This is a genomic window from Variovorax sp. PDC80, from assembly GCF_900115375.1.
Lineage (GTDB): Bacteria > Pseudomonadota > Gammaproteobacteria > Burkholderiales > Burkholderiaceae_C > Variovorax.
This window is the reverse complement of record NZ_FOWG01000009.1, coordinates 226,819-425,991: the sequence shown is the minus strand read 5'-3', so window position 1 is coordinate 425,991 and position 199,173 is coordinate 226,819. Positions and strand designations below refer to the sequence as shown.

General features: G+C 69.1%; 176 protein-coding genes, 3 tRNA genes, 1 pseudogene and 1 CRISPR repeat array. Of the genes and pseudogenes, 77 read left to right on the top strand and 103 right to left on the bottom strand.

Translation table 11 applies throughout. The features are described 5' to 3' along the window. The first annotated feature begins 142 nt into the window (after positions 1-142). The 7 genes from crcB (at position 143) to mnhG (ending at position 6,783) form a co-directional block, all read left to right on the top strand. Positions 143-520 (top strand): fluoride efflux transporter CrcB, encoded by a 378-nt coding sequence (crcB, locus tag BM109_RS26250; RefSeq protein WP_093349245.1) that lies wholly within the window; start codon positions 143-145, stop codon positions 518-520. A 79-nt stretch (positions 521-599) separates the two neighbouring features. Further along, on the top strand, positions 600-3,560 hold the full coding sequence (locus tag BM109_RS26245; protein WP_093349243.1) for a monovalent cation/H+ antiporter subunit A: 2,961 nt from the start codon (positions 600-602) through the stop codon (positions 3,558-3,560). Continuing rightward, positions 3,560-3,922, top strand: a complete 363-nt coding sequence (locus BM109_RS26240; protein ID WP_057589595.1) for a Na+/H+ antiporter subunit C — start codon at positions 3,560-3,562, stop codon at positions 3,920-3,922. The genes BM109_RS26245 and BM109_RS26240 overlap by 1 nt, the downstream gene beginning before the upstream one ends. Then, a complete protein-coding gene (locus BM109_RS26235) occupies positions 3,919-5,640 on the top strand; it encodes a monovalent cation/H+ antiporter subunit D (RefSeq protein WP_093349240.1) in 1,722 nt (573 codons plus the stop codon). Before BM109_RS26240 ends, BM109_RS26235 begins: the two co-directional genes overlap by 4 nt. Beyond that, entirely contained in the window at positions 5,637-6,128 is a 492-nt protein-coding gene (locus BM109_RS26230; RefSeq protein ID WP_093349237.1) for a Na+/H+ antiporter subunit E, read from the top strand. The genes BM109_RS26235 and BM109_RS26230 overlap by 4 nt, the downstream gene beginning before the upstream one ends. Next, complete coding sequence (locus BM109_RS26225; protein ID WP_057589592.1) at positions 6,125-6,403, top strand: K+/H+ antiporter subunit F; 279 nt, start codon at positions 6,125-6,127, stop codon at positions 6,401-6,403. Before BM109_RS26230 ends, BM109_RS26225 begins: the two co-directional genes overlap by 4 nt. Beyond that, entirely contained in the window at positions 6,400-6,783 is a 384-nt protein-coding gene (mnhG, locus tag BM109_RS26220; protein WP_093349234.1) for a monovalent cation/H(+) antiporter subunit G, read from the top strand. The genes BM109_RS26225 and mnhG overlap by 4 nt, the downstream gene beginning before the upstream one ends. A gap of 22 nt (positions 6,784-6,805) precedes the next feature. Here mnhG and BM109_RS26215 read toward each other — a convergent pair whose 3' ends face one another. Continuing rightward, positions 6,806-7,798: an ABC transporter substrate-binding protein gene (locus tag BM109_RS26215; RefSeq protein ID WP_256222777.1), complete on the bottom strand. Its 993-nt coding sequence runs from the start codon at positions 7,796-7,798 to the stop codon at positions 6,806-6,808. A 106-nt stretch (positions 7,799-7,904) separates the two neighbouring features. On the opposite strand from BM109_RS26215, the gene BM109_RS26210 reads away from it, so the two are divergent. From BM109_RS26210 to BM109_RS26185, 6 genes are all read left to right on the top strand, one after another. Then, on the top strand, positions 7,905-8,621 hold the full coding sequence (locus BM109_RS26210) for a TetR family transcriptional regulator (protein ID WP_093349232.1): 717 nt from the start codon (positions 7,905-7,907) through the stop codon (positions 8,619-8,621). A gap of 101 nt (positions 8,622-8,722) precedes the next feature. After that, entirely contained in the window at positions 8,723-9,538 is an 816-nt protein-coding gene (locus BM109_RS26205; protein ID WP_093349229.1) for an ABC transporter permease, read from the top strand. After that, positions 9,535-10,587, top strand: a complete 1,053-nt coding sequence (locus tag BM109_RS26200) for an NAD-dependent epimerase/dehydratase family protein (protein ID WP_093349226.1) — start codon at positions 9,535-9,537, stop codon at positions 10,585-10,587. The genes BM109_RS26205 and BM109_RS26200 overlap by 4 nt, the downstream gene beginning before the upstream one ends. An 11-nt stretch (positions 10,588-10,598) precedes the next feature. Continuing rightward, a complete protein-coding gene (locus tag BM109_RS26195) occupies positions 10,599-11,468 on the top strand; it encodes a GNAT family N-acetyltransferase (RefSeq protein ID WP_177239456.1) in 870 nt (289 codons plus the stop codon). Between the two features lie 11 nt (positions 11,469-11,479). Then, complete coding sequence (locus tag BM109_RS26190; RefSeq protein WP_093349221.1) at positions 11,480-12,547, top strand: dihydrodipicolinate synthase family protein; 1,068 nt, start codon at positions 11,480-11,482, stop codon at positions 12,545-12,547. Then, on the top strand, positions 12,544-13,344 hold the full coding sequence (locus BM109_RS26185; protein WP_093349219.1) for an ABC transporter ATP-binding protein: 801 nt from the start codon (positions 12,544-12,546) through the stop codon (positions 13,342-13,344). Before BM109_RS26190 ends, BM109_RS26185 begins: the two co-directional genes overlap by 4 nt. An 11-nt stretch (positions 13,345-13,355) precedes the next feature. Here the strand turns inward: BM109_RS26185 and BM109_RS26180 are convergent, their stop codons facing one another. From BM109_RS26180 to BM109_RS26150, 7 genes are all read right to left on the bottom strand, one after another. Further along, positions 13,356-14,372 carry an XdhC family protein gene (locus tag BM109_RS26180; RefSeq protein ID WP_093349216.1) on the bottom strand — a complete coding sequence of 339 codons (1,017 nt, stop codon included), beginning with the start codon at positions 14,370-14,372 and terminating at the stop codon, positions 13,356-13,358. A gap of 39 nt (positions 14,373-14,411) precedes the next feature. After that, positions 14,412-15,080 carry an SRPBCC family protein gene (locus BM109_RS26175; RefSeq protein ID WP_093349214.1) on the bottom strand — a complete coding sequence of 223 codons (669 nt, stop codon included), beginning with the start codon at positions 15,078-15,080 and terminating at the stop codon, positions 14,412-14,414. Positions 15,081-15,128: 48 nt separating this feature from the next. Beyond that, positions 15,129-16,331, bottom strand: coding sequence for a vWA domain-containing protein (locus tag BM109_RS26170; protein WP_093349211.1), 1,203 nt, complete (start codon positions 16,329-16,331; stop codon positions 15,129-15,131). A 12-nt stretch (positions 16,332-16,343) separates the two neighbouring features. Further along, positions 16,344-17,249 (bottom strand): AAA family ATPase, encoded by a 906-nt coding sequence (locus tag BM109_RS26165; RefSeq protein ID WP_093349209.1) that lies wholly within the window; start codon positions 17,247-17,249, stop codon positions 16,344-16,346. Between the two features lie 111 nt (positions 17,250-17,360). Next, on the bottom strand, positions 17,361-18,152 hold the full coding sequence (locus BM109_RS26160) for an FAD binding domain-containing protein (protein WP_093349206.1): 792 nt from the start codon (positions 18,150-18,152) through the stop codon (positions 17,361-17,363). 38 nt (positions 18,153-18,190) lie between these two features. Continuing rightward, positions 18,191-20,641: a xanthine dehydrogenase family protein molybdopterin-binding subunit gene (locus BM109_RS26155; RefSeq protein WP_093349204.1), complete on the bottom strand. Its 2,451-nt coding sequence runs from the start codon at positions 20,639-20,641 to the stop codon at positions 18,191-18,193. Positions 20,642-20,651: 10 nt separating this feature from the next. Then, a complete protein-coding gene (locus BM109_RS26150; protein ID WP_093349201.1) occupies positions 20,652-21,155 on the bottom strand; it encodes a (2Fe-2S)-binding protein in 504 nt (167 codons plus the stop codon). Positions 21,156-21,363: 208 nt separating this feature from the next. On the opposite strand from BM109_RS26150, the gene BM109_RS26145 reads away from it, so the two are divergent. Beyond that, positions 21,364-22,509: a helix-turn-helix domain-containing protein gene (locus BM109_RS26145; protein WP_093349199.1), complete on the top strand. Its 1,146-nt coding sequence runs from the start codon at positions 21,364-21,366 to the stop codon at positions 22,507-22,509. A gap of 1 nt (position 22,510) precedes the next feature. Here the strand turns inward: BM109_RS26145 and BM109_RS26140 are convergent, their stop codons facing one another. From BM109_RS26140 to BM109_RS26100, 9 genes are all read right to left on the bottom strand, one after another. Continuing rightward, positions 22,511-22,888, bottom strand: a complete 378-nt coding sequence (locus tag BM109_RS26140) for a nuclear transport factor 2 family protein (RefSeq protein WP_093349196.1) — start codon at positions 22,886-22,888, stop codon at positions 22,511-22,513. Between the two features lie 100 nt (positions 22,889-22,988). Continuing rightward, entirely contained in the window at positions 22,989-24,464 is a 1,476-nt protein-coding gene (locus BM109_RS26135; protein ID WP_093349194.1) for a M81 family metallopeptidase, read from the bottom strand. Continuing rightward, positions 24,461-25,594, bottom strand: a complete 1,134-nt coding sequence (locus BM109_RS26130) for an ABC transporter substrate-binding protein (RefSeq protein ID WP_093349191.1) — start codon at positions 25,592-25,594, stop codon at positions 24,461-24,463. The genes BM109_RS26135 and BM109_RS26130 overlap by 4 nt, the downstream gene beginning before the upstream one ends. Beyond that, positions 25,591-26,871: a Zn-dependent hydrolase gene (locus tag BM109_RS26125; protein WP_093349189.1), complete on the bottom strand. Its 1,281-nt coding sequence runs from the start codon at positions 26,869-26,871 to the stop codon at positions 25,591-25,593. The genes BM109_RS26130 and BM109_RS26125 overlap by 4 nt, the downstream gene beginning before the upstream one ends. A gap of 35 nt (positions 26,872-26,906) precedes the next feature. Then, complete coding sequence (locus tag BM109_RS26120; protein WP_093349186.1) at positions 26,907-27,620, bottom strand: ABC transporter ATP-binding protein; 714 nt, start codon at positions 27,618-27,620, stop codon at positions 26,907-26,909. Continuing rightward, positions 27,617-28,384 (bottom strand): ABC transporter ATP-binding protein, encoded by a 768-nt coding sequence (locus BM109_RS26115; protein ID WP_093349184.1) that lies wholly within the window; start codon positions 28,382-28,384, stop codon positions 27,617-27,619. Before BM109_RS26115 ends, BM109_RS26120 begins: the two co-directional genes overlap by 4 nt. Then, positions 28,381-29,340 (bottom strand): branched-chain amino acid ABC transporter permease, encoded by a 960-nt coding sequence (locus BM109_RS26110; protein WP_093349306.1) that lies wholly within the window; start codon positions 29,338-29,340, stop codon positions 28,381-28,383. Before BM109_RS26110 ends, BM109_RS26115 begins: the two co-directional genes overlap by 4 nt. Positions 29,341-29,345: 5 nt before the next feature. Then, a complete protein-coding gene (locus BM109_RS26105) occupies positions 29,346-30,206 on the bottom strand; it encodes a branched-chain amino acid ABC transporter permease (protein WP_057589571.1) in 861 nt (286 codons plus the stop codon). An 85-nt stretch (positions 30,207-30,291) separates the two neighbouring features. Then, positions 30,292-31,497, bottom strand: a complete 1,206-nt coding sequence (locus BM109_RS26100) for an ABC transporter substrate-binding protein (RefSeq protein ID WP_093349181.1) — start codon at positions 31,495-31,497, stop codon at positions 30,292-30,294. A gap of 243 nt (positions 31,498-31,740) precedes the next feature. Between BM109_RS26100 and BM109_RS26095 the strand changes: the two genes are divergently transcribed. Then, positions 31,741-32,505, top strand: a complete 765-nt coding sequence (locus tag BM109_RS26095) for a FadR/GntR family transcriptional regulator (protein WP_093349178.1) — start codon at positions 31,741-31,743, stop codon at positions 32,503-32,505. 103 nt (positions 32,506-32,608) lie between these two features. Here the strand turns inward: BM109_RS26095 and BM109_RS26090 are convergent, their stop codons facing one another. After that, a complete protein-coding gene (locus tag BM109_RS26090) occupies positions 32,609-33,559 on the bottom strand; it encodes a LysR family transcriptional regulator (RefSeq protein WP_093349176.1) in 951 nt (316 codons plus the stop codon). 97 nt (positions 33,560-33,656) lie between these two features. On the opposite strand from BM109_RS26090, the gene BM109_RS26085 reads away from it, so the two are divergent. Further along, positions 33,657-35,009, top strand: coding sequence for an omega-aminotransferase AptA (locus tag BM109_RS26085; RefSeq protein WP_093349173.1), 1,353 nt, complete (start codon positions 33,657-33,659; stop codon positions 35,007-35,009). Here BM109_RS26085 and BM109_RS26080 read toward each other — a convergent pair whose 3' ends face one another. The 7 genes from BM109_RS26080 to BM109_RS26050 form a co-directional block, all read right to left on the bottom strand. Then, positions 35,010-35,879: a hypothetical protein gene (locus BM109_RS26080; RefSeq protein WP_093349170.1), complete on the bottom strand. Its 870-nt coding sequence runs from the start codon at positions 35,877-35,879 to the stop codon at positions 35,010-35,012. Positions 35,880-35,983: 104 nt separating this feature from the next. Further along, positions 35,984-37,372, bottom strand: coding sequence for an FAD-dependent oxidoreductase (locus BM109_RS26075; RefSeq protein ID WP_093349168.1), 1,389 nt, complete (start codon positions 37,370-37,372; stop codon positions 35,984-35,986). A gap of 18 nt (positions 37,373-37,390) precedes the next feature. Beyond that, positions 37,391-37,840 (bottom strand): GNAT family N-acetyltransferase, encoded by a 450-nt coding sequence (locus BM109_RS26070; protein WP_093349165.1) that lies wholly within the window; start codon positions 37,838-37,840, stop codon positions 37,391-37,393. Further along, entirely contained in the window at positions 37,837-38,400 is a 564-nt protein-coding gene (locus BM109_RS26065) for a phosphonate degradation HD-domain oxygenase (protein WP_093349162.1), read from the bottom strand. Before BM109_RS26065 ends, BM109_RS26070 begins: the two co-directional genes overlap by 4 nt. Positions 38,401-38,402: 2 nt before the next feature. Further along, a complete protein-coding gene (phnY, locus tag BM109_RS26060) occupies positions 38,403-39,851 on the bottom strand; it encodes a phosphonoacetaldehyde dehydrogenase (protein ID WP_057589562.1) in 1,449 nt (482 codons plus the stop codon). An 18-nt stretch (positions 39,852-39,869) separates the two neighbouring features. After that, positions 39,870-41,096 (bottom strand): phosphonoacetate hydrolase, encoded by a 1,227-nt coding sequence (phnA, locus tag BM109_RS26055; protein ID WP_093349159.1) that lies wholly within the window; start codon positions 41,094-41,096, stop codon positions 39,870-39,872. Position 41,097: 1 nt separating this feature from the next. Next, positions 41,098-41,823 carry a phosphonate utilization associated transcriptional regulator gene (locus BM109_RS26050; RefSeq protein WP_093349156.1) on the bottom strand — a complete coding sequence of 242 codons (726 nt, stop codon included), beginning with the start codon at positions 41,821-41,823 and terminating at the stop codon, positions 41,098-41,100. Positions 41,824-41,987: 164 nt separating this feature from the next. Here BM109_RS26050 and BM109_RS26045 point away from each other — a divergent pair, with 164 nt between their 5' ends. From BM109_RS26045 to BM109_RS26020, 6 genes are all read left to right on the top strand, one after another. Continuing rightward, positions 41,988-43,022: a putative 2-aminoethylphosphonate ABC transporter substrate-binding protein gene (locus BM109_RS26045; RefSeq protein ID WP_371268839.1), complete on the top strand. Its 1,035-nt coding sequence runs from the start codon at positions 41,988-41,990 to the stop codon at positions 43,020-43,022. A gap of 184 nt (positions 43,023-43,206) precedes the next feature. Continuing rightward, positions 43,207-44,346, top strand: coding sequence for a putative 2-aminoethylphosphonate ABC transporter ATP-binding protein (locus tag BM109_RS26040; protein WP_093349151.1), 1,140 nt, complete (start codon positions 43,207-43,209; stop codon positions 44,344-44,346). Then, the gene (locus BM109_RS26035; protein WP_093349149.1) at positions 44,343-46,076 is read left to right on the top strand and encodes a putative 2-aminoethylphosphonate ABC transporter permease subunit; all 1,734 of its coding nucleotides are present in this window, start codon (positions 44,343-44,345) and stop codon (positions 46,074-46,076) included. Before BM109_RS26040 ends, BM109_RS26035 begins: the two co-directional genes overlap by 4 nt. Before the next feature lie 39 nt (positions 46,077-46,115). Continuing rightward, positions 46,116-47,246, top strand: coding sequence for a 2-aminoethylphosphonate--pyruvate transaminase (locus BM109_RS26030; protein ID WP_093349146.1), 1,131 nt, complete (start codon positions 46,116-46,118; stop codon positions 47,244-47,246). Between the two features lie 79 nt (positions 47,247-47,325). After that, entirely contained in the window at positions 47,326-48,765 is a 1,440-nt protein-coding gene (locus BM109_RS26025) for an MFS transporter (protein WP_093349144.1), read from the top strand. A 240-nt stretch (positions 48,766-49,005) separates the two neighbouring features. Next, complete coding sequence (locus tag BM109_RS26020; protein ID WP_093349141.1) at positions 49,006-51,363, top strand: alpha/beta hydrolase; 2,358 nt, start codon at positions 49,006-49,008, stop codon at positions 51,361-51,363. Between the two features lie 12 nt (positions 51,364-51,375). On the opposite strand, the gene BM109_RS26015 is transcribed toward BM109_RS26020, so the two are convergent. Next, positions 51,376-52,677 (bottom strand): SUMF1/EgtB/PvdO family nonheme iron enzyme, encoded by a 1,302-nt coding sequence (locus BM109_RS26015; protein WP_093349139.1) that lies wholly within the window; start codon positions 52,675-52,677, stop codon positions 51,376-51,378. Positions 52,678-52,840: 163 nt separating this feature from the next. Here BM109_RS26015 and BM109_RS26010 point away from each other — a divergent pair, with 163 nt between their 5' ends. Next, positions 52,841-53,464: a TRAP transporter small permease subunit gene (locus tag BM109_RS26010; RefSeq protein ID WP_093349136.1), complete on the top strand. Its 624-nt coding sequence runs from the start codon at positions 52,841-52,843 to the stop codon at positions 53,462-53,464. Between the two features lie 18 nt (positions 53,465-53,482). Next, positions 53,483-55,324: a TRAP transporter large permease gene (locus BM109_RS26005; RefSeq protein WP_093349134.1), complete on the top strand. Its 1,842-nt coding sequence runs from the start codon at positions 53,483-53,485 to the stop codon at positions 55,322-55,324. A 118-nt stretch (positions 55,325-55,442) separates the two neighbouring features. On the opposite strand, the gene BM109_RS26000 is transcribed toward BM109_RS26005, so the two are convergent. The 4 genes from BM109_RS26000 to xseB form a co-directional block, all read right to left on the bottom strand. Continuing rightward, a complete protein-coding gene (locus tag BM109_RS26000) occupies positions 55,443-56,525 on the bottom strand; it encodes a TRAP transporter substrate-binding protein (RefSeq protein WP_093349131.1) in 1,083 nt (360 codons plus the stop codon). 403 nt (positions 56,526-56,928) lie between these two features. Next, the gene (gene dxs, locus BM109_RS25995; RefSeq protein WP_093349128.1) at positions 56,929-58,788 is read right to left on the bottom strand and encodes a 1-deoxy-D-xylulose-5-phosphate synthase; all 1,860 of its coding nucleotides are present in this window, start codon (positions 58,786-58,788) and stop codon (positions 56,929-56,931) included. 22 nt (positions 58,789-58,810) lie between these two features. Next, complete coding sequence (locus BM109_RS25990) at positions 58,811-59,731, bottom strand: polyprenyl synthetase family protein (protein ID WP_093349126.1); 921 nt, start codon at positions 59,729-59,731, stop codon at positions 58,811-58,813. Continuing rightward, complete coding sequence (gene xseB / locus BM109_RS25985; protein ID WP_093349123.1) at positions 59,728-59,994, bottom strand: exodeoxyribonuclease VII small subunit; 267 nt, start codon at positions 59,992-59,994, stop codon at positions 59,728-59,730. The genes BM109_RS25990 and xseB overlap by 4 nt, the downstream gene beginning before the upstream one ends. Before the next feature lie 280 nt (positions 59,995-60,274). On the opposite strand from xseB, the gene BM109_RS25980 reads away from it, so the two are divergent. The 8 genes from BM109_RS25980 (at position 60,275) to BM109_RS25945 (ending at position 69,149) form a co-directional block, all read left to right on the top strand. Continuing rightward, a complete protein-coding gene (locus BM109_RS25980; protein ID WP_057589543.1) occupies positions 60,275-61,405 on the top strand; it encodes an aromatic ring-hydroxylating oxygenase subunit alpha in 1,131 nt (376 codons plus the stop codon). 108 nt (positions 61,406-61,513) lie between these two features. Further along, positions 61,514-62,437: a DMT family transporter gene (locus BM109_RS25975; protein ID WP_177239455.1), complete on the top strand. Its 924-nt coding sequence runs from the start codon at positions 61,514-61,516 to the stop codon at positions 62,435-62,437. Between the two features lie 70 nt (positions 62,438-62,507). Beyond that, complete coding sequence (locus BM109_RS25970) at positions 62,508-63,419, top strand: sulfurtransferase (RefSeq protein WP_093349302.1); 912 nt, start codon at positions 62,508-62,510, stop codon at positions 63,417-63,419. Then, positions 63,416-64,012 carry a DUF2796 domain-containing protein gene (locus tag BM109_RS25965; RefSeq protein WP_093349121.1) on the top strand — a complete coding sequence of 199 codons (597 nt, stop codon included), beginning with the start codon at positions 63,416-63,418 and terminating at the stop codon, positions 64,010-64,012. Before BM109_RS25970 ends, BM109_RS25965 begins: the two co-directional genes overlap by 4 nt. A gap of 4 nt (positions 64,013-64,016) precedes the next feature. Continuing rightward, positions 64,017-64,763, top strand: a complete 747-nt coding sequence (locus BM109_RS25960) for an ABC transporter ATP-binding protein (protein ID WP_093349118.1) — start codon at positions 64,017-64,019, stop codon at positions 64,761-64,763. After that, positions 64,760-66,022 carry an ABC transporter permease gene (locus BM109_RS25955; RefSeq protein ID WP_093349115.1) on the top strand — a complete coding sequence of 421 codons (1,263 nt, stop codon included), beginning with the start codon at positions 64,760-64,762 and terminating at the stop codon, positions 66,020-66,022. The genes BM109_RS25960 and BM109_RS25955 overlap by 4 nt, the downstream gene beginning before the upstream one ends. 4 nt (positions 66,023-66,026) lie before the next feature. Beyond that, a complete protein-coding gene (locus BM109_RS25950) occupies positions 66,027-66,668 on the top strand; it encodes a DUF3299 domain-containing protein (RefSeq protein WP_093349113.1) in 642 nt (213 codons plus the stop codon). 219 nt (positions 66,669-66,887) lie between these two features. Further along, positions 66,888-69,149, top strand: a complete 2,262-nt coding sequence (locus BM109_RS25945; protein WP_093349110.1) for a DUF3300 domain-containing protein — start codon at positions 66,888-66,890, stop codon at positions 69,147-69,149. Positions 69,150-69,254: 105 nt separating this feature from the next. Here the strand turns inward: BM109_RS25945 and BM109_RS25940 are convergent. Then, a pseudogene (locus BM109_RS25940) lies at positions 69,255-70,528 on the bottom strand (M20/M25/M40 family metallo-hydrolase). Between the two features lie 224 nt (positions 70,529-70,752). Here BM109_RS25940 and BM109_RS25935 point away from each other — a divergent pair. From BM109_RS25935 to cas6f, 8 genes are all read left to right on the top strand, one after another. Then, a complete protein-coding gene (locus BM109_RS25935; RefSeq protein ID WP_093349107.1) occupies positions 70,753-71,136 on the top strand; it encodes a hypothetical protein in 384 nt (127 codons plus the stop codon). 106 nt (positions 71,137-71,242) lie between these two features. Continuing rightward, positions 71,243-72,322, top strand: a complete 1,080-nt coding sequence (locus BM109_RS25930) for a hypothetical protein (RefSeq protein ID WP_143129260.1) — start codon at positions 71,243-71,245, stop codon at positions 72,320-72,322. Positions 72,323-72,368: 46 nt separating this feature from the next. Then, positions 72,369-73,136 (top strand): hypothetical protein, encoded by a 768-nt coding sequence (locus BM109_RS25925; protein WP_143129259.1) that lies wholly within the window; start codon positions 72,369-72,371, stop codon positions 73,134-73,136. 491 nt (positions 73,137-73,627) lie between these two features. After that, complete coding sequence (gene cas3f, locus BM109_RS25920; RefSeq protein WP_093349100.1) at positions 73,628-77,143, top strand: type I-F CRISPR-associated helicase Cas3f; 3,516 nt, start codon at positions 73,628-73,630, stop codon at positions 77,141-77,143. Between the two features lie 83 nt (positions 77,144-77,226). Continuing rightward, positions 77,227-78,627 carry a type I-F CRISPR-associated protein Csy1 gene (gene csy1, locus BM109_RS25915; protein WP_093349097.1) on the top strand — a complete coding sequence of 467 codons (1,401 nt, stop codon included), beginning with the start codon at positions 77,227-77,229 and terminating at the stop codon, positions 78,625-78,627. Next, on the top strand, positions 78,624-79,682 hold the full coding sequence (gene csy2, locus BM109_RS25910) for a type I-F CRISPR-associated protein Csy2 (RefSeq protein WP_093349094.1): 1,059 nt from the start codon (positions 78,624-78,626) through the stop codon (positions 79,680-79,682). The genes csy1 and csy2 overlap by 4 nt, the downstream gene beginning before the upstream one ends. Positions 79,683-79,745: 63 nt before the next feature. Continuing rightward, positions 79,746-80,762 carry a type I-F CRISPR-associated protein Csy3 gene (csy3, locus tag BM109_RS25905; protein ID WP_093349299.1) on the top strand — a complete coding sequence of 339 codons (1,017 nt, stop codon included), beginning with the start codon at positions 79,746-79,748 and terminating at the stop codon, positions 80,760-80,762. Between the two features lie 6 nt (positions 80,763-80,768). Further along, on the top strand, positions 80,769-81,344 hold the full coding sequence (cas6f, locus tag BM109_RS25900; RefSeq protein ID WP_093349092.1) for a type I-F CRISPR-associated endoribonuclease Cas6/Csy4: 576 nt from the start codon (positions 80,769-80,771) through the stop codon (positions 81,342-81,344). Between the two features lie 130 nt (positions 81,345-81,474). Continuing rightward, positions 81,475-83,005: a CRISPR direct-repeat array (repeat unit 28 nt; unit sequence GTTCGCTGCCGCGTAGGCAGCTCAGAAA). A 144-nt stretch (positions 83,006-83,149) separates the two neighbouring features. On the opposite strand, the gene BM109_RS25895 is transcribed toward cas6f, so the two are convergent. From BM109_RS25895 to BM109_RS25885, 3 genes are read right to left on the bottom strand one after another with little or no spacing between them, the layout of a single operon-like run. Then, positions 83,150-85,438 (bottom strand): xanthine dehydrogenase family protein molybdopterin-binding subunit, encoded by a 2,289-nt coding sequence (locus BM109_RS25895; RefSeq protein ID WP_093349089.1) that lies wholly within the window; start codon positions 85,436-85,438, stop codon positions 83,150-83,152. Beyond that, complete coding sequence (locus BM109_RS25890) at positions 85,435-85,920, bottom strand: (2Fe-2S)-binding protein (RefSeq protein ID WP_093349087.1); 486 nt, start codon at positions 85,918-85,920, stop codon at positions 85,435-85,437. Before BM109_RS25890 ends, BM109_RS25895 begins: the two co-directional genes overlap by 4 nt. Next, complete coding sequence (locus BM109_RS25885) at positions 85,917-87,236, bottom strand: c-type cytochrome (protein ID WP_093349084.1); 1,320 nt, start codon at positions 87,234-87,236, stop codon at positions 85,917-85,919. Before BM109_RS25885 ends, BM109_RS25890 begins: the two co-directional genes overlap by 4 nt. A gap of 155 nt (positions 87,237-87,391) precedes the next feature. On the opposite strand from BM109_RS25885, the gene BM109_RS40915 reads away from it, so the two are divergent. Then, positions 87,392-87,826: a hypothetical protein gene (locus tag BM109_RS40915; RefSeq protein ID WP_143129258.1), complete on the top strand. Its 435-nt coding sequence runs from the start codon at positions 87,392-87,394 to the stop codon at positions 87,824-87,826. A gap of 100 nt (positions 87,827-87,926) precedes the next feature. Here BM109_RS40915 and BM109_RS25880 read toward each other — a convergent pair whose 3' ends face one another. Beyond that, on the bottom strand, positions 87,927-88,637 hold the full coding sequence (locus BM109_RS25880; RefSeq protein WP_093349082.1) for a helix-turn-helix domain-containing protein: 711 nt from the start codon (positions 88,635-88,637) through the stop codon (positions 87,927-87,929). A gap of 247 nt (positions 88,638-88,884) precedes the next feature. On the opposite strand from BM109_RS25880, the gene BM109_RS25875 reads away from it, so the two are divergent. The 14 genes from BM109_RS25875 to BM109_RS25810 all read left to right on the top strand — a co-directional run bounded on the left by BM109_RS25875 (position 88,885) and on the right by BM109_RS25810 (position 106,130). Beyond that, positions 88,885-90,051 (top strand): NAD(P)/FAD-dependent oxidoreductase, encoded by a 1,167-nt coding sequence (locus BM109_RS25875; protein WP_093349079.1) that lies wholly within the window; start codon positions 88,885-88,887, stop codon positions 90,049-90,051. Between the two features lie 56 nt (positions 90,052-90,107). Next, positions 90,108-91,559, top strand: coding sequence for a M81 family metallopeptidase (locus BM109_RS25870; RefSeq protein WP_093349077.1), 1,452 nt, complete (start codon positions 90,108-90,110; stop codon positions 91,557-91,559). 61 nt (positions 91,560-91,620) lie between these two features. After that, entirely contained in the window at positions 91,621-93,207 is a 1,587-nt protein-coding gene (locus BM109_RS25865) for an ABC transporter substrate-binding protein (protein ID WP_093349074.1), read from the top strand. A gap of 33 nt (positions 93,208-93,240) precedes the next feature. Further along, entirely contained in the window at positions 93,241-94,176 is a 936-nt protein-coding gene (locus BM109_RS25860; RefSeq protein WP_093349072.1) for an ABC transporter permease, read from the top strand. A gap of 26 nt (positions 94,177-94,202) precedes the next feature. Beyond that, positions 94,203-95,108, top strand: a complete 906-nt coding sequence (locus BM109_RS25855) for an ABC transporter permease (RefSeq protein ID WP_093349069.1) — start codon at positions 94,203-94,205, stop codon at positions 95,106-95,108. A 13-nt stretch (positions 95,109-95,121) separates the two neighbouring features. Then, entirely contained in the window at positions 95,122-96,180 is a 1,059-nt protein-coding gene (locus BM109_RS25850; protein ID WP_093349296.1) for an ABC transporter ATP-binding protein, read from the top strand. After that, positions 96,177-97,169, top strand: coding sequence for an ABC transporter ATP-binding protein (locus BM109_RS25845; RefSeq protein ID WP_093349067.1), 993 nt, complete (start codon positions 96,177-96,179; stop codon positions 97,167-97,169). Before BM109_RS25850 ends, BM109_RS25845 begins: the two co-directional genes overlap by 4 nt. A gap of 34 nt (positions 97,170-97,203) precedes the next feature. Then, on the top strand, positions 97,204-98,658 hold the full coding sequence (locus tag BM109_RS25840) for an N-acyl-D-amino-acid deacylase family protein (protein ID WP_093349064.1): 1,455 nt from the start codon (positions 97,204-97,206) through the stop codon (positions 98,656-98,658). A 222-nt stretch (positions 98,659-98,880) separates the two neighbouring features. Then, entirely contained in the window at positions 98,881-99,420 is a 540-nt protein-coding gene (locus BM109_RS25835; protein WP_093349062.1) for a MarR family winged helix-turn-helix transcriptional regulator, read from the top strand. A gap of 6 nt (positions 99,421-99,426) precedes the next feature. Next, positions 99,427-101,022, top strand: coding sequence for an ABC transporter substrate-binding protein (locus tag BM109_RS25830; RefSeq protein WP_093349059.1), 1,596 nt, complete (start codon positions 99,427-99,429; stop codon positions 101,020-101,022). A 112-nt stretch (positions 101,023-101,134) separates the two neighbouring features. Next, positions 101,135-102,076 (top strand): ABC transporter permease, encoded by a 942-nt coding sequence (locus BM109_RS25825; protein WP_093349056.1) that lies wholly within the window; start codon positions 101,135-101,137, stop codon positions 102,074-102,076. Between the two features lie 32 nt (positions 102,077-102,108). Continuing rightward, entirely contained in the window at positions 102,109-103,056 is a 948-nt protein-coding gene (locus BM109_RS25820) for an ABC transporter permease (RefSeq protein WP_093349054.1), read from the top strand. Next, positions 103,053-104,687 carry a dipeptide ABC transporter ATP-binding protein gene (locus BM109_RS25815; RefSeq protein ID WP_093349051.1) on the top strand — a complete coding sequence of 545 codons (1,635 nt, stop codon included), beginning with the start codon at positions 103,053-103,055 and terminating at the stop codon, positions 104,685-104,687. Before BM109_RS25820 ends, BM109_RS25815 begins: the two co-directional genes overlap by 4 nt. 57 nt (positions 104,688-104,744) lie before the next feature. Continuing rightward, entirely contained in the window at positions 104,745-106,130 is a 1,386-nt protein-coding gene (locus BM109_RS25810) for an amidase (RefSeq protein WP_093349048.1), read from the top strand. Positions 106,131-106,142: 12 nt separating this feature from the next. Here the strand turns inward: BM109_RS25810 and BM109_RS25805 are convergent, their stop codons facing one another. From BM109_RS25805 to BM109_RS25785, 5 genes are all read right to left on the bottom strand, one after another. Continuing rightward, positions 106,143-106,382, bottom strand: a complete 240-nt coding sequence (locus BM109_RS25805; RefSeq protein WP_093349046.1) for a hypothetical protein — start codon at positions 106,380-106,382, stop codon at positions 106,143-106,145. Positions 106,383-106,499: 117 nt separating this feature from the next. After that, positions 106,500-107,471 carry a ZIP family metal transporter gene (locus BM109_RS25800; RefSeq protein WP_256222771.1) on the bottom strand — a complete coding sequence of 324 codons (972 nt, stop codon included), beginning with the start codon at positions 107,469-107,471 and terminating at the stop codon, positions 106,500-106,502. A 124-nt stretch (positions 107,472-107,595) separates the two neighbouring features. After that, entirely contained in the window at positions 107,596-108,507 is a 912-nt protein-coding gene (locus BM109_RS25795) for a dienelactone hydrolase family protein (protein WP_093349043.1), read from the bottom strand. A 132-nt stretch (positions 108,508-108,639) separates the two neighbouring features. Further along, positions 108,640-109,383, bottom strand: a complete 744-nt coding sequence (locus BM109_RS25790; protein ID WP_093349041.1) for an aspartate/glutamate racemase family protein — start codon at positions 109,381-109,383, stop codon at positions 108,640-108,642. 26 nt (positions 109,384-109,409) lie between these two features. Beyond that, the gene (locus BM109_RS25785; RefSeq protein WP_093349038.1) at positions 109,410-110,297 is read right to left on the bottom strand and encodes a transporter substrate-binding domain-containing protein; all 888 of its coding nucleotides are present in this window, start codon (positions 110,295-110,297) and stop codon (positions 109,410-109,412) included. Between the two features lie 270 nt (positions 110,298-110,567). Here BM109_RS25785 and BM109_RS25780 point away from each other — a divergent pair, with 270 nt between their 5' ends. Further along, positions 110,568-111,779: a D-amino acid dehydrogenase gene (locus tag BM109_RS25780; protein WP_093349036.1), complete on the top strand. Its 1,212-nt coding sequence runs from the start codon at positions 110,568-110,570 to the stop codon at positions 111,777-111,779. Positions 111,780-111,783: 4 nt separating this feature from the next. Here BM109_RS25780 and BM109_RS25775 read toward each other — a convergent pair whose 3' ends face one another. The 4 genes from BM109_RS25775 to polA all read right to left on the bottom strand — a co-directional run bounded on the left by BM109_RS25775 (position 111,784) and on the right by polA (position 117,990). Beyond that, positions 111,784-112,689 (bottom strand): LysR family transcriptional regulator, encoded by a 906-nt coding sequence (locus BM109_RS25775; RefSeq protein ID WP_093349033.1) that lies wholly within the window; start codon positions 112,687-112,689, stop codon positions 111,784-111,786. A gap of 7 nt (positions 112,690-112,696) precedes the next feature. Further along, positions 112,697-113,995 (bottom strand): M20/M25/M40 family metallo-hydrolase, encoded by a 1,299-nt coding sequence (locus BM109_RS25770; RefSeq protein ID WP_256222770.1) that lies wholly within the window; start codon positions 113,993-113,995, stop codon positions 112,697-112,699. A 72-nt stretch (positions 113,996-114,067) separates the two neighbouring features. Continuing rightward, complete coding sequence (locus BM109_RS25765) at positions 114,068-115,168, bottom strand: Lcl C-terminal domain-containing protein (protein WP_177239454.1); 1,101 nt, start codon at positions 115,166-115,168, stop codon at positions 114,068-114,070. Next, a complete protein-coding gene (gene polA, locus BM109_RS25760; protein ID WP_093349028.1) occupies positions 115,165-117,990 on the bottom strand; it encodes a DNA polymerase I in 2,826 nt (941 codons plus the stop codon). The genes BM109_RS25765 and polA overlap by 4 nt, the downstream gene beginning before the upstream one ends. 107 nt (positions 117,991-118,097) lie before the next feature. Between polA and BM109_RS25755 the strand changes: the two genes are divergently transcribed. The 3 genes from BM109_RS25755 to BM109_RS25745 are packed head-to-tail and all read left to right on the top strand — an operon-like array spanning position 118,098 to position 120,421. After that, on the top strand, positions 118,098-118,469 hold the full coding sequence (locus tag BM109_RS25755; protein WP_093349026.1) for a hypothetical protein: 372 nt from the start codon (positions 118,098-118,100) through the stop codon (positions 118,467-118,469). 55 nt (positions 118,470-118,524) lie between these two features. Continuing rightward, positions 118,525-119,580 carry a homoserine kinase gene (locus tag BM109_RS25750; protein ID WP_093349023.1) on the top strand — a complete coding sequence of 352 codons (1,056 nt, stop codon included), beginning with the start codon at positions 118,525-118,527 and terminating at the stop codon, positions 119,578-119,580. Positions 119,581-119,590: 10 nt separating this feature from the next. After that, the gene (locus BM109_RS25745) at positions 119,591-120,421 is read left to right on the top strand and encodes a BPSS1780 family membrane protein (RefSeq protein WP_093349021.1); all 831 of its coding nucleotides are present in this window, start codon (positions 119,591-119,593) and stop codon (positions 120,419-120,421) included. Between the two features lie 18 nt (positions 120,422-120,439). Here the strand turns inward: BM109_RS25745 and BM109_RS25740 are convergent, their stop codons facing one another. Next, a complete protein-coding gene (locus tag BM109_RS25740) occupies positions 120,440-122,857 on the bottom strand; it encodes a UvrD-helicase domain-containing protein (protein ID WP_093349018.1) in 2,418 nt (805 codons plus the stop codon). A 219-nt stretch (positions 122,858-123,076) separates the two neighbouring features. On the opposite strand from BM109_RS25740, the gene BM109_RS25735 reads away from it, so the two are divergent. Beyond that, the gene (locus BM109_RS25735; RefSeq protein WP_093349288.1) at positions 123,077-124,054 is read left to right on the top strand and encodes a GMP reductase; all 978 of its coding nucleotides are present in this window, start codon (positions 123,077-123,079) and stop codon (positions 124,052-124,054) included. 4 nt (positions 124,055-124,058) lie between these two features. Here the strand turns inward: BM109_RS25735 and BM109_RS25730 are convergent, their stop codons facing one another. Further along, positions 124,059-124,928 carry an alpha/beta hydrolase gene (locus BM109_RS25730; protein WP_093349015.1) on the bottom strand — a complete coding sequence of 290 codons (870 nt, stop codon included), beginning with the start codon at positions 124,926-124,928 and terminating at the stop codon, positions 124,059-124,061. Between the two features lie 96 nt (positions 124,929-125,024). Here BM109_RS25730 and BM109_RS25725 point away from each other — a divergent pair. Further along, positions 125,025-125,100 (top strand) — tRNA-Ala (locus BM109_RS25725). Between the two features lie 57 nt (positions 125,101-125,157). Here BM109_RS25725 and BM109_RS25720 read toward each other — a convergent pair. Next, entirely contained in the window at positions 125,158-125,862 is a 705-nt protein-coding gene (locus tag BM109_RS25720) for an SDR family NAD(P)-dependent oxidoreductase (protein WP_093349013.1), read from the bottom strand. 155 nt (positions 125,863-126,017) lie between these two features. Here BM109_RS25720 and BM109_RS25715 point away from each other — a divergent pair. Further along, positions 126,018-126,093, top strand: a tRNA-Lys gene (locus BM109_RS25715). Positions 126,094-126,220: 127 nt separating this feature from the next. On the opposite strand, the gene BM109_RS41325 is transcribed toward BM109_RS25715, so the two are convergent. After that, complete coding sequence (locus BM109_RS41325) at positions 126,221-126,982, bottom strand: DUF3108 domain-containing protein (RefSeq protein WP_093349010.1); 762 nt, start codon at positions 126,980-126,982, stop codon at positions 126,221-126,223. Between the two features lie 317 nt (positions 126,983-127,299). Then, positions 127,300-127,713, bottom strand: coding sequence for a hypothetical protein (locus tag BM109_RS25705; RefSeq protein ID WP_093349008.1), 414 nt, complete (start codon positions 127,711-127,713; stop codon positions 127,300-127,302). A gap of 266 nt (positions 127,714-127,979) precedes the next feature. On the opposite strand from BM109_RS25705, the gene BM109_RS41320 reads away from it, so the two are divergent. Beyond that, positions 127,980-128,156: a hypothetical protein gene (locus tag BM109_RS41320; protein ID WP_177239453.1), complete on the top strand. Its 177-nt coding sequence runs from the start codon at positions 127,980-127,982 to the stop codon at positions 128,154-128,156. Positions 128,157-128,218: 62 nt separating this feature from the next. Here BM109_RS41320 and BM109_RS25700 read toward each other — a convergent pair whose 3' ends face one another. The 3 genes from BM109_RS25700 to BM109_RS25690 form a co-directional block, all read right to left on the bottom strand. Then, positions 128,219-128,782: an HNH endonuclease gene (locus BM109_RS25700; RefSeq protein ID WP_093349005.1), complete on the bottom strand. Its 564-nt coding sequence runs from the start codon at positions 128,780-128,782 to the stop codon at positions 128,219-128,221. Between the two features lie 45 nt (positions 128,783-128,827). Further along, a tRNA-His gene (locus BM109_RS25695) sits at positions 128,828-128,901 on the bottom strand. 25 nt (positions 128,902-128,926) lie between these two features. Further along, positions 128,927-129,124, bottom strand: coding sequence for a hypothetical protein (locus BM109_RS25690; RefSeq protein ID WP_057590604.1), 198 nt, complete (start codon positions 129,122-129,124; stop codon positions 128,927-128,929). Between the two features lie 1,117 nt (positions 129,125-130,241). Here BM109_RS25690 and BM109_RS25685 point away from each other — a divergent pair. Beyond that, positions 130,242-130,640 (top strand): hypothetical protein, encoded by a 399-nt coding sequence (locus BM109_RS25685; RefSeq protein ID WP_093349002.1) that lies wholly within the window; start codon positions 130,242-130,244, stop codon positions 130,638-130,640. Positions 130,641-130,650: 10 nt separating this feature from the next. Here the strand turns inward: BM109_RS25685 and BM109_RS25680 are convergent, their stop codons facing one another. The 26 genes from BM109_RS25680 to BM109_RS25555 form a co-directional block, all read right to left on the bottom strand. Next, positions 130,651-131,388 carry a hypothetical protein gene (locus BM109_RS25680; protein ID WP_143129257.1) on the bottom strand — a complete coding sequence of 246 codons (738 nt, stop codon included), beginning with the start codon at positions 131,386-131,388 and terminating at the stop codon, positions 130,651-130,653. Between the two features lie 132 nt (positions 131,389-131,520). Continuing rightward, on the bottom strand, positions 131,521-137,607 hold the full coding sequence (locus BM109_RS25675) for an FAD-dependent oxidoreductase (protein ID WP_093348997.1): 6,087 nt from the start codon (positions 137,605-137,607) through the stop codon (positions 131,521-131,523). Positions 137,608-137,670: 63 nt separating this feature from the next. Beyond that, complete coding sequence (locus tag BM109_RS25670) at positions 137,671-139,428, bottom strand: ATP-binding response regulator (protein WP_093348994.1); 1,758 nt, start codon at positions 139,426-139,428, stop codon at positions 137,671-137,673. After that, positions 139,425-140,069 (bottom strand): response regulator, encoded by a 645-nt coding sequence (locus BM109_RS25665; protein ID WP_064262281.1) that lies wholly within the window; start codon positions 140,067-140,069, stop codon positions 139,425-139,427. Before BM109_RS25665 ends, BM109_RS25670 begins: the two co-directional genes overlap by 4 nt. Positions 140,070-140,185: 116 nt before the next feature. Further along, positions 140,186-140,629, bottom strand: coding sequence for an acyl-CoA thioesterase (locus BM109_RS25660; RefSeq protein ID WP_093348992.1), 444 nt, complete (start codon positions 140,627-140,629; stop codon positions 140,186-140,188). Positions 140,630-140,632: 3 nt separating this feature from the next. Beyond that, positions 140,633-141,163, bottom strand: coding sequence for a MarR family winged helix-turn-helix transcriptional regulator (locus BM109_RS25655; RefSeq protein ID WP_093348989.1), 531 nt, complete (start codon positions 141,161-141,163; stop codon positions 140,633-140,635). After that, positions 141,160-141,939 carry an SDR family NAD(P)-dependent oxidoreductase gene (locus BM109_RS25650; RefSeq protein WP_093348987.1) on the bottom strand — a complete coding sequence of 260 codons (780 nt, stop codon included), beginning with the start codon at positions 141,937-141,939 and terminating at the stop codon, positions 141,160-141,162. Before BM109_RS25650 ends, BM109_RS25655 begins: the two co-directional genes overlap by 4 nt. Before the next feature lie 62 nt (positions 141,940-142,001). Further along, on the bottom strand, positions 142,002-143,582 hold the full coding sequence (locus BM109_RS25645; RefSeq protein ID WP_093348984.1) for an ATP-dependent acyl-CoA ligase: 1,581 nt from the start codon (positions 143,580-143,582) through the stop codon (positions 142,002-142,004). Next, positions 143,572-144,306 (bottom strand): ABC transporter ATP-binding protein, encoded by a 735-nt coding sequence (locus BM109_RS25640; RefSeq protein WP_256222769.1) that lies wholly within the window; start codon positions 144,304-144,306, stop codon positions 143,572-143,574. Before BM109_RS25640 ends, BM109_RS25645 begins: the two co-directional genes overlap by 11 nt. Before the next feature lie 62 nt (positions 144,307-144,368). Further along, on the bottom strand, positions 144,369-146,153 hold the full coding sequence (locus BM109_RS25635) for a branched-chain amino acid ABC transporter ATP-binding protein/permease (RefSeq protein WP_093348979.1): 1,785 nt from the start codon (positions 146,151-146,153) through the stop codon (positions 144,369-144,371). Beyond that, complete coding sequence (locus BM109_RS25630; RefSeq protein WP_093348977.1) at positions 146,150-147,205, bottom strand: branched-chain amino acid ABC transporter permease; 1,056 nt, start codon at positions 147,203-147,205, stop codon at positions 146,150-146,152. The genes BM109_RS25635 and BM109_RS25630 overlap by 4 nt, the downstream gene beginning before the upstream one ends. A 75-nt stretch (positions 147,206-147,280) precedes the next feature. Continuing rightward, on the bottom strand, positions 147,281-148,441 hold the full coding sequence (locus BM109_RS25625; RefSeq protein WP_093348974.1) for an ABC transporter substrate-binding protein: 1,161 nt from the start codon (positions 148,439-148,441) through the stop codon (positions 147,281-147,283). A gap of 46 nt (positions 148,442-148,487) precedes the next feature. Further along, positions 148,488-148,952, bottom strand: coding sequence for an aromatic-ring-hydroxylating dioxygenase subunit beta (locus BM109_RS25620; RefSeq protein WP_093348972.1), 465 nt, complete (start codon positions 148,950-148,952; stop codon positions 148,488-148,490). Further along, positions 148,949-150,280: an aromatic ring-hydroxylating dioxygenase subunit alpha gene (locus tag BM109_RS25615; RefSeq protein WP_093348969.1), complete on the bottom strand. Its 1,332-nt coding sequence runs from the start codon at positions 150,278-150,280 to the stop codon at positions 148,949-148,951. The genes BM109_RS25620 and BM109_RS25615 overlap by 4 nt, the downstream gene beginning before the upstream one ends. A 22-nt stretch (positions 150,281-150,302) precedes the next feature. After that, entirely contained in the window at positions 150,303-151,442 is a 1,140-nt protein-coding gene (locus BM109_RS25610; protein WP_093348966.1) for an ABC transporter substrate-binding protein, read from the bottom strand. Between the two features lie 55 nt (positions 151,443-151,497). Beyond that, positions 151,498-152,664 carry an ABC transporter substrate-binding protein gene (locus BM109_RS25605; protein WP_093348963.1) on the bottom strand — a complete coding sequence of 389 codons (1,167 nt, stop codon included), beginning with the start codon at positions 152,662-152,664 and terminating at the stop codon, positions 151,498-151,500. A gap of 52 nt (positions 152,665-152,716) precedes the next feature. After that, positions 152,717-153,448 (bottom strand): SDR family oxidoreductase, encoded by a 732-nt coding sequence (locus BM109_RS25600; protein WP_093348960.1) that lies wholly within the window; start codon positions 153,446-153,448, stop codon positions 152,717-152,719. Then, positions 153,445-154,257 carry a cyclase family protein gene (locus BM109_RS25595; protein ID WP_093348958.1) on the bottom strand — a complete coding sequence of 271 codons (813 nt, stop codon included), beginning with the start codon at positions 154,255-154,257 and terminating at the stop codon, positions 153,445-153,447. The genes BM109_RS25600 and BM109_RS25595 overlap by 4 nt, the downstream gene beginning before the upstream one ends. Positions 154,258-154,285: 28 nt before the next feature. Next, on the bottom strand, positions 154,286-155,542 hold the full coding sequence (locus BM109_RS25590; protein ID WP_093348955.1) for an SDR family NAD(P)-dependent oxidoreductase: 1,257 nt from the start codon (positions 155,540-155,542) through the stop codon (positions 154,286-154,288). After that, on the bottom strand, positions 155,539-156,708 hold the full coding sequence (locus BM109_RS25585) for a thiolase family protein (RefSeq protein WP_093348952.1): 1,170 nt from the start codon (positions 156,706-156,708) through the stop codon (positions 155,539-155,541). The genes BM109_RS25590 and BM109_RS25585 overlap by 4 nt, the downstream gene beginning before the upstream one ends. Positions 156,709-157,003: 295 nt before the next feature. Further along, positions 157,004-158,632, bottom strand: coding sequence for an AMP-binding protein (locus BM109_RS25580; protein ID WP_093348949.1), 1,629 nt, complete (start codon positions 158,630-158,632; stop codon positions 157,004-157,006). 13 nt (positions 158,633-158,645) lie between these two features. After that, positions 158,646-159,131, bottom strand: a complete 486-nt coding sequence (locus tag BM109_RS25575; RefSeq protein WP_093348946.1) for an aromatic-ring-hydroxylating dioxygenase subunit beta — start codon at positions 159,129-159,131, stop codon at positions 158,646-158,648. After that, positions 159,131-160,447, bottom strand: a complete 1,317-nt coding sequence (locus tag BM109_RS25570; RefSeq protein WP_093348943.1) for an aromatic ring-hydroxylating dioxygenase subunit alpha — start codon at positions 160,445-160,447, stop codon at positions 159,131-159,133. The genes BM109_RS25575 and BM109_RS25570 overlap by 1 nt, the downstream gene beginning before the upstream one ends. Positions 160,448-160,463: 16 nt before the next feature. Next, positions 160,464-161,450, bottom strand: coding sequence for a PDR/VanB family oxidoreductase (locus tag BM109_RS25565; protein WP_093348941.1), 987 nt, complete (start codon positions 161,448-161,450; stop codon positions 160,464-160,466). 22 nt (positions 161,451-161,472) lie between these two features. After that, a complete protein-coding gene (locus tag BM109_RS25560; RefSeq protein ID WP_093348938.1) occupies positions 161,473-162,966 on the bottom strand; it encodes an indolepyruvate oxidoreductase subunit beta family protein in 1,494 nt (497 codons plus the stop codon). An 8-nt stretch (positions 162,967-162,974) separates the two neighbouring features. Beyond that, positions 162,975-165,146: a thiamine pyrophosphate-dependent enzyme gene (locus BM109_RS25555; protein ID WP_093348936.1), complete on the bottom strand. Its 2,172-nt coding sequence runs from the start codon at positions 165,144-165,146 to the stop codon at positions 162,975-162,977. Between the two features lie 198 nt (positions 165,147-165,344). Between BM109_RS25555 and BM109_RS25550 the strand changes: the two genes are divergently transcribed. Continuing rightward, positions 165,345-165,830 carry a MarR family winged helix-turn-helix transcriptional regulator gene (locus tag BM109_RS25550; protein WP_093348933.1) on the top strand — a complete coding sequence of 162 codons (486 nt, stop codon included), beginning with the start codon at positions 165,345-165,347 and terminating at the stop codon, positions 165,828-165,830. Between the two features lie 9 nt (positions 165,831-165,839). Here the strand turns inward: BM109_RS25550 and BM109_RS25545 are convergent, their stop codons facing one another. The 6 genes from BM109_RS25545 to orn all read right to left on the bottom strand — a co-directional run bounded on the left by BM109_RS25545 (position 165,840) and on the right by orn (position 172,714). Then, positions 165,840-166,775 carry a quinone oxidoreductase family protein gene (locus tag BM109_RS25545; RefSeq protein WP_093348931.1) on the bottom strand — a complete coding sequence of 312 codons (936 nt, stop codon included), beginning with the start codon at positions 166,773-166,775 and terminating at the stop codon, positions 165,840-165,842. After that, entirely contained in the window at positions 166,772-167,587 is an 816-nt protein-coding gene (locus BM109_RS25540; protein WP_093348928.1) for an alpha/beta fold hydrolase, read from the bottom strand. Before BM109_RS25540 ends, BM109_RS25545 begins: the two co-directional genes overlap by 4 nt. After that, positions 167,584-168,582 (bottom strand): 3-hydroxybutyryl-CoA dehydrogenase, encoded by a 999-nt coding sequence (locus BM109_RS25535; protein ID WP_093348926.1) that lies wholly within the window; start codon positions 168,580-168,582, stop codon positions 167,584-167,586. The genes BM109_RS25540 and BM109_RS25535 overlap by 4 nt, the downstream gene beginning before the upstream one ends. Next, a complete protein-coding gene (locus BM109_RS25530; protein WP_093348923.1) occupies positions 168,572-169,645 on the bottom strand; it encodes an NAD/NADP-dependent octopine/nopaline dehydrogenase family protein in 1,074 nt (357 codons plus the stop codon). The genes BM109_RS25535 and BM109_RS25530 overlap by 11 nt, the downstream gene beginning before the upstream one ends. A 201-nt stretch (positions 169,646-169,846) precedes the next feature. Beyond that, positions 169,847-171,787, bottom strand: a complete 1,941-nt coding sequence (locus tag BM109_RS25525; protein ID WP_093348920.1) for a DEAD/DEAH box helicase — start codon at positions 171,785-171,787, stop codon at positions 169,847-169,849. A gap of 330 nt (positions 171,788-172,117) precedes the next feature. Next, positions 172,118-172,714 (bottom strand): oligoribonuclease, encoded by a 597-nt coding sequence (orn, locus tag BM109_RS25520; protein WP_093348918.1) that lies wholly within the window; start codon positions 172,712-172,714, stop codon positions 172,118-172,120. A gap of 59 nt (positions 172,715-172,773) precedes the next feature. Here orn and BM109_RS25515 point away from each other — a divergent pair, with 59 nt between their 5' ends. The 3 genes from BM109_RS25515 to rsgA are packed head-to-tail and all read left to right on the top strand — an operon-like array spanning position 172,774 to position 175,410. Continuing rightward, positions 172,774-174,036 (top strand): M48 family metallopeptidase, encoded by a 1,263-nt coding sequence (locus BM109_RS25515; protein WP_093348916.1) that lies wholly within the window; start codon positions 172,774-172,776, stop codon positions 174,034-174,036. Positions 174,037-174,084: 48 nt separating this feature from the next. Further along, positions 174,085-174,441, top strand: a complete 357-nt coding sequence (locus BM109_RS25510; RefSeq protein ID WP_093348913.1) for a 4a-hydroxytetrahydrobiopterin dehydratase — start codon at positions 174,085-174,087, stop codon at positions 174,439-174,441. Between the two features lie 15 nt (positions 174,442-174,456). Further along, on the top strand, positions 174,457-175,410 hold the full coding sequence (gene rsgA / locus BM109_RS25505) for a ribosome small subunit-dependent GTPase A (protein ID WP_093348911.1): 954 nt from the start codon (positions 174,457-174,459) through the stop codon (positions 175,408-175,410). On the opposite strand, the gene hisC is transcribed toward rsgA, so the two are convergent. The 7 genes from hisC to rpsP form a co-directional block, all read right to left on the bottom strand. Then, on the bottom strand, positions 175,404-176,513 hold the full coding sequence (hisC, locus tag BM109_RS25500; protein WP_093348909.1) for a histidinol-phosphate transaminase: 1,110 nt from the start codon (positions 176,511-176,513) through the stop codon (positions 175,404-175,406). The genes rsgA and hisC overlap by 7 nt on opposite strands. Before the next feature lie 4 nt (positions 176,514-176,517). After that, positions 176,518-177,519, bottom strand: coding sequence for a CobD/CbiB family protein (locus tag BM109_RS25495; RefSeq protein ID WP_093348906.1), 1,002 nt, complete (start codon positions 177,517-177,519; stop codon positions 176,518-176,520). An 83-nt stretch (positions 177,520-177,602) separates the two neighbouring features. Beyond that, positions 177,603-178,328 carry a CoA pyrophosphatase gene (locus BM109_RS25490; protein ID WP_093349286.1) on the bottom strand — a complete coding sequence of 242 codons (726 nt, stop codon included), beginning with the start codon at positions 178,326-178,328 and terminating at the stop codon, positions 177,603-177,605. Positions 178,329-178,507: 179 nt separating this feature from the next. Beyond that, positions 178,508-178,888: a 50S ribosomal protein L19 gene (gene rplS / locus BM109_RS25485; protein ID WP_093348904.1), complete on the bottom strand. Its 381-nt coding sequence runs from the start codon at positions 178,886-178,888 to the stop codon at positions 178,508-178,510. A 122-nt stretch (positions 178,889-179,010) separates the two neighbouring features. Then, the gene (gene trmD, locus BM109_RS25480) at positions 179,011-179,757 is read right to left on the bottom strand and encodes a tRNA (guanosine(37)-N1)-methyltransferase TrmD (RefSeq protein ID WP_093348901.1); all 747 of its coding nucleotides are present in this window, start codon (positions 179,755-179,757) and stop codon (positions 179,011-179,013) included. Between the two features lie 29 nt (positions 179,758-179,786). Then, entirely contained in the window at positions 179,787-180,341 is a 555-nt protein-coding gene (gene rimM / locus BM109_RS25475; RefSeq protein ID WP_093348898.1) for a ribosome maturation factor RimM, read from the bottom strand. Between the two features lie 18 nt (positions 180,342-180,359). Then, a complete protein-coding gene (gene rpsP / locus BM109_RS25470; RefSeq protein WP_057590647.1) occupies positions 180,360-180,623 on the bottom strand; it encodes a 30S ribosomal protein S16 in 264 nt (87 codons plus the stop codon). A 217-nt stretch (positions 180,624-180,840) separates the two neighbouring features. Between rpsP and BM109_RS25465 the strand changes: the two genes are divergently transcribed. From BM109_RS25465 to BM109_RS25455, 3 genes are all read left to right on the top strand, one after another. Beyond that, positions 180,841-181,362 (top strand): GNAT family N-acetyltransferase, encoded by a 522-nt coding sequence (locus BM109_RS25465; RefSeq protein WP_093348896.1) that lies wholly within the window; start codon positions 180,841-180,843, stop codon positions 181,360-181,362. 31 nt (positions 181,363-181,393) lie between these two features. After that, the gene (locus BM109_RS25460) at positions 181,394-181,840 is read left to right on the top strand and encodes a TM2 domain-containing protein (protein WP_093348893.1); all 447 of its coding nucleotides are present in this window, start codon (positions 181,394-181,396) and stop codon (positions 181,838-181,840) included. 128 nt (positions 181,841-181,968) lie between these two features. Further along, complete coding sequence (locus tag BM109_RS25455; RefSeq protein ID WP_256222768.1) at positions 181,969-183,060, top strand: helix-turn-helix transcriptional regulator; 1,092 nt, start codon at positions 181,969-181,971, stop codon at positions 183,058-183,060. A 209-nt stretch (positions 183,061-183,269) separates the two neighbouring features. Here the strand turns inward: BM109_RS25455 and BM109_RS25450 are convergent, their stop codons facing one another. Next, positions 183,270-184,562, bottom strand: coding sequence for a porin (locus tag BM109_RS25450; RefSeq protein ID WP_093348891.1), 1,293 nt, complete (start codon positions 184,560-184,562; stop codon positions 183,270-183,272). A 294-nt stretch (positions 184,563-184,856) separates the two neighbouring features. Here BM109_RS25450 and BM109_RS25445 point away from each other — a divergent pair, with 294 nt between their 5' ends. Next, positions 184,857-185,333, top strand: coding sequence for a hypothetical protein (locus tag BM109_RS25445; RefSeq protein WP_143129256.1), 477 nt, complete (start codon positions 184,857-184,859; stop codon positions 185,331-185,333). Between the two features lie 6 nt (positions 185,334-185,339). On the opposite strand, the gene BM109_RS25440 is transcribed toward BM109_RS25445, so the two are convergent. The 6 genes from BM109_RS25440 to hda form a co-directional block, all read right to left on the bottom strand. After that, positions 185,340-186,350, bottom strand: coding sequence for an inorganic phosphate transporter (locus tag BM109_RS25440; RefSeq protein WP_057590651.1), 1,011 nt, complete (start codon positions 186,348-186,350; stop codon positions 185,340-185,342). Positions 186,351-186,363: 13 nt separating this feature from the next. Continuing rightward, positions 186,364-187,008 (bottom strand): DUF47 domain-containing protein, encoded by a 645-nt coding sequence (locus tag BM109_RS25435; protein ID WP_057590652.1) that lies wholly within the window; start codon positions 187,006-187,008, stop codon positions 186,364-186,366. A 164-nt stretch (positions 187,009-187,172) separates the two neighbouring features. Beyond that, positions 187,173-187,781, bottom strand: coding sequence for a trimeric intracellular cation channel family protein (locus BM109_RS25430; RefSeq protein WP_093348886.1), 609 nt, complete (start codon positions 187,779-187,781; stop codon positions 187,173-187,175). 28 nt (positions 187,782-187,809) lie between these two features. Next, positions 187,810-188,565, bottom strand: a complete 756-nt coding sequence (folK, locus tag BM109_RS41825) for a 2-amino-4-hydroxy-6-hydroxymethyldihydropteridine diphosphokinase (protein ID WP_371268837.1) — start codon at positions 188,563-188,565, stop codon at positions 187,810-187,812. Then, positions 188,562-190,178, bottom strand: a complete 1,617-nt coding sequence (gene pcnB, locus BM109_RS25420; protein WP_093348884.1) for a polynucleotide adenylyltransferase PcnB — start codon at positions 190,176-190,178, stop codon at positions 188,562-188,564. Before pcnB ends, folK begins: the two co-directional genes overlap by 4 nt. A 19-nt stretch (positions 190,179-190,197) precedes the next feature. After that, on the bottom strand, positions 190,198-190,884 hold the full coding sequence (gene hda / locus BM109_RS25415) for a DnaA regulatory inactivator Hda (RefSeq protein WP_281077707.1): 687 nt from the start codon (positions 190,882-190,884) through the stop codon (positions 190,198-190,200). Positions 190,885-191,027: 143 nt separating this feature from the next. Here hda and purM point away from each other — a divergent pair, with 143 nt between their 5' ends. From purM to BM109_RS25390, 5 genes are all read left to right on the top strand, one after another. Further along, positions 191,028-192,077 carry a phosphoribosylformylglycinamidine cyclo-ligase gene (gene purM / locus BM109_RS25410; protein ID WP_093348878.1) on the top strand — a complete coding sequence of 350 codons (1,050 nt, stop codon included), beginning with the start codon at positions 191,028-191,030 and terminating at the stop codon, positions 192,075-192,077. Positions 192,078-192,112: 35 nt separating this feature from the next. Continuing rightward, complete coding sequence (locus BM109_RS25405; protein ID WP_093348876.1) at positions 192,113-193,189, top strand: AI-2E family transporter; 1,077 nt, start codon at positions 192,113-192,115, stop codon at positions 193,187-193,189. 128 nt (positions 193,190-193,317) lie between these two features. Continuing rightward, the gene (locus BM109_RS25400) at positions 193,318-193,875 is read left to right on the top strand and encodes an isochorismatase family protein (RefSeq protein ID WP_093348873.1); all 558 of its coding nucleotides are present in this window, start codon (positions 193,318-193,320) and stop codon (positions 193,873-193,875) included. Then, entirely contained in the window at positions 193,872-194,504 is a 633-nt protein-coding gene (locus BM109_RS25395; RefSeq protein WP_093348871.1) for a DJ-1/PfpI family protein, read from the top strand. The genes BM109_RS25400 and BM109_RS25395 overlap by 4 nt, the downstream gene beginning before the upstream one ends. After that, the gene (locus tag BM109_RS25390; RefSeq protein WP_093348867.1) at positions 194,483-195,493 is read left to right on the top strand and encodes a GlxA family transcriptional regulator; all 1,011 of its coding nucleotides are present in this window, start codon (positions 194,483-194,485) and stop codon (positions 195,491-195,493) included. Before BM109_RS25395 ends, BM109_RS25390 begins: the two co-directional genes overlap by 22 nt. Before the next feature lies 1 nt (position 195,494). Here the strand turns inward: BM109_RS25390 and BM109_RS25385 are convergent, their stop codons facing one another. From BM109_RS25385 to BM109_RS25365, 5 genes are all read right to left on the bottom strand, one after another. After that, complete coding sequence (locus BM109_RS25385) at positions 195,495-196,724, bottom strand: RNA polymerase sigma factor (RefSeq protein ID WP_256222781.1); 1,230 nt, start codon at positions 196,722-196,724, stop codon at positions 195,495-195,497. A 61-nt stretch (positions 196,725-196,785) separates the two neighbouring features. Then, positions 196,786-197,214, bottom strand: coding sequence for a YciI family protein (locus tag BM109_RS25380; protein ID WP_057590661.1), 429 nt, complete (start codon positions 197,212-197,214; stop codon positions 196,786-196,788). 31 nt (positions 197,215-197,245) lie between these two features. After that, positions 197,246-197,677: a YciI family protein gene (locus BM109_RS25375; protein ID WP_093348860.1), complete on the bottom strand. Its 432-nt coding sequence runs from the start codon at positions 197,675-197,677 to the stop codon at positions 197,246-197,248. A gap of 159 nt (positions 197,678-197,836) precedes the next feature. Beyond that, positions 197,837-198,262 carry a bleomycin resistance protein gene (locus BM109_RS25370; RefSeq protein WP_057590663.1) on the bottom strand — a complete coding sequence of 142 codons (426 nt, stop codon included), beginning with the start codon at positions 198,260-198,262 and terminating at the stop codon, positions 197,837-197,839. Then, entirely contained in the window at positions 198,262-199,116 is an 855-nt protein-coding gene (locus BM109_RS25365) for a SirB1 family protein (protein ID WP_057590664.1), read from the bottom strand. Before BM109_RS25365 ends, BM109_RS25370 begins: the two co-directional genes overlap by 1 nt. Positions 199,117-199,173: the final 57 nt, after the last annotated feature.

The following is a 199,173-nucleotide window of genomic DNA, read 5'->3' as shown; positions in this document are numbered from 1 at the left end:
GTACATCGCGCGCGTGACGCTGCCGATGTTCTTCCTGATGGTGGCCGCGGTGCTGCTCATCTACTTCGTGCCGCAGCTCGTGACCTGGCTGCCGCAACAGATGGCGCCCTGAGCTGCCTCCCGCCGGCCCGACAATCGCCGCATGCTCGTTCCGATTCTCGCGATCTGCATCGGCGCCTCCATCGGCGCCCTGTCCCGCTGGGGCCTCGCGCTCTGGTTCGGCGCCGGCGGCCTCATGCCCTGGGGCACGCTGGCCGCCAACCTGATCGGTGGCTACCTCATCGGCCTGGCCATCGCCACCTTCCAGTTGCTGCCGGACCTCGATCCGGTCTGGCGGCTCGCGCTGGTGACCGGTTTCCTCGGCGGCCTCACCACCTTCTCGAGCTTCTCGGCCGAAGTCACGACCATGCTGCTCGAAGGCCGGCTCGGCGTGGCCCTGGTCACGGCCGCCGCGCACCTGGGCGGATCGCTGTGCCTGACCTGGCTGGGCATCCGCACCGTGCAGGCCTTGTCGGCCTGATCGACCACGAAAAAACCGCCTTATGTCCTGCGGTTATAGATAGGGTCCGCCATAGAGGCGGCCGATAGAATCGACCGCAATGCCCCTCGTCCTGCTCGTCGCACTCCCGTTCCTTGCCAGCGTGCTGGCGGCCTTGATGCCGTCGAACGCGCGCAACCGGGAGTCCACGCTCGCGGGGCTGGTCGCGCTGGGCTGCGCGGTGCAGACGGCGTGGCTGTTCCCCCGGCTCGCCAACGGCAACGTGCTGCGCCACGAGATCGAATGGCTGCCCGCGCTGGGCCTGAACCTCGTGTTCCGCATGGACGGCTTCGCCTGGCTGTTCTGCATGCTGGTGCTGGGCATCGGCACGCTGGTGGTGCTCTACGCGCGCTACTACATGTCGGCCTCCGACCCGGTGCCGCGCTTCTTCTCGTTCTTCCTCGCGTTCATGGGCGCGATGATGGGCGTGGTGCTCTCGGGCAACCTGATCCAGATGGTGCTGTTCTGGGAGCTCACCAGCCTGTTCTCTTTCCTCCTCATCGGCTACTGGCACCACCGGCGCGATGCCCGGCGCGGCGCGCGCATGGCGCTCACGGTCACCGGTGCGGGCGGGCTGTGCCTGCTGGCCGGCGTGCTGGTGCTGGGCCGCATCGTCGGCAGCTACGAGCTCGACGTGGTGCTGGCCTCGGGTGACGTGATCCGCGCCCACGCGCTCTACCCGGCGGCGCTGGTGCTGATCCTGCTGGGCGCCTTCACCAAGAGCGCGCAGTTCCCGTTCCACTTCTGGCTGCCACGCGCCATGGCCGCGCCCACGCCGGTGTCGGCCTACCTGCACTCGGCCACCATGGTGAAGCTCGGCGTGTTCCTGATGGCGCGGCTGTGGCCCGTGCTCTCGGGCACCGAGCAGTGGTTCTGGCTGGTGGGCGGCGCGGGCGCGATCACGCTGCTGCTCGGCGGCTTCATCGCGATGTTCCAGCGCGACCTGAAGGCGCTGCTGGCCTACTCGACCATCTCGCACCTCGGCCTCATCACCCTGCTGCTGGGCCTCAACAGCCCGCTCGCGGCGGTGGCGGCGGTGTTCCACGTCATGAACCACGCGACCTTCAAGGCCTCGCTGTTCATGGCCGCCGGCATCATCGACCACGAGACCGGCACGCGCGACATCCGCAAGCTCAGCGGCCTGATGAAGCTGATGCCGATCACGGGCACGCTGGCCATCATCGCCAGCGCCTCGATGGCCGGCGTGCCGCTGCTCAACGGCTTTCTCTCCAAGGAGATGTTCTTCGCCGAGACGGTGTTCATCCAGGCCACGCCCTGGGTCGACTTCAGCCTGCCGCTGATCGCCACGCTGGCCGGCATCTTCAGCGTGGCCTATTCGGCGCGCTTCGTGTTCGACGTGTTCTTCGGCGCGCCCTGCGGCAACGAGGTGCCCAAGCCGCCGCACGAGCCGCCGCACTGGATGCGCGTGCCGGTCGAGCTGCTGGTGCTGATCTGCCTGGTGGTGGGCGTGGCGCCGGCCTGGTCGGTCGGCCCGATGCTGGCCGCCGCGGCCGCGCCCGTGGTCGGCGGCATCCTGCCCGAGTACAGCCTGGCCGTGTGGCACGGCTTCAACCTGCCGCTCCTGATGAGCTTCGTCGCCCTGGCGGGCGGCGCGGGACTCTACCTGCTGCAGCGCCGCCAGCGCGCGGCCGGCGGCCTCGAGCACACGCCGCTCTTGCACCGCTTCGACGGCCAGGTGATCTTCGAGCACCTGATCGCGTTGCTGAGCGAGGCCGGCCGGCGCAGCCGGCGCCTGTTCGGAACGCGCCGCATGCAGACCCAGCTGCTGCTGCTCGTGGTGGTGGCCGTGGCCGGCGCCTTCGCGGCGCTCAAGCAGACGCCCGCGGCCGCCGGCACGCGCGAGCTGCTGCCCTTCTCGCCGATGTTCGCCATGACCTGGCTGATCGGCGGCGTCTGCGCGCTGGCCGCCGCCTGGCAGGCCAAGTTCCACCGGCTCGCGGCGCTGATGCTGGCCGCGGGCGCGGGCCTGGTCTCGTGCGTCACCTACATCTGGTTCTCGGCGCCCGACCTCGCGCTCACGCAACTGGTGGTCGAGGCCGTGACCACGGTGCTGATCCTGCTGGGCCTGCGCTGGCTGCCGATGCGCAGCAAGGACGCGGTGCAGACCGCGAGCGCGCGCCTGCGCCCCTGGGGCCGGCGCGGCCGCGACCTGCTGGTGGCCACCGTCGCGGGCTGCGGCATGGCGGCGCTGGCCTGGGCCATGATGACGCGCACCTTCCCGCAAAGCATCTCGCCCTTCTTCCTCGAGCGCGCGCTCAGCGAGGGCGGCGGCACCAACGTGGTCAACGTGATGCTGGTCGACTTCCGCGGCTTCGACACCTTCGGCGAGATCACCGTGCTCGGCGTGGTGGCGCTCACCGTCTATGCGCTGCTGCGCCGCTTCCGGCCCGCGGTCGAGTCGATGGCGCTGCCGCCGCAGCAGCGCGCCCAGGCCGACGACGGCAGCAGCGACCTGCTGAACCCGCGCCGCGCCAAGGACACCGCCGTCGGCTACCTGATGGTGCCCGCGGTGCTGGTGCGCCTGCTGCTGCCGCTGTCGGTGCTGGTGGCGGTCTATCTCTTCATGCGCGGCCACAACGCGCCCGGCGGCGGCTTCGTCGCGGGGCTGGTGATGTCGGTGGCGCTGGTGCTGCAGTTCATCGTCTCGGGCACCGAGTGGGTGGAGGAGCACCTGCGCATCTACCCGCGCCGCTGGATCGCCATCGGCCTGCTGTTCGCGCTCGGTACCGGCAGCGGCGCGGTCTTCTTCGGCTACCCCTTCCTGACCACGCACACCGCCCACCTGCACCTGCCGGTGCTCGGCGACATCCACGTGCCCAGTGCCCTGTTCTTCGACATTGGCGTGTTCGCGCTGGTGCTCGGTGCCACCATGCTGATCCTCACCGCGCTCGCGCACCAGTCGGTGCGCAGCCATCGCTGGGCCGACGAGCAGGCCGAGAAGGAGGCGCAGGCCGAAGCAGATGCCCTGGCGGCCGGCGCCACGCCGGCGGGAGCGCGCTGATGGAAATCGTGCTCGCCCTCGCCATTGGCGTGCTGACCGGCTCGGGTGTCTACCTGCTGCTGCGTCCGCGCACCTTCCAGGTCATCATGGGCCTGACCCTGATCTCGTACGCGGTCAACCTCTTCATCTTCAGCATGGGCCGGCTCAAGGTCGACAGCGAGCCGGTGCTGATCCCCGGCTTCGCGGCCACGCTGGCCAACACGGCCGACCCGATGCCGCAGGCGCTGGTGCTCACCGCGATCGTGATCGGCTTCGCGATGACCGCGCTGTTCCTGGTGGTGCTGCTGGCCTCGCGCGGCCTGACCGGCACCGACCACGTGGACGGCGAGGAACGCCAGGAACAGGAAGAGGCGCGCGAATGACCGAGCTCTTCCGCCTGCTCGACCAGTTGCTCGAGATCAGCATGCCGCACCTGGTGGCGGTGCCGATCCTGGTGCCGATGCTCACGGCCGCGCTGATGCTGCTGCTGGGCGAGCAGCGCCGCCGCACCAAGTCCTTCCTCAGCGTGGTCTCGGGCCTGGTGGGCCTCATGGCCGCACTCGCGCTGCTGCGCTGGGTCAACGCGGCCGACACCGGCGGCGGCCCGGGCTCGATCGGCGTCTATCTGCCGGGAAACTGGCGCGCGCCCTTCGGCATCGTGCTGGTGGCGGACCGGCTCTCGACCATGATGGTGGCGCTGACCGGCGTGATCGCCTTCGCCGCCTCGATCTACTCCACCTCGCGCTGGGACCGCGCGGGCGTGCACTTCCATCCGCTGCTGCAGCTGCAGCTCATGGGCCTGAACGGCGCCTTCCTCACCGGCGACCTGTTCAACCTGTTCGTGTTCTTCGAGGTCATGCTGGCCGCCTCCTACGGCCTGCTGCTGCACGGCTCGGGCCGGCTGCGGGTGCAGGCCGGGCTGCACTACATCGCGATCAACCTCGCCGCCTCCTCGCTGTTCCTGATCGGCGCGGCCATGCTGTATGGCGCCACCGGCACGCTCAACATGGCCGACCTGGGGCTGCGCATCGCCCAGCTCGCGCCCGGCGACCGCGGCCTGGTGCACGCGGCCGCTGCCATCCTGTTCACCGCCTTCTTCGCCAAGGCCGGGGCCTGGCCGCTCAACTTCTGGCTGGTGCCGGCCTACAGCGCGGCGGTGTCGCCGGTGGGCGCGGTGTTCGCGCTGCTCACCAAGCTCGGCGTCTACACCGTGCTGCGGCTGTGGACCGTGCTGTTCGCACCCGACACCGGCGCCTCGGCCGAGTTCGGCCAGGTGGTGCTGATCGGCGCCGGCCTCGCCACCCTGTTCGTCGCGGCCATCGGCATCGTCGGCACGCAGCGGCTGTCGAACCTCGCGGGCTTCAGCGTGCTGATCTCGGCCGGCACGCTGCTCACCGCGGTCGGTCTGGGCCAGCCCGATGTCTGGGCCGGCGCACTGTTCTACCTGCTGAGCTCCACCCTCGCGGTGGCCGCCTTCTTCCTCTTGATCGACATGATCGAGCGCTGGCGCAACGCCGGCATGAGCGTGGCGCCGCACGAGGCCGCGGGCAACGCGCCCTTCCTGGCCGAGGACCTGCGCGCGCTCGACGACGTGAACCTCGACGACAACGCGCAGGCGCTCTACGGCCGCGCCATCCCGGCCGGCGTGGCCTTCCTCGGCCTGAGCTTCATGATCTGCACGCTGCTGCTCACGGGCCTGCCGCCGCTGTCGGGCTTCGTCGGCAAGTTCGCGATGCTGTCGGGGCTGATGGGCAGCGCCAGCGCGCTCACCACCGCCGACTGGACCTTCCTCGTGCTGCTGATCGCCTCGGGCTTCCTCGCGCTGATCGCGCTGACGCGCACCGGCATCCGCCATTTCTGGACCCAGCCGCATGCCAATCTGCCCTCGCTGCCCGCGCTCGAGGTGCTGCCGGTGGCCGGGCTGATCGCGGCCTGCATCGCGCTCACCGTCTGGTCCGAGCCGGTGCTGCGCCACGCGATGGCCACCGCCGAGGGCCTGCGCACGCCGAGCGCCTACCGCGAGGCGGTGATGGGCGCGCGGCAGGTGCCGAACCCGGTGCCCGCTGCTGCCAAGGGCGATACGAAGGCCGGCACGCCATGAAGCGCCTGATCCCCTCCCCGCCGCTGTCGGTCGCGCTGCTCGTCGTCTGGCTGCTGCTCAACCAGTCGCTCGAGGCCAGCACGCTGGTGTCGGGCCTGCTGCTGGCCGTCGCCGTGCCGCTGCTGACCAAAGGCCTGCGGCCCGCCACCGTGCGCATGCGCCGGCCCGGCGTGGCGCTGCGGCTGGCCGGCGTCGTGCTCTACGACATGTCGCTGTCGGTGTTCGCGGTGGCGCGCGCGCTGCTCACGCGCCGCAGCGACCAGATCCATTCGAACTTCCTGCGCATACCGCTGGACCTGCGCGACCCCAACGGCCTCGCGGTGCTCGCGATGATCATGTGCCTCACGCCCGGCACCGCCTGGGGCGAGGTGGCCTTCGACCGCAGCACCCTGCTGATCCACGTCTTCGACCTCGACGACGAGGCGGCCTTCATCGCCCAGATCAAGAGCCGCTACGAACGTCCGCTGATGGAGATCTTCGAATCATGACGCCCATCCTCTTCTGGTCGCTCAAGTTCGCGCTGTTCCTGCTCGCGGTGGCGATGCTGTGCGCCGTCGCGCGCCTGCTGATCGGCCCCACCGCGCAGGACCGCGTGATGGCGCTCGACTGCCTCTACATCAACGGCATGTTGATGATGCTGGTGCTGGGCATCGTCTACGCGAGCGACGTGTACTTCGGCGCCGCGATGCTGATCGCGCTGTTCGGCTTCGTCAGTTCGACGGCGATGGCCAAATTCCTGCTGCGCGGGGAGGTGATCGAATGAGCGACTTCGTCGTGGGCCCGCTGCCGCTGTGGGCCGAGATCGCCACCGGCGTGTTCGCAGTGCTGGGCGCGGCCTTCGCCGCCATCGGCTCCTTCGGCCTGGTGCGGTTGCCGAGCTTCTTCCGCCGCATCCACGCGCCCACCCTGGGCGCCACCGGCGGCGTGTGGTCGATGATGGTCGCGACCATCGTCTACTTCTCGGTGCAGAGCCACAGCCTGTTCCTGCACGCGACCCTGATCGCGCTGTTCGTGGCGCTCACCACGCCCGTCACCACCATCTTCCTGATGCGCGCCGCGCTGTTCCGCGAGCGGCAGAAGCACGGCGACGTGCCGCCGCCCGCGCCCTCGGACCAGGGGCCGATTCCGCCCTACCAGGGCTGAAGGCCCGCGGCGCGCAAGGCGCTCAGGGCGCCATGCGCACGCTCTTGTCGAGGAAGTCGTTGCTGAACAGCAGCGCGGGGTCGTAGGGCTTCTCGATGCCGATCAGCGACGAGACCAGCTCGTAGTCGGCCTTCACGCGCGCGCCGTCGAAGGCACCGAGCGCCACCTTGGTGGTGGTGTCGTCGCGCATCAGCTGCTTGATGCGTTCCCACTGGTCGCGCTGGTTGTCGGGCGACAGCCCGCTCACGCTCGCGGTCAGCGCCTGCAGGCAGGGCGCGAAGTCCTTCACGCAGGCCTCATAGGCGCGCTGCGTGACGGCGACGAACTTCTTCACCTGCTCGGGCTTCTTCGCGAGGTAGGCGCCGTTGACGATCAGCGAGTTGCCGTAGACGTTCACGCCCGCGCCGCGCCAGGGCTGGAAGCCGAGGTCGTCGCCGAACTCGCGCACCTTGAGGTCGTGCTCGTTGTAGAAGTCGCTGATGATGTCGACCGACTTGCTCTTGAGCGCCGCCACCTTGGCCTGCGGGCTCACGTTGACGAAGCTCACGCTGGCCGGGTCGAGGCCGGTCTTCTTGGCGAAGGCCGGCCACATCAGGCGCGCGGCGTCGCCCGGCGGGTTGCCGATCTTGCGGCCCGCGAAGTCCTTCGGCCCCTGGATGCCCGAGGACTTGAGCCAGTAGAAGCCCTGCGGGCTGTTGGCGTAGATCACCATCAGCGCCTTCACGTCGGCGCCCTTGCCGCGGGCCTGGATGGTGGTCGGCAGGTCGGAGATGCCGAGCTCGCTGCCGCCCGTGCCCACGCGCTGCGCCGACACGGCCGAGCCCTTGCCGGCCTCGATGTTGAGGTCGATGCCGGCCTCCGAGTACCAGCCCTTGGACTTGGCGTAGTAGAGCGGCGCATGGTCCGCCGTGGGCGTCCAGTTGAGCATCAGGCTCATGGAATCGGCGGCGAATGCCGCGGGGCCCTGCAGCGCGAGAACGGCGGCGGCACCAGCCACCGACAACAGCTTTTTCATGCAGCTCACTCCAAAAGAAGGTACAAACAGATCCTGAAATTCATATTACCAACTGTTTGGTTGACAGGCAATCGAAGCCTTCCCGCCCTGGAGACAGAATCCGACCATGCCTTCCGCCACCTCCCGCAAGTCCGCCACCGGACCCGCCACCGGACCCGCCGCCGCGCCCGCCGCCACACCGGTGGCCGCAGCCCCCGTCGCCACGCGCCGCGAGCGCGACCCCGTCGCCGCCAAGCAGGCGCTGATCGCCGCCGCGGTCGCCGAGTTCGCGACCAAGGGCTTCGCGGGCGCGCGCGTCGACGAGATCGCCTCCGCCGCGGGCGTGAACAAGCAGCTCGTCTACCACTACTTCGAGAGCAAGCAGGGGCTGTACCTGGTGGCGCTCGAATCGGTCTATGCCGAGATCCGCGAGAAGGAACAGAAGCTCGAGCTCGGCGCGCTCGAGCCGCGCGAGGCGATGGCGCAGCTGGTGGCCTTCTCCTTCGACTACCTGGCCGAGCACCCCGAGTTCATCGCCATGCTGGCCGACGAGAACCGCAACCGCGGCGAGCACCTGCACGAGTCGGAGCGCCTGCAGAAGATGCACTCGCCCTTCATCGAGATGCTCGAGGCCACGCTCGAGCGCGGCGTGGCCGCGGGCGTGTTCCGCGCCGACTTCGACGCGATCAACCTCTACATCTCGATCGCCGGCATCTCCTACTTCTTCTTCTCGAACAACCACACGCTGTCGGCCATCTTCGGCACGCCGCTCGACGCGCGCGGCGCGCTGCTCAAGCGCCGCCGCCACGTGATCGAGTTCGCGCTCAACGCGCTGCGGCCCTGAGCGCCCGCGGTCCTCGCGCCGCCTTTTATCAACTGGTTGGTTGACTCGATCGGCCAGCCTCCCTATGATCCGCCGCATTGTTTCCTTCCACAGGAATTGAGATGACGGCATCCGACGGCGCCTCCCCGCCCACCGCAAGCTCCGCGCCGCTGTCCGGCGAACGCCCCGCCTGGCAGCGCTGGGCCGTGGTGGTCGCGGTGCACGTCGCGGCCGTGCTGCTGTGGGAGTTCGCGGTGCGCGCTTTCCAGATCCAGCCCTTCGTGCTGCCGGCGCCGTCGAAGGTGCTCGCCACGCTGGCGAATCCGCAGCACGCCTGGCTCATGAACACCGGCGTCACCGCGCTCGAGGTGTTCGGCGGCTACGTGCTGGGCCTGGTGCTCGGCATCCTCTGCGCGCTGCTGTTCGTCACCAGCCGGCGGCTGATGCTGGTGGCCTTCCCGCTGCTGGTCACGCTCAACATGATCCCGAAGGTGGCGATGGGCCCGCTGGTGATCGTGTGGTTCAGCTATGGCATCGGGCCGAACATCCTGATCACCTTCAGCCTGTGCTTCTTCCCGATCCTGCTGACCACCATCCGCGGCCTCAACGAAACCGAGCCCGAGCTGCTCGACCTGGTGCGCGCGCTCAAGGGCTCGCGCTGGCAGCTGTTCCGCTACATCCAGCTGCCGGGCTCGCTGCCCTACGTGTTCTCGGGCATGAAGGTCGCCACCATCCTCGCGGTCGCGGGTGCGGTGGTGGGCGAGTTCATCGCGTCGGAGCGCGGCCTGGGCTACCTGATGATCCAGGTGCAGGCCTCGCTCGACACCCCCGCGGTCTTCATGGCCGTGCTCCTCATCACCGGCCTGGGCGTGCTGCTCTACCTGCTGGTGCTGCTGCTGGAGCGCCTCTTCATCACCCAGGACGCCCGAATCCAATGAACACCACCACGCCTGTGCTCGACGACCTCCCCTTCCCCGAACGCTTCGACACCGAGGCCGCGCTCGAGGACTACCTCGCCACGCCCTCGCGAGACCTGCTGCGCGACATGGCGCGCATCGACGGCGACCTGATGGTGCTCGGCGTCGGCGGCAAGATGGGCCCGACGCTCGCGCGGCTGGCGAAGAACGCGATGCCGGGCCGGCGCGTGATCGCGGTGGCGCGCTTCAGCGAGGCCGGCGTGCGCGAGGCGCTCGAGGCGCACGGCATCGAGACCCTGGCCTGCGACCTGCTCGACGCCGAGGCGATCGCGAAGCTGCCGCGCACGCCCAACGTGGTCTTCATGGCCGGGCGCAAGTTCGGCGCCGATGCGGACAACCCGCTGACCTGGGCCATGAACGCGCACGTGCCCGCATTGGTGGCGCAGCACTTCAGCGGCTCGCGCATCGTGGCCTTCTCCACCGCCTGCGTCTATCCCTTCGTGCCGGTGATCGGCCAGGGCGCGCACGAGAGCGAGGCGCCCAATCCGCCCGGCGAATACGCCAACTCCTGCGTGGGCCGCGAGCGCATGTTCGAGTACTTCTCGCAGCGCCACGGCACGCCGGGCCGGCTGTTCCGCCTGAGCTACGCCATCGACCTGCGCTACGGCGTGCTGGCCGACGTGGCCGGCAAGGTCTGGCGCGGCGAGCCGGTGGACGTGACCATGGGCCACGTCAACGTGATCTGGCAGGGCGACGCCAACGCGCAGGCGCTGCGCTGCCTCGCGGCCGCGACGGTGCCGACCTCGCCGCTCAACGTGAGCGGCCCCGAGACCACCTCGATCCGCTGGCTGGCCGAGGAGTTCGGCCGCCGCTTCGGCAAGCCGGTGCAGATCGCGGGCAGCGAGGCACCCACCGCCTGGCTCATGAACACCGGCGAGGCCGAGCGGCTGTTCGGCTATCCGCGCGTGCCGCTGTCGCAGCTCGCGGGCTGGGTCGCCGACTGGATCGCGCGCGAGCAGCGCCAGTACGGCAAGCCGACCAAGTTCGAATCGCGCGACGGCAAGTACTGAAGGAGGCCACCGTGTCCGCCCCCGTCACCGTCGAAACGCTGGACGCGCTCTCGCCGCGCGACCTGCCACAGCTGGACGCGCTGGTCGCGGCCAGCGGCTGGAACCAGCTCGCGGCGGACTGGCGGCTGTTCGAGCGGCTCGGCAGCGTGCATGCGATCCGCGACGGTGAAGGAACGATCGTCGCGAGTGGCGCCGTGCTGCCGCTGGAGCGCGCAACCGACGCGCCGCGCAACCAGCCCGGCGCCGCCTGGATCAGCATGATCCTCGTGGCCCCCGCCGCGCGCGGACAGGGCCTGGGGCGCGCGGTGTTCGCGCACTGCCTCGAGCGCGTGCGCGCGCAGGGCCGCGTCGCGATGCTCGATGCCACGCCGCAGGGCGAGCCGCTCTATGCGAGCTTCGGCTTCGCGCCGCTGTGGCGGCTCACGCGCTGGCGCCGCGAGGCGCTCGCGCATGCGGCCGATCCCGCGCCAGTCGACCGACCCGATGCGGCGCCGCTCGCCGCGCTCGACACCGAGGCCCTGGGCCTCGCCCGCCCCCAGGTGCTCGCCGACCTGCTCGCGCGCCCGGGCAGCCGCTGCGTGCGCGACGGCCTGGCCTTCGCCGTCGTGCGCGAGGGCCGCGTCGCCCATCACGTCGGCCCGCTGCTCGCGGCCGACGAGGCCCATGCCCGCGCGCTGCTGCCGCGCGCGCTCGCCGGTATCGCCGGCCCGGTGCTGATCGACGTGCCCGACGGCCGCGCGCAACTCGCGCAGGCGCTGCGCGCCACGGGCTTCGAACCCCAGCGCGGCTTCGCGCGCATGGCGCTGCCGCCCGCGGGTGCGGCGGCGCCGGCCGGTCATCCCTCGTTCATCCACGCCATTGCCGGCCCCGAGTTCGGCTGAGGACTTCGCACATGCCATTGAACCGCTCCGACCTGCCCGCCGATGTGCTCGCGCTGCTCGCCAAGGGCACCGTGATCCCGGCCCATCCGCTCGCGCTCGATGCCGAGCGCCGCTTCGACCGCCGGCGCCAGCGCGCGCTCACGCGCTACTACGTCGATGCCGGCGCGGGCGGGCTCGCGGTCGGCGTGCACACCACGCAGTTCGCGATCCGCGAGCGCGGCCTCTATGCCGAGGTGCTCGAGGCCGCGATGACCGACCGCCTGGCCTGGAGCGACCGGCCGATGGCGATGATCGCCGGCCTCTGCGGCCCGACCGCGCAGGCGAGCGCCGAGGCCCGCACCGCCGTCTCGCTCGGCTACCACGCGGGCCTGCTGAGCCTGGCCGCGCTGGCCGGCGCCTCGGAGGACGCGTTGATCGCCCACTGCGAGGCGGTCGCGCGGGAGATCCCGCTGATCGGCTTCTACCTGCAGACCGTGGTCGGCGGCCCGGTGCTGTCGAGCGACTTCTGGCGCCGCTTCGCCTCGATCCCGAACGTGCTCGCGATCAAGGTCGCGCCCTTCAACCGCTACCGCACCATCGACGTGCTGCGCGGCGTGGTCGAGGCGCGCGCCGAGGAACGCGTGTTCCTCTACACCGGCAACGACGACCACATCGTGCTCGACCTCGCCCTGCCCTTCGCGGCCATGCGCGACGGCGCGCCGGTGCAGGTGCGCTTTCGCGGCGGGCTGCTGGGCCACTGGTCGGTCTGGACCGCGGGCGCGGTGCAGTTGCTCGCGCGCATCCAGGCCGAGCTGGCGGCCGGCCACGGCAACCTGAGCCCCGAGCTGCTCGCGCTCGACGCGCGCGTGACCGACTGCAACGCCGCCTTCTTCGACGTGGCGAACAACTTCCACGGCTGCATCGCGGGCTGCCACGAGGTGCTGCGGCGCCAGGGCCTGCTCGAGGGCATCTGGTGCCTCGACCCGGCCGAGGGGCTGGGCGCGGGCCAGTCGGTGGAGATCGACCGCGTGTACGCCGCGCACGGCGACCTCGCCGACGACGCCTTCGTGCGCGACAACCTCGCAAGGTGGCTGGCATGACCGAGGCTGCCGTCCGCGCGCAGGCCCGAGCGGAGGTCGAAGTGCCGCTGATCCGCATGCGCGGCCTGCGCAAGGTCTACCGCCGCCGCGACCAGGAATTCCTCGCGGTCTCCGACGTCACGATGGACATCCACGCGGGCGACATGGTGTCGCTGGTCGGCCCCTCGGGCTGCGGCAAGTCGACGCTGCTGAAGATCCTCGCGGGCCTGCACGGCCACGACGGCGGCACGCTGGAGATCGGCGGCGGCCAGGCCTTCGAGCCGGGCCGCGACGTGGGCATGGTGTTCCAGCAGCCGCTGCTCTTGAAGTGGCGCACCATCCTCGAGAACGTGCTGCTGCCGGCCGACATCCTCGGCCTCGACCGCAGGGCCGCGACGCAACGCGCGCACGAACTGCTCGAGATGGTCGGCCTCGCGGGCTTCGCCGACAAGCGGCCCTACGAGCTCTCGGGCGGCATGCAGCAGCGCGCCGCGATCGCGCGCGCGCTGATCCACGAACCCAAGCTGGTGCTGATGGACGAGCCCTTCGGCGCGCTCGATGCGCTCACGCGCGAGAAGATGAACCTCGAGATGCTGCGGATCTGGGAGCGCAGCCGCACCACCTTCGTGGTGGTCACGCACAGCATCCAGGAGGCGGTGTTCCTCGGCTCGCACTGCGCGGTGCTCACCGCGGGGCCGGCGCGCATGGCCGACTTCTTTCCGATCGAGCTGCCCGCGCCGCGCACGCTGCACATCAAGACCAGTGCCGAGTTCGGCCTCTACGTGCGGCGCATCTACGACCTGCTCGGGGTCGAGTAGAACGCAGCGGCTCAGGCCGGCAGCAGCCGCTCCTTCGCGCGCGCCACTTCCATCTCGCGCGGCAGCGGCACGGCGTTCTTCACCGCGAGGATCTCCGCCATCACGCTGACCGCGATCTCGGGCGGCGTCTTGCTGCCGATGTAGATGCCGATCGGCCCGCGCAGCCGCGCCAGCGATTCGGTGGTCTGGTCGAAGTGCTCGATCATGCGGTCGCGCCGCGCATCGGCATTGCGGCGCGAACCGATGGCGCCGACATAGAAGGCGTCGCTCTGCAGCGCCTCGAGCAGCGCGAGGTCGTCGAGCTTGGGGTCGTGCGTGAGCGCCACCACGCAGCTGCGGCGGTCGGGCCGGAAGGCCAGCACCGCGTCGTCGGGCATCTCGGTGGTGATCTGCACGCCGGGCAGCGACCAGGCGGTGCGGTACTCGGCGCGCGGATCGCACAAGGTGACTGCGAAGCCGCTGAACTTGGCCATGGTCGCGAGGTACTCGGCGAGCTGGCCGGCGCCGATCAGCAGCATGCGGTACTCGGGGCCGAAGGTGTTGGCGAGTTCGGTGTCGTTCACGGTGAGTTCGTCGGGCGCCTTGGCCTCCTCGAGCCGCACCACGCCCGTCGCCAGCTCGACGGTGCGCCGCATCAGCCGGCCCTGCTCGAGCTGCGACACCAGCGTGTCGAGCGCCCCCGCGTCGGGCGCGTACTCGAGCAGCAGCTCGAGCGTGCCGCCGCAGGGCAGGCCGAAGCGGTGCGCCTCGTCGGCCGTGATGCCGTACTTCACCAGCGCGGGCGGCGCGCCCAGCGGCACCTCCTCGGCCTGGCCGTGGGCATGGCTGTAGCGCGCGATCAGGTCGTCCTCGATGCAGCCGCCCGAGACCGAGCCGACCACCCCGCCGTCTTCGGCCAGCGCCATGATCGAGCCCACGGGCCGCGGCGACGAGCCCCAGGTGCGCACCACCGTGGTCAGCAGCGCGCGCTTGCCGGCACGCCGCCAGTCGCGCAGCGTGCGCAGCACCATCACGTCGAGGTTTTCCATCGCGTCTTCTTTCGTGGGAGCCGGAGCCTGGCGGCGGTCTCAGCCGCCGCTGGAATCGCCGCCCGTGCCGGGCTCGGCGTCCTTGTCCGATTTCTTGCCGAGGCCGATCTTCTTCATGAAGCCGGCCACCGCGCCGGTCTTCTCGGCGGCAGCTTCCGCATTCTCGGGCGCGGCCGCAGGCGGCGGGCCGTAGCGGCTTTGCATTTCGGCTTCGAAGCGCTTGAAGAAATCGTCGGCCGTGGACTTGGCCGCGCCGTCGATCAGGCGCTGGCCGAGCTGGGCGATCTTGCCGCCGACCTGGGCCTGCACGGTGTAGTCGAGCTCGCAGCCGACCGGGGCGGCGGCGGGCGCGCTCTCCGCGCCCTCGGCCGCAGGGGCGTCCGCCGGCACCGCCGACGGCGCGGCATCGGCCAGCGGCCGCAGGGTCACGCTCGACGAGCCCTTGGCGAAGCCGGCCACGCCGCCCTGCCCTTCGAAGGTGAGCTTGTAGCCGTCGGGCGCGACGATGTCCGAGAGCATCACCTTGCCGCTGAACTTGGCCGACACCGGGCCGATCTTGACCGCGAGGCCCACGCTGTAGGTGTTCTCGCCCGTCAGCTCGAACTTGTCGCAGCCGGGAATGCACTTCTTGAGCGTTTCCGGGTCGTTGAGCGCCTCCCAGGCCTGTTGCTGGGTGATGGCGAGCCGGCGGTTACCGAGCATTTCCATGGTGGTCTTTCCTTCTTGTGATCCTGTCCCGTCGCGGCCGGGAGAACGCTAGCGTCCCGACCGCATCAGCGCCGCGAGACTCGCGGCCAGCTGTTCGAGTGCGCTGAGATTGTGAACCGCGAGCATCGCGTCCGCATGGCGGTGCAGCACGCCGGCCCCACGCGCCAAAGGGGCGTAGCCCTCGAAGCGCAGCAGCGGGTTGAGCCACAGCAGCCGGCGCGAATGACGCTTGAGCCACTGCAGTTCCTGCGCGAGCTGGGCCGGCTCGCCGGTGTCGAGCCCGTCGCTGATGACCAGCACCAGCGTGCGGCGGCCGATCAGCCGGCGCGCATGGCGCTGGCGCAGCTCGGCCAGCGAACTGCCGAGCCGCGTGCCGCCCGCGAAATCGTCGATCGCGAGGCTGGCCGCGCCCAGCATGTCGTCGGTGTCGGCCAGCCGGAAGGCCGGCGTGAGGTCGGTCAGCCCGGTGCCGAAGGCGAACACGTCGCGCCGGCCCGCGCGCCGCGTGGCCGCGTGCAGGAAGGCCAGCAGCAGCCGCGCATAGCGCTCCATCGAGCCCGAGACGTCGACCAGCACCAGCAGCGGCAGCGGCTGTTCGCGCCGCGCCAGCCGCGGCAGGCGCAGCATCTCGCCGCCGGTGCGCGCCGCCTCGTGCAGCACGCCGGGCCAGTGCATGCGCGCATGGCGGCCGCTCTCGCCGGCCGGGCGCAGGCGCCGCGTGGGCAGCCGCGGCACCGGCAGCGAGATGTCGCGCGCGAGCCGCTCGACCAGCCGGTATTCGGCCGCGCCCAGCGCATTGAAATCGGCATGGTGCAGCCGCTGGCGGTCGCTCGCGGTCATCGCGGCGTCGAACTCGGCCTCCTTGTCGGGCAAGGCGGCCAGCGGCGGCTTGTGCGGATCGCGCGGCGCGGCCAGCGCCTCGCGCACGCGCGGCCGGCGCTTCGAGGGCTCGGCCTTGCCCTCGGCGCTCGGCAGCATTTGCGCGAGCAGCTTGTTGGCGAGCTCGGGGTCGCGGAACCAGGCGTCGAACAGCTCGCGGAACACCAGCCGGTCCTGCTCGCGGCTGACCATCACGGCCTCGAGCGCGGCGCTCAGGTCGAGCCTGCGCTCCACGCCGACCAGCGTGGCGGCCTCCTCGGCCAGCGCGATGCGCGCGGCGTCGGTGCGCACGCCCGCGCGGCGCAGCGCCCGGCCGAAGGCGGCGATGTTGCCGGCCAGCTTGCCGGTGCGGGCGTCGCCTAGTTGCTGCATCGCGGCCTCATCTCACGCGCCGGCCTGCTCCGGTTCCGGCTTCAGCAGCTCGCTCGCCAGCTCGCGCGTCAGCGCCGCCACGTCGTCGCGCTGCTTGAACAGGATGCCGGCGGTGTCGGACACCACCTCCGGGTCGAGCTCGATCGTGTCGAGCGCGATCAGCGCGCGCGCCCACTCCACGCTCTCGGCAATGCCGGGCGCGCGCTGGAAGGCGTTGACGAAGGGCGCGCTGCGCAGGCGGGCCGCGAAATCGGCCACCTGCGCCGACAGCTTCTCGCCCACGCCCGGCACCTGGGCACGCACGATGGCCAGTTCGCGTTCGCGCTCGGGATAGTCGAGCCAGTGGTAGAGACAGCGCCGCTTCACGGCGTCGTTGAGTTCGCGCGTGCGGTTGCTCGTGAGGATGGTGACCGGCGCCACCTCGGCGCGGATGGTGCCGAGCTCGGGAATGCTGACCTGGTACTCGCCGAGGTACTCGAGCAGGAAGGCCTCGAAGGGCTCGTCGGCGCGGTCGACCTCGTCGATCAGCAGCACCGCGCCCGGGGCCGGCGCCTGCAGCGCCTGCAGCAGCGGGCGGCGGATCAGGTAGTGCGGCTGGTAGACCTCGGCCTCGACGTCGCGCACCGCGCCCGAGGCCTCGACCGCGCGCATGTGCAGCAGCTGCGCCGCGTAGTTCCACTCGTAGAGCGCCTCGCGCTGCTCGAGGCCGTCGTAGCACTGCAGCCGCAGCAGCTCGCGCTGCAGCGCCTTGGCCAGCGCCTTCGCGAGTTCGGTCTTGCCCACGCCGGGCTCGCCCTCGAGCAGCAGCGGGCGCTGCAGCTTCAGCGCGAGGAACACGGCGGTCGCGAGCCGGCGGTCGGCGTAGTAACCGGCGCGCAGCAGGCCGTCGGTGAGGGAATCGATGGTCTCGAAGGTCATGGCCTAGGGTAATGCACGGCCGGCGCCGCGGACGTCGCAACGCAAGAAGGACGCGAAAGCCGCGCGAAGGCGTGCTTCGCGCCGCTCCCGCAGTCGGTCAGCCCGTCTTCGTCAGCCCAGCGCCTTCGTCACCGCGCGCTGCGTCAGCACGTTGATCAGGTTGGCGCGGTAGGCCGCCGTGGCGTGCAGGTCGGTGTTGAGCTCGCTGGCGTCGATCTTCACGCCGGCCGCGGCTGCGGCGGTGAAGCTCTTGTTCAGCGCATCCTCGAGCCCCGCGTGCCGGAACACGCCGTTGCCCGCGCCGGTGATGGCCACGCGCACGCCGCTGTCGTACTGCGCGAGGAACACGCCGACCAACGGGAAATGCGAGGCCTTCTGGCGCAGCTTCTCGTAGACCGCGCGCTTCGGAATCGGGAAACGGATCGCGGTGATCAGTTCGCCGTCCTCGAGCGCGGTGGTGAACAGGCCCAGGAAGAAGTCGTCGGCCGCGATCTCGCGCTTGGTGGTGATCACGGTCGCGCCCGATCCCAGCACCGCGCTCGGATAGCAGGCGGCCGGATCGTTGTTGGCCACCGAGCCGCCGATGGTGCCCATCGCGCGCACCTGCCGGTCGCCGATGCGCGAGGCCAGGTCGGCCAGCGCCGGGAAGGCGGCCTTCACCTCGGCGTTGTTGGCCACGTCGAGGTGGCGCGACATGGCACCGATGACGATGGCATCGCCATCCTTCCTGATGCCGGTGAGTTCCTTGATGCCGCCGAGGTCGACGAGCTGTTCGGGCGCCGACAGGCGCAGCTTCATCGAGGCCAGCAGGGTCTGGCCGCCCGCCAGGGGCTTGCCGCCGGCTTCGGCCAGCTTGACGGCGTCGGCCAGGGCCGCGGGCCGTTCGAACGTGAAGGCGTACATGGGGTGGTTCCTTCTTTATTGGTATGGAGGGGGGTTGGTCAGGCGGCCGGACGGCCCTGCGTGCTGGCGGCCAGCGCGGGCTGCTGCGCCACCGGGTCGCTGGCGGCGCTGCCGCTGCCCTTCTGCATCGCTTCCCAGACGCGGCTCGACGAGGCCGGCATGTCGAAGTCCTTCACGCCCAGCGGCGCCAGCGCATCGAGCACGGCGTTGATGACCGCCGGCGGCGAGCCGATCGCGCCCGCCTCGCCGCAGCCCTTGGTGCCCAGCGGATTGTGGGTGCAGGGCGTGCAGACGGTGTCGAGCTTGAACTGCGGGAACTCGGCGGCGCGCGGCATGGCGTAGTCCATGAAGCTGCCGGTGAGCAGCTGGCCGGTTTCGTTGTCGTAGACGCAGTTCTCGAGCAGCGCCTGACCGATGCCCTGCACCAGCCCGCCGTGCACCTGGCCCTCCACGATCATCGGATTGATGATGGTGCCGAAGTCGTCGACCGCGGTGAAGCGGTCCACGCGCACCTCGCCGGTCTGCTTGTCGATCTCGACCTCGCAGATGTAGGTACCGCCCGGGAAGGTGAAGTTGGTCGGGTCGTAGAAGGCGGTTTCGTTGAGGCCCGGCTCGAGCTTGTCGAGCGGGTAGTTGTGCGGCACGTAGGCCGTCAGCGCCACCTGGCCGAACGGGATCTTCTTGTCGGTGCCCTTGACCATGAACTCGCCGTTGGCGAACTCGATGTCGGCGTCGCTCGCCTCCATCAGGTGGGCCGCGATCTTCTTGGCCTTGGCCTCGATCTTGTCGAGCGCCTTCATGATGGCCGCGCCGCCGACCGAGATCGAGCGCGAGCCGTAGGTGCCCATGCCGAAGGGCACGCGGCCGGTGTCGCCGTGCACCACGTCGACCGCCTCGACCGCGATGCCCAGGCGCGCCGCCACCACCTGCGCGAAGGTGGTCTCGTGGCCCTGGCCATGGCTGTGCGAGCCGGTGAACACGGTCACGCTGCCGGTCGGATGCACGCGGATCTCGCCACACTCGAACAGGCCCGCGCGCGCGCCGAGCGCGCCCGCGATGTTCGACGGCGCGATGCCGCAGGCCTCGATGTAGCTCGAGTAGCCGATGCCGCGCAGCTTGCCGGCCGCCTCGCTGGCCGACTTGCGCTGGGCATAGCCCTCGACCTCGGCCAGCTTGCGCGCCTTGTCCATGCAGGCATGGAAGTCGCCGGTGTCGTACTGCAGCGCCACCGGCGTCTGGTACGGGAAGGCGGTGATGAAGTTGCGCTGGCGGATCTCGTCCTGGCCCAGGTTCATTTCCCAGGCGCAGCGCGAGACCAGTCGCTCGAGCAGGTAGGTGGCCTCGGGCCGGCCGGCACCGCGGTAGGCGTCGACCGGTGCCGTGTTGGTGAACCAGGCATCGACCTCGACGTAGATCTGCGGCGTGGTGTACTGGCCCGCGAGCAAGGTGGCGTAGAGGATGGTCGGCACCGCGGTCGAGAAGGTCGACAGGTAGGCGCCGAGGTTGGCGTCGGTGTGGACCCGCATCGCGAGGAACTTGCCTTGACTGTCCATCGCCATCTCGGCATGACTCACGTGGTCGCGGCCGTGCGCGTCCGACAGGAAGCATTCCGAGCGCTCGGCCGTCCACTTGATGTTGCGGTTGAGCTGCTTGGCGGCCCAGGTCAGGCACACGTCCTCGGCGTAGAGGAAGATCTTCGAGCCGAAGCCGCCACCCACGTCGGGCGCGATCACGCGCACCTTGTGCTCGGGCAGGCCCAGCACGAAGGCCGTCATCAGCAGCCGCTCGACGTGCGGGTTCTGGTTCGAGACGTAGAGCGTGTAGTCGTCGGTGCCGCGGCTGTAGCTGCCGATGGCCACGCGCGGCTCGATCGGGTTGGGAATCAGCCGGTTGTTGACCAGGTCGAGCTTCGTGACATGCGCGGCGCCCGCGAAGGCGGCATCGACCGCCGCCTTGTCGCCCAGCGCCCACTTGTAGCACTGGTTGTCGGGTGCCTCGTCGTGGATCGTGACGCCGCCGGCCTTCTTCGCCGCGTCGGCCACGCCGACCAGCGCGGGCAGCACCTCGTACTCGACCACCACGGCCTCGGCGGCGTTCTTCGCCTGCTCGACCGTCTCGGCCACCACCATCGCGACATGGTCGCCGACGTAGCGCACCTTGTTGATCGCGAGGATCGGGTGCATCGGCTCCTTCATCGGCGTGCCGTCGGGGTTGTTGATCAGCCAGCCGCAGGGCAGCCCGCCCATCTTGCCCTCGATGTCCTTGCCGCTGAAGATGCCGACCACGCCGGGCATGGTGAGCGCATCGGCGATGTCGACCGAGACGACACGCGCATGCGCGTGCGGAGAACGGACGAACACCGCGTGCGACTGGTTGGCCAGCGTGATGTCGTCGGTGTAGTTGCCCGCCCCGGTCAGGAACCGGTAGTCTTCCTTGCGCCGGAGCGCGTCGCCGATGTGCGGCAGATTCGCGAAGTCGGAGGCACCCATGTCGTGCTCCTCAGGCCGCGGCCGTGGCCTGGACCGGAACCGGGTTGCCCGAGGCCATGGCCTCGCCGCCCATCACCACGGCCTTGACGATGTTCTGGTAGCCGGTGCAGCGGCACAGGTTGCCGTCGAGCAGCTCGCGAATCTCGGATTCGCTCGACTTCGGGTGGTGGGTGCACAGATCGATGGCGCTCATGACCATCCCCGGCGTACAGAAGCCGCATTGCAGGCCGTGGCATTCCTTGAACGCGGCCTGCATCGGGTGCATGGTGCCGTCGGGCTGGGCCACGCCTTCGATGGTGGTGATTTCGGCGCCGGCCACCTGGGCCGCCAGGATGTTGCACGACTTGACGGCCCGGCCGTCGACGTGGACTGTGCAGGCGCCGCACTGGGCGGTGTCGCAGCCGACGTGGGTGCCGGTGAGGTGGAGGTGCTCGCGGATCGCGTGCACGAGGAGGGTGTTGGGTGGCGCGTCGACGGTGACCGAGCGGCCGTTGACCTTGAGGGCTACCTGCATGTGGCTGTCTCCGTGAAGGGTGATGGCTGACAGGCCCGCACCTCGCAGCGGCATGGGCGGGCCCCGAGGGCATCTTGGATGCCGACCCCCTGCACTATCCTAGGCAAAACCCTCGACGCTTGCGCCGGGGGCCTGAAATTCTCAAAATGAAACAGCTTGCCGTTCGGCAGGTCCCCAAAACGGGCGCCCCACGCGCCCCCGCAAACAGATGCTCGCTTCCAACGCCCTGCCGACACCCGAGCGCTCGCTGGCCATCGCCCAGGCCCGGCAGGCCCTGATCCATGGCGATGCCGTCGATCTGCGCGCCCCGCCCGGCGGCCGCATCGAACCCTGGATCGCTCGCTCCTGGCAGCGCTGCATCGAGGCCGGCCAGCAGCCGCAGCAGCGCGTGAGCTTCGAGCCGGTGGGCCGCAGCGCCCAGCGCGCGGTGGCAGAACGCAACCGCGCCCTGGTGTCGGCCGCGCGTCCGGTGATCGAACGCCTGTCGCGCGCCATCGCCGACACCCGCTATTTCGCCGTGCTGACCGATGCCGAGGGCATCGTGGTCGACGTGGGTCTGCTGCCCGACGGCACCGACGATGCCAGCCGCTACGCGCGCAACATCGCGCGCATCGGCGTCGACCTGTCGGAACGCGCCATCGGCACCAGCGCGATCGGCACCGCGCTGGCCGAGCAGGAATCGGTCTGGCTGCACGGCGGCGAGCATTTCTTCGACGACACCAGCGTCTACAGCTGCGCCGGCGCGCCGCTGTTCGGTCCCCAGGGCGACTGCATCGGCATGCTCGACCTGACCGGCGTGCAGGTGGCCGAGCGGCCCGAGCTGCGCCACCTCGCGACCCTGTCGGCGCGCAGCATCGAGAACGCGCTGGTGCTGCGCGCGCCCTGCGAGATGCTGCTGCGCCTGGCCTGGCCCGGCTGCCCCACCAGCGAAGCGGCCGAGGGCCTCCTGTGCATCGACGGCGGCGGCAACGTCACCGGCGCCAATGCTGCGGCGCGGCAAATGCTGCACCAGCCGCTGGCGCGCAGCCAGGGCGGCCTGCATTGCAACGACCTGTTCGCGCTGCCGCTCGACATGCTGTTCGATGCCGCGCGGCGCGGCGACGCGGTGCTCGAGGTGCCGCTGTGGTCGGGCCTGCGGGTGCAGGTGCGGCCCCAGCGCGGCGACGGCAGCCATGCCAGTGCAGCCGCGCCCGAGGCCCGCCCGCGGCTGCGCGACGTGGAAACCGCGCTGATCCGCAAGGCCGTGGCCGATGCCCGCGGCAACGTGGCCGAGGCGGCGCGCGCGCTGGGCATCAGCCGCGCCACGGTCTACCGCAAGCTCTGGCGCGGCCGCGGCACCGGCACCACGGACTGACTCAGGCGCCGACCGGCACCTTGTCGAGAAAGCCGGTCACCGAGCGCAGCTTGCCCGCGTCCAGCCGCACGAAGTCGGTACCCTGGATCAGGTCCTCGGCGCCGCTCGGGCCGAGCGTCCACGAGAAGCGCACGTGGTCGCCGTGCGCGTCGGCCTTGCCCAGCAGGTTGAAGCGGAAGCCCGGGTAGCGCTGGTGCACGGCGCCGACCAGCGCGCTGATCTGCGCATGGCCGCTGCCCTGCATGATCGGGTCGACGTACTGCGCGTCGGCCGACCAGCCGGCCTCCAGCAGCGCGGCGCGGCGCGCGGGATCGGTCTCGTTCCAGACGGCGATGTAGCCTTGGGCGATGGCAACGGGGTCGTGGGCGGCGGTGTTCATGGTGACGATTCCTTCGGTGGATGCCCGCGACGTTGCGGGGTGAAGGAATGGTCGTTTCAGCGGCGCTTCGGGTCCATGACGTGGGAGGTCATGAACGCCTTCAGATCGGGTCGAGCGGAAACACCGGCCGCCTCACCTTGCCGAACGGAAACAGCCCGTAGTCCGAACTGGTCACGCCACGGCTGTCGCACTCCACCAGCGCGGCCGCGAGCGGCTCGAACACCGGCCGGCAGTACATGCGCGACTTCAGCAGCAGGAAGCGCTCGCGGCGCGGGTCGAGCCCCGCGCATTCGAACACGCCGATGTCCCACGGCTCCTGCGTGCGCTCGGTGACCACGATGCGCGCGGCACCGATGTCGAACAGCACGGTGCGGCCCATGCTGGCGCGCTGGCCGGTGTAGGTCGGGCCTGTGATGACGTACTCGCCGTCGCAGATGCTGCGCACCGTGCCCGTGAGCCGCACCGGCGCGTTCTCGCGGCCGATGCCGGCCAGCGAGACCTTGTTGCCCAGCGCCACCGTCGCGCGCGCACCCTCGCCGGCCGCGACCAGTTCGGCCACCGCCTCGGGATCGCACAGCGGCCCGACGCCGATGCCCTCGAGCCCCTGGACCAGCGCCTCCTGCAGCACGTCCATGGTGTCGCAGCTGCCGCCCGACATGCAGTTGTCGCCATGGTCGAGCAGCAGCACCGGCCGTTCGGCGCCTTCGGCCAGCTGCTTCGCGCGCGCGATCGAGTCGGCCAGCGGCTCGCTGTCGTAGACGAAGGCCTCGCGCTCGCGCCACATCTGCGCCGCGATGCGATCGGCCGTGGCCTGCGCGCGCTCGCCCGACTGCGCGTCGACCACGATCACGCTCATGCACGGCGCATCGATGTCCGACAGCGAGAAGCCCGCGAGGATCGACACCGCGAGCGATTCGCCCGAGGCCTCGGCCGCGCGCGCGGCATCGATCGCGCGCTGCATCGCGCCGGTGTAGGAGGCGCTGCGCAGCGTGTGGGCCATCAGCGGCAGCGAATGCCAGCGCATCGCGGGCCGCCCGCGCCCCGCCAGCAGGTCGAACAGCAGCCGGCCCGCGTGTTCGCCGGTCTCGTACATGTCGACGTGCGGATAGGTCTTGAAGCCGACGATCACGTCGGCGTTCTCCACCATCGCGGGCGTGACGTTGGCATGTAGGTCGAGCGCCACGCCGATCGGCACGCCGGGCGCGGCCGCGCGCAGCCGCACCAGCAGGTCGCCCTCGCCGTCCGCGCTGTTGTGGGCCACCATCGCGCCATGCAGGTCGAGCAGGATCGCGTCGCAGCCCGGCGCCGCATCGACGATGCGTTGCGTGAGCGCGTCGTAGGCGCGCGCATCGACCGGCCCGCTCGGGTTGGCCGAGGCCGACACCGGCGTGACCAGCTCCGCGCCGGCCGCCTCGGCCAGATCGATGAAGGCCGACATCGCGGTGCGCATGCCCTTGTTGTCGCGGTACGCCTGCGCGCCGAAGGTCGGGCCGTCGGGCCCGAAGGCCGCGAGCGGCGTGGGCACGGGCGAGAAGGTGTTGGTCTCGTGATTGAGACGTGCGATCAGTACTTTCATTGGGCAAACTTTCCGGCACTTCCCAGCATCGTGATGTCGCCGAAGCTGGAGCCGTTGCGGTTGTCGGGCCGGAACGCGAGCTGGAAGCCGTTCAGGTTCATGGGCAGCGAGTTCTCGATGCTGCGTCGCAGCGATTCGGTGGTGATCGGCCCCTTCACGCGCTGCAGCGCCTCGGCAAAGGCCTTGGCCGTGATGTAGCCCTCCAGCCCGAGGTAGGAGCCCTCGCCTTCGCTGCCGGCAGCCTTGCGCGCGCGCTGGTACTCGTCGACGATGGGGAAGCGCGTCTTCCAGAACGGCGGCACCACTTGCGACAGCACGATGCCGCGGCTCTTGTCGCCCAGCTCCTTGTAGAGGAGGAACGAGCTCGCCACCGAGTTCGTGTAGATCTGCGGGTGAACGGGCGCCGCCACCAGCGAGCGGATGATGTTGATCGCCGGCATCCCGGCCGCGATGACGTACACCGCCTGCGCCCCGCTCGCGATCACCTGCTGCGCGATGGCGGGATGGTCCTTTTCCTTCGGGTCGAAGCGCAGCGACAGCAAGGCCGGCAGCTTGTTCCTCTCGAGCGCGGCCAGCGCGTCCTTCTCGATGCCCTTGCCATAGGCGTCGTCGCTGGAGACGATCGCGATGCGCGTCACGCCGATGGTGCTCAGGTGGTTCATCACGCGCGCGACTTCGTCGGCATACGACTCCCGCACGTGGTAGATCGGCACCTTCGGCCCGCGCAGCACCGCCGCGCCGGTCAATCCGCCGAAGATGAAGCTGTCGTACTTCGCGGCCACCGGAACCATGGCCGCACCGATGCCCGTGCCCATGGTGCCGAACAGGCAGACGACGCGTTCGGTGCCGAGCAGTTTCTCGGCATTGGCCGCGGCCTTCTCGCCGATGTAGGCGTCGTCGTAGGTGATCATCCTGACAGGCCGGCCACCGATGCCGCCCGCCTTGTTCAACTGGTCGAAGAACAGCGTCTGCCCCTCCATGAACGCGAGGCTGTTGGGCGTGAACGGGCCGGTGAGCACGGCGGATTGGCCGACCAGGATCGGCTCCCCGGCCGCCAGGGCGGCCGTCGATGCCGCGACCATGCCCATCGCGACGACGCGCAGGCCGATGCGCCGGAAGAGCGCGTTCACGCAGCCACTCCCGCGCTCTGCACCATCGCCTGCAGCAGCACGTTGCAGCCGGCTTCGAGGTGCTCGGGTTCGGCGTCCTCGATCTCGTTGTGGCTGATGCCGTCGAGGCACGGCACGAAGATCATCGCCGTGGGGCACACGCGGGCGAGGTACACCGCATCGTGGCCCGCGCCGCTGATCACGTTCATCCACGTCAGGCCCTGCGTCTCGGCGGCGTCGCGCACCGCGGACACGAGCCCGGGCGTGAAAGGCTGGGGCGGGAAGTACACGACCTGCTCCACCGTCGCCTCCACCTTGCCGGCGGAGGCGAGGCGCAGCACGGCTTCTTTCAGAGCCGCATCCATGGCCGACAGCACCGTGTCGTCCGCCGCGCGCAGGTCCACGCTGAGCTTGACCCGGCCCGGGATCACGTTGCGCGAGTTCGGGTAGTTGTCGATCCAGCCGACCGTGCCGCGCGCATGCGGTGCGTGCGCGAGCGCGATGCGGTTGACCTCGATCACGAGCTCGGCGGCGGCGAGCAGCGCGTCCTTGCGCAACTCCATCGGCGTGGGGCCGGCATGCGCTTCCATGCCCTGCACCACGACGTCGTACCAGCGCTGGCCGAGGGCGCCCTCGACCACGCCGATCACGCGCGCGTTGGCCTCGAGCACCGGGCCCTGCTCGATGTGCGCTTCGAAGTACGCGCCCACGGGCGATGCGGCCGCCGAGGCGGGCACCGTGCCCGCATAGCCGATCGCATCGAGCGCCTGCGCCACGCTCACGCCCTCGGTGTCGCGCTGCGCGAGCGCGTGTTCCAGCGTGAAGGCATCGACGAACACACCCGAGCCCATCATCACCGGCACGAAGCGCGAGCCTTCTTCATTGGTCCACACCGCCACTTCGAGCGGCGCTTCGGTCAGCACCTTCGCGTCGTTGAGCGCGCGGATCACCTCCAGCCCCGCGAGCACGCCATAGTTGCCGTCGAACTTGCCGCCCGTGGGCTGCGTGTCGATGTGGCTGCCGGTGGTGACGGGCGGCAGCGCGTTGTTGCGGCCGGCACGGCGCGCAAAGATGTTGCCGATGGCATCCACCCGCACCTCGCAGCCCGCCTCGCGCGCCCAGCGCACGAACAGGTCGCGGCCCTGGCGATCGAGGTCGGTCAGCGCGAGGCGGCACACGCCGCCCTTCTCGGTGGCGCCGACCTGGGCCAGCTGCATCAGCGAATCCCAGAGGCGCTGGCCGTCGATGCGGAGGGCGCGCACATCGGGTGCGGAAGAAGTTTCGATGGTTGTCGTCATGGTTCTGCGAATGAGGTCTGGAAGAGGGGACGGCTTCAGGCGAGACCGACGCCGAGGTAGCGGTCTTTCACGTCGTGGTCGGCCATGAAGGCGGCGTTGCCGGCCTCATGCACGATCACGCCCTGCTCCACGATGTAGTGGCGGTCCGCGAGCTGCACGCACACTTCGAGGTTCTGTTCGACCAGCAGGATCGCGACACCCGCGGCCTTGATGGTTTTCAGCTGCGCGACGATTTCCTCGACGATCACCGGCGCCAGGCCTTCGACCGGCTCGTCGAGGATCAGCAGGCGCGGATGGTTCATCAGCGCGCGGCCGATCGCCAGCATCTGCTGCTCGCCGCCCGAGAGCTGGCCGCCGCCGTTGCGGCGCCGCTCCTTCAGGCGCGGAAAGATGCGGTAGATGTCCTCGAGCTGCCATGGCGACTCGCGCCGCTGGCCGAGCAGCAGGTTCTCCTCGACCGTGAGCAACTTGAAGATGCCGCGGTGCTCGGGCACCAGGCAGACGCCGCGCGCGGCGATGCGGTGCGCGGGCTGGCCCGCGATGTCGGCCCCCTGGAAGCGCACGCGGCCCGCCGTGGGCGTGACCGCGCCCGCGATGCTCTTGAGCGTGGTCGACTTGCCCGCGCCGTTGCGGCCCAGCAGCGTCACCAGCTCGGCCTCGCCCACGCGCAGCGACACGCCCTGCAGCACGTGGCTTTTGCCGTAGTGCGCGTGCAGGCCCTCGACCTCGAGGATGGGGGTCGTGCTCATGCCTTGCCTCCCGTGATCATGTTGCCGAGGTAGGCGCTGCGCACGCGCGCATCGGCGCGGATGTCGCCCGGCAGCCCCTCGGCCAGCACGCGGCCCAGCTGCATCACGGTCACGGTGTCGGAGATGTCCATCACGATGTTCATGTTGTGTTCGATCAGCACCACGGTGTGCTCCTCGCGCAGGCCCCGGATCAGTTGCTTCATGTCGTCGAGGTCGTCGATGCCCATGCCCGAGGTCGGCTCGTCGAGAAAGATCGCCTTCGGCCGCGCGGCCAGCGCCATGCCGACCTCGAGCCGCCGCTGCTGGCCATGCGAGAGCTCGGCCGCAGGCACGTGGGCGAAGCGCTCGAGGCCCACGCGCTGCAGCACCTCGTCCACGATCTGCGTGCAGGCCATTTCGCCCACCGGCGCGCGCCAGCAGTTCATGGCCTGGCGCGGCGCGATGCCCTGCGCCGCCACGCGCAGGTTCTCGCGCACCGCGAGGCTGCCGAACAGGCTCGTGACCTGGAACGAGCGCGCCATGCCGCGCTGCACGCGGCGATGGTCGGGCTCGCGCGTCACGTCGTGGCCGTCGAACAGGATGCGCCCGCCGGTGGTGGTGCCGGTGCCCGTGAGCATGTGGAACAGCGTGGTCTTGCCCGCGCCGTTCGGGCCGATCACCGAGTGCACGGTGTTGCGGCGGATCTGGAGGTCGACGCCGCCGAGCGCGGCGAACTTGCCGTAGTGCTTGGTGACGCCGACGGCTTCGATGAGGACGTCGCTCATGCTTTCTCTCCCTGCGCGGCGGAGGCGCCGGCGCCTTGCGCGCCCTTCCCGAAGATGCGTCGCCAGGCGCTCTCGCCCAGCCCCCAGAGGCCGCGCTGCATGCCGATGCTCACGCCGATCAGCAGCAGCCCCAGCAGCAGCAGCCAGCGCGGCCACAGCGTGGAGAGCCAGTCGGCCAGCAGCACGTAGAAGGCCGAGCCCAGCACCGAGGCGAACAGGTTGCCGGTGCCGCCGATCACGGTGATGACCAGGATCATCTCGCTCGTGTGGTACTCGGCGTTCGACAGCGGCGCGATGCCGGTCATCATGGCGTGCAGCCCGCCCGCGAGGCCGGTGACGGCGCCCGAGATCACGAAGGCCAGCAGCTTGAAGCGCCGCAGGTCGTAGCCCACCGCGGCGGCGCGGTCGCCGTTGTCGCGGATCGCCAGCAGCGTGCGGCCGAACACCGAGTCGGTCACGCGCAGCAGCAGGCCGAAGGCGATCAGGAACATCAGGGCCACGAAGGCGTAGTACTTCCACGGCGTGTCCATGAAGGCCGGCCGCGGCACGTCGAGCAGGCCGTTGTCGCCGCCGGTCAGGCCCGAGGCGGTGTAGGCCACGAAATAGAACATCTGCGCGAAGGCCAGCGTGAGCATCACGAAGTAGGTGCCGCGCTGGCGGATCGCGACCCAGCCGACCAGCGCCGCGCCGAGCGCGCCCATGCCGATGGCCGCGAGCAGGGCCAGCGGCATCGGCAGCGCGAGCCGAGTGAGCAGGATCGCGATGGTGTAGCTGCCGAGGCCGAAGAAGATGCCCTGGCCGAAGGACAGCAGGCCCGTGTAGCCCAGCAGCAGGTTGCAGCCGAGCGCGGCGAGCGCGTAGATCAGCACTTCGCTCGCGAGCGAGCCCGAGCGCATGAACAGCGGCAGCGCCAGCGTGACCGCCAGTGCCAGCAGGAAAGTGATTTTTCTGGGCATGGCGTTCATCCTCTGCGGCCGAGCAGGCCATGCGGGCGCAGCAGCAGCACGGCCGCCATCGCGATGTAGATCATCAGGCTCGCACCGGGCGGCCACAGGGTGCTCATCAGGCTCTGCACGATGCCGATCAGCAGGCCGCCGACCAGCGCGCCGCCGAAGCTGCCGAGCCCGCCGATCACCACCACCACGAAGGCCACGCCGAGCGCCTCCACGCCCATGAAGGGCTCGGCGCCGCGGATCGGCGCCGCCAACACGCCGGCCAAGGCCGCCGTGGCCGCGCCGAGCGCGAACACCAGGCTGAAGACGCGGAACACGTTGATGCCGAGCAGCGAGACCATCTCGGTCGACTCGCTGCCCGCGCGCACCGCGCTGCCCAGGCGCGTGCCCTCGAGCACCCACCACAGCAGCACCGCGAGCACGGCGGTGAAGCCGATCACGAACAGCCGGTACTTCGGATAGATGAAGCTGCCCCACATCACCACGCCCTGCAGCAGGTCGGGCGTGGGCACGCTGTTGCCCAGCGGGCCCCAGAAGACGATCACGATCTCCTGCACCGCGAGCGCCAGGCCCACGGTGACGAGGATGTGGAATTCATGCGCCTTCGCGTACACGCGGCGCAGCAGCAGCTTCTCGGCCAGCCAGCCGAGCGCGCCGACGGCCAGCGGCACCAGCACCAGCGCGGCCCAGAAGTTCAGGCCCCACTGCAGCGCCTGGAAGCACAGGTAGGCGCCCAGCAGGTAGAAGGCGCCATGCGCGAAGTTCACGAAGCGCAGCAGGCCGAACACGATCGACAGGCCGACGGCCAGCAGGAAATACAGCATGCCGATGCCGATGCCGTTGATGGTCTGGAGCAGGTAGACGGACATGGGTGTGGGGAATGGAGCGTGCGGGCGGACCGCGCCCCGCCGTGCCACCGCGGTGGCGCGGACGAGATCGCGGAACCGGCGTGACTCAGGCCAGCTTGCAGCCCGTCTTGTCGACCGGCAGGAAGGACTTGCCGGCGCTCACCACGTCGACATAGTCGGCCGCGTCCTTCATCTTCGACTTGGCCTTGCCCTTGAGCAGGTAGTAGTCCTTCACCACCTGGTGGTCGGCCTTGCGGATCTCCTCGCTGCCCGTAAGGCCGTCGAACTTCATGCCCTCGAGCGCCGCGATCACGGCCTTCTGGTCGACCGTGCCGGCCTTCACGATGCCGTCGATCAGGATCTTGGTGCAAACGTACGAGCCCGCGAGGCTGTAGTTGGGCACGATCTTGAGCTTGTCGGCGGTGCGCTTGACCAGCTCCTTGTTGAGCGGCGCATCCACCGTGTGCCAGTACTGCGCGCCGAAATACACGCCGTCGCAGAGGTCGGCGCCGAGCTCGTCGAACTGCTCGAGCCCCGAGGCCCAGGCCATCAGGATCGTCATGTTCTTGTGCATGCCGAAGCTCACCGCCTGGCGCAGCGCGGCCGAGGACTGCGCGCCGAAGTTCAAGAGCAGCAGCACGTCGGGCTTGGCGGCCATCGCATTGGTGAGGTAGCCGCTGAACTCCTTCTCGTTGAGCGAGTGGTAGCTGTTGCCCACGTGCTCGATGCCCTTCTCCTGGAAGATGGTCTTGGCCGCGCTCAGCAGGCCGTCGCCGAACACGTACTGCGGCGTGATCGTGTACCAGCGCTTGGCCTTGGGCATCTGCGCCACCAGCGGGCGCACCGTCTGCTCGATGGCGCCGAAGGTGGGCACCGACCAGCGGAAGGTGGCGGGGTTGCAGTCCTTGCCGGTGATCTCGTCGGCGCCCGCGGTGGTGATGAACAGGCCGCCGGCCTTCTCGGCCTCCTTGCCCATGGCCAGCGCTTCCGACGACAGGATGCCGCCCGCGAAGAACTTGGCGCCCTGCTGCTGCGAGGCTTCCTGCACCTTGCGCACCGCGGTCGCGGGCTTGCCCTCGGTGTCGAGCACCGTGTAGGCCAGCGGGCGCTTGAGCACGCTGCCGTACTGCTCGATCGCCAGCTTCATGCCGAGGTCGGCGAACTTGCCGTTGGCCGCGAAGGCGCCCGACATCGGCACCGGGCAGCCGAAGCGGATCGCCTCGGCCGATTGCGCGAAGGCCGAACGGCCGGCCAGCAGGGAAGCGGGAGCGGCCGACAAGGCGGCCAGTTGGAGAAGGTGTCTGCGTTGCAAGAGGAACTCCGTCGTGGTGAGGGTGGAGAGGGATGGGCGTCCGCGGTCGCGGCGAATTTAAGCGGATAAATAGGATTAATATGCTGGTAAAAACCCGCTAGCAATCCCCGTGCCCAAAAACCACCGACTTCGCGGCCCCCTCGCCCCGCCCGCGTGCACCACGCCGATGCACCCAGTACCGCTGGGTAAGATCGCCCGCTGTTGCGCATTCCGCGCATCTCCCGAGGGATATCGAGCGTGGGCATGACAGTGGGGCAACACCGCCCGAAGCGACAAAAGCTCTCGGACGTCATCGTCGAGGACGTGAAGCGCTGGATCGTGGCCGAGCGCAAGCAGCCCGGCGACCGGCTGCCGAACGAGAAGGAACTGATCGAGCTGTTCGGCTATTCGAAGAGCACGGTGCGCGAGGCGCTCAAGGCGCTCGAGGTCAGCGGCCTGATCTCGATCCGCACCGGGCCCGGCGGCGGCGCCTACCTGCAGCAGGTGTCGGTCGAGCATGCGTCCGAGCCGCTACGCAACTTCCTGCACTTCCACCACCTCGACGGCCACCACATCTACCAGCTGCGCAAGGCGCTCGAGCCCGAGCTCGCGGTCAGCGTGGTGGGCCGGCTCACGCCCGGGATGTTCGAGCGGCTCGAGGAGAACGTGCGCCTGTGCACGAAGGAGCCGACCTCCGAGGACGAGCAGCGCATCCAGCGCGAGGCCGAGCTGGCCTTCCACACCATCCTGGCCGAGGCCTGCCCCAACCCGGTGCTGTCCTTCATGTGCCGCTTCCTCAACGACCTGCTGCGCGACCTCGTGGTCTACAAGAAGGCGCTCGACCACCACCACTTCGGCGAGGCCAACGTCGACTACCACACGCAGCTGCTGGCGGCCTACCGCAAGGAGGACGCCGAGACGGTGCGCCGGCTGATGAGCGAGCACATGGTCGACGCCGAGCAGCACATGCACGAGATGGAGGCGCACATCGGCGCCAAGCATCTTCTCGTGCCCAACGCCCAGCGCTGAGCGGCGACGGAAATCCGTTCGCGCTGAGCTCGGCCTGTCCTGAGCTTGTCGAAGGATCGAAGCGCCGCGCAGGGCTTCGACAAGCTCAGCCTGAACGGTTCGGCTAGCGCCCGCGGTGCGCCGCCGTGAGGCAGGCCTGGAACGCCAGCACCGCGCGCGAAGGCTTCGGCGAACGCCGCAGCAGGCTCACGAAGCGACATTCGTAATGGAAGCGCTCGGGCAGCACCGGGCGCATCAGCCCGCGCTGCTCGAACACCTGCGCATAGTGGTCGGGCAGGAAGCCCAGGAAGCGCCCCGACAGGATGAGCGTGGCGATCGCCTCCTGGTCGAAGCCCGTGGCCTTGCGCGAGAGCTGCGCGCGGTGGCTCAGCTCCATGTTGGGCGAGTGGTAGCCCAGGCCCGCGAAATGGTGCTCGCGCAGCTTCGGCCAGGTGAGCTTCGCATGGCTGGCCTCGAACAGCGGATGGCCGCGGCCGCAGTACAGCAGCATGGTCTCGCCGAACAGTTCCTCGTAGACCAGGCTCTTCGAGCTGCGGTGCGCCGGGATGATGCCGATCTGGAAATGGCCCTCGAGCACGCCCTGCTCGATCGCGTTGATCGAACCCACGTGCACCGCCAGGCTGACCTCGGGCGCCACTTCGGCGAAGCGCGCGATCGCCTCGCCGATGCGCGCCTGCGGATTGGTCGCGGTCTTGTCGAACAGCGCCACCTCGAGCTGGCCGCCCATGCGGTTGTGGATGTCGTCGATGCTGCCGCGGAAGGCGTCGACCGAAGCCAGCAGCCGCAGCGTCTCGTCGTAGACGCGCTGGCCCTCGGCCGTGAGCGCGAAGCCGGCCCGGCCGCGCCGGCACAGCACCAGGCCGAGCCGGGTCTCGAGGTCCTTCACGTGGCGGCTCACGGTCGAGGTGCCGATATTGAGCTCGAGCTCGGCCGCCGCCATGCCGCCGCAATCGACCACGCTCTTGAATACCTTGAGCAGGCGCAGGTCCATGTCGCTTAGCTGGCCCAGCACGGCACGGCTGCGGGCCGTGGAAGCGCCTTCTTTTACTTGCATGGATCGTCAAGTGAACATTGATATTGCGCCATTCTCCACACTGAACGGCTTGCCAACAATCGACGCGTCAGCTTTCCCACCCAACCTGGACGCACCCATGACCCTCGCCACGCCCGACCTCGCCAACCCGGCCCCGCGCACCGATGCCGCCTGGCTCGAGGCGCACTGGATGCCCTACACCGCCAACCGCCAGTTCAAGGCCGACCCGCGCCTGATCGTCGAGGCCAAGGGCGCCTACTTCACCGACCACGAAGGCCGCAAGATCTTCGACGGCCTCTCGGGCCTGTGGTGCTCGGGCCTGGGCCACGGCCGCCCCGAGATCACCGAGGCGGTGAGCCGCCAGATCGCCAGGCTCGACTATTCGCCGGCCTTCCAGTTCGGCCATCCGCTGTCCTTCGAGCTCGCCAACAAGCTCAAGGAACTCACGCCCGCGGGCCTCGACTACGTCTTCTTCACCGGCTCGGGCTCCGAGGCCGCCGACACCTCGCTCAAGATGGCGCGCGCCTACTGGCGCGCCAAGGGCCAGGCCAGCAAGACCCGGCTGATCGGGCGCGAGAAGGGCTACCACGGCGTCAACTTCGGCGGCATCTCGGTCGGCGGCATCGGCGCCAACCGCAAGCTGTTCGGCCAGGGCGTCGAGGCCGACCATCTGCCCCACACCCAGCTCGCGGCCAATGCCTTCACGCGCGGCATGCCCGAGAACGGCGCCGAGCTGGCCGACCGCCTGCTCGACCTGATCGCGCTGCACGACGCCTCGAACATCGCGGCCGTCATCGTCGAGCCCTTCGCGGGTTCGGCCGGCGTGGTGATCCCGCCGCAGGGCTACCTGAAACGCCTGCGCGACATCTGCACCGCGCACAACATCCTCTTGATCTTCGACGAGGTCATCACCGGCTTCGGCCGCTGCGGCACCCTCACCGGCGCCGATGCCTTCGGCGTGGTGCCCGACATCATGAACGCCGCCAAGCAGATCACCAACGGCGCGCAGCCGCTGGGCGCCGTGATCGCCAGCAAGGAGATCTACGACACTTTCATGGCCGCGGGCGGCCCCGACTACATGCTCGAGTTCCCGCACGGCTACACCTACTCGGCCCACCCGGTGGCCTGCGCCGCCGGCATCGCCGCGCTCGACGTGCTGCAGAAGGAAGACATGCCCGCGCGCGCGAAGGCGCTGGCGCCGCATTTCGAGAACGCCGTGCACAGCCTCAAGGGCAGCAAGCACGTGACCGACATCCGCAACTTCGGCCTCGCGGCCGGCCTCACCATCGCCGCGCTGCCGGGCGAACCGGCGCGCCGTCCCTACGAGATCGCGATGAACTGCTGGAAGAAGGGCTTCTACGTGCGCTACGGCGGCGACACGATCCAGCTCGCGCCGCCGTTCATCTCGGAGAAGGCCGAGATCGATCGCATGATCAATGCGCTGGGCGACGCGCTGGCGGAAACCAACTGATCAGACTCCGCCCGACATGACCTTGATGTTCGAGGTGCGCACGGCATACACGCCGCCGAAGCTCCTGAACCAGATCAGGTCGCCGGACCGCGCGATGAACCGGCCATTCATCTCGATCTCGATGCGGGGCGTCAGCAGATCCGACTTGTAGCTGAAGTCTTTCTCGGTCCCGCCCTTGGCCTGGCCGTCCTGCTGCGGCGCTTCCTTCGCGATGAAGGCCGCGAGCGCCGAGAAGCCCTGGGCCGCCTCCGTGCCCAGCCGGGCCTGCATCTCGGGCGTGAGGCGGGCCAGGTCGTCCAACTGGTACGACGAAGGCAGTTGGTACATGTAGACGCCCGACCACTGGTCGGCGCCCTGCCCGTACTCCAGCCGCACCGCCGCCGCGGTCAGCAGGCGGTCGTTGTCGGTCTTGCTCACGAACAGGTAGGGCGTGGCCAGCGTGCGGCCCGCCGCGCCGGCCGCGGCATCGTCCACGACCTCCAGGCCCTGTTGCGTCGCGGCCGCGAGGAACAGCTCCCGCGGCGCCAGCGTCAGCTTGCCTCGCAGGCGCACGGCGTCCGCCTCGGTGTTGCTGTCGATCATGCTGATGTTGGCCGCCACGCCCAACGGGCCAAGCAGCAGGCCAAGGGCCGCGCCGCCACCGCCGAAGTTCTGGGAGTAGACGATGCTCTTGGCCGCATCCAGATGACGCGTCCCATGGCGCTCGTCCTCGACCACCTTGGAATGGGCCAGCGAGAAAGTCCCCGGCGACTGGCCGGTGACGGGGCGAAGCTTGTAGGTCGGCGGCGTTCCGCAGCCGACAAGACTCGCGACGGCCAGCAACGCGCCCAGCCAGAACGTGCGGCGGCGCACGGCCTTGAAATATGTCATGCCTTCTCCTCGTCTTCGTGTTGTGATGCCTGCCGCTCCCATGCGGCGCGCGGATCATAGACGGGTGCCATGACGTGCGGGCCCGCCCGGCCCGCCGCCTCGGGTCAGGCCTTGTCGGCCTTGCCCGCTGCGTTGGCGAGCTTGCTGAGCATGCGGTCCACCAGCCACGGTTGCCGGTTCTCGTCCTCGGCGAGTTCCTTGCGGCGGATCGCATTGCGCACCACGATCGATCCCACGTAGCGCACCGGCTCAGGCGGAAAGTAGCCGAGCGGCCCCTTCGTGATCGGGCTGCGCGTCCAGGCGTTGTCCTGGTCGAGCACCAGCGACGACAGGATCTGCCCGCCCATGTAGGTCGGCCCGACGCCGTTGCCCGAGTAGCCGAAGCCGTAGTAGATGTGCGGCGCGCCATCGAGCCGGCCGAAGAACGGGAAGCCCGTGACCGAGCGGTCGGACGGGCCGTTCCAGCTCGCGGTGATCGGCGTTTCGCTCAGGGCCGGGAAGAAGGAACGCAGCGCCTGCGTGAGCTCGGCCTCGTAGGGCGAACGCTCGTCGAACACCTTGGCCATGCGCCCGCCCCAGGCGAAGGTGTTGCCGCCCTTGCCCAGCATGAGGCGGCCATCGGCGGTGCTGCGGTAGTAATAGACGAAGGTGCGCGAATCGAGCACCGACACGCCGTCGGTCAGGCCGCTGCGCGCGAGCAGCTCGGGGCAACGCTCGGTGATCACCATGTCGCTCGACACGATGGCGATGGTGCGCTCGAACTGCGCGAAGCGGCTGGCCATCCAGGCATTCATCGCGAGCACCATCTTGTTCGCGCGCACGCTGCCGGCCGGCGTGCGCACCACGACCGGATGGCCGGTGGAGAAATCGAGCATCGGCGTGCGCTCGTGGATGCGGATGCCCATCGCGAGCGCCACGCGCCGCAGCCCGCGCACCAGCTTGCCCGGGTGCACGGTGGCCGCGATCGGCGAATACACGCCCGCGAGGTTGCGCGCGGAGCCCGAGCGCCGCGCCACTTCCTCGGGCGGCAGCGTGCGGTAGGAATGGATGCCGCGCGCCTCGAGCGCGCGCATCATCGGATCGAGCGTGCCGACCTGGGCCGGCGAGGTGGCGGTGTAGAGCGTGCCGTCCTGCCGCAGCTCGGCGTCGATGCCGTGGGCGGCGCAGAAGTCGGCGATGTGCTGCACCGCCGCCTCCGAGGCCTTGACCAGGCGCACCGCCTCGTCCTCGCCGAACAGCCGGCGCAGGGTCAGGAACTTGGCCGACCAGGTGAGCAGGCAGCCACCGTTGCGCCCGCTCGCGCCGGCACCGCAGAGGTCGCTCTCGAGGATGACGATGTCGAGCGCGGGCGCTTGCTGCTTGGCCTGGATCGCGGTCCACAGCCCGGTGAAGCCGCCGCCGACGATGCAGAGGTCGGCCTCGCATTCGCCCTGCAGCGCGGGCGCGAGGTCGCCGTCGTTGAAGAGAGCCTGTTCGATCCAGAAGGGGCGCATGGCGGCTCCGTGAAGTGGTCAGGGCTTGCGCCGCATCTCGTAGGAAAACTCGGACTCGCGCTCGACGAGGAAGCCGAAGCGCACATAGAGCGCGCGGGCCGGATTCGCCTTGAGCACGCTGAGCGTGAGGTCCACGCCGGCGCGCCCGGCCTCGGCGACGATCTCGGCCAGCAACCGGGTGCCGATGCCGCCGCCCTGATAGCCCGGCGCGAGCTGGATCTGGATCAGCACCCATTCGTGCGGATCGCGCGACACCTTGAGCAGGCCGACCGGCTCGCCCTCGTGCAGCAGCAGCTCGGCGCATTCGAAGCGGTGCATCAGCCGCGCCATGTGGTGCGCGTCGCTGACCTCGGCGCCCGAGGCCACCACGTGGCCGTTCATCGTGCGCTGCCGCAGCGCGAGCAGGAAGGGCACGTCTTCCTGCGTGGCCGGCCGGCGCGCCAGCACGACCGGTGGCGCAGCGCTCATGCGGCGATGGCGGTGGGCTTCAACGCAGCCTCCAGGTGCCGCACGTAATGCGCGAGGTCCGGCGTCTTCGCGTCGGCGCACTTGGCCGTGTCGTCCCAGCGCCGCAGCCGCACCGCGTCCTTCGCGTAAGGCAGCGCCTCGAAGGCACTGGCCTGCGCCGAATCGAACACGCCGCCCTGCAGCTGCAGGCTGCGCTGCGAATCGGGCGACAGTGCCTCGAGGTAGCCGGGCTCGCGCGCGCACAGGAAGCGCTTGGCATCGACGTGCAGCCGGATCGGTTCCAGCGTGGCCGGACCGAACAGCGCGCGCAGGAACGGCAGGCAGCGGTACTGGTGCAGGTCGTCGAGCCCCTGCTGCGTCGGCGTGCCGCCGAAGTCGTGCAGCAGGTGGCCCAGGTCGTGCAGCAGCGAGGCGGCGATCAGCGCGCTGTCCGCCCCCTCCTGCTCGGCCAGGTGCGCCGATTGCAGCGCATGCTCGAGCTGGGTGACGGGCTCGCCGTCGTACTGGGCATGGCCCTTGGTTTCGAACAGGCCGACGATGTCGGGAAGGCTCAGGCTCATGGTTACCAGGGCAGCGAGTAGGTCTTGGTGTTGGTGAAGCTCTTCATCGCCTCGAGCACACCTTCCTTGTAGCCCAGGCCCGAGTCCTTGATGCCGCCGAAGGGCGTGAGTTCGAGCCGGTAGCCCGGCACCTCGCGCACGTTGACGCTGCCGACGTTGAGCTCGCGGATGAAGCGCGTGATGTGGTCGAGCCGGTTGGTGCAGATCGACGACGACAGGCCGTAGGCCGTGCCGTTCGAGATGCGGATCGCCTCGTCGATGGTCTTGAAGCGGATCACCGGCGACACGGGACCGAAGGTCTCGTGCTTGGCCACCGTCATCCCGGGGTCGACGCGGTCGAGCACCGTCGGCGAATACAGCGCGCCGCGACGCTCGTTGCCGTACAGCAGCTTCGCGCCGGCCGCGATGGCCTCGTTGACCACGCCCTCGAACTGCTTCGCGGCGGCTTCGTCGATCACCGTGCCCATGTCGGTGTCGGGATCCATCGGATCGCCGTACTTCAATGCGCGGGTCTTGGCCACCAGCAGCTCGACGAACTGGTCGGCCACCGATTCGTGCACCAGCATGCGCTTGATCGCGGTGCAGCGCTGGCCCGAGTTCTTGTACGAGCCGCTGGCCGCGAGCGTGGCCGCTTCCTCGATGTCGGCATCGTCCATCACGATGATCGGGTCGTTGCCGCCGAGCTCGAGGATCTGGCGCTTGTAGACCGCCTTGGCCGCGATGTACTTGCCGATCGGCACGCCACCGGTGAAGGTGACGAGGTCGACGTCGGCATTGGTCAGCAGCTCGTCGGCGATCTCGCGCGGGTCGCCCGTGAGCACCGACAGCATCGGCGGCGGCAGGCCGGCCTCGTAGAGGATGTCGGCCAGCAGGAAGGCCGCCAGCGGCGTCTTCTCGCTGGGCTTGAGCACGATGCGGTTGTTGGTGGCGATGGCCGGCGCCACCTTGTGGATCACCTGGTTGAGCGGATGGTTGAACGGCGTGATGGCCGTGATCGCGCCCTGCAGCGGCTCGCGCAGCGTGTAGACCTTGCGGCTCTTGCCGTGGTGCGTGAGGTCGCACGAGAACACCTGGCCATCGTCGACCAGCGCCTGGTTGGCGGCGAACAGCAGCACGTCGGAGGCGCGGCCCACCTCGTAGAGCGAGTCCTTGCGCGACAGGCCCGATTCGAGCGTGATGGTGCGCGAGATCTCGTCGAGGCGCGAGGCGATGATCTCGCCCGCGCGCATCAGGATCTTGTAGCGCTCGTAGCGCGTGAGCGTGGGCTTGTAGTCGCGCGCGATGCGCAGCGCGTTGCGCACGTCGTCGAGCGTGGCCTTGGGCACGGTGGCGATCACCTCGCCGGTGTAGGGGTAGGTGACCTCGATCGTGCGGTCGCGGTAGACGCGCTCGCCGGCGATGCGCAGGGCTTCGCGGTGGATGGTGCCTGGCTTCAGCGTGGCTTGGCTCATGGGTGCTCCGGCGGTCGGTTACTGGGCGTGATTCAGCGCGATGTCGAGCGCATCGAAGTTGCGCAGGCGGCGGCCAGCGGCGATGCCCGCCACCGGGCGGTTGCAGATCAGCGGCACGCGCTGCTCCGACACGCCGCCGTGCGAGCGCAGCGGCACCTCGAGCGCCGACAGGTCGTGGCGGCTGGCCGCGGTGCCGATCACGGTGTTCTTCTCGCTCACGACCACGATGTCGCCGATGCGGTCGGGCGGCAACTCGAAGCGCTGCGCCGCCTCCTTGCGCGACAGCACTGACTCCATGCCCGGCACCTGCCGGATGCGCTCGATCCAGCCCGGCACGCTGGCCTCGTCGGGCGCGTAGACGGTGGCGAAGGAGCCGAGCGCACCGTGGTGCACCACGTAGGGATCGGTGATCGGCAGGATCACGCGCGCGGTGCCGGCGCCGTACCAGCCGTCGAGCACGTCCTGCAGGTAGATGACGTTGGGCGAGCCGTCGGCGCCGTGCTTGTCGTTCATGCCGTGGTCGGCGGTCAGCACGATGGTGGCGCCGAGCGCATCGAGCTGCGCCAGGTAGCGGTCCATCATCGCGTAGAAGGCATTGGCCTGTTCGCTGCCGGGCGCGGCCTTGTGCTGCACGTAGTCGGTGGTCGACAGGTACATGAGGTCGGGGCGGCGCGACTCCATGAGCTTCACGCCGGCCGCGAACACGAACTCGGAGAGCTCGGCGCTGTAGACCGAGGGCACCGGCATGCCGACCATGCCGAGCACGTCGTCGATGCCGTTCTCCTCCATCGTCACCTGGTCCGACTTCTCGGACGAGAAGCAGATGCCCTTCATGCGGTGGCCCAGCAGCTTGCGCAGCTTGTCCTTGGCCGTGACCACGGCCAGCTTGGCGCCCGCGTCGGCGAAGGCAGCCAGCACGGTGCCGGCGCGCAGGTACTTGGGGTCGTTCATCATCACTTCCTGGCCCAGCTCGCGGTCGAAGAAGTAGTTGCCGCAGATGCCATGCACCGCGGGCGGCGCGCCGGTCACGATCGACAGGTTGTTCGGGTTGGTGAAGGACGGCACGACGCAATCGGCGAGCAGGTCGGCCCCCTCCTTTCGCATGCGCCCGATGTACGGCGCCACGCCGGCGGCGATGGCCGCGTCGAGGTAGGCCGGCTCGCAGCCGTCCACGCACACGACCACGATCGGGCGCGCCATCCAGCGGTAGCTCCTGGCATTGACTTCGAGGGTCTCCGGTGTCATTTCAGACTTCCTTTTGGGGTGGGTTGTTCGTGGTGGCGGCTTCGGCATCGGCGCGGCCGAAGGCCTTGTGCATGCGCGCGCGGCTGCCCGCGACGTGCTGGCGCAGCGCGCGGCCCGCGATGTCGGGGTCGCCGCTGGCGATGGCCTCGACGATGTCGCGGTGCTCGTCGGCCGAGACCCGCAGGCCGCCGCCGCTGTCGAGCGCGCGCATGCGGAACAGGTGCAGTTCCTTCACGAGGCGCTTGTAGGTCTCGGTCAGCTTCTTGCTGCCCGCGGTGTCGAGCAGGATCTCGTGGAACTGCAGGTTGAGTTGCGCGTACTGCTCCACGTCCTGCGCCTGGGCCGCCGAGCGCATGGCGTCGAGCATGGCGCGCAGCCGCTCGACGGCATCGGGCTTGATCGCCAGCGCCACGCGGCGGCCGATGATTTCCTCCAGCGCCTCGCGCAGTTCGTAGATCTCGTCGGCCTCCTCGAACGCGATCTCGCGCACGAAGACGCCGCGGTTCTTCTCGTTGCGCACCAGGCCCGCCTCCTCCAGCGCGCGCAGCGCCTCGCGGATCGGGCCGCGGCTGGTGTTGAAGCGCTGCGAGAGCTCGCTCTCGTTGATGCGGCTGCCCACCGGGAGCTCGCCCGTCATGATCAATCGCTCGATCTCCTCCTGCATCAGCATCGGCAGCGAGCTGGACTGGAGGAACGCGAGGGCGGAGGAGGGATTGCTGGTGACCATGGAACGCATTCTCCGGCCTCGGATTGAAAACTGTCAACAATTTTTTATTGACAGTCTTAAGTCTGCAATCTACATTGCCTCCACCGGATCCCGGCCGCCAGGCCCCGGACGCCCGCCACTCACCCTTCCGTGACAGCAAGCCCTCTCAGGAGAAACAGATGACGATGAAACCAAGCTCGCGCCGTCTCGCGGCCGTCCTGTGCGCCGCGGCGCTCGGCCTCGCGGCCAGCGGCGCCGCCTGGGCGCAGAAGACCTCGCTCCTGGTCTACACCGCGCTCGAGACCGATGCCATGAAGCTCTACAAGGACGCCTTCGAGAAGGCCAATCCCGACATCGAGGTGAAGTGGGTGCGCGACTCCACCGGCATCGTCACCGCCAAGCTGCTGGCCGAGAAAGCCAATCCGCAGGCCGACGTGGTGGCCGGCCTGGCCGCCAGCAGCCTCGCGCTGCTACAGCAGGAAGGCATGCTGCTGCCCTACGAGCCCAAGGGCTTCAAGGAACTGAACCCCGCCTACTCCGATGCCGCGCGCCCGCCGGCCTGGGTCGGCATGGACGTCTGGGCCGCCACCATCTGCTTCAACCGGGTCGAGGCCCAGAAGCTCGGCCTGCCCAAGCCCGAGAGCTGGAAGGACCTGGCCAAGCCGGTCTACAAGGGCGCCATCTCGATGCCGCACCCGGCCTCCAGCGGCACCGGCTACCTCGACGTGTCCTCGTGGCTGCAGATGTGGGGCGATGCCGAGGGCTGGAAGTACATGGACGCGCTGCACCAGAACATCGCGCAGTACGTGCACTCGGGCTCCAAGCCCTGCAAGCAGGCCGGCGCGGGCGAGTTCCCGATCGGCATCTCGTTCGAGTTCCGCGCCCACCAGGTCAAGAAGTCGGGCGCCCCGGTCGACCTGATCTTTCCGAAGGAAGGCCTGGGCTGGGACATCGAGGCCACCAGCCTCATGAAGACCAGCACCAAGCTCGAGCAGGCCAGGCGCTTCGCCGACTGGATGGCGAGCAAGGAGGCCAACCAGATCAGCGCGCGCTGGTGGGCCGTGGTGGCCTACCCCGGCGTGGTCTCGAAGCTCGAGGGCATTCCCGACAACTACGAGAAGCTGCTCGCGAAAAACGACCTGAACTGGGCCGCCAAGAACCGCGAACGCATCCTGGCCGAGTGGAGCAAGCGCTACGAAGGCAAGGCCGAAGCTAAATAGGCTCGCCCCCAGGCTGCGCGCACTTCGTGTCGCTTCGCCAACCCCCTACCGGGGGCGACACCGGCGGCCCGGCGAAGCCGGTTCCGCGGTGTCCCGCGAAAAAGTCCGATCGGCCGCTGTCTTTCTGTCCTTCTTCAACCCGCGGACGCGCGTCCCGCGCGTCCGCCAACGACGAGTGCGAACAATGGATATGACCGACACCCCGTTCATGGCCGGCCGGCGGCCCGCGAGCGGCGCCGCGGCGCTCGAGGTCATCGGGGTCCGCAAGGACTTCGAGACCTTCAGCGCGCTGCGCGACGTGCACCTGCGCGTCAACCCCGGCGAGATGCTGTGCTTCCTCGGCCCCTCGGGCTGCGGCAAGACCACGCTGCTGCGCATCATCGCGGGGCTGGAGACCCAGACCTCCGGCCAGATCCTGCAGAACGGCAAGGACGTCTCGTGGCTGCCGCCCGACCGGCGCGACTACGGCATCGTGTTCCAGTCCTATGCCCTGTTCCCCAACCTCACGATCGCCGAGAACATCGGCTACGGGCTGGTCAACGGCCGCGCCCGGCGCGCCGAGGTCAAGGCGCGCGTCGACGAGCTGCTCAAGCTGGTCGGCCTGCCGACCTCGGGCGCCAAGTACCCGAGCCAGCTCTCGGGCGGCCAGCAGCAGCGCGTGGCGCTGGCGCGCGCGCTCGCCACCCGGCCCGGCCTGCTGCTGCTCGACGAGCCGCTGTCGGCGCTCGACGCGCTCGAGCGCATCCGCCTGCGCGGCGAGATCCGCCGGCTGCAGAAGCAGGTCGGCATCACCACCATCATGGTCACGCACGACCAGGAAGAGGCGCTGTCGATGGCCGACCGCATCGTGGTCATGAACCACGGCGTGATCGAGCAGGTTGGCACGCCGATGGAGGTCTACGAGCAGCCGGCCACGCCCTTCGTGGCGGACTTCGTCGGCAAGGTCAACGTGCTGCGCTCGGTGGCGCTGGGCAACCACCGCTTCCAGGTCGGCGACATGGAGCTGCAGTGCGATGCCTGCGACGGCGCCTTCGAGCCCGGCGAAGCGGTCAACCTCTACCTGCGGCCCGAGGACCGCGCGGTCGAGCACCTGCGCGAGGACACGGCCAACCGGCTGCAGGCCATGGTCACCAAGGTCGAGTTCCTCGGCGGCCTGTGCATCGCCGAGGTGACGGCCGATGCGCTGCACGGCCAGACGCTCGGCCTGCACTTCTCGCTCAACCAGCTGCACGACCTCGGCATCCGCGAGGGCCACACGGTCGACATCGCGCTGCGCGCCAACCGCATCCGCGCCTTCTCCGCCGCGCGCGCCTCGTCGCCATGAACACGCTGGTCCATCCCCTCGCCGCCAAGCCGGCCATGAGCACGCGACCCGCCCTGCGCTGGAGCCGCGACGAGACCATCGCGCGCGCCGTGCTGTGCGTCGTGATGGCGATGCTGTTCGTGTTCCTGGTCGCGCCGCTGCTCACCATCCTCGCGCACGCGGTGCAGGACAAGGACGGCCGCTTCGTCGGCCTGGCCCATTTCATCACCTACTTCCAGACGCCGAGCCTGCTGCGCGCCGCCTGGAACTCGGTCTGGGTCGCGGCCGCGGTGGTGGCGATCTCGGTGCCCACGGCCTTCGTGTTCGCCTACGCGCTCACGCGCAGCCGCATGCCGGCGCCGCTGAAGGCCGTGTTCCGGCTCATCGCGCTGATCCCGCTGCTCGCGCCCTCGCTGCTGTCGGCGATCTCCTTCGTGCAATGGTTCGGCAACCAGGGCGCGCTCAAGTTCCTGCTGGGCGGCACCTCGATCTACGGCGCGCCCGGGATCATCCTGGCCGAGGTCTACAACACCTTCCCGCATGCGCTGATGATCCTGGTCACTGCCCTGTCGCTGGCCGATGGCCGGCTCTACGAGGCCGCCACCGCGCTGCGCACGCGACCGCTGCGCCAGTTCATGACCATCACCCTGCCCTCGTGCAAGTACGGTCTGATCAGCGCGGCCACGGTGGTCTTCACCTACGTGGTCAGCGACTTCGGCGCGCCCAAGGTGATCGGCGGCAACTTCAACGTGCTGTCGGTCGACGTCTTCAAGCAGGTGGTCGGTCAGCACAACTTCTCGATCGGCGCGGTGGTCGGCATGCTGCTCCTGCTGCCGTCGATCGTCTCCTTCGTCATCGACTACGTGGTGCGGCGCAAGCTCAAGGCGCAGCTCACGGCTCGCTCGGTGCCCTACAGCCCGAAGCACCGGCGCGTGGCCGACACGCTGCTCACGCTGTTCTGCACCGTGGTTTGCGCCTTCCTGCTGGCCACCATCGGCATGGCGGTCTACACCTCGCTGATCGCGCTGTGGCCCTACGACCAGTCGTTCACGCTCAAGCACTACCACTTCGTGCTGGTCGAGAGCGACATGGCCGCGGCCTACGGCAACAGCCTGCTGGTGGCCATGGCCACCGCGGTGGCCGGCTCGCTGATCGTGTTCACGGGCGCCTACCTGATCGAGAAGACGCGCGGCCTCGGCCTGATGCGCAAGGGCATGCACCTGATGGCCGTGCTGTCGATGGCGGTGCCGGGCCTGGTGCTGGGCCTGGGCTACGTGATGTTCTTCAACCATCCGGCCAATCCGCTGAACTTCCTCTACCAGACGATGGCGATCCTGATCGTGTCGATGGTGGTGCACTACTACACCTCGAGCCACCTCACGGCCGTCACCGCGCTCAAGCAGATCGACAATGAGTTCGAGGCCGTCTCGGCCTCGCTCAAGGTGCCGTTCTTCAAGACCTTCCTGCGCGTCACGGTGCCGGTTTGCCTGCCGGCCATCCTCGACATCGGGCGCTACTTCTTCGTGGTGTCGATGGCCAGCCTGTCGTGCGCCATCTTCCTCTACACGCCCGAGACCATCCTCGCGTCGGTCGCGATCATGCACATGGACGACGCCGGCGACATCGGCCCGGCCGCCGCGCTGGCCAGCCTGATCGTGGTGACCTCGACGCTGGTGTGCATCGCCTATGCGCTGCTCACGCGCGTGCTGCTCGCGCGCACGCAGGCCTGGCGCAACCTGGGCCGCGGCTGAACGGCCCCACCTCATTCCCCTTCCCTGCCTGGAGACACCATGAGTCAAGCCCCGCATCCGATCCTGCTCACCCCCGGCCCCCTGACCACGTCCGAGCGCACGCGCCAGGCGATGCTGCGCGACTGGGGTTCGTGGGACGGCGACTTCAACCAGATCACCGCGCGCATCCGCCGCCAGGTGCTGGAGATCGTGCACGGCACGGGCACGCACGAATGCGTGCCGCTGCAGGGCAGTGGCACCTTCTCGGTCGAGGCCGCCATCGGCACCGTGGTGCCGCGCGACGGCCACGTGCTGGTGCCGAGCAACGGCGCCTACTGCCAGCGCCTCGCGAAGATCTGCAAGGTGCTGGGCCGCAAGCTCACCACCATCGACTACACGGAAGAAAAGCAGATCTCGCCCGCCGACGTGGACCGCGCCCTCGCGGCCGACCCCGGCATCACCCATGTCGCGGTGGTGCACTGCGAGACCGGCGCCGGCGTGCTCAACCCGCTGCACGAGATCGCGCTGGTGGTGGCCAAACACGGGCGCGGCCTGATCGTCGACGCCATGAGCTCCTTCGGCGCGCTCGAGATCGACGCGCGCAAGACGCCGTTCGACGCCGTGGTCGCGGCCTCGGGCAAGTGCCTCGAGGGCGTGCCGGGCATGGGCTTGGTGATCGTCAGGCGCAGCACGCTCGAGCAATGCGAAGGCCACAGCCCCTCGCTGAGCCTGGACCTGTACGACCAGTGGGTCTACATGGAGAAGACCACGCAGTGGCGCTTCACGCCGCCCACCCACGTGGTGGCCGCGCTCGACACCGCGATCGCGCAGTACGTGGAGGAAGGCGGCCTGGCCGCGCGCGGCGGCCGCTATGCGCGCAACTGCAAGGCGCTGGTCGGCGGGCTGGCCGCGCTGGGCCTGCGCGCCTTCCTCGACCCCGCCATCCAGGCGCCGATCATCGTCACCTTCCATGCGCCCGACGATCCGCGCTACGACTTCAAGACCTTCTACAACGAGGTCAAGCGGCGCGGCTACATCCTCTATCCCGGCAAGCTCACGCAGGTGGAGACCTTCCGCGTGGGCTGCATGGGGCACTTCGGCGACGCGGGCATTCCGGGCGCGGTCGCCGCCATCGCCGAGACGCTCGAGGCCATGGGCATCCGGCAGGCATCGGCCGCCGTCGCGGCCTGAGCGAGCAGTTCATCGGACCGGCGCATTGCAGCGTCGGTCCTACAAAGCGGGGCACGGCGCGCTTCCCATAATCGTGCGCATGACGGTGCTGCGCAGCGACATCCCCGCCCGCCTCGACCGCCTGCCCTGGTCCCGCTGGCACTGGCGCGTGGTGATCGCCCTCGGCGTGGCCTGGGTGCTCGACGGTCTCGAGGTCACGCTGGTGGGCTCGATCGGCGCCGTGCTCGAACGGCCCGACACGCTGGGCCTCACGGCCGGCGAGATCGGCCTCTCGGGTTCGATCTACGTGGCCGGCGCCGTGCTCGGCGCGCTGCTGTTCGGCCGGCTCACCGACCGGCTCGGACGCAAGAAGCTGTTCCTGGTCACGCTGGTGGTCTACACGCTCGGCACGCTGGCTACGGCCTTCTCTCCCGACTTCGCCTTCTTCGCGCTGTGCCGCTTCGTCACCGGGCTGGGCATCGGCGGCGAGTACGCGGCCATCAACTCGGCCATCGACGAGTTGATTCCCGCGCGCGTGCGCGGTCGCGTCAACCTCGCGATCAACGGCAGCTTCTGGATCGGTGCCGCGCTCGGTGCCGGGCTGAGCCTGGTGCTGCTCGACACGCGCGTGATCGGCCCGGTATGGGGCTGGCGCGCCGGCTTCGGCCTGGGCGCGGTGCTCGCGGTGGCGATCCTGCTGGTGCGGCGCCATGTGCCCGAGAGCCCGCGCTGGCTGATCGCGCACGGCCGCGCCGACGAAGCCAGGCGGATCGTCGACCAGATCGAGGCCGAGGTCTCGGCGCAGCACGGCCCGCTGCCCGCGCCGCGCAGTTACGTCGACTACACGGCCGCGCGCCGCGAGAGCCCGCCGATGCGGCAGGTGGCGCGCGTGCTGCTCCAGCACTACCGGCAGCGCAGCGTGGTCGCGCTCGCCTTGATGATCGCGCAGGCCTTCTTCTACAACGCGATCTTCTTCACCTATGCGCTGGTGCTGACGCGCTTCTACGCCGTGCCCGAGGCCAGCGTGGCGCTCTACATCTTCCCGTTCGCGCTCGGCAACGTGCTGGGGCCGCTGCTGCTGGGCCCGCTGTTCGACAGCGTGGGCCGGCGTCGCATGATCGCGCTGACCTATGTGCTCGCGGGCGTGGGCCTGGCCTTCACCGGCTGGGCCTTCATGCAGGGCTGGCTCGACGCGCGCAGCCAGGCGCTGTGCTGGTCGGCCGTGTTCTTCCTGGCCTCGGCCGCCGCGAGCTCGGCCTATCTCACGGTCAGCGAGGTGTTCCCGCTCGAGATGCGCGCGATGGCGATCGCGATCTTCTATGCCATCGGCATGGGCGCGGGCGGCTTCGCGGCGCCGGTGCTGTTCGGCCTCTTGATCGAAACCGGCAGCCGCGGCGCGGTGATGGTGGGCTACTGCTTCGCCGCGGTGCTGGTGGTGGTGGCCGGGCTGCTGGCCTTGCGCTACGCGGCCGACGCCGAACGCAAGCCGCTCGAGGAGGTGGCGCCGCCGCTGGCCTCCGAGCACGGCGGCGAGCGCTGAGGCGCACAGACTACATCGCCACACGGTTGCACTAGGAAGGTGCCACGCGGGGGCACGTGAATTGCTTGCAACCCACAGTCCGCAGCGCGAGACGCCGGACTCTCACAAACGTCGACACCCCGTCTTCGATTCATTGGCTATCGCGATGCCGACATCGCCAGAGGCGAGTTGCGGCCCCGCCGCCCATCGCCTCGATCCTTAAGAAATCTTGGGAGAAAGCAAATGAAAAGAAGGCATTCCATGCGCATGGCGGCAGCCTGCGCGATCGTTCTTGCACTCGCGCTCGCGAGCGGATGCGGAGGCGGCGACGGCGGCGGCAGCACGCTGTCGCTCACGGCCCCGCCGACCACGCCCACCACGACCGCCGACCCCGCGCCGACGATCCCCGTGACCACCCCGCCCGATCCGCAGGACCCGACGGCGATCACGCGCTTCACGGCGACAGTGCCGTTCGGCGAGAAGGGCGACTACCAGTCCTCGGCGCAGGTGGTCTATGGCTTCGGCACCACGGCGGTGGCCGATGCGCAATACAAGGACGTGATCTACACCGTGCCGCTGCAGGGCACGGTGCGCTATCCGGCCGGGCCCGCCGGCACGCCGGGCCGTTCCAAGGTCCAGCCCTCGGCCAGCGGCGGCCATCCGGTGGTGGTGTTCCTGCATGGCATGCACGACTCCTCCGATCTCAACAATGCCAAGGGCTACGACTACCTGCAGAAGGACCTGGCCGAGCACGGCTATGTCGCCTTCTCCATCGACGCGGGAAAGATCAACGGGCTCAGCAGCTGGAACGCCTCGGACGCCGGCGCGTTCGCGCGCGGCCAGTTGCTCATGACGACGCTCGACCTGCTGCGCGCCGGCAATGCAACGGGCCTCTTCAACGGTGTCGCGATGCCCGAGCTCAAGGGCAAGCTGGACCTCGAGCGCGTGGGCATCGTCGGCCACTCGCGCGGCGCGGAAGCGGTCGCCTACGCGGTGGAACTGAACAAGCAGCGCATCGGCATCAGCTACCAGGACGTCGAGACGGCACGCCGCAGCCGCGAGCTCGTTGCGCTGGCCAAGGCCGAGAAGGAGAAAGCCGAGAAGCGGGTCGATGAAGCCACTGCCGCCGCCACCGACATCACCGTGAAGCTGTTCATGGCCCAGGCGGCGCTGCTGGCCGCGCAAATCCAGTCGCCGCCCGCCTCGCCCGAAAAGATCGACGCTCTGACGCAGGCCCTGCAGCAGTTGCAGCAGCAGGCGGCGCAGGCGAAGGAACGGGTCGCCGCCGAGCAGGCCGCGCTCGAGGAAGTCAACGCCAGGTTCCGGGATGTGAGCACGTTCTCGTACGCGATCAACGCGGACAGCGAGAAGTGGCTCGCGCAGATGACCTCGCTCGAGGCCCTGCTGCAATCGGGCGTCGTCCTGCCTTCGGCCACCGAGCCGCCGCACCGCGTTCGCGCCGTGTTCTCGCTGGCGCCGATCAATGCCAGGCAGCTGTCGCGCGTGACCCAGGTGCCGTTCGCCACCCTGCTGCCCACCTGCGACGGCGATGTCTACAACATGCCCGGCGCGCAGATCTTCGACGACAGCCGCAACACGGCGAGCGACGAGAGCGCGCCCAAGTACCAGGTGGTCGTCAGGGGCGCCAACCACAACTTCTACAACGACCATTGGTCCGAGGACGACGATGCCGAGAAGTTTGCCCCGCTCTATTGCCAATCGGGGAAGATCGACACGCTGCGCCTGAGCCCCGACGACCAGCGCCGCAACGGCGCGTTCCTGATGGCCTCGTTCCTGCGCTACTTCGTCGGCGACGAGTTCCAGTTCGCGCCCTACTGGAAAGGCCAGGCCCCGATTCCATCGGCCGGCTGCCCGGCCGGTGAAAGCAGTTGCGACGAACGCGTCGTGCTGACGGTCCATCAGCCCGCCGCCCAGCGCAAGCTGCTGCAGGACTTCCGCAACGCGGATGCCAGTGCGAAGAACGCGAGCGGGCTGTCGACCGCGTACGAGCGCTTCAAGACGACCGTTCAATGCCGCTTCCTGGCCATCGTCGCCGCGCCGAACGCTCGCGAGGCGTCCTGCACCGATCCCGTGAGCCAGCTTCCGGCCGAAGCCCTGTTCAAGGAAGGCGAGCTCTACAACCCCTCCTCGTACGACAGGAAAACCCTGCTGCTCTGGTCGATCACCGATCAGGCCCAACTGCAGTGGGAAGCGCCCGGCCCCGTGGTGGCCATCGACACCGGCGACCTCTCCGCCCAGGGCTTCGACACGCTGAGCGTGCGCGTCGCCGTGCTGGCGCCGATCGGCCAGGAAGTCGAGATCGCGCTGACCGACACGCAGGGCCGCAAGGCGGCGCTCAAGGGCAGCGACTTCAGCGATGCGCTCTATGGCATCGCGCGCAAGCCCGATGGCGCGATCCCTTTGGTCGACGCGCCCGGGGACGCGATCTATGCCGACACCGGCACCACGCGGCCGCTGCTCAACATGGTGGCGGTTCCGCTGAAGGCCTTCGCGCTGCATGGCGTGGACCTCGCGCACATCCGGCAGGTCACGCTGCGCTTTCCGAAGGCCTCGGGCAGCGTGGCCGTCACCGACGTGCAGCTGCAGCGGATGAACTGAAGGCCGCGCCGGCTACAGCGCGCAGGTCCTGAACCCCAGGAAGCCGTCGTCGCGCTGCGGCAGCGCGAAGCCGCGCCGCCGCATCGAACGCAGCCGCGCGCGCGTGGCGAACGAGGCCCCGCGCAGCACGCGCGCGCGGCCGAAGCCCGCGGCGGGATCGAACTCGCCGCCGCCGCTCCACGGATCGGCGCGGTAGCCGGGCCAGGGCTGCAGCGTGCCCGCGGTCCATTCGTGCACGTCGCCCCAGCGGAAGCCGCGGCGCGCCGCGGTGTGGGCCGCGATCTCCCACTCGACCTCGGTCGCGATGCGGCGGCCCGCCCAGCGCGCCCAGGCATCGGCCTCCCACCAGCTCAGGTGCACCGCGCTGTGGTGGCCGGCGGCGCGCACGGTGGCGCCGAAGCGCTGCTGCAGCACCGAGCCGCCGGTGGCGCTGCGCGCCGCGCCGATCTGCTCCACGTGGCGCGGCCCGCGCCGCCCCTCGGCCTGCGCGGCCAGCCAGCGCCAGCCCTCGCCATGCCAGAGCTCCTCGCGGTCGTAGCCGCCGTCGTCGACGAATTCGGTGAACTGGTTCCAGGTGACCGGCTGGGCATCGATCTCGAACTCGGGCACGTCGACGCGATGCGCGCCGCGCTCCTGCGCGAAGGCGAAGCCGGCCTCGCCACGGCCCAGTTCCCAGCGCGTGGCCGGCAGCGCCAGCGGCTCGCGCACCACGCTCACGGGCGCCTGCTCGATGCCCAGCGGCAGGCCGAGGGTCTGTGCCATCACCACGAACTGTTCGCCGCGCAGATCCTCGTGGAACAGCGCGAGACGGTAGAAGTACAGGCCCGCATCGGTCTCGGCCGCGTGGTCGAGCAGCTCGAGCGTGCTCTCGAGCGTCTCGAGCAGGTAGGCCTTGGTCTGGCCCAGGTCCGGCAGCTCGGGCGACCAGCGGCGCTCGGGCGCGACCTGGGCCGGATTCCACCAGTCGTCGGCGCCGGGGTCGATGGCCGCGAGCCGCGTCGGCCGCACCGGGCAGTCGGCACCGAAGGCACGCTGCGTGTTGCGCCCGATCCACCATTCGGCAAACCAGCCGATATGGCCGGCCAGCCAGACCGGCGGCTGCATGCCCTCCTGCGCCTGCAGCTCGCGCGGCACCGGCAGCGCGGCCGAGCCGAGCGCCTGCTCGTAGAGCGCCAGCAGGTGCAGCGTGTGGTTGCGTGCGTCGATCAGGGCCAGCGACAGCAACTCGCGGCCGGCGCGGTGCATGTCGGGCGAATCGATGCTGGCGGGCGTGGAGACCGACGAATCGGACGCGGGACGCGGTGTCTGGGCCATGGCTCATTATGGTCATGGCCCCCGGGGTAGCCCCTGAAGGTAATCCCCGGGGTAGTTCATTAGAATTCAGCCCGCTTCCCCGCACCCGACCCGCCGGCGCACAACGTCGGTGCGTCGGGTGCATTCGTATCGGGGCGGCTTCCACTACAAAAATGGAGATGTGATGCAAGGCTTGCTCAAGCTGTCCCGGGCCATCGACTGGCTCAATGCCCAAGTGGGCAAATACGCCATCTGGCTCATCCTGGCGGCCACCGTGATCAGCGCCGTCAACGCGCTCGTCCGGAAGGTCTTCAACACCAGCTCGAACGCGTTCCTCGAGGTCCAGTGGTATCTGTTCGCCTGGTCGTTCCTGATCGCCGCGGGCTTCACGCTGCTGCATCGCGAGCATGTGCGCATCGACGTGGTCAACAGCCGCCTGTCCAAGCGCAAGCAGGTCTGGATCGACATCATCGGCTTCGCCTTCTTCCTCACGCCGCTGTGCCTGGCGGTGCTCTACCTCTCGGTCCCGGTGGTGGTCCAGATGTACCAGTCGGGCGAGGTGTCCGGCAATTCCGGCGGCCTGATCCGCTGGCCGGTGTGGGCGGCGCTGCCGGTGGGCTTCGTGCTGCTGCTGCTGCAGGGCTGGTCCGAGCTGATCAAGCGCATCGCGTTCCTGCGCGGCGAGGGACCCGACCCCATGGGCCGCCTGACCGACAAGACGGCCGAGGCCGAACTCATCGAAGCCCTGCGCGTGCAGGCCGAGGCGGATGCCGCCAAGGCCGCCGCATCGCCCAAGCCGCAGCTCTGAGCGCACCAGACACACATCATGGAATTCATCGTCGCCAACTTCGCCCCGATCATGTTCGCGGGGCTGATCTGCTTCCTCCTGCTCGGCTTTCCCGTGGCCTTCAGCCTCGGCGCCTGCGGCCTGTTCTTCGGCCTGGTCGGCATCGAGCTGGGCGTGTTCCAGTCCTCGGTGATGGCCTGGCTGCCCCAGCGGCTCATCGGCATCATGGCCAACGACACGCTGCTGGCGGTCCCCTTCTTCACGCTCATGGGGCTGATCCTCGAGCGAAGCGGCATGGCCGAGGACCTGCTCGACACCGTCGGCCAGGTGTTCGGCCCGATGCGCGGCGGCCTGGCGCTGGCCGTGATCTTCGTCGGCGCGCTGCTGGCGGCCACCACCGGCGTGGTGGCGGCCTCGGTCATCTCGATGGGCCTGATCTCGCTGCCGATCATGCTGCGCTACGGCTACGACCGGCGGCTCTCCAGCGGCGTCATCGCGGCCTCGGGCACGCTGGCCCAGATCATCCCGCCCTCGCTGGTGCTGATCATCATGGCCGACCAGCTCGGCAAGAGCGTCGGCGACATGTACAAGGGCGCCTTCCTGCCCGGCTTCATGCTGATGGGCCTGTACGTGCTGTACGTGGTCTTCCTCGCGATCTTCAAGCCCGCGCAGGTGCCCGCGCTGCCGCCCGAGGCACGCACCTTCCGCGAACCCAACGGCAGCGGCGGCTATGTCTCGCTGGTGGCGCTCACGGCCCTCTCGGCCGTGGTGGCGGTGGTGCTGGCGCGCAACATGGCGGCCGTGCACACCTGGTTCCAGGGCCAGGAAGTGACCTCGGTGGCCACCGACGAGAAGGTCGTGGTCGCCATGTGCGGCGGCGTGTTCGTCGCGCTGGTGATCGCGCTGGTCAACAAGGGCCTGAAGCTCAACCTGCTGTCGCGACTGGCCGAGCGAGTCACCTTCGTGCTGATCCCGCCGCTGCTGCTGATCTTCCTGGTGCTGGGCACCATCTTCCTGGGCGTGGCCACGCCGACCGAAGGCGGCGCGATGGGCGCGATGGGCGCGCTGATCATGGCCTGGCTGCGCGGGCGCATGAACATGACCCTGCTCAAGCAGGGCCTGGCCTCGACCACCAAGCTCTCGAGCTTCGTGATGTTCATCCTGATCGGCGCCACGGTCTTCAGCCTGGTGTTCCAGGCCGCCGACGGCCCGATCTGGGTCGAGCACCTGCTGTCGGCGCTGCCCGGCGGTCCGGTGGGCTTCCTGATCGCGGTGAACGTGCTGGTGTTCTTCCTGGCCTTCTTCCTCGACTACTTCGAGCTCTCGTTCATCGTGGTGCCGCTGCTGGCGCCGGTGGCCCACAAGCTGGGCATCGACCTGATCTGGTTCGGCGTGCTGCTGGCGGTGAACATGCAGACCTCGTTCATGCATCCGCCCTTCGGCTTCGCGCTGTTCTTCCTGCGCTCGGTCGCGCCCGAGAAGCAGTACGTGGACCGCGTGACGCAGAAGGTCATGGAGCCCGTGACCACGATGCAGATCTACAAGGGCGCGATCCCCTTCGTGCTGATCCAGCTGACGATGGTGGGCATCCTGATCGCCTTCCCGCAACTGGTGACCGGCAGCCTCGACAAGGAGGTCAACGTCAACCTCGAGGACATCGGCGCGCAGATGCGCGACAGCCTGAAGTCGGAAGACGGCGCCCCGTCCTCCGAACCCTACGGCAACGACCAGCCGGCCTCGCCCGACGCGGCGCCGGGAAGCACGCCCGATGCCGGCGCGCCGCAGGGCGCGGAAACGCCCACGCCGCCGGCCGAGCCGGCCGAGAGCGATCCGCTCAAGGCGATGGAAGACGCGCTCAAGCAGGGCGACAAGAAGCCCTGACGCGCGGGCGGCGCCCTCCGGGGCGCCCTTCCAAGAAAAAGGCCGGCCACTCTCGCGAGTGGCCGGCCTTTTTCTTGGCCCGGTCCGGAAAGGGCTGGCGCCCTCCCGGCCGTGGAACTCAGATCTTGACCGAGTTCATGTACTGGTTGAACGGGTACTCCGAGAAGCGGTTCCACAGGATCTGGTCACGCTGGAAGGTGCGCATGTCCTGGTGGATCTTCTTGAACTCGGGCGACTTCGCCTCGTGCTCGGCGAAGGTGTCCATCGAGGCCTTGAAGCCGGCATCCATCACGGCCTTCGGGAACGCCTTGAGCTGGGTCTTGGCGGCCACCAGCTTCTTCAGGGCGATCGGGTTGTAGGCGTCGTACTTGGCGATCATGTCGCGCGCCGCCACCTTGGTGGCCGCGTCGAGGATGGCCTTGTTCTCGTCCGACAGCTTGGCGTAGGCCTTGTTGTTGATGAAGAACTCGAGGTCGGCGCCGCCTTCCCACCAGCCAGGGTAGTAGTAGTAGGGAGCGACCTTGTTGAAGCCCAGCTTCTCGTCGTCGTGCGGGCCGACGAATTCGGCCGCGTCCAGCGTGCCCTTCTCGAGCGCCTGGTACACGTCGCCGGCGGGCATGTTCTGCGACACCACGCCCAGCTTGGCCATCGCCTCGCCGAACACGCCGCCGCCCATGCGCATCTTCAGGCCCTTGAGGTCCTCGACGGTCTTGATTTCCTTGCGGTACCAGCCGCCCATCTGCGTGCCGGTGTTGCCGGCGCTGGCGGTGCGGAAGTTGTAGTTGGCGAAGAAGGCGTCGAGCAGCTTGCGGCCGTTGCCGTACTCTTTCCACGAATCGGTCTGGCGGGCGGTCAGGCCGAAGGGCACCGCGCAGCTGAAGGCGAAGATCGGGTCCTTGCCGGTGAAGTAGTAGGCCGCGGTCTGGGCCATTTCCAGAGTGTCGCCCTGCAGCGCGTCGACCACGCCGAACGCGGGCATCAGTTCGCCCGCGGGGTGCGCGGAGATCTCGAACTTGCCGCCCGACAGGGCCTTGACCGTCTTCGAAAGCATTTCGGCACTGCCGAAGATGGTGTCGAGCGAACGAGGGAAGCTCGACGCCAGGCGCCAGCGCACCGCGGCCTGCGCATGAACGGCAGGCGCGATGCCGGCAGCCAGAACGCCGGCGATGCCGGCGTTTTTGATGAGGGAACGACGATCCATTGATTTCACTCCGAGTGCTTCAAGAAAAACGAAACGCGGCTTGTGACCGCGTTGGGGACTTTTGTAAGTCTAGAACGTGCTCATGGTCTTTTCATGGTGCCCGCAAGGCAGCAAAGCGTCGCAATCTAGGCGCGCACCGCCGTCCAGGCTGATGCCTGGACAAGGTGCGCAACGACGAGTGCGGCGCTTTGCTGCCTTGCCCTTCGGGTTGCCCCGCAAAGCTGGCATCTGCGGCGTTGCAAATGCTCGCCGGGCCACCAGCCCGGCTGCGCTTTGCGCCTTGCACCTGCCAGCTTTGCGGGGCAACGGGCACCATGAAAAGACCATGAACACGTTCTGAAGGCCTGTGCGTCGACAGGCCTGGACGATTGTAAAAACGCCCTTACACACGGGCGGCGGGGGTTTACCCTGCGACAGCGCCGAAGCGTTGCCGGATCGACTGCTCGATACCGGGCGCATCGAGCCCGATCGAGGCCAGCAGCTTGGCCGGGTCGCCGTGCTCGATGAAGCGGTCGGGCAGGCCCAGCTGCAGCACCGGCACCTGCACGCCCGCGGCCTGCAGCGCCTCGAGCACCGCGCTGCCCGCGCCGCCCATCAATGCGCCTTCCTCGAGCGTGACCAGCGCCTCGTGCGAGCGCGCCACTTCGAGCAGCAGTTCCACGTCGAGCGGCTTGGCCCAGCGCATGTTGGCCACCGTGGCGTCGAGCGCCTCGGCGGCCGTGAGCGCCGGATACAGCAGCGTGCCGAAGGCCAGGATGGCGATGCGTCGGCCCTGGCGGCGCAGCTCGCCCTTGCCGAAGGGCAGCCCGTCGAGCGCGAGGTGCGGCTCGACGCCGGCACCCGCGCCGCGCGGATAGCGCACGGCCACCGGGTGGTCCTGCTCGTAGGCGGTGGTCAGCAGCTGCCGCGTCTCGCGCTCGTCGGCGGGACAGGCGATGCTCATGTTCGGGATGCAGCGCAGGAACGGGATGTCGTAGGCACCCGCGTGCGTGGCGCCGTCGGCGCCCACCAGGCCCGCGCGGTCGAGCGCGAACACCACCGGCAGGTTCTGGATCGCGACGTCGTGCACCAGTTGGTCGTAGCCGCGCTGCAGGAAGGTCGAATAGATCGCCACCACCGGCTTCAGGCCCTCGCAGGCCAGGCCCGCGGCGAAGGTCACGGCATGCTGCTCGGCGATGCCGACGTCGTAGTAGCGGTCGGGGAAGCGTTGCTCGAACTCGACCAGCCCCGAGCCTTCGCGCATGGCCGGCGTGATGCCGACCAGCCGGCCGTCCTTGGCCGCCGTGTCGCACAGCCACTGGCCGAAGATCTGGGTGAAGGTCTTCTTGGGCGCCGACGCGGGCTTGACCAGCCCGACCTGCGGATCGAACTTGCCGGGGCCGTGGTAGGCCACGGGATCGGCCTCGGCCAGCTTGTAGCCCTGGCCCTTCTTGGTCACCACGTGCAGGAACTGCGGGCCCTCGAGGTGCTTGAGGTTCTCGAGCGTGGGCACCAGCGAGTCGATGTCGTGGCCGTCGATCGGGCCCACGTAGTTGAAGCCGAACTGCTCGAACAGCGTGGCCGGCACCACCATGCCCTTGGCATGCTGCTCGAAGCGCTTGGCCAGCTCGAACAGCGGCGGCGCGGCGCGCAGCACGCTCTTGCCCACGTTCTTGGCGGCGGCGTAGAAGTTGCCGCTCATCAGCTGCGCCAGGTAGCGGTTGAGCGCGCCCACCGGCGGACTGATCGACATGTCGTTGTCGTTGAGGATCACGATCAGCCGGCAGTCGCACACGCCCGCGTTGTTGAGCGCCTCGAAGGCCATGCCGGCCGTGAGCGCGCCGTCGCCGATGATGGCCACGGTGAAGCGGTCCTCGCCCTTCTGCTTGGCGGCCATGGCCATGCCGAGCGCGGCCGAGATGCTGGTCGACGAGTGCGCGGTGCCGAAGGTGTCGTACTCGCTCTCGCTGCGCTGCGGAAAGCCCGAGATGCCGCCGAGCTGGCGCAGGGTGGGCATGCGCTCGCGCCGGCCCGTGAGGATCTTGTGCGGATAGGTCTGGTGGCCCACGTCCCACACCAGCCGGTCGTGCGGCGTGTTGAACACGTGGTGCAGCGCGACCGTGAGCTCCACCGTGCCGAGGTTCGAGCTCAGGTGGCCGCCGGTGCGCGAGACGTTGTCGAGCACGCAGGCGCGCACCTCGTCGGACAGCTGCTTGAGCTGGGCCCGGTCGTACTGGCGGATGGGGGACGGATCGTGGAGCGTGGGGAGCAGCGGAGCGGCCATGGATCGTGGTGTTCGTTCTTGTCTAGCGGTCGCGGTCTACGACCATGTGGGCCAGCGCGCGCAGCGCTGCAGTGTCCTGAAGACCGCTCGCATCGAGCGCGGCGAGCGCGTCGTCGAGCAGTTGCGAAGCCTGGGCCCGGGCTCCCTCGAGCCCCAGCAGCGACACATAGGTGGGCTTGTCGGCCGCGGCATCCTTGCCGGCGGTCTTGCCGAGGGTCTGCGAATCGGCCGTGACGTCGAGGATGTCGTCGACCACCTGGAAGGCCAGGCCGATCGCCGCGCCGTAGCCGCGCAGCGCGGTCAACGCCGCCGCCGAAACGCCGGTGCCGCAGGCCGCGCCCATCTCGACGCTGCCCTGCAGCAGCGCGCCGGTCTTCAGCCGGTGCATCTCGCGCAACTGCGCTTCGTTCAAGGCCACGCCCACGCTCGCGAGGTCGATCGCCTGGCCGCCGGCCATGCCCTGGCTGCCGGCGGCACGCGCCAGCATGCGGCACAGCGTGGCCTGCATCGCGGGCGGCACCTCGTCGCCATCGGGCGTGAGCAGCTCGAAGGCCAGCGCCTGCAGCGCGTCGCCCGCGAGCAGCGCGTCGGCCTCGCCGAACTTCACGTGCACCGTGGGCTTGCCGCGGCGCAGCACGTCGTTGTCCATGCACGGCAGGTCGTCGTGCACCAGCGAATAGGCGTGGATCAGCTCGGTGGCGCAGGCCGCGCGCAGCGCCGCGGCCACATTGCCGCCGACCGCCTCGCTGGCCGCGAGCACCAGCAGCGGCCGCAGCCGCTTGCCGCCGTCGAGCACCGCATAGCGCATGGCCTCGCCGAGCAGCACCGGCGAATCGACGCCGACCCAGCCCGACAGCGCCTGTTCGACGCGCTCGAGGTGCGGGCGGCTCCAGAGCGCAAGGCGGGCCTGATCCCAGGCAGGGGACGTGGTGGCCGCGGTCATTCGGCGGCCCAGGGCTTGAGGCTGCCCGCGTCGAGCACCTTGATCTGGTCTTCCACCGCCTGCAGCCGGTCGCGGCAGAAGGCCAGCAGCGCGGCGCCGCGCTGGTAGCTGCCCAGCAGCTGGTCGAGCGGCAGCTGGCCCGATTCGAGTTCCGCGACCAGTTGCTCCAGTTCCTGGAGTCCCGCTTCGTAGCTGACGGGCATCGGGCCCGTGTCGGGCGTGGGCGCCGGACTGGACGCGGGAGAGGAAGGCACCTTGGGCATGCGGGGGCAACGAGGATGAAACCGCGCATTTTAGGTCGCGGCCGATGGCACATCGGCGGCTTGCGTGACACCGCGGCGCGGCGTCGTGCACGGCCGGACAGGGCGCCGGCCCGACCAGGGTGAAAGCCCCAGGGGCCACAAGGAAGGCCCCCCGGGTACAATCCCCCTCCCCCAGCCGGTCACGCCGGCGCAACTCTCGGGCCGACACGCCTCTCCTGTCGTCGGTACCTTCCGTTTCAATTTTGTTTTCCTCCCTGTGGGGAGCTTGGTCAGGTCCTCCATGTCTGATTTAAGTCTTCAACTGCAGCAGGCCACGAGCCAACTTCCGGTTTCCGCGTATTTCGACGAGGCGCTCTTCGCCCGCGAGATGGAAACGCTCTTTGCCCGTGGCCCACGCTATGTCGGCCACCGCCTTGCCGTGCCGGAGGCCGGCAACTTCCACACGCTGCCCCACGAGCACCAGGGCCGCGCGCTGGTCCACACGCCCAAGGGCGTGGAACTGATCTCCAACGTCTGCCGCCACCGCCAGGCCGTGATCCTGCAGGGCCGCGGCGAACTCGACGCTCGCACCGGCGGCAACATCGTCTGCCCGCTGCACCGCTGGACCTATGCCGCGGCCGACGCGCGCACCACCGGCACGCTGATCGGCGCCCCGCATTTCGCGCAGGACCCCTGCCTGAACCTGCACAACTACCCGCTCACCGAATGGAACGGCCTGCTGTTCGAGGCCAACGGCCGCGACATCGCGGCCGACATGGCCGGCCTGGGACCGCGCGCCGACCTCTCGTTCGAGGGCTTCGCGCTCGACCACGTCGAGCTGCACGAGTGCAACTACAACTGGAAGACCTTCATCGAGGTCTATCTCGAGGACTACCACGTCGGCCCGTTCCATCCGGGCCTGGGCAGCTTCGTCACCTGCGACGACCTGCGCTGGGAGTTCAACCGCAACTACTCGGTGCAGACGGTGGGCGTGGCCAACCGCCTGGGCCGCGCGGGCAGCCCGGTCTACCAGAAGTGGCAGGAGCAGCTGCTGCAGTACCGCGAGGGCAAGCCGCCCAAGTACGGCGCGATCTGGCTCACCTACTACCCGCACGTGATGATCGAGTGGTATCCGCACGTGCTCACGGTCTCGACCCTGCACCCGGTCAGCCCCACCAAGACGCTCAACATGGTGGAGTTCTTCTACCCCGAGGAAATCGTCGCCTTCGAGCGCGAGTTCGTCGAGGCCCAGCGCGCCGCCTACATGGAGACCTGCGTGGAAGACGACGAGATCGCCGAGCGCATGGACGCCGGCCGCCGCGCGCTGATGCTGCGCGGCGACAACGAGACCGGCCCCTACCAGAGCCCGATGGAAGACGGCATGCAGCAGTTCCACGAGTGGTACCGGCGCGAGCTGCAGGCCGCCGGCTGAGGCGCCGAAGCCGCTGCTTCGGTTCCGTTTCCTGCTATTCTCTTGATAGCTGAATGCGCCCGGTTGGCGGGCGTTTCAGCTATTTTTCTTTTGTAAGAAGTCAAGACGATGCAAGCGCTCTGGATGGTGCTCGGCGCCTTTTTGTTCGCCTCCATGGGCGTGGCCGTGAAGATCGCCTCGGCCTGGTTCACCAGCGGCGAGATGGTGCTCTGGCGCGGCGTCATCGGCATCGTCTTCCTGTGGCTGCTGGCGCGCAGCCGCGGCGTCTCGCTCGCCACCCAATACCCCGGCATGCATGCCTGGCGCAGCCTGATCGGCGTGGTCTCGCTGGGCGCGTGGTTCTATGCCATCGCCCACATGCCGCTGGCCACGGCCGTCACCCTCAACTACATGAGCAGCGTGTGGATCGCCGCCTTCCTGGTCGGCGGCGCGCTGCTGGCCTGGATGCCGGTGCCGGGCCGCGACGGCCGCGTCTCGCGCCCGCCGTTGCAGGCTCCGCTGGTGCTGACCGTGCTCACGGGCTTCGCCGGCGTGGTGCTGATGCTCAAGCCCAGCGTCGACTCGAGCCAGGGCTTCGCCGGCCTGCTGGGCCTGCTGTCGGGCCTGACCGCCGCCTTCGCCTACATGCAGGTGGTGGCGCTCTCGCGCATCGGCGAGCCCGAGATGCGCACGGTGTTCTATTTCGCGCTGGGCTCGGCCGTGGCCGGGGCGCTGGCCACCGCGTTCACCGGCTTCTCGGAATGGAACTGGCGCCACGGCCTCTGGCTGCTGCCGATCGGCCTGCTGGCGGCCCTCGGACAGCTTTGCATGACCCGCGCCTACGCCACCGCCAAGACCGAGAGCGGCACCCTGGTGGTGGCCAACCTGCAGTACTCGGGCATCATCTTCGCGGCCTTCTACAGCGTGGTGCTGTTCGACGACCGCATCGACGCCGCCGGCTGGACCGGCATGGCGCTCATCATCGCGAGCGGGGTTGCCGCAACCGTGTTGCGTCAGCGTACAGTGCCACAGGCGCCGGCCGAGGAACATTGAGGCCGGTTCGCAGTCCCTTCACCGTCCGCCGCGCATGTCGCGCGGCCCATGCGCCAAGGAGTTCTTCGCCATGACCTTCACCACCCTCGTTTCCGCCACCGAGTTGCGCGCCCTGCAGGCCGCCGGCACGCCGCTCATGGTGTTCGACTGCAGCTTCGACCTCATGAAGCCCGAGTCGGGCGCCCAGCAGTACGCGGCCTCGCACATCCCCGGCGCGCTGCATGCCGACCTCGACACCGACCTCAGTGCCAAGCACGGCGTGCCCGGCGCGCATGGCGAGGTGGTGGTGGCGCAGGAAGACGGCGTGCCGGCCTCGGGCGGGCGCCATCCGCTGCCCAGCCGCGAGCGCTTCGCGGCCTGGCTCAGCGGCATCGGTTTCTCGAACGACATGCAGGCCGTGGTCTACGACCGCAACGGCGCCAACTACTGCGGGCGCCTGTGGTGGATGCTCAAGTGGATGGGCCACGACGCCGTGGCCGTGCTCGACGGCGGCCTGCAGGGCTGGCAGGCCGAGGGCGGCGAGGTCACCGACCGCGAGGAACCCGCGCGCTTCCAGTCGAACTTCGTCATGGGCGAACCGCTGGTGCTCCTCGTGACCACCGACACCGTGGTGCGCCAGTTGGGCCAGCCTGACCAGAACCTGATCGACGCGCGGGCCGGTGCACGCTATCGCGGCGAGGTGGAACCTCTGGACCCGATCGCCGGTCACATCCCCGGGGCACTCAACCGCCCCTTCGCCGAGAACCTCGGTCCCGACGGCAAGTTCAAGCCCGCCGCGCAACTGCGCGCCGAGTTCGAAACGCTGCTCGAAGGCCGCGATCCGGCGACGGTCGTCCACCAGTGCGGCAGCGGCGTGAGCGCCGTTCCCAATCTGCTCGCGATGCGCATCGCGGGGCTCGGAACGGCCGCGCTCTATGCCGGCAGCTGGAGCGAATGGAGCAACACCCCGGGGCTGCCGACCCGGCAAGGCGCCCAACCATGACCCTGACCCGATCCAGCACCGACCGACGCGCTCTCCGACGCATCCTCGCTTCCGCCGCCCTCGCGCTGGTGGCCTCGGCACCGTTCGCCGCCGCGCAGGCCCAGCAGCAGCACGCCCACGTGCACGGCCAGATCAAGCTCGACGTCGCCATCGACGGCCCCACGGTCGTGATCGACATGGAGTCGCCGCTCGACAACATCGTCGGTTTCGAGCGCGCGCCCAAGACCGATGCCGAGAAGAAGACCGTCGAGGATGCCGTGGCCCAGCTGCGCGCCGCCGACAAGCTGTTCGCCATCGACCCCGCCGCGAGTTGCAAGCTCGGCCCGGTCGACCTGCGCTCCAGCGCGCTCGGCCTCGGCAAGCCCGATGCCAGCGAGCCCGAGGGCCATGCCGACCTCGACGCCACCTTCTCGTTCAACTGCGCCAACGCGGCCGCCGCCAAGTACATCGACATCGGCCTGTTCGCCGCCTTCAAGGGCACGCGCCAGATCGATGCGCAGATCGCTTCCGCGCAAGGCCAGTTCAAGCGCCAACTCAAGCGCCCCGCCGGCGCGCAAGCCGCGCAGCCGGCCCGCCTGACCTGGGGCAAGTGAGGTCGTGAGCCTTCCTTCGCAGGCCGAATCCACGCCGCTGCGCGTGGTGCTCTCGGCCGAATCGCTGCGCTTCTCCTGGCCCGGCAGCGCCACGCCCTGCATCGACATCGAGGCCTTCCGGATCACGGCCGGCGAATCGGTGTTTTTGCATGGCCCGAGCGGCTGCGGCAAGAGCACCCTGCTGTCGCTGCTGGCCGGCGTGCTGGTGGCCGACGAGGGCCGCGTGTGCCTGCTGGGCCACGACTGGTCCAAGCTCTCGGGCGCCGCGCGCGACCGCTGCCGCGTGGCGCACGTGGGCTACATCTTCCAGCAGTTCAACCTGCTGCCCTATCTGAGCGTGGTCGACAACGTGCTGCTGCCCTGCCGCTTCTCGGCACGGCGCCGCGAGCAGGCCTCGCGCCAGCGCGGCGCGCGCGCGGAAGCCGAGCACCTGCTCGACCAGATGGGCCTGGACCGCAAGCTCTGGCAGCGCCAGGCAATGCAGCTTTCGGTGGGCCAGCAGCAGCGCGTGGCCGCGGCGCGCGCGCTCATCGGCCAGCCCGAGGTGGTGATCGCCGACGAACCTACCTCCGCGCTCGACGAGGACCGGCGCGAGGCCTTCCTCGACGTGCTGCTGACCGCCTGCGCCGAGAACGACAGCGCGCTGGTGTTCGTGAGCCATGACCAGCGCATCGCGCAGCGCTTCGCGCGGCACGTGCTGCTGCCCGAGATCAACCGCGCCTCGAGCGCGACGATGGCGACCGACGCATGAAGGCCCTGTTCTCCATCGCCTGGCGCAGCGCCTGGAACCGCCGCTTCACGCTCGCGCTCACCGTGTTCTCGATCGCGCTGTCGACCTTCCTGCTGCTGGGCGTCGAGCGCATCCGCACCGAACTGCGCGAGAACTTCGCCTCCTCGGTCTCGGGCACCGACCTGATCGTGGGCGCGCGCACCGGCTCCACCCAGCTGCTGCTGTACTCCGTGTTCCGCATCGGCGCGGCCACCAACAACATTTCCTGGAAGAGCGTGCAGGCGCTGCAGGCGCACCCCGGCGTCGACTGGGTGGTGCCGCTGTCGCTCGGCGATTCGCACCGCGGCTTCGCCGTGCTCGCGACCTCGCCCGAGTACTTCACGCGTTTTCGCTACGGCGATCGCCAGTCGCTCGCGCTGCGCGAAGGCAAGCCCTTCAGCGAGCTGTTCGACGCCGTGGTAGGCGCCGAGGTGGCCGACAAGCTCGGCTACCACGTGGGCCAGAAGATCACGCTGGCGCACGGCAGCGGCGAGCTCAACGTGGCCGAGCATGCCGACAAGCCCTTCACCGTGGTGGGCGTGCTCGCGCGCACCGGCACGCCGGTCGACCGCACCGTGCACATCGGCCTCGCGGCCATGGAGGCGATCCACCTCGAATGGGTGGGCGGCGCGCCCATGCCCGGCGTGAAGATCCCGGCCGACCAGGTGCGCAAGTTCGACCTCACGCCCAAGAACGTGACGGCCGCGCTCGTGGGCCTGAAGAATCGCGCGGCCGTGTTCTCGGTGCAGCGCTGGATCTCCACCTACACCGGCGAGCCGCTGATGGCGATCCTGCCCGGCGTGGCGCTCGACGAGCTCTGGAGCGTGATCGGCGTGGGCGAGAACGCGCTGCTGCTGATGTCGGGCCTGGTCGCGCTCGTGAGCCTCGCGGGCCTGGTGTCGGTGGTGATGGCTGGCCTCAACGAGAGGCGGCGCGAACTGGCCGTGCTGCGTGCCGTGGGCGCGGGCCTGCGCCACGTGCTGGCGCTGCTCGCGCTCGAGGGTGCGCTGGTCACCGTGCTCGGCGTGCTCGTGGGCGTGCTGATGGCGGTGCTGGGCATCGCCGGCCTCGCGCCCTGGCTGCAGTCGCAGTTCGGGCTGACATTGCGGCTTTCCGAACCTACACTGAACGAATGGCTGCTGCTCGCGAGCCTGCTGGCCGCCGGCTGGCTGGCGAGCCTGCTGCCCGGCATTCGCGCCTACCGGCTCTCGCTCGCCGACGGCCTTTCACCGAGGATCTGATCCCATGCGCCACGCAAAGACTCTCCATCCCGCCGTCCAGGCCTCGAAGCGCTTCGCCCTGCTGATGGCCGGCGCCAGCCTCGCGGCCGCCGCCTGGGCCGCCGAGCCCGCGCCCAAGGACACCACCGCCACCAACCCGCTCGGCGGCAAGGCCGCGCCCGCGGCCACCGCCAAGGCCCCGGCCGGCCAGCCGCGCCAGATCACCTGGGAAGAACTCGTGCCCAAGGACTGGGACCCGTCGAAGGAGTTCAAGGGCATGGACCTGAGCGCCCTCGACGACGGCGACCCGCGCGCCAACGAGCTGCTGATGAAGATGCAGGAGGTGTCGAACAACGCGCCGACCAATCCCGCGATGAACGGCGTGGAGGTGAAGATCCCCGGCTTCATCGTGCCGCTCGAGGAAGCCAAGGGCGAGGTCACCGAGTTCCTGCTCGTGCCCTACTTCGGCGCCTGCATCCACACCCCGCCGCCGCCGGCCAACCAGATCCTGCACGTGGTGCCGCAGAAGGGCGCCAAGTTCCGCGCCATGGACACCGTGTGGGTCACGGGCAAGCTGCAGACCCTGCGCAACGACTCGATGATGGGCGTGAGCGGCTACCACGTGAGCGCGAGCAGCGTCACCAAGTACACCGGCGGCGCGAAGTAGCCGCTGGCCACACGCCGCGGCACTGACCGCGAGCTGACTGGGAGCAAGGGGCCGGCATTCACCGGCCCTTCACCTTTCTTGACAGGCCTGTTCCTACCCGGCCAGCGCCCGGCAGACGACACAGCCCGTTGCATCCTCGGGCCATGCTTCGTCATCGCTCGAGTTGCGGCACCCGTTCTGTACGAGCGGGTGCTCCAACAGCGCCCCAGGAAGGCCAGCATGATCCCCTCCAATCACACCCCCCTCGCGCGTGCACTCACGCTGTCGCTGTGCACTGCAGCATTGGTGCTCGCGGGCTGCGACAAGTCCGAGACCCCCGCCGCGCAGAACGCCGCCGCACCCGCGCCCCAGGCCGCGGCCTCCGTGCCCGCCGCAGCGGCACCGGCCCCCGCGGCCCCCATGCCGGTGGCCTACGTGCCACCCGCGGCCGAGGAGCTCTACCAGATGGTCGCGCCCATCGCGCTGTACCCCGACAAGCTCGTGGCGCAGGTGCTGGCCGGCGCCACCTATCCCGAGCAGATCACCGCCGCGCAGGACTGGCTCAAGCAGAACCCCACACTCAAGGCCGGCGCGCTCGCAGATGCCGTCAACCAGCAGCCTTGGGACCCGAGCGTCAAGTCGCTGACCGCCTTCCGCAACGTGATGGACCAGATGGCCGGCAACCTGCCCTGGACCGAGGCCCTGGGCAAGGCCTACTACAACGACCCGGCCGACGTGATGAACGCGATCCAGGTCATGCGCCAGCGCGCCTCCAAGGCCGGCCGGCTCAAGAACAACGACAAGCTCAAGGTCGCGACCGCCGCGGCGCCGGCCAACTACACGCCCGCGCCCGACCCGCAGGGTGCCTATGCGGGCCCGCTCATCGTCGAGCCGCCGCAGCAGCTCATCACCATCCAGCAGGCGCAGCCCGACGTGGTCTACGTGCCCAGCTACAACCCGCAGCAGATCTACGGCGAACCCGTGGCCGCCTATCCGGGCTATGCCTACACGCCCCCGCCGCAGCCCGTGTACGTCGACCGCGGCTACAGCGGCGCCCAGGTCGCCACGGCCGGCGTGCTGGCCTTCGGTGCCGGCGTGGTCGTGGCCTCGGCGCTCGAGCGCCATGGCTGGGGCTGGAACTCCTGGAACGTGAACTGGGGCCGTCCGCGCGACCGCGACTATCAGCGCGCCGCGCCGCCGCCGCCGGCCTATCGCCCGGCCGTGGTCTACAACAACAACACCTACGTCTCGCGCTCGACCACCGTCGTCAACAACGTCTACAACAACAACAACGGCGGTGGCCGCGATCGTGACCGCCCGCGCGGCGACGCGGGCGTGGCAGCCTGGCAGGCCGCGCATCCGGGGCAGTCGCCCAATTTCGCGATGCAGCAGCAGGCACAGCAACAGCAGGCCGCCGCGCTGCTCGCGCAGCAGCAACAGGCGCGCCAGCTGCAGATGCAGCAACAACAGCAGCAACACGCGCAGCAGTTGCAGAGCCAGCAGCAGGCGCAGCAACAAGCCCAGCAGCAGGCCCTGGCGCGCCAACAGCAGATGCAGCAGCAGGCGCATCAGCAACAGGCGCAACAGCAAGCTCAGCAGGACCAGGCGCGACGCCAGCAGCTGATGACGCAACAGCAGACACGCGAGCAGCAGGCCCAGCAAGCCCAGGCCGCGCGCCAGCAGGCGCAGCAGCAGCAAGCGCAGCAGGAGCAGGCTCGTCGCCAGCAGCAACTGGCCCAGAACCAGCCCGGCCAGCAGCAGGCGCAACAGGAACAGGCGCGACGCCAACAACAGCAGCAGCAACAACAGGCGCAGGAACAGGCGCGACGCCAGCAGCAGCAGGCTCAGCAAGACCAGGGCCGCAGGCAGCAGCAACAACAGCAGGCGCAGCAGGAACAGGTCCGTCGCCAGCAAGAGCAGCAACAGCAAGCCCAGCAGAACCAGGCCCGCCAACAGCAACAGGCCCAGCAGGAGCAGGCACGCCGCCAGCAGATGCAACAGCAGCAGGTCGCGCAGAACCAGGCACGGCAGCAACAGCAACAGGCCGCCCAGCAAGCTCAGCAACAAGACCAGGCGCGGCGCCAGCAGATGCAGCAACAACAGCAGCAGCAACAACAGGCCGCGCAACGCCAGCAACAGCAGGCCCAGCAGCAACAGGAGCAGATCCGTCGCCAGCAGCAGCAAGCGCAACAGGCCCAGCAACAAGCCCAGCAGCAGGCCATGCAGCGGCAACAGCAGCAGGCTCAACAGGCGCAGCAGCAAGCCATGCAACGCCAGCAGCAACAGGCTCAACAAGCACAGCAGCAGGCGATGCAGCGCCAACAGCAGCAGGCCCAACAGGCTCAGCAGCAGGCCGCGCAGCGCCAGCAGCAACAGGCCCAGCAGATGCAGCAACGGCAGGCACAAGCTCAAGCTCAAGCTCAAGCTCAAGCGCAGGCCCAGGCTCAAGCCCAGGCCGCCGCGCACCGCAACCGCCCGCCCGGCGATCAGCGTCCGCAGTGACGGCGGGCGCCACGGTGCGCCCAACGATCGAAGCCTTCAGCCCCCAGCAAAAAGGCGCATGCGAGTCCTTCGCATGCGCCTTTTTCACGTCGGGTGCGGCGTGCTTCAGCGGCCCTTGCCGATCTCCGTCAGCAGTCGCGTCACCAGGTACAGCCGCGGCACGATCGAGTCGACCTCGATGTACTCGTCGCGCGCGTGGTAGCCGAAGCCCGCGAGGCCGAAGCTCTCGACCACCGTTGCCTTGCCAGAGCGCCCCGCGTAGCCCGCGTCGGTGCCGCCGCCGGTCATCGGCGTGAGCGCGAGTTCGCGGTCGATCTCCTTGTAGATCGCCTGCGCCTTCTCGGCCAGCGCGCGGCCCTTCTCGCCCGCCACGAAGGCCGGGCGGCCCACCTCCACCTTCACCGTGGTCTCGGTGTCGGGAATCAGCTTGCCGCTCGCGATCTTCGCCTGCAGCGCCGCGTCGAGCTTCTTCTCCGCGCCGGGCTCGGTGATGCGCACGTCGCCGAGCGCTTGCGCCTTCTCGGTGATCTGGTTGATCGGGCCCACCGCGCGCGCCACCGTCCAGTTGAGCGTCACGCCCGGAATGTCCTTCGCGAGATCCTTGGTCTGCAGCATCTGGTACGAGAGTTCGTACAGCGCATTGCGGCCCAGCTCGGGCGCCGCGCCCGCGTGCGAGGCGCGGCCCTTCACCTCGAGCGTGGCCTGCGCGATGCCCGCCGCGCCGAGCAGCAGCGATTCGCCCTTCACCACCGACTTCGCCGCCGTCGGCTCGAACGACAGCACCGTGTCGTGCAGGTCGGCCGTCGTCGCGATCAGCTCGCCCGAACCCACCGAGCCCACTTCCTCGTCGGGATTCATCAGCACCGTGAGCGTGTCGTAGTCGCGCCAGCCCGCGTCGGCCAGGATCTTGAGCGAGGCCATCATCACCGCCAGCCCGCCCTTGTCGTCCGCGATGCCGGGCCCGTAGATGCGGTTGCCGTCGACCTTGTAGGGCTGCGAGTTCAGGATGCCGGGCTGGTAGACCGTGTCCATGTGGCCCTGCAGCATGATCTTGCGCTTGCCGTTGCCCTTCATCGTGCCGATCACGATGTCGGCCCCCGCCCCGGCCGTCGCCTTGCGCCGCTCGACCTTGAAGCCGGCCGCCTTGAGCCGGCCTTCCACCACGTCGGCCATCTTCATCAGCCCGTCGACATTGAGGCTGCCCGACTCGATCAGCACCATCTCCTTGAGTTCTCGATCACCGCGGGCTGCGCCTTCTCGGCCGCGGCGAGCAGCTTGGCGTCGGGGGCGGCATGGGCTGCGGTCGCGGCGCCGAGGGCGAAGGCGCAGGCCAGCGCGATGGAGCGCAGCGAGAAGATGGGTGAGGAAGGTTGAGTCATGAGGGTCCCCTTTTGTCGAAGTGAATGGCGAACGGAAGGATAGCGATGCGGGGCGGAATGCGGAGCAAATGAGCGACAGGTCGCCGGTCGGCTCAAGCAATGTTGCGCCGCCGGACACGAAACTTGACGGCCCTCGCCGCGACCACCTACAGTGCCCTCGCCTCGTGTGAACGAGGCCGGGTTTGGCGGCCTGAAGACATCCTGCGATTCACTTTGGAGGCCCCATGGCCAAAGACTTCGATGCAGGCACCGACGCCGGTGATTCGGGGGCACGCCCCGTCTCTCAGTTCAAACCCTTCGAATGGGTTCCTCCTCGGGGACTCGATCCCAGCCGACAGCACCAGGCCGCCTTCTTGAACGATGCGCGCGATGTGGTGCAAGGCGCGCTGTTGCTGGTTCAACTGCTGCAATGGGATGAAGAGCGGCGCGATGCCGAGTCACCCGATACCGACCCTGCCCCTGTGCTCGACGCGTGCCAGCGCGGTTCGCTGCAGCGCTTCGTTGCGGTGTCGCTGGGGTTGCTTCATGCGCGGATTGAAGCGCAGTGCGAGGCGATGAGGGAGTCGCCCGAGAGCGCATCCCGGCAGCCACACGAATGGGCGCCATAAACTCACGCTCCTCCGCGACCTTGTTGCCTTCGGGAAACCGACAACGGTGACAACGCACGCTGCGACCCCGACGAAAGATGAACTCGGAATGTCCCCTAGCGACGATGTGAGCCCGCTCGACGCCCTGGTCATCCAGGCAATCCAGTATGTGCCTTCGGAAGAAGAGTTGGCGCTGGCCACGCGCCCGCCCTATCCAACGCCTGCGGCGCTGATTCCATTCCAGGACGCGGCACGAACCGCGCTGCGCGCGCGCCTGATGCAGGGCCCCGACCCCTTCTGTTCGACGCGGCTCTATGAGTCCGCCAGGCGTTTCAGCAACAGCGCGCCCAGCGTCATCAGCGATCGCCTGGGTTTCGACGTGAGCGACGCCGTCTGCATGCTGCTGGCGGGAGGGTTGATTCCGGTGGCCACCGCCGAACGCGCCGCTCGCGCGAGTGCGTCGCATTTGACGCCGGGCTTTCTGCAGCGCGCCATCGTCTACCGCCTGCTGGCCGACGAAGACCTGTCGGCGGCCAGCCAGGCCGCGACAAGTCCGAACCTCGGCACCGAGCCATGGGTCGGTTGGCGGGCCATCGGCGAGCATCATGCGGCGCGCGCGGACGCGCCGGCGTTCCTGGCCCTGTGGCCGAAGTACGAGTCCCGCCAGCAGCGCAACTGGATGGATGACATGCGGCGCCAGCTCGTCAAGGCCGTCTCCCGCGTCCATGGCTGGCGCGACGCCCTGGCCTTGACGCGCGACAAGCGCATCGGCACCAAGGCCCACGTCAACGGGATGGCGTTCATTGCACTGCAATCTCTGGCGACGAAGACAGCGGTGTCGGAACTGGACACGCTCCTGACCACCGAACCCGAACTCGCCTCGCTGGACACGCTCGATGCAATGGCTCGCCTGCACTTGCTCGTGGATGCCATGCGCGCCAGCGCTCCGCGTGCGCCTGCGGAAGATCCGCCGTATCTGGACGCGGTCCTGAGCCGCATCATCGACATCGACCCGAAGATCTCCAAGGAACAGAGCCGGCGCCGAGACTGGTTGCTGATGGAGTGTTGGCCGCTGATCGGCCACCCGGCCACGCTCAAACGCGTACGCGCCGCCATCCGTGCGCCTTCGTACAAGCGAGAGCTTTCGGCACTTGCCAAGGACATCGTGGCCGCCTCGCCGGACAGCACGGAGGCCACCGGCATCTGACCGACAGCCCACGCCCTCATCGCTGCCAAACGACAACGAATCGAACATGAAATTCAGACGCACCCTCTCGTCGAGTCTTCTTCTCGCCATGGCACTGCCCCTCGCACATGCCGCCAACGATGCCGACACCGTCGGCACCTACCTCACCCCGGGCACGGAACGCGAAGAACTCGCGCAGCGGTTCACCGGGCGCAATGCCGTCGTCATCGCCTCCGTGACGACGTACATCGAGCCCATGTGCAACCCCGACAGCCTGCCACCCAAGGGCTCGCGCATTCAGGAACTCACCTTCCTCGACGATCACGGGAAAACGCTGCGCATCCGCATTCCCAGAACCGATGCCGAATGGGCCGCCAAGGCGGCAGCCCAACCGACGATACCCAAGCAGACTGCATATGCGCATTTGCCGGTCGCCTACGTCATTCCCAGCGGCCGCTATACCCTGCAGAGCCACACCATCGAAGCCGGCATGACCGCTCGCCGCTCACCGGCGAGCGGCTGGAGCGATGGCTACCCGGAAGTCGTTCCTGCGGACGGCCTGCCGGAAAACAGAGTCTTCGTGGCGGAGGCTGGCAAGCCTGTCTATATCGGGCACTTCCATCAGGCCTGTGGCATCGGGTCCAAATCAGTGCCACCCATGTATGCCGATGGGATGTATGAGAAAAGCGGCCGCACGGGAGCCGTGGATCCGCGCTACCCGAGCCTGGAGGAAGTCGTGAATCAACGCTACCCGAGCCTGGATCTGGCGCAGCTGGTTCGCAATCCTATTCGGCAGGGGCCGTCTCTGGGGATGGAGCCGCGTCGTGGGAAGTGAGTGGCCTGGAGTCCGCGCCTCAACGACTTCAACGCAACCGGCCGTGCAATCGATGCAGCAGTGCTTTTGTTCATTTACAGACCTGTTGCCTCCGGCAAGCTGACGAGCAAGCCCGAGCCAGGCCCCATCGGTTCAGCCGCGGAGGCGGTGCGCCGCTTTTCAGCGCCAACCAAGTGAATGTGGAAATAGCGTGGCTCACGCCGCAGACCAAGTATCTTCCCCCGAGTACTTGCAGTCTTGGGTCAACTTCTGGTTCGATGACGGATTGCGTCTGACCGCTGCCCGACAGCTCCAGGAAACTGTGCTCGCAGCGGCGGGAGACCGAGTGGAAAAAAGGCACGCATTGCACGATCTTGACTTCATTCTCAGTGCCGATCGGGCGCAGTCATTTCTTGGTCAATTTCGTCCTCTCATCGCTCGCGCATCTAATGTGGGAACACTTAGACCGATGAAGCCCGATTGACGAAAGCACTGTTCAGGACGGCAACCCAATGAACGTTCTTTTCATCTCTCGGTGCAGCAAACGCGCGCTGACAGAAACACGGCGCATCCTCGATCAGTTCGCCGAACGACAAGGGGATCGCTGCTGGCAGAGTCCGATCACCGAGGCGGGCCTGGAAACTGTCCGCAAGCTACTGCGTGGGAGCGCTCGCAAAAACACGGCTGTAGCCTGCCATTTGATTCGCGGTCGCGATCACAGCGAACTTCTCTGGGTGGTAGGTGACGGGCGTCGGTTCAAAGCCGAAGACGCCACGCTAACCGACCCCAGCAGTCAGGATGTTTGCCGAGCCAGCGACGAAGCCAGCTGGCATCGATTGCCTTTGCTGACGGCTCTCACCGCCTTGGCAGCCCTCATGCATGACCTGGGCAAAGCCACGCTGGCTTTTCAGCAACGACTACTAGAGGCTGGTTCGAGCGAGCGCAATCACTATCGTCACGAATGGGTATCCGTTCGGCTGTTTCAGGCCTTCGTGGGGCAAGAGGATGACCGTGCCTGGCTGCGACGGCTAGCTGATGGCGCGCTCAACGATCACGATGATGCGGCCTTCGAAGACCTGTGGTTGGATCACGGCGGTGGACGGTTGTTGCGCGATGGCCTAGACACGGACGAAGAGAAGGATGGGCCACTCGGTGCCAACAATCCATTCCGCGCTCTCCCGCCACTGGCTCAGGCGCTGGCTTGGCTGGTACTCACCCACCATCGCCTACCTTGCAAGCCGGTCCGCAGCGATCACGATGCAGGGAAAGATGGAAGGCTACGCATGCGGCCTTTTGGCGCTCGACCGAGGTTCATCAATCCCGACGATCTGGATGGCCTGCTGGCACAGGTACATGCGGACTGGAACGAGCCGCGCGAGCGGCGGATGCAAGCAGAGATCGAGACCTATTGGCATTTTCCGCATGGCCTTCCGGTGCATGGGCCGGCATGGCGCAAGCAAGCTGCGCACTATGCGAAAAAGCTGCTGATCTTGAGCGATGCGGGGAGCACCTCTTCTGTTCTGGACGATCCCTTCGTCATGCATGTCTCCCGCCTGTGCCTGATGCTGGCCGATCATCACTATTCACGCCATGGCCTGGACGAACAGAACCTGCCCGTTGCAGCGCGTCGGCTCTACTTGCAGCCTGAGGCAAAGCTCGCGGCCAACACTACCTACACCCAGGAGCGGCGCAGTGTGCTCAATCAAACACTGGATGAGCATCTTCTTGGCGTGCAGGCTCATGCCACACTTATCACCCGCTCGCTGCCGACACTGGCGAGCAGCTTGCCGGCTTTGCAGAATCACCGGGAGCTGAAGAAACGCAGTACCCAAGCGAGCTTTCAGTGGCAAGACAAGGCCGCGGATCTGGCGACGGCTGTGCGCCAACGTTCGGCTGCCCAAGGGGCGTTCATCGTCAATATGGCTTCCACCGGTTGCGGCAAGACGTTGGGCAATGCCCGCATCATGGACGCGCTGGCCGATCCCGCCATCGGCATGCGTTGCGCCTTCGCCATCGGCTTGCGCACCCTCACCCTGCAGACTGGCCGTGTCTTTCAAAAGGATCTGGGGCTGAACGATGAGCAGTTGGCCATCAGGGTTGGCGGTGCTTCCAGTCGCGCCCTGCTCGAGTATTGGGAGCGCCAGGCCGAAGCCACCGGATCGGCATCTCGCCAGAGCCTGCTGGACGAAGGCGGGCAAGTGCTTTTCGAGGGCGATGCCCGGCACCCGCTGCTGGAACGGCTGAGTGACGATGCACAGGTGCGATCGCTTCTGGCAGCGCCACTGTTGGCCTGCACCGTCGATCATCTGACGCCCGCGACTGAAAGCCTGCGTGGGGGTCGACAGATCGCACCCATGCTGCGCTTGATGACGGGCGACCTGGTTCTTGATGAACCCGACGACTTCGACATGGCCGACCTTCCCGCGCTCGTGCGGCTGGTGCATTGGGCTGGACTTTTGGGAACACGTGTACTGCTGTCGTCGGCAACGTTGCCGCCAGCGCTGGTGGAAGGCCTGTTTCAGGCTTACTGCGTTGGGCGCGCGATCTTCCAGTGCAACCGCGGTGAACGCCCGACCGAGCCTGTGAATATCTGCTGCTTATGGATCGATGAATTCCATCAGGTGGCGCAGGATTGCCCTGACGCCAGTGGCTTCCGAGACGCGCACGCTGCCTTTGTTGAAAAACGAGCTGCCAAGCTCGCTCAAGCCGAAGTGCGTCGCCTTGCTCGAATAGCCGAATTGCCGCGAACGTGGCATGCAATGGAAAAGTTGGAGCGACGAACCGATTTCGCGAGATTCGTACTGGACCGGGCTTGGCAGCTCCATCAGCTCGAACAGAATCACATGGTCGATCCGATCAGCGGCAAGCGGTTGAGCCTGGGTCTGATACGCATGGCCAACATTGCGCCGCTGTTCGATGTCGCGTTGGCGATGTACCGTCAAGGCACTCCAGCTCCTGAGGTGCGCGTGCACCTTTGCGTGTATCACTCGCAGTTCCCGTTGCTGGCGCGCTCGGCCATCGAAGCACAGTTGGACACGGCGCTCAATCGTCGAGCATCTGGCGACACCATCGATCCATTGCCGCGCCATCCGGCAATCCGTGCACAGCTCGATGTTTTTCCCGAAGCGCATCACATGTTCATCGTTCTGGGTTCGCCTGTCACCGAGGTGGGCCGCGATCATGACTACGACTGGGCCATCGTCGAGCCCTCATCGATGCGCTCGCTCATTCAGTTGGCAGGTCGCGTGCGCCGCCACCGCAGCGGAAGTGCGAAGGAACTGAATCTGCTGGTGCTGGACAGCAATCTGCGCGCACTTGAAAGACCCGGCAACGCAGCTTTCTGTCAACCGGGTTTCGAGATGCACGCCAGCGCATCCGAGCGACGTGCCGATGGCAAATGGAACTCGAGCGCTCAGTTCCATCTGACATCGCATCTGTTGCAGAAAAGCCTGCCGGAACTCTCTGCAACGGATGCGATGCCTCTCGATGCCCGGCCGCGTATCGCCCCGCGCAAGTCGCTCAAGCCCCAGGAACGCATGGTGGACCTGGAGCACGGCCGCATGCGAGACAGCCTGTTGCCGCGTGGAGAAGGCAGCCACTTCTTTACGCCGATAGCGCGGGACGCCACCCTTCATTGGGCGCATCCGGGAAACTTGTGGCTGACCGGCCTGCTGCCGCAGTTCCAGCGCTTTCGCTACGACCCTTTGCCGCGTGAAGAGGTTGCGCTGCTGCCCCTCGATGACGGCGAAGCTGAATTGCATCTGCACCGTGTTGCGAAAGGTGCGCAACCGGGAGAGCCACTATTCGTGGACATCAACGATCTGCTGCACACCCTCGCCGATCGTGATCTTGCAGGCCCAGGGATAAGCCCCTGGTGTCACGCCGAGCTGCTGGGCGTGCTTGCATCGTGGGCTGAGAACCGAGAAGAGAGCCTGCGCGAGAGCGCAGAAAAATTCGCGACCGTAAGCCTCCCGGAATCTCGAGAAGGCTGGCGATTTCACTCGGTGCTGGGATTCAACAAGGATTAAGGAGGCTTGGAAGAGCTGTTGCTATGACTCTCGGTCGGCATGGTGCCGACTGGGGGATTTTTGTCATGTCTGGAGGAGTTCCCATGTCTGATGTCCCTTCCCCAGGGCAAGCCGTGAGCTTTCACAGTGCGATCGACGCGTTCCTGCAGGAACGCCTGGACGCGAAGCTCGACAAGCTCAAGCCCGATGCCCCCCTGCGTCCCGACCTGATTGCTCAGCACCAACGCGGTCCTTGGCTGGAAAGCGCCGCCACGAGGGTGCGACAGATCCAGGCCGTGACTCACGCGCTCAAGCCCGTGCATCCCGACGCGCGCGGCACCAACCTTTACGTGGAGCCCCAAACGCTTCCCCCTCTGAACGAGGTCGGCAGCCATGCCTTGGGTCGCAGCTTTTCCATGGACGTGGTGGGCAATGCCGCTGCATTGGACGTCTACAAGCTGCTCAAGATTGAAGTGAACGGGTGCAACCTTTTGCAGGCTCTGAAGGCTGGTGAATCAGGCGCGTGGAAGGCATTGAACGAAGACCCTGCGCAGGCACAGGTGCTAGGCGAAGCTTTGCTTGGCTTGATGGCAGAACGAGGGGGCGAGGCCAGTACGCATGTACGCGCAAAGCAGCTCTATTGGTTGGTAGGCGAGGATGCCACTGATGACACCCAGTATCACCTGCTCGCTCCGTTGCATGCCACCTCGCTCGCGCAGTCGATCTACGAAGAGCTGCAGGATGCGCGCTTTGGCGAGGTAAACAAGCAGGCTCGGCAGGCCCGGCGCGATGGCCTACCGCACGAGGGCATCTACCGCGAGTACCGAGATCTCGCGGTGCAGAAGATGGGAGGGACGAAGCCACACAATATTTCGCAGCTCAATAGCGAGCGACGCGGAGACAACTATCTGCTGGCCTCGCTACCGCCTCGATGGAAGGGTGAGCGCAACTACCTGCCCGTGCATGCGGCATCCATTTTCGATCGCAGCTTCAATGCACGTCCTCTTGTGCGAGACGTAGTTCAAGTGCTGTCGGCCTTTCTGCTGAGCGACCCACCAAAGAATCAGGCGACGCGCCAGCGCGTGGAAAGCTTGGTCGACGCTTTGGTGGATGAGATGGTGATCTATGCCGGAGAGCTGCTGCACCAGCCGGCCGGCTGGACACGTGACGAACGATTCCAGCAATTGGCCCGTCCCGAGATGCTCTGGCTGGATCCCTTCCGCTGCGAGTTGGAGGATGAGCACCAGTTCGCCAGCGACTGGCTCGGCACGGATTGGCCGACCCAGGTGGGCGCGCGATTCGGACGTTGGTTGAACGGCCAGTTGAAGGGTCGACTTCCCACCGTCGGCGTGGCTGAGTCCCGGCAGTGGCGAAACGTCTTGCTGGACGAGGACGGTAGCTGGGTGCAACAGTTGCGCGCATTGCGCAATCAATTGCATGTACCGGAGTACCGCGCCCTTCAAGAGACCGGTGACGTATTGACGACGGTGCGAGGTGGCGTGTGAGCTCTCCGACCTCTCGGGCGCTGCTGGTCCTGCCCTACCTCCGCATACAGAACGCCAATGCCATCTCCAGTCCATTGACACACGGTTTCTCCTCCATCACAGCTTTCATAGGTCTGATGTGGGCGCTTCAACGCAAGCTGGCGACGCAAGGCATTCCCCTGCAGCTGTTGCAAGTGGGCGTGATATGCCACGACTACGAGGAGCAGGTGGTGGACGGTCACGTGAAGACCTTCAGGCTCACGCGCAACCCCGTGGACAAGGATGGAAGCACCGCGGCCATCGTGGAGGAAGGCCGCATCCACCTGGAAATCACGCTGGTGTTTCTGCTCAAGCAGGCATCGCTGCCCGACGACTCAACGGCTCTGCTGATACAAGACAATCAGTCCGCGCTGGACGAATGGGCCCGCAAGCTCGGCGATACCGTGGCGACCATGCGGGTTGCGGGCGGTACTGTGTTGCCCAGTCAGCCACGCCCCGGACAGCGCACACGGCCTTGGATGGCGGTGCTACCCGAAGACGCCGAGGCCCAGGCTCAGTGCTTCGCGCGATGGAGACGTCAATGGCTGCCCGGCTATGCGTTGGTAGGACGCGATGACCTCCTGGCTTCGCGCTTGACTCATCTGCGCGAGCGACAACCGCAAGCTACCGTGCTCGATGCCTGGCTGCACGCCGCTCGCTTCAATCACGAAGCTGGTGCTGTAGAGCCTGCCTCGGAAGAGGTTGGACCTTCGCGTCCCGGGGTGCGGTGGGCCGACCCCTTACGTGGCAAGGGCTCCGGCTGGACTGTCCCTGTTCCCGTGGGGTATGCGCGGCTCACTGCCGAACCGGTGCAAGCAGGGCTGGTGGCCAACGCGCGCGATGCGCGAACGCCGGTGTCCTTCGTGGAGTCCGTCTACTCCCTGGCTGAATGGATCAGTCCACATCGACTCGATCGCGTGCAGGACCTCCTGTGGCGAGCGGAAACCGACGCGCAGAAGGGCTTGTACCGCTGCCATAGCGGCTACGCACGCAGCGATGCGCAACGCCTCGACGAGGTCATGCCCGATTTCGACTGACTCCGGCTCGCTCGCCTTCACTGGCGATTGCTGGCAATCATCTTTACCCAGAAAGAACACCTCATGTCCGACAAGATCACGACCCCTTCCGTCCTCGCCTTCGAGCGCAAGCTCGATCCCTCCGATGCAGTGCTTCACGCCGGCAGTTGGGAAGAGCGTGCCAACCCCGCTGCGTGGAGTCCCGTGGCGATCCACCCCAAGTCCGTGCGGGGCACCATTTCCAACCGTCTCAAGACCAAGGATCAGGACCCCAGCAAGCTCGATGCCGCCATTGAGAGCCCGAATCTGCAGACTGTGGACGTAGCTACGCTTCCAGCCGGTGCAGACACGCTGAGGGTGCAGTTCACTTTGCGTGTGCTGGCTGGCGCAGGCACCCCATCGGCTTGCAACAACGCCGTCTATCAAGCCAAGTTGCTGAGCACGGTACGAGGCTATGTGCAAGCCAATGGCTTCACTGAACTGGCTCGGCGCTATGCCGCCAATTTGGCAAACGGCCGTTTTCTCTGGCGGAATCGCGTCGGTGCGGAAATGGTCGAAGTGCGCGTCGATCGCCTGCAGAACGGACAGGCCACGAAGTCCTGGAACTTCGATGCACTCTCCCATGACCTCCGCGCGATGGCAGCGGCTGGCAACGAGCTTCAAGAGCTGACGCAGGTAGTTGCCGGTGGGCTGGAAGGTACCGAGCACGTGCTGCTGCAGGTGAGTGCCTTCGTGCGCCTCGGGGCTGGACAGGAGGTTTTCCCTTCACAGGAGTTGATCCTGGACAAGGGTAGTACGCGCAAGAGCAAGACTCTCTACGACGTGCAAAATGTCGCCGCCATTCACTCGCAGAAGATTGGCAATGCCATTCGTTCCATCGACACCTGGTACGAAGGCGCGCAGGAGCTTGGCCCGATCGCCGTGGAACCTTATGGCTCGGTGACTACGCAGGGAAAAGCTTATCGCCAGCCCAAGCAAAAGCAGGACTTCTACACGCTTTTGGACAATTGGCTTCTCAAGGACCAGGTCCCGCCTGTCGAGCAACAGCATTTCGTGATGGCCGTGCTGATCCGTGGCGGTGTATTTGGTGATGCGAGCTGAGTCGTCATGACCACGCACTACATCGACATCCGCCTGCGCCCCGATCCCGAATTCAGCCAGGTTCATCTGCTGGGGGCTCTGGTGGCCAAACTGCACCGCGCGCTTGTGCAATTGCAGGCAAGCGACATCGGAGTGAGTTATCCGGAACATGTGTTGAAGCCTCTATCGAAGCGTGGCCTTGGCGCGCAGATGCGACTTCACGGCACGCCAGAGGCCTTAAGACGCTTGACCGAGATGGATTGGCTTCGGGGCATGCGGGATCATGTGCACGTCAGCGACATGATGCAGGCACCCGCCGATGCAGCGCATCGGCAGGTGTTACGGCGCCAGTTCAAGACCAACGTAGATCGCCTGCGTCGCCGCCGGATGCGCCGCAAGGGCGAGACTGCGGAACAAGCCGCCATGGCAATCCCTGACCATGTGGAGCGCCGGCCAGAACTGCCCTACGTCCAGGCGCGAAGCAGCAGCACCGGACAGCCCTTCTGCCTCTTTGTCGATCACGGGCCGTTGCAGGCAGAGGCAAGGCCGGGCGAATTCAATACCTATGGGTTGAGTCAAGGCGCGACCGTTCCATGGTTTTGACCCTTTTTTCCCAGGCCTGGCGTTGAGCCAATGAAATCAAGCACTTACGAAATCGCCCAGGATTTGGGCCTGAGGTTGTAGGTCGTAGATTTCTTCTTTTGGCACAACGGGTTACGGCTATCGGGGGTTTGTTCGCTGCCGCGTAGGCAGCTCAGAAAGCATCCGCACGAAGGAGCTGAACAAGACCCAGGTTCGCTGCCGCGTAGGCAGCTCAGAAACGAGCAAGGTGCCCGAGAGCTACACCACCTGGGTTCGCTGCCGCGTAGGCAGCTCAGAAACGAGACGGGCATCGCTACGTGCGTCTGCTGCGGTTCGCTGCCGCGTAGGCAGCTCAGAAAATCGAGCCGTTCGGACTGAACCGCACGCCATGGTTCGCTGCCGCGTAGGCAGCTCAGAAATGATGCGTTCCTGGTGGCCCTGCTCAACAGCCGTTCGCTGCCGCGTAGGCAGCTCAGAAACAGTGGGGCGTCTTCGCGCTGAGCGTGCTCTAGTTCGCTGCCGCGTAGGCAGCTCAGAAATTCCCCCCATCCCCCCGAATCTGCCGAGCGATGTTCGCTGCCGCGTAGGCAGCTCAGAAATTGAATCGACGGTAGAGGCCCGAAACGATCTCGTTCGCTGCCGCGTAGGCAGCTCAGAAAACCGAAATCGCAACGCTTCTTGTCACGGCAGAGTTCGCTGCCGCGTAGGCAGCTCAGAAAGAATGGAAACCACAAGAGACCGCAGGAAAGCAGTTCGCTGCCGCGTAGGCAGCTCAGAAAATGGATAAACCCCTCTCCACCAATGCAGGCGAGTTCGCTGTTGCGTAGGCAGCTCAGAGATACGTCGCCGACACCACAGACACTTTCTCCTCCGTTCGCTGCCGCGTAGGCAGCTCAGAAAACTCGCAGCCAGCCCGGAGACTTGCCGTAACGGTTCGCTGCCGCGTAGGCAGCTCAGAAAAGTACGCCGAGGCGCGCGCCGTGCGCGCCATGGTGTTCGCTGCCGCGTGGGCAGCTCAGAAACTCAAGAGCACGAGCTCGGACGGGAAGGAGGCGTTCGCTGCCGCGTAGGCAGCTCAGAAAATCATGAATATAGTGGCTGCCGGCCTGGCGGTGTTCGCTGCCGCGTAGGTAGCTCAGAAATCGACGCGCCGAACCAAACGAGCGGCTGGGTGGTTCGCTGCCGCGTAGGCAGTTCAGAAAAGCTCGGCGACGTGGCGGCGGACCGATGTCGAGTTCGCTGCCGCGTAGGCAGCTCAGAAATCGACCGGGATCGCCGCGGGCGCAAACTGCACGTTCGCTGCCGCGTAGGCAGCTCAGAAATACATGCCGCCGCCGGATGGCTGGTGCTGCTTGTTCGCTGCCGCGTAGGCAGCTCAGAAAACCCGCTCTCGAGCGCGGCAGTGGAGAGGGCGGTTCGCTGCCGCGTAGGCAGCTCAGAAATTCAACGACGGCACCGATGCGACGCTGCCGGTGTTCGCTGCCGCGTAAGCAGCTCAGAAATCGCTGGTGGGCCAGGTCCATGCGCAGCGCGGGTTCGCTGCCGCGGAGGCAGCTCAGAAACTCAAGAGCACGAGCCCTGGAGGTGAGGCGTGGTTCGCTGCCGCGTAGGCAGCTCAGAAATCGTCGACTTGGCTGCCCGAGGTCACGGTGATGTTCGCTGCCGCGTAGGCCGCTCGGAAATCGAGCCGAAAGACTGAACCAGTTGAGCCCGCGACAGCCAAGGTTTTTCTGAGGATCATTTGCGAACACCAGCGCGAGCTGCGACCTCCCCACACCGAATCTTCAAGGTCATAGTACCCATTGTCAGCTTCCACAGCCTCAACCCTAGCTGTATTCCCCAAGCCTCCGCCCCGCCGCCAACGGCAACCCCCGCAACCTCCGCCCCGTAGCATCCGCAATCGCATTCCCCAACGCCGCAGGCGCCGGCCCCTGCGATGCTTCGCCGGTCCCCAGAAACGGCGCCCCGGGCCGATCGATGATGTGCACCTCCACCTGCCGCGGCACGTCCGAGAACCGCATGATCGGATAGCGGCTCCAGTCGTAGCTGCGGATGCGCTGGGCGTCGTACTGCACCTGCTCGTACAGGGTCCAGCTGGCCGACTGCAGGATGCCGCCCTCGACCTGGTTGCGCACGCCGTCGGGGTTGACGACCTGGCCGCAGTCGATGGCCGCGATGGCGCGCTCGATGCGGATCTCGCCGGTCTCCGGAACGATCGACACCTCGACCGCGAGCGCGAGGTAGCTCATCAGGTTCTTGTACTGGGCGAATGAGAAGCCCACGCCGCGGTTCGGCACGCGCTTGCGCTTGGGGTCCCAGCCGAACTTCTTCGCCGCGAGCTGCACCACGTCGCGCCCGCGCGGGTCGTCGAGGTGGCGCAGCCGGAACTCGACCGGATCGGCGCCCGCGGCAGCGGCCAGCTCGTCCATGAAGCTCTCGATGGTGAAGACGTTCATGTACGCGCCGAGACCGCGCATGGCGGACACGCGCACCGGCATGTCGGGCAGGAAGTGGTGCTCGACGTTGTAGTTGGCGAAGTTGTACAGCGGCAGGCTGTTGCGGTCGCCGCCGCCCTCGGGCATGGGAATGGGCTTGGGCGGCGCCGGCGTGAAGGGCCTGGCGAGGTACTGCGCGGAGATGAAGCGCCCGGCGTTGTCCAGGCGCTGGTTGTGCGAGTTGCTCCAGATCTCGTACTGCCAGTCGACCACGCGGCCGCTGGCGTCGAGCGAGGCCTTCACGTCGGTGACCATCGCGGGGCCGAAGGGCTCCCAGGTGAACTCGTGCTCGCGCATCCATTGCAGCCGCACCGGCCGCCCCGGCACGGCGCGCGCGATCAGCGCGGCCTCGGCGCCGGCATCGTCGGCGGCGTTGTGGCCGTAGCAGCCCGAGCCCTCCACATGCACGCAGCGGATGTCCTCGGGCTTCATCGAGAGCAGTTCCGACAGCGCGCCGCGCATCGGGAACACGCCCTGCGAATGGGTCCACACGGTGAGCTTGCCCTGCGCATCGAACTGCGCGACGGCGCACGAGGGGCCGATCGACGCATGCGCGAGGTAGGGCTTGGTGAAGCGCGCATGCAGGGTCTTGGCCGCGGGCACGGTCTCGCCATGGCGGTCGCCGACGTGGATCTCCTGCCGAGGCAGCTTCATCAGCGTGTCGTAAATGGTGGCCGGCGTGGGCAGCGAGGCGCTCTCCTGCCAGCGCGCGGCCTCGGTGAGCGCGCGCATGGCCTGGATGGCCTGCCACTCGTCCCGCGCCACCACGGCCAGGAAGCTGCCGTCGCGCACCACCTTGACGACGCCCGGCATCTTCTCGACGGCCGCGCTGTCGACGCCGGTCAGCACGGCGCCGTACGACGGCGGCCGCACCATGCGCGCATGCACCATGCCCGGCAGGCGCATGTCCTGCACGTAGCTCGCGCCGCCGGTGACCTTGCCCGGGATGTCGAGCCGCCGGCGCGACTGGCCGATGACGCGGTGCTGCTTCGGATCGACCAGCTCGGAGCGCGGCTCGGCGCGCCGGTGCAGGTCGAGCCCGCTCACGGCCTGGCCGTAGCTCAGGGTGCGGCCGTCGGGGGCGGAGATGACGCCGTCGCGCAGCTTGAGGGTGTCGGCCGCGACGCCGAGCTTGCCGGCGGCCGAGCCGACCAGCAGCACGCGCACCTGCGCCGCCGCGTTGAGGATGGCGGTGCCGCTGTCGGCGGTGGAATGGCTGCCGGCCGTGTAGCCCTCGTTGGGCGTGACGGCGGTGTCGGCCGTCACCAGGTGCACCGCCTCGAAGGCCACGCCCAGCTCCTCGGCGGCGATCTGCGTGAAGGCGGTGCGGATGCCGGTGCCGAGCTCGGCCTTGCCGGTCCACACGGTGATGCGGCCCTGCTCGTCGATGCGGATCCAGGCGTCGAGCATGGGCGTGCCGGTGAGGTCGCCCGGCAGCTTGGCGGTGCCGGCATCGAGCGCGCTGGGCGCGCCCGCCTCGGTGGCCTGCTTGCCCTGCTGGGCCAGAGCGGCGGCGCCGGGCCAGAGCGAGAAGCTCACGGTGAGCGAGCCCGCGGCCAGGAAGTGGCGCCGGCTCGGGTTGCGCAGCGCGGCGTCCTGCCGCTGTGCGGGACGGCTCATCGCGCTGCTCCTTGCCGCGCGGTGCCGGCCAGCGTCTTCGACGCCTCGACGATCGCGGCCACGATGCGCATGTGGGTGCCGCAGCGGCAGAGGTTGGGCTGCATGTGCTGGCGGATCTCTTCCTCGTCGGCGCCCGGGCGCTCGTCGAGCAGCGCCTGCGCGCGCATCACCATGCCGGCGATGCAGTAGCCGCACTGGGCCGACTGCTGCTCGATGAAGGCCTGCTGGATCGGCGCCGGCTTGTCGGCGCTGCCCAGGCCCTCGATGGTGCGCACCGCGCGCTTGCCCACCGCCGACACCGGCATCAGGCACGAGAACACGGGGCGCTTGTCGACGATCACGGTGCAGGCGCCGCACTGGCCGAGTCCGCAGCCGTACTTGGCGCCGTTGAGCTTCAGGTGGTTGCGCAGTGCGTACAGCAGCGGCATGGAGGGATCGATGTCGAGCGCGTGGTCGACGCCGTTGACGGTGAGCGTGATCATTTCGGCAATGCCTCCTTCTCCTTGCGAACCTTCGCAACCTCGTTCTGCAGGTCGGGCCAGGCCGGGCGCTGCGTGGCGCTGGCGCGCACGTAGCGCAGCACCTCGGCGATCTGCTCGTCGCTCAGCACATCGGCGAACGGCGGCATGTAGTGCGCCGATGCCGAGCCGCCCCACGGGTTGCCGCCCAGCACCAGCTGGATAGCGTTGCGCGCGCTGTCGGCATTGACCGCCGTGCTCAGGCCGAGCGCGGGCCGGTTGCCGATGGTGCGCATGGGCGCCGCGCCGCCATGGCAGCCGGCGCACGAGCCGTTGAACAGCGCGGCACCGGCATCGACGCGCTGGCCCGCGGGCACGGCCGCCGCGGCAACCGAAGCCGACGCAGCCGCCTTGGCCGGCTCGGCCTGCGCCACGGCAGGGGCCGCGGGCTGCAGGCCCATGATGTAGGTCGCGATCGCGCGCACGTCCGACTCGGGCACGTCGGCCAGGTGCTGCGTCACCGGCAGCATCGGCCCCGCGGCCGCGCCGTGTTCGCTCGCGAGGCCGGTGCGCAGGTAGGACACGAGCTGCTCCTTCGTCCACGGCCTGGGCGCGCTGGCCAGCGCATTCAGCGGCGGCGCTTCCCAGCCGTCGATCAGGTTGCCCGCGAAGGGCTGGCTGCCCTTCTCGGCGCCGAGCAGGTTCATCGGCGTGTGGCAGGCCGCGCAGTGCGCCGCGCCTTCCACCAGATAGCGGCCGCGCAGCCATTCGTCGGACTGCGCCGTGCCGGGCGCGGGCAGCGGACCCTTCTGCAGGAACAGCAGGTTCCAGCCCGCGACCAGCGGCCGGAAGCCGAGCGGGAACGTGAGCTGGTTGGCCCTGGCCGGCGCATGCACCGGCGTGCGCGCCATCAGGTACGCATAGAGCGCGCCGATGTCGTCGTCCGACATGCGCGTGAAGTGTGGGTAGGGAAAGGCCGGGTACAGCAGATGCCCGTCGCGCGACACGCCGGCGCGCATGGCGCGGGTGAAGGCCTCGAGCGACCAGGTGCCGATGCCGGTCTCGGCATCGGGCGTGATGTTGGTGCTGTAGATCGTGCCGAAGGGCGTGTTGAGCGGCAGGCCACCCGCGAAGGGTTTGCCGTTGGCGGCCGTGTGGCACACCATGCAGTCGCCCGTGCTGGCCACGTGCGAGCCTCGCACCAGCAGCGCCTGATCGCCGCCGTGCGGCGGTGGCGCGGGCAAGGCCGCGATGGCCGGCTCCCACGCATAGGCAAAGGCCGCGCCAACGGCAGCAGCCGCGACGACCAGCAGCGTCGCGATCTTGTTTCTCGTGTTCATTCGTCCATCCTGCCCGGCCGGGTTTGCGTACGGCGCATCGCTTCATCGTGGGCGGCGCGGATGCTACGCGGCGAGAATTAGGTGGGAGTTCGGGCTTGGAGATACCCGAGTCGAATGCTGGTCGACACTTTGCCGGATGAAATCACGGAGACCCCATGGCTGTACTGATCGCCGCTGAAAACGTGGGAATAGGGTGTGCTGGTTGGGTCTATCGCACGATCTTGAGCGAGATTTCGCAGGTGCTCGCAGAACGCGGTCACGATGCGCTCGCAACATGGCTCTCGGATGAAAACGCCAGCGTCCATCTCTATGGCTGCCTTGACGCTCGAACGTTCACGCCTGCCAATCAGGAGGCCTTCCTGTCCGCACTTGTGATTGCGCAAGAGCGCAGCGAAGCCAATGGACCGACGGGCTGGCGAGATCCCACGTTCTGGCCCGGCTACTCCGACCTCTTCGCCAGCCTGGCAGGCCAGGCAAAACAGGCGGCGCAAGGGGGCCCGCTGATCTTCCAATCCAACTTGTCAGCCTTCGACGAGCACGACGACTCGCTTCGTAGTGGCCCTGGCTGGCCAGGTCAAGACGCAAACTGACTTTTGCTCCGCCTTCTGCGCGACGGGATATTCACGGCGATGGCCGATGCCCGGTCATGGGCAGATTCAACAAAGCGGTGACAAGAGGCCGGCACCACCATCAAGCCTTGCCGCCGCGCCCAATCCTCTTCTTCGCCACCGCCTCCACGGCTTCCACCTCCGGCGCCTCCCGCGCCGACTTCATGTGCCCGCTCTCCCCGATCGTCATCCCCACGATCTTCGCCAGCTGCCGGCTCACGCTGATGTACGCATGCCCGAGCCGGCTGTCGAAATAGAGCGAATCCCCCCGACCCAGCCGCACCACTTCGCCATTGTCGAAGTGCACCTCGATCTCGCCCGAGAGCACATAGGCGAACTCCTCGCCCGAGTGCCGCACGAAGTCCTCGGGGCCGTGGATGCGCCGCGCGTGCACCACGCCGACGATGGGGCTCATCTGCTTGCCGGCGGCGGTGGTGCCGAGGAACTCGTAGGCGATCGATAGACCGCGGTACACCACGCCCTTGCCGGCGCGCGTGACGACGGGGCCGTCGAACTGGGCGGGCTTGACGCCGGCGCCCGCGAACATGGCGTTCATGTCCATGTCGAGCGCGCGGCCCAGGGCGGTGAAGTTCTCGTAGCCCAGCGCGAGCTGGCCGCGCTCGGCGCGCGAGATGGTGGTGATCGACACGCCCGAACGCTCGGCCAGTTGCGCCAGCGTCCAGCCGAAACGCTTGCGCGCGGTGCGCAGGCGATAACCGAAAGTGGTGCGGTCCAGCGTGGGCGCGGCCTCCTTCGGCTTCGCCGCCTGCTTGGTCCCTGTATGTGGATTCACGCTTGGCTCTCTCTTGTGATGCGCAGGATTCTGCCAGTCCATCCGCCGCCCCTCCACCGCCAGGCCGCCGCGGCCGGGCCCGGAATTTGCGTATGCGCAAATTGCAAGTACGCAAATTTCACCGCCATGGTGCAACGAGCGTCCTGGGCCCCTCGCCGCGTCCTCACTCTGCACGAGACGATGCCAAAGGAACTCAGGGCTTTCGATAATTTGCGGATACGCAAATTTGTTCCTACACTCCGCCGCGATGACAACGACCGAACACACCACCGCCACCGCCGACTTCCTCGTGATCGGCGGCGGCATCGCCGGCGCCTCGGTGGCGCACTGGCTCGCGCCGCATGCCCGCGTGATCCTGCTCGAACGCGAGAACCAGCCCGGCTACCACTCCACGGGCCGCTCGGCGGCGCTGTTCATGGAGAGCTACGGCACGCCGCAGGTGCGCGCGCTCACGATGGCGAGCCGCGCCTTTCTCGAGAACCCGCCGCCGGGCTTCGCCGAGCATCCGCTGCTCACGCCGCGCGGCGCGATGATGATCGCGGGCCCGGGTCAGGAAGCGCAGCTCGAAGAACACTGGCAAGTGCTGCAGGGCATGCCCGGCGATCCGCGCCGGCTCGGTGCCGACGAAGCATGCGCAATGGTGTCGGCGCTGCGGCCCGAGCAGGTGATCGGCGCGGTCTACGAACCCGATGCGGCCGACATGGACGTGCATGCGATCCACCAGGGCTACCTGCGCGGCATGCGGCGCGCGGGCGGGCAGCTGGTGTGCGATGCGGGCGTGACGGCCATCGAGCGCGTGGGCGAGATCTGGCGCGTGCAGGCCGGCGGGCGCAGCTACGAGGCACCGGTCCTGCTCAACGCGGCGGGCGCCTGGGTCGATACGGTGGCGCAACTCGCGGGCGTGCCGCCCATCGGCATCGAGCCGCGCAGGCGCTCGGCCTTCATCTTCGCGCCGCCCGAGGGCGAGGCCGCGACGGCCGCGCGCTGGCCCATGGTCTTCGGCGCCGAGGAGGACTGGTACATCAAGCCCGACGCCGGCATGCTGCTCGGCTCGCCGGCCAATGCCGACCCGGTGGAGCCGCAGGACATCCAGCCCGAAGAGCTCGACATCGCGATCGCGATCGACCGCATCGAGCAGGTGACCACGCTCTCGATCCGCCGCCCCACGCGCACCTGGGCCGGCCTGCGTTCCTTCGTGGCCGACGGCGACCTAGTCGGCGGCTTCGATCCCGAGGCGCCGGGCTTCTTCTGGGTGGCGGCGCAGGGCGGCTACGGCATCCAGACCTCGGCCGCGATGGGCGAGGCCTGCGCGGCGCTGGCACGCGGGCTGCCGCTGCCAGAGCGCATCGCGGGCTTCGGGCTCACGGCCGAGATGCTCGGGCCGCAGCGGCTGCGCAGCAAGGTCGCGGCCTGAGGCGCGGCGCCCCCTTTCTTCCTTCTTCCCTCCAACCCGAGAACAAGAGAAACCCCATGCGTGTCTTCAGTGCCTCCCTCGCCACCGAAACCAACACCTTCGCGCCCATGCCCACGGGCCTGGCCTCGTTCAAGGACCGCGGCTACTTCCCCGCCGGCAAGCATCCCGAAGCGATGACGCTGTTCTCGGGCCCGCTGTGGGCCGCGCGCATCCGCGGCAAGGAGCGCGGCTGGACGCTGTTCGAAGGCATGGTGGCCGGCGCGCAGCCCAGCGGCACGACCACGCGCCATGCCTACGAGACGCTGCGCGACGAGCTGCTGGCCGACCTGCGCGCAGTGCTGCCGGTCGACATGGTGCTGCTGGGCCTGCACGGCGCGATGGTGGCCGACGGCTATGACGACTGCGAAGGCGACCTGCTGAAGCGGGTGCGCGAGATCGTGGGCCCGAAGGTGGTGATCGGCGCCGAGCTCGATCCGCACAACCACCTCACGCCCGAGATGGTGGCCAATGCCGACCTGATGATCTCGTTCAAGGAGTACCCGCACACCGACGTGCTCGAGCGCGGCATGGAGCTGGTCGACATCTGCGCGGCGCAGGTCGAGGGCAAGGTGAAGCCGGTGGCCGCGATGGTCGACTGCGACATGATCGTGACGGTCCACACCTCGCGCCAGCCGGCGCGCGGCTTCGTCGAGCGCATGCAGTCGCTCGAGGGCAGGGACGGCGTGCTCTCGGTCTCGCTCACGCACGGCTTCTCCTGGGGCGACGTGCCCGAGATGGGCACCAAGCTGCTGGTCTACACCGACGGCGACGCGGCCAAGGCGCAGGCCCTGGCGCGCCAGCTGGCCGACGAGGTGATCGCGATGCGCGACGCGCTCACGGTCCCCTACCCCGGCATCGACGCCTCGCTCGACGCGGCGCTGGCCTTCGACGGCGGCCCGGTGGTGCTGGCCGATGGCGCCGACAACCCCGGCGGCGGCGCGGCCAGCGATTCGACCTTCATCCTGCGCCGCATGGTCGAGCGCGGCATCACCAATGCGGCGCTGGGCCCGATGTGGGACCCGATCGCGGTGCGCATCGCCTTCGATGCGGGCGTGGGCGCCAAGCTCACGATGCGCATCGGCGGCAAGATCAGCCCGCTGTCGGGCGACCCGATCGACCTCGAGTGCACGGTGAAGGCGCTGCAGCGCGACCTGGTGATGACCGGCCTGGCGGGCACGCCGGTGCTGATGGGCGACAGCGCGCTGGTCGAATCCAACGGCATCGAGATCGTGCTGATCACGCTGCGCAACCAGGCGATGGGCACCGACCTCTTCACGCAACTGGGCTGCGATCTCGCGGCCAAGAAGATCGTGGTGGTGAAGTCCTCGCAGCACTTCTATGCCTCGTACTCGAAGGTCGCCAGGCACGTGATCTACGCGGGTGCGCCGGGCGCTGTCACGCTCGACCTCAGCACCCTGCCCTACCGCAAGGCGCGGCTGCCCAAGTGGCCGATCGGCGCCACGGCCTGACGCCTCGTTTTTTCTTTCTCCCTCGTTCCCTTTTCTTTTCCTCAGCCCACGGAGTTCCGCGATGACTTCACCACGCCGCCTTCTCGCCGCCTGTCTCGGCGGACTCGCCCTCGCCACGGCGAGCCTGCACGCGCCGGCCCAGCAGCAGCCCAAGACGCTGCGCGTGGTCGCGCATGCCGACCTGAAGATCCTCGACCCGACCTTCACCACGGCTTACATCTCGCGCAACTTCGGCTACATGGTCTACGACACGCTGTTCGCGCAGGACGCGAACGGCAAGCCGCAGCCGCAGATGGTCGAGAAGTACAGCACCTCGAAGGACGGCAAGCAGTGGAGCTTCACGCTGCGCCCGGGCCTGAAGTTCTCGGACGGCAGCGCCGTGACCTCGGCCGACGCCATCGCCTCGCTGCAGCGCTGGGCCGCGCGCGACAGCCTGGGCCGCGCGATGGTGGCCAGCGGCGCGGAATGGAAGGCGGTCGACGCCCACAGCTTCACGCTCACGCTGACCGAGCCCTTCGGCATGGTGCTCGACGGGCTGGCCAAGCCCTCGGGCTTCCCGCCGGTGATCCTGCCCGAGCGCATCGCGAAGATGCCGGCCACCGCGCCTTTGACCGAGGTCGTGGGCTCGGGCCCGTTCGTCTTCAAGCGCGACGAATGGGTGCCGGGCAACAAGGCGGTGTTCGTGCGCAACACCAACTACGTGGCGCGCAGCGAGCCGCCGAGCGGCCTCTCGGGCAGTAAGAAGACCAGCTTCGACCGCGTGGAGTGGCTCTACCTGCCCGACGCCAACAGCGCGGTCGCGGCGCTCAAGCGCGGCGAGGTCGACCTGGTCGAGCAGCTGCCGCCCGACTACATCGCGCCGCTGCGCACCGACAGCAACGTCAAGATCGGCTCGGGCGGCGCCTACCAGGCCTTCCTGGTGATGAACCAGCTGCACGCGCCCTTCAACGACCCGAAGGTGCGCCAGGCGCTGCTGCAGGCCGTGAGCCAGGAGCGCTTCGTCGCGGCCATGGGCTATCCGCTCGACATGCGCATGAGCTACTGCGCCACCTACTTCATCTGCGGCAGCCCGAACGAGACCGCGGCCGGCGCCGAGCCCTTCCGCAAGGCCGACGTGGCCAAGGCCAAGAAGATGCTGGCCGACGCCGGCTACAAGGGCGAGAAGGTGGTGCTGCTGGTGCCCAGCGACGTGCCCTACCTCAACGCCGAGGCGCTGATGGCCGCGCAGACCATGCGCAGCATCGGCCTGAACGTCGATGCCCAGACCATGGACTGGGCCTCGATCGGCGCGCGCCGCGCCAAGCGCGATGCGCCCGAGGCCGGCGGCTGGAACATGTACGTGACGGTGGCCGGCGAGTTCGACGCCAACTCGCCGATCGCCAACGCCTACCTGAGCGCGGCCTGCGGCAACAGCCTGCCGGGCTGGCCCTGCGACAAGAAGCTCGACGAGCTGCGCACCGCCTGGCTCAAGGAGACGGTGCCGGCCAAGCGCAAGGAACTGCTCGACGCCTTCCAGTCGCGCGCCTACGAGGCCGTGCCCTACATCAACGCGGGCCAGTACTCGGCCGCGTTCGCCGCGCGCTCCAGCCTCAAGGGCGTGGACAAGCTCTGGGCCGGCATGCCGACGGTCTGGATGCTCGACAAGTAAGCCCTTCTCCCCAGCCACGAGAACCTCGAAGCCATGGGCTACATCCTCCGTCGGTTCCTCTCGACGCTCCCGGTCATGGCGGTGGTCGCCGTGGTGGTGTTCCTGCTGATCCACCTCTCGCCCGGCGACCCGGCCGCGCTGATCGCGGGCGACCTCGCCACCGGCGAGGACATCGAGAAGCTGCGCGCCGCGCTCGGCCTCAACCTGCCGCTGTGGCAGCAGTTCGCGCTGTGGCTTGGCCGGCTCGCCACCGGCGACCTCGGCACCTCGATCTTCACGCAGGTGCCGGTGTCGCAGCTGCTCGGGCAGCGGCTCGAGCCCACGGTGTCGATCGCGGTGCTCACCATGGCGATCACGCTGGTGGTGGCGGTGCCGCTGGGCACGCTCGCGGCCTACCGCGCCGGCACCTGGATCGACCGGCTGGTGATGCTGTTCGCGGTGCTGGCCTTCTCGGTGCCGGTGTTCCTGGTCGGCTACCTGCTGATCTACGCCTTCGCGATCCAGCTGCCGTGGTTTCCGGTGCAGGGCTACGTGCGCTTCGGCCAGAGCCCGGCCGACTGGCTGCTCGGGCTGGTGCTGCCCTGCGTGAACCTGGCGCTGGTCTACATCGCGCTGGTGACGCGCATGACGCGCGCCACCGTGCTCGAGGTGCTGCACGAGGACTACATCCGCACCGCGCGCGCCAAGGGCCTGGGCGTGCTGCCGGTGCTGGGCCATGCGCTGCGCAACGCGGCGATCCCGATCGCCACCACGGTGGGCGTGGGCATCGCGCTGCTGATCGGCGGCGTGGTGGTCACCGAGACGGTGTTCGCGATCCCCGGCGTGGGCCGGCTGGTCATCGATTCGGTGCAGCGCCACGACTATCCCGTGATCCAGAGCGTGCTGCTGCTGTCGGCCGGCGTGTACGTGCTGATCAACCTGCTGATCGACCTGAGCTACCGCTTCTTCGATCCGCGCATCCAGTACTGAACCGCGCCATGTCCACCGTACTCCCCATGAGCGACAGCGACACGCCCCTCACATCGGCAAGCACACCGGTCAGCACCGAAGCCGACATCGTGCCTTTCGTCCCGCCACGCTTCCGCTGGCTGCGCAAGCACCCGACGCTGATCGTCGGCCTGCTGCTGCTGCTGGCGGTGGCCGCGCTGTCGATCGCCGCGCCCTGGATCGCCACCCACGACCCGCAGGACATCGACCCGCTGGCGCGCATGCAGCCGCCCTCGGCCGAGCACTGGTTCGGCACCGACGCGCTGGGCCGCGACGTGTTCAGCCGCGCGGTGTGGGGCGGCCAGGTGTCGATGATCGTCGGCGCCTCGGTCGCCGTGCTGGCCACCGTCTTCGGCATCGTGCTGGGTCTGCTGGCGGGCTTCGTGCGCCGCATCGACGGCTTCGTGATGCGCGTGATGGACGGGCTGATGGCGATCCCCGGCATCCTGCTGGCGATCGCGCTGATGGCGGTCACGCGCGCCAGCCTCACGACCGTGATCGTGGCCATCACCGTTCCCGAGATACCGCGCGTGGTGCGGCTGGTGCGCTCGCTGGCGCTCACCTTGCGCGAACAGCTGTTCGTGGAGGCCGCGCATGCGGTGGGCACGCGGCTGCCGACCATCCTGTGGCGCCACGTGCTGCCCAACATGGTGGCGCCGCTGATCGTGCAGTCGACCTTCGTCGCGGCGGCCGCGGTGCTGACCGAGGCGGCGCTGTCCTTCCTCGGCGTGGGCGTGCCCGCGCAGACGCCGAGCTGGGGCAACATGATGGCCGAGGGGCGCAACTTCGTCGCCGTGGCCTTCCACATCATCCTGTACCCGGGCCTCTTGCTCGCGGCCACGGTGCTCGCGATCAACCTCGTGGGCGACGGGCTGCGCGATGCGCTCGATCCGCGCCTGGCGCGCCAACTCTGAGGGACGACGCCCCATGACCACTCCCCTGTCCCGCGTCGCGCTCGCGACCGGCGAGCCGCTGCTCGAGGTCGACGCGCTGCGCACCCACTTCCACACGCTGGCCGGCGTGGTGCGCTCGGTCGACGGCGTGTCCTACACCGTGCGCGCCGGCCGCACGCTCGGCGTGGTCGGCGAATCGGGCTGCGGCAAGAGCGTGACCGCGCTGTCGATCCTGCGGCTGGTGCCCACGCCGCCGGGCCATCACGCGGGCGCGGTGCGGCTGCGCGGCACCGACCTGATGCAGCTGAGCGAGCGCGAGATGCGCCAGATCCGCGGCAACCGCATCTCGATGATCTTCCAGGAGCCGATGACTTCGCTGAACCCGGTGCTGACGGTGGGCCGGCAGATCGCCGAGACGGTGCAGCTGCACCAGAAGGCCAGCCGCGCCGAGGCGCTGCAGCGCGCGGTCGAGATGCTGCGGCTGGTGCAGATCCCCGAGCCCGAGCGGCGCGTGAACGAGTACCCGCACCAGCTCTCAGGCGGCATGCGCCAGCGCGTGATGATCGCGCTGGCCCTGGCCTGCAACCCCGAGGTGCTGATCGCCGACGAGCCCACGACGGCGCTCGACGTGACGATCCAGGCGCAGATCCTCGACCTCATCAAGCGGCTGCAGAAGGAGCTGGGCATGGGCGTGGTGATGATCACGCACGACCTCGGCGTGGTGGCCGAGAGCTGCGACCGCGTGGTCGTGATGTATGCGGGCAAGAAGGTCGAAGAGGCCGAGGTGGTCGAGCTGTTCGACCGGCCGCTGCATCCCTACACGCGCGCGCTGATGGCCTCGATGCCCGCGATGAACACCGCGAGCGCGCGGCTCACCGAGATCCCGGGGCTGGTGCCGGCCGCGCACGAGCTGGGCCGCGGCTGCGCCTTCGCGGCGCGCTGCGCCTCGGCGCGCGAACGCTGCCGACACGAGACGCCGCGGCTCACGCGCCAGGGCGATGCGAACGACGCCGACGGCGGCCACGTGGTGGCCTGCTTCGCGGTGCAGGAAGGCTGGGCCACGGCTTCGGTCGAACAGGAGGTGGCGGCATGAGCACGACGACAACGACGACCGAGGCCGCGCCGCTGCTGCGCGTGCACGAGCTACGCAAGCACTATGTTTCGCCCAAGCGCTGGCTGCGGCCGGCGCGGCCGCCGATCCAGGCGGTGGATGGCGTCTCGTTCTCGGTGGCGCGCGGCGAGACGCTCGCGCTGGTCGGCGAATCGGGCTGTGGCAAGACGACCACCGCGAAGTCGGTGCTGCGGCTGGTGGAGCCGAGCGCGGGCTCGGTGCAGCTCGACGGCGAGGAGCTGGTGGGACTGTCGCCCTCGCAGATGCGCCAGCGCCGGCGCGACCTGCAGATCATCTTCCAGGACCCCTACGCCTCGCTCAACCCGCGCCTGACCGCGGGCGAGATCGTGGCCGAGCCGCTGCGCAACTTCGGCGGCGCCGACGCGGCCGCGCGCGAGGAGCGCGTGCGCTGGCTGTTCTCGCGCGTGGGCCTGCGGCCCGAGGCGGCGAAGAAGTATCCGCACGAGTTCTCGGGCGGGCAGCGCCAGCGGCTGGGCATCGCGCGCGCACTGGCACTGCAGCCCAAGCTGATCGTCTGCGACGAGCCGGTGTCGGCGCTCGACGTGTCGGTGCAGGCGCAGGTGGTGAACCTGCTGATGGACCTGCAGGCCGAGTTCGGCATCGCCTACCTGTTCGTCGCGCACGACCTCGCGGTGGTGCGCCACATCAGCCACCGCGTGGCCGTGATGTACCTGGGCCACATCGTCGAGATCGCGGACCGCGACACGCTGTTCTCGGCGCCGCGCCATCCGTACACCGAGATCCTGCTGTCGGCGGTGCCGGTGCCCAACCCGCGCACGCCCGCCAGGCGCATGCTGCTGCAGGGCGATCCGCCGAGCCCCGCGAACCCGCCCTCGGGCTGCCGCTTCCACACCCGCTGCCCGATGGCGCAGGCCGTGTGCAAGGAGCAGCAGCCCGTGCTCACGCCGCGCGAGGCCGAGGGCCACCTGGTGGCCTGCCATTTCCGCTGAACACGCACTCACAACAGACAAAGGAAAAAACGCGATGTCGAACCCCACCCACCACGACCTGCTGATCCGCGGCGGCACCGTGATCGACGGCACCAAGGCGCCGCGCTTCGAGGCCGACGTGGCCATCTCGGGCGGGCGCATCGCCGCCATCGGCAAGCTCGAGGGCCACACGGCCGACCAGGTGCTCGACGCCACGGGCCGCATCGTGGCGCCGGGCTTCATCGACTCGCACACGCACGACGACCAGGCGGTGCTGTCGCAGGCGCAGATGCCGTTCAAGGTTTCTCAAGGCGTGACCACGGTGATCGCGGGCAACTGCGGCATCAGCGCCGCGCCGCTGCGCGAGGACATGGACCTGCCGATGCCGTTGAGCCTGCTCGACTCGCCGGTCGAGGGCCGCTTCACCACCTTCGCGGCTTACCTCGACGCGCTGCGCGCCACGCCCTCCTCGGTCAACGTGGCGGCGATGGTGGGCCATTCGACGCTGCGCGCCGTGACCATGGCCGACCTCGACCGCCCCGCAAATGAGAGCGAGATCGCTGCCATGCAGGCGCTGGTCGAGGAAGCGATGCAGGCCGGCGCCATCGGCCTGTCGACCGGCACCTTCTACCCGCCCGCGGTTAAGGCCACGACCGAGGAGATCATCGAGGTGGGTCGCCCGCTCACGTCGCGCAAGGCGCTCTACGTGACCCACATGCGCGACGAGGCCGACCGGGTGATGGAGTCGCTCGAGGAGACCTTCGCCATCGGCCGCGCGCTCGACATCCCGGTGGTGGTGTCGCACCACAAGGTGCAGAACGTGCAGAACCACGGCAAGACCAAGGTCACGCTGCCCTTCATCCAGGAGGCGATGAAGCACCAGTGCATCGGCCTCGACTGCTATCCCTACACAGCCGGCTCGACCATGATCCGCACCGACCGCGGCATGATGGACGGCCGCGTGCTGATCGCATCGAGCGTGCCGCATCCCGAATGCGCGGGCCGCGACCTCAAGGACATCGCGGCCGACTGGGGCGTGTCGGGCGAGGAGGCTGCCAAGCGGCTGCAGCCCGGCAGCGCGATCTACTTCATGATGGACGAGGACGACGTGCAGCGCATCCTCGCCTTCGACGAGACCATGATCGGCTCCGACGGCATTCCGCTCGGCGAGAAGCCGCATCCACGGCTGTGGGGCACCTTCCCGCGCGTGCTGGGCCACTACAGCCGCGACGTCGGCCTGTTCCCGCTCGAGACCGCGGTGTGGAAGATGACCGGCCTCACCGCGCGCAACTTCGGCCTGCACGAGCGCGGCACGCTCAAGCCCGGGCACCACGCGGACGTGGTGGTGTTCGATGCGAAGACGGTGCGCGACACCGCGAACTACCAGGAGCCAACGCAGGCGGCCGAAGGCATCGAGGCGGTGATCGTGAATGGCGCGCTGACCTGGCGCGATGGGGCGCACAGCGGAGCGCGCAATGGGCAGGTGATCGTGCGGCGCGACGCGGCCTGACCGGATGCGCGCGCGGACGCACCGGGCGCTGTGCCGGTGCGTCCGGCGCACCGGATCGGTGATGCCCGGGCGCGGTCTCGACGGTCCGCTGCCTCTCTTTTCCACTGATTTCCCTCGGAAGTCCCCGTCCTAGGGGATTTCCCTCGCCATCTGGCCCGGAGCTTGCATAGGTCGCCAAGATAGTTGAATATTTCAACTATTGAAGATTTCTCCTACAAGCTCATGCACGCCCCGCTGCAACTCAAGACCGACTACCTCAACGTCCTGATGGACATTGCCTCGGAGCGCACGCGCGACCGCGGCTCGCGGGTCTACGAGATCGAGCTCGGCATCTCGATCCGCGACGTGCGCCTGCTGCGCATGATCGGCGGCGCGCCCGGCATCACCATCGGCCAGTTGGTGCAGACCTGCGGCATCGAAAAGACGCTGGTCTCAAAGCTGGTGAGCTCGCTGGTTCAGCGCCAACTGGTCGAGCGCCACGTCGGCACCGAGGACGCGCGGCAGATCTGCCTGTGCCTGAGCGAGAGCGGCCTCGACATGGTGCTGCGCGCCGAGCCCCTCGGCCACGAGATGGAGTTGCGCTTCCTCGACACGCTGAGCGCCGCGGAGGTCGACAGCCTGCACCGCATCCTGCGCAAGCTCATCGACTCCGAGGAGCGCACGCGCGACATCTTCGAATTCCTGCTGCAGCAACTGCGCGAGAGCAAGGAATCGCCGCCTGCCCCCGTTCCTCCGTCCTCCGCTCCCTCCCGAAAGAAGTAAGGCTCCATGGCACTCCATCTCTCGCCGCGCCACGCCGCGGCAGCCGCCCTGTCGGCACTGGCCCTGACCTTCGGCGCCGGCGCCGGCGCCGAGACGGTGCTTCGCACCGTGCCCTCGTCCGACCTCAAGATCCTCGACCCGATCTGGACCACGGCGAACATCACGCGCAACCACGGCCTGATGATCTACGACACCCTGTTCGCGATGGACGAGAAGGGTGCGATCAAGCCGCAGATGGTCGACAAGTACAGCGCGAGCGCCGACAACAAGGTCTGGACCTTCACGCTGCGCCCGGGCCTGAAGTTCCACGACGGCGCGCCGGTCACCTCGCAGGACGTGATCGCCTCGCTCGCACGCTGGGCCAAGCGCGACACGCTGGGCCAGAAGATGTACGAGGCCATGGACAGCATCGCAGCCGAGGGCCCGAACGGCTTTCGCATGAGCTTCAAGCAGCCCTTCGGCGTGGTGCTCGACGCGCTCGGAAAGCCCAATCCGCTGGTGCCCTTCATCATGCCCAAGCGCGTGGCCGACACGCCGGCCGACCGGCAGATCGAGGAGATGATCGGCTCGGGTCCCTTCACGCTCGCCAAGGAGGACTTCCGCCCCGGCGACCGCATCGTCTACCGAAAGAACACGGCCTACGTGCCGCGCAAGGAACCGGCCTCGGGCCTGGCCGGCGGCAAGGTGGTGCACGTGGACCGCGTCGAGTGGGTGCTGCTGCGCGACCCGCAGACGCAGGCCAACGCGCTGCTCAACGGCGAGGTCGACATGCTCGAGACCGTGCCCAGCTCGGGCTATGCCGGCATGCGTACCAACGAGAAGATCGAGCTGGTCGACGTGATGCCCGCGGGCCCCTACACCGTGGTCTACAACCACAAGGTGCCGCCCTTCGACAACCCGAAGGCGCTGCGCGCCGCGATGCTCGCCATCAACCAGGAGGCGCTGCTGCGCGCCCAGGCCACCTTCCGCGACTTCTACAAGCCCTGCATCTCGATCTACCTCTGCGGCTCGACCTACGCGAGCGACAAGACCGGCTTCTACACCGGCAAGCCGCAGTTCGAGGAAGCGCGCAAGCTGCTCAAGGAATCGGGCTACGACGGCAAGCCCGTGGTCATCCTGCTGCCGGGCGACTCGCCCGCGCTGAACAAGCTGCCGGCGGTGTACGGCCAGTTGCTCAAGCAGGTCGGCTTCAACGTCGACGTGCAGACCACCGACTGGGCCACGCTGGTGACCCGGCGCACCAAGAAGGACCTGCCCGAGAACGGCGGCTGGAATGCCTTCATCACCTTCTGGGGCGGCGTGGATGCGAGCAGCCCGATCGGCTACAGCCCGCTGACCGGCAACGGCGACCAGGGCTACTTCGGCTGGCCCACCGTGCCCGAGCTCGAGACGCTGAAGTCGAAGTTCATCGCCACCACCGACCTCGCGCAGCGCAAGGAGATCGCGACGCGGATCCAGCAGCTGGTGCTCGACAACGGCGTGCTCGCGCCGCTGGGCGAAGTCAGGGCACCCACGGCCGTGCGCCGCGGCGTGATCACCGGCCTGCTGCCCTCGCCGGGGGTGCTGTACTGGAACGTGCAGAAGAAGCAGTCGCCGCAGTAAGCGCCGCCGCCCCGTCCCTTCGTCGCTCCTGACCGGCTGCGCCCCCGCGGCAGCCGGGCGGGCCCTGTCACGCCCGCGCCGGGTGCCCGGCGCTCATTCATGGGATCTCTCCATGCTCAACTTCCTGCTGCGCCGCGGACTGGCCACCGCGCCCGTGCTCCTGATCGTGGCCGTCATCGTCTTCCTGCTGCTGCGCATGACGCCCGGCGACCCGGCCGCCGCCATCGCGGGCGACGCGGCCAGCGCGCAGGACATCGCGCGCATCCGCATGCAGCTCGGGCTCGACGAATCGATCCTGGTCCAGTTCGCCCGCTGGCTCGGCCAGGTGCTGCGCGGCGACCTCGGCCATTCCTTCTTCTACCGCATGAGCGTGACCGACCTGATCGGCCAGCGGCTCGAACCCACGCTGTCGATCGCGGCCGTGACGGTGGTGCTCACCGTGCTGATCGCGCTGCCGCTCGGCGTGCTGGCCGCATCGCGGCGCGGCGGCCGGCTCGACCGCTTCATCATGGGCGCATCGGTGCTCGGCTTCTCGGTGCCGGTGTTCGTGGCCGGCTACGCGATGATCTGGCTGTTCTCGATGCAGCTCGGCTGGCTGCCCTCGCAGGGCTACAGCCGCATCGCCGATGGCGTCGGCCCCTGGCTGCGCAACCTGGTGCTGCCCTGCATCACGCTGGCCGTGATGTATGCGGCGCTGATCGCGCGGGTCACGCGTGCCTCGGTGTCGGAAGCGCTGACCGAGGACTATGTGCGCACCGCGCGCGCCAAGGGCATTGCCGAATGGCGCATGCTGCTGCGCCACGCACTCGCCAACGCGGCGGTGCCGATCGCCACCGTCATCGGCCTGAGCGTGGCCGGCCTGATCGGCGGCGTGGTTGTCACCGAGACCATCTACGCGATTCCCGGCCTGGGCCAGCTCACGGTCGACGCCGTGCTCTCGCGCGACTACCCGCTGATCCAGGGCATCACCCTGTTCTTCTCGCTGGTCTACGTGGTGGTGAACCTGCTGGTGGACCTGAGCTACCTGCTGCTCGATCCGCGCATCCGCTACTGACGACCTCCCGCCCTCTCATCGAAAGCCTCGCCATGACTTCGATCTCCCTGCCCGACGACGCCATCGGGCCCGACACCGCCGCGCCCCCACCGCGCCCGCGCTCCGCATCGCGCCGCCTGCTCGCCAACGGCGCGGTGCGCATCGGCGGCGCGCTGCTGCTCGCGATGCTGCTGCTGGCCGTGGCCGCGCCCTGGCTGCACACCATCGATCCCAATGCGATGGACCCCGCGAGCTCGCACCTGCCGCCGGGCGCGCGCGCCGAGTTCGTGACGCTCGCGGGCGACAGCTTCGTGCGCTTCTTCCCGCTGGGCACCGACAGCATGGGCCGCGACCTCTGGAGCCGCACGGCCTACGGCGCGCGGATCTCGCTGTCGGTGGGCGTGGCGGTGGCGCTGGGCTCGGTCGCGCTCGGCCTGGTGGTCGGCATGGTCGCGGGCTACTTCCGCCGGCTCGACGGTTTCATCATGCGCGTGATGGACGGGATGATGGCCATCCCCGGCATCCTGTTCGCGATCGTGCTGGTGGCCGTGTGGCGGCCCAGCCTGCTGACCGTGATCCTGGCCATCGTGGTGCCCGAGACGCCGCGCGTGGCACGGCTGGTGCGCTCGGTGGTGCTGTCGGTGCGCGAGGAGCCCTATGTCGAGGCCGCGGTCGCGCTCGACACGCCGACCTGGAAGCTGATGCTGCGCCACATCCTGCCGAACACGGTGGCACCGCTGATCGTGCAGGGCACCTTCATCTGCGCGGCCGCGATGCTGGTGGAGGCCGTGATGTCCTTCCTCGGCATCGGCCTGCCTTCGGACGTGCCGACCTGGGGCAACATCATGTCCGAGGGCCGCACGCACTTCACCTCGCATCCCTCGACCGTGCTGCTGCCGGGCGCCTTCCTCGCGCTCACGGTGCTGGCCGTGAACATGCTCGGCGACGGCCTGCGCGACGCGCTCGATCCCAAGTTCAACCAGCGCGGAGGCCGGGCATGACATCCAGCGTCGCTCCCTCTTCCGTCGCGCCCTGCCTCTCGGTGCGCGACCTCGCCATCGACCTGCCGGCCGGTGCCGACCGCGCGCATGCGGTGCACGGCATCTCCTTCGACGTGATGCCGGGCCAGGTCGTGTGCCTGCTCGGCGAATCGGGTTCCGGCAAGTCGGTGATCGCGCAGGCCGTGATGGGCCTGCTGCCGGCCTCGCTGCGGCCCTCGGCCGGCTGCATCGAGGTGCAGGGCGAGAACGTGCTGGCGGCCGACGCGAAGCGGCTGCGCGCACTGCGCGGCGCGCGCATGGCGATGGTGTTCCAGGAGCCGATGACCGCGCTCAACCCGGTGATGCGCTGCGGCGCGCAGGTCGACGAGATCCTGGCCGAGCACACGGCACTGAAGGCCGCCGAGCGGCGTCGGCGTGTGCTCGAGATCTTCGAGCGCGTGCGGCTGCCCGAGCCGCAGCGCATCTATGACGCCTATCCGCACCAGCTCTCGGGCGGGCAGCGCCAGCGCATCGTGATCGCCATCGCGCTGATCCTGCGCCCGGCGCTGCTGATCTGCGACGAACCCACTACCGCGCTCGACGTGACCACGCAGGCCGAGATCCTCGCGCTGATTCGCGAGATGCAGCAGGAGAACAGCACCGCGGTGCTGTTCATCACGCACGACTTCGGCGTGGTGGCGGACATCGCCGACCGCGTGGTGGTGCTGCAGCTCGGCCGGCAGGTCGAGAGCGGGCCGAAGGACGAGGTGCTGCGGCGCCCGAAGGAGGCCTACACGCGCATGCTGCTCGCGGCGGTGCCGCAGCTCGCGCCGGTGCAGCGCCCGCCGGTCGACCGGCAGGCGCCGCTGCTCGATGCGCGCGGCGTCGGCAAGGTCTACCGCAGCGGCTCGTGGCCCGGCAAGCGCCGCGCGGTGCATGCGGCGGCCGACGTGTCGCTGCGGCTGCATGCGGGCGAGACCGTGGGCATCGTGGGCGAATCGGGCTCGGGCAAGTCGACCGTGGCGCGCTGCATCGCGCGCCTGATCGAACCCACCGACGGCGACATCCGCGTGCCCGGCATCGCGCAGCACGGCGGCCGTGCGGAGCGCTCGGCCTTCCGCCGCCTGGTGCAGGTGGTGTTCCAGGATCCGAACCGCTCGCTCAATCCGCGCCGCACCGTGGGCCAGTCGATCGTCGAGGGGCCGGTGAATTTCGGCGTGCCGCACGACCAGGCCTGGCAGCGCGCCGAGGCGCTGATGGCGCTGGTGCGGCTCAGGCCCGAGGTACTGCATCGGTACCCGAGCGAGTTCTCGGGCGGCCAGCGCCAGCGCCTGTGCATCGCGCGCGCGCTGGCCTGCGAGCCGCGCGTGCTGATCGCCGACGAGGCCGTGTCGGCGCTCGACGTGTCGGTGCAGGACCAGATCCTCAAGCTGCTGGCCGAGATCCAGCAGCGGCTGTCGATCGGCATCCTGTTCATCACCCACGACCTGCGCGTGGCCAGCCAGATCTGCGACCGCCTGATCGTGATGCACAAGGGCCGCATCGTCGAACAGGGCACGGCGCGGGAGGTGCTGCTGTCGCCGCAGGAAGCCTACACACGCACGCTGCTGGCCGCCGCGCCGGGCCAGGGCTACGCCTTCGGGCGCGGCTGAGCGCCGTCACGCATGACCACCCCGCCCCATTCATCCATCCACAAGGAGACCGAAGACATGACCACACCGCTGCACGAGATGAGCGCCCTCCAGTTGCTTGAGCACTACCGCGACCGCGTGCTGTCGCCCGTCGAGGTGACGCAGGCCGTGCTCGCACGCATCGAGCGCTGGGAGCCGAGCATCCGCGCCACCTACGCGCTCGACGCCGAGGCCGCGCTCGCGGCGGCCCGCGCTTCCGAGGCGCGCTGGGCCCAGGGCCGGCCGCAGGGCGCGCTCGACGGCGTGCCGATCACGCTGAAGGAGAACATCGGCACGCGCGGCACGCCCAAGCCGGTGGGCAGCGCCGCGACCGTGCTCGCGCCCGAGTCCTCGGACGCCCCCGCGGCCGCGCGCGTACGCGAAGCGGGCGCGGTCATCGTCACCAAGACCACGATGCCCGACTTTGGCTTCCTGGGCGCGGCGCCCTCGAGCTTCCATCCGCTCACGCGCAATCCGTGGAACCTGGCGCACAACACGGGCGGTTCGAGCTCGGGCGCCGGTGCCGCGGCGGCCGCCGGCTACGGCCCGCTGCACCTGGGCACCGACATCGGCGGCTCGGTGCGCATCCCCGCGAGCTTCTGCGGCGTGTTCGGCCTCAAGCCCAGCCATGGCCGCATTCCGGTCGACCCGCCCGCGGCCGCGCGCGTGATCGGCCCGATGACGCGCACCGTGGCCGATGCCGCGCTGCTGATGCAGGTGGTGTCGCAGCCCGACGCGCGTGACTACATGAGCCTGCCGCCGAACGACATCGCGTGGCACCAGCTCGAGCGCAGCGTGAAGGGCCTGCGCATCGGCCTGTGGACCGAGACCATGGGCGGCTGGCCGATCGATGCGGAAGTGAAGGCGGCCGTGCTGGCGGCCGCGCGCCTGTTCGAGCAGGCCGGCGCCATCGTCGAGCCGCTGGCCGACTGGACCACGCTCGAGCTGCGCCTGGGCATGGCGCATTTCTTCACCATGCGCTGCCGCGTCGACCTGGCCGCGATGGCGCCCGAGCGCGCCAAGCTGGCGGCCGACTACATCCACCATGCCGCCGAGTTCGCGGCCTCGCTGACGCCCGAGGAGGTGTTCCTGTCCTTCACGCGCATGCAGGCGCTGCGCGCGGCCACCGTGGCGGCCACGCAGCCCTTCGATTTCGTGCTGTCGCCGGTGTCGCCGGGGCTGCCGTTCGCGGCCGAGGCCATCAACAGCGGCTCGCAGAACCTGCTCAAGGATTCGCACTTCACGTCGGTGTTCAACCAGTCGGAACAACCGGCCGCGTCGATCAACTGCGGCCATTCGAAGAGCGGCCTGCCGATCGGCCTGCAGATCGGGGGGCGGCGCTTCGACGATCTGGGGGTGCTGCAGATGGCGCGGTTCTACGAGTCGGTGCGCCCGCAGCAGGCGGCCTGGCCGGAGCCGGCCTGACCGGGGCCCTGCTCAGTCGGGCGCGTTCATCACCCGATCGAACTCCTCATCGGCCGGCACGTTGTCGGCATCGAGCTCGCTGGCATCGGTGAGGTCGATGCCGGTTTCCTCGGACAGGGAATCGGCGGCCTCGGCTTCGAGCGCGTCGGCATCGAAGTCGTCGACCGGCAGACCGTCGGCATCGAGGTCCTCGTCGACTTCTTCGGTCAGCGGCGCGGGGTGCGCTCGGGTGGCGTCGGCACGGGTGGTCATGATCGATTCCTCACGGATGGCTGGGCGAAGCAGACCCCTATGTTGCGCCGATTTCGCGTCATCCGGAAGACGGTGCGGGTGACGGGACGTATCGCCTGCCCGCACCTGTTCAAACGATCAGTTCTTGTTCGCCCCGGGCTTGGCCTCGCCTTCGTGCGCATGGTCGTGGTCGTGGCCTTCCTCGTGCGCATGCGCGGCGTGGTTATGCCCGTGGTCGTGGCCATGCTCGCCGCTGTGCGCGAGCCGGCTCACGCCGGTGACCAGCACGATGCCCGCGATCAGCCAGGCGATCTGCCCCAGGGTCTGGCGCATCGGCAGGCGCTTCTGCAGTTGCGGGATCAGGTCGGCCAGCGCGACGTAGACGAAGCTGCTGCCGGCCAGCACGAGGAAGTACGGCAGCCAGCCATGCAGCTGGTCGACCAGCCACCAGCCGGCGATGCCGCCGAGCATGGTCATGGTGCCGGCCAGCGACACCTTCACGAGCGCGGCGCGCTGGTTGGCCGAGCTCTGGCGCAGCACCACGAGGTCGCCGATGTGGTGCGGCACCTCGTGCGCGAGCACGGCGAGGGCGGCGACCAGGCCCAGGCGCAGGTCGGCGATGAAGGCCGAGGCGATCAGGATGCCGTCGCCGAAGCAGTGCACGCTGTCGCCGGTGAGCACGGCCCAGCCGCCGGCGCGCGGGCCGTGGTCATGGCCGTGGTGCGCATGGCCATGGCCGTGCGCGTGGTCGTGGTGGCCGTGGTTGTCGTAGATCGGGCCGAGCTGCGCCGGCTGCCCGGCGGTGTCGCCGCCATGATGGTGCTCGTGCCCGTGGTGCCACAGTTCGGCCTTGTCGAGCAGGAAGAAGAACACCACGCCGAACAGCAGCACCGCGAACAGCAGCGCGGGCTCGATGCGGCTTTCGAAGGCCTCGGGCAACAGGTGCATGAAGGCGGTGGCGAGCAGCGCGCCCGCCGCCAGGCTCAGCAGGTGCTGCGGATTCACGCCGCCCGAGCCGCTGCGCACGCCCACGCGCAGCAGCAGCGCCGCGAGCCACACGCTGCCGATGCCGGCGACCAGGGTCGCCAAGATGATCACTATCAAGTTCATAGCTGCTTACGCATTAAGGACGCCCGATGCGCCCAGTTCCATTCATTAAAAGCAAAAAGGCCGCCCCTTGCGGGGACGGCCTTCGGCGGAAGCTGGCTCTGGGGTCGTCCTGGGCGCTGATCGCTCAGGCGACGCCGTTGGCTTTGAACCAGGCGGTGGCTCGCTGCCATCCGTCGTCGGCCGCGCTCTTGACGTAGCTGGGACGGTAGTCGGCATGGAACGCATGGCCTGCTTCGGGATACACGACGAAGCTCGACGCCTTGGCAGCCGGGGAGCCATTTGCCAGGGCCGATTTCATCTTATCAACGGTGTCAAGGGGGATGCCCTGGTCTTTTCCGCCGTACAGGCCGAGCACCGGCGCCTGCAGGCTGGCGGCGATGTCGACCGGGTGCTTCGGGTTCAGGTCGCTGGCCTGGCCGACCAGCCGGCCGTACCAGGCGACGCCGGCCTTGACCTTGCCGGTGGCGGCGTAGAGCCAGGTGATGCGGCCGCCCCAGCAGAAGCCGGTGATGCCGGCCTTGGAGGTGTCGCCGCCGTTGGCCGCGGCGTACTGCAGCGCGCCGTCGAGGTCGGCCAGCACCTGCGCGTCGGGCACCTTGCTCACGATGTCGGCCTGCAGCTTGGGAATGTCGGTGTAGCCGCGCGGATCGCCCTGGCGCGCATAGAGCTCGGGCGCGATGGCGAGGTAGCCGAGCTTGGCGAAGCGGCGGCAGGTGTCGGCGATGTATTCGTGCACGCCGAAGATCTCCTGCACCACCAGGATCACCGGCAGGCCGGTCTTGTTGGCCGGCGCCGCGGCATAGGCCGGCACCTCGAAGCCGTTGACCGTGTACTTGATCGGGCCGGCCTTGAGGCCGTCGGCCGGGGTGCTGATGGCGGTCTGCGCCATCACCGGCATGACGGCGGCGGCATAGCCCACGCCGATGGCGGCCTTGAGCGCGGTGCGCCGCGTCGCGCCCTGCTCGGTGCTGTCGCCGGGGCGCAGCGAGTCGAAGTCGGATTGCAGGTCGGAACGGCGGTCGTCGAGTTGGGGCATGAGGAGGGCTCCAGGTGAGGGATCGTCGGACAAGGGGCAGATGCGAAAAAACGCACGCCGCAATGTAGGCGATAACGGCCCGTCCTCCCTGTTCGCGGGGTTGATGACCCCGCGCGGACGCCCTTTTGCCGCTCAGCGCGGTTCGTAGGCCCTGCGCGCCAGCGCCGCCGCCAGCACCTGCGCCGGATCGACCAGCCGCAGCCCCGCCACCGCGCTCGAGCCCGCGAGCCCCAGCGGCACCTCGGTGCAGCCCATGATGATGGTGACCGGCCCGTGGCGCTCGGCCAGCCGCAGCGCGACCTCGGAGAAGCAGCGCTCGGCCAGCGCCATGTCGCCGGCCTTCACGCCCTCGAAGATGCCGCGCGCGATGGTGCGGCGCTCGTCTTCGCTCGGCACGTGGCAGCCGAGGCCGGCCTCGGCCAGCGCCTGCTCGTAGAGGCCGATGCGGTAGGTGCCCTCGGTGGCCATCAGCGCCACCTCGCCCGCGCCCTGCGCCGCCAGGTGCTGCGCGGTCTCGCGCGCCATGTGCAGCAGCTCGACCTGCGGAAAGCGCTCCTGCAGCCGCGCATGCCAGGCATGGGCGGTGTTGCAGGCGATCGCCACCGTGCGGCTGCCGAGCGCCGCCAGCCGGCCCAGCGCCTGCAGCATCGGCTCCAGCGGCTGGTGCGCGCCGTTCTCGGCGCTCGACAGCAGCGCGCCGGTGCGGTCGGGCACCGGCACCTGCGCGAGCCAGTGCTCGGGGAAGGACTGGTCGTGCACCGGCTCGCCGCGCGCGCGCATCTGCTGCGCGCAGGCCTGCACGAACAGCCGCACGAAGTCGGCGCCCGCGGCCGGGCCCATACCGCCCAGGATGCCTACGACCTGCGTGGAGACCATGTCCTTGTTTCCGCTCGAAGGCCGGCTCAGGTCGCCGGCTTGTCGCTGAATTCCTTGAGGTTGTCCTTGAGCTGCGGGCTCATCGGCAGGTTCAGCGGCAGGTTCTTCGGCGGGATCGGCGACATGAACCACTTGGTGTAGAGCTTCTCGAACTCGCCGCTCTTCATCATGCCGATGAAGGTGTCGTCGACCAGCTTCTTGAAGGCCGGATCGTCCTTGGGCAGCATGCAGGCATAGGGCTCGACCTGCAGCGACTCGCCCACCACCTCGTAGTCGGCCGGGCTCTTCGAGTTGGCGATCAGGCCGAACAGCAGGATGTCGTCCATCGCGAAGGCGACGGCGCGGTCGCTCTCCACCAGCAGGAAGGCGTCGGCGTGGTCCTTGCCGAGCACGATGTTCATGTCGAGGTTCTTCTCGGTGTTGTACTTGCGCATGACCAGCGCGTTGGTGGTGCCGGTGGTGCTGGCCACGGTCTTCTTCGCGAGGTCGGCGTAGTCCTTGATCTTCGAGGACTTCTTCACCAGCAGGCGCGTGCCCGTGTAGAAGTGGTTGACCGCGAAGGACACGTCCTTGCCGCGCGCGGTGTTGTTGGTGGTGGAGCCGCACTCGAGGTCGATGGTGCCGTTGGTGATCAGCGGGATGCGGTTCTGCGAGGTCACCGCCATCAGCTGCACCTGCAGGTTCGGCTTGTTGAGCTTCTTCTTCACCGCCTCGACCACCGCGTTCGACATCTCGACCGCGAAGCCGATCGGCTTGTTGGGGCCGTCGAGGTAGCTGAACGGCACCGACGACTCGCGGTAGGCCAGCGTGATCTTGCCGGACTCGGCGATCTTGGCCAGCGTGTCGGCGGCCTGGGCGCCGGTGGCAGCGAGCAGGACCGTGGCGGTGGCGGCCATCAATGCGGAGAGTTTCATGCGTGCCTTCTTCGAGGGAGGTTGAACAGGAGGACCAGTGTAAGAAAGAGTGACTCAGGACGGCAATTCCAATAGCGGGCTGGGCCATACCCAAAGGTTATGGGCAGGGAAAACCCGGGCGGCACCCGATTTCGAAGCGCCGCGGCGGGGCATGCCCTTTGGCTATGGGCCACGCCTCTTTTTGCATTTCCGCGCCGGCGGCGGCACGCCTACAGTCGAGGCTCACCCCTTCCCTCCCCTTCCCCTTTTCGTTCCCGAAAGTTGCCTCTCATGCATGTGTGCGTGCTCGGCGCCGGCATCGTGGGCCTGGCCACCGCCTGGCAACTCGAACGCCAGGGCCACCAGGTCAGCGTCGTCGATCGCGCGGCGCCCGGCGCGGGCGCGAGCGGCGGCAACGGCGCGCAGCTCAGCTACTCGTACGTGCAACCGCTGGCCGATCCCGCGATCTGGCGGCAGTTGCCGAAGCTGCTGCTCTCGCCCAGCTCGCCGCTCAAGCTGCGCCCGCAGCTCGATCCGCTGCAATGGCGCTGGGGCCTGGCCTTCCTCGCGGCCTGCAATGCGCGCACCTCGCGCGACACCACCGAAAAACTGCTGGCGCTCGCCGCCGAGAGCCGCGCCGGCTTCGAGGCCATGCAGGCCGATGCCGCGCCCGACTGCGACTTCTCGGCCACCGGCAAGCTGGTGCTGTATGCGAGCGAAGCCGCGCTGGCCGGCGCGCGCGCGCAAGTCGAGCTGCAGCGCACCATGGGCAGCGAGCAGCGCATCGTGCGCCCCGACGAGTGCGTGGCCATCGAACCCGCGCTCGCCGACTACGCGCGCGGCATCGCGGGCGCGGTCTACACGCCCAGCGAATGCGCGGCCGACTGCCTCAAGGTCTGCGCCGAGCTGATGCGGGTGCTGCGCGCGCGCGGCGTGCGCTTCGAGCTCGGCACCGAGGCCCGGGGCTTCGCGCAGAGCGGCGGGCGTATCGCCGCAGTGCGCACGGCCGCGGGCGACATCGAGGCCGATGCCTTCGTGATGGCACTCGGCACCGCTTCGCACAAGCTCGGTCGCGCGCTCGGCGCCTACCTGCCGGTCTATCCGCTCAAGGGCTACAGCATCACGCTCGACGTCGACCCGGCGCCGGGCGTGGCACCGACCGTGAACGTGACCGACAGCGCACGCAAGGTGGTGTTCGCGCGCATCGGCTCGCGCCTGCGCGTGGCGGGCATGGCCGAGCTCGTGGGGCACGATGCGAGCATTCCCGCGACCCGCATCCAGACCCTGGCCGAGGCCACCCGCGCGGTGTTCCCGCGTGCGAGCCGGCTGGCCGAGCTGCATCCCTGGACCGGCATGCGCCCGGCCACGCCCACGGGCCTGCCGATCGTCGGTCGGCTCGAGGGCGCGCCTTCGAACATGCTGTTCAACACCGGCCACGGCGCGCTGGGTTTCACGCTGGCCTTCGGGTCGGCGGGACGCATCAGCGCGGCGCTTACCGCCTGAAACGCTAGACCCCCGCCTCCACGATCGCCTGCTGCATGCAGCGCGTGATGCCGCGCACCGCGACCGAATCGGGCCGGCCCGTGAAGCGCAGCGCGCGGATCGGCACCGGGATGTGCGGCTCGAGCGTGAGCACGTCGACCTTGGAGGTGTCGGCCGAGCGCGCAGTGCAGCCGTCGACCAGCGCCACGCCCAGGCCGTGGTGCGCCATCGCCAGCGCCGCGTGGTAGGTCTGCACCGTGACCACCGCCTGGTGGAAGCCCACGCCGGCCTGGCGGCAGGCCTGGCTCAGGCTGGTGCCCACCGGGTCGCGGCTGTCGAGGCCGATCACCGGCCGCTCGGCCAGGTCGTGCAGCGCCACCGAGCCGTTGCGCACCAGCAGGCGCGGCAGCATGCCCTTGGGCGCGATGCAGACCATGCGGCTGTCGGCCACCGTTTCCTGCGTGAGCGAGGGATGCACGGCCGGGCTGAACACGAAGCCGACGTCGGCCTCCTGCAGCAGCAGCGCCGACATGATCTGCGGCGAATGCAGCGACTCCACGCTGATCGCGTAGCCCGGATGCTTCTCGCGGAAGGCCTTGAGCGCGCGCGGCAGGATCTCGTAGCTCAGCGCCAGCACGCTGAGGATGCGCAGCTCGCCGGTGTCGGCGCCCGCGCGCAGGTTGGCCGCGAGCCGCTGCACCTCGTCGAGCTGCGCGAACAGCCGCTCGATGTGCGGGTACAGCGTGAGCGCCTCGGTGGTCGGTGTGAGCCGCCCCTTGGCGCGCTGGAACAGCGGAAAGCCCAGCTGCAGCTCGGCATGCTGCAGCGTGCGGCTGACGGCCGGCTGCGTGATGTTGATGAGCCGCGCCGCCGCGCTCACGCTGCCCGTGAGCATGATGGCGTTGAAGACCTCGATGTGGCGCAGCCGCATGGCGGGGTCAGCGCACGCCGGTCTTGCCGCGCGCGATGTCCATCACCATGCGCGTGGCCAGGTACAGCCGCGGCTCGATGGAATCGATCAGCACGTACTCGGCATCGGCCGAGTGCGCGCCGAAGCCCTGCAGGCCGAAGCGCTCGATCACCGGCGCCTTGGTCTTGAGCGAGGCGAAGGCCGCGTCGGTGCCGCCGCCGGCCGCCTTGTCGTCGGCGCCCAGCGGGCGGCCCAGTTCGTCCTTGTAGATCGCCTGCGCATGCTGGGCGAGCGCGCGCGAGGCATCGGTGGCCTCGAGTGGCGGACGGCGGCGCTCGAACTTGAGCTCGACCTTGGCCTCGGGGATCAGCTGCTTCTTCACGCGCTCGTTGACCTGCTGCTCGATGCGGTCGTAGTCGGCGACCTTGAGCACGCGCACGTCGGCGCCCGCGGTGGCCGAGGCCGGGATCACGTTGCGGTTGCTGCCCGACTTCGAGATGGTCCAGTTCATCTTGAGGCCGGTGGCCGGGTCGGACAGGTCGCGCATCTGCAGGATCTGGTGCGACAGCTCGTAGAGCGCGTTCACGCCGAGCTCGGGCGCCGAGCCCGCGTGCGAGGCCTTGCCGCTCACGTTGAGCGTGACCGAGGCGATGCCGGCGGTGGCCAGCGAGAGCTTGTCGTCCTTGACCGAGGCGCCCTCGAAGGACAGCACCGCGTCGTGCTCGCCGCCCAGGCGCGTGAGCAGCGCGCGCGAGCCGGGCGAGCTGATCTCCTCGTCGCCGTTGATCAGCACCGTGAGCGTGCCGTACTCGTTGAACTTGAGCGCCTGCAGCATCGCCACCGCATGGAGGATGACGGCCACGCCCTGCTTGTCGTCGGCGATGCCCAGGCCGTAGGCCTTGTCGCCCTCGACGCGGAACGGCTGCCTGTTGAGCATGCCGATGGTGTAGACCGTGTCCATGTGGGCGATCAGCATGATCTTCTTCGTGCCCGTGCCCTTGAAGGTGGCGCGCACCACGCGGCCGATCTTCTCGGGCGTGTCCTCCATGCGATAGGCCTCGGCGCTCGGGTCGATCAGCTCGACCTCGCCGCCGAGCGCCTTGAGCTTGGCGGCGATCAGGTCGGATATTTTTTCCAGGCCCTCGAGGTCGCGGCTGCCGGACTCGATGGCCACCAGTTGCGAGAGCGAGTCGAGCAGCGGCTGCTTCTGCGCGGCGGCCAGTTCGGCGATGCGCGCGTCGGGCGCGGCGGCTGCCGTGGCGGCGGCACCGGCCAGCAGCATCGGCAGCAGTGCGCGCGCGAAGAAGCGGGAGGGGTGGAAATGCATGTTCTGGTCTCCTGACGATGATGACGGTCGAATGGCGGATTCAAGCACGGGCGCCGTCGCGATGCGACCCTCTCATTCGCGCACGAGCCGGACGCCGAGATGCATGATGCGTGCCTCGCAGTAGATGGCGCCCTCGCGGCTCAGCACCCAGGCGCTGATCGATGCGCGGGCCGTCGATGTTTCCGGGCTCCCGTTGCAGACGGTGGAAGACCACTGGCCCGCGCGCGACGCCTCCTTGCCCTGCGCCGGGAAGTCCGAGGGCGGCAACTCGAAGCGATCGGCCTCTCGCCGCGCGAGGCTGTTGACTTCCTTGATGGTGGGCAGGCGCCAACCGGCCTGCTCGCCGGCGCGCTGCAGCGCCTGCACGTAGTCGTAGCGCTTCGCGCTCCAGGTGCAGCGCTTGCCGTTCCAGGTCTGCGGCTCCTCGCAGCGGCGCCACACCAGGCCGGTGTGGCGATCCTCGACCGCGCCCCCGGCCACGCCGCGCTCGTCGGGCAGTTCGCGCCAGCGTCCGGCCTTCGGCGCCTCGGGGCCGCGCACCAGGCGCACGAAGAGCGGCGGCTCACGCGACATGTCGGGATCGCAGTCGTAGACGAAGCCGTTCGCGAAGTTCACGCACCACGGGCTCGTGGGATCGCGCATGTCGGACGTCAGGTAGAGGGCTGGCACGGTGTTCGGAAACCAGCGCGCGTCGATGACCGACTGCTCGGCCAGCGGCCGGTCGGGGCGCACCTCGGGCACGCGTTCCTTGCCCAGGTCGACCAGGCCGTGCAGCTCGGCCACGGTGGGCAGGCGCCAGTCGGCGTAACCGCACAGCCGGCTCGCGTTGACCTGCGCCACGTAGGCCATGGCGTCGGCGGGCCGGCCGTTGTCGCGCTTGCCTTCCCAGACCAGGCCCGACACGCGGTCGCGCACGCAGGCGCTGCGTGGCTGGCCCGGCACGGGCTCGTAGGCCAGCGGGCCCGCACCCTGCCGGCCGTCCTGCTTGGGAACCAGGGCCAGCGGCCCCGCATCGGTGCAGGCCTGGGGCGTGGGCCAGTCCTCTTTCGTCAAGCCCAGGCAGATGCGCACGCCGGTGGGCGGCACCTTGGCCGGCACGGGCTGCGCGGCCGCGGGCGACGCGATGCACCCGATGAGAACGGCCGCCGCGACGAAGGCCCGCGCCAGGCTCAATGCGCCTTGTCCCAGTTCGGCCCCACGCCGATCTCGGCCAGCAGCGGCACCTTGAGGTCGGCCACGCTGGCCATGATGCGCGGGATCTCGGTGCGCACCCATTCGATCTCGGCCTCGGGCACCTCGAACACCAGTTCGTCGTGCACCTGCATGATCATCTTCGTGCCGCGCTTCTCGGCGTCGAGCACGTCCTGCACCTTGACCATGCTGAGCTTGATCAGGTCGGCCGCCGTGCCCTGCATCGGCGCGTTGATGGCCGCGCGCTCGGCGCCGCCGCGGCGCGGGCCGTTGGGCGAGTTGATCTCGGGCAAGTACAGGCGCCGGCCGAACACGGTCTCGACATAGCCCTGCTCCTTGGCCGAGGCCTTGGTCTCGTCCATGTAGGCCTTCACGCCCGGATAGCGCGCGAAGTAGCGCTCGATATAGGAGGCCGCGGCCTTGGTCTCGATGCCGAGGTTCTTCGCCAGGCCGAAGCTGCTCATGCCGTAGATCAGGCCGAAGTTGATGACCTTGGCATAGCGGCGCTGCTCGCTCGACACCTGGTCGGGCGTGGAGCCGAACACCTCGGCCGCGGTGGCGCGGTGCACGTCGATGCCCTCGGTGAAGGCGCGCAGCAGCGATGCGTCGCCGCTGATGTGGGCCATGATGCGCAGCTCGATCTGCGAGTAGTCGGCGCTCGCGATCACGCTGCCCGCGGGCGCCACGAAGGCCTCGCGCACGCGCCGGCCTTCGGGCGTGCGGATCGGGATGTTCTGCAGGTTGGGGTCGTTGCTCGACAGGCGCCCGGTGACGGCCACGGCCTGCGCATAGTGCGTGTGCACGCGGCCGGTGCGCGGATTGGCGAGCTGGCCGAGCTTGTCGGTGTAGGTGCCCTTGAGCTTCGACAGGCCGCGGTGTTCGAGGATCTTGGCGGGCAGCGGGTAGTCCTCGGCCAGCTTCTCGAGCACTTCCTCGTCGGTGCTGGGTGCGCCGCTCGGCGTCTTCTTGACCACCGGCAGGCCGAGCTTGGTGAAGAAGATCTCGCCGATCTGCTTGGGCGAACCGAGGTTGAAGGGCTGGCCCGCGATGTCGTAGGCCTCCTGCTCGAGCGCCATGATGCGCGTGCCGAGTTCGTGGCTCTGCGCGGCCAGCGTGGCGCTGTCGATCAGCACGCCGTTGCGCTCGATGCGGTAGAGCGCCTCGCTCGAATCCATCTCGAGCTGGTAGATGAAGCGCAGCTTCTCGTTCGTTTCGAGCTGCGGCCACAACGTGGCGTGCACGTCGAGCGTCTGGTCGCTGTCCTCGCACGAATACTCGGCGGCCTTGGCGATGTCGACTTGGCTGAACGAAATCTGGTGCACGCCCTTGCCGCAGAGGTCCTCGTACGAAATGCCGCTGCGGCCCAGGTGGCGCTCGGCCAGGCTGGCCAGGCCGTGCGGCCGGTGCACCTCGAGCACGTAGCTCTGCAGCATGGTGTCGTGCGCGTAGCCCTGCACCTCGATGCCGTGGTTGGCGAACACATGGCGGTCGTACTTGATGTGCTGGCCGAGCTTCTTCTTCGCGCCGTTCTCGAGCCAGGGCTTGAGCCTGGCGAGCACCTCGTCGATCGGCAATTGCGCGGGTGCGTCGGGGTAGTTGTGCGTGAGCGGGATGTAGGCCGCCTCGCCGGGCTTCACGCTGAAGCTGATGCCGACGATCTGCGCCACCATCTCGTCGAGCGAGGTGGTCTCGGTGTCGATGGCCGCGAGCTCGGCGGCCTCGAGGCGCGCGAGCCAGCTGTCGAACTGCTCCCAGGTGAAGATGGTGTCGTATTGCAGGTTGCTCGCGGGCGCGGCGGCCTCCATCGCGGCACCCTCCTCGGACGGCTCGTCGAACAGGCCGCTCTGGTCGTCGTTGGCCTTGGCCGCCTTCGAGGCCTTCTTCTTGATGTTCTCCTCGATCAGCTCGGGCGGCACTTCCTGCGCCTCGAGCGACTTCACCAGGCTCTTGAAGCCGAACTTCTCGTAGAAGGGCTTGAGCTCGCCGGTCTGCGGCGCGCCCACGGGCAGGCCTTCGAGCGAGGGCAGGCCATCGACGTGGCCGGCCAGGTCGCAGTCGGTGCGGATCGTCACGAGCCTGCGGCTCAGCGGCAACTTGTCGAGCGCCTTGCGCAGGTTCTCGCCGGCCGCGCCCTTGACCTCGGCCGCGCGCTCGACCAGCGCGTCGAGCGAGCCGTATTCGAGCAGCCACTTGGCAGCAGTCTTGGGGCCGACCTTCTCGACGCCGGGCACGTTGTCGACCGAGTCGCCCACCAGCGTCTGGTAGTCGACCATCAGGTTCGGCGGCACGCCGAACTCGGCCGTGACGCCGGCCACGTCGCGCTTCTTGCCGTTCATCGTGTCGATGATGGTGATGTGCTCGTCGACCAGCTGGCTCAGGTCCTTGTCGCCGCTGGAGACGATCACCTCGATGCCCTGCGCGGCCGCCACCTTGGCGAGCGTGCCGATCACGTCGTCGGCCTCCACGTCGGGCACGCTGAGCACCGGCCAGCCCAGCAGCTTGACCACCTCGTGGATGGGGTCGATCTGGCTGCGCAGGTCGTCGGGCATCGGCGAGCGGTTGGCCTTGTACTCGGGATACCAGTCGTCGCGGAAGGTCTTGCCGGGGGCGTCGAAGATGCAGGCCGCGTAGTCGGCGCGCACCTCGCGCCGCAGCGCCGTCATCATGTTGATCATTCCCCGGATCGCGCCCGTGGCCGGGCTCTTCGGATCGCCGGGCACGGCCCGCAGGTCGGGCATGGCGTGGAAGGCGCGATAGAGGTAGCTCGATCCATCGACGAGCAGCAGCGTTTTCTTGTCGGTCATCGGGGCATTTTGCCTGCCTCCACGACCGCCCGAATGTCCTTGCGGACCACGCCGCCACGGGCCCTGCGACGACAACCCCGATACGGCGCGCCGCCTACAATCCGTGCATGCCCGACTCCACACTCCTGGTTGCCCGCCGCCTCCTGCTGGCGCTGGCCCTCGCCACCCCCTTCGCCGCCGTGCAAGCGCAGAACGCGCCTGCGGCGGCACCGGCTGCAGCGGATCCCTCGCTACAGAATCAGGAGCAGCAGGCCGACGGTCGGCGCAACCAGAAGATCGAGCACCTGCACACCGAGGACAGCGGCGCCTCGGTCGACGAGGTCCGCTACGGCGGCCGCACCCAGAGCATCAACGTGACGCCCAAGGCCAACATGCCCGGCTACCAGGTGCTGCCGAACGATCCGTCCGGCGCGCGTCCCAACGCGGCCGACGGCCCCGCGGGCACCTCGCCCCGGGTCTGGAACGTCATGAAGTTCTGACCGTGCGACGCATCGCAGCGGCAGCCGCATCCCAACCGCGCTGAGGGCGCTTTCCATGGCAGTCTTTACCGAAGTCGAATTCGGCGAGGCCGACGCGCTCGTGCAGCGCCTCGGCCTGGGCCCCCTGCGCGAGCTGCGCGGCATCGAGGGCGGCATCGAGAACACCAACTACTTCGCCACCACCGAGTCGGGCGAGTACGTTCTCACGCTGTTCGAGCGCCTGAGCGCCGAGCAGCTCCCCTACTACCTTTGCCTGATGAAGCACCTGGCCGCGCGCGGCCTGCCGGTGCCCGAGCCGGTGGCCGACCCGGCCGTGCAGGCGATCGACGCCCAGGGCGCGCATCCGCTGTCGGTGCCGGCCAATGCGCCCTGCGAGCTGCTGCTCAAGGTGGCGGGCAAGCCGGCCGCGGTGGTGCGCAAGCTGGCGGGCCGCAGCGAGCTCGCACCGGGCGCCGCGCACTGCGCCGAGCTCGGTTCGCTGCTGGCGCGCATGCACCTGGCGGGACGCGACTTTCCGCGCATCCAGCCCAACCTGCGCGGCCTGCCGTGGTGGAACGACACGGTGCCGGTGGTGCTGCCCCACATCGACGAGGCCCAGTCGGCGCTGCTGCGCGGCGAGCTCGCCTACCAGAACCACGTGGCCGAGTCCTCGGCCTATGCCGCCCTGCCGCGCGGGCCGGTGCATGCCGACCTGTTCCGCGACAATGCGATGTTCGAGACCGGCCACGAAGAAGGCGCCGCTCCGCGCCTGACCGGCGTGTTCGACTTTTACTTCGCCGGCACCGACACCTGGCTGTTCGACCTCGCCGTGTGCCTCAACGACTGGGCCATCGACCTGCCGACCGGCCGCCACGACGAGGAGCGCGCCGAGGCGCTGCTCGCCGCCTACGAGGGCGTGCGCGCGCTCAACGCCTCGGAACGCGCCCTGCTGCCCGCGATGCTGCGCGCCGCGGCGCTGCGCTTCTGGATCTCCCGACTCTGGGACTTCCACCTGCCGCGCGAGGCCAGCATGCTCACGCCCCACGATCCGACGCACTTCGAGCGCGTGCTGCGCGAGCGCGTGCGGCACCCGCATGTCATGGCCCGCGCCCTCGAGCCCGTGGCCGCCTGACCCGTACCCCATGAAACTCCACCTCGTGCCGGCCAAGACCGGCGCCCAATGGGTCCGCCTCGGACTCAAGACCTTCTGGCGCCAGCCGCTGGCCTTCGTGTCGCTGTTCTTCCTGCTGATGGCGCTGATCTCGACGCTGTCGGTGGTGCCGCTGCTGGGCAGCGTGCTGGCACCGGTGCTGCTGCCCTTCATGACGCTGGGGCTGATGGTCGCCACCTCGGTGGCCTACGCCGACGAGCAGGCCGGCGGCAACGGGCAGGCCGGCGCGCGCCGGCCCACCGGCTCGGCGATGTTCGTCGAGGTCTTCGCCGCGCTGCGCGCCGAATGGCGTCCGCTGGTGGTGCTGGGCCTGATCTCGGCCGTGTACTTCGTGCTCGCGGTGCTGGCCACCGCGCTGGTCGACGGCGGCCAGCTCGCGCGCGCCTACCTGCTCGACGAGGCGCTCTCGCCCGAGGTGCTGGCCAGCAGCGAGTTCCAGGTCGCGCGCATGGTCCACCTGTGCCTGAACCTGCCGCTGTCGCTCGCGATGTGGCATGCGCCCGCGCTGGTGCACTGGCACCGCGTGGAGCCGGTGAAGAGCATCTTCTTCAGCATCGTGGCGCTGTTCCGCAACTTCGGCGCCTATGCGCTGTTCGGCATCGCCTGGTTCGGCGTGTTCCTGCTGGCCGGCATCGCGGTCGGCCTGATCGCCACCGTGCTGGTGGGCGTCGGCGCCGTGGGCGCGGGCTCGGGCGCCACCGCGATCGGCACCGTGCTGATCGTGGGCACGGCGCTGGTGCTGGCGGCGATGTCGCTGGCCTCGACCTGGTTCACCTTCCGAGACAGCTTCGACCCGAACTGAGCCGGGCCGCGCCGCGGCTCACACCGGCGTGAGCTTGGCGACCGACAGCGCCAGCCACTTCACGCCGTGGCGCGTGAACTTGACCTGCGCGCGTGCATCGTCGCCGGTGCCCTCGAGCGCGGTCACCGTGCCTTCGCCGAACTTGTTGTGGAACACCTGCATGCCCGAGCGCAGGCCGTGCGAGGGCGCGCTCTTTTGCGGCGGCACCGGCGGGCTCGCGAAGGTTTCCTTGGCGGCACCGCCGCCATAGGCCTTGCCGCCGCCGTAGCCACCACCCGCGCCACGCGTGCTGCCGTAGCCGTTGCCATAGCCGAAGGCCGAATTGCCGAAAGCCTGGTTCTTGGGCGTGAGCCACTTGAGCGCGCCCTCGGGCAGCTCGTCGAAGAAGCGGCTCTTGACGTTGTAGCGGGTCTGGCCGTGCAGCATGCGGGTCTGCGAGTGGCTCAGGTACAGCCGCTTGCGCGCGCGCGTGATCGCCACGTACATCAGGCGGCGCTCCTCCTCGAGGCTCTCGTAGTCGCTCATCGAGTTCTCGTGCGGGAACAGGCCCTCTTCCATGCCGGTGATGAACACGCAGTCGAACTCGAGGCCCTTGGCCGCGTGGACCGTCATCAGCTGCACCGCGTCCTGGCCGGCCTGGGCCTGGTTGTCGCCCGACTCGAGTGCCGCGTGCGTGAGGAAGGCCGCGAGCGGGCTCAGCGTTTCACCGGTCTCGGCGTCGGGTGCCAGCGGCTCGTCGAGCAGCGGGCGGCCCGGGTCGAGGCCCTGGCTCGCCGGCGACTGGCGCAGCTCGTCGACCGGCAGCGCCACCGCATCGCGGCCGAAGCCCTCCTGCGTGACGAAGCTCTCGGCCGCGTTCACCAGTTCCTCCAGATTCTCGATGCGGTCGGCGCCTTCGCGGTCGGCGCGGTAGTGCTCGACCAGGCCGCTGTGGTCGAGCACCAGCTCGATGATCTCGCGCAGGCTCACGCCCTGCGTTTGTTCGCGCAGCACGTCGATCTTGGCGACGAAGGCCGTGAGGTTCGAGCCGGCCTTGCCGCCGACCGCGTGCACCGCGTCGTGCAGCGAGCGGCCCGCGGCGCGCGCGGCGTCCTGCAACTGCTCGAGCGTGCGCGCGCCGATGCCGCGCGGCGGGAAGTTGACGACGCGCAGGAAGCTGGTGTCGTCGTCCTTGTTCTCGAGCAGGCGCAGGTAGGCCAGCGCATGCTTGATTTCGGCGCGCTCGAAGAAGCGCAGGCCGCCGTACACGCGGTACGGCACCGAGGCATTGAACAGCGCGGTTTCGATCACCCGGCTCTGCGCGTTGCTGCGGTAGAGCACGGCCATCTCCTTGCGGTCGATGCCGTCGCGCACCAGCTGGCGCATCTCCTCGACCATCCACTGCGCCTCGGCGAGGTCGCTCGAGGACTCGTAGACGCGCACCGGCTCGCCGGGGCCCTGGTCGGTACGCAGGTTCTTGCCGAGGCGCTTCTTGTTGTGGCTGATGAGCTCGTTGGCCGAGTCGAGGATGTTGCTGTAGCTGCGGTAGTTCTGCTCGAGCTTGATCTGGTGCGTGACGTCGAACTCGCGCACGAAGTCGGCCATGTTGCCCACGCGCGCGCCGCGGAAGGCATAGATGCTCTGGTCGTCGTCGCCCACGGCCACGACGCTGTTCTCGCCCGGCACGAACTGGCCCGCGACGGTGTTACCCGAGAGCATCTTGATCCAGGCGTACTGCAGCCGGTTGGTGTCCTGGAACTCGTCGATCAGGATGTGGCGGAAGCGCCGCTGGTAGTGCTCGCGCACCGGTTCGTTGTCGCGCAGCAGCTCGTAGCTGCGCAGCATCAGCTCGCCGAAGTCGACCACGCCCTCGCGCTGGCACTGCTCCTCGTAGAGGCGGTAGAGCTCGACCTTCTTGCGGTCGTCCTCGCTGCGGATCTCGACCGCGTCGGGGCGCAGGCCGTCTTCCTTGGCGCCGGCGATGAACCACTGCGTCTGCTTGGCCGGAAAGCGCTCGTCGTCGACGTTGAACTGCTTCATCAGCCGCTTGATGGCCGAGAGCTGGTCCTGCGTGTCGAGGATCTGGAAGGTCGACGGCAGGTTGGCCAGCTTCCAGTGCGCGCGCAGGAAGCGGTTGCACAGGCCGTGGAAGGTGCCGATCCACATGCCGCGCACGTTGACCGGCAGCATCGCCGTGAGCCGCGTCATCATCTCCTTGGCGGCCTTGTTGGTGAAGGTCACGGCCAGGATGCCGCCGGCGGACACCTGGCGCGTCTGCAGCAGCCAGGCGATGCGGGTGGTGAGCACGCGGGTCTTGCCCGAGCCGGCGCCCGCGAGGATCAGCGCGTTGCCGGCCGGCAGCGTGACCGCTGCGAGCTGCTCGGCGTTGAGGTTGTGCAGCAGCGGCAGGTCGACCGGCGGCGGGGTGCGGTCATCGGCCGCGAATTCTTCAAACATCCGTCGATTGTAGAAACCACGGCGTATGCGGGTTATATGAAGTTCTGGAAGACCTCCCCACGGGAGGCTGCGTAGAATCAATCACCGGGCCCAAGTTTTTGTGCCCGGTTTTTTGTGCGCGTCGCCCGCCCCCGCAGGGGCTTTCGCAGCGATGCCGCCGAAGCCGGCCAGACCAAGCGCTCACTCGTTTTCAACGACTTCCTCCAGGAGCTTGGTTTCATGCAAATCTTCGATTACGACAACATCCTGCTGCTGCCGCGCAAGTGCCGCGTGGAGAGCCGCTCCGAGTGCGACACCAGCGTCACGCTCGGCGGCCGCAGCTTCCGCCTGCCGGTGGTACCCGCCAACATGAAGACGGTGGTGGACGAGTCCATCTGCCTGTGGCTGGCGCAGAACGGCTACTTCTACGTCATGCACCGCTTCGACCTCGACAACGTCGCGCTCGTCAAGCGCATGCAGGGCCATGGCGTGTTCGCCTCGATCTCGCTGGGCGTGAAGAAGGCCGACTACGACACGGTCGACCAGCTCGTCGCGCAGGGCCTGGTGCCCGAGTACGTGACGATCGACATCGCGCACGGCCACGCCGACAGCGTGAAGAACATGATCGGCTACCTCAAGCAGAAGCTGCCCGCGACCTTCGTGATCGCCGGCAACGTCGGCACGCCCGAGGCCGTGATCGACCTCGAGAACTGGGGCGCGGACGCGACCAAGGTCGGCATCGGCCCGGGCAAGGTCTGCATCACCAAGCTCAAGACCGGCTTCGGCACCGGCGGCTGGCAGCTCAGCGCGCTCAAGTGGTGCTCGCGCGTGGCGACCAAGCCGATCATTGCCGACGGCGGCATCCGCGACCACGGCGACATCGCCAAGAGCGTGCGCTTCGGCGCCTCGATGGTGATGATCGGCTCGCTGTTCGCGGGCCACGAGGAATCGCCGGGCCAGACGGTCGAGGTCGACGGCGCGCTGTTCAAGGAGTACTACGGCTCGGCCAGCGACTTCAACAAGGGCGAGTACAAGCACGTCGAGGGCAAGCGCATCCTCGAGCCCATCAAGGGCAAGCTGGCCGACACGCTGGTCGAGATGGAGCAGGACGTGCAGAGCTCGATCAGCTACGCGGGCGGCCGCACGCTGATGGACATCCGCAAGGTCAACTACGTGACGCTCGGCGGCGACAACGCCGGCGAACACCTGCTGATGTAGGTCTTCAAGCCTCGAGCAGTTGCACCGCGAGCCGGTGCAATCGGTGCGAGGAATCGGCCAGGGCATCGACCACGCCGAAGTGATCGAGGCCCGCGAGCACCTCGCAGACCGGCACGGTGTGCGGGCCCCAGGCCTCGCGGATCATCGCGTTGTGGCGGATGAATTCCTCGCTCTCGTTGCCGCCCGCCACCGCATAGAGCTGCCCACGCCTCGGCGCCGGCCAGTGCGCGGGGCTCGCGCGGCGCACGTCGTCGTCGCTCAGCCGCAGCACCTGCTCGAGGAAGGGCGTGCGCTGCAGCGGTGCGAGGTCGTACAGGCCCGAGATCGACAGCGCATTGCGCACCAGGTGGTCGGGCAGGTCCGGCGCCACGGCCTTCCAGTCGCAGGTCAGCAGCGCCGCCGCCATGTGGCCGCCGGCCGAATGCCCCGCCACCGTGATCCGCGCGGGATCGCCGCCATGCGCCGCCACGTTGCGCCAGGTCCAGGCGAGCGCACGAACCATCTGCAGCAGGATGCCCGGCACCGTTACGGGCTGCTCGGGCGTGCCCGGGCACAGCGCGTAGTTGGGCTGCACCACGCAGATGCCGCGGTCGTTGAAGGCGGGCGCGATGAAGGAATGGTCCTTCTTGTCCATCGCGCGCCAGTAGCCGCCGTGGATGAAGACCAGCACGGGCGCGTCGGGCACGGGTGCCGGGAACACGTCGAGCGTCTCGTTGACGCCTTCGCCGTAGCGCAGGTCGATGCGGCTCGGCAGCGTGTCGCGCGCGGCGGCGGATTCGCGCGCCCAGCGCGCGAAGTACGCCGGGTGTTCCTTCACCCGCGCGAGGTTGTTGTACATGCCTTCGAGCCAGGCGGGATCGCGTGTGGGGGCCATGGTGGTGCCGGGAGCCGGTGCTGTTCCTGAAAGGCGCGCATCTTGGCATGCGGCGAGCACGCCATCGCGGGTTCCGGCTAAAATTCGCGTCGCGTTGGGGGGGTAGCTCAGCTGGGAGAGCGCCGCGTTCGCAATGCGGAGGTCGTGAGTTCGATCCTCATCCTCTCCACCAACCGACAAAAAAGGGCCTTGGCATCCGCCAAGGCCCTTTTGCTTTGGGCGCTGTGTGTCAGTCGAGCGCCAGGTGCTGGCCGTGCAGCGCCGCCGCGCCGGGCGACGCGAGAAAGCCGATGGTCTGCGCGGCGACCGCGGTCGACACCCATTCGGCCGGGTTCGCATCGGGCATCGCCTGCCGGTTGGCCGGCGTGTCGAGCACGCTGGGCGCCACGCTGTTGATGTTGACGCCATGCGGCGCCGCCTCGGCCGCCATCGCCTCCACCAGCCGCTGCAGCGCGCTCTTCGACGCGATGTACGACGCCATGGCGGGCAGGCCGCGCGCCGCGACCTTCGCGGTCACCGCGACGATGCGGCCGGCGCGGCGCTCGATCATCGAGGGCAGCAATGCCTGCGTCACGGCCACGAACGACCATGCGTTGAGGTTCATCATCCGGTCCCAGCTCTCGCGCGTGAGCGCGTGCGTCGCCTCGCCCATCTCGAAGCCGCCGGCGATGTGCACCAGCACGTCGACGCGGCCGAAGGCCTTGAGGATCTGCTCGGACAGGCCGGCCATGGACGAGGCCGAGGTCACGTCGCCGGCCAGCAGCAGGTGCTGCGAGTTGTCGAGGCCCGGGAACACCTCGGCCAGGCGCCCGGCGTGGTGGTCGATCAGCGCGGCGCGCGCGCCCTGCGCGAGGAAGTGTTGTGCAACGGCGCGTCCGAGTGCGCCCGCGGCGCCCGTGATCACGACATGCGGCGCGGTGTTTGCATCGCTCATGGAAGTTCTCCTGAATGGGAAAGAGAGGGGGCGAACCCCTTCGTCGGTGCCGAATGCTAATCCGCCACACACGTTCCACTCAAAAATTTTGAGAAACCTGAATTTCTACGCTATACTCGCAGACTTGCCTGAAAACGAATATGTTTTCAACGCAAGGGCTCTTAGCTCAGTTGGTAGAGCAGCGGACTCTTAATCCGTAGGTCGAGTGTTCGAGTCACTCAGGGCCCACCACCAACACTGAAAACGGTCGAAATCCTTCTGGGTTTCGGCCGTTTTTCTTTGTGCGTCCGTACTGCTTGCCTTGGCGCGGGTGGCAGGCCCGACGGACCTGCCACGAGCGATGCTCAATGCACCGGCGTTACTTGGGCGAGTAGGTCATCTTGGTCGCGACCATCGGCGACTTCGGATCGACACCCTTGAGCAACTGGCCGCGATAAGGTCCTTCGGCCGCCAGCCAGAACTCCTTGGTGGCCGATGGGCCGACCAGCGAACCCAGCGTCAGCTTCAGGGTGAACTTGCAGGTGCTGAACGTGCCCAGCGGCGTCTCCAGCTTTTCGCGACCGCTGTAGCTGAGCTCGCCCTTCGCGGGCAGCGTACGCGTCGAGACCACGCTGCCATTGGAGGTCTCGGTCTTGGTCACGGAGGACTCCTTGCTCACGACCTGCCCGGGCTTCATGTCGATCGGGAACGAGAACGGAGGCTCGAACACCTGCGATGCGTAGCCTGTGTACTCCCGGGGCACGATGGCGGGAAGCTTCATGTCGTCGGCGAACTTGTCATCGATCTTGCTGTGGTACGAGGTCGACTTTCCATAGAGGAAGAGATTGCCGCCGACCAGGTCCTTGTATTCCTTCTTGACGATGCGCTGCTCGAAAGCCGGAGAGGCACTGACCTCCGTGCCGACGTTGAAGGCCACCGGCGTGGCACCGGCGAAGGCCTCGCGCCCTTCGGTCACGCTCTTCCGGCGGAACGAATCGGCCGCGGGGTCCTTGCCGGGCGCGACCGCCTCGAACTCGAGCAGCGTGCCTTCGCGGAAATCGGCTTCGTTGAAGCAGGGCGCGGAGCTCTCGGCCTGCGGGTCCGGTGCGGGCGCTGGTGCCGGCGCGGGTGCCGACGCCATGGGCAGCAACGGAAAGCCTCCGCCCCCCTCCCCCGCCGCCCCCACAGGCCGACATTGCCGCAGCCGCGGCTGCGATGGAAAGCAGGCGCGCACCCGACATCCTGCTGAAATCTGCGCTTCTCATGACTTCTCCCTTGTGTGACAACAACCGACAAAAAAACTTGCAGTTGTCACGGAAGAATACGTTTGACCCTCGCGGGCGCACACCTCCTTACGGAGGAATAAGCCACGTGGCCCGAATCAAGGTGCTGAACGATCGTGAACCACGTCGCAGCGATTCGGCGTCATCACACAGCACGCGCATTCGCGCGAAGGCCTCAACCCGCAGACCGCCGCGCCAGCCAGTCGGAGGCATAGGCCGCCAGCAACGCCTGCCTGTCGACCACCTCCGCCTCGAGGTACTGACGCGCATGCGCCTGCGCGACCTCGCTCGCGAGGAACCAGCGCTCGCGCTCGCCGCTGCCCAGCGGCGGCGGCGTGCCCCACGTGGCACTGTCCTCGCCGCGGAAGGCTTCGGTGATGGGCAGCCGGCCGCCCGTCATGCCGATCTCCGACAACATGCTGCGCGGGCCATCGAGCTCGATGCGCACCCGCAGGTCGTCGCCATCGACCTCGATGACCGCACCGAGTCCACCCACCTGATGCACCCGCCACAGCTGCCCCGGCGAGGCACTGCGGATCCAGTTCTGCAGCGCGGCCTTCAGCGCCTTGAGGATGATTTCCTTGTTCATTTCCGCACTATTTCACATTTTTGGATGACAGCTGCATCGCCGATCCTGCCCCTGCAGTGGCGGCTCCCGTGCCGCATGGCATCTTGCTGTTGCTGTCACACAGCGCCCTACAACAATGACCACAGGGACCAGAAACCGAAGCCAGAAAGCTCGTTGCCACACCCGCCTCGGCGGGTTTTTTTTTTGTCCGCGCGCGAGCCGGCGGAACCCTGTCCGATGAGCCGCCACCCGGGTGGCTTTTCGGGCCTACGCTATATTTCCGCCCCATGGAAAAGGCTCCCGACATCGGCAAACCCACCGTGCCCATCGACCTGATCGGGCCGGAGCACTGGCAGCGCTCCAGGCGCCGCAACGGGCGCACCGCCAGGGTCCTCTTCGCGATCGTCGGCGGCCTCGCGGCGGCCGGTGCGATCGCCTACCGCTACTTCGGACTCGGCCGCTGAACGGCGCGCATGAAAAAGGCCCGCTGTCCGCGAGGACAGCGGGCCTTTGCGTTGGCGCCGGCTCATTGCAGCCGCGACCCCTTCGGCAGCCGCCGGGCCAGCCATTCGTGCACGTCGGCACGGATGTGGCGGCCCTCGAGCAGGAAGTTCTCGAAGCGGCTCGGCACGTACGGCAGGTACACGAGCGGCATGCCGGCTTCCTCGGGCGTGCGCGCGGCCTTGCGGCCGTTGCACGCGGCACAGGCTGTCACGAGATTGGTCCAGCTCCAGGCACCGCCGCGCGACGCCGGCAGCACGTGCTCGCACTGCAGCACCTGCTCCGGGAACACGCCCGCGCAGTAGGCACAGGTGTGGCGGTCGCGGCGCAGCAGCTTGCGCTTGGTGAGGCCGGGCACGACGTCGAAGAGGTTGATCTTCGAGGCACCGCGCAGCGCGATGATCGGCGCCACCTCGATGCGCGACTGCACGCCACGCGCCACGTTGAAGCCGCCGCGCATGGTGGCCAGCGGCGCGTCGCCGTCTTCCCAGGCCACGTCGTCGCAGGCGTAGTGCAGCACCGCCTGCTCCAGCGAGACCCAGGCTTGCGGCGTGCCCTGGATGTCGAGTTGCAGGACGTGTGAATGCATGGCTCGCCTCCTTTCGCGGCGATGTCGAACGATGGTCGAAAAGTCTGGGGTACACGAACGGAATCGAACCGTCGTCAGCGGGATCACAACCCGCGGCTCTGCCATTGAGCTACGCGCACCATGGAAAAACGAAAGAAAGATCCGCTACCACTCACCGACTTCGCGCACGCGCTGGTCGAGGTCGAGCTGATCGAGCCGGAGCTCGCGCAGCGAACCCGACTCGCGCAGGACATCGGTCTTGCGACCGAAGCCCAGGCGCCGCGCCAGCGCGGACACGAAGGGCTTGCGCGCCGGCGCGGGATGCACGGCGATCATGCGGATGGGGCTGTTGCGCTTGCGCATGCGATGACTCCTTGTTGTATGGGTTGAGCGATGTGGTGACAGCATTGGCGTTCCGCAGGGGAGTCGAACCCCTGGCTTCCTCTTGGGGCCTGTTAACACTATGCAAGGGGTCGCGAAGCTCGCCAGAGCCCGCCCATCAAGGCGCGCTCCTAGCGTGTGCGTCCGCACACGCTAGGAGCGCAACGCCGAGGGGCGGGCTCTGGCGAGCTTCCCTTCGGGTTGCCCCGCAAAGGGGCCGTCTGCGGCGTTGCCCGCGCTTGCAAGGCATCAGCCTTGCTGCGCGCGGGCGCCTTGCATCCAGCCCCTTTGCGGGGCAACGCGACCCCTTGCATAGTGTCAACAGGCCCCAGACAGGGAGGCACTCTGGCCGCTGAGTTAGCGGAACGTGATCGAGGAAAAGGCGCTTTCCATTTCGGTTGTGTCCTCACGCGACAGGCCCCGCGCTCTCGCTCGAGGCCCCGTGCGACATCGCTGCACAGGAGTGGTCCACGCTCCTGCACATCCCGCCAGACCGTCCACGCGGCTGATCCTGGCGGTGTGGTGAAGGCACACCCGAAATGGCGAAGCTGCGCGCCGATCCAGTGACGGCTGCGCCTCGCGGCAAGTTGTGGAAGAACACCGACAGCATCCGGAGACACCGCCGCCACGGCACGATCGCCGCGAACGCAAACCGCATCGGGATGCGGCGACGAAAAACAAAAAGGCCCGGAACCTTTCGGTGTCCGGGCCTCTGGTGAGAGAGCTGGGGAGGGCAAGCGCCTAAGCGCAACCTCCACCCGGTGGCAGTCGATCCTCGAATGCATCAACGCGCGCTTTCGCGTGGTTCGGCGAATGCATGGCGTACGAGCGACCCAGGTTCGTGGCGGGCGACGGCAGGTCGAATCCTTTGCTGAAACCCGCGCGCACGAGCGCCCGGCCCGAGACGGGTCGAATGCTGGAGAGTTGGCGTGCGGTGTTCACGATGGGACCTTGGTTGAAGCTGTCGCGCTTTGAAAAAGGGTGGAGGGATCGGGCCTCTCGCGGCCTGGGCCTGCGATTGCCTTGCACTGTAAATAGTCTTTACGAGGGCGTCAACAACCGGGACAATCTTTTTTTGTCTTGTTGTTGTTTTTGAACAGTGCCCAATCTCACCGTCGCACGCCGCCGCAATGTGCTCGCGCTGCATCGCCGCTTTCTCGAAGCGTCCGTGGCCGCCGGCCTGCCCGCCAAGGGGCTCGACCAGGCCTTCGCCCGGAAGATCGAGGTGTCGCCGAGCATGTGGAGCCAGATCAAGAGCGCGCGGCCGATCGGCGACAACCTCGCGCGGCAGATCGAGCGGCACTGCGAGGTCGAAGCCGGCTGGCTGGACCGGGAAGACCGCCCTTCGGAAGTGCCCGACGAGGCCGAGGAGCGCTTCGTCGCGCTGGCGCGCGAGGCCTGGCGCGCCGCCAATGCCAAGGGCAAGCGCGAACTCGCGGGCTGGCTCAAGAAAAAGATCGCCGAAGCTGCTGCACCCGTCGCCGCGGATAAGAAATAGCCCCGGAAGCTCAGGCCGCAAGCGCCGTCTCCATCGACTCCGCGTCGCCGTATTCCGCGGGGTACATCCCCCGCAACCACCACTCGACCCCGCTCAGCTGCGCCTCGAGCGACAGGCCATCGAGGGCCAGGGCCCGCAGCGCCCGCATCGAGCGGAAGCCGATCAGGCCATCGATGCCGCCGATGTCGTGCCCCAGGCGGATCAGGCCGCTCTGCAGGCGCGCCTCGTCGGCGTTGTGGATGAACAGGTCGTGCGGCAGGCCGGCCGCGAGGGTCGCGCTGGCCACCATCGCGAGGTACGGCGTCCTGAACAGGCCCGCGGGCTTCGACGCATGCTGGTCGTACACGCGCTGATGGCTGCCGCGGCATTCGAAATGCCAGGCCTCGCTGAGCGCCGGATCGGGCGTGCGGTGGATCGGCACCACGCCGAAGCCGCGCGCCAGCGCCCAGAACTCGGCCAGCGGCAGGCGCAGCGCGCCGAGGTCGACGTCGAACGCGCGGCCGGCCTCGTGCATGCCGTCGCCCGAGCAGGCACCGAAGGACGATGGCCGGCCGGACTCGGCGGTCCGGTCATGGAACAGGTCGGACAGCAGCAGGCGGCCGCCACGGCGCTCGACCTCCTTGCGGATGCCGGCGAGCGCGCGCCGCGTGTCGGGCGTGCACCAGGCCATCGGCCGCGGCAGCGCGAGCCACTGGCCTGCCACCTTGTAGATCGAGGGCACATCGATCGAAACCAACCGTCCCGGCATGAGCGCTTTCTTTTTGGAAGACTGCAACGTGCCGTACGCGAGGCCCACGGGTCCCTCTGAACGGCATGCGGGGATTGGAGTTCATCGCCGTGCCGCGCGCATGCCCCAATTGGGGGAGAACGCCGCGCGGCGCTACCGGAGGTCGACGCTCGGCCAGTCGAAGCGCTGCCGGGTCGTTCCCTCCTCGAGCACCAGCAGGTCGGTCGACAGCGCGGCCGTCCATCCCCCGGCGCGCCGCTCGAAGCGCAGCAGGCCGTAGCCCGATCCGCGCCGCGGCAGCTCGCCATCGATCGCCTCGAGGCGCAGCGTGCGGCCGCCCCGCAATGCCAGGGCCTCGTCGAGCCAGAGATCGCCGGGCGAGCAGTTGGCATAGGGCAAGGGCGCGTAGAAGGCCGGCGCGAGCATCACCGCGCCGACGCGCTTGCCATCCACCGTGACCGCGCCCGAGAAGCTCAGGTGGTAGTCGCCCGAGATGCAGGCGAAGCGCCCCGGCACCGCATCGGCCAGTTGGCCCAGCAGGTCGGCGCGTTCGGCCGGCGCGGCCTGCATCGAGTCGGGCGGGCCGGGGTTCGCGGGATCGCAGCCCGGCACCAGCCCGGGCAGCAGCACGCTGCCCGTGAGCAGGCAATGGAAGGCGTCGCTGTGACGGCCCTCCTCCACCCAGGCGTGGAAGGCGGCGCGCGCTTCGTCCGACAGCGTGCGCGCCGCGACCGGCTTGCCCGGCTCGCTGTGCTCCGCCGCCTTGCGCCAGCGCCGCGTGTCGGCCACGAAGAAGCGCACGCCGCCGCGCTCGTAGCGCGCGAAACCGAAGCGACGCATGCTCTCGGTGCCGTGCATCAGCTGGTAGGCGGTCAGCGCGCTCTTCGCGGCCCGCAGTGCATGTTCCTCGCGCAACTGGCTGTAGCCGCAACGCGAGAGATGCGGCTTGAACAGCGAGCGGGCCAGCGGGTAGTTGTCGGTGAACTCGTGGTCGTCCACCGTGCACACCGACGGCACCCGCGCCAGCAGCTTCTGCAGCGCGGGCCGCGCGAAGGCCCGCTGGTGCCGGTCGGTGTAGCGCTCGACCGGGTTGGTCGAATCGATGATGCCGCCGGTCGCATCGGCATAGATCTGGTCGCCCAGCATGAACAGCATCTCGGGGCCGCCCGGCCCCAGCCTGCGCACCGTCTTCAACAGCCGCTCGAACGAGGCCGAGGCCGGTTCGCTGTCGAAGGAGAAGCCCGGGTAGCTGCAGCTCCCGATGGCGATGCAGAGCGCGCCGTCGCGCTCGGCCAGCATGCGTTGCCTGAGGCGGATCCAGCGATGCTCCGCCAGCGGCGCATTGCGGCGCTGGTGCGACAGCGAGGCGGGAAAGGGCCCACGCCCCACCTCGCGCTCGCGCAGGGCCGCTTCGGCCGCGAAGCGGATCGAGCCCTGCAGCGCCATCAGCTCGGCCGCCTCCGCGGCGGCCGAGAACGCCACCGGCGGCCCCTCCGCGACCTCGTCGGGCAATCGCTGCAGCGGCCGGCTCGCGGTCCGTGCATCGAGCGCGGGTGCGTGCGAGACGCACTCGATGCGCGCCCGCTCCCACGCCCCGCCCTCGGGCAGCGGAATGCTGCCGCAGGCCACGCGGATCGCGCTGCTGCCGTCGGTGCGGCCCTGCGCGCTGCCGAGCACCCAGGGGCGCCGCGACGGCGGCAGCAGGAAGCCGTCGCGCGCCACCATCGGCGCGGGAAAGTCGACGATCTCCAGCGGCACCCGGTAGACGCGCTGCGCCAGATGCACGATGGCGCTGGCCGCCAGCCCGCGGCTCAGCAGCGCATCGGCGGCGGTGTCGTCGACCACGAAGGCCACGCGCACGCTGCGCGCCGGGCCCGGCGGCATGGCGCAGTACAGGGCGAGCTGCGGGTCGACCTCCATCGGCTCGATCGGCCCGACCCAGGGGCCGGCGCGCGGAAAGCGCACCTCGTGGTTCGGATGCGGGCTCGCCGGCGGAAGCGCCTCATCCCTCTCCGACGGAGAGAGGGCCGGGCCGTGCGCCTGCGCCTCCCAGGCCTGGTTCAGCAAGGCGGCCAGCCGCTCGTAGGGACTGGCTTCGCCGCCGACGCGATCCATCGCCGCCTGGCCGATCAGCGGATCGAGGTGGCCATAGTCCACGAGCAGGTCGCACATGTGCGGCGGCTGCCCGTCGGCCGCCTTGCCGAACAGCGGCACCCACTCGGGATGGATCTGCGCGAACTGCAGCGACGAACGCAGCGCCCCTTCCTTGTCGAACAGCTCGTTCTCGCCGCCGTGCACGAAGCGCACCGGCAGCGCCATGTGGCGCGCGATCGCGCTGTCGTTGGCGTAGACGTTGAAGCCGTCCTCGCTGACCAGCCGCTCGTACTCCACGAAGCGCGCCGCATGCGCGAACACGCGCACCGAGGCGTTGCCGAACAGCTTGGGCAGTTCACGGTGGGTTCGGGCGTTGAGGTTGCGGTGCTTGAACAGCTCGGCGTCGAGGAAGCGCACGCGCCTGCAGGTCGCGCAATCGTCGTCGTGCGGCCGGCCCAGCGTGCCCTCGCCCGGGCAGTGTTCGCCGGGCGGCACCGGCAGCGCCGCGAACAGGCGATCGACCAGCGATTCGACCAGCGACTCCACCGGCCCGCGCACCGCCAGCGGCACCGTGGTGCGGCCCGCCAGGTTGCGGATGAAGGCCGGCAGCCAGGTCTTGCCCTGCGAGGAGCGCGAGCCCACCGTGAACAGGTGCGTCTGCGCGCTCACCAGGCCCGCGAGCTTCGGCAGCAGCGGGCGCACGCCCGTGGCCGACACGTAGCCGGCGCTCTCGATCGGATACGACAGCCGCCCCGCCAGCAGCGCCATCTGGAAGGCCGCCGCGCCGAGGCACTGGCCGAAGGCATGGATCTGCAGCGGCAGCCCGGCCTCGGGACCGACGACCCGGTCGCGCTCGCTGCGCAGCAGGTCGAGCACGAAATCGACCGCCTGCGGAATGTCGATCATCGCGACCTGGTCCGCGGTGCCCGGCTCCTGCGAGGCCCGCGAGCGCGGGCTCAGCCGGGTGTCGAGCACCCAGACCTCCCAGCCCAGGCCGTATAGATACTCGGCGAAATTCTTCTTGGTGCCCTTGAAGGTGAAGGTGTGGCCCGACATGCCGAAGGCATGGGTCAGCAGCACCGAGCGCGCGCGCCGCACGGGCACGCCGCACCACGTTCCGCCCACGAATTCCGGCAGCCCGTCGGCGGTCGGCCGCCGGTAGCGCCACAGCCGGAGCTGCACGTTCTCCACCGCCTCGGTGCCGTCGTCGCTCGACGAGCGGCCGCGCCGCACCCACAGCGAATGCGCCTGCGGATGGATGTCGCCCTGCGTGCTGCCGCAGGCCTCGCCGCGCAGCTTCAGGTCCTCGGGACTGGCGATGTCGACCAGCGGGCTGTCGCTGTAGTCGGGCAGCCGGAAGTCGAGCATGCGCGTCTGCAGCGCGAAGCGCGCGAGCAGCGCCGGATAGGCCACCAGCGTGCCCATCGCCGAGCTGGCGTCGGCGCCGCCGAGCAGCTCGATCGGCGTGTCGCGCACCGCGCGCGCCACGTCGAAGGCGAAGTGCGCTTTCGCAGCGCGGTTGCGCCACGGCGACCACCACGGCGCGGGCCGGTCGTCGGCATCGAGCGTGATGACCGGGCAGGTGAGCTGGGTGAACAGGTCGGGCCGCAGGTCGGCCGGCGTGACCTTGCCCGGCCGGTCGGCCGCCCACCCCCACTGCCAGAGCCGCTGCGCGCCATGCACCACGAGTTGCGGCCAGCTCGCGGCATAGACGACCTCCTTGGTGCCGCGCAGCCGCAGGCGCCGGACCGGATCGGGCCGGGGCATGCCGCCCGGGCGCAGCGTCAGCCTGAGGTCGTATTCCACGTGCCGGATCTCGGTGGCGGCCCACCAGGCCCAGAACATGTTGCGGCTGCGCTCGAGCGTGATCTCGGTGTCGCCGCGCCGCCAGTCGAGGTAGCCGCGCAAGGTGAACCAGGTCAGCACCGTGCGCGGCAGGCTGACGATACGCTGCAGGGTCGCGAGCGGACCGCCAGGCTCCACCGCGAGGATGGAGACCGCGCCGCCGCGGATCTTGTAGTTGACGAAGCGCTCGCTGGCCGGCCTGGCATCGGGCCCCGCGCCCTCGACCAGGGGTTCGAAGCGCAGCAGCCCGCGCACGCCCGTGAAGCGGTGCCGCGCATCGTTCCACAGCTGCTGCCAGTCGAAGGTGTGCATGCTGACCACCATGTCGCAGTCGGCCGTCGGCGTGCCCAGCATGCGACGCAGCGGCCCCTGCAGCGGCAGCGCGCGGCACTCCAGCCGCTCGCGCGCACGGGCCTCGACCCGCATCGGTCCGGGCCGCGACCAGCCCGCGGTGGAGCGCGGCAGGCCGCGCTGCGGCACGGGCGTCGGCGTGGCGGTCGGGCCGGCCACGCGCAGTCCGGGGGCCAGGTGCGCCATCGCGCGTTCCGCCAGCGCGGTGATGGTCCACAGCGGATTGCAGCCCAGCGAGGTCGGAACGATCGAGCCGTCGAGCACGTGGAGGCCGTGCCAGAGCTCGTTGTCGCCGCGCCAGACCCGCCCCAGGTGGTCGACCACGCCCGAGTCGTGGTTGTCGCCCATCGGGCAGCCGCCCAGCGGGTGCACCGTCATCGCGAACGGGTCGGGCTTCGGCCCCGAGAGCAAGGTGGCGGCGCCCGGCGGCAGCGCCTGCCAGGTCGGCAGGTGCATGTGCACGCCATCGCGCTTCGTGCCCGCGTCGAAGAAGCGCTGTTGCGCGGCGTAGGTGCGCGCCTCCTGCGGCCGCGGCCAGTAGGGCGCGATGCCGTCCATCTCGGGCACCCAGACCGCCCGCCCCTGTGAGCTGTCGTGGCCCATCGCCAGCAGCAGCTGGCTGTGGGCGGCGAGCTCGGGCGAGGCGGCCAGCGGATCGATGCCGTTGCCATGCGCGCGCGGCGCCGGTGCCCGCGCGCCGATGTGGCGCAGGGTCCAGGCGATGGCCAGCATCTCCTCGTACAGGCGCGACAGCGGGCCGGGCACCGCGCCGTCCTGCAGCATCACGCGGTCCTGCAGCGGCGGCCGGTCGTCGCCGCTGCCGCGCAGGTCGAGCAACGTGGTGATCGTCGGCCCCACGGGCGGGCCGGCCTTGGCCTCGGGGATCGCGCCGCGGCCCACGTTGTTCACCGGCGTCTCGAGGTCGGCGATCACGCTCACGCTGTCGCCGTTCGCGCTCACGCGCGTGCCCAGCGTGGGCGACAGCGTGAAGTGCTCGTGCACCTTCTGCGAACGCATCAGCAGCTCGGTACTGCCGAAGGTGCCGGCCGCGACCACCACCAGCGCGGCCTCGAAGGTACGGCCGTGCTGCTCCACCAGGTCGGCCATGTTGCGCAGGTCGCGGCTGCGCTCCGTCTCCACCGCGGTGAAGCGCCAGCGGCCGGTGTTGCGCTGCGGCTCGAGCGCGTAGACCGTGCAGCGGCTGACGAACTGCACGCCCAGGTTGCCCGCCTGCTTCAGGTAGGTGGTGGGCAGGGTGTGCTTGGCGCCGGGCGTGTTGCAGCCGGTGAAGCAGTCGCCGCAGTGGCTGCAGCGTGCCGGATCGATGGTCAGCTCCGCCGTGTGCACCCGCGGCGCGTGCTTGCGCAGCGTCTTGTCGCGCTGCAGCGTCTCACAGAGCTTCACCAGGGCCTGCGACTTGGGCAGCGGCTCGGCCTCGGCGCCGTTCGCGCTGCGGATCGAGAAGCGCGTGCCTTGCAGCTGTTCCTTGGCGCGCGCGAAGGCCGACGGCAGGCGCAGGCCGGGCTTGTCATCGTCGAGCGCATGGCGGATCTGGGCCGGCCACGCGGGCTGGGCGAAGACGTCGTCGTCGGGCTGCACCAGCACGCCGGCATTGATCAGGCTGCCGCCGCCAAAGCCGTTGGCCACCAGCGAGACCATGCCCGGTCCGGCGCGCCACTCGAACAGGCCGCAGGGGCTGCCCATCGGCCCTTGCGGGCCCTGGAAGCGCAGGTACTTGGGCAGCTGGCCCACGTCGTTGGCGAATTCGCCCGGCAGGAACTCCGAGCCGCGCTCGAGCAGCACCACGCGCCGCCCGGCCTGCGCGAGCCGCAGCGCGGCCACGCTGCCGCCATAGCCCGAGCCGATCACGACGGCATCGAGCTGCAGCGGCTCGGGAGGTTTCCATTCGTCGAAGGGAATGGACAGCGGCTGCGCGGTGGGCGAGAACATGGGACGGCGGGAGCGAGAGAAAGGAAATCGTGGCCCGCCGACGGTGAGCCTGGGCGGTCGGGCTCAGAGCAAGGCGCGCACCTGTCTGGCCAGCTGGAGTTCGTCCACCGGTTTGTGCATCAGCGGCCGGCCGGTGCGGGTCGCCTGCTCGATGCGCCCGGGGGCCGTGTCGCCCGTGATGAAGACGATCGGCAGGTCGGGCGCATCGCGGCTGAGCCGCGCCGCCGTGGAGATGCCGTCCTCGCCGCCGCGCAGGCGCAGGTCGCACAGGCACAGCTGCCAGTTGCCGGGCGGCCCGAGGGCGAGCGCGGCATGCAGGCCGTCGGCGGTATCGACGTCGGCACCCCAGGTCTGGAGCAGCGCGCTCAGGCTGTTGCTCACCATCTGTTCGTCGTCGATCACCAGCACGCGCCGGCCGCGCAGGTCGGGCATCGGCACCGAGGGGCGGGGCCGCAGGTCGGACTCGTCGGGCGCGCGCGTGAACAACGCGGGAATGGTCAGCGTGAACTTCGAGCCCTTGCCGGCCGCCGATTCCACCTTCACCTCGCCGCCGAGCATGTGGATCAGCCGGCGCACGATCGACAGCCCGAGCCCGAGGCCGCGGGCCCGGTCGCGCTCCTTGTTGTCGACCTGGAAGAACTCCTCGAAGATCAGCGTCTGGTGCTCGCTCGCGATGCCCTGGCCGGTGTCCTCGACCTCGAAGCGGATCACCGGACCGACGATGTGGGCGCGGATGGCGATCAGTCCCGAGGCGGTGAACTTCACCGCGTTGCCGACGATGTTGCGTAGCGCGCGCTCGAGCAGCACCGGGTCGGTCTGGGCCACGAAGGCCCCGCCCTCCACCTCCACCCGCACGTTGCGCCCGGCCAGCATGGCGCGTGCCTCGGTGCCCTGGCGCGCCAGCATCTGGCCGATGTCGACCGCCTGCGCGCGCGGCTGCACCGCACCGGCGTCGAGGCGCGACATGTCGAGCAGGTTGTCGAGCAGGTCGCCCAGCACGCGGCTGGCTTCGGCGATGCTGCGCGCGATCTGGCGCTGCTCGTCGGTCTCGGCGTTGTGCGTGAGCACTGCCGTGTAGAGCGCGAGCGCCTGGGCCGGCTGGCGCAGGTCGTGGCTGGCATTGGCCAGGAAGCGCGACTTCGACAGGCTCGCCTCCTCGGCCGCGTGGCGCGCCTCCACCGCCTTGCCGCGCTCCTCCTCGGCGATCACGCGCATCCGCTCGGCCTGCTCGCGCTGCGCGTCGGCCTCGAAGCGGATCAGCACCGAGCGCTCGAACACGCTCGCGAGGTAGGTCGAGAAGCGCGCCATCACCACCGCATACATCAGCAGCGACAGCACCACCGCCCAGGCGCGCGGGCCGCCGTGCAGGCCCCAGCCCAGCGCCACCAGCGGCACCCCGACCAGCAGGAAGCACAGGTAGCCGCGCGCGAACGAGGCATAGGTGGCGGCACCGCCGGCCGCCGCGAGCAGCACGATCACGGTCAGCGCGAGCCGCGACTCGTCGGGCAGCACGCCGAAGAACATCACGGGCAGCAGGCCGATCCAGATGCCGTTGATCAGCGCGATGTAGAAGAATTTGCGCAGCGCCGCGGCATCGCGCGGCTCGCGGTCGCTCAGCAGGCGCGCGCCCAGCCGCATGCGGTAGGCGTTGGCGCCGATGAACAGCGCCAGCCAGGCGCCGATCAGCACCCACGAGACGTGCCGCGCCAGGATCGCGGAAACGAAGGAGCAGCCGACCAGCAGCCCGAGGACGGCGTTGCGCGACTGGGTCGCGAGCAACCCGACCTGCTCGGCGACCAGCGCCGCGGCCCGGTTCCTCATCCGGCTTCCATCGCGCGCCAGCCGAGGCGGGAGAGCTCGTACATGGCCTGGGTGCGGCTGTGGACGTCGAGGATCTCGAACACCACCTTCAGGTGCGACTTCACGGTGGTGTCGGAGATGTTGAGCTCGCGCGCGATCGCCTTGTTCGACTTGCCGTGCGCCAGGCGCAGCAGCACTTCCTCCTGGCGCGGCGACAGCCTCAGGCTCGCGAGCCGGTCGGCCGGCGAGGGCTCGTCGGTGCGCGGCGGCTCGAGGCAGACCGGCGGCACGTAGATGCCGTCGTCGAGCACCACGCGCAGCGCCTGCATCATGGTGGCCGGGTCGAGCGACTTCTTGACGTAGCCCATGGCGCCGTCGTCGATCGCGCGGCGCACCGTGTTGGGGTCTTCGTTGGCCGACAGCACGACCACCGCCTGCTCGGGGAACTGGCCGCGGAACAGGTGCAGCGAGTCGAGCTCGCGCATGCCGGGCATCTCGAGGTCGAGCAGCACGATGTCGAACGGGCCGTGCGTGCGCATGGCCGCAATCGCATCGTGGATGTCGGCGGTCTGGTGCACGCCGATCTTGGGATCGAGCGAGCGCAAAAGAAGTGCCACGCCCTCGCGCACGAGGCCGTGATCGTCAACCAGCAGAATTCTCATCAACCGTTCCCATTCATCTCCGCCTTATTTTCCCAGGCCCGGAATTGTGGGAGCAGTACGCTGGTAGTACAAGCAGGGGGAACTCCTCCTTTAGAGGGATCGACATTCCCCGGGGCTTAAGAAGGCACCGCTCCCCGCAGGATCGCCGCGCGCAGGTCAGGCGGAATCTCGATCGCCCTGTGGGTTTCCAGCGAAGTGGTCACCAGCACCTGGCTGACCTGCATGCGCACTTCGCCCGACACCGGCTCGAAGCAGCGCAGCCGCAGCGTCAGCGAGCGCGAACCGAGCCGCTCGACCGAAAGCCCCAGCGCCACCCGGTCGCCCATGCGGCTCACGGCGCGGAAATCGGCCTCGAGCTTGACCGTCGGCAGCCCGACGCGGCGGCCGGTGACCAGCGCGTCGTAGCCGATGCCCAGTTCCTCGTTGACCCAGTCCTCGACCAGCCCGTTGAGCATCACGAAGTACTGCGGGTAGAAGACGATGCCGGCCGGATCGCAGTCCGAGAAGCGGATCAGCCGCGGCCGGCTGAATTCGGCGAAGCGCGCGGGCGTCTCGGCCATGGCTCAGCCCTCCTCGCCCGCGGGTTCGCTGCGCATCACGTGCACGCGCAGCTCGCCGAGCTGGGCATGCATCTGCTTGATGGTCTTCATGTCCAGGCCCGAGAACATCTCGAGGATCCACTGCTCGTGCTCGCTGGCCATCGCCTCGAAGCTGGTCCGGCCCTTGGGCGTGAGGCTCACGATCCAGGCCCGGCGGTCCTCGGGGCTGGGCGCGCGCGCCACCACGCCCTCGCGCTCCAGCTCGTCGGTGAGGCCGGTGACGTTGCCGCCGGTCACCATCAGGTAGCGCGAGAGCACGCGCATCTTCAGCCCTTCCTTGTGACGGTAGAGCTGCGCCATGTAGTCGAAGCGCGCCAGCGAGATGCCGAAGCGCTCGCGCAGCCGGCGCCGGATCTCGGCCTCGATCTGGGTGGTGCTGGCCAGCATGCGCAGCCACAGCTTGAGGGCCGCATGGTCCTCGGTGCGCGCGCGCGCCTCGTGGCCCAGTTCCTCGGCGTCGCTCAGCGCGGCATGCGAGGCATCGTTGTGCTTCATGTGACCTCCCCGCCCGAGACCGAGATCGACTGCCCGTTGACCGAGGCGGCGCCCTCGCCGCACAGCCAGCGCACCGCGTCGGCCACCTCCGAGGGCTGCACGATGCGGCGCTGCGGATTCACGCTCGAGAACTCCGCCAGCGCATCGGCCTCGCTGCGGCCGGTCTTGCCGACCACGTTGGCGACGCTGTTGCGCAGGATGTCGGTGTCGGTGTAGCCCGGGCAGACCGCGTTCACCGTCACGCCCTTGCGCGCCACCTCGAGCGCCAGCGAGCGCGTCAGCCCGATCACGCCGTGCTTGGCCGCGGTGTAGGCGGTGACGTAGGCATAGCCCTTCTGCCCCGCGGTGCTGGCGATGTTGACGATGCGGCCCCAGCCGGCCTCGAGCATGTCGGGCAGCGCCGCCTGGGTGCACAGGAAGCTGCCCGTGAGGTTGACCGACAGCATGCGCTGCCAGAGCTCGACCGAGGTCTTGAGGAAGGGCGCGCTCTCGGCGGCGCCCGCGTTGTTGACCAGGATCGCGAGCGGCCCGAGCGCGGCGCGCGCCTGCACGAAGGCCTGCTGCACGGCCGCCGGGTCGGCCACGTCGGCCGCCACCACGCGGTGCGAGGCGGTGGCGGGCAGCGTGTCGGCCACGCGCTGCAGCGCCTCGCGGTCGCGCCCCAGCAGCGTGAGCACCGCGCCCTCGGCCGCGAGGGTGCGCGCGATCTCGGCGCCGATGCCGCGCGCGGCACCGGTGACCAGGGCATGGCGGCCGGAAAGAGAATTTGCTTGCATGGCAATAATATTTAGTCCTAAACCATTCTAGCGTTTTGCCGCCCTGGACATCGGCCACAGGCCTAGGTACGCCGCGCCGGCTGCCGATCCCAGGTGCCGGGCGCCACGCCGCGCTCGCGCAGCTTGTACTTCTGGACCTTGCCGTTCTCGGTGCGCGGCAGGTCCTCGAGGATGTCGATGTAGCGCGGCACTGCGAAGTACGGCAGCCGCGCCTCGCAGAAGGCCGCGAGCTCGGCGGGCGCCACCGCCGTGCCGGGTCGCGCGATCAGCGCCGCCATCACCTCGTCCTCGGCCAGCTCCGAGTGCACCGGGTAGACCGCCACCGCCGCCACGCCCGGATGGCTCAGCAGCACCTGCTCGACCTCGAAGGAGGAGATGTTCTCGCCGCGCCGGCGGATCGCGTCCTTGAGCCGGTCGACGAAACGGAAGGCGCCGTCGGCATCGCGCACCACGCGGTCGCCGGTGTGGAACCACAGGTTGCGCCAGGCCTCGACGGTCTTGGCCGGCATGTTGAAGTAGCCGCTCGCGAAGGCATGCGGCTCGCTCGCGCGCAGCAGCAGTTCGCCGGCCTCGCCGTCGGGCAGTTCGACGTCGTGCGCGTCGGCCACGCGCGCCTCGAAGCCCGGGCGCACCCAGCCCATCACGCCGCCGCGCGGCGAATCGGGCGCGGTGCTGATGACGAAGTTGGTCTCCGTCGAGCCGTAGCCCTCGAGCAGCCGGACGCCCGTGCGCTCCAGAAAGCTCTGCATCGCATGCGCCGGCACGCCCGGGCCCAGGCCCACGCGCACCCGGTGCGCGCGCTCGCCCGGCCCCTCGGGCTGGGCCAGCAAGATCGGCACCATCGCGCCCAGCAGGTAGACCACCGTGGCCTCGTGCGCGCGCATCGCCTCCCAGAAGCCCGAGGCCGAGAAGCGCGCCTCGAACACCACGCGGCAGCCGGTGATCGCGGCCTGCGCGAAGGTGTTGAGCGCATTGATGTGGAACAGCGGCAAGGTGGTGCACAGCACGTCGTCGGCGCCCACGCCGAGCACGGCCGCGCTGTTCACGCCCCACCAGTAGTACTGCGCATGCGGGCAGGTCACGCCCTTGGCCGGGCCGGTGGTGCCCGAGGTGTAGAGGATCGCGAGCGTGTCGCCCGGCTGCACCTCGGCCGCGGCGATCGCTTCGCCCTCCGCCGGCCAGGCCTTCACCGGCACGCCCTCGAGCGCGATCTCGCCCTCGCCGATCACCCACACCGTGCGCAGCGCGGTGCGCGCGAGGTCGACGCCGGCCAGCCGGTCGAGGAAGGCGCTCTCGATCACCAGCAGCCGCGCCGCGCTGTCGGCCAGGAAGTACTCGATCTGCGGCGCCATCGAGGCGGTGTTGATCGGCACCATCGCCGCGCCGAGCCAGCCGCAGCCGCCGAGCGTCTCGAGCACCTCGAGCCGGTTGCCGCTCATCAGCGCCACGCGGTCGCCACGTTCCACGCCCGCCGCGGCCAGCGCGCCGGCGCGCGATGCGGCGGCCGCGCGCGCGTCGGCATGCACCCATTGCCGTCCCGCGATCGCGAGCAGCGGCTTGTCGCCGAACAGCGCCGCCTGCCGCTCGAGCATCGCCGGCAGCGTGCGTCGCGCGGGCGGCAGCGCGTGCGGCTCAGTCTTCATCGTGCGTGCCCCCGCCGAGGTAGGTGGCCTGCACGCGCGGATCGCAGGCCAGGTCCTGCGAGGCGCCATCGAGCGCGATCTCGCCCGTTTCCAGCACGTAGCCGTGGTCGGAGGATTCGAGCGCGGCGCGCGCGTTCTGCTCCACCAGCAGGATCGACACCCCGTCCTCGCGCAGCTTGCGCACGATCGCGAGGATGTCGCGCACGATCAGCGGCGCCAGCCCGAGGCTGGGCTCGTCGAGCATCAAGAGGCGCGGCGAGGACATCAGCGCGCGCCCCACGGCCAGCATCTGGCGCTCGCCGCCCGAGAGCGTGTCGGCGCGCTGCGCGCGGCGCTCGGCCAGCCGCGGGAAGCGGTCGTACACGCCCTGCAGCCGGCTCTTGAGCACGCTGCCGCGCAGCCGGCGCGAGAACGCGCCGAGCTGCAGGTTGTCGAGCACCGAGAGTTCGCCGAACAGCTCACGCTTCTCGGGCACCAGGCACAGGCCGCGCTCCACGCGCGCCTCCACGTCGAGGCCGTGCAGGTCCTCGCCCTCGAAGCGCAGCACGCCCTTGGAAGGCAGCAGGCCCATCGCGGCCGCGAGCAGCGTGGTCTTGCCGGCGCCATTGGGGCCGATCACCGAGACGATCTGCCCCGGCCGCATCGCGAGCGACACGCCGCGCACCGCGTCGACCTGGCCGTACGAGACATGCAGGTCGCCGATCTCCAGCATCGGGGAATTCATTGAAACCTCCGCGCTGCGCGCTGCGGTTCGGGCGCCTTCGGGCGGCCGTGCGTCGCTCGTGCTCATGCCACGCTCCCCAGGTACGCCGCCTGCACCCGCTCGTCGGCACGCACCGCGGCCGGCGCGCCCTCCACCAGCTTGGCGCCGAAATTCATCACCACCAGGCGGTCCACGAGTTTCATCACGAAGTCCATGTCGTGTTCGACGATCAGAATGGTCACGCCCTCGTCGCGCAGCTTGCGCAGCAGCTCGCCCAGGGCCATCTTCTCCTTGCGGCGCAGGCCGGCCGCGGGCTCGTCGAGCACCAGCAGCACCGGATCGGCCGCGAGCGCGCGCGCGATCTCGAGGATGCGCTGCGTGCCCAGCGGCAGGCTGCCCGCGAGCTCGTGCGCGCGATCGCCCAGGCCGATGCGCTCGAGCTGGCGCTGCGCCTCCTGCAGGATCTGCCGCTCCTCGGCGCGATCGAGCCGCAGCCCCGCGCGCAGCACGCCCGAGCGCGTGCGCGAATGCGCGCCCAGCGCCACGTTGTCGAGCAGGCTCATCTGCGGGCGCAGCTTCACGTGCTGGAAGGTGCGCGCCAGCCCGAGCCGCGCCACCTCGCGCTGCGGCATGCCGGCGATGTCCTGGCCCAGGAAGCGCACGCTGCCCGAGCTCATCGGCAGGGTGCAGGTCAGCAGGTTGAACATGGTCGACTTGCCCGCGCCATTGGGCCCGATCAGGCCCACGATCTCGCCGGCCGCCACGTCGAAGCTCACGTCGTTGACCGCCACCAGCCCGCCGAAGCGCTTGAACGCGCCCTGCACCGAGAGGATCGGCGTGCCGCGTGCCGGCAGCGCGCGATGCGGCAGCGGTTCGACCGCCGCCAGCGGCGCCGCGGGTGGGCGCGCCGCGCCCGAGCCCTTGCGCCCGCGCAGCCGCCGCACGAAGCCCATCAGCCCGCCGCGCGCGAAGTGCAGCAATGCGATGAACAGCACCGCGAAGGCCACCGCCTCGAGCTGGCCGGCGCGCTGGGTGATCAGCGGCAGCACGTCCTGCAGCCCGTTCTTGAGCACCAGCACCAGGCCCGCGCCCACCAGCGCGCCGACCAGGCTGCCGAGCCCGCCGGCCACCGCCATCAGCAGGTACTCGATGCTCGCGCGCACGTCGAAGGGCGAAGGACTCACGAAGCGGTTCATGTGCGCATAGAGCCAGCCCGCGAGCCCGGCGAACAGCGCCGCCGTCACGAACAGCGACAGCCGCACGCGGTAGGCATCGGCACCCACGCTCGCCAGCAACGTCGCGCCGCCGCGCAGGCTGCGGATCGCGCGGCCCGGGCGCGAGCGCAGCAGGTTGTGGCTGAACAGGAAGGCCAGCCCGACGATCGCCCAGATCAGGTAGTACATGGCACGCGGATCGGCCAGCGACCAGCCGCCGATGAACAGCGGCGGGATGTTCGACAGCCCGGTGTGGCGGCCCAACGCATCGACGTTGCCGAACAGCATGGCGATCGACAGCCCCCAGGCGATGGTCGACAGCGGCAGGAAGTGCCCGCCCAGGCGCAACGTGAGCAGCCCGATGGCGAGCGCCGAGAGGCCGGTCAGCAGCAGCGCGAACAGCAGGCCGATCCAGGGCGAGTAGCCCTGCGTGGTGCTGAGCCAGGCCGTGGCGTAGGCCGCGATGCCGACGAAGGCCGCCTGCCCGAAGGAGGTGGCGCCGCCCACGCCCGTGAGCAGCACCAGCCCGAGCGCGACCAGCGCGCCGATGCCGATGTCGTTGAGCAGCGAGACGGTGAAGCTGCCGAACAGCGCCGGCACCACGGCCAGCGCGGCGATCACCACGGCGCAGAGGATCATTGGGCGGCGGCTCATTGGTCCACCTCCTCTTCTTCCTCTTCCACGTGCCGCGCCATGAACGAGCGCAGCATCAGCACCGGGATCAGCAGGCTGAACACGATCACGTCCTTGAGCGCGCCGCTCCAGAACGAGGCGAAGCTCTCGACCACGCCGACGGCCAGCGCACCGATGGCGGTCATCGGGTAGCTCACGAGCCCGCCGATGATCGCGGCCACGAAGGCCTTCAGGCCGATGATGAAGCCCGAGTCGTAGTACATGGTGGTCACCGGCGCGATCAGCACGCCGATCAGCCCCGCCAGCAGCGAGGCGCAGCCGTAGGCCAAGAGCGCGGTGCGCGCGGGCCGGATGCCGACCAGCCGCGCGCCGACGCGGTTGACGGCCGTGGCGCGCAGCGCCTTGCCCATCACGGTGCGTTCGAACACCAGGAAGAACAGGCCGCTGAGCACGATCGCCGAACTCACCATCAGGATCACCTGGCCGCTGACGGTGAAGCCGTCGCCCAGCGTGAGCGTGCCCGAGGCCAGCGGGCTGGTGCGCGAGCCTTCCGGCCCGAAGAACAGCAGCCCCAGGCCCGACAGCAGGAAGTGCAGCGCCAGCGAGACGATCAGCAGCACCAGCACCGAGGCATCGGCGATCGGCTGGAACACCACGCGCGCCAGCAGCGGCGCCACCGGCACCACCAGCAGCACCGACACCGCGAGCTGCACCGGCGCCGGCACACCCGCGCTCGCCGCGGCCCAGGCGATGGCGCAGGGCACCAGCGGCAGCACGCCCCAGGCCAGCACGGCCTTCGGAATGCGCCGCGCCTCGCCGCGCCGGATCAGGCTGCCGACCTCGGTCAGCACGGCCAGCGCCGCGAGCACGGCCACCAGGCCGATGGTCGGCGGCAGCTTGCCGGTCTCGAAGGCCGCCAGCGTCAGCGCGGCGAAGGCCGCGATGTCGCCGAAGGGCACGAAGACCACCCGGGTCACCGAGAAGATCAACACCAGGCCGAGCCCGGCCAGCAGGTAGATGGCCCCGTTGGCCAGCCCGTCGATGCCCAGGATGAGGGCCACGTCCCAGGTCATTGCACAGTCCTTCGCTTCGTCATCGCTCTCGCTTCTTGCTTGCTGTGGGTGGATGGAGGATCGGAGGCAGCGCGCTCAGGGGGCGAGCTTCCATTGGCCCTTGTCGAGCTTCACGATCACGCGCGCGCGCTGGTCCACGCCGTAGAGATCGCCGGGCTTGAAGTTGTAGACGCCGTGCGTGCCCACGACCTCCCTGGTGCTGAAGATCGCGTCGCGCAGCGCGACCCGGAACTCGGGCGTGCCGGCCTCGGCCTTCGTGAGCGCGCGTGCGGCCGCATCGGCGAACACCAGGTAGCCGTCGAAGGAATAGGCCGAGAAGGCGTCGCTGGTGGGCGCGTTGTTGACCTTCTGGAAGATGCTGCGGAACTCGAGGCCGATCTTGCGCGTGGGATGGTCGGCCGGCAGCTGCTCGGCGACGATGATCGGGCCGGTGGGCATCAGCGCGTCCTGGCCGGCGGCCCCGACCACGCGCACGAAGTCGGGGTTGATCAGCCCGTGCTGGCCGTACACCTTGCCCTTGAAGCCGCGCTCCTGCAGCGCGAGGAAGGGCAGCGCGCCCGGCGTGCCGGCGCCGCCGGTCATCACGGCCTCGGGCTTCATCGCGAGCAGCTTCAGCACCTGGCCCGTGACCGAGGCGTCGGCGCGCGCATAGCGCTCGTTGCCCAGCACCTGGATGCCGGCGGCCGGCGCGGCCTTCATCAGCGCGGTGTAGACCAGGTCGCCCCAGGCGTCGGAGAAGCCGATGTAGCCGACCGACTTCACGCCGTCCTTCTTCATGCGCTCGACCACCGCGTCGATCATCAGCTGCGTGGGCTGCGCCACCGTCATCACCCAGCCGTTCTCGGCCGGGTCGAGCAGGATCGGCGTGAGCCCGATCATCGGCACCTTGGCATCGCGCCCGACCTGCGCCATCGCGATCGCGGCCGGCACGCCCGAGGTGCCCATCAGCACGTCGACCTTCTCCTCGTCCACCAGCTTGCGCGCATTGCGGCCCGCGGTGGTCGGGTCGGAGCCGTCGTCGAGCACGATCAGCTGCACTTTGCGGCCGCTGATCTCGCCCTTGTAGGCCAGCGCGGCCTGCATGCCCTTGGCATAGGGCACGCCCAGCGAGGAGTTCGGGCCCGACAGCGACACGCTCAGGCCAACCTTGAGGTCGGCCGCGAAGGCGGCGGCGCCGAGGCCGGCGGCCAGCGCGAGCACGGCGGCGTGACGAAGGGACTGCATCAAGCGGGTCATGTCGAAGCTCCTGGAGGAAAGGTGGGGAGTGGAACGAGGGAGGGAACTAGATGAAAAGCTGGATGGCCGGCAATGCCTGGCCCGGGTTGAGCAGGTCGACGCGCTTCTCGCGGATGCGCCAGCCGTCTTCGATGCGAACCAGCCGATGGCGGTAGCTGCCGGTGAGCAGCACCTGGGATTCGCCGCGTGCCTCGATGTAGATGAAAGGGGTGCGCAACACGACCTCGCCGCCTTCGTCGGCCTCCGGCACCGAGCGCTGCAGCACATGCTGGCAATGGCTCGCGGGATGCTGCGAATGCGCGCGCGGGTTCTTCAGCCGGTCGACGCGCAGCTGCAGCAGCAGCCGGTCCTCGCAGGCGATGGCGTTGTGGCTGCGCGGATCGGACTGCGCCGCGCCGAGCAGCGGCACCCAGTAGAGGCACTCGGCGTCGTAGAGCGCGAGCCAGTCGTCGAAGCGGCGCGCATCGAGCAGCGCCGCCTCCTGCACCACGAGGTCGATGGCATCGTTCATGCGCCCTCCCCCTGCTCGCCCATGAACTTCGCCCAGGCGCGGAACTGGTTGCGCATCAGCAGCTCGTTGGTGCCGTTGGTCTCGGCCGTTCCCTGCGCGAGTTCGGCCGGGTCGAAGTCGCGGTGCAGGCTCACCCACTCGTTGCCTTCGCCGCGCAAGCCCTTCTGCATGCTCTCGAACAGGTGCACGTCGTCGTGCGCCACCACCGACATCGGCGAGAACACGAGCCGGTTGTAGTTCATCGAGCGCTCCAGCAGCAGCTCGGGCGCGCCCTCGGCGCGGAAGCTCCAGGCCTCGATCAGCGTGCGGTCGGCCGCGAGCGGGCGGATCACGCGGATCGCCTGCGGCGAGCCCTTGACCGAGAGGCTCGGGAACAGCACCGAGTTCTGCGGCGAACGCTGCAGGATCTCGGTGGCGCGCTCCTCGCCGTGCGCGGCGCGCATCGCGGCCTCGTAGCCCGGCAGCTGCGCGTAGTTCGAATGGATGCTGAAGTGGATGCCCAGCACGCTGTGGCCGTTGGGATAGACGCGCCCGCCCATGCGGTCGAAGAAGTCGTAGCCCGCGCCGAAGGGCAGGATCTGCTCCATCGCCATCGGCTTGGCCGCATCGGGCTCGGCCGCCGTGATGCCGGCCCACAGGCCTTCGGCCGCGGCGGTGGCCGACTCGTGCGTCGACATCGGATGCACCGTGTCGTTGATGTTCTCGAGGTACATCTTCCAGTTGCAGTGGACGATGTTGCGCAGCACGCCGCCGGCCACCGTGAGCCGGCCCTCGGGCGAGCGGTCGACCATGTTGTCGATGGCATGCAGCACGCCGCCGAAATAGTCCTCGAAGCTCGGACCCCGCGGCGACAGGCGCACGAACACGAAGTCGCGGTAGACCGCGAGGCCCGCCACGGGCGAGAGCCCGCGCCCCGACTCGCACTGCGCGAGCCCGGTGTTCTCGTAGCCCGACTTCAGCGGCAGCGCGAGCGGCGCGCCGTCGAGCTTGTAGGTCCAGGCGTGGTAGGGGCAGCGAAAGAACTTGCCCGCGTTGCCGCGCTCGTCGCTCACCAGCTGGCTGCCCTTGTGGGCGCAGCGGTTGTAGAACACCCGCAGCGCGCCGTCGGCCTGCCGCACCATCACCAGCGGCCGGCCCGCGAGCTCGAGCGTGCGGTAGTCGCCGGCCTTGGGCACCTCGCTCGCATGGCCCGCGAACAGCCAGGTGCGCGCGAAGAAGCGCTCCTGCTCGAGCGCGAACAGCTCCTCGCTCAGGTAGACGTCGCGGTGCACGCGCCGGTCCTCGACCAGCGCGCGGATCGCCTCGGGGTGTTCGCGGTAGCGGCTCATGGGGTGCTTCAGCTACGGGCGCTCAGGGCACCAGCTTCCACTGGCCCTTTTCCATGCGCACGATCACCACCGCGCGCTCGTCCGAGCCGTAGCGGTTGTCGGGCTTGAAGTTGTAGATGCCGTGCGTGCCGACCAGCTCCTTGGTGCCGTTGATCGCGTCGCGCAACGAGGTGCGATAGGCCGGCGTGCCCGGCTCGCCCTTGGCGCGCGCCGCGGCGTTGGCCAGCAGCAGGTAGGCGTCGTAGGTGTACGACGAGAAGGCATCGACCGGCGCCGCGCCGTGCGCCTTCTGGTAGGCCGCGCGGAAGTCCATCGACACCTTGCGGATCGGGTTGGCCGCATCGAGCTGCTCGGCCACCAGCACCGGGCCGCTGGGCACCTGCAGGCCTTCGATGGACTTGCCGCCCACGCGCACGAAGTCGGCATTGATCAGGCCGTGCGTGCCGTAGATCTGGCCCTTGTAGCCGCGCTCGGCCAGCGCCAGGTAGGGCAGCGCGCCGGGGGTGCCCGAGTTGCCCGCGAACACCGCCTCGGGCTTGGCCGCCACGATCTTGAGCACCTGCCCGGCCACCGAGGAATCGCTGCGCGCATAGCGCTCGTTCGCCACCACCTTGATGCCGGCCGCGGCCGCGCTCTTCATCAGCGAGTCGTAGGCGAGATCGCCGAGCGCGTCGGAAAAACCGATGAAGGCCACCGACTTCACGCCGGCCTGCTGCATGCGCTTGACCACCGCCGCCACCATCAGCTCGAAGGGCTGCGAGACCGAGACGGTCCACACGTTCTCCGGCCCCGGCAGCGACACCGGCGTGGGCGAGATCAGCGGCGTGCCGAGCTCGCGCGCCACCGCCGCGATCGCCATCGCGCCAGGCACGCCCGAAGTGCCGATCAGCACGTCGACCTTGTCCTCGGTCACCAGCTTGCGCGCGTTGCGCCCGGCGGTGGTGGGATCGGATGCGTCGTCGAGCACGATCAGCTCGACCTTGTGGCCGGCGATGGTCGGCTGCTGCGCGAGCGCGGCGCGGATGCCCTTCTCGTAGGGAATGCCGAGCGCCGAGACCGGGCCCGAGAGCGAGCTGATGACGCCGACCTTGAGGTCGGCGGCGAAGGCCTGGGCCGCGGCGAGCGAGACGGCCGCGAGCGCGGCGATGCGAGCGAGTTTCATGGGTGGGTGGTGTCTTGGGGAGAAAGGAAGGAATGCGCCGCGCGAAGGGCCGTGCTCAGGGCACCAGCTTCCACTGGCCCTTGTCGAGCCGCACCACCACGCGCGAGCGGTCGTCGGAGCCGTAGCGGTTGTCGGGCTTGAAGTTGTAGACCGAGTGCGTGCCCACCAGCTCCTTGGTGCTCACGATGGCGTCGCGCAGCGCGAGGCGGAACTGCGGCGTGCCGGGCTCGGCCTTGGTGGCGAGCGCGCGCTGCGCGGCGTCGAGGTAGATCAGCCAGGCATCGAAGCTGTAGGCCGAGAAGGTGTCGGTCGGCGGCGCGCCGTTGGCCTTCTGGAAGGCGGCGCGGAAGTCGAGCGCGATCTTCTTCATCGGGTTGGTGTCGGGCAGCTGCTCGGCCACCACCACCGGGCCCGTGGGCGCGAGCAGGCCATCGACCGAGGGACCGCCGACGCGGATGAAGTCGGGGTTGATCAGCGAGTGCATGCCGTAGATCTTTCCCTTGTAGCCGCGCTCGGTCAGCGCGAGGTAGGGCAGCGCGCCGGGCGTGCCCGAGGCGCCGGTGATCACGGCGTCGGGGCGCAGCGCGACGATCTTGAGCACCTGGCCGGCGACCGAGGAGTCGCTGCGCGCATAGCGCTCGTTGCTCACCACCTTGATGCCGGCCGCGGGCGCGGCCTTGTTGAGCGCGTCGTAGACCAGGTCGCCCCAGGCGTCGGAGTAGCCGATGTAGGCCACGCTCTTCACGCCCGCCTGCTTCATCTTCTCGACCATCGCGCCCATCATCAGCGGCGCGGGCTGCGGCAGCGTCACCATCCATGCGCCCTCCTCGCCCGGCAGGTCGGCGTTGGCGATCGAGATCAGCGGGGTCCTGGTCTCGCGCGCCACGCCGGCGATGGCCAGCGAGCCCGGCGCGCCGGCGGTGCCGATGATGACGTCGACCTTGTCCTCCTCGATCAGCTTGCGCGCGTTGCGCGCGGCGGTCGAGGGGTCGGAGGCGTCGTCGAGCGCGATCAGCTGCACCTTGCGCCCGCCGACCTCGGACTTGTAGGCCTGCGCGGCCTTGATGCCCTTGTCGTAGGGAATGCCGAGCGAGGACACCGGCCCCGACAGCGAGGTGATGAAACCGACCTTGAGGTCTGCCGCCCAGGCGTTCGATACCGCGAGCGCACCCGCGGCCACGGCGAGGCCCGCGAGGGCACGGATTCGGGTCATGACTGTCATGCTTCTTCTCCTGGAGTGAGGGGGTGGGTGACGGGAACTCGGTGGTGGGGATTCAGAGCGCCAGGCTGCCGACGCTGGTGCCGCCGCAGACGTAGAGCACCTGGCCGGTGACGAAGCTGTTGGCAGGGTCGGCGAAGAAGCGCACGGCGCGCGCCACGTCGGCCGATTCGCCGAGGCGGCGCACCGGCACGCTGGCGGCCAGCGCGCGTTCCTTCTCGCTGCCGGCCTCGACCACGTCGTAGAACATGTCGGTGCGGATCGGCCCGGGCGCCACCACGTTGACGGTGATGCCCTCGGGCGCGAGCTCGAGCGCCCAGGTGCGCGCCATGCCCAGCATGCCGGCCTTGGTGGCCGAGTAGCTGGTGCGCGTGGCCAAGCCCAGCGCGGCGCGCGACGACAGCAGCACCACGCGGCCGAAGCGGCGCGCGCGCATCGCGGGCAGCGCGGCCTGCACGAGCTGGATCGCGCAGCCCAGGTGCAGGTCGACCAGCGCGTCGAGGTCGGACAGCTGGACCTCGGGCAGCAGCGCGGCGCGGATCACGCCGGCGTTGTGGACCACGGTGCTCACCTCGAAGCGCGACACGAGTTCCTTCGCGGCCTCGGCCGTGGCCGCGCGGTCGGCCAGGTCGACCTCGATGCTGTGCAGCTTCGGATGGTCGATCTCGGCCTTGCGGCGCGCGAGCGAGACGACCTCGTAGTCCTGCTCGAGCAGGTCGAGGCAGATGGCCTTGCCGATGCCGGCGCTGCCGCCGGTGACGACGGCGGTCTTCGGTGCGTCGCTCATGCAGGTGCTCCCACCAGCGCGAGCACGCGCAGCGGGCTGCCGCTGCCCTTCTCGATCTTCAGTGGCGGGCAGATCAGCATCGCGCCCGCGGGCGGCAGCAGGTCGAGGTTGCTGAGGCACTGCAGGCCGTAGCGGCCCGCGCCGTGCATGTAGTAGTGGCAGGGGTACGGCGGGCGCAGGTGGTAGCCCTGGCCGGCATCGGTGCCGATGGCCTCGGAGCCGAAGCCCAGCACGTCGCGCTGCTCGACCAGGAAGCGCACGGCCTCGGTGCTCGGGCCCGGGGTGTGCTGGCCGGTCTCGTCGAAGTTCTGGTAGGCCTCGGGGTCGTGGCGCTTCGACCAGTCGGTGCGCATCAGCACCCAGGCGCCGGCCGGGATGCGGCCGTGCTTCGCCTCGTAGTCCTCGATGTCCGCGGGCGTGAGCAGGTAGTCGGGATCGTCCTTGACCTGCGGCGAGCAGTCGATGACGCAGGCCGGCGCCACGAAGTGCTGCACGGGAATGGTGTCGACCGAGTTGTTCGGCAGGTCGCGGCCCGAGATCCAGTGGATCGGCGCATCGAAGTGGGTGCCGGTGTGTTCGCCGCAGGAGAAGTTGTTCCAGTACCAGCCGGGCCCGCGCTCGTCGTACTTCGAGACCTCCTCGATGCGGAACGGCCAGCACTGGCCCATCTCGGGCGGCAGCGCGATCTGCGGGAACTCGGGCGTCAGGGTCTGGGTGAGGTCGATCACGCGGATGCCGCCGCCGGCCAGGGCGCCGGCCAGGCCCGCGAGGATCTGCGCCGGGGTGAGCGTGGGGTTGCTGGTGGTCATCGGGGAGCGCTCCTGTCTCTGTCTGTCTTCAGCTGCCGCCGGCCGCGAGTTCGCGTTCCAGCACCTTGGGGTTGTCGCGCCAGCGCTCGAGCCACTCCTGCGCCACGTCGCCGGGGTAGACGTCTTCCACGCCATCGCGCAGCGCCTTCACGATCGCGCTCGCGAGCGCCGGGGCGCCGAGCTTGGGCGGCGGCATGTGCTGGTTCCACTCGTCGTCGATCGGGCCCGGGAACACGTTGACGACCCGGATGCCGGCTGGCCGCATCTCGGCGCGCAGGCACTGGGCGAGCGAATAGGCGGCGGCCTTCGAGGCGCTGAAGGTGCCGTGCGCCGGGTAGTTGCTCAGCGCGTAGATCGACAGCAGGTTGACCCAGGCGGTGGCACCGGTGGCGCCGTCGGCCGAGCGGCCCTTGAGCGCGGGACCGAACTCCTGCGCCAGCCGCAGCGCGCCGAAGTAGTTGATGTCCATCTCGGCCTTGGCCACGTCGGTGCCGCGCCGCGAGGCGATGCCGAAGGTGCGGTGCACCTCGGCGTTGTTGATGACGATGTCGACCTTGCCACCGATGGAGCCCGCGAGCTCGGTCACCTGCCGGCCGTTGGTGAGGTCGAGCGGCACCAGCGTGACCTGCGGCAGCGCGCCGATGTCGTCGAGGCCGTCGCCGAGCTTCTTCCAGGGTTCGGCATGGCCGACCCAGACGATGTCGGCACCGGCCTTCACGAGGGCGCGCACGATCGCCTGCCCGACCTCGGTCTTGCCGTCGGTCACCAGCACCTTGCGGAACTTGGGGTCGCTGGTCATTTCTCTGAGCATCCTGTCGTCGGCCATGTGTGCACTTCCTTCCTTCGGGAATCCGATCAGTACCGCCTGTCCCGCGCGATCGAGCCGCGCGCCCACCTTGACGCGCGAGGGCGCCTCGCCGACCTCGCCGTGCAGGTGCACCATCAGCGTCGGGCCGGCATCGAGATGCACCAGGCCCAGCCGCCAGGGCAGGCGTTCGCGGAAGAACAGGTCGTTGCTGTGATGCAGCGTGGTGCTGCTCAGCAGCTCGCCCTCGCCGTCCTGCTCGCGCCAGGCGAGGTGCGGCGACAGGCACTTGTGGCAGGCCGCGCGCGGCGGGTACTGCACGGTGCCGCAGTCCTCGCAGGTCTGCAGCTCGAAGCGGCCCTCGGCCGCGGCGGCGGTGATGCCCAGCGCGATGCGGCCGCGCTGCCAGGGCGGCAGGTTCATCTGCCGCGTGCGCAGCACGGGGTTCTTGCGCGGGGGGCGCATGAGGGGCATGGTCATTGGCTTCTCCCCAGGAGGACGGCGCCGGTGCACAGGCAGCGGTCGTAGGTGACCATGCCGAAGCCGGCCACGAGGCCCAGCTTCGCGTCGGGCACGCGGCGCGCGCCCGCGGTGTCGGTGAGTTGGCGGATGGTCTCGGTCATGCCGAGGAAGCCGCCCGCGGCGCCGGCCTGGCCCGCGGACAGCTGGCCGCCGCTGGTGTTGTTGGGAAAGCTGCCTTCGCAGGTCATGGTGTGCGAGCGCACGAAGGCCGGGCCCTCGCCCTTCTCGCAGAAGCCCAGGTCCTCGAACTGCATCATGGCGATCACGGGGTAGTCGTCGTAGGTCTGGATGAAGTCGACCTGCGCGGGCGCGGCGCCGGCCTGGGCATAGAGGTCGTCGCGGTCGCGGCGCCAGCCGCCCTGCACCATCACCGGGTCTTCCGAATAGGCGTTGTGGCGCTCGATGGCGCCGCGGATCGCGACGTGGGCAAGGCCGAGGTCGCGCGCACGCTCCTCGCTCATCACGAGGAAGGCCTCGGCCCCCGCGCAGGGCATGACGCAATCGAACAGGTGCAAGGGCTCGGCGATCGGCCGCGCGTCCATGTATTCGTCGAGCGTGAGCGGCTTCTTGAACATGGCGTTGGGATTGCGCAGCGCATTGGCGCGCTGGTCCACCGCGATGCGGCCGAAGTCCTCGCGCTTGGCACCGAAGCGCCGCATGTAGTGCGCGGTGATCATCGCGAAGATCGAATTGGGCCCGCCCGATCCGTAGGGATAGGTGGCATCGCGCGCGAAGTTGCTGAAGCTGCCGAGGGTCTGGCGGAAGGAGTCGACATGGTTGGTGTCGGCCGCCACGCAGGCCACGACATCGGCATCGCCACTCTGCACCGCGCGCGCGGCACGTCGCAGGCACATCACGCCCGAGGCACCGCCGGTCGGTACGTGGTCGAGCCAGCGTGGCGAGAGGCCCAGGTGCTGGGTGACGCCTACTGCGGTGTCTGGGGCGAGCGAGAAGCTGCTGATGCAGAGGCCGTCTATTGCGTCTTTGTCTACTCCGCTGTCCTTGACGAGAGCCTCGATGGCCTGGCCGAGAAACCAATGGGCGGTGAGCGTGGAGTAACGCTGGTAGGGCACCGTGACGGGGACCGCTACGGCTACGCCTTCGTAGGATTGGCGGTGGGTCATTGTGTTGGTTCCACTTTGTTCGGGCTGGGGCGCGTGCACAGGACAGCGGGTACTTCCCTCCGCGAATGTCCCCCGCCTTCGGCTCCTCCTTTATTTCGCTGCGGGAAGCACCCACTGCCCTGTGCACGGGAGGCGCAGCGGTGGTGCCGGCCGATCGAGCGCTGCGCGTCTGGCGCACGCCGGCGGGGTACTCCCCGCAGCGAAATAAAGGAGGAGCCCGAAGGGCGGGGGACATTCGCGGAGGGGAGTACCCCGTCGGCGTGAGCCCGTCCCGAACGAATCAAGCGCATGTCCATCACCCCTGCCTCTTCTTCAACCCACGCGTATCGATGCAATGCACCTGCCCAGGCAAACCCTGGGCCAGCACACGCAACTCCCCGCGTTGAATCTTCTGAGAAGCCGTGAGCGGCAAGGCATCGACGAACGCCACATAGCCAGGCGCCTTGTAGTAGGCGAGTTGGTCGAGCGCATGCGCCACGATGCTCAGCGCCATGGCGGAACGGGCATCCACGCCCACCGCCTCGTGCAGCACGATGCAGGCCAGCACCTCGTCGCCGCGCACCGCATCGGGCGTCGCGGCCACGGCCGAGCTCTTCACCGCCGGATGCTGGTTCAGCACGCTCTCGACCTCCACCGCCGAGATGTTCTCGCCGCTGCGGCGGATCACGTTCTTCTTGCGGTCGACGAAGCAGAGGCTGCCGTCGGATTCGCGGCGCACCATGTCGCCCGTGTGGAACCAGCCATCGGCCCAAGCCTCCTGGGTCGCGGCTTCGTCCTTGAGATAGCCCGAGAAGAAATAGCGGCGCGGATCGGGACCCGCGCTGCGCACCAGCAGTTCGCCCGGCGTGCCCACCGGCACGTCCGTGCCGGCCTCGTCGACCAGCCGCAGCTCGACGAAATCCTCGGGCCGGCCAAAGCAGCTCGTGCCGATGTGGCGCGGTTCGTGGTTCGCCATCACGCAGGCGGCGGCACCGGTTTCGGTCATGGCCCAGGCCTCGACCAGCGGGAAGCCGAAGCGCTCCTCGAACACGCCATGGTTGCGCCGGTCCACGCCGGCACCGAAAGCCCAGCGCACCGCATGCTCGCGGTCGGAGGGCGACGCGGGCGCGGCCAGCAGCATCGCGGGCATCACGCCGAGGTAATGGACGATGGTCGCGCCGGTCTCGCGCACGCTGTGCAGCCAGCTCTTCGGATGGAAGCGGTCGAGCTGGATCAGGCAGCCGCCGGCCACCAGGATCACCATGGTCGAGAAGGCCATCGCGTTCACGTGGTTGAGCGGCAGCGGCGTGATGATCCGCTCGCGGTCGCGGCGCACCTCGCACACGCCGTCGAGCCCCGCATACCATTCGCCCGCGCGGATGAAGTACTCGTTGCCCAGCATGCAGCCCTTGGGACGCCCGGTGGTGCCCGAGGTGTAGAGCAGCGCGCATTCGGTGTGGGGGCCCACGGGTTCGTGCGCGCGCGGTGCGCTGCTGCGGGCCGGCGGCACTTCGGGGTCCGAGGCCTGCATCACGTCGAGCGTGGCACCTTCGCGTTGCGCCGCCGCGCGCAGGTCGTCGGCGCGCTGCGGCAGGCTCACGGCGAGCTCGATCCCGCTGTGGCCGATCAGGTAGGCCAGCTCGGCCGCGCGCATCTCGGCATTGATCGGCACCACGCTCACGCCGAGCGCATTGAGCGCGAACCAGTGGTACAGGAAGGCCGGCCGGTTCTCGAGCAGCAGCCCGACGCGGTGGCCATGGCCGTAGCCCGCGCGTGCATAGGCTTCGCGCAGCCGGTCGACCTCGGCCACGGCCTCGCGCCAGCGGATGCTGCCGGCCTCGATGCCATAGCTCGTGGCCGTGACCGGCTCGACGCACAGGAATTCGGCCTCGGGCGTGCGCGCCGCCGAGGCGGCGAAGGCGGCATGGACGGTGGGATGCGTCATCGCGGTCGTCCGTTCAGATGAAGAGCTGCACCGCGGGCAGCGCCGCGTCGCAGTTCAGCAGGTTCACGCGCTTGAGCGTCATGCGCAGCGCGCCGTCCTGCCACAGCAGGTGGTGGAAGAAGGTGCCGACGTAGAACTGCAGCTCGTCGCCCTGGCATTCGGTGTAGTGGAACTCCGTGCGCACCACGTAGCGATTGGCGGCTTCGTCGAACTCCTCGACCGTGGGCGCCTGCAGCAAGTGGTGGCAGCGGCTCGGCGGCTGCTGCGAGAAGGCGCGCGGGCTCTTCAGGCGCTCGATGCGCAGCTCGCGCAGCAGCTTGTCCTCGTACATGTGCGAGGTGTGGTTGATGCCGTCCTCCTGGTCGGGAATCAGCGGCACCCAGTAGAAAGCCTCGTCGGTGAAGAGCGCATTCCACTCCTCGTAGCGCTTGGCGTCGAGCAGGCGGCACTCGCGCACCACGAAATCGACCAGCTGCTGGTGCGTGACGGCGGCGCTCATCACATCGTCTCCGTCATGTAGCGTGCCCAGCTGCGGTACTGGTTGCGCATCGGCAGTTCGCTGGTGCCGACGGTGGTGGCCTCGCCGCTGCGCTCGGCCTCGCCGTCCTCGAAGTTGCGGTGCAGGCTCACCCACTCGTTGCCGCTGGCATGCAGCCCGGCCTGCATGCCGCGGTAGGCCTGCAGGTCGTCGTGCCCCACCACCGAGAACGGCGAGTTGATGAGCCGGCTGTACATGGTGGTGCGCTGCAGCAGCTCGGGCGGCGCGCCCTTGAGGCGGAAGGTCCAGCTCTCGACGATCGACATGCCGGCCGAGACCGGCTTGACCACGCGGATCGCCTGGATCGCGCCCTTGATCGTGAGGTTCGGGTAGTAGACCGTGTTGTGGCGCGCCATGCCGAGGATCTGCGCGGTGCGCTCCTCGCCGTAGCGGGCCTTCATCGCGTCGTCGTACGCGGGGATCGCCTTGTACTTGCTGTGGATGCTGAAGTTGACGCCCGTGAAGCTGTGGCCGTTGTCGTAGGTGCGAACGCCCATGTCCTCGAAGAACTTGTAGTCCGACATGAAGGGCACGAACTGCTCGATCGCCATCGGCTTGGGCTCGTCGGCGGGCTTGCCGGCCCACATGGTCTTGGCGGTGCCGGCCGAGGACTCGTGCGCCACCATCGGGTGCATGGTGTCGTTGAGGTTCTCGACGAACATCTTCCAGTTGCACTGGTGCGTGAAGCGCAGGCAGCCGCCGGCGATCTCGAGCTCGCCCTCGGGCGAGCGGTCGGCCATGTTGTCGATCGAGCTCAGCGAGTCGCCGAAGTACTCCTCGAACGAGGGGCCGACGTCGTTGATCTTCACGAAGACGAAGCCGCGGTAGCTGCGCACGCCGGCCACCGGCACCAGCCCCTTGGAAGCCTCGCAGTCGTGCAGCTGCGTGCCCTCGTAGCCGTTCTTCAGCGGGATCGACAGCAGCGAACCGTCGGTCTTGAAGGTCCAGGCGTGATACGGGCAGCGGAAGAACTTGCCGGTGTTGCCGCAGGGCGCGCTCACCAGCCGGGAACCCTTGTGTGCGCAGCGGTTCATCAGCACGCGCACGCTGCCGTCGGCATGGCGCACCACGATCAGCGGCCGGCCCGCGATCTCGTTGGTGATGTAGTCGCCGGGCTTGGGCAGTTGGCTCTCGTGGCCGACGTAGTTCCAGGTGTTGGCGAAGAAGTGCTCCTGCTCGAGCGCGAAGATCTCCTCGCTGATGTAGAGGTCGCGGTGCACGCGATCGGGCCGCACCAGCGCGCGGACCGCGTCGGGATTGCCTCGGTAGCTGGTCATGCGTGGACTCCTTGGGTCAGAGATCGAGCACCAGCCGCTGGCCCTTGGCGCGGGAGATGCAGATCTGGATCACGTTGCCCGCGGCCTTCTCGCGTGCCGTGAGCACGTAGTCGCGGTGGTCGATCTCGCCGTCGATCACTGGCACGGCGCACACGCCGCATTCGCCGCGCTTGCAGTCGAACATCGGGTCGCAGCCATGCTCGATCAGGCAGTCGAGGATGCTCTGGTCGGCCGGCACGGTGAAGCGCTGGCCCGACATGGCGAGCTCGACCTCGAAGGCATGGTCGCCCTCCTCCACCACGGGCGCGGTGAAGAGCTCGAAGTGCACCCGGTCGCTGTTCCAGCCGCGCGCCTGGGTCTGGGCCAGCACGGCGTCGAGCATGGGCTTGGGGCCGCAGACATAGAGCTGGTCGGCCGGATCGCAGCGCGCGAGCAGCGCGCCCACGTCGAAGGGCGCGCCCTTCGACTCGTCGTCGTGCAGCAGCAGGTCGGTGCCCAGCAGCTCGCCGAGCTCGGGCAGGAAGGCCATCAGCGCGCGGCTGCGGCCCGCGTAGTGCAGTTCCACCGGCAGGCCCTGCGCGCGGCGGTGCGCGGCCATGCTCGCGAGCGGCGTGATGCCGATGCCGCCGGCCAGCAGCACCGCGCGGCCCGTGCCGGCGTGCAGCGGAAAATCGTTCTTCGGCGGCTCGGCCTCGATGGTGTCGCCCTCGCGCAGCCGCTCGTGCATGAAGCGCGAGCCGCCGCGGCCCGCGGCCTCCTTGCGCACCGCGATCAGGTACTCGGCCGGTGCCGGCTGGCCGCCCGCCGCGAAGTCGATCAGCGAATAGTGGCGCCAGTCCGACTGGCCGTTGCCGAGGTCGACGCGCACGCGGATGTGGGCGCCGGCCTCGAAGCCCGGCAGCGCGGCGCCATCGTCGGCGCGCAGGCGGAACAGCCGGACCAGCGGATTGAGTTCGCGCGCCTCGGCGACGCGCAGGCGAAGGGTCGTGGGATCGGAGGCCATGGTGTCGTCTCTTCTTCGTCGTTCAGGCCAGCGCGTGGCGTACCAGCGCCGCCTGCAGCTGGTGGCCGTGCTCGTCGGCCAGCGCGGCATTGCGCAGCTCGCGCAAGGTGGCCGGCGCGAGCGCATCGCCGGCACGGCGCAGGGCCGCCATCACGGTGTCGTAGTTGCGCAGACCGCGTTCGTGCGTGTCGCTGTAGCCCTTGACCAGCCGCTGGCACTGCGCGACCTCGATCGCGAGCTCGGTGTTGCGCGCGGCGGTGGCGGCGATCTCGGCCAGCCAGGCCTCGATGCGCCGGTTCTCGTCCGCGTAGCGCAGCGTGGAACGGCGCCAGCGGCCCATGCCGGCCACGGTGGACAGCAACAGGTAGCCGTGCAGCGAGCTGGTCTGCACCACGCGGCCTTTCTGCGTGAAGCGCTCGACCAGGCCGCGCGCCCAGCCGGTGCGCATGAGCCAACGGCCCAGGCCCGCGGGCAGGGTCTCGCAGATCTCCTGCAGCCGCGGATGCATGTACTCGTGGATCGCGAGCAGTTGGTCGGCCTGCACGCGCGACTCGTCGCGCACGCGGTCGAAGCGGGTCGCGCGGATCTTGAGCGAGGCGACGCGCGCCGTGTCCTCATAGGACATCCACAGCGCCAGGTGGCGCGCCGCGACCTCGAGCAACGCCGGGCTGGCCAGCGACTGCAGCGCGGCGGCGCGGTCGAGGTAGAGGCCCGCATAGGCCGGGTCCTGGTAGTCGATGAGGCGGCGCACGCCCTCGAGCAGCAGCGCATGCTGCGCGGGCGCGAAATCCTTTTGCACCCGCTCGACCAGCGCGCGCACCGCGGGATGGCGCGGCTGCGGCGGCGCGGCCGGCGGCAGGGCCGGCGCGGGCGCTTCGCCCTCCTCGGACTGGGCGCGCGCGAAGGCGGCACCGAAGGCGCGCAGGCTGGGCTTCACGCCGACGCCGCCGCGTTCGATGGTGGCCTCGAACTGGGCGCGGCCGAAGGGCAGCACGCCCGAGCCCGCGAGCGCGCCGAACAGCACGGCGCTGATCACGCTGCCCGCGTCTTCGGCGGCCTGCGCCATGTCGAAGCGGATGAAGCGGTGCGCGGCGCGCCCCGCATGCGCGAGCAGCTCGCGGCTGTCGACGCGGCCGTCGCCCATCGCGCTCTTCTCGGCAATCGAATAGACGCGGTGCGTGGAGGCGATCAGCGTGGTGCGGTCTGGCGTGACCAGCCCGCGCTGCACTGCGCGGCCGGCTTCCATCAGCTCGGAAGCCAGCACCAGGTCGACGTCGCCCGGCAGCGGCATCAGCGCCAGCACCGGCTGGCCGCCATCGGCGCGCGCGGCGGCCTCGGGGAACAGCTCCACGTAGTAGATGGTGGCGCCGGTGCGCTGCGCCACGCCGGGCACGGAGGTGGTCTGGGCGACCCAGCCGTTGGCCTCGCCCATGTCGACGATCCAGTCGGCCAGCACGCCGCCGCCCTCGCCGCCCATGGCGAGGATCGCGATCTTGATCGGTTGTTGCGTGGTCATCGGCGCGCTCAGAACGAATAGGCCTCGCGCCGGCGCGCAGCGCCGCGCTGCAGCCAGCCGATGACGGCGCCGCGCACGCGCTCGCGCAGCCGGTCCCAGCCGGTGGGATTGCTGACGATGCGCGCCTTGTAGAACGAAGGGCACAGCACGGCCGCGTGCGAGACGTCGCCGCAGTTGCCGCAGCCCACGCAGCTCTCGAGCACGGTGGCGACCGGGTCGGTGCGCAGCGGATCGGGGTTGGTCTTGATCGACAGCGAGGGGCAACCCGAGAGCCGGATGCAGGAGTGGTCGCCGGTGCAGGTGTCGGCATCGACGCCGAACTTCTCGCGCACCATGCGCTTGCCGTCGGCGATGGCCTTGCGCACCAGCGGCTTCTCGCGCCGCTGCTTGTTGAGCATGCACTCGGACTGCGCGATCAGGACCTTCGGGCCCTTCTCCTTGGTGGTCAGCGCCTCCTTGAGCGCATCGCGCATACCGGCCACGTCGTAGGTGCGGCGGATGGTGCGCACCCAGTTCACGCCCACGCCGCGCACCGCGCGCTCGATCGCGTGGCCGGTGCTGCGAGTGGCGTTGACGGCCTTGGACGACAGGATGTCCTGCCCGCCGGTGGCCGAGGTGTAGTTGTTGTCGACGACGATCGTGAGGTTGTCGCTCTGGTTGAACACCGCGTTGGCGACGCCGCTCGTGAGGCCGTTGTGCCAGAAGCCGCCGTCGCCCATCATCGCGATCGCGCGCTTGCCGCGCGGCGCGCCCATGGCGGCCGCGCCCGCGCCGCCGAGGCCGTAGCCCATGGTGGTGTTGCCGATGTGGAACGGCGGCAGGATCGAGAACAGGTGGCAGCCGATGTCGGCGCTCACGTGGTGCGGACCGAGCTCGCGCTCGACCAGCTTCATCGCGCTGAAGATCGGGCGCTCGGGGCAGCCGGTGCAGAAGCCCGGCGGGCGCGCGTGCACGCTGTCGGCCAGCGGCGCGGCCGGCTCGCTCGGCAGCTCGATCAGCGGGATCACCTTGCGCACCGGGGCCGGCACGGGCGCGGCCGGTTGCGGCGCGAGGCGACCGTAGCGCTCGCAGAAGACGCGCGCGCCCTGCAGCAGTTCGGCGGCCGTGTACTCGCCGGCCACCGGCAGCATGTCCTTGCCGTGCAGCGCGGTGGTCACGCCGCGCTGGCGCAGGATGGTCGCGATGTTCTGCTCGATGAAGTTGGGCTGGCCCTCCTCCACCATCAGCACCGCGCGCTTGCCTTCGCAGAAGCGCACCACCTCGCTGTCGATCACCGGGTAGGCGACGTTCATCACGTACAGCGGGATGCGGCTGTTGCCGTAGACGTCGGCCAGGCCCAGGCGCTCGAGCGCGCGCACCAGCGTGTTGTAGCTGCCACCCTGCACCACGATGCCGATGTCGTCGGCGCCGTCGGCGAAGAACTCGTTGAGGCCGCGTTCCTCGATGAAGCGCACGGCCGCGGGCCAGCGCTCCTTCACCTTCTCCTGTTCGTGCACGAAGCTCGCGGGCGGCAGCACGATGCGGCTCACGTCGCGCTGCGGGTTCTCGGCCGCTTCCTGCACCGAGTAGGCGGCGCGGCGGTTGTCGGCGGCGACGAACTGGCCGTGCACGTGGCAGGCGCGGATGCGCAGCTGCAGCATCACGGGCGTGTGGCTGGCCTCGGAGAGCTCGAAGCCCTGCTTCACGGCCTCGACGATGCTCGGCAGGTTGGGCCGCGGATCGAGCAGCCAGATCTGCGACTTCATCGCGAAGGCGTGGCTGCGCTCCTGCATGATCGAGGAGCCTTCGCCGTAGTCCTCGCCCACGATCACCAGCGCGCCGCCGGTCACGCCGCCCGAGGCGAGGTTGGCCAGCGCATCGGATGCGACGTTGGTGCCGACCGTGGCCTTGAAGGTCACGGCACCGCGCAACGGGTAGTTGACCGAGGCCGCGAGCGTGGCGGCGGCCGTGGCCTCGCTCGCGCTGTTCTCGAAACGGATGCCCTGGTCGGCGAGGATGTCCTGCGCATCGGCCAGCACGTCCATCAGGTGCGAGATCGGCGCGCCCTGGTAGCCCGCGACGTAGGACACGCCCGATTCGAGCAGCGCCTTGGTGACGGCGAGGATGCCTTCGCCGCGGAACACTTCACCGGCGGACAGCCGCAGTTTCTTCACTTCTTCGACAAACGAACGCTCGGCCATGGCTTGCTCTTTTCCTGGATCGACGTCACCGTGTGGGCGGTGGCCCGTTCATGCATCACCTGCAGAAAAGCGATGAGTGCTTGTGCGGGCCTTGGTACGTATACTGTTTAGAAATGAATCTATCCACAATCATGAATAACCCTAGACACGCAAGCCGCGTGCCACTTTCGGGTCGTTCGATGGGCATCGGGAGAACGCATGGGAAGCACTGAAAAGAAGCCGCAGCGCTTCGTCGACAACTACCTGCCCGCGCTGCTCGCGCAGGCCAGCCAGCTGATCTCCTCGGAGTTCCACGAGGTGGCGCGGCAGGAGGGTTTCTCGGTGTCGGAGTGGCGCGTGATGGCCTCGCTCGCGGGCGGCGATGCGGTGAGCATCGGCCGGCTCGCGCAGATCACCGTGACCAAGCAGCCGACCGTGACGCGGCTGCTCGATCGCATGGAGACGCAGGGCCAGGTCGAGCGCATTCCCCATGAGAGCGATCGCCGCATCACGCTGGTGCGCATCACCCGCAAGGGTGCGGCCAAGGTGGAGCATCTGATGCAGCTCGCGAGCGAGCACGAGCGCCGCGTGCTCGAGCCCTTCGGTCTCACGCGCGCGGAGGAACTCAAGAACACGCTGCGGCTGATGATTCAGCTGCATGCGCATGCGCCGTCGGACGCGGCGCAGGAAGAGGACGACGAGTAGCGCCGAAGCTCAGTCCGCGACGAGCACCGCGCGGCCTCGATGGCCACGCTGCGCGATCCATTCCAGCGCCCGTGCCGCTTCGTCGAACGCGAAGCGTTGCACCGCGAGCCGCAGCCTTCCGTCGGCCAATCGCTCGAGCAATCGAGGCACGGCCGCGCGTCCCTGCGCCTCGCGCCGGAACATGTTGAGCGGCAGCAGGCTCACGTCGCGCTGCATGAAGGCCGGCAGCGAGAGCGACAGGGTCTCGCCCGCCGTGTAGCCGATCAGCACCGCGCGGCCGCCGGGCAGCACGCGGCCCAGCAGCGTGGCGAGCACATCGCCGCCGACGGTGTCGATCAGCACCTCGGCCTCTTGAGATGGCGCTTCGATGCCGGGCCGCCACTCGACGATGTCGACGCCCGAAGGCAAGCCATGGTCGGCGGACGCATCGGCCACCACCGCGCAGACCTTCGCACCGATCTCGAGCGCGAGCTGCACCGCGAGCGAGCCGACCGCACCGCTCGCGCCCGTGACCATCACGCGCTCGCTTTCGCGCACGCGCGCCACCTCGTGCAACGCGACCCAGGCCGAGGTGCAGGGCGAGAAGAAGGCCGAGCCCAGTGCCATGTCGAGCCCCTCGGGCAGTTCACCGAGCGCGGCATCGGGCGCGTCGGCGATCTCGCACCAGGTGCCGTCGAACTGCGTGCCGAGGCCGCTGCCGCGCAGCCACACGCGCTGGCCCGGCGCGAAGCGTTCGCTGTGGATCACGATGCCCGCGCCCTCGACACCGGGCGTGTAGGGCAAGGGCGGCGGGCGCAGGAAACCGCCGCGCCACACGGTGCGGTCGATGTGACCGACGGTCGCGGCCTGCATGCGCACCAGGCTGCGGCCCGGCGCGGGCACGGGATCGGGCCGCTCCTCGATGCGCGGCGGCTCGCCCCATTGCGCGATGCGCACGGCCTTCATGCGAGGCCCGCGAGGAAGTCGTCCACGCAGCGCGCGAAGGCTTCGGGCAACTGGTCGGGCAGCGGCACCATGCCGCCTTCGATGTCGGCGATGCGCACGCTGGCCGCATGGCGCAGATGCTGCGCGAGTTCCTGTGCATGCGGCGACGCGAACGGATCCTCGGGCGCGCGCACGATCAGCACGGGCTGCGTGACGCGATCGATGCGCTCTTCCATGCGGTACGAGGCCACGGCGCGGTGACCTTCCTCGAGCCGTCGGCCGACCTTGAGCGCATCGAGCACGAAGGCTTCGAGCAGCTCGGGCCGGTGGGGCGGATAGAAGCCCTGCCGCTTGCCCCACAGCGCCGCGAGGTGGCTGCCGTCTTCGCTGGGCTCGACCTCGTCGATCGGCGGACGCTCGGCGCGCGCGCGGCGAAAGGCTTCGTCGGTGTAGGGCGTCGAGGACAGCACCAGCGCGCGCACGCGCTCGCCGAGCGCGGCCGCGAGTTCGATCGCGATCACGCCGCCCGTGTGATGGCCGACCACGGCGACGCGTTCGATGCGCAGCGCATCGAGCAGCTCGGCCGCGACACGGGCCCAGTGCGCGATCGAGGCGGGCTCGCTGCCCGCGGCCGAATCGCCGAAGCCCACGGTGTCCATCGCGATCGCGCGATGCCGCGCGCCGAGCAGCGGCAGCACGGCTTCGTACTCGCGCCAGCTGCGCGGCGACTGGTGCAGCAGCAGCACCGGCGGTGCGTCGACATCGCCGCAGCTCGCGCAGTGCACCTGCCCGACCGACAGATCGGCGAAGGCGCGGCGGATGGTTGGCGTCATGGCAGCGTGCGTTCGGCCGCGGGCCGCCAGAGGCCCGCATGGCGCAGCATGCCGAGCGTGCGCGAGAGCACGTCGCGGCGATAGGCGGCGGTGTCGGTGCCCTCGTAGGCATAGAAGCCGCTGCCGCTCTTGAGGCCGAGCCGCCCTTCCTCCACCATGCGGTCGACGATGGCCGGCGCGGTGTAGCGCCCCTTGTCGATCGAGGCCGACATCTCGCGGCTCGCGTGGTGCAGGATGTCGCAGCCACCGAAATCGATGAACTCGACCACGCCGAGCGCCGCGAAGCGCAGGCCCAGGCCGTGGCGCGTGGCCTTGTCGATCTCCTCGGCGGTGGCGGCGCCCTCCTCGATCATGCGCGCGGCCTCGTTCATGATCAGCGCCTGCAGCCGCGGCACGATGTAGCCGGGCGTGGGCCCGCACACCACGGGCAGCTTGCCGATCGCTTCCATGATCGCGCGCGTGCGCGCCAGCACGGCGGGGTCGGTGCCCGGATGGCAGCTCAGTTCGACCACCGGGATCACGTAGGCCGGATTGAGCCAGTGCATGTTGAGGAAGCGCTCGGGCCTGCGCACCAGCGCCGCGAGCTGCGTGACCAGGATGCTGCTGGTGGTCGAGGTCAGGATCGCGTCGTCGCGGCAATGGGCGTTGATCTGTTCGAAGGCCTCGCGCTTGGCCTCGAGCGTTTCGGGCACGCCCTCGAACACCAGCTCGGCCTGCGCGAGCGCCGCCGGTGCCTGCGCCGCGCGCACATACTGCACGCGCGCCGCGATGGCCTCGGCCTGCGCCGCATCGATCACGCCGAGTTGCGCCAGGCCCGCGAGGCTGGCGGCGATCTCCTGTCGTGCCTCGTCGTGCAGCTTGTTCCAGGCCTCCTCGCTGCGCACGCGCAGGTCGACCAGCGCGATGCGATGGCCCGCGTAGGCGAAGGCGATCGCGATGCCGCGGCCCATGCGCCCCGCGCCGACCGCGGCGAAGCGGACCGGCTCATTCGCCATCGTGCAGCCTCTGGCGCAGCGCGTCGGCCGACAGGTCCGCGAGGCCCAGGGCCTCGAAGCTGCGCGGCCCCTGGCGCAGGTCGCGGCCGAGGAAGCCGCCGACGATCGCGAGCAGACCGTGGGCGATCGGCGCATCGACGCCCGCATGCCTTGCGGCCGAGGCGAGGAAGGCCAGGCCGAGCTCGGTGTCCTCGGTGATGTAGCGGTGGCCGTGCAGGTCGATGTTCTCGCGCCAGTCGCCCGACTTCACGAGCTGCTTGTGAGCATCGCCGTACATCCAGCGGTCGTTGTCGTAGTGGTCGGCCAGCGGATAGTGCGGGCCGCCGTGGCCGAAGGCCTCGCGCACGGCGATGCGCTCGCGGTCGAGCTGGTCGGTCACGGCGCGCACCGCGGGCTGCGTGCCTTCGTTGTGGATGTCCCAGCGCTCGAAGTGCTGCAGCGGCGCGGCGTTCATCACCATCAGCGGCGGATGGATGACGGGGCCGGCGTTCATCAGCGCGCCCGAGAGCGCGTCGCCGCAGCCGTGCACGCTCGGGTAGGCCACGCGGATGGTGTCGATCGCCTGTGCGGCCTTGCGCGCCGGATAGACGCCGGTGGGCAGGCGGATCGCGCGGATCGTGACGTTGACCTCGCGCTCGCCATGCTTGCGCGCCAGGTAGGGCAAGGTGCCGGTCTCGGCCCAGGCCACGTCGGCGCGGTTGCCGGCCTCGCGCACGGTGCGCGCCATCACGTAGCTGCCGAAGGTGCCGGGCGGCAGGAACACGACCTGGCCGTCGACCAGGTGCGGCGCCATGGCGCGCGCGATGAAGTCCTGCGCGATGGCCGGGGTCGGCAGCACGATGAGTTCGGCATCGCGCAGCGCCGCGCCGATGTCGGCGGTGGGCAGCGCAATGGGCACCTCGCGCACGCCGCGCGCATCCTTGAGCACGATGCTGCCGCTGTCGATGACCGGCTGCAGCGCGGCCGCGTCGCGGCGCCACAGCCGCACTTCATGCCCGGCTTCGGACAGATCGGCGGCGGCCGCATAGGCCCCATGGCCGCCACCCAGGATCGCGATTTTCATGGTCGAAGGGTCGAAAAGCTGAGGTTGATGAACCGGCCACCGACGATGCGGAACCGGAATACAGGACTGCGCGCGTCCAATACATTACTTTTCATCAATTCAGACGTCAACCAAAATCGGTGCCTTCGACTGCTCGCAAACCCCCAATGCAAAAAGCCCGCGTTCCGGAGAAACGCGGGCTTTGCGAAGGGAAGAACCCGATCAGCGGCTGGGCTTGAAGGCGCGCTTCTGCGCGTCGCGCGGCACGAACACCTTGCCGGGGCCGCCGGCGTGGCCCGGGCCCTTGCGGGGCGCGAAGCCGTCGTTGCGCGGCGCGAAGCCGCCTTCGTTGCGCGGACCGCCGCTGCGGGCGCCGAAGCCTTCGTTGCGGCTGCCGCCGGCATTGCCGCGCGGTGCGCTGTCGCCCCAGCCCGGCTTGCGGCCGAAGCCGGCCGACTCGTCACGGTCGCGGCCGCCGCCGAAACCGGCGTTCTGGCCACCGCCGTGGAAGCTGCCACCGCGCGGAGCGCCGGCACCCGGGCCGGGACCGCGTGCACCGCGGTCGTTGAAGCCGCTGGCATTGGCGTAGCCGTTGCCACCGCCATTGCCGCCGCGGTAGCCACCGCCGCCGTTGCCCTGGCGACGATCGCCGCCACGGCCGCGACCGCCGAAGTCGCCCTGCGGGCGCGATTGCGGCATGCGCTGCTGCGGTTCCATGCCGGGGATCACCTCGGCCTTGAACTGCTGGCGGCTGTACTGCTCGATGTCCATGATCCGGCGGCGGTCGCGGAACTCGGCGAAGGTGATCGCCAGGCCGTCGCGGCCGGCACGGCCGGTGCGGCCGATGCGGTGGGTATAGTCCTCGGCCTTCATCGGCAGGCCGAAGTTGAAGACGTGGGTGATGGTCGGCACGTCGATGCCGCGCGCGGCCACGTCGGTCGCCACCAGGATCTGCACCTGGCCCTGGCGCAGCGCCATCAGGCGGCGGTTGCGCAGGCCCTGGCTCAGCGCGCCGTGCAGCGCCACGGCGCTGAAGCCGTCCTGCTGCAGGTCGTTGGCGAGGCCGTCGCATTCGACCTGGGTGCTGGCGAACACGATCGCCTGGTTGATGCTGGTGTCGCGCAGCCAGTGGTCGAGCAGCTTGCGCTTGTGGGCGGCGTTGTCGGCCCAGAACAGCGACTGCTTGATGTTGGCGTGCTTTTCCTGCGGGCTGTCGATAGTCACGCGCTGCGGCTCGCGCATCACGCGCTGGGCCAGCTGCTGGATGCGCGGCGCGAAGGTGGCGCTGAACATCATGGTCTGCTGGCGCTCGATGGTGAGCTGGTTGACTTCGGCCAGGTCGTCGGCGAAGCCCAGGTCGAGCATGCGGTCGGCCTCGTCGACCACCAGGAACTTGACCTTGTCGAGCTTGATCTGCATCGAGCGCTGCAGGTCGAGCAGGCGGCCCGGCGTGGCGACCACGAGGTCGGCGTTCTGCAGGCGCGCGATCTGCAGCTGGTAGGGCATGCCGCCCACCACGTTGGCGATGCGCAGGCCGCGGCAGTGGCGCACCAGCTCGATGGCGTCGTGCGCGACCTGCTGCGCGAGTTCGCGCGTCGGGCACAGCACCAGGGCGCCGGGGGTGGCGGCCTTGAAGTTGCGGTTGCTGGTCGGGTTGACGCGCTTGGGCCGCTTGGGCGGCGCTTCGCCGCGTTCGGCGGCTTCGGCCGCGAGGCGGTCGAATTCGGCGCGCTCGGCGGCGGCTGCTTCGGCCTGGCGGCGGATCAGCGTGTGCAGCACGGGCAGCAGGAAGGCCGCGGTCTTGCCGCTGCCGGTCTGGCTCGAGACCATCAGGTCGACGAAACGGGCCGATTCGTCGCCGCGGGCCAGCGGGATCACCTTTTCCTGCACGGTCGTGGGCTGGTGGAAGCCCAGGTCCACGACGGCAGCGATCAGTTCGGGTGCGAGGCCCAGCGGAATGAATCCGTTGGGGCCGCGCGGTGCCTCGGGTGCGTCGGACGTCTGCGCGTCCTGATCGGCAACCTCGAGGACTTCGTTGGCCTCGGTGCTGGCGGCGTCGAGCGCCTCGAGCACGGGCACTTCGGAGGTGACAGCGGAAAATTCGTTGTTGTGAATCGATTGCACAGGCGCGAGCTCGCCCTGCGCTTCAAAAGCGTCGGTCATGAATGTCAAATTTCAAACGCGAGCGCAGCCGTGGGCGGCGCCCCGTTGGTGGTTAAAAACATCAACCATCCAACGACATTCAGCTTCCGGTTCTGAAACCCGAGGCTGCGGCCCTTTTTGATCGATCCATGCGATCGGGCGCGGTGTGCAAGATAGGGAGATGCGGGATATGCCGGCGGGGAACCGATTCTGCTCATGCACGCGCCATCCTTTTTGAAGAATGGCCGGGCACCCCGGTCAGCGAAGCCCACGATTATGACATGCATCGGGGTTTTTACCTAATCCCCGCATGCAATGGGATTTTTGGCCGTTGTTCCGGCCCACCAGGCCTCAGTCGGTCAGGCGCAGGAAGGTCTCGCGGTAGTGCGCCAGTTCCTCGATCGACTCGTGCACGTCGGCCAGCGCCGTGTGGGCCTGCTGCTTCTTGAAGGCGTTGTAGGCCGCGGGCTTCCAGCGCTTGGCGAGCTCCTTGAGCGTGCTGACGTCGAGGTTGCGGTAGTGGAAGTAGGCCTCGAGCTTGGGCATGTACTTGACCAGGAAGCGCCGGTCCTGGCCGATGGTGTTGCCGCACATCGGCGAGCCGCTCCTGGGCACGTAGCGCGCGATGAATTCGATCAGCTGCTGCTCGGCCGTGGCTTCGTCGACGGTCGAGGCCTTGACCTTGTCGATCAGGCCGCTGCGGCCGTGCGTGCCCTTGTTCCAGGCATCCATGCCGTCGAGCACGGCGTCGCTCTGGTGGATGACCAGCACCGGGCCGTCGATGCGCGGCGTGAGGTCGGGGCCGGTGATGACCACGGCGATCTCGAGCAGGCGTTCCTTCTCGGGGTCGAGCCCGCTCATCTCGCAATCGAGCCAGACCAGGTTCTGGTCGCTTTTCTTCAGGGTGGGGACCGCTGCGGCGGCCGTGGAGGCGGAGGATTCGGGCATCGCGGGATTGTCGCCGATGGCCCTGGGGCCTTGGATGCGAGGACTAAACTCCGCCCCCTATGTCCTATTCGCTTCTCTTCACCATCGCCTTTGCCGCCGCGCTGGTGGCCGGCATGATCGTGGAATTCTGGCTTGCCTCCAGGCAGATCCGGCATGTGGCGAGGCACCGAAACGCCGTTCCCCCCGCGTACGCGGAAAGCATCACGCTGCAGGGGCACCAGCGGGCCGCGGACTACACCATCGCGAAGACCCGGTTCAGCATCCTCGAGACGGCCTGCAGCACCGCGTTCCTCCTGGGCTGGACCCTGCTCGGCGGCCTCGACCTCCTCAACAAGTTGCTGCTCGCCTGGCTCGGTGGCGGGATGCTGCAGCAGCTGACGCTCATCGCCGCCTTTGCCGCCATCGGCGGACTGCTCGGCTTGCCGTTTTCCATCTATCGGATCTTCGTGCTCGAGGAGCGTTTCGGCTTCAACAAGATGAAATGGAAGCTGTGGGTCCTCGACAACGCCAAGTGGATGGTCGTCGGCGCGGGATTGGGCCTGCCGCTCGCGGCGTTGATCCTGTGGCTGATGGCCGCGGCTGGATCGCTGTGGTGGCTCTGGGCCTGGGCGGCTTTCTCGTTCTTCCTTCTGCTGCTGCAGGTGATCTTTCCACTGTTCATCGCGCCGTGGTTCAACAAGTTCACGCCACTCGCCGATGCAGCGCTGGAAACCCGCGTCACCGCGCTGCTGAAACGCTGCGGCTTCGCGGTCAGCGGCCTGTTCGTAATGGACGGCAGCACCCGCAGTGCGCACGCCAACGCCTACTTCACGGGCTTCGGCGTCAGCAAGCGGGTGGTCTTCTACGACACGCTGCTCGAGCAGCTGGATGCGAGCGAGATGGAAGCGGTGCTGGCGCACGAGCTGGGCCACCTCAAGTACAAGCACCTGCGCAAGCGTCTCGTCATGACCTGCCTGCTGAACCTGCCCGCTTTCGCGTTGCTCGGCTGGGTCTCGACCCAGACCTGGTTCTACGCCGGGCTCGGGGTGCAGCCCAACATGGCGGCTCCCAACAACGCACTGGCACTGCTGCTGTTCATGATCGCCGTGCCGGTCTTCACCTTCTTCGTCGCGCCGCTGTTCTCGCAGCTGTCGCGCAAGAACGAGTTCGAGGCTGATGCCTATGCCATCTCCCAGACGAGCCGCGACGCCCTCTCGGCCGCGCTGCTCAAGCTCTACCGCGACAACGCCTCGACCCTCACCCCCGACCCGGTGTTCGTCAAGTTCTACTACTCCCACCCGCCCGCCTCCGAGCGCCTCGCGCGCATGCTGGCGACCGCCTGAGCGCCATCTCTTTTCCGTCTCCCCGCACCCCTTTTCGAAAGCAGCGCCATGAGCACCGCCAGCATGTTGAAGATCAAGGACTGGAAGTCCATCCCCCGCAAGGCGCTGAGCGCGACCGAGATCGTCTCGGCGCTCGCGCGGCTCGAAGGCTGGAAGCTCAGCGGCGACGGCGCGAACGTCGCGATCGAGAAGACCTACAGCTTCACGAACTACTTCGAGACCATCGCCTTCGTGAACGCGCTGGCGATGGTGGCCCACACGCAGGACCACCACCCCGACCTGTCGGTGCACTACAACCGCTGCGTGGTGCGCTTCAACACGCACGACGTCGGTGGCATCTCGGTCACCGACTTCGACTGCGCACGCCAGGCCGATGCGCTGCTGACGGCCGCGCCCACGGCATGACCGGAGCGATCGCCTTTGGCTAAGCCGGGCCGCGAGCGCCAGCAAGGCCGTGCTTCGGTCGATGCGCTGCACGACGGCCTCGTGGTGGCGAGCCACGGCCGCCATTGCCTCGTCGAAACGCCCGAAGGCGAACGGCGCATCTGCCATCCGCGCGGCAAGAAGAGCCAGGCCGTGGTCGGCGACCGCGTGCGCTGGCAGGCCAGCGAGGACGAAGGCACGATCGAGCAGGTGGTGCCGCGGCGCAACCTGTTCTACCGCCAGGACGACATCCGCACCAAGTCCTTCGCGGCCAACCTCGACCACGTGCTGATCCTGATCGCGGCCGAGCCCGAGTTCTCCGAACACCAGCTCGCGCGCGCGCTGATCGCGGCCGAGGCCGAACGCATCACGCCGATCATCGCGCTCAACAAGAGCGACCTGGTCGAGCCCTTCGAGCGCGCCTGGCGCAAGCTCGCGCCCTACCGGCGCATGCACCACGGCGTGCTGCCGCTGTCGCTCAAGGCCTCGGGCGAAGTCGACCACGCCTCGCTCACGCAGCGCCTCGCGGGCAAGACCACGCTGGTGCTCGGCCCCTCGGGCGCGGGCAAGAGCACGCTGATCAACCTGCTGGTGCCGGGCGCCACCGCGCTCACCGGCGAGATCTCGCAGGCGCTCAATTCGGGCAAGCACACCACCACCAGCACCACCTGGTATTGGGTCGACGCGGCGCGCAGCACCGCGCTGATCGACTCGCCGGGCTTCCAGGAATTCGGCCTGAACCACATCGCGCCGATGCAGCTCGCGGGCCTGATGCCCGACATCGCCGAGCATGCGGGCGAGTGCAAGTTCTACAACTGCACCCACCTGCACGAGCCGGGCTGCGGCGTGATCGCGCACGTGGAGTCGGCGGCCAACGACGGGCCGATCAGCGCCTCGCGCTACAAGATCTACGGCGATCTGTTCGCGGAGCTCAGCGAGACGCGCTACTGAGCCTGCAGGATCTCGCGCAGCCGTTCCACCAGCACGCTGCATTGCGCGCGCGTGCCGATGCTGATGCGCAGGTACTGCGCGATGCGCGGCTGGCGGAAGTGCCGCACCAGCACCGAGCGCTCGCGCAATGCGGCGGCCAGTTCGGCGGCGTCGCGCGACGGATGCCGCGCGAACACGAAATTGGTCTGCGAAGGCAGCACCTCGAAACCCAGGTCCTCGAGCTGCAGCACCAGCCCCTCGCGGGTGTCGACCACGTCGTCGCGCGTCTTGCGGAACCAGTCCTCGTCCTCGAGCGCCGCCACGGCGCCGGCGCTCGCGAGCCGGTCGAGCGGGTAGGAATTGAAACTGTCCTTCACGCGCACCAGCGCATCGATCAGGTGTGCCTGGCCGCAGGCAAAGCCCACGCGCAGGCCGGCCAGCGAACGCGACTTCGAGAGCGTCTGCACCACCAGCAGGTTGGCATGGTGCGGGATCAGCGAGAGCGCGCTCTCGGCGCCGAAATCGACGTAGGCCTCGTCCACCAGCACCACGCGCTCGGGACAGGCGCGCAGCAGTTCCTCGATGCGCGCCAGCGGCAGGCCGATGCCGGTGGGGGCATTCGGGTTGGCAACGACGACGCCCGCGCAGCCTTCGCGCGCGCGATCGGCCATGGCATCGACGTCGATGCGCAGGTCCTCGTCGACCGGCAACTGCTCGCAGGCGATGCCGTAGAGCTGCGCATAGACGCGGTAGAAGCTGTAGCTGATGTCGGGCATCAGCAGCGGCTCGCGCTGCTGGAAGAAGGCGAAGAAGGCGTGGGCCAGCACCTCGTCGGAACCGTTGCCCGCGAAGACCTGCTCGACCGCGAGCCCGTGGCGGCGCGCGACGGCTTCACGCAATGCGAGCGAGGTGGGATCGGGGTAGAGCTCGAGACCGTTCTCGGCCGCTTCGCGGATCGCCTGGATGGCGCGCGGCGATGGCGGGTACGGGTTCTCGTTGGTGTTGAGCTTCACGAGGTCCCGGATGCGCGGCTGCTCGCCGGGCACGTAGGGCTCGAGGTCCGCGATGCGCGGGCTCCAGAACGAAGGCGCGCGCCTGGCCGCCGGATCGATCGAGTCGGCCATGGGCTCAGCCCAGCAGCCGCGCGAGCGTCAGCAGCGCGAGCAGCACCATCCACATCACGACCGAGCGCCAGACCAGGCCCACCACGCTGCGCAGGTGGCCGGGCTCGGGCTCGCGGCCCGGCGTGCTGCCGCTGTCGGGACGCCGGGTGTCGGCGAAGGATTCGCCGGCCTGCGCGCGTGGCAGCGGGTCGACGCTGGGAATGGGCCGCAGCCGACCGCCACCCAGGCGCACGTTGACCGCGCCCGAGGTGGCCGCGAGGATCACGCCGTCGTTCTCGCTCGGAAAGCGGCGCGCGTCGTTGCGCCAGCAATCGATGGCTTCCTCGAAGCTGCCCACCACCGCGAAGCCCAGCGCCGTGATGCGCGCGGGCAGCCAGTCGATCGCATGCCAGGCGCCCTCGGCGGCCTGCTGCACCGATTCGCTCGAGGGCTGCACGGCCGCGCCGTTCTTGTGCAGCCAGTAGCGCGCGACGAATTCGCTCATGCGGTAGAAGACCGCGCCGGCCGGCCCCAGGCCGACCGCGGCGAGCACCGAGAACCAGGCCAGCACGCCGAACACGTGGCGATGCGCGGCGATCACCGAATGCTCGATCACGTGGCGCACGATCTCGCTGCGCGGCAGCTCGGCGGCGTCCACGCCCTGCCAGTGCGCGAGCAGCGAGCGCGCCAGCGGCTCGTCGCCTTCGTCGAGGGCGTCGCGGATGTCGGTGAAGTGGTGGCTGAACTGGCGAAAGCCCAGGGTGACGTAGAGCACCGCGATGCTCCAGAGCACCGCGAACGGCAGCCCCAGCGTGAGCACCAGCAGCCAGTGGATGCCGAGCGCGAGCAGCGTCGGCACGAAGACCGCGAGGCCCCAGGCGATCCATCCATGGTGCGGCTTGCCCGCGTCGAAGTTGCGGCTGGTCCAGCGCGTCCATGCGAGCACGCCGCCATACACGGGGTTGTGCGGGGCCAGCGGCCGCACCTGCTCGATCAGCAACGCACACAGGATGGCGAAGAAGCTCATCCAGAGATGATAGCGAGACAGCCCCGTCGTTCGGGGCTTGCGGACCTATGAGGCCGACAGAACTCGCCGTTTCTTCAGGCGGCTCAGGCGCTCAGGAAGCGGTAGAGATTGCGCAGCATGCCGGCCGTGGCGCCCCAGACGAAGCGCTCCTCGCTGCCGTCCTGGTAGGGCATCGAATACCAGTGGCGCTGCGTGCCGTCGCCCGCGGGCACGGCATGGCGGCGGTGGTTGGCCGGGTCCATGAGCCAGCCCAGCGGCACCTCGAAGGCCTGCGCGACCTCGTAGGGATTGATGGTGAGTTCGAAGCCGGGCTCGACCAGCGACACCACCGGCGTGACGATGAACGAGGTCACCGTGGTGTAAGTCGGCAGGCTGCCGAGCACCTCGATGTAGCTTGCCGACAGGCCGACCTCTTCCCAGGCCTCGCGCAGCGCGGCGGCCGCGATGTTGGCGTCTTCGGGATCGACGCGGCCGCCCGGGAACGCGACCTGGCCCGAATGGGTCGACAGGTTCGCGGTGCGCTCGGTGAGCAGCACGGTCGGGCCCTGCGGGCGCTGCACGATCGGCACCAGCACGGCGGCCTGCGCGGGCTCGCGACCGGTCATGCGCGGCTCGCGGCGCAGCTCGGGCGCCCAGGCGGGCGGCGAGGCGAAGCGCGCGCGCAGGGCCTGCGCCGTCAGCTGTTCCAGCGCCACCGCCGGCAGCCCGTCGGCCGTGCCGCCGCCCACCACCGGGACCTTGCGCGGGTCGAATGGCGGCAGCATCGTGGGCACGACGGCATTGACGGGTTCGGTGGGAATGGAGGACATGGACGGGGCGGCGATGGTGGCGGTCAAGTGTGGATCGTGAAGAAGCGAAAGGAAGTCGTGATGAAAGCAGGACCCGGGCCCGGAAGAACGCGCGGAGGGCCTGCCGGATCGGCCACTGCCAGAACGCAAAAAGCCGCCAGAGCGGCGGCTTTTTCGCAACAGGCAAGCCTGCAGGCAGCTTACGCGGCCGCGGCGCCCGACGACTTGCCCGGCAGCTTTTCCTTGATACGAGCCGAACGGCCGCTGCGATCGCGCAGGTAGTACAGCTTGGCGCGGCGCACGTCGCCGCGGCGCTTGACTTCGATGTTGGCGATCAGCGGGCTGTAGGTCTGGAAGGTACGTTCCACGCCTTCGCCGCTGGAGATCTTGCGCACGGTGAAGCCGCTGTTGAGGCCACGGTTGCGCTTGGCGATCACCACGCCTTCGTAGGCCTGCACGCGCTTGCGGGTGCCTTCGACGACGTTCACGCTGACGATGACCGTGTCACCGGGCATGAAATCGGGGATGGTCTTGCCGAGACGGGAAATTTCTTCCTGCTCGAGGGTCTGGATGAGGTTCATGATTTCCTGAAATCGATCGTGTCCGCGCTGCACAAAAGGCGTCGTTGGCAGGGGTCTGGGGCTCTATGAAGAGTAGACGCCTGCACCGGACGCGGCCGGCCAGAGGATCGGGGAGCCCGCGATTATAGCTTTTTTTTGAGCACCGCCTCATCGGCGGCGTTCAGGCGGCCGGCAGAGCGGGCCGCGTCTATCAATTCGGGGCGTTCCCGGGCGGTGATCGCCAGCCGCTGGTCGCGGCGCCAGCGCTCGATCTGCGCATGGTGGCCCGACATCAACGGCGCCGGCACGCCCTGCCCGTTCCATTGCTCGGGCCGCGTGTAGTGCGGGCAGTCGAGCAGGCCGTCGAGCGCGGGATTGAAGCTGTCCTGCACATGGCTGGCCTCGTCGCCGAGCACGCCGGGCTGCAGCCGCGCCACCGCGTCGAGCAGTGCCATCGCGGGGATCTCGCCGCCCGACAGCACGAAGTCGCCCAGGCTGATCTGGTGCGTGACATGGGCGTCGATGAAACGCTGGTCGATGCCCTCGTAGCGGCCACAGACCAGCACCGCGCCCTCGCTGGCCGACCAGCGCTCGACCGCCTCGTGGCGCAGGGCCTCGCCGATCGGCGAGAACAGCACCACCGGGGCCGACGTACCGCGCGCGGCCTGCGCCGCGGCCAGGCAGGCCGACAGCGGCTCGGCCATCATCACCATGCCGGGGCCGCCGCCGAACGGGCGGTCGTCCACGCGCTTGTAGTTGCCGGGCGCATAGTCGCGCGGATTCCACAGCACCACCTCGACCTGCTTCGATTCGTAGGCACGGCGCGTCACGCCGCTGGCCATGAAGGGCGCGAACAGTTCGGGAAACAGCGTGAGGATGTCGAAGCGCATGCGCGCGGACCGCGGCGGCGGGGCCGAGGTCAGTAGTCGGGCTGCCAGTCGACCGTGATGCGCCGGCCCGCGAGGTCGACGCCGTCGACGAAGGCGGAGACGAAGGGCACCATGCGCTCGATGGCCTTGCCGTCCTGCTCGGCCGCGATCACCAGCGTGGTCTGCGGCCCGGAGGCGAGCAGCTCGCGCACCGTGCCGAGCACGATGCCCTCGCGGTTGACGACCTCGAGGCCGATCAGGTCGACCCAGTAGTACTCGTCGTCGCCGGTGCTCGGGAAGCTCGAGCGCGGCACGAACACCCGCGCGCCACGCAGCGCCTCGGCCGCATTGCGGTCGGGCACGTCACGCGACGAGGCGACGATGCAGTCGGAGTGTTCCTTGGCTTCGCTGATCGCGAGCCGGAAAGCGGCGGTCGCCGAAGCCCCGGGGGCCTGCAGGAACCAGCGCTTGGAAGAAAAAAGCGCCTCGGGCTGGGCGCTGTGGGGCAGGACCTTGAACCAGCCCTTGATGCCCCAGGCATCGGCGATGCGTCCTACTTCGATCGCATCCGCCGGCAATTCGGCGGCTTCGAGCGCGGGCAGCATCGCCGGTGGCCGCGCTGCTTAGGCAGCAGCCTTGGGAGCGGCAGCGGCGGCTTGACGGATCAGGCGCGCGACGGTGGGCGACGGCTGGGCGCCGACGCTCTTCCAGTAGGTCAGGCGGTCCTGAGCGATGCGGATGCTTTCTTCGTTTTCCTTGGCGGTCGGGTTGTAGAAACCCAGGCGCTCGATGAAGCGACCATCGCGGCGAACGCGCTTGTCCGACACGACGATGTTGAAGAACGGGCGGCCTTTGGCACCGCCACGGGAGAGTCGAATGACGACCATGATTTATCCTTGGGTGGGTCGCAGGCCTTCGTGTTTGAAGATGAAAACCTGCTCACGATGTTCTTCCAGCGTCGAGACACGCGACATGGCCACCCGGCCAGCGACACGCTGAAAAGCCTGCGATTATAGCCCGCGCCGCGTTCCGGCCGAGAATTCCTGCCTGCACTGGCCAGTTTCCGGCCCATTTACGGCCATTTCGCCCCCCCAATTTCCCCTCATGACAACGATCCGCCCCAGCCGCGAAGACGACATTCCGGCGATCGCCGCCATCTACGCGCACCACGTGCTGCACGGCACCGGCACCTTCGAGACCGAGCCGCCCTCGCCCACCGAGATGGCCACCCGGCGCGCCGACGTGCTGGGCAAGGGGCTGCCCTACCTGGTCGCCGAGCGCGACGGCGAGCTGCTCGGCTTCGCCTACTGCAACTGGTTCAAGCCGCGGCCGGCCTACCGCTACTCGGCCGAGGACTCGATCTACCTGGCCGAGGCCGCGCGCGGCCAGGGCCTGGGCGCTCGGCTGCTGGCCGCCCTCGCCGAGGCGGCCGAGGCCGCCGGCGTGCGCAAGCTGATCGCGGTGATCGGCGACTCGGCCAATGTCGGCTCGATCGGCGTGCATCGCGGCCAGGGCTTCACCCAGGTCGGCGTGCTCAAGGACTGCGGCTGGAAGTTCGGCCAGTGGCGCGACGTCGTGCTGATGGAAAAGACCATCGGCGAAGGCAGCAGCACCCGTCCCGAATGAACGAAGCAACGAAACAAGGATCGAGCACCGCATGAAAAGCAAGACGACCACGGCCTGGCTGGCCTTCCTCGGCGGCCCGCTGGGCCTGCACCGCTTCTACCTGCGCGGACTCGGCGACTGGCTCGGCTGGCTGCTGCCGATCCCGACCGCGCTCGGCCTCTACGGCGTCGAGCGCGTGCGCATGTACGGCGTGGACGACGGCTGGAGCTGGGTGCTGATCCCCTTCCTCGGCTTCACCATCGCCGGCTGCGCGCTCACGGCCATCGTCTACGGCCTGATGACGCCCGAGAAGTGGAACGCGCGCTACAACGCCGGTGCCGCCCTCGACGCCGAACCCGGCCGCACGAGCTGGGCCACCATCGGCGCGGTGGTGCTCGCGCTGTTCTTCGGCAGCACCATCCTCATGGCCAGCATCGTGTTCAGCTTCCAGCGCTATTTCGAGCACCAGGTCGAAGAAGGCCGGAAGATCTCGCAGTAGCCCGCGCGCCGCGGCCGGCCGATGCGCCCCGCGGAGAGCGGGCGCAACCACCGGTTTCCATGATTGACGGCTGCACCTTCCCGGTTATGGTGTGCCCATAAATCACGACGGGCCGAGGGAGCATTGCCATGCTGGAGGACCCCGTGCTGCGTCGCGCGCTCGACGCGGTACATCATCTGACCGACCCCGAGCCACCCTGGCTCGGCGTGCTCGAAGGCGCGTGCGGCCTGATCGGCGGCGAGAGCGCGACATTCATCATGGTCGATGCCGGCGGCCAGATGCTGGCGGCCCAGCAATGGAACGTCGACCCCGAGGCGGAGCGCGTCTACCGCGAGCACTACGTCCAGCAGGACATCATCACGCCGAAGGCCCTCGGCGCGGCGCCCGGCACCTGGCTCGACACGGCGGAGTTCTTCAGCGCGGGCGACCTGTCGGGCAATGCCTACTACGCCGACTACATGCTGCGCTACGGCATGCGCCAGATGCTCAGCTACCAGATCGAGGACGGCCCGCATCGTCGCGGCGGCCTGACCCTGCAGCGCAGCCGGCCGCTGCAGCGCACGCGCAGCCATCTCGATTCCGAGCGGGTGCGCCATTTCACCCACGCGCTGCAGTCGGCGCTCGCGCGTCGCCGCGAATACGCCGAAGGCTGGCTCGCCACCGCCGAAGCAGCCTTCGAAGCCTTCGGCGAGGCCATGCTGCTGGTCAATGCCACGGGCACGGTGCAGCACGTGTCGGCCCACGCGGCCGAGTTGCTGTCGCACCGCAGCGCGCTGCGCGTGCACCAGGGCCGGCTCTGGCATCCCGCCGCGCGGGCGCGCGATGCGCTGGCGGCGACCCTCGCGCGCGCCTCCGCGCCCGGCGGCGCGCCCACGCGGCTGCTGATGCCCGCCGACCGCGACAGCCTGGCCTGCGGCCTGCAGTTCACGAAGGCACAGGCGCATCTGCGCGTGGCGAACGAACCGTTGCTGCTCGTGCGCCTGCATCTGCCCGATCGGGTGCAGCCGCTCGATGCCGAGCTGCTGCGCGGCGCCTTCGGCCTCACGCCGGCCGAGGCGCGGGTGCTGGTCGCGCTGGTCGAGGGACAGACGCTCAAGCAGCATGCGGCGGCGCAGGCGGTCTCCATCAACACGGTGCGCACGCAGCTCGCGGCGCTGATGGACAAGATGGGTTGCCAGCGGCAGATCGACCTGGTGCGCATGGCACTGTCGGTGGCGTAGCGTCCGGCGGCGAACGCCCATGCGGCGGCGCGGCGCGAGGCCGTCCACTGCGAAGAAAAAAGGAAATCAGGCGGGAAGGACCCGGCGCCCCGAGGGCTCGCGCATCCGGTGGGCCTGCGCGGTCGGTCGTGCCGACACCGGGTACCAACCAAAAAAACCACCCGACCAGAGCCGGGTGGCAAACCTTGGAGACAAAAAAGACGCGGAAATCAGAAGCTGTGACGCAGACCGAAGTCGTAGCCCGTCGACGAGCGCGGTGCCCAGCCGGCGGTGGCCAGGTAGGCCGGGGCGCCACCGGTGGTCACGCGACCGAAGACGGTCGGGTTGTTCTGACCGTCCTTGATGCGCACGCGAGCGAGCGTGGCATACAGCGCGGTGCGCTTCGACAGGTTGTGCACGTAGCCGATCGCGAACTGGTTGGCCTTGGTCGACAGCTCGGGGTTGCCGAACAGCGCGAGGGCCGGGTTCACGACGGGGTTCTGGCCAGCCTTGTACTTCAGGTAGCCGTACGAAGCCTTGATCTGGCCCGGGCCCACCGGCACGCTGACGCCGAGCAGGAAACCGTCGTACTTGTCGGTCACGCTGTTGACGTAGTTCAGAGCACCCAGGGTGGTGACGTTGTCGAACTTGTTGCGGGCCGACGAGTATTCGCCGAACAGCTTCGCAGCGCCGAGGTCGTAGCTCGCACCGAGGTTGAAGGTGTTGATGCGGTTCTTGAACGCTTGCGAAGCCAGCGCCGGGGTCAGGACCGTGGTCGCGGTCAGCGGCGTGGAGTCCTTGTTGTCCTGGCCGTAGGAAACAGCCACGTCGAGCGGGCCGTTGGCATAGCCGACGCGACCGCCGAAGTACGAACCGCGCTTGGATGGCGACTCGATGACGTTCTCGTCGAACTTCACGTTCTCGTGCAGCGCGTACTGGAACTGGCCGTAGAAACCACCGAGGTTCGGCGGCAGGAAGTAGCCGATGCTGTTGCTGGCGCGCGCGTAGTTGTCGCTGGCCGAAGCGCCGTTGGGAGCGGTGCCGCCCTTGCGCGACAGCGAATCGCCGACGCGGCTGATCAGGCTCGTGCCCACGCCACGCAGACCGAAGGGATCGAACACGTTGTCGTTCCAGTAGGTGGGCGTGTAGTCGCGGCCAAGGCGGATTTCGCCGAAGCCACCCGACAGGCTCACGGTGGAGCGACGGTCGAACGCGGCCACGCCGGTCTTGCCGTCATCGTTGGTGATGCCCGATTCGAGCCAGAAGCTCGCTGCCAGGCCACCGCCCAGATCTTCCGTGCCGCGGAAGCCGAGGCGGCTGGAGCTGCTGCTGCCGTTCGCCAGGGCCGTTTGGCTCTGCTTGCGCGAAGCGCCGATCAGCAGCGGGTTCGTGCCACGGTACTCGCTCTTGGTCGAGTAGTTGCTCACGCTCGCATCGACCACGCCGAACAGCGTCACCGACGATTGAGCAGCCGCTCCGCCGGCCGCCAGCACGGCGGCCAATGCCACCAGGGATTTTTTCATTTCAGCTTCCTCTTTCTTAAGCACAACAAGCGTCCTGGGCGGTCCTTCGAGGAACCACCCCGGAACGGGGGGACACCGGGGATTCCGCGGCGGCTCGCCGCGGTTTCTCGTGCGCATCGGATCGCGTTTCTTTCGGCACCGGCGTGGGACCGGCTCCGAGCGACGCTGCACACGATGCATCAGCAATCGGGTGCAGTGATGGTCTCGTGTGCGAGTGAAGAGTCCGTGACAACCCTTAGAGCCCATCGATGGAATCGGGACTCTTTGGCGCGATAACAACAGGCTCAGAAAGTTGTGCTGAAACGCACTGCGCTGCGCGCATCGACGACGGGCTCGCGCTACAACGACGGCTTGTTCGTCCACTGTCGATCGCAGCATGTCGATCCAGGCCCCAAGGAGTTGCGCATGATCGAATGGCCCGAGAGAAACCGCCCCGGCTTCGTCGCGTTCCACCATGACTACCGCGAAGACGGGTGGGGCCTCGGGAAGCCGGAGGACGAGTCCTACTTCGACTTCGAGCAGATCAGGGAGTACATGCGCGGCGTACTCGTCCACCCCGGGAATTTCTTCGGCCTCATCGACCAGTTCGGCGAGACGCTTCAGTTCTACGTGAACGACGACCGCACGGTCCAGATCGATTTCATCGTCGAGGCACGGCGAGGCTCGATGATGAAGATGGCGCCCTTGAGCGAGTGCATCGCGCTGGTCGAGAGCGCAGGACCGTCGCTGGCGGCGCTTGTCGTTCCGGGCGCGGTGTTCCAGGCGTGGTAGCCGCGCTCAGAAGATCTGCCAGCTCACCCAGTAAGCAATCGCCGCCACGAACGCCGACGCGGGGATCGTGAAGATCCACGCCCACACGATGTTGCCCGCGACGCCCCAGCGCACCGCGCTCGCGCGCTGCGCCGAACCCACGCCGACGATGGCGCCGGTGATGGTGTGGGTGGTCGACACGGGAATGCCCAGCGCGGTGGCCAGGAACAGCGTGAGCGCGCCGCCGGTCTCGGCGCAGAAGCCGCCCACGGGCTTGAGCTTGGTGATCTTCTGGCCCATGGTCTTGACGATGCGCCAGCCGCCGAACATGGTGCCCAGCGCGATCGCGGCATAGCAGCTCACGATGACCCAGGTCGGCGGTTCGGCCTCACCGGCCGAGGCGTAGCCGGTGGCGATCAGCAGCATCCAGATGATGCCGATGGTCTTCTGCGCGTCGTTGCCGCCGTGGCCCAGGCTGTAGGCGCCGGCGGAGACCAGCTGCAGCCGCCGGAACCAGCGGTCGATGCGCGAAGGCGTGGCACGGCGGAAGGTCCAGGCCACGATCACCATCATCAGCGAGCCGAGCAGGAAGCCCAGCACCGGCGAGACGAAGATGAAGGCCACGGTCTTCCAGATGCCCGAGGCGACGAGGCCGCTGGTGCCGGTCTTGGCGATCACGGCGCCGACGATGCCGCCGATCAGCGCATGCGAGGAACTGCTGGGGATGCCGTAGTACCAGGTGACGAGGTTCCAGCTGATGGCGCCGATCAGCGCGCCGAACACCACGTGCACGTCGACCACGCCGGGCTGGGCGATGCCCTTGCCCACGGTGGCCGCCACGCTCAGGTGGAAGACGAAGATCGCGATCAGGTTGAAGAAGGCGGCGAACACCACGGCCTGGCCGGGCCGCAGCACGCCCGTGGACACCACGGTCGCGATCGAGTTGGCGGCATCGTGGAAGCCGTTCATGAAGTCGAACAGGATCGCGAGCGCGACCAGCACCATCACCACCCAGAGGGCGACCTGCACCGTTGCCATCGGTCGTGCCCGCTCAGGAGTTCTCGAGGACGATGCCCTCGATCACGTTGGCCACGTCCTCGCACTTGTCGGTGATCGTCTCGAGCAGCTCGTAGATCGCCTTGAGCTTGATGACCTCGCGCACGTCGGGCTCCTCGCGGAACAGCTTGCTCATGGCGCTGCGCATCACGCGGTCGGCGTCGGACTCGAGGCGGTCGATCTCCTCGCAGGTCTTCAGGGTGGCCTCGGCCACGGCCGGGTCGGCGATCTTGCCGAGGTACTTCACGGCGTCCTTGAGGCGGTCGCAGCACTTCACGCTCAGCGTGGTGAGGCGCACGATCTCGTCGGTCATGTGGCGCACGTCGTACAGCGCCATGGTCTCGGCCGAGTCCTGGATCAGGTCGGCCACGTCGTCCATGGTGTTGATGAGCTTGTGGATCTGCTCGCGGTCGATCGGCGTGATGAAGGTCTTGTGGATCAGCCGGTTGACGTCGTGCGTGACGCGGTCGGCCGCGCGCTCGGCGTTGTCGACGTCGCGGTTGTATTGCTCGCGCAGGTGCACGTCGTTGTAGTTGGTGACGAGTTGCTCGAAGGCCCGGGCCGCCTCGACGATGCGCTCGGCGTGCTGGTTGAACATCTCGAAGAAATTGCCCTCGCGGGGCAGCAGCTTGCCGAACATGGCGACTCCTGGAGGACGTCAATCACAACTTGATGACGCCTTGATGAAAAAACCCGCGAAGTTTAAACGGGCGGATCGTGCGATCCGGACCTTGGGGGGTTGATCTTTTCGTTGTATATGCGCGAGGCACGGCGGCCGCGGCCGCCTTCCGGCCCGAAAACGACTCAGGCCGCGAGCTTCAGCACGGGCAGCTGCCATCCGCCGTAGATGCCGCCGAGCCGCAGCGCCACGACCAGCGCGATGCCGGCATGGAAGGCCCAGCGCCGCGGCAGGCCCGCCGCCTGCAGCAGCAGGTAGGCGACGATGCCCGCGATGGCGGCCGAGCCGTAGAAGCCGCCGCTCAGCAGCAGCGGCACGTGGCCCGTGAGCACGTCGCGCAGCAGGCCGCCGGCGGCACCGGTCATGGTGCCGGTCAGCACCACGATCAGCGCGCCGCGGCGCTGCTCCTCGGCCACCTGCGCGCCCATGACGGCGAACAGCCCGAGGCCCAGCGCATCGGCCACCGCGAGCGCGTGCTGCGGCACCGGCAACGCGTGCAGCCAGGCGATGGCCAGCGCCGAGACGGCGAGGATCACCCAGGCATAGCGGGTGTCGCGGATCCAGAACACGGGATGGCGGTCGAGCAACAGGTCGCGCAGGGTGCCGCCGCCGACCGCGGTGACCGAGGCGATCACGACCACGCCGAGCCAGTCGAGCCCCGCATGGGCCGCGGCCAGCACGCCGCTGACGGCGAACACCGCGACGCCGGCGAGATCGAGGACGTACAGCAGCATGGCGCCCGCCCTCCCCTGAAACCTTCGCTCAGGCCTTGGCGTCGGTGTCGCGCAGCCGCTCGATGACCTGCTTCGACACGCGCGCCAGCGCGGCGCGCGGCACCTTGTCGGGCGCGATCTCGGCCAGCGGCTTGAGCACGAAGGCACGCTCGCGCATGCGCGGATGCGGCAGCGTGAGCGCGGGCGTGTCCTTGACCGTGTTGCCGTGCGTCAGCAGGTCGAGGTCGAGGGTGCGCGGCGCGTTCGGGAACGGCCGCTCGCGCCCGGCTTCGAGCTCGAGCAGCTGCAGGTCGGCCAGCAGCGCCTCGGCCGTGAGGCCGGTGCGCACCGCGACCACGGCGTTGATGAAATCGGGACCGGTGGCATCGACCGGCGCGCTGCGGTAGAGCGAGGAGCTCGCCGTCACGGTGGTGCGCTCGATCGCGCCGATGGCGAGGATCGCGGCGCGCACCGCCGCGGCGGCATCGCCGAGGTTGGCGCCGATCGCGATGAAGGCCTGGACGGTGGGGTACTCGTCGCGGGACCGGCTCGGGGGCCGGGCCGGACCGGAGCCGCCCGAGCGACCGGCCGGCTTGCGCGCCGGCGCCGCGCCCTTGCGGGCCGGACCGGCGGCGTTGGAACCACGGGCCGGACCGGCGGAACTGGCGCCGCGGCCGGGCGCGCGGCCCGGCTTCGCATCGCCATCGCGGGCATCGCGCGGTGCCTGGCGGCGGCCCTCGCCGCCCCCCGCGGGCTTGCGCCCCGGCGCAGCCTTGCCGCCCGGCGGGCGCTTGGCGGTACTCATTCGGATGCGGCTGGCGCGCCGCCCTCACCACCGGTGCGCGGCTTGCGGCGGCGGCGGCGCTTGCGCGGCGCGGCCGGCTCGCCATCGGGCGGCACGGCGCCGCCCTCGCCTTCGGTCGTCTCGTCGTCCTCGCGCTCGTCATTGCGCGCAGCGGCGCTCCTGGGCGCTGCGCCCCCGGGCGCGGCCGCCACAGGCGCGGTGTTGCGCACCCGCACGCGCTGGCGCGTCTTCTGTTCGTCGCGCACCTGGTCCAGCAGGTCCTGGCGCCGCGTGTCGTCCGAGGTGCTGAACTCCTGCCACCACTCGGCGATGGCCTCGCTGACCTCGCCGACGTCGGCGCGCAGGCGCATGAAGTCGAAGGCGGCACGGAAGCGCGCCTGCTCGACCAGGCTGTAGGGCGTGGAGCCGGTGCGCTTGTCGAAGCGCGGCTGCATCATCCAGATCTCGCGCATGTCGGCGGCCAGCTTGCCGCGGCCCGAGACATCGCCGATGCGCGCGTTGAACACGTCGTCGATCGCGTCCTGCAGCGCCGGGAACGGCGGCTGCGCGCGCTGGCCGTTGCGGCCTTCCTGGCGCTGGGCCCAGCCGTCGCGCACGTCGGCCCACAGCACGCAGGCCAGCAGGAAGCTCGGCGCCACCGGCTTGCCCTCGCCGACGCGGCGGTCGGTGTCCTGCAGCGCGGCCTTCACGAACGGCAGGTCGGCACGCTCCACCACCACGTCGAGCAGCGGGTAGATGCCCTTGGCCAGCCCCAGCTTGCGAAGCTGCTCGACGGTGGCGATCGCGTGGCCGGTCTGCAGCAGCTTGAGCATCTCGTCGAACAGGCGGCTCTGCGGCACGTCGGCCAGCAGCTTGCTCGACTCGACCAGCGGCGCGCCGGTCTTGGGCTCGAGCTTGAAGCCCAGGGCCGCGAGCTTGGCCGAGAAGCGGATGGCGCGGATGATGCGCACCGGGTCCTCGCGGTAGCGCACGGCCGGGTCGCCGATCATGCGCAGCACCAGCTTCTGGGCATCGCGGATGCCGTGGTGGTAGTCGATCACCACCTGCCGCGCCGGGTCGTAGTACATCGCGTTGACGGTGAAGTCGCGGCGCGCGGCGTCTTCCTCCTGCGGGCCCCAGACGTTGTCGCGCAGCACGCGGCCGCTGGCGTCCACGGCATGGGTCATGCCCGCGAGCTCGCCCTTGCTGGTGCGCTCGTTGCCGCTGACCTGGCCGGCGGCGGCCGCGTCCATGTAGGCACGGAAGGTCGAGACCTCGATCACCTCGTGCTCGCGGCCGCGCCCGTACACCACGTGCACGATGCGAAAGCGCCGCCCGATGATGAAGGCGCGGCGGAACAGCCCCTTGACCTGCTCGGGCGTGGCATTGGTCGCCACGTCGAAGTCCTTGGGCCGCAGGCCCAGCAGCAGATCGCGCACCGCGCCGCCCACCACGTAGGCCTCGAAGCCGGCCTGCTGCAGGGTGGTGACCACGTTCTTCGCGCGTTCGTCGACCAGGGCCGGATCGATCCGGTGAACCTCCGCCGGCACTTCCTCGCGCTTGCCGAAGCGGCTCTTTCCCTGTGCGCCGCCGGCGGATTTGCCGAGCAGCTTGTCGATGAATTTCTTGATCATTGGTTGAGAAGGGTTCTTCTTATTCGTTTTCGAGCATGGAGCGGATCAACGGAATGGTGATCGCGCGTTGCGTCTGCAGCGCATAGCCGTCGAGCTGCGTGAGCAGCTCCATCAGGCTGCCGAGGTCGCGGCTGAAGCGGTGCAGCATGTAGTCGAGGACATCGTCGGACAGCATCACGCCGCGCGCATCGGCGGCCTGGCGCAGCACGGCGCGTCGTTCGCTCTCGCCGAGCACCTGCAGATGGAACACGTGGCCCCAGCCGAGGCGGGTGCGCAGGTCCTCGCGCAGCGGCAGGTCGGCCGGCGGCAGCGCGCCCGCGGCCACCACGCCACGCTGCAGGCTCTGCGCGTTGACGAACCAGTTGAAGGCCGCGTGCTGCTGCACGGCGGTGTAGAGGTGCACGTCGTCGAGCAGCACGGCGACCCAGCGCTCGTCGAACTCGGGCGGCTCCAGCAGGCCGGCGTGCAGCCAGCCCACGCTGGCGCCCTGCTCGCGCAGCGCCACGCGCACCGATTCGAGCAGATGGGTCTTGCCGCTGCCGCTTTCGCCCCACAGGTAGGTGGGCACGGGCGAGTGGAGCGCCGGACTGCCGGCGCCGCCCACCCACAGTTGCAGGTGCCGCAGCGCCGCCTCGTTCGGGCCGGCAAAGAAGGCGTCGAAGCTGGGGCCCGTCGCGATGCCGATATCGAGCGCGAGCTGTTTCATCCCGGGAAGGTTCATGGAGGGGGCGGTCAACGCCCGTAAAATCGTCCGGAATTCTATCGGCCCGGCCGTTTCGCCCTTTGACCCTCCCCCCGGGGTGCCATCGCGGCCGGTGCGCTTTCCATTCCTCTCGCTCCCAACCAGCCATGACCTCCCCTCTGCCCACTCCGCTCAGCTACAAGGACGCCGGCGTCGACATCGATGCCGGCGACGCGCTGGTCGACCGCATCAAGCCGCTCGCGAAGAAAACCATGCGCGAAGGCGTGCTGGCCGGCATCGGCGGTTTCGGCGCGCTGTTCGAGGTGCCCAAGCGCTACAAGGAGCCGGTGCTGGTGAGCGGTACCGACGGCGTGGGCACCAAGCTCAAGCTGGCCTTCGAGTGGAACATGCACGACACGGTCGGCATCGACCTGGTGGCCATGAGCGTCAACGACGTGCTGGTGCAGGGCGCCGAGCCGCTGTTCTTCCTCGACTACTTCGCCTGCGGCAAGCTCGACGTCGACACCGCCGCGGCGGTGGTGGGCGGCATCGCGCGCGGCTGCGAGCTCTCGGGCTGCGCGCTGATCGGCGGCGAAACCGCCGAGATGCCCGGCATGTACCCGGCCGGCGAATACGACCTGGCGGGCTTCGCGGTCGGCGCGGTCGAGAAATCGAAGATCCTGACCGGCCAGGACGTCAAGCCCGGCGACGTGGTGCTGGGCCTGGCCTCGGCCGGCGTGCATTCCAACGGTTTCAGCCTGGTGCGCAAGGTGATCGAGCGCGCTCAACAAGACGGTGCCGACCTGCCCGCCACGCTCGACGGCAAGCCCTTCCGCGAGGCCGTGATGGAGCCCACCCATCTCTACGTGAAGCCGGTGCTCGAGGCGCTCGGCAAGCACCCGATCAAGGCGCTGGCCCACATCACCGGCGGCGGCCTGCTTGAGAACATCCCGCGCGTGCTGCCCGAAGGCACGGCCGCCCACCTGAAGAAGGGCAGCTGGCCGCAGACCGAGCTGTTCGCCTGGCTGCAGAAGGTGGCCGGCATCGACGACATCGAGATGAACCGCACCTTCAACAACGGCATCGGCATGGTGGTGGTGATCGACGCGGCCGAGGCCGCCGCCTGCGCCGCCACGCTGCGCGCCGCCGGCGAGACGGTGCACGAGATCGGCGTCATCGCCAAGCGCGGCGAGGGCGCGGCCGTGGTCGTCGCCTGAACGAACCGGGTTTCGACGCGCGAGCGCCCTCCCGGATGACCAAGCCCCTGCCCACCGCCCCCATCGCTCCCGTGCCGCCACGCAGCGGCAGCGCGCCGCGCAACGTGGTGATCGCCAGCTACCTGCTGATGCTCGCGGGCCTGATGCTCGTGATGTGGCAGCACCTGCTGCCGGGCCTGCTGTGCGCCTGCATCGGCTTCCTGGCCACGCGCTTCTTCGCGCGGCTGATCGGGCGCGGCCTGGCGCGCGTCGCGCCGCTGCGCGCGCGCGGCGACGGCATCGCGCGCGTGGTGGCGGTCACGCTGGTGCTGCTGGCACCGATCGCGCTGATCACGCTGGGGCTGTCGCAGGCGCGGGAATACATCATCGACGCGCCCGACCAGTACCGCGAGCTGCTCGACTACACGGCACGCACCGTGCTCGAGCTGCGGCTGAAGCTGCCGCCCGAGATCGCGGTCTACCTGCCCGAGGGCGCGGCCGAGATCCAGCGCATGGTGGCGAACTACATGCGCGCCCAGGCCGGCATGCTGGCGCTCACCGGCCGGGCCTGGCTCGGGGCGCTGCTGTTCGCCTACGTGGGGCTGATCATCGGCGGGCTGGCCGCGGTGGCGCATGCGCGCGGACCGCGCCGGCCGCTGTCGGAGGAACTGCACCAGCGCATCACGATGTTCGGCCAGGCCTTCGGCCAGATCGTCGCGGCGCAGTTCTGGATCGCCGCCTTCAACACGCTGCTGACCGCCATCTTCCTGCTGGTGCTGATGCCGCTGTGGGGCCCGCACCTGCCCTACACGCCCGCGCTGATCACCCTGACATTCGTGGCCGGGCTGGTGCCGATCGTGGGCAACCTGGTGTGCAACGCGGTGATCACGCTGGTGGCGCTGTCGGTGTCGCCGGTGACCGCGGCGGCCTGCCTGGCCTTCCTGATCCTGATCCACAAGGCCGAGTACGTGATCAACGCCAAGGTGGTGGGCAGTCGCACGCAGATGAGCGTGTGGGAGCTGCTGGCCGTGATGTTCGTGGCCGAGGCGGTGTTCGGCCCGGCCGGGCTGGTGGCGGCGCCGCTGTTCTACGCCTACCTCAAGAAAGAGCTGCAGGCCGGCGGCCTGGTCTGAGGCGGCGGCGCCCTGCGCGCCGGGCGATGTCCTGATCTGATCGATTCTGGTCCGCTCCCGAGCGGCCCGCGGGCGTGAAACCGCCAAGAATTGGGCGCATCATCCACTTCGCCTTCGGAAAATCCGCCATGAAGACCTGTCTGATTGTGATCGACGCCCAGGAATCGTTCCGCCAGCGCCCGTACTGGAACGAACGCCTCGCGGCGCCCTACTTCGCGGCGCAGAACGCGCTGATCGCCGGCGCGGCCGAAGCCGGCCTGCCGATCGTGCGCATCTACCACGTCGACGGACCGAGCACCGCCGCCAACCCCTTCGCGGTCGAATCGGGCTTCGTGCGCCCGATCGAGGGCGTGGCCGGCTTCGAGGCCGCCGCCACCTTCACCAAGCACCGCCACAGCGCGCTGGTCAACAGCGGGCTCGACATCTGGCTCACCCAGCAGGGCATCGGCCGGCTGATCGTGAGCGGCATCCGCACCGAGCAGTGCTGCGAGACCACCACCCGCCACGCCTCCGACCTGGGCTGGGAGGTCGACTACGTGACCGACGCCACGCTGACCTTCGACATGACGCAGCCCGACGGCACGCCGCTCTCGGCCGTCGACATCAAGGCCCGCACCGCGACCGTGCTCGCGGGACGCTTCGCGACCATCTGCGGCGTGGCGCAGGCGCTGGAACGCGCGGCATGAGTTCTTCACCGGGCGCCGCGCTGCGCGTGCTGATCCTGGCCTTCGACGGCATCGAGGCCCTGGACTTCGCGGGCCCGTTCGAGGTGTTCACCACCGCGAGCCGCGTGCACCGGCGGCTGCGGCCGGACGAACCGGCGCCCTTCGAGGTCGCGGCCGTGGCCGAGGGCGCGCCCGCGCGGCCGGTGCAGGCGCGCGCCGGGCTGCAGCTGCTGGCCGCGCACGACCTGGCCGACGCGCCGCAGGCCGACCTGCTGCTCGTGCCCGGCGGCGTGGTCGACGCGCCGCTCGCGAGCGCCGCCACGCTGCAGTGGATCGCGCGGCAGGCCGCGGGTGCGCGGCTGGTGGCCTCGGTCTGCACCGGCGTCTTCCTGCTCGCGGCCAGCGGCGTGGTCACCGACCAGGCCGTCACCACGCACTGGGAGGACCTGGCCGATCTGCGCGAACGCTTCCCCGCGCTCGAGGTGCGCGAAGGCGTGCGCTGGGTCGACGGCGGCCGGATCCTGAGCTCGGCCGGCATCAGTGCCGGCATCGACATGAGCCTGCATCTGGTCGAGCGCCTGGCCGGCCGCGAACTGGCCGAGCGCACCGCGCGCCAGATGGACTACGCATGGACGCACAACCCACCCTGATCCGCGTCGTCTTCGTGCTGCTGCCCGGCAGCCTGGTGCTCGACTGGGCCGGGCCGGCCGAGGCGCTGCGCATCGCCAACCAGCGGCTGCGCGCCGCCGGGGCGCCGCCGCGCTTCGCGATCGAGTTCGCGAGCCCGCGGCCCGACACGGTCGGCTCGGTCGGCATCGCGCTGACCGGGCTGGCGCCGCTGCCGGACCTGCCCGCCGCCAATGGTGCCGACAGCGCCGCCTGGGTGGTGCTGGTCGGCATGCCGGGCGACACGATCCCGATCGACACGCCCGAGACCCAGGACCTGCTGCACTGGCTGCGCGGCCTGCGGCTGGAGGCGGGACGGCTCGAGCTGCTGACCATCTGCGCCGGCAGCCTGCTGGCCGCCCACGCGGGCGCGCTGGCCGGACGGCGCGCCACCACGCACCACCATCACCTCGACGAGCTGCGCGCCGTGGAGCCGCGCTGCGAGGTGGTGGGCAATCGGGTGTTCGTGCTCGATCCACCGGTCTACAGCAGCGCCGGCGTCACCACCGGCATCGACCTGCTGCTGCACCGCATCGCCGACACCTGCGGCGAGGCGCTGGCGGCGCAGGTCGCGCAGACCATGGTGGTGGCGCTGCGGCGCGGCCCGCACGACCCCGAGCTGTCGCCCTTCCTGGCCTACCGCAACCACCTGCATGCCGCGCTGCACCGCGTGCAGGACGCGGTCAGCGAACGACCGCAGGCCGACTGGAACGTGCCGCGCATGGCCGAGGTGGCCCACACCTCGGCGCGCCACCTCACGCGGCTGTTCGTCGAGCATGCCGGCGTGGCGCCGCTGGCCTACCTGCGCCGGCTGCGGCTGGCGGCCGCGCAACTGGCGCTGGCCTCGGGCGCCAGCGTGACGCGAGCGGCCGAGCTGTCGGGCTTTGGTTCCGACACGCAGTTGCGCCGTGCCTGGCACCAGTTCGGGCTGCCGGGTTCGCCGTCGGACGCGGGCGGGCTGGCGCGCGGCTGAGTCAGCCCAGGCAGGCGCGTGCGCGCGCGGCCAGCAGCGCCTTCTCGCGGCCATTGCGCGTCAGGCCGGCCGCGCGCTCGAACTCGCGCCGCGCCTCGTCGAGCCGGCCCAGCTTGAACAGCAGGTCGCCGCGCACCGTCGGCAGCAGGTGGTAGCCCTGCAGCGCGGGCTCGGCCAGCAGCGCATCGGCCACCTCGAGCCCCGCGGCCGGACCGAAGGCCATCGACAGCGCGACCGCGCGGTTGAGCTCGACGATCGGCGACGGCGCGAGCTGGGCCAGCGCGTCGTAGAGCGCGGCGATGCGGCCCCAGTCGGTCTGCTCGGCCGTCCGCGCGCGGGCGTGGCAGGCGGCGATGGCGGCCTGCAGCGCATAGGGGCCGAGCGCGCCGCCGAGCGCCTCGGCACGCGCCAGCGCGGCCAGGCCGCGGCCGATCAGCACGTGGTCCCAGCGCGCGCGGTTCTGCTCGAGCAGCAGCACCGGCTCGCCCGAAGGCCCGACGCGCGCGGCGGTGCGCGAGGCCTGGATCTCCATCAGCGCGACCAGCCCGTGCACCTCCGACGCCGCGGGCATCAGCTCGGCCACGATGCGGCCCAGGCGCAGCGCCTCCTCGCACAGCGCGGGACGCATCCAGTCGTCGCCCGCGGTGGCGGCATAGCCCTCGTTGAAGATCAGGTAGAGCACCTCGAGCACCGAGGCCAGCCGCGATTCGAACTCGGCGCGGCGCGGCACCTCGAAGGGCACGCGCGCCTCGGCCAGGGTGCGCTTGGCGCGCACGATGCGCTGCGCGACGGTGGGCTCGGTGACCAGGAAGGCGCGCGCGATCTCGTCGGTGGCGAGGCCGCCGAGCAGGCGCAGCGTGAGCGCCACGCGCGCCTCGGTCGACAGCACCGGGTGGCAGGCGGTGAAGACCAGCCGCAGCAGGTCGTCGCCGATGTCGTCGTCGAGCGCGGTGTCGACCGCCTCGGCGAAATCGGCCTGCGCGATCTCGTGCCGCGCATCGAGCTCGCGGCCGATCTCGCCGGCCTTGTGCTCGGCCAGCTGCAGGTGGCGCAGACGGTCGAGCGCGCGGCGCTTGGCCACGGCGGTGAGCCAGGCCGCGGGGTTGTCGGGCACGCCCGATTCGCTCCACTGCTCGAGCGCCGAGACCAGCGCGTCCTGGGCCAGCTCCTCGGCCAGGCCCACGTCGCGCACCATGCGCGCGACGGTGGCGATGATCTTGGCCGACTCCATGCGCCACACCGCCTCGACGGTGCGGTGGATCGCGGCGGTGCCCGGGTTCTGGCTCACCGGCTCAGTTGGCAGGCTTCTTGAGGGTCTGCATCGAGGGGAAGGCCTCGGCGGTCAGCGCCTGCACTTCGGCCGGATAGTCCTCGACCTCCTGGATCTGGCGCACCTCGATGACCTCGTTCTCGCCGCCGGGGCAGCGCGTGGCCCATTCGATGGCGGCGGCGCGCGAGGGCACGTCGATGATCCAGAAGCCGCCGAGCACTTCCTTGGCCTCGGCGAAGGGGCCGTCGACCACCGTGGGCTTGCGGCCCGGGAAGCTCACGCGCGCGCCCATCGAGGGCGGGTGCAGGCCGTCGCAACTGATCAGGATGCCGGCCTCCTGCATCGATGCGTTGTAGGCCATCATGGCCGACACCGCGTCGACGTCGTCGGGGATGGTGCCGGGCGCGGCGTTCTCGTAGCCGTGGGGGATCATCAGCAGCATGAATCGCATGGCGGTTCTCCTGGCGGTTTGCGCGCGGCGCTCAGCGGCCGCCCTGGGTGCGGGCCTCGGTCTCGGCGCGCAGGCGATCTTCCTGCGCGAGCAGCTCGGGCGTCATCGAATCGCCGAAGTCGGCAGCCTCGAAGACCTGGCGGATCTCGATCTCGCCCTCCTGGAACGGGCTGCGCTTGATCCACTCGATGGCCTCTTCCTTCGACTTCACCTGGAACAGCCAGAAGCCGGCCAGCAGCTCCTTGGTTTCGGCGAAGGGACCGTCGATGACGGTGCGCTTGGTCGGGCCCTCGCAGCGCACGCGCACGCCCTTCGAGCTGGGATGCAGGCCCTCGCCGGCCAGCAGCACGCCGGCCTTCACCAGTTCCTCGTTGTACTTGCCCATCGCGGTGAGGATCTCGGTGCTGGGCATCACGCCGGCTTCGGAATCCGCATTGGCCTTGACCAGAATCATGAATCGCATGTCGTTGCTCCTAGAGGGGGTTGGAAGTGGAAATCGGGAACGGCGTCGAAGTCTCGAATCTGCCTGCTCCTGTTGACACGTCGAGCGACGGCCGGCCGGATCGACAGGAATCGGCCGGCCCAGTTGTAAAAAATCGTTTCAATTCCGGCGAGCCGGCCGCTACGGGCGGCCGCAGAAGCGCAGCACATGCCCGTCGGGCTCGCGGATCGCGAACTCGCGCGTGCCCCAGGGCTGCGACACCGGCGCCTCGATGACCGTGACGCCGCGCTTCAGGTAGGCCGCATGCAGGCCGTCGATGTCGTGGCCGACCTGGATCACGAACTCGCCACGCCAGGGACGCGGCTCTCGCGCGCCGGTCTGCCACAGGCGCAGGTAGATCGGCTGGCCGGCGCCGGCCGGCAACTGCCTGACGCGGCCGTAGCTCGGCGGCTCGCCCGCGATGAAGTCGAGCTCGAAGCCCAGCACCTCGCAGAACCAGCGCGCGGCGCGGCCGACGTCGGCCACCGGCAGCACCGGCTCCATGCCGTGGAAGCCGTGCACGGCGCCGAGAGCGGGCGCGCCGGTGGGGCCCGCCCGGGTGGCCATCAGCTGGCCGCGCGCCGCAGCGCGGCCACGCGCTCCGCGATGGCGTCGATGTCGAGCGCGTCCTCGGCGTGGGCCAGGTAGGCCTCGAGGTCGCGCACCGCGGCGGCCGTGCTGCCCTGCTCGGCATGGGCGATGCCGCGGTCGCGGTACTCGCCCCAGGCCTCGGGCAGCAGCGCGATGATGCGGTCGAGCACGGCGATGAGCCGCTGCCAGTCCTCCTGCGCGCGGTGCACTTCCTTCAGGTTGCGCAGCATGCGGCCGATGATCTCGCGCGAGCTCGCGGGCTGCAGGTACAGGCCCAGCGGCACGTCGAATTCGCCGACCAGGCCGTTGCCGCGCTTGTAGGGCTCGAGCCGCTCGCTGAGCTCCTCGCGCGAGAGCGACTTGCCGGTGAAGGGATCGATCACCACCTGCCCCTTGGGCAGCGTCACCTTGAGCATGAAGTGCCCCGGGAAACCGATGCCGCGCGCCTGCAGCCCCAGGCCCTGCGCCAGCTCCATCCACAGCACCGCGAGCGAGATCGGGATGCCGCGGCGCGTGCGCAGCACCGCGTTGAGGTAGCTGTTGTCGGGGTCGTAGTAGTCGTTGACGTTGCCGCCGAAGTTCAGGTCGTTGAAGAAGAACTGGTTGAGCGCGCGCAGCCGCGCGAGCGGCGCGGCGTCGGACGGCAGGCGGCGCTTGAGGCGGGCCAGCAGCTGGTCGACGTCGCCGAGCACCTGCTGGACGTCGAGGTCGGGGTACTCGTCCTGCGCGATGCTGGCGGCGGCTTCGAGCAGCGGGAACTGGTCGTCGCTCTGCACGAGCGACTCGAAATACTCGAGTGCGGTGGGGACCTGGAAGCTGAACGTCGTCATGTGGCTTTGTAGAGGAGCGGGGCCGGCAGCGTCAAGGCGGGGGACATGCGGATTGCC

What these genes read in the sequence shown, in the direction of transcription:
- crcB (WP_093349245.1), top strand. Translation starts at nt 143, where the DNA reads ATGCTCGTTCCGATTCTCGCGATCTGCATCGGCGCCTCCATCGGCGCC.
- BM109_RS26245 (WP_093349243.1), top strand. Translation starts at nt 600, where the DNA reads ATGCCCCTCGTCCTGCTCGTCGCACTCCCGTTCCTTGCCAGCGTGCTG.
- BM109_RS26240 (WP_057589595.1), top strand. Translation starts at nt 3,560, where the DNA reads ATGGAAATCGTGCTCGCCCTCGCCATTGGCGTGCTGACCGGCTCGGGT.
- BM109_RS26235 (WP_093349240.1), top strand. Translation starts at nt 3,919, where the DNA reads ATGACCGAGCTCTTCCGCCTGCTCGACCAGTTGCTCGAGATCAGCATG.
- BM109_RS26230 (WP_093349237.1), top strand. Translation starts at nt 5,637, where the DNA reads ATGAAGCGCCTGATCCCCTCCCCGCCGCTGTCGGTCGCGCTGCTCGTC.
- BM109_RS26225 (WP_057589592.1), top strand. Translation starts at nt 6,125, where the DNA reads ATGACGCCCATCCTCTTCTGGTCGCTCAAGTTCGCGCTGTTCCTGCTC.
- mnhG (WP_093349234.1), top strand. Translation starts at nt 6,400, where the DNA reads ATGAGCGACTTCGTCGTGGGCCCGCTGCCGCTGTGGGCCGAGATCGCC.
- BM109_RS26215 (WP_256222777.1), bottom strand. Translation starts at nt 7,798, where the DNA reads ATGAAAAAGCTGTTGTCGGTGGCTGGTGCCGCCGCCGTTCTCGCGCTG.
- BM109_RS26210 (WP_093349232.1), top strand. Translation starts at nt 7,905, where the DNA reads ATGCCTTCCGCCACCTCCCGCAAGTCCGCCACCGGACCCGCCACCGGA.
- BM109_RS26205 (WP_093349229.1), top strand. Translation starts at nt 8,723, where the DNA reads ATGACGGCATCCGACGGCGCCTCCCCGCCCACCGCAAGCTCCGCGCCG.
- BM109_RS26200 (WP_093349226.1), top strand. Translation starts at nt 9,535, where the DNA reads ATGAACACCACCACGCCTGTGCTCGACGACCTCCCCTTCCCCGAACGC.
- BM109_RS26190 (WP_093349221.1), top strand. Translation starts at nt 11,480, where the DNA reads ATGCCATTGAACCGCTCCGACCTGCCCGCCGATGTGCTCGCGCTGCTC.
- BM109_RS26185 (WP_093349219.1), top strand. Translation starts at nt 12,544, where the DNA reads ATGACCGAGGCTGCCGTCCGCGCGCAGGCCCGAGCGGAGGTCGAAGTG.
- BM109_RS26180 (WP_093349216.1), bottom strand. Translation starts at nt 14,372, where the DNA reads ATGGAAAACCTCGACGTGATGGTGCTGCGCACGCTGCGCGACTGGCGG.
- BM109_RS26175 (WP_093349214.1), bottom strand. Translation starts at nt 15,080, where the DNA reads ATGGAAATGCTCGGTAACCGCCGGCTCGCCATCACCCAGCAACAGGCC.
- BM109_RS26170 (WP_093349211.1), bottom strand. Translation starts at nt 16,331, where the DNA reads ATGCAGCAACTAGGCGACGCCCGCACCGGCAAGCTGGCCGGCAACATC.
- BM109_RS26165 (WP_093349209.1), bottom strand. Translation starts at nt 17,249, where the DNA reads ATGACCTTCGAGACCATCGATTCCCTCACCGACGGCCTGCTGCGCGCC.
- BM109_RS26160 (WP_093349206.1), bottom strand. Translation starts at nt 18,152, where the DNA reads ATGTACGCCTTCACGTTCGAACGGCCCGCGGCCCTGGCCGACGCCGTC.
- BM109_RS26155 (WP_093349204.1), bottom strand. Translation starts at nt 20,641, where the DNA reads ATGGGTGCCTCCGACTTCGCGAATCTGCCGCACATCGGCGACGCGCTC.
- BM109_RS26150 (WP_093349201.1), bottom strand. Translation starts at nt 21,155, where the DNA reads ATGCAGGTAGCCCTCAAGGTCAACGGCCGCTCGGTCACCGTCGACGCG.
- BM109_RS26145 (WP_093349199.1), top strand. Translation starts at nt 21,364, where the DNA reads ATGCTCGCTTCCAACGCCCTGCCGACACCCGAGCGCTCGCTGGCCATC.
- BM109_RS26140 (WP_093349196.1), bottom strand. Translation starts at nt 22,888, where the DNA reads ATGAACACCGCCGCCCACGACCCCGTTGCCATCGCCCAAGGCTACATC.
- BM109_RS26135 (WP_093349194.1), bottom strand. Translation starts at nt 24,464, where the DNA reads ATGAAAGTACTGATCGCACGTCTCAATCACGAGACCAACACCTTCTCG.
- BM109_RS26125 (WP_093349189.1), bottom strand. Translation starts at nt 26,871, where the DNA reads ATGACGACAACCATCGAAACTTCTTCCGCACCCGATGTGCGCGCCCTC.
- BM109_RS26120 (WP_093349186.1), bottom strand. Translation starts at nt 27,620, where the DNA reads ATGAGCACGACCCCCATCCTCGAGGTCGAGGGCCTGCACGCGCACTAC.
- BM109_RS26115 (WP_093349184.1), bottom strand. Translation starts at nt 28,384, where the DNA reads ATGAGCGACGTCCTCATCGAAGCCGTCGGCGTCACCAAGCACTACGGC.
- BM109_RS26110 (WP_093349306.1), bottom strand. Translation starts at nt 29,340, where the DNA reads ATGCCCAGAAAAATCACTTTCCTGCTGGCACTGGCGGTCACGCTGGCG.
- BM109_RS26105 (WP_057589571.1), bottom strand. Translation starts at nt 30,206, where the DNA reads ATGTCCGTCTACCTGCTCCAGACCATCAACGGCATCGGCATCGGCATG.
- BM109_RS26095 (WP_093349178.1), top strand. Translation starts at nt 31,741, where the DNA reads ATGACAGTGGGGCAACACCGCCCGAAGCGACAAAAGCTCTCGGACGTC.
- BM109_RS26090 (WP_093349176.1), bottom strand. Translation starts at nt 33,559, where the DNA reads ATGCAAGTAAAAGAAGGCGCTTCCACGGCCCGCAGCCGTGCCGTGCTG.
- BM109_RS26085 (WP_093349173.1), top strand. Translation starts at nt 33,657, where the DNA reads ATGACCCTCGCCACGCCCGACCTCGCCAACCCGGCCCCGCGCACCGAT.
- BM109_RS26080 (WP_093349170.1), bottom strand. Translation starts at nt 35,879, where the DNA reads ATGACATATTTCAAGGCCGTGCGCCGCCGCACGTTCTGGCTGGGCGCG.
- BM109_RS26075 (WP_093349168.1), bottom strand. Translation starts at nt 37,372, where the DNA reads ATGCGCCCCTTCTGGATCGAACAGGCTCTCTTCAACGACGGCGACCTC.
- BM109_RS26070 (WP_093349165.1), bottom strand. Translation starts at nt 37,840, where the DNA reads ATGAGCGCTGCGCCACCGGTCGTGCTGGCGCGCCGGCCGGCCACGCAG.
- BM109_RS26065 (WP_093349162.1), bottom strand. Translation starts at nt 38,400, where the DNA reads ATGAGCCTGAGCCTTCCCGACATCGTCGGCCTGTTCGAAACCAAGGGC.
- phnY (WP_057589562.1), bottom strand. Translation starts at nt 39,851, where the DNA reads ATGAGCCAAGCCACGCTGAAGCCAGGCACCATCCACCGCGAAGCCCTG.
- phnA (WP_093349159.1), bottom strand. Translation starts at nt 41,096, where the DNA reads ATGACACCGGAGACCCTCGAAGTCAATGCCAGGAGCTACCGCTGGATG.
- BM109_RS26050 (WP_093349156.1), bottom strand. Translation starts at nt 41,823, where the DNA reads ATGGTCACCAGCAATCCCTCCTCCGCCCTCGCGTTCCTCCAGTCCAGC.
- BM109_RS26045 (WP_371268839.1), top strand. Translation starts at nt 41,988, where the DNA reads ATGAAACCAAGCTCGCGCCGTCTCGCGGCCGTCCTGTGCGCCGCGGCG.
- BM109_RS26040 (WP_093349151.1), top strand. Translation starts at nt 43,207, where the DNA reads ATGGATATGACCGACACCCCGTTCATGGCCGGCCGGCGGCCCGCGAGC.
- BM109_RS26035 (WP_093349149.1), top strand. Translation starts at nt 44,343, where the DNA reads ATGAACACGCTGGTCCATCCCCTCGCCGCCAAGCCGGCCATGAGCACG.
- BM109_RS26030 (WP_093349146.1), top strand. Translation starts at nt 46,116, where the DNA reads ATGAGTCAAGCCCCGCATCCGATCCTGCTCACCCCCGGCCCCCTGACC.
- BM109_RS26025 (WP_093349144.1), top strand. Translation starts at nt 47,326, where the DNA reads ATGACGGTGCTGCGCAGCGACATCCCCGCCCGCCTCGACCGCCTGCCC.
- BM109_RS26020 (WP_093349141.1), top strand. Translation starts at nt 49,006, where the DNA reads ATGCGCATGGCGGCAGCCTGCGCGATCGTTCTTGCACTCGCGCTCGCG.
- BM109_RS26015 (WP_093349139.1), bottom strand. Translation starts at nt 52,677, where the DNA reads ATGGCCCAGACACCGCGTCCCGCGTCCGATTCGTCGGTCTCCACGCCC.
- BM109_RS26010 (WP_093349136.1), top strand. Translation starts at nt 52,841, where the DNA reads ATGCAAGGCTTGCTCAAGCTGTCCCGGGCCATCGACTGGCTCAATGCC.
- BM109_RS26005 (WP_093349134.1), top strand. Translation starts at nt 53,483, where the DNA reads ATGGAATTCATCGTCGCCAACTTCGCCCCGATCATGTTCGCGGGGCTG.
- BM109_RS26000 (WP_093349131.1), bottom strand. Translation starts at nt 56,525, where the DNA reads ATGGATCGTCGTTCCCTCATCAAAAACGCCGGCATCGCCGGCGTTCTG.
- dxs (WP_093349128.1), bottom strand. Translation starts at nt 58,788, where the DNA reads ATGGCCGCTCCGCTGCTCCCCACGCTCCACGATCCGTCCCCCATCCGC.
- BM109_RS25990 (WP_093349126.1), bottom strand. Translation starts at nt 59,731, where the DNA reads ATGACCGCGGCCACCACGTCCCCTGCCTGGGATCAGGCCCGCCTTGCG.
- xseB (WP_093349123.1), bottom strand. Translation starts at nt 59,994, where the DNA reads ATGCCCAAGGTGCCTTCCTCTCCCGCGTCCAGTCCGGCGCCCACGCCC.
- BM109_RS25980 (WP_057589543.1), top strand. Translation starts at nt 60,275, where the DNA reads ATGTCTGATTTAAGTCTTCAACTGCAGCAGGCCACGAGCCAACTTCCG.
- BM109_RS25975 (WP_177239455.1), top strand. Translation starts at nt 61,514, where the DNA reads ATGCAAGCGCTCTGGATGGTGCTCGGCGCCTTTTTGTTCGCCTCCATG.
- BM109_RS25970 (WP_093349302.1), top strand. Translation starts at nt 62,508, where the DNA reads ATGACCTTCACCACCCTCGTTTCCGCCACCGAGTTGCGCGCCCTGCAG.
- BM109_RS25965 (WP_093349121.1), top strand. Translation starts at nt 63,416, where the DNA reads ATGACCCTGACCCGATCCAGCACCGACCGACGCGCTCTCCGACGCATC.
- BM109_RS25955 (WP_093349115.1), top strand. Translation starts at nt 64,760, where the DNA reads ATGAAGGCCCTGTTCTCCATCGCCTGGCGCAGCGCCTGGAACCGCCGC.
- BM109_RS25950 (WP_093349113.1), top strand. Translation starts at nt 66,027, where the DNA reads ATGCGCCACGCAAAGACTCTCCATCCCGCCGTCCAGGCCTCGAAGCGC.
- BM109_RS25945 (WP_093349110.1), top strand. Translation starts at nt 66,888, where the DNA reads ATGATCCCCTCCAATCACACCCCCCTCGCGCGTGCACTCACGCTGTCG.
- BM109_RS25935 (WP_093349107.1), top strand. Translation starts at nt 70,753, where the DNA reads ATGGCCAAAGACTTCGATGCAGGCACCGACGCCGGTGATTCGGGGGCA.
- BM109_RS25925 (WP_143129259.1), top strand. Translation starts at nt 72,369, where the DNA reads ATGAAATTCAGACGCACCCTCTCGTCGAGTCTTCTTCTCGCCATGGCA.
- cas3f (WP_093349100.1), top strand. Translation starts at nt 73,628, where the DNA reads ATGAACGTTCTTTTCATCTCTCGGTGCAGCAAACGCGCGCTGACAGAA.
- csy1 (WP_093349097.1), top strand. Translation starts at nt 77,227, where the DNA reads ATGTCTGATGTCCCTTCCCCAGGGCAAGCCGTGAGCTTTCACAGTGCG.
- csy3 (WP_093349299.1), top strand. Translation starts at nt 79,746, where the DNA reads ATGTCCGACAAGATCACGACCCCTTCCGTCCTCGCCTTCGAGCGCAAG.
- cas6f (WP_093349092.1), top strand. Translation starts at nt 80,769, where the DNA reads ATGACCACGCACTACATCGACATCCGCCTGCGCCCCGATCCCGAATTC.
- BM109_RS25895 (WP_093349089.1), bottom strand. Translation starts at nt 85,438, where the DNA reads ATGAGCCGTCCCGCACAGCGGCAGGACGCCGCGCTGCGCAACCCGAGC.
- BM109_RS25890 (WP_093349087.1), bottom strand. Translation starts at nt 85,920, where the DNA reads ATGATCACGCTCACCGTCAACGGCGTCGACCACGCGCTCGACATCGAT.
- BM109_RS25885 (WP_093349084.1), bottom strand. Translation starts at nt 87,236, where the DNA reads ATGAACACGAGAAACAAGATCGCGACGCTGCTGGTCGTCGCGGCTGCT.
- BM109_RS40915 (WP_143129258.1), top strand. Translation starts at nt 87,392, where the DNA reads ATGGCTGTACTGATCGCCGCTGAAAACGTGGGAATAGGGTGTGCTGGT.
- BM109_RS25875 (WP_093349079.1), top strand. Translation starts at nt 88,885, where the DNA reads ATGACAACGACCGAACACACCACCGCCACCGCCGACTTCCTCGTGATC.
- BM109_RS25870 (WP_093349077.1), top strand. Translation starts at nt 90,108, where the DNA reads ATGCGTGTCTTCAGTGCCTCCCTCGCCACCGAAACCAACACCTTCGCG.
- BM109_RS25865 (WP_093349074.1), top strand. Translation starts at nt 91,621, where the DNA reads ATGACTTCACCACGCCGCCTTCTCGCCGCCTGTCTCGGCGGACTCGCC.
- BM109_RS25860 (WP_093349072.1), top strand. Translation starts at nt 93,241, where the DNA reads ATGGGCTACATCCTCCGTCGGTTCCTCTCGACGCTCCCGGTCATGGCG.
- BM109_RS25855 (WP_093349069.1), top strand. Translation starts at nt 94,203, where the DNA reads ATGAGCGACAGCGACACGCCCCTCACATCGGCAAGCACACCGGTCAGC.
- BM109_RS25850 (WP_093349296.1), top strand. Translation starts at nt 95,122, where the DNA reads ATGACCACTCCCCTGTCCCGCGTCGCGCTCGCGACCGGCGAGCCGCTG.
- BM109_RS25845 (WP_093349067.1), top strand. Translation starts at nt 96,177, where the DNA reads ATGAGCACGACGACAACGACGACCGAGGCCGCGCCGCTGCTGCGCGTG.
- BM109_RS25840 (WP_093349064.1), top strand. Translation starts at nt 97,204, where the DNA reads ATGTCGAACCCCACCCACCACGACCTGCTGATCCGCGGCGGCACCGTG.
- BM109_RS25835 (WP_093349062.1), top strand. Translation starts at nt 98,881, where the DNA reads ATGCACGCCCCGCTGCAACTCAAGACCGACTACCTCAACGTCCTGATG.
- BM109_RS25830 (WP_093349059.1), top strand. Translation starts at nt 99,427, where the DNA reads ATGGCACTCCATCTCTCGCCGCGCCACGCCGCGGCAGCCGCCCTGTCG.
- BM109_RS25825 (WP_093349056.1), top strand. Translation starts at nt 101,135, where the DNA reads ATGCTCAACTTCCTGCTGCGCCGCGGACTGGCCACCGCGCCCGTGCTC.
- BM109_RS25820 (WP_093349054.1), top strand. Translation starts at nt 102,109, where the DNA reads ATGACTTCGATCTCCCTGCCCGACGACGCCATCGGGCCCGACACCGCC.
- BM109_RS25815 (WP_093349051.1), top strand. Translation starts at nt 103,053, where the DNA reads ATGACATCCAGCGTCGCTCCCTCTTCCGTCGCGCCCTGCCTCTCGGTG.
- BM109_RS25810 (WP_093349048.1), top strand. Translation starts at nt 104,745, where the DNA reads ATGACCACACCGCTGCACGAGATGAGCGCCCTCCAGTTGCTTGAGCAC.
- BM109_RS25805 (WP_093349046.1), bottom strand. Translation starts at nt 106,382, where the DNA reads ATGACCACCCGTGCCGACGCCACCCGAGCGCACCCCGCGCCGCTGACC.
- BM109_RS25800 (WP_256222771.1), bottom strand. Translation starts at nt 107,471, where the DNA reads ATGAACTTGATAGTGATCATCTTGGCGACCCTGGTCGCCGGCATCGGC.
- BM109_RS25795 (WP_093349043.1), bottom strand. Translation starts at nt 108,507, where the DNA reads ATGCCCCAACTCGACGACCGCCGTTCCGACCTGCAATCCGACTTCGAC.
- BM109_RS25790 (WP_093349041.1), bottom strand. Translation starts at nt 109,383, where the DNA reads ATGGTCTCCACGCAGGTCGTAGGCATCCTGGGCGGTATGGGCCCGGCC.
- BM109_RS25785 (WP_093349038.1), bottom strand. Translation starts at nt 110,297, where the DNA reads ATGAAACTCTCCGCATTGATGGCCGCCACCGCCACGGTCCTGCTCGCT.
- BM109_RS25780 (WP_093349036.1), top strand. Translation starts at nt 110,568, where the DNA reads ATGCATGTGTGCGTGCTCGGCGCCGGCATCGTGGGCCTGGCCACCGCC.
- BM109_RS25775 (WP_093349033.1), bottom strand. Translation starts at nt 112,689, where the DNA reads ATGCGGCTGCGCCACATCGAGGTCTTCAACGCCATCATGCTCACGGGC.
- BM109_RS25770 (WP_256222770.1), bottom strand. Translation starts at nt 113,995, where the DNA reads ATGCATTTCCACCCCTCCCGCTTCTTCGCGCGCGCACTGCTGCCGATG.
- polA (WP_093349028.1), bottom strand. Translation starts at nt 117,990, where the DNA reads ATGACCGACAAGAAAACGCTGCTGCTCGTCGATGGATCGAGCTACCTC.
- BM109_RS25755 (WP_093349026.1), top strand. Translation starts at nt 118,098, where the DNA reads ATGCCCGACTCCACACTCCTGGTTGCCCGCCGCCTCCTGCTGGCGCTG.
- BM109_RS25750 (WP_093349023.1), top strand. Translation starts at nt 118,525, where the DNA reads ATGGCAGTCTTTACCGAAGTCGAATTCGGCGAGGCCGACGCGCTCGTG.
- BM109_RS25745 (WP_093349021.1), top strand. Translation starts at nt 119,591, where the DNA reads ATGAAACTCCACCTCGTGCCGGCCAAGACCGGCGCCCAATGGGTCCGC.
- BM109_RS25740 (WP_093349018.1), bottom strand. Translation starts at nt 122,857, where the DNA reads ATGTTTGAAGAATTCGCGGCCGATGACCGCACCCCGCCGCCGGTCGAC.
- BM109_RS25735 (WP_093349288.1), top strand. Translation starts at nt 123,077, where the DNA reads ATGCAAATCTTCGATTACGACAACATCCTGCTGCTGCCGCGCAAGTGC.
- BM109_RS25730 (WP_093349015.1), bottom strand. Translation starts at nt 124,928, where the DNA reads ATGGCCCCCACACGCGATCCCGCCTGGCTCGAAGGCATGTACAACAAC.
- BM109_RS25720 (WP_093349013.1), bottom strand. Translation starts at nt 125,862, where the DNA reads ATGAGCGATGCAAACACCGCGCCGCATGTCGTGATCACGGGCGCCGCG.
- BM109_RS41325 (WP_093349010.1), bottom strand. Translation starts at nt 126,982, where the DNA reads ATGGCGTCGGCACCCGCGCCGGCACCAGCGCCCGCACCGGACCCGCAG.
- BM109_RS25705 (WP_093349008.1), bottom strand. Translation starts at nt 127,713, where the DNA reads ATGAACAAGGAAATCATCCTCAAGGCGCTGAAGGCCGCGCTGCAGAAC.
- BM109_RS41320 (WP_177239453.1), top strand. Translation starts at nt 127,980, where the DNA reads ATGGAAAAGGCTCCCGACATCGGCAAACCCACCGTGCCCATCGACCTG.
- BM109_RS25700 (WP_093349005.1), bottom strand. Translation starts at nt 128,782, where the DNA reads ATGCATTCACACGTCCTGCAACTCGACATCCAGGGCACGCCGCAAGCC.
- BM109_RS25690 (WP_057590604.1), bottom strand. Translation starts at nt 129,124, where the DNA reads ATGCGCAAGCGCAACAGCCCCATCCGCATGATCGCCGTGCATCCCGCG.
- BM109_RS25680 (WP_143129257.1), bottom strand. Translation starts at nt 131,388, where the DNA reads ATGCCGGGACGGTTGGTTTCGATCGATGTGCCCTCGATCTACAAGGTG.
- BM109_RS25675 (WP_093348997.1), bottom strand. Translation starts at nt 137,607, where the DNA reads ATGTTCTCGCCCACCGCGCAGCCGCTGTCCATTCCCTTCGACGAATGG.
- BM109_RS25670 (WP_093348994.1), bottom strand. Translation starts at nt 139,428, where the DNA reads ATGAGGAACCGGGCCGCGGCGCTGGTCGCCGAGCAGGTCGGGTTGCTC.
- BM109_RS25665 (WP_064262281.1), bottom strand. Translation starts at nt 140,069, where the DNA reads ATGAGAATTCTGCTGGTTGACGATCACGGCCTCGTGCGCGAGGGCGTG.
- BM109_RS25660 (WP_093348992.1), bottom strand. Translation starts at nt 140,629, where the DNA reads ATGGCCGAGACGCCCGCGCGCTTCGCCGAATTCAGCCGGCCGCGGCTG.
- BM109_RS25655 (WP_093348989.1), bottom strand. Translation starts at nt 141,163, where the DNA reads ATGAAGCACAACGATGCCTCGCATGCCGCGCTGAGCGACGCCGAGGAA.
- BM109_RS25650 (WP_093348987.1), bottom strand. Translation starts at nt 141,939, where the DNA reads ATGCAAGCAAATTCTCTTTCCGGCCGCCATGCCCTGGTCACCGGTGCC.
- BM109_RS25645 (WP_093348984.1), bottom strand. Translation starts at nt 143,582, where the DNA reads ATGAAGACTGAGCCGCACGCGCTGCCGCCCGCGCGACGCACGCTGCCG.
- BM109_RS25640 (WP_256222769.1), bottom strand. Translation starts at nt 144,306, where the DNA reads ATGAATTCCCCGATGCTGGAGATCGGCGACCTGCATGTCTCGTACGGC.
- BM109_RS25635 (WP_093348979.1), bottom strand. Translation starts at nt 146,153, where the DNA reads ATGAGCCGCCGCCCAATGATCCTCTGCGCCGTGGTGATCGCCGCGCTG.
- BM109_RS25630 (WP_093348977.1), bottom strand. Translation starts at nt 147,205, where the DNA reads ATGACCTGGGACGTGGCCCTCATCCTGGGCATCGACGGGCTGGCCAAC.
- BM109_RS25625 (WP_093348974.1), bottom strand. Translation starts at nt 148,441, where the DNA reads ATGACCCGCTTGATGCAGTCCCTTCGTCACGCCGCCGTGCTCGCGCTG.
- BM109_RS25620 (WP_093348972.1), bottom strand. Translation starts at nt 148,952, where the DNA reads ATGAACGATGCCATCGACCTCGTGGTGCAGGAGGCGGCGCTGCTCGAT.
- BM109_RS25615 (WP_093348969.1), bottom strand. Translation starts at nt 150,280, where the DNA reads ATGAGCCGCTACCGCGAACACCCCGAGGCGATCCGCGCGCTGGTCGAG.
- BM109_RS25610 (WP_093348966.1), bottom strand. Translation starts at nt 151,442, where the DNA reads ATGAAACTCGCTCGCATCGCCGCGCTCGCGGCCGTCTCGCTCGCCGCG.
- BM109_RS25605 (WP_093348963.1), bottom strand. Translation starts at nt 152,664, where the DNA reads ATGACAGTCATGACCCGAATCCGTGCCCTCGCGGGCCTCGCCGTGGCC.
- BM109_RS25600 (WP_093348960.1), bottom strand. Translation starts at nt 153,448, where the DNA reads ATGAGCGACGCACCGAAGACCGCCGTCGTCACCGGCGGCAGCGCCGGC.
- BM109_RS25595 (WP_093348958.1), bottom strand. Translation starts at nt 154,257, where the DNA reads ATGACCACCAGCAACCCCACGCTCACCCCGGCGCAGATCCTCGCGGGC.
- BM109_RS25590 (WP_093348955.1), bottom strand. Translation starts at nt 155,542, where the DNA reads ATGACCATGCCCCTCATGCGCCCCCCGCGCAAGAACCCCGTGCTGCGC.
- BM109_RS25585 (WP_093348952.1), bottom strand. Translation starts at nt 156,708, where the DNA reads ATGACCCACCGCCAATCCTACGAAGGCGTAGCCGTAGCGGTCCCCGTC.
- BM109_RS25580 (WP_093348949.1), bottom strand. Translation starts at nt 158,632, where the DNA reads ATGACGCATCCCACCGTCCATGCCGCCTTCGCCGCCTCGGCGGCGCGC.
- BM109_RS25575 (WP_093348946.1), bottom strand. Translation starts at nt 159,131, where the DNA reads ATGAGCGCCGCCGTCACGCACCAGCAGCTGGTCGATTTCGTGGTGCGC.
- BM109_RS25570 (WP_093348943.1), bottom strand. Translation starts at nt 160,447, where the DNA reads ATGACCAGCTACCGAGGCAATCCCGACGCGGTCCGCGCGCTGGTGCGG.
- BM109_RS25565 (WP_093348941.1), bottom strand. Translation starts at nt 161,450, where the DNA reads ATGGCCTCCGATCCCACGACCCTTCGCCTGCGCGTCGCCGAGGCGCGC.
- BM109_RS25560 (WP_093348938.1), bottom strand. Translation starts at nt 162,966, where the DNA reads ATGACCACGCAACAACCGATCAAGATCGCGATCCTCGCCATGGGCGGC.
- BM109_RS25555 (WP_093348936.1), bottom strand. Translation starts at nt 165,146, where the DNA reads ATGGCCGAGCGTTCGTTTGTCGAAGAAGTGAAGAAACTGCGGCTGTCC.
- BM109_RS25550 (WP_093348933.1), top strand. Translation starts at nt 165,345, where the DNA reads ATGGGAAGCACTGAAAAGAAGCCGCAGCGCTTCGTCGACAACTACCTG.
- BM109_RS25545 (WP_093348931.1), bottom strand. Translation starts at nt 166,775, where the DNA reads ATGAAGGCCGTGCGCATCGCGCAATGGGGCGAGCCGCCGCGCATCGAG.
- BM109_RS25540 (WP_093348928.1), bottom strand. Translation starts at nt 167,587, where the DNA reads ATGACGCCAACCATCCGCCGCGCCTTCGCCGATCTGTCGGTCGGGCAG.
- BM109_RS25535 (WP_093348926.1), bottom strand. Translation starts at nt 168,582, where the DNA reads ATGGCGAATGAGCCGGTCCGCTTCGCCGCGGTCGGCGCGGGGCGCATG.
- BM109_RS25530 (WP_093348923.1), bottom strand. Translation starts at nt 169,645, where the DNA reads ATGAAAATCGCGATCCTGGGTGGCGGCCATGGGGCCTATGCGGCCGCC.
- BM109_RS25525 (WP_093348920.1), bottom strand. Translation starts at nt 171,787, where the DNA reads ATGACCGACGCTTTTGAAGCGCAGGGCGAGCTCGCGCCTGTGCAATCG.
- orn (WP_093348918.1), bottom strand. Translation starts at nt 172,714, where the DNA reads ATGCCCGAATCCTCCGCCTCCACGGCCGCCGCAGCGGTCCCCACCCTG.
- BM109_RS25515 (WP_093348916.1), top strand. Translation starts at nt 172,774, where the DNA reads ATGTCCTATTCGCTTCTCTTCACCATCGCCTTTGCCGCCGCGCTGGTG.
- BM109_RS25510 (WP_093348913.1), top strand. Translation starts at nt 174,085, where the DNA reads ATGAGCACCGCCAGCATGTTGAAGATCAAGGACTGGAAGTCCATCCCC.
- hisC (WP_093348909.1), bottom strand. Translation starts at nt 176,513, where the DNA reads ATGGCCGACTCGATCGATCCGGCGGCCAGGCGCGCGCCTTCGTTCTGG.
- BM109_RS25495 (WP_093348906.1), bottom strand. Translation starts at nt 177,519, where the DNA reads ATGAGCTTCTTCGCCATCCTGTGTGCGTTGCTGATCGAGCAGGTGCGG.
- BM109_RS25490 (WP_093349286.1), bottom strand. Translation starts at nt 178,328, where the DNA reads ATGTCCTCCATTCCCACCGAACCCGTCAATGCCGTCGTGCCCACGATG.
- rplS (WP_093348904.1), bottom strand. Translation starts at nt 178,888, where the DNA reads ATGAACCTCATCCAGACCCTCGAGCAGGAAGAAATTTCCCGTCTCGGC.
- trmD (WP_093348901.1), bottom strand. Translation starts at nt 179,757, where the DNA reads ATGCGCTTCGACATCCTCACGCTGTTTCCCGAACTGTTCGCGCCCTTC.
- rimM (WP_093348898.1), bottom strand. Translation starts at nt 180,341, where the DNA reads ATGCTGCCCGCGCTCGAAGCCGCCGAATTGCCGGCGGATGCGATCGAA.
- rpsP (WP_057590647.1), bottom strand. Translation starts at nt 180,623, where the DNA reads ATGGTCGTCATTCGACTCTCCCGTGGCGGTGCCAAAGGCCGCCCGTTC.
- BM109_RS25465 (WP_093348896.1), top strand. Translation starts at nt 180,841, where the DNA reads ATGACAACGATCCGCCCCAGCCGCGAAGACGACATTCCGGCGATCGCC.
- BM109_RS25460 (WP_093348893.1), top strand. Translation starts at nt 181,394, where the DNA reads ATGAAAAGCAAGACGACCACGGCCTGGCTGGCCTTCCTCGGCGGCCCG.
- BM109_RS25455 (WP_256222768.1), top strand. Translation starts at nt 181,969, where the DNA reads ATGCTGGAGGACCCCGTGCTGCGTCGCGCGCTCGACGCGGTACATCAT.
- BM109_RS25450 (WP_093348891.1), bottom strand. Translation starts at nt 184,562, where the DNA reads ATGAAAAAATCCCTGGTGGCATTGGCCGCCGTGCTGGCGGCCGGCGGA.
- BM109_RS25440 (WP_057590651.1), bottom strand. Translation starts at nt 186,350, where the DNA reads ATGGCAACGGTGCAGGTCGCCCTCTGGGTGGTGATGGTGCTGGTCGCG.
- BM109_RS25435 (WP_057590652.1), bottom strand. Translation starts at nt 187,008, where the DNA reads ATGTTCGGCAAGCTGCTGCCCCGCGAGGGCAATTTCTTCGAGATGTTC.
- BM109_RS25430 (WP_093348886.1), bottom strand. Translation starts at nt 187,781, where the DNA reads ATGCTGCTGTACGTCCTCGATCTCGCCGGCGTCGCGGTGTTCGCCGTC.
- folK (WP_371268837.1), bottom strand. Translation starts at nt 188,565, where the DNA reads ATGAGTACCGCCAAGCGCCCGCCGGGCGGCAAGGCTGCGCCGGGGCGC.
- pcnB (WP_093348884.1), bottom strand. Translation starts at nt 190,178, where the DNA reads ATGATCAAGAAATTCATCGACAAGCTGCTCGGCAAATCCGCCGGCGGC.
- hda (WP_281077707.1), bottom strand. Translation starts at nt 190,884, where the DNA reads ATGAAACAGCTCGCGCTCGATATCGGCATCGCGACGGGCCCCAGCTTC.
- purM (WP_093348878.1), top strand. Translation starts at nt 191,028, where the DNA reads ATGACCTCCCCTCTGCCCACTCCGCTCAGCTACAAGGACGCCGGCGTC.
- BM109_RS25405 (WP_093348876.1), top strand. Translation starts at nt 192,113, where the DNA reads ATGACCAAGCCCCTGCCCACCGCCCCCATCGCTCCCGTGCCGCCACGC.
- BM109_RS25400 (WP_093348873.1), top strand. Translation starts at nt 193,318, where the DNA reads ATGAAGACCTGTCTGATTGTGATCGACGCCCAGGAATCGTTCCGCCAG.
- BM109_RS25395 (WP_093348871.1), top strand. Translation starts at nt 193,872, where the DNA reads ATGAGTTCTTCACCGGGCGCCGCGCTGCGCGTGCTGATCCTGGCCTTC.
- BM109_RS25390 (WP_093348867.1), top strand. Translation starts at nt 194,483, where the DNA reads ATGGACGCACAACCCACCCTGATCCGCGTCGTCTTCGTGCTGCTGCCC.
- BM109_RS25385 (WP_256222781.1), bottom strand. Translation starts at nt 196,724, where the DNA reads ATGGAGTCGGCCAAGATCATCGCCACCGTCGCGCGCATGGTGCGCGAC.
- BM109_RS25380 (WP_057590661.1), bottom strand. Translation starts at nt 197,214, where the DNA reads ATGCGATTCATGCTGCTGATGATCCCCCACGGCTACGAGAACGCCGCG.
- BM109_RS25375 (WP_093348860.1), bottom strand. Translation starts at nt 197,677, where the DNA reads ATGCGATTCATGATTCTGGTCAAGGCCAATGCGGATTCCGAAGCCGGC.
- BM109_RS25370 (WP_057590663.1), bottom strand. Translation starts at nt 198,262, where the DNA reads ATGGCCACCCGGGCGGGCCCCACCGGCGCGCCCGCTCTCGGCGCCGTG.
- BM109_RS25365 (WP_057590664.1), bottom strand. Translation starts at nt 199,116, where the DNA reads ATGACGACGTTCAGCTTCCAGGTCCCCACCGCACTCGAGTATTTCGAG.